This is a genomic window from Rhodococcus ruber (genome assembly GCF_016804345.1).
Lineage (GTDB): Bacteria > Actinomycetota > Actinomycetes > Mycobacteriales > Mycobacteriaceae > Rhodococcus > Rhodococcus ruber.
Genome location: NZ_CP044211.1, coordinates 1,029,849 through 1,260,534, shown reverse-complemented (window position 1 = coordinate 1,260,534; position 230,686 = coordinate 1,029,849). Strand labels below are relative to the sequence as shown.

The 230,686-nt window shown below is 70.7% G+C and carries 208 protein-coding genes, 1 tRNA gene and 3 pseudogenes (1 of these 212 running past the window's edge); 92 read left to right on the top strand and 120 right to left on the bottom strand.

Going from position 1 to position 230,686, the window contains the following annotated elements; all coding sequences use genetic code 11:
- Positions 1-48 precede the first annotated feature (48 nt).
- Positions 49-7,785, bottom strand: coding sequence for a non-ribosomal peptide synthetase (locus F1734_RS05885; RefSeq protein ID WP_203011429.1), 7,737 nt, complete (start codon positions 7,783-7,785; stop codon positions 49-51).
- A 175-nt stretch (positions 7,786-7,960) separates the two neighbouring features.
- Between F1734_RS05885 and F1734_RS05880 the strand changes: the two genes are divergently transcribed.
- From F1734_RS05880 to F1734_RS05865, 4 genes are read left to right on the top strand one after another with little or no spacing between them, the layout of a single operon-like run.
- Positions 7,961-9,175 carry an isochorismate synthase gene (locus F1734_RS05880; protein ID WP_203011428.1) on the top strand — a complete coding sequence of 405 codons (1,215 nt, stop codon included), beginning with the start codon at positions 7,961-7,963 and terminating at the stop codon, positions 9,173-9,175.
- A complete protein-coding gene (locus F1734_RS05875) occupies positions 9,172-9,942 on the top strand; it encodes a 2,3-dihydro-2,3-dihydroxybenzoate dehydrogenase (protein ID WP_203011427.1) in 771 nt (256 codons plus the stop codon). The genes F1734_RS05880 and F1734_RS05875 overlap by 4 nt, the downstream gene beginning before the upstream one ends.
- Positions 9,943-9,957: 15 nt before the next feature.
- The gene (locus F1734_RS05870; protein ID WP_203011426.1) at positions 9,958-11,607 is read left to right on the top strand and encodes a (2,3-dihydroxybenzoyl)adenylate synthase; all 1,650 of its coding nucleotides are present in this window, start codon (positions 9,958-9,960) and stop codon (positions 11,605-11,607) included.
- Positions 11,608-11,635: 28 nt separating this feature from the next.
- Positions 11,636-12,289: an isochorismatase family protein gene (locus F1734_RS05865; protein WP_017680591.1), complete on the top strand. Its 654-nt coding sequence runs from the start codon at positions 11,636-11,638 to the stop codon at positions 12,287-12,289.
- A gap of 7 nt (positions 12,290-12,296) precedes the next feature.
- On the opposite strand, the gene F1734_RS05860 is transcribed toward F1734_RS05865, so the two are convergent.
- On the bottom strand, positions 12,297-14,132 hold the full coding sequence (locus tag F1734_RS05860) for an ABC transporter ATP-binding protein (protein WP_017680590.1): 1,836 nt from the start codon (positions 14,130-14,132) through the stop codon (positions 12,297-12,299).
- Between the two features lie 76 nt (positions 14,133-14,208).
- Between F1734_RS05860 and F1734_RS05855 the strand changes: the two genes are divergently transcribed.
- The 3 genes from F1734_RS05855 to F1734_RS05845 all read left to right on the top strand — a co-directional run bounded on the left by F1734_RS05855 (position 14,209) and on the right by F1734_RS05845 (position 15,774).
- The gene (locus F1734_RS05855) at positions 14,209-14,646 is read left to right on the top strand and encodes a MarR family winged helix-turn-helix transcriptional regulator (protein WP_010593764.1); all 438 of its coding nucleotides are present in this window, start codon (positions 14,209-14,211) and stop codon (positions 14,644-14,646) included.
- Between the two features lie 148 nt (positions 14,647-14,794).
- Positions 14,795-15,517: a 2OG-Fe(II) oxygenase gene (locus tag F1734_RS05850; protein ID WP_203011425.1), complete on the top strand. Its 723-nt coding sequence runs from the start codon at positions 14,795-14,797 to the stop codon at positions 15,515-15,517.
- Positions 15,514-15,774, top strand: coding sequence for an Ada metal-binding domain-containing protein (locus F1734_RS05845; protein WP_010593761.1), 261 nt, complete (start codon positions 15,514-15,516; stop codon positions 15,772-15,774). Before F1734_RS05850 ends, F1734_RS05845 begins: the two co-directional genes overlap by 4 nt.
- 58 nt (positions 15,775-15,832) lie before the next feature.
- Here F1734_RS05845 and F1734_RS26410 read toward each other — a convergent pair.
- Positions 15,833-17,267, bottom strand: a pseudogene (locus F1734_RS26410) (DUF1254 domain-containing protein).
- A gap of 529 nt (positions 17,268-17,796) precedes the next feature.
- Between F1734_RS26410 and F1734_RS05835 the strand changes: the two are divergent.
- A complete protein-coding gene (locus F1734_RS05835) occupies positions 17,797-18,303 on the top strand; it encodes a MarR family winged helix-turn-helix transcriptional regulator (protein WP_010593760.1) in 507 nt (168 codons plus the stop codon).
- Positions 18,304-18,560: 257 nt separating this feature from the next.
- Positions 18,561-19,847, top strand: a complete 1,287-nt coding sequence (locus tag F1734_RS05830; RefSeq protein WP_234575086.1) for an MFS transporter — start codon at positions 18,561-18,563, stop codon at positions 19,845-19,847.
- A gap of 69 nt (positions 19,848-19,916) precedes the next feature.
- Here the strand turns inward: F1734_RS05830 and F1734_RS05825 are convergent.
- Positions 19,917-21,052, bottom strand: a pseudogene (locus tag F1734_RS05825) (serine hydrolase domain-containing protein).
- A gap of 387 nt (positions 21,053-21,439) precedes the next feature.
- Here F1734_RS05825 and F1734_RS05820 point away from each other — a divergent pair.
- The gene (locus tag F1734_RS05820; protein ID WP_010593757.1) at positions 21,440-21,625 is read left to right on the top strand and encodes a hypothetical protein; all 186 of its coding nucleotides are present in this window, start codon (positions 21,440-21,442) and stop codon (positions 21,623-21,625) included.
- A gap of 17 nt (positions 21,626-21,642) precedes the next feature.
- Here the strand turns inward: F1734_RS05820 and F1734_RS05815 are convergent, their stop codons facing one another.
- The 7 genes from F1734_RS05815 to F1734_RS05785 all read right to left on the bottom strand — a co-directional run bounded on the left by F1734_RS05815 (position 21,643) and on the right by F1734_RS05785 (position 28,299).
- The gene (locus tag F1734_RS05815) at positions 21,643-22,080 is read right to left on the bottom strand and encodes an HIT family protein (RefSeq protein WP_010593756.1); all 438 of its coding nucleotides are present in this window, start codon (positions 22,078-22,080) and stop codon (positions 21,643-21,645) included.
- Positions 22,077-22,655, bottom strand: coding sequence for a TetR/AcrR family transcriptional regulator (locus F1734_RS05810; protein WP_010593755.1), 579 nt, complete (start codon positions 22,653-22,655; stop codon positions 22,077-22,079). Before F1734_RS05810 ends, F1734_RS05815 begins: the two co-directional genes overlap by 4 nt.
- Before the next feature lie 112 nt (positions 22,656-22,767).
- A complete protein-coding gene (purB, locus tag F1734_RS05805) occupies positions 22,768-24,189 on the bottom strand; it encodes an adenylosuccinate lyase (RefSeq protein ID WP_017680585.1) in 1,422 nt (473 codons plus the stop codon).
- A gap of 24 nt (positions 24,190-24,213) precedes the next feature.
- Positions 24,214-24,831, bottom strand: coding sequence for a TetR/AcrR family transcriptional regulator (locus F1734_RS05800; RefSeq protein ID WP_010593752.1), 618 nt, complete (start codon positions 24,829-24,831; stop codon positions 24,214-24,216).
- Positions 24,832-24,915: 84 nt separating this feature from the next.
- Positions 24,916-26,094, bottom strand: a complete 1,179-nt coding sequence (locus tag F1734_RS05795) for a pyridoxal phosphate-dependent aminotransferase (RefSeq protein WP_029539984.1) — start codon at positions 26,092-26,094, stop codon at positions 24,916-24,918.
- 143 nt (positions 26,095-26,237) lie between these two features.
- A complete protein-coding gene (gene purD / locus F1734_RS05790) occupies positions 26,238-27,494 on the bottom strand; it encodes a phosphoribosylamine--glycine ligase (protein ID WP_203011424.1) in 1,257 nt (418 codons plus the stop codon).
- A 109-nt stretch (positions 27,495-27,603) separates the two neighbouring features.
- Positions 27,604-28,299, bottom strand: a complete 696-nt coding sequence (locus F1734_RS05785) for a nucleoside/nucleotide kinase family protein (protein WP_017680581.1) — start codon at positions 28,297-28,299, stop codon at positions 27,604-27,606.
- A 53-nt stretch (positions 28,300-28,352) separates the two neighbouring features.
- Here F1734_RS05785 and F1734_RS05780 point away from each other — a divergent pair, with 53 nt between their 5' ends.
- The gene (locus tag F1734_RS05780) at positions 28,353-28,778 is read left to right on the top strand and encodes an HIT family protein (RefSeq protein ID WP_026137718.1); all 426 of its coding nucleotides are present in this window, start codon (positions 28,353-28,355) and stop codon (positions 28,776-28,778) included.
- Here F1734_RS05780 and F1734_RS05775 read toward each other — a convergent pair.
- The 3 genes from F1734_RS05775 to F1734_RS05765 are packed head-to-tail and all read right to left on the bottom strand — an operon-like array spanning position 28,740 to position 32,037.
- The gene (locus F1734_RS05775) at positions 28,740-29,840 is read right to left on the bottom strand and encodes an alpha/beta fold hydrolase (protein ID WP_017680579.1); all 1,101 of its coding nucleotides are present in this window, start codon (positions 29,838-29,840) and stop codon (positions 28,740-28,742) included. The genes F1734_RS05780 and F1734_RS05775 overlap by 39 nt on opposite strands.
- A 53-nt stretch (positions 29,841-29,893) precedes the next feature.
- On the bottom strand, positions 29,894-31,303 hold the full coding sequence (locus F1734_RS05770) for a sensor histidine kinase (RefSeq protein ID WP_010593746.1): 1,410 nt from the start codon (positions 31,301-31,303) through the stop codon (positions 29,894-29,896).
- On the bottom strand, positions 31,300-32,037 hold the full coding sequence (locus F1734_RS05765; protein WP_172603572.1) for a response regulator transcription factor: 738 nt from the start codon (positions 32,035-32,037) through the stop codon (positions 31,300-31,302). The genes F1734_RS05770 and F1734_RS05765 overlap by 4 nt, the downstream gene beginning before the upstream one ends.
- Before the next feature lie 128 nt (positions 32,038-32,165).
- On the opposite strand from F1734_RS05765, the gene F1734_RS05760 reads away from it, so the two are divergent.
- The 3 genes from F1734_RS05760 (at position 32,166) to F1734_RS05750 (ending at position 34,614) form a co-directional block, all read left to right on the top strand.
- Positions 32,166-33,350, top strand: a complete 1,185-nt coding sequence (locus F1734_RS05760) for an Ig-like domain-containing protein (RefSeq protein WP_102031093.1) — start codon at positions 32,166-32,168, stop codon at positions 33,348-33,350.
- 138 nt (positions 33,351-33,488) lie between these two features.
- Positions 33,489-33,698, top strand: a complete 210-nt coding sequence (locus F1734_RS05755; protein WP_017680576.1) for a hypothetical protein — start codon at positions 33,489-33,491, stop codon at positions 33,696-33,698.
- 61 nt (positions 33,699-33,759) lie between these two features.
- Positions 33,760-34,614, top strand: coding sequence for a hypothetical protein (locus F1734_RS05750; protein WP_010593742.1), 855 nt, complete (start codon positions 33,760-33,762; stop codon positions 34,612-34,614).
- A 5-nt stretch (positions 34,615-34,619) separates the two neighbouring features.
- Here the strand turns inward: F1734_RS05750 and F1734_RS05745 are convergent, their stop codons facing one another.
- Positions 34,620-35,402, bottom strand: coding sequence for a nuclear transport factor 2 family protein (locus tag F1734_RS05745; RefSeq protein ID WP_203011423.1), 783 nt, complete (start codon positions 35,400-35,402; stop codon positions 34,620-34,622).
- Between the two features lie 144 nt (positions 35,403-35,546).
- On the opposite strand from F1734_RS05745, the gene F1734_RS05740 reads away from it, so the two are divergent.
- From F1734_RS05740 to F1734_RS05725, 4 genes are all read left to right on the top strand, one after another.
- On the top strand, positions 35,547-36,011 hold the full coding sequence (locus F1734_RS05740) for a hypothetical protein (protein WP_010593740.1): 465 nt from the start codon (positions 35,547-35,549) through the stop codon (positions 36,009-36,011).
- Positions 36,012-36,141: 130 nt separating this feature from the next.
- Positions 36,142-37,488 carry a serine/threonine-protein kinase gene (locus F1734_RS05735; protein WP_102031096.1) on the top strand — a complete coding sequence of 449 codons (1,347 nt, stop codon included), beginning with the start codon at positions 36,142-36,144 and terminating at the stop codon, positions 37,486-37,488.
- A 444-nt stretch (positions 37,489-37,932) separates the two neighbouring features.
- Complete coding sequence (locus tag F1734_RS05730) at positions 37,933-38,454, top strand: winged helix-turn-helix transcriptional regulator (protein ID WP_010593738.1); 522 nt, start codon at positions 37,933-37,935, stop codon at positions 38,452-38,454.
- Positions 38,455-38,527: 73 nt separating this feature from the next.
- On the top strand, positions 38,528-38,761 hold the full coding sequence (locus tag F1734_RS05725) for a hypothetical protein (protein WP_225222260.1): 234 nt from the start codon (positions 38,528-38,530) through the stop codon (positions 38,759-38,761).
- A gap of 86 nt (positions 38,762-38,847) precedes the next feature.
- Here the strand turns inward: F1734_RS05725 and F1734_RS05720 are convergent.
- Positions 38,848-38,922 (bottom strand) — tRNA-Thr (locus F1734_RS05720).
- Between the two features lie 120 nt (positions 38,923-39,042).
- Between F1734_RS05720 and F1734_RS05715 the strand changes: the two genes are divergently transcribed.
- Positions 39,043-40,515, top strand: coding sequence for a threonine/serine exporter family protein (locus F1734_RS05715; protein WP_420803904.1), 1,473 nt, complete (start codon positions 39,043-39,045; stop codon positions 40,513-40,515).
- A 27-nt stretch (positions 40,516-40,542) separates the two neighbouring features.
- Here the strand turns inward: F1734_RS05715 and F1734_RS05710 are convergent, their stop codons facing one another.
- The 3 genes from F1734_RS05710 to F1734_RS05700 form a co-directional block, all read right to left on the bottom strand.
- Positions 40,543-40,782 carry an MbtH family protein gene (locus F1734_RS05710; RefSeq protein ID WP_003936798.1) on the bottom strand — a complete coding sequence of 80 codons (240 nt, stop codon included), beginning with the start codon at positions 40,780-40,782 and terminating at the stop codon, positions 40,543-40,545.
- Positions 40,779-42,170, bottom strand: coding sequence for a lysine N(6)-hydroxylase/L-ornithine N(5)-oxygenase family protein (locus F1734_RS05705; RefSeq protein WP_203011421.1), 1,392 nt, complete (start codon positions 42,168-42,170; stop codon positions 40,779-40,781). The genes F1734_RS05710 and F1734_RS05705 overlap by 4 nt, the downstream gene beginning before the upstream one ends.
- Positions 42,171-42,313: 143 nt before the next feature.
- Positions 42,314-44,038 (bottom strand): AMP-binding protein, encoded by a 1,725-nt coding sequence (locus F1734_RS05700; RefSeq protein ID WP_203011420.1) that lies wholly within the window; start codon positions 44,036-44,038, stop codon positions 42,314-42,316.
- A 116-nt stretch (positions 44,039-44,154) separates the two neighbouring features.
- Here F1734_RS05700 and F1734_RS05695 point away from each other — a divergent pair, with 116 nt between their 5' ends.
- Positions 44,155-45,318, top strand: coding sequence for an RNA-guided endonuclease InsQ/TnpB family protein (locus F1734_RS05695; protein ID WP_203011419.1), 1,164 nt, complete (start codon positions 44,155-44,157; stop codon positions 45,316-45,318).
- Between the two features lie 199 nt (positions 45,319-45,517).
- Positions 45,518-46,534 carry an NADP-dependent oxidoreductase gene (locus F1734_RS05690; RefSeq protein ID WP_017682257.1) on the top strand — a complete coding sequence of 339 codons (1,017 nt, stop codon included), beginning with the start codon at positions 45,518-45,520 and terminating at the stop codon, positions 46,532-46,534.
- Between the two features lie 46 nt (positions 46,535-46,580).
- On the opposite strand, the gene F1734_RS05685 is transcribed toward F1734_RS05690, so the two are convergent.
- From F1734_RS05685 to F1734_RS05630, 12 genes are all read right to left on the bottom strand, one after another.
- Complete coding sequence (locus F1734_RS05685; protein WP_203011418.1) at positions 46,581-47,294, bottom strand: metallophosphoesterase family protein; 714 nt, start codon at positions 47,292-47,294, stop codon at positions 46,581-46,583.
- A complete protein-coding gene (locus tag F1734_RS05680) occupies positions 47,291-47,557 on the bottom strand; it encodes a BON domain-containing protein (protein WP_017682259.1) in 267 nt (88 codons plus the stop codon). The genes F1734_RS05685 and F1734_RS05680 overlap by 4 nt, the downstream gene beginning before the upstream one ends.
- The gene (locus F1734_RS05675; RefSeq protein WP_017682260.1) at positions 47,554-48,186 is read right to left on the bottom strand and encodes a nucleotidyltransferase family protein; all 633 of its coding nucleotides are present in this window, start codon (positions 48,184-48,186) and stop codon (positions 47,554-47,556) included. Before F1734_RS05675 ends, F1734_RS05680 begins: the two co-directional genes overlap by 4 nt.
- A gap of 28 nt (positions 48,187-48,214) precedes the next feature.
- Positions 48,215-48,868 carry an HAD family hydrolase gene (locus F1734_RS05670; protein WP_203011417.1) on the bottom strand — a complete coding sequence of 218 codons (654 nt, stop codon included), beginning with the start codon at positions 48,866-48,868 and terminating at the stop codon, positions 48,215-48,217.
- On the bottom strand, positions 48,865-49,716 hold the full coding sequence (locus F1734_RS05665; RefSeq protein WP_102031098.1) for an acyl-CoA thioesterase: 852 nt from the start codon (positions 49,714-49,716) through the stop codon (positions 48,865-48,867). Before F1734_RS05665 ends, F1734_RS05670 begins: the two co-directional genes overlap by 4 nt.
- Before the next feature lie 16 nt (positions 49,717-49,732).
- Positions 49,733-51,391, bottom strand: a complete 1,659-nt coding sequence (locus F1734_RS05660) for an AMP-binding protein (protein WP_203011416.1) — start codon at positions 51,389-51,391, stop codon at positions 49,733-49,735.
- A gap of 37 nt (positions 51,392-51,428) precedes the next feature.
- Positions 51,429-52,526, bottom strand: coding sequence for an acyl-CoA dehydrogenase family protein (locus tag F1734_RS05655; RefSeq protein WP_203011415.1), 1,098 nt, complete (start codon positions 52,524-52,526; stop codon positions 51,429-51,431).
- Positions 52,523-53,716, bottom strand: coding sequence for an acyl-CoA dehydrogenase family protein (locus F1734_RS05650; RefSeq protein WP_059175075.1), 1,194 nt, complete (start codon positions 53,714-53,716; stop codon positions 52,523-52,525). Before F1734_RS05650 ends, F1734_RS05655 begins: the two co-directional genes overlap by 4 nt.
- A gap of 32 nt (positions 53,717-53,748) precedes the next feature.
- Positions 53,749-54,783, bottom strand: coding sequence for a phosphotransferase family protein (locus F1734_RS05645; protein ID WP_203011414.1), 1,035 nt, complete (start codon positions 54,781-54,783; stop codon positions 53,749-53,751).
- Positions 54,770-55,609: an enoyl-CoA hydratase-related protein gene (locus F1734_RS05640; protein ID WP_203011413.1), complete on the bottom strand. Its 840-nt coding sequence runs from the start codon at positions 55,607-55,609 to the stop codon at positions 54,770-54,772. Before F1734_RS05640 ends, F1734_RS05645 begins: the two co-directional genes overlap by 14 nt.
- A 133-nt stretch (positions 55,610-55,742) precedes the next feature.
- A complete protein-coding gene (locus tag F1734_RS05635) occupies positions 55,743-57,005 on the bottom strand; it encodes a SpoIIE family protein phosphatase (protein ID WP_203011412.1) in 1,263 nt (420 codons plus the stop codon).
- On the bottom strand, positions 57,005-57,814 hold the full coding sequence (locus F1734_RS05630; protein WP_026138140.1) for an alpha/beta fold hydrolase: 810 nt from the start codon (positions 57,812-57,814) through the stop codon (positions 57,005-57,007). The genes F1734_RS05635 and F1734_RS05630 overlap by 1 nt, the downstream gene beginning before the upstream one ends.
- A gap of 153 nt (positions 57,815-57,967) precedes the next feature.
- Here F1734_RS05630 and F1734_RS05625 point away from each other — a divergent pair, with 153 nt between their 5' ends.
- A complete protein-coding gene (locus F1734_RS05625) occupies positions 57,968-58,999 on the top strand; it encodes a phosphotransferase family protein (RefSeq protein WP_010593715.1) in 1,032 nt (343 codons plus the stop codon).
- Here the strand turns inward: F1734_RS05625 and F1734_RS05620 are convergent.
- On the bottom strand, positions 58,996-59,778 hold the full coding sequence (locus F1734_RS05620; protein ID WP_026138139.1) for an IclR family transcriptional regulator: 783 nt from the start codon (positions 59,776-59,778) through the stop codon (positions 58,996-58,998). The genes F1734_RS05625 and F1734_RS05620 overlap by 4 nt on opposite strands.
- A gap of 200 nt (positions 59,779-59,978) precedes the next feature.
- Between F1734_RS05620 and F1734_RS05615 the strand changes: the two genes are divergently transcribed.
- From F1734_RS05615 to F1734_RS05605, 3 genes are read left to right on the top strand one after another with little or no spacing between them, the layout of a single operon-like run.
- A complete protein-coding gene (locus tag F1734_RS05615) occupies positions 59,979-60,746 on the top strand; it encodes a CoA transferase subunit A (RefSeq protein ID WP_010593713.1) in 768 nt (255 codons plus the stop codon).
- Positions 60,743-61,405 carry a CoA transferase subunit B gene (locus F1734_RS05610; protein ID WP_003938908.1) on the top strand — a complete coding sequence of 221 codons (663 nt, stop codon included), beginning with the start codon at positions 60,743-60,745 and terminating at the stop codon, positions 61,403-61,405. Before F1734_RS05615 ends, F1734_RS05610 begins: the two co-directional genes overlap by 4 nt.
- Positions 61,406-61,453: 48 nt before the next feature.
- Positions 61,454-62,644, top strand: a complete 1,191-nt coding sequence (locus tag F1734_RS05605) for an acetyl-CoA C-acetyltransferase (RefSeq protein ID WP_193528461.1) — start codon at positions 61,454-61,456, stop codon at positions 62,642-62,644.
- 141 nt (positions 62,645-62,785) lie between these two features.
- On the opposite strand, the gene F1734_RS05600 is transcribed toward F1734_RS05605, so the two are convergent.
- Positions 62,786-63,667 (bottom strand): LysR family transcriptional regulator, encoded by an 882-nt coding sequence (locus F1734_RS05600; RefSeq protein WP_010594427.1) that lies wholly within the window; start codon positions 63,665-63,667, stop codon positions 62,786-62,788.
- Between the two features lie 78 nt (positions 63,668-63,745).
- On the opposite strand from F1734_RS05600, the gene F1734_RS05595 reads away from it, so the two are divergent.
- The gene (locus F1734_RS05595) at positions 63,746-64,669 is read left to right on the top strand and encodes an EamA family transporter (protein ID WP_238424119.1); all 924 of its coding nucleotides are present in this window, start codon (positions 63,746-63,748) and stop codon (positions 64,667-64,669) included.
- Positions 64,666-65,316 (top strand): NAD(P)-dependent oxidoreductase, encoded by a 651-nt coding sequence (locus tag F1734_RS05590; RefSeq protein ID WP_017681000.1) that lies wholly within the window; start codon positions 64,666-64,668, stop codon positions 65,314-65,316. The genes F1734_RS05595 and F1734_RS05590 overlap by 4 nt, the downstream gene beginning before the upstream one ends.
- Positions 65,317-65,380: 64 nt before the next feature.
- On the opposite strand, the gene F1734_RS05585 is transcribed toward F1734_RS05590, so the two are convergent.
- From F1734_RS05585 to F1734_RS05575, 3 genes are all read right to left on the bottom strand, one after another.
- Positions 65,381-66,181 (bottom strand): alpha/beta fold hydrolase, encoded by an 801-nt coding sequence (locus tag F1734_RS05585; RefSeq protein ID WP_010594430.1) that lies wholly within the window; start codon positions 66,179-66,181, stop codon positions 65,381-65,383.
- A 109-nt stretch (positions 66,182-66,290) separates the two neighbouring features.
- Positions 66,291-68,057 (bottom strand): ABC transporter ATP-binding protein, encoded by a 1,767-nt coding sequence (locus F1734_RS05580; RefSeq protein WP_203011411.1) that lies wholly within the window; start codon positions 68,055-68,057, stop codon positions 66,291-66,293.
- On the bottom strand, positions 68,054-69,781 hold the full coding sequence (locus F1734_RS05575) for an ABC transporter transmembrane domain-containing protein (protein ID WP_203011410.1): 1,728 nt from the start codon (positions 69,779-69,781) through the stop codon (positions 68,054-68,056). The genes F1734_RS05580 and F1734_RS05575 overlap by 4 nt, the downstream gene beginning before the upstream one ends.
- 157 nt (positions 69,782-69,938) lie before the next feature.
- On the opposite strand from F1734_RS05575, the gene F1734_RS05570 reads away from it, so the two are divergent.
- Genes F1734_RS05570 through F1734_RS05560 form a run of 3 tightly spaced genes read left to right on the top strand, consistent with a single transcriptional unit; the run spans position 69,939 to position 72,172 of the window.
- On the top strand, positions 69,939-70,112 hold the full coding sequence (locus tag F1734_RS05570) for a hypothetical protein (RefSeq protein WP_003939603.1): 174 nt from the start codon (positions 69,939-69,941) through the stop codon (positions 70,110-70,112).
- 48 nt (positions 70,113-70,160) lie between these two features.
- Positions 70,161-71,651 carry an alpha,alpha-trehalose-phosphate synthase (UDP-forming) gene (locus F1734_RS05565; RefSeq protein WP_017680996.1) on the top strand — a complete coding sequence of 497 codons (1,491 nt, stop codon included), beginning with the start codon at positions 70,161-70,163 and terminating at the stop codon, positions 71,649-71,651.
- Positions 71,648-72,172 (top strand): response regulator, encoded by a 525-nt coding sequence (locus F1734_RS05560; protein ID WP_010594435.1) that lies wholly within the window; start codon positions 71,648-71,650, stop codon positions 72,170-72,172. The genes F1734_RS05565 and F1734_RS05560 overlap by 4 nt, the downstream gene beginning before the upstream one ends.
- A 4-nt stretch (positions 72,173-72,176) precedes the next feature.
- Here F1734_RS05560 and F1734_RS05555 read toward each other — a convergent pair whose 3' ends face one another.
- From F1734_RS05555 to F1734_RS05500, 12 genes are all read right to left on the bottom strand, one after another.
- On the bottom strand, positions 72,177-72,755 hold the full coding sequence (locus F1734_RS05555) for a hypothetical protein (RefSeq protein WP_010594436.1): 579 nt from the start codon (positions 72,753-72,755) through the stop codon (positions 72,177-72,179).
- Positions 72,752-73,285, bottom strand: coding sequence for a hypothetical protein (locus F1734_RS05550; protein ID WP_010594437.1), 534 nt, complete (start codon positions 73,283-73,285; stop codon positions 72,752-72,754). Before F1734_RS05550 ends, F1734_RS05555 begins: the two co-directional genes overlap by 4 nt.
- Complete coding sequence (locus tag F1734_RS05545) at positions 73,285-74,700, bottom strand: MCE family protein (protein ID WP_010594438.1); 1,416 nt, start codon at positions 74,698-74,700, stop codon at positions 73,285-73,287. Before F1734_RS05545 ends, F1734_RS05550 begins: the two co-directional genes overlap by 1 nt.
- Positions 74,697-75,932 (bottom strand): MCE family protein, encoded by a 1,236-nt coding sequence (locus tag F1734_RS05540; RefSeq protein WP_017680995.1) that lies wholly within the window; start codon positions 75,930-75,932, stop codon positions 74,697-74,699. The genes F1734_RS05545 and F1734_RS05540 overlap by 4 nt, the downstream gene beginning before the upstream one ends.
- Positions 75,929-77,257: an MCE family protein gene (locus tag F1734_RS05535; RefSeq protein ID WP_010594440.1), complete on the bottom strand. Its 1,329-nt coding sequence runs from the start codon at positions 77,255-77,257 to the stop codon at positions 75,929-75,931. Before F1734_RS05535 ends, F1734_RS05540 begins: the two co-directional genes overlap by 4 nt.
- Positions 77,254-78,312, bottom strand: coding sequence for an MCE family protein (locus F1734_RS05530; RefSeq protein WP_010594441.1), 1,059 nt, complete (start codon positions 78,310-78,312; stop codon positions 77,254-77,256). The genes F1734_RS05535 and F1734_RS05530 overlap by 4 nt, the downstream gene beginning before the upstream one ends.
- The gene (locus F1734_RS05525) at positions 78,309-79,328 is read right to left on the bottom strand and encodes an MCE family protein (RefSeq protein WP_010594442.1); all 1,020 of its coding nucleotides are present in this window, start codon (positions 79,326-79,328) and stop codon (positions 78,309-78,311) included. Before F1734_RS05525 ends, F1734_RS05530 begins: the two co-directional genes overlap by 4 nt.
- A 57-nt stretch (positions 79,329-79,385) precedes the next feature.
- Positions 79,386-80,564: an MCE family protein gene (locus tag F1734_RS05520; protein ID WP_017680994.1), complete on the bottom strand. Its 1,179-nt coding sequence runs from the start codon at positions 80,562-80,564 to the stop codon at positions 79,386-79,388.
- Between the two features lie 4 nt (positions 80,565-80,568).
- Positions 80,569-81,417, bottom strand: coding sequence for an MlaE family ABC transporter permease (locus F1734_RS05515; protein WP_010594444.1), 849 nt, complete (start codon positions 81,415-81,417; stop codon positions 80,569-80,571).
- Positions 81,418-81,437: 20 nt separating this feature from the next.
- Positions 81,438-82,202: an MlaE family ABC transporter permease gene (locus F1734_RS05510; RefSeq protein ID WP_010594445.1), complete on the bottom strand. Its 765-nt coding sequence runs from the start codon at positions 82,200-82,202 to the stop codon at positions 81,438-81,440.
- 460 nt (positions 82,203-82,662) lie between these two features.
- The gene (locus tag F1734_RS05505; protein ID WP_238424118.1) at positions 82,663-83,661 is read right to left on the bottom strand and encodes a 3-oxoacyl-ACP reductase; all 999 of its coding nucleotides are present in this window, start codon (positions 83,659-83,661) and stop codon (positions 82,663-82,665) included.
- Between the two features lie 119 nt (positions 83,662-83,780).
- Positions 83,781-83,966, bottom strand: a complete 186-nt coding sequence (locus F1734_RS05500) for a ferredoxin (protein ID WP_010594447.1) — start codon at positions 83,964-83,966, stop codon at positions 83,781-83,783.
- A gap of 179 nt (positions 83,967-84,145) precedes the next feature.
- Here F1734_RS05500 and F1734_RS05495 point away from each other — a divergent pair, with 179 nt between their 5' ends.
- The 6 genes from F1734_RS05495 to F1734_RS05470 all read left to right on the top strand — a co-directional run bounded on the left by F1734_RS05495 (position 84,146) and on the right by F1734_RS05470 (position 92,586).
- Positions 84,146-85,324: an acyl-CoA dehydrogenase family protein gene (locus F1734_RS05495; RefSeq protein ID WP_017680991.1), complete on the top strand. Its 1,179-nt coding sequence runs from the start codon at positions 84,146-84,148 to the stop codon at positions 85,322-85,324.
- A gap of 23 nt (positions 85,325-85,347) precedes the next feature.
- The gene (locus F1734_RS05490; protein ID WP_203011409.1) at positions 85,348-86,463 is read left to right on the top strand and encodes an acyl-CoA dehydrogenase family protein; all 1,116 of its coding nucleotides are present in this window, start codon (positions 85,348-85,350) and stop codon (positions 86,461-86,463) included.
- Between the two features lie 59 nt (positions 86,464-86,522).
- The gene (locus F1734_RS05485; RefSeq protein WP_203011408.1) at positions 86,523-88,145 is read left to right on the top strand and encodes a long-chain-fatty-acid--CoA ligase; all 1,623 of its coding nucleotides are present in this window, start codon (positions 86,523-86,525) and stop codon (positions 88,143-88,145) included.
- Positions 88,146-88,214: 69 nt separating this feature from the next.
- The gene (locus F1734_RS05480; protein ID WP_228287186.1) at positions 88,215-88,934 is read left to right on the top strand and encodes a helix-turn-helix transcriptional regulator; all 720 of its coding nucleotides are present in this window, start codon (positions 88,215-88,217) and stop codon (positions 88,932-88,934) included.
- Complete coding sequence (locus F1734_RS05475) at positions 88,874-90,022, top strand: hypothetical protein (RefSeq protein ID WP_010594452.1); 1,149 nt, start codon at positions 88,874-88,876, stop codon at positions 90,020-90,022. Before F1734_RS05480 ends, F1734_RS05475 begins: the two co-directional genes overlap by 61 nt.
- A complete protein-coding gene (locus tag F1734_RS05470; RefSeq protein ID WP_010594453.1) occupies positions 90,019-92,586 on the top strand; it encodes a multicopper oxidase domain-containing protein in 2,568 nt (855 codons plus the stop codon). Before F1734_RS05475 ends, F1734_RS05470 begins: the two co-directional genes overlap by 4 nt.
- A 7-nt stretch (positions 92,587-92,593) precedes the next feature.
- Here the strand turns inward: F1734_RS05470 and F1734_RS05465 are convergent, their stop codons facing one another.
- Genes F1734_RS05465 through F1734_RS05455 form a run of 3 tightly spaced genes read right to left on the bottom strand, consistent with a single transcriptional unit; the run spans position 92,594 to position 96,577 of the window.
- Complete coding sequence (locus F1734_RS05465; RefSeq protein ID WP_228287187.1) at positions 92,594-93,787, bottom strand: cytochrome P450; 1,194 nt, start codon at positions 93,785-93,787, stop codon at positions 92,594-92,596.
- Positions 93,788-93,797: 10 nt separating this feature from the next.
- The gene (locus F1734_RS05460; RefSeq protein WP_010594455.1) at positions 93,798-94,910 is read right to left on the bottom strand and encodes an NAD(P)H-dependent flavin oxidoreductase; all 1,113 of its coding nucleotides are present in this window, start codon (positions 94,908-94,910) and stop codon (positions 93,798-93,800) included.
- 11 nt (positions 94,911-94,921) lie between these two features.
- Positions 94,922-96,577: an acyl-CoA synthetase gene (locus F1734_RS05455; RefSeq protein ID WP_010594456.1), complete on the bottom strand. Its 1,656-nt coding sequence runs from the start codon at positions 96,575-96,577 to the stop codon at positions 94,922-94,924.
- A 77-nt stretch (positions 96,578-96,654) separates the two neighbouring features.
- Between F1734_RS05455 and F1734_RS05450 the strand changes: the two genes are divergently transcribed.
- Positions 96,655-97,488, top strand: coding sequence for a crotonase/enoyl-CoA hydratase family protein (locus F1734_RS05450; protein ID WP_203011407.1), 834 nt, complete (start codon positions 96,655-96,657; stop codon positions 97,486-97,488).
- Between the two features lie 122 nt (positions 97,489-97,610).
- Here the strand turns inward: F1734_RS05450 and F1734_RS05445 are convergent, their stop codons facing one another.
- The gene (locus F1734_RS05445) at positions 97,611-98,648 is read right to left on the bottom strand and encodes an LLM class F420-dependent oxidoreductase (RefSeq protein WP_017680983.1); all 1,038 of its coding nucleotides are present in this window, start codon (positions 98,646-98,648) and stop codon (positions 97,611-97,613) included.
- Positions 98,649-98,738: 90 nt separating this feature from the next.
- On the opposite strand from F1734_RS05445, the gene F1734_RS05440 reads away from it, so the two are divergent.
- Genes F1734_RS05440 through F1734_RS05415 form a run of 6 tightly spaced genes read left to right on the top strand, consistent with a single transcriptional unit; the run spans position 98,739 to position 103,894 of the window.
- Positions 98,739-99,716 (top strand): Zn-ribbon domain-containing OB-fold protein, encoded by a 978-nt coding sequence (locus F1734_RS05440; protein ID WP_017680982.1) that lies wholly within the window; start codon positions 98,739-98,741, stop codon positions 99,714-99,716.
- A 16-nt stretch (positions 99,717-99,732) separates the two neighbouring features.
- Positions 99,733-100,794: a thiolase domain-containing protein gene (locus F1734_RS05435; RefSeq protein WP_010594461.1), complete on the top strand. Its 1,062-nt coding sequence runs from the start codon at positions 99,733-99,735 to the stop codon at positions 100,792-100,794.
- Positions 100,794-101,969, top strand: a complete 1,176-nt coding sequence (locus F1734_RS05430; protein WP_010594462.1) for a thiolase domain-containing protein — start codon at positions 100,794-100,796, stop codon at positions 101,967-101,969. The genes F1734_RS05435 and F1734_RS05430 overlap by 1 nt, the downstream gene beginning before the upstream one ends.
- A gap of 12 nt (positions 101,970-101,981) precedes the next feature.
- On the top strand, positions 101,982-102,860 hold the full coding sequence (locus F1734_RS05425; RefSeq protein WP_026137822.1) for a TIGR03619 family F420-dependent LLM class oxidoreductase: 879 nt from the start codon (positions 101,982-101,984) through the stop codon (positions 102,858-102,860).
- The gene (locus F1734_RS05420; RefSeq protein WP_010594464.1) at positions 102,857-103,285 is read left to right on the top strand and encodes a nuclear transport factor 2 family protein; all 429 of its coding nucleotides are present in this window, start codon (positions 102,857-102,859) and stop codon (positions 103,283-103,285) included. The genes F1734_RS05425 and F1734_RS05420 overlap by 4 nt, the downstream gene beginning before the upstream one ends.
- Positions 103,286-103,294: 9 nt before the next feature.
- Positions 103,295-103,894, top strand: coding sequence for a nucleotidyltransferase family protein (locus F1734_RS05415; RefSeq protein ID WP_010594465.1), 600 nt, complete (start codon positions 103,295-103,297; stop codon positions 103,892-103,894).
- Here F1734_RS05415 and F1734_RS05410 read toward each other — a convergent pair.
- The 3 genes from F1734_RS05410 to F1734_RS05400 form a co-directional block, all read right to left on the bottom strand.
- A complete protein-coding gene (locus tag F1734_RS05410) occupies positions 103,875-105,311 on the bottom strand; it encodes an MFS transporter (protein ID WP_230831687.1) in 1,437 nt (478 codons plus the stop codon). The two genes, F1734_RS05415 and F1734_RS05410, sit on opposite strands and share 20 nt — an antisense overlap.
- A gap of 97 nt (positions 105,312-105,408) precedes the next feature.
- Positions 105,409-106,980 (bottom strand): FAD-binding protein, encoded by a 1,572-nt coding sequence (locus tag F1734_RS05405; protein ID WP_267966271.1) that lies wholly within the window; start codon positions 106,978-106,980, stop codon positions 105,409-105,411.
- A gap of 390 nt (positions 106,981-107,370) precedes the next feature.
- The gene (locus F1734_RS05400) at positions 107,371-108,624 is read right to left on the bottom strand and encodes a cytochrome P450 (protein WP_010594468.1); all 1,254 of its coding nucleotides are present in this window, start codon (positions 108,622-108,624) and stop codon (positions 107,371-107,373) included.
- Between the two features lie 182 nt (positions 108,625-108,806).
- On the opposite strand from F1734_RS05400, the gene F1734_RS05395 reads away from it, so the two are divergent.
- The 3 genes from F1734_RS05395 (at position 108,807) to F1734_RS05385 (ending at position 111,184) form a co-directional block, all read left to right on the top strand.
- Complete coding sequence (locus F1734_RS05395; RefSeq protein WP_010594469.1) at positions 108,807-109,970, top strand: steroid 3-ketoacyl-CoA thiolase; 1,164 nt, start codon at positions 108,807-108,809, stop codon at positions 109,968-109,970.
- A gap of 1 nt (position 109,971) precedes the next feature.
- Entirely contained in the window at positions 109,972-110,445 is a 474-nt protein-coding gene (locus F1734_RS05390; protein ID WP_010594470.1) for a nitroreductase family deazaflavin-dependent oxidoreductase, read from the top strand.
- A 79-nt stretch (positions 110,446-110,524) separates the two neighbouring features.
- Complete coding sequence (locus F1734_RS05385) at positions 110,525-111,184, top strand: GNAT family N-acetyltransferase (RefSeq protein ID WP_010594471.1); 660 nt, start codon at positions 110,525-110,527, stop codon at positions 111,182-111,184.
- A gap of 58 nt (positions 111,185-111,242) precedes the next feature.
- Here the strand turns inward: F1734_RS05385 and F1734_RS05380 are convergent, their stop codons facing one another.
- Entirely contained in the window at positions 111,243-112,157 is a 915-nt protein-coding gene (locus F1734_RS05380) for an SDR family oxidoreductase (protein ID WP_040273865.1), read from the bottom strand.
- 149 nt (positions 112,158-112,306) lie between these two features.
- Here F1734_RS05380 and echA20 point away from each other — a divergent pair, with 149 nt between their 5' ends.
- The 4 genes from echA20 to F1734_RS05360 are packed head-to-tail and all read left to right on the top strand — an operon-like array spanning position 112,307 to position 115,839.
- Complete coding sequence (gene echA20 / locus F1734_RS05375; RefSeq protein ID WP_010594473.1) at positions 112,307-113,068, top strand: (7aS)-7a-methyl-1,5-dioxo-2,3,5,6,7,7a-hexahydro-1H-indene-carboxyl-CoA hydrolase; 762 nt, start codon at positions 112,307-112,309, stop codon at positions 113,066-113,068.
- A gap of 19 nt (positions 113,069-113,087) precedes the next feature.
- On the top strand, positions 113,088-113,969 hold the full coding sequence (gene ipdA / locus F1734_RS05370; protein WP_199915384.1) for a cholesterol ring-cleaving hydrolase subunit IpdA: 882 nt from the start codon (positions 113,088-113,090) through the stop codon (positions 113,967-113,969).
- A complete protein-coding gene (gene ipdB, locus F1734_RS05365; RefSeq protein ID WP_010594476.1) occupies positions 113,966-114,742 on the top strand; it encodes a cholesterol ring-cleaving hydrolase subunit IpdB in 777 nt (258 codons plus the stop codon). The genes ipdA and ipdB overlap by 4 nt, the downstream gene beginning before the upstream one ends.
- The gene (locus F1734_RS05360) at positions 114,739-115,839 is read left to right on the top strand and encodes an NAD(P)H-dependent flavin oxidoreductase (protein ID WP_017680974.1); all 1,101 of its coding nucleotides are present in this window, start codon (positions 114,739-114,741) and stop codon (positions 115,837-115,839) included. Before ipdB ends, F1734_RS05360 begins: the two co-directional genes overlap by 4 nt.
- Here the strand turns inward: F1734_RS05360 and F1734_RS05355 are convergent.
- Positions 115,800-116,501, bottom strand: a complete 702-nt coding sequence (locus F1734_RS05355) for a Rossmann-fold NAD(P)-binding domain-containing protein (RefSeq protein WP_238424117.1) — start codon at positions 116,499-116,501, stop codon at positions 115,800-115,802. The two genes, F1734_RS05360 and F1734_RS05355, sit on opposite strands and share 40 nt — an antisense overlap.
- On the opposite strand from F1734_RS05355, the pseudogene F1734_RS05350 reads away from it, so the two are divergent.
- Positions 116,466-117,089 (top strand): annotated as a pseudogene (locus tag F1734_RS05350) (LuxR C-terminal-related transcriptional regulator); the annotation flags it as partial. The gene F1734_RS05355 and the pseudogene F1734_RS05350 sit on opposite strands and share 36 nt — an antisense overlap.
- A gap of 19 nt (positions 117,090-117,108) precedes the next feature.
- Here the strand turns inward: F1734_RS05350 and F1734_RS05345 are convergent.
- Together F1734_RS05345 and F1734_RS05340 are read right to left on the bottom strand one after the other, a co-directional pair.
- A complete protein-coding gene (locus F1734_RS05345; protein WP_003935852.1) occupies positions 117,109-117,378 on the bottom strand; it encodes a DUF2277 domain-containing protein in 270 nt (89 codons plus the stop codon).
- A 23-nt stretch (positions 117,379-117,401) separates the two neighbouring features.
- On the bottom strand, positions 117,402-117,986 hold the full coding sequence (locus tag F1734_RS05340) for a TetR/AcrR family transcriptional regulator (protein WP_017680971.1): 585 nt from the start codon (positions 117,984-117,986) through the stop codon (positions 117,402-117,404).
- 88 nt (positions 117,987-118,074) lie between these two features.
- Here F1734_RS05340 and F1734_RS05335 point away from each other — a divergent pair, with 88 nt between their 5' ends.
- Both F1734_RS05335 and F1734_RS05330 read left to right on the top strand, forming a co-directional pair.
- Positions 118,075-119,472 (top strand): cytochrome P450, encoded by a 1,398-nt coding sequence (locus tag F1734_RS05335; RefSeq protein ID WP_040274007.1) that lies wholly within the window; start codon positions 118,075-118,077, stop codon positions 119,470-119,472.
- Between the two features lie 68 nt (positions 119,473-119,540).
- Complete coding sequence (locus F1734_RS05330; RefSeq protein ID WP_203011406.1) at positions 119,541-119,945, top strand: hypothetical protein; 405 nt, start codon at positions 119,541-119,543, stop codon at positions 119,943-119,945.
- Positions 119,946-120,012: 67 nt separating this feature from the next.
- Here F1734_RS05330 and F1734_RS05325 read toward each other — a convergent pair whose 3' ends face one another.
- The 4 genes from F1734_RS05325 to F1734_RS05310 all read right to left on the bottom strand — a co-directional run bounded on the left by F1734_RS05325 (position 120,013) and on the right by F1734_RS05310 (position 123,885).
- A complete protein-coding gene (locus F1734_RS05325; protein WP_010594483.1) occupies positions 120,013-121,161 on the bottom strand; it encodes an acetyl-CoA C-acetyltransferase in 1,149 nt (382 codons plus the stop codon).
- Positions 121,162-121,195: 34 nt separating this feature from the next.
- Complete coding sequence (locus F1734_RS05320; RefSeq protein WP_040273853.1) at positions 121,196-121,798, bottom strand: TetR/AcrR family transcriptional regulator; 603 nt, start codon at positions 121,796-121,798, stop codon at positions 121,196-121,198.
- 66 nt (positions 121,799-121,864) lie between these two features.
- The gene (locus F1734_RS05315; RefSeq protein ID WP_010594485.1) at positions 121,865-122,665 is read right to left on the bottom strand and encodes an SDR family oxidoreductase; all 801 of its coding nucleotides are present in this window, start codon (positions 122,663-122,665) and stop codon (positions 121,865-121,867) included.
- A complete protein-coding gene (locus F1734_RS05310; protein WP_238424110.1) occupies positions 122,662-123,885 on the bottom strand; it encodes an acyl-CoA dehydrogenase family protein in 1,224 nt (407 codons plus the stop codon). The genes F1734_RS05315 and F1734_RS05310 overlap by 4 nt, the downstream gene beginning before the upstream one ends.
- Before the next feature lie 44 nt (positions 123,886-123,929).
- Here F1734_RS05310 and F1734_RS05305 point away from each other — a divergent pair, with 44 nt between their 5' ends.
- The 10 genes from F1734_RS05305 (at position 123,930) to F1734_RS05260 (ending at position 134,493) form a co-directional block, all read left to right on the top strand.
- Positions 123,930-125,477, top strand: a complete 1,548-nt coding sequence (locus F1734_RS05305) for a FadD3 family acyl-CoA ligase (RefSeq protein WP_026137818.1) — start codon at positions 123,930-123,932, stop codon at positions 125,475-125,477.
- Positions 125,474-126,361, top strand: coding sequence for an enoyl-CoA hydratase (locus tag F1734_RS05300; protein WP_010594488.1), 888 nt, complete (start codon positions 125,474-125,476; stop codon positions 126,359-126,361). Before F1734_RS05305 ends, F1734_RS05300 begins: the two co-directional genes overlap by 4 nt.
- Positions 126,361-127,521 carry an acyl-CoA dehydrogenase family protein gene (locus tag F1734_RS05295; RefSeq protein WP_203011405.1) on the top strand — a complete coding sequence of 387 codons (1,161 nt, stop codon included), beginning with the start codon at positions 126,361-126,363 and terminating at the stop codon, positions 127,519-127,521. The genes F1734_RS05300 and F1734_RS05295 overlap by 1 nt, the downstream gene beginning before the upstream one ends.
- A complete protein-coding gene (locus F1734_RS05290; RefSeq protein WP_048773357.1) occupies positions 127,518-128,486 on the top strand; it encodes an acyl-CoA dehydrogenase family protein in 969 nt (322 codons plus the stop codon). Before F1734_RS05295 ends, F1734_RS05290 begins: the two co-directional genes overlap by 4 nt.
- Complete coding sequence (locus F1734_RS05285) at positions 128,483-129,532, top strand: acyl-CoA dehydrogenase family protein (protein WP_048773359.1); 1,050 nt, start codon at positions 128,483-128,485, stop codon at positions 129,530-129,532. Before F1734_RS05290 ends, F1734_RS05285 begins: the two co-directional genes overlap by 4 nt.
- A 293-nt stretch (positions 129,533-129,825) precedes the next feature.
- Positions 129,826-131,256: a DUF1254 domain-containing protein gene (locus F1734_RS05280; protein ID WP_238424105.1), complete on the top strand. Its 1,431-nt coding sequence runs from the start codon at positions 129,826-129,828 to the stop codon at positions 131,254-131,256.
- 210 nt (positions 131,257-131,466) lie between these two features.
- A complete protein-coding gene (locus F1734_RS05275) occupies positions 131,467-132,342 on the top strand; it encodes an aldo/keto reductase (protein WP_010594493.1) in 876 nt (291 codons plus the stop codon).
- Positions 132,343-132,543: 201 nt separating this feature from the next.
- Positions 132,544-133,260, top strand: a complete 717-nt coding sequence (locus F1734_RS05270) for an acetoacetate decarboxylase family protein (protein WP_010594494.1) — start codon at positions 132,544-132,546, stop codon at positions 133,258-133,260.
- A 76-nt stretch (positions 133,261-133,336) separates the two neighbouring features.
- The gene (locus F1734_RS05265) at positions 133,337-133,996 is read left to right on the top strand and encodes a PRC-barrel domain-containing protein (protein WP_010594495.1); all 660 of its coding nucleotides are present in this window, start codon (positions 133,337-133,339) and stop codon (positions 133,994-133,996) included.
- Positions 133,993-134,493 (top strand): DUF4190 domain-containing protein, encoded by a 501-nt coding sequence (locus F1734_RS05260; protein WP_010594496.1) that lies wholly within the window; start codon positions 133,993-133,995, stop codon positions 134,491-134,493. Before F1734_RS05265 ends, F1734_RS05260 begins: the two co-directional genes overlap by 4 nt.
- A 27-nt stretch (positions 134,494-134,520) precedes the next feature.
- Here the strand turns inward: F1734_RS05260 and hsaB are convergent, their stop codons facing one another.
- Genes hsaB through hsaA form a run of 4 tightly spaced genes read right to left on the bottom strand, consistent with a single transcriptional unit; the run spans position 134,521 to position 138,068 of the window.
- The gene (hsaB, locus tag F1734_RS05255) at positions 134,521-135,096 is read right to left on the bottom strand and encodes a 3-hydroxy-9,10-secoandrosta-1,3,5(10)-triene-9,17-dione monooxygenase reductase subunit (protein ID WP_010594497.1); all 576 of its coding nucleotides are present in this window, start codon (positions 135,094-135,096) and stop codon (positions 134,521-134,523) included.
- Positions 135,093-135,995 (bottom strand): iron-dependent extradiol dioxygenase HsaC, encoded by a 903-nt coding sequence (gene hsaC / locus F1734_RS05250; RefSeq protein ID WP_010594498.1) that lies wholly within the window; start codon positions 135,993-135,995, stop codon positions 135,093-135,095. The genes hsaB and hsaC overlap by 4 nt, the downstream gene beginning before the upstream one ends.
- Before the next feature lies 1 nt (position 135,996).
- Positions 135,997-136,881 carry a 4,5:9,10-diseco-3-hydroxy-5,9,17-trioxoandrosta-1(10),2-diene-4-oate hydrolase gene (hsaD, locus tag F1734_RS05245; RefSeq protein ID WP_010594499.1) on the bottom strand — a complete coding sequence of 295 codons (885 nt, stop codon included), beginning with the start codon at positions 136,879-136,881 and terminating at the stop codon, positions 135,997-135,999.
- A gap of 11 nt (positions 136,882-136,892) precedes the next feature.
- Positions 136,893-138,068, bottom strand: coding sequence for a 3-hydroxy-9,10-secoandrosta-1,3,5(10)-triene-9,17-dione monooxygenase oxygenase subunit (gene hsaA / locus F1734_RS05240; RefSeq protein ID WP_010594500.1), 1,176 nt, complete (start codon positions 138,066-138,068; stop codon positions 136,893-136,895).
- Between the two features lie 190 nt (positions 138,069-138,258).
- On the opposite strand from hsaA, the gene F1734_RS05235 reads away from it, so the two are divergent.
- From F1734_RS05235 to F1734_RS05220, 4 genes are all read left to right on the top strand, one after another.
- Positions 138,259-139,401: a 3-ketosteroid-9-alpha-monooxygenase, oxygenase component gene (locus tag F1734_RS05235; protein ID WP_010594501.1), complete on the top strand. Its 1,143-nt coding sequence runs from the start codon at positions 138,259-138,261 to the stop codon at positions 139,399-139,401.
- A gap of 2 nt (positions 139,402-139,403) precedes the next feature.
- Positions 139,404-139,742: a hypothetical protein gene (locus F1734_RS05230; protein ID WP_010594502.1), complete on the top strand. Its 339-nt coding sequence runs from the start codon at positions 139,404-139,406 to the stop codon at positions 139,740-139,742.
- Between the two features lie 28 nt (positions 139,743-139,770).
- Positions 139,771-139,974, top strand: coding sequence for a zinc-ribbon domain-containing protein (locus F1734_RS05225; RefSeq protein WP_010594503.1), 204 nt, complete (start codon positions 139,771-139,773; stop codon positions 139,972-139,974).
- Between the two features lie 685 nt (positions 139,975-140,659).
- Complete coding sequence (locus F1734_RS05220; protein WP_010594504.1) at positions 140,660-141,304, top strand: dihydrofolate reductase family protein; 645 nt, start codon at positions 140,660-140,662, stop codon at positions 141,302-141,304.
- 134 nt (positions 141,305-141,438) lie between these two features.
- On the opposite strand, the gene F1734_RS05215 is transcribed toward F1734_RS05220, so the two are convergent.
- Positions 141,439-142,947, bottom strand: a complete 1,509-nt coding sequence (locus F1734_RS05215) for a protein adenylyltransferase SelO (protein ID WP_017680961.1) — start codon at positions 142,945-142,947, stop codon at positions 141,439-141,441.
- 276 nt (positions 142,948-143,223) lie between these two features.
- The gene (locus F1734_RS05210) at positions 143,224-143,619 is read right to left on the bottom strand and encodes a DUF6223 family protein (RefSeq protein ID WP_017680960.1); all 396 of its coding nucleotides are present in this window, start codon (positions 143,617-143,619) and stop codon (positions 143,224-143,226) included.
- A gap of 219 nt (positions 143,620-143,838) precedes the next feature.
- Between F1734_RS05210 and F1734_RS05205 the strand changes: the two genes are divergently transcribed.
- Both F1734_RS05205 and F1734_RS05200 read left to right on the top strand, forming a co-directional pair.
- A complete protein-coding gene (locus F1734_RS05205; protein WP_010594507.1) occupies positions 143,839-145,080 on the top strand; it encodes a sensor histidine kinase in 1,242 nt (413 codons plus the stop codon).
- The gene (locus tag F1734_RS05200; RefSeq protein ID WP_010594508.1) at positions 145,077-145,763 is read left to right on the top strand and encodes a response regulator transcription factor; all 687 of its coding nucleotides are present in this window, start codon (positions 145,077-145,079) and stop codon (positions 145,761-145,763) included. Before F1734_RS05205 ends, F1734_RS05200 begins: the two co-directional genes overlap by 4 nt.
- A gap of 136 nt (positions 145,764-145,899) precedes the next feature.
- Here F1734_RS05200 and dmpG read toward each other — a convergent pair whose 3' ends face one another.
- From dmpG to F1734_RS05185, 3 genes are read right to left on the bottom strand one after another with little or no spacing between them, the layout of a single operon-like run.
- Positions 145,900-146,958, bottom strand: a complete 1,059-nt coding sequence (gene dmpG / locus F1734_RS05195; RefSeq protein ID WP_003935900.1) for a 4-hydroxy-2-oxovalerate aldolase — start codon at positions 146,956-146,958, stop codon at positions 145,900-145,902.
- A 5-nt stretch (positions 146,959-146,963) separates the two neighbouring features.
- Positions 146,964-147,893 (bottom strand): acetaldehyde dehydrogenase (acetylating), encoded by a 930-nt coding sequence (locus F1734_RS05190; RefSeq protein ID WP_010594510.1) that lies wholly within the window; start codon positions 147,891-147,893, stop codon positions 146,964-146,966.
- Positions 147,894-147,922: 29 nt separating this feature from the next.
- Positions 147,923-148,708 (bottom strand): 2-keto-4-pentenoate hydratase, encoded by a 786-nt coding sequence (locus F1734_RS05185; RefSeq protein WP_010594511.1) that lies wholly within the window; start codon positions 148,706-148,708, stop codon positions 147,923-147,925.
- 130 nt (positions 148,709-148,838) lie between these two features.
- Here F1734_RS05185 and kstD point away from each other — a divergent pair, with 130 nt between their 5' ends.
- The 3 genes from kstD (at position 148,839) to F1734_RS05170 (ending at position 153,295) form a co-directional block, all read left to right on the top strand.
- On the top strand, positions 148,839-150,551 hold the full coding sequence (kstD, locus tag F1734_RS05180) for a 3-oxosteroid 1-dehydrogenase (RefSeq protein WP_048773443.1): 1,713 nt from the start codon (positions 148,839-148,841) through the stop codon (positions 150,549-150,551).
- Between the two features lie 50 nt (positions 150,552-150,601).
- Positions 150,602-151,462 carry a MaoC/PaaZ C-terminal domain-containing protein gene (locus F1734_RS05175; RefSeq protein WP_010594513.1) on the top strand — a complete coding sequence of 287 codons (861 nt, stop codon included), beginning with the start codon at positions 150,602-150,604 and terminating at the stop codon, positions 151,460-151,462.
- A gap of 87 nt (positions 151,463-151,549) precedes the next feature.
- Positions 151,550-153,295 (top strand): cholesterol oxidase substrate-binding domain-containing protein, encoded by a 1,746-nt coding sequence (locus F1734_RS05170; RefSeq protein WP_040273814.1) that lies wholly within the window; start codon positions 151,550-151,552, stop codon positions 153,293-153,295.
- A 33-nt stretch (positions 153,296-153,328) separates the two neighbouring features.
- On the opposite strand, the gene F1734_RS05165 is transcribed toward F1734_RS05170, so the two are convergent.
- Together F1734_RS05165 and zapE are read right to left on the bottom strand one after the other, a co-directional pair.
- Entirely contained in the window at positions 153,329-155,902 is a 2,574-nt protein-coding gene (locus F1734_RS05165; RefSeq protein WP_040273811.1) for a non-ribosomal peptide synthetase, read from the bottom strand.
- 9 nt (positions 155,903-155,911) lie between these two features.
- Positions 155,912-156,880 carry a cell division protein ZapE gene (gene zapE, locus F1734_RS05160; RefSeq protein ID WP_040273809.1) on the bottom strand — a complete coding sequence of 323 codons (969 nt, stop codon included), beginning with the start codon at positions 156,878-156,880 and terminating at the stop codon, positions 155,912-155,914.
- Between the two features lie 46 nt (positions 156,881-156,926).
- Here zapE and F1734_RS05155 point away from each other — a divergent pair, with 46 nt between their 5' ends.
- Complete coding sequence (locus F1734_RS05155; protein WP_010594517.1) at positions 156,927-157,562, top strand: TetR/AcrR family transcriptional regulator; 636 nt, start codon at positions 156,927-156,929, stop codon at positions 157,560-157,562.
- A 66-nt stretch (positions 157,563-157,628) separates the two neighbouring features.
- On the opposite strand, the gene F1734_RS05150 is transcribed toward F1734_RS05155, so the two are convergent.
- Positions 157,629-158,531: a LysR family transcriptional regulator gene (locus tag F1734_RS05150; RefSeq protein WP_010594518.1), complete on the bottom strand. Its 903-nt coding sequence runs from the start codon at positions 158,529-158,531 to the stop codon at positions 157,629-157,631.
- 73 nt (positions 158,532-158,604) lie between these two features.
- Between F1734_RS05150 and F1734_RS05145 the strand changes: the two genes are divergently transcribed.
- Both F1734_RS05145 and ligD read left to right on the top strand, forming a co-directional pair.
- Entirely contained in the window at positions 158,605-159,657 is a 1,053-nt protein-coding gene (locus tag F1734_RS05145) for a DMT family transporter (RefSeq protein WP_230831689.1), read from the top strand.
- Positions 159,658-159,728: 71 nt separating this feature from the next.
- Positions 159,729-160,706, top strand: coding sequence for a non-homologous end-joining DNA ligase (gene ligD, locus F1734_RS05140; protein ID WP_040273806.1), 978 nt, complete (start codon positions 159,729-159,731; stop codon positions 160,704-160,706).
- Positions 160,707-160,765: 59 nt separating this feature from the next.
- Here the strand turns inward: ligD and F1734_RS05135 are convergent, their stop codons facing one another.
- A complete protein-coding gene (locus tag F1734_RS05135; protein WP_017680923.1) occupies positions 160,766-161,269 on the bottom strand; it encodes a COG4315 family predicted lipoprotein in 504 nt (167 codons plus the stop codon).
- Positions 161,266-162,012: a flavodoxin family protein gene (locus tag F1734_RS05130; RefSeq protein WP_010594522.1), complete on the bottom strand. Its 747-nt coding sequence runs from the start codon at positions 162,010-162,012 to the stop codon at positions 161,266-161,268. Before F1734_RS05130 ends, F1734_RS05135 begins: the two co-directional genes overlap by 4 nt.
- Before the next feature lie 136 nt (positions 162,013-162,148).
- Here F1734_RS05130 and F1734_RS05125 point away from each other — a divergent pair, with 136 nt between their 5' ends.
- On the top strand, positions 162,149-163,090 hold the full coding sequence (locus tag F1734_RS05125) for an ADP-ribosylglycohydrolase family protein (protein ID WP_203011404.1): 942 nt from the start codon (positions 162,149-162,151) through the stop codon (positions 163,088-163,090).
- A gap of 203 nt (positions 163,091-163,293) precedes the next feature.
- Here the strand turns inward: F1734_RS05125 and F1734_RS05120 are convergent, their stop codons facing one another.
- Positions 163,294-163,569 (bottom strand): hypothetical protein, encoded by a 276-nt coding sequence (locus F1734_RS05120; RefSeq protein WP_010594524.1) that lies wholly within the window; start codon positions 163,567-163,569, stop codon positions 163,294-163,296.
- Positions 163,570-163,762: 193 nt separating this feature from the next.
- Between F1734_RS05120 and F1734_RS05115 the strand changes: the two genes are divergently transcribed.
- Positions 163,763-163,978 carry a hypothetical protein gene (locus tag F1734_RS05115; RefSeq protein ID WP_040273804.1) on the top strand — a complete coding sequence of 72 codons (216 nt, stop codon included), beginning with the start codon at positions 163,763-163,765 and terminating at the stop codon, positions 163,976-163,978.
- Between the two features lie 167 nt (positions 163,979-164,145).
- Here F1734_RS05115 and F1734_RS05110 read toward each other — a convergent pair whose 3' ends face one another.
- The 4 genes from F1734_RS05110 to F1734_RS05095 all read right to left on the bottom strand — a co-directional run bounded on the left by F1734_RS05110 (position 164,146) and on the right by F1734_RS05095 (position 167,733).
- The gene (locus F1734_RS05110) at positions 164,146-164,742 is read right to left on the bottom strand and encodes a DUF3618 domain-containing protein (protein ID WP_040273802.1); all 597 of its coding nucleotides are present in this window, start codon (positions 164,740-164,742) and stop codon (positions 164,146-164,148) included.
- Positions 164,739-165,158 carry a phage holin family protein gene (locus F1734_RS05105; RefSeq protein ID WP_010594527.1) on the bottom strand — a complete coding sequence of 140 codons (420 nt, stop codon included), beginning with the start codon at positions 165,156-165,158 and terminating at the stop codon, positions 164,739-164,741. The genes F1734_RS05110 and F1734_RS05105 overlap by 4 nt, the downstream gene beginning before the upstream one ends.
- On the bottom strand, positions 165,155-166,057 hold the full coding sequence (locus F1734_RS05100; RefSeq protein ID WP_040273799.1) for an ATP synthase subunit B family protein: 903 nt from the start codon (positions 166,055-166,057) through the stop codon (positions 165,155-165,157). Before F1734_RS05100 ends, F1734_RS05105 begins: the two co-directional genes overlap by 4 nt.
- 242 nt (positions 166,058-166,299) lie before the next feature.
- Positions 166,300-167,733: a glycoside hydrolase family 140 protein gene (locus F1734_RS05095; protein WP_203011403.1), complete on the bottom strand. Its 1,434-nt coding sequence runs from the start codon at positions 167,731-167,733 to the stop codon at positions 166,300-166,302.
- Between the two features lie 306 nt (positions 167,734-168,039).
- On the opposite strand from F1734_RS05095, the gene F1734_RS05090 reads away from it, so the two are divergent.
- From F1734_RS05090 to F1734_RS05065, 6 genes are all read left to right on the top strand, one after another.
- Entirely contained in the window at positions 168,040-168,216 is a 177-nt protein-coding gene (locus F1734_RS05090) for a hypothetical protein (protein WP_238424104.1), read from the top strand.
- A 158-nt stretch (positions 168,217-168,374) separates the two neighbouring features.
- On the top strand, positions 168,375-169,940 hold the full coding sequence (locus F1734_RS05085; protein ID WP_017680930.1) for an FAD-dependent oxidoreductase: 1,566 nt from the start codon (positions 168,375-168,377) through the stop codon (positions 169,938-169,940).
- Entirely contained in the window at positions 169,937-170,974 is a 1,038-nt protein-coding gene (locus F1734_RS05080; protein ID WP_010594533.1) for a DUF5914 domain-containing protein, read from the top strand. The genes F1734_RS05085 and F1734_RS05080 overlap by 4 nt, the downstream gene beginning before the upstream one ends.
- Before the next feature lie 98 nt (positions 170,975-171,072).
- On the top strand, positions 171,073-172,146 hold the full coding sequence (locus F1734_RS05075) for a patatin-like phospholipase family protein (RefSeq protein ID WP_203011402.1): 1,074 nt from the start codon (positions 171,073-171,075) through the stop codon (positions 172,144-172,146).
- A 105-nt stretch (positions 172,147-172,251) separates the two neighbouring features.
- Positions 172,252-172,599, top strand: a complete 348-nt coding sequence (locus F1734_RS05070) for a hypothetical protein (protein WP_172603504.1) — start codon at positions 172,252-172,254, stop codon at positions 172,597-172,599.
- A gap of 204 nt (positions 172,600-172,803) precedes the next feature.
- Positions 172,804-173,205, top strand: coding sequence for a TIGR02611 family protein (locus F1734_RS05065; RefSeq protein ID WP_010594536.1), 402 nt, complete (start codon positions 172,804-172,806; stop codon positions 173,203-173,205).
- Between the two features lie 15 nt (positions 173,206-173,220).
- Here the strand turns inward: F1734_RS05065 and otsB (F1734_RS05060) are convergent, their stop codons facing one another.
- From otsB (F1734_RS05060) to F1734_RS05010, 11 genes are all read right to left on the bottom strand, one after another.
- Positions 173,221-177,180 carry a trehalose-phosphatase gene (otsB, locus tag F1734_RS05060; protein ID WP_203011401.1) on the bottom strand — a complete coding sequence of 1,320 codons (3,960 nt, stop codon included), beginning with the start codon at positions 177,178-177,180 and terminating at the stop codon, positions 173,221-173,223.
- A 145-nt stretch (positions 177,181-177,325) separates the two neighbouring features.
- A complete protein-coding gene (locus tag F1734_RS05055; RefSeq protein WP_010594538.1) occupies positions 177,326-178,129 on the bottom strand; it encodes an ABC transporter permease in 804 nt (267 codons plus the stop codon).
- On the bottom strand, positions 178,126-179,109 hold the full coding sequence (locus tag F1734_RS05050; protein WP_010594539.1) for a daunorubicin resistance protein DrrA family ABC transporter ATP-binding protein: 984 nt from the start codon (positions 179,107-179,109) through the stop codon (positions 178,126-178,128). The genes F1734_RS05055 and F1734_RS05050 overlap by 4 nt, the downstream gene beginning before the upstream one ends.
- A gap of 77 nt (positions 179,110-179,186) precedes the next feature.
- On the bottom strand, positions 179,187-180,005 hold the full coding sequence (locus tag F1734_RS05045; RefSeq protein WP_017680933.1) for an SDR family oxidoreductase: 819 nt from the start codon (positions 180,003-180,005) through the stop codon (positions 179,187-179,189).
- Positions 180,006-180,063: 58 nt separating this feature from the next.
- On the bottom strand, positions 180,064-180,780 hold the full coding sequence (locus F1734_RS05040) for a TetR/AcrR family transcriptional regulator (protein WP_003935934.1): 717 nt from the start codon (positions 180,778-180,780) through the stop codon (positions 180,064-180,066).
- Positions 180,781-180,861: 81 nt separating this feature from the next.
- Positions 180,862-182,034 (bottom strand): lipid-transfer protein, encoded by a 1,173-nt coding sequence (locus F1734_RS05035; RefSeq protein ID WP_203011400.1) that lies wholly within the window; start codon positions 182,032-182,034, stop codon positions 180,862-180,864.
- Positions 182,031-182,432 carry a MaoC family dehydratase gene (locus F1734_RS05030; protein WP_203011399.1) on the bottom strand — a complete coding sequence of 134 codons (402 nt, stop codon included), beginning with the start codon at positions 182,430-182,432 and terminating at the stop codon, positions 182,031-182,033. The genes F1734_RS05035 and F1734_RS05030 overlap by 4 nt, the downstream gene beginning before the upstream one ends.
- Positions 182,429-183,466, bottom strand: coding sequence for a bifunctional MaoC family dehydratase N-terminal/OB-fold nucleic acid binding domain-containing protein (locus F1734_RS05025; RefSeq protein ID WP_064066302.1), 1,038 nt, complete (start codon positions 183,464-183,466; stop codon positions 182,429-182,431). Before F1734_RS05025 ends, F1734_RS05030 begins: the two co-directional genes overlap by 4 nt.
- Before the next feature lie 14 nt (positions 183,467-183,480).
- Positions 183,481-184,632 (bottom strand): acyl-CoA dehydrogenase family protein, encoded by a 1,152-nt coding sequence (locus F1734_RS05020; protein WP_017680937.1) that lies wholly within the window; start codon positions 184,630-184,632, stop codon positions 183,481-183,483.
- Complete coding sequence (locus tag F1734_RS05015) at positions 184,617-185,675, bottom strand: acyl-CoA dehydrogenase family protein (protein WP_017680938.1); 1,059 nt, start codon at positions 185,673-185,675, stop codon at positions 184,617-184,619. Before F1734_RS05015 ends, F1734_RS05020 begins: the two co-directional genes overlap by 16 nt.
- 65 nt (positions 185,676-185,740) lie before the next feature.
- The gene (locus F1734_RS05010) at positions 185,741-187,885 is read right to left on the bottom strand and encodes an acyl-CoA dehydrogenase family protein (RefSeq protein WP_203011398.1); all 2,145 of its coding nucleotides are present in this window, start codon (positions 187,883-187,885) and stop codon (positions 185,741-185,743) included.
- A gap of 92 nt (positions 187,886-187,977) precedes the next feature.
- Here F1734_RS05010 and kstR point away from each other — a divergent pair, with 92 nt between their 5' ends.
- Both kstR and otsB (F1734_RS05000) read left to right on the top strand, forming a co-directional pair.
- The gene (gene kstR / locus F1734_RS05005; RefSeq protein ID WP_003935941.1) at positions 187,978-188,640 is read left to right on the top strand and encodes a cholesterol catabolism transcriptional regulator KstR; all 663 of its coding nucleotides are present in this window, start codon (positions 187,978-187,980) and stop codon (positions 188,638-188,640) included.
- A 94-nt stretch (positions 188,641-188,734) separates the two neighbouring features.
- Positions 188,735-191,329, top strand: a complete 2,595-nt coding sequence (otsB, locus tag F1734_RS05000; protein WP_010594550.1) for a trehalose-phosphatase — start codon at positions 188,735-188,737, stop codon at positions 191,327-191,329.
- Here the strand turns inward: otsB (F1734_RS05000) and F1734_RS04995 are convergent.
- Positions 191,317-192,426, bottom strand: a complete 1,110-nt coding sequence (locus F1734_RS04995) for a LacI family DNA-binding transcriptional regulator (RefSeq protein ID WP_010594551.1) — start codon at positions 192,424-192,426, stop codon at positions 191,317-191,319. The genes otsB (F1734_RS05000) and F1734_RS04995 overlap by 13 nt on opposite strands.
- A 155-nt stretch (positions 192,427-192,581) precedes the next feature.
- Here F1734_RS04995 and F1734_RS04990 point away from each other — a divergent pair, with 155 nt between their 5' ends.
- From F1734_RS04990 to F1734_RS04975, 4 genes are all read left to right on the top strand, one after another.
- Positions 192,582-193,688: a metal ABC transporter solute-binding protein, Zn/Mn family gene (locus F1734_RS04990; RefSeq protein ID WP_371851039.1), complete on the top strand. Its 1,107-nt coding sequence runs from the start codon at positions 192,582-192,584 to the stop codon at positions 193,686-193,688.
- Between the two features lie 135 nt (positions 193,689-193,823).
- Positions 193,824-194,636 (top strand): metal ABC transporter ATP-binding protein, encoded by an 813-nt coding sequence (locus F1734_RS04985; RefSeq protein WP_238424159.1) that lies wholly within the window; start codon positions 193,824-193,826, stop codon positions 194,634-194,636.
- Positions 194,633-195,547, top strand: a complete 915-nt coding sequence (locus F1734_RS04980; RefSeq protein ID WP_010594554.1) for a metal ABC transporter permease — start codon at positions 194,633-194,635, stop codon at positions 195,545-195,547. The genes F1734_RS04985 and F1734_RS04980 overlap by 4 nt, the downstream gene beginning before the upstream one ends.
- 46 nt (positions 195,548-195,593) lie before the next feature.
- Entirely contained in the window at positions 195,594-199,229 is a 3,636-nt protein-coding gene (locus F1734_RS04975; protein ID WP_203011396.1) for a hydantoinase B/oxoprolinase family protein, read from the top strand.
- Here the strand turns inward: F1734_RS04975 and F1734_RS04970 are convergent.
- From F1734_RS04970 to F1734_RS04880, 19 genes are all read right to left on the bottom strand, one after another.
- Positions 199,217-200,482, bottom strand: coding sequence for an MFS transporter (locus tag F1734_RS04970; RefSeq protein ID WP_017680943.1), 1,266 nt, complete (start codon positions 200,480-200,482; stop codon positions 199,217-199,219). The two genes, F1734_RS04975 and F1734_RS04970, sit on opposite strands and share 13 nt — an antisense overlap.
- A gap of 166 nt (positions 200,483-200,648) precedes the next feature.
- Positions 200,649-202,061 carry a DHA2 family efflux MFS transporter permease subunit gene (locus F1734_RS04965; protein ID WP_082061330.1) on the bottom strand — a complete coding sequence of 471 codons (1,413 nt, stop codon included), beginning with the start codon at positions 202,059-202,061 and terminating at the stop codon, positions 200,649-200,651.
- A gap of 49 nt (positions 202,062-202,110) precedes the next feature.
- Positions 202,111-203,637 carry a flavin-containing monooxygenase gene (locus tag F1734_RS04960; RefSeq protein ID WP_010594558.1) on the bottom strand — a complete coding sequence of 509 codons (1,527 nt, stop codon included), beginning with the start codon at positions 203,635-203,637 and terminating at the stop codon, positions 202,111-202,113.
- Positions 203,634-204,479: an SDR family NAD(P)-dependent oxidoreductase gene (locus F1734_RS04955; RefSeq protein WP_017680946.1), complete on the bottom strand. Its 846-nt coding sequence runs from the start codon at positions 204,477-204,479 to the stop codon at positions 203,634-203,636. Before F1734_RS04955 ends, F1734_RS04960 begins: the two co-directional genes overlap by 4 nt.
- Positions 204,476-205,828 (bottom strand): cytochrome P450, encoded by a 1,353-nt coding sequence (locus F1734_RS04950; RefSeq protein ID WP_102031128.1) that lies wholly within the window; start codon positions 205,826-205,828, stop codon positions 204,476-204,478. Before F1734_RS04950 ends, F1734_RS04955 begins: the two co-directional genes overlap by 4 nt.
- On the bottom strand, positions 205,825-207,168 hold the full coding sequence (locus F1734_RS04945; RefSeq protein ID WP_010594561.1) for a cation:proton antiporter: 1,344 nt from the start codon (positions 207,166-207,168) through the stop codon (positions 205,825-205,827). The genes F1734_RS04950 and F1734_RS04945 overlap by 4 nt, the downstream gene beginning before the upstream one ends.
- A gap of 9 nt (positions 207,169-207,177) precedes the next feature.
- On the bottom strand, positions 207,178-208,968 hold the full coding sequence (locus F1734_RS04940; RefSeq protein ID WP_010594562.1) for an NAD(P)/FAD-dependent oxidoreductase: 1,791 nt from the start codon (positions 208,966-208,968) through the stop codon (positions 207,178-207,180).
- Positions 208,969-208,972: 4 nt separating this feature from the next.
- A complete protein-coding gene (locus F1734_RS04935) occupies positions 208,973-209,893 on the bottom strand; it encodes an alpha/beta hydrolase (RefSeq protein ID WP_010594563.1) in 921 nt (306 codons plus the stop codon).
- A complete protein-coding gene (locus F1734_RS04930; protein ID WP_203011395.1) occupies positions 209,883-210,788 on the bottom strand; it encodes an alpha/beta fold hydrolase in 906 nt (301 codons plus the stop codon). Before F1734_RS04930 ends, F1734_RS04935 begins: the two co-directional genes overlap by 11 nt.
- Position 210,789: 1 nt before the next feature.
- Positions 210,790-212,205 carry an NAD(P)/FAD-dependent oxidoreductase gene (locus F1734_RS04925; protein WP_010594565.1) on the bottom strand — a complete coding sequence of 472 codons (1,416 nt, stop codon included), beginning with the start codon at positions 212,203-212,205 and terminating at the stop codon, positions 210,790-210,792.
- Positions 212,202-213,602, bottom strand: a complete 1,401-nt coding sequence (locus F1734_RS04920) for an NAD(P)/FAD-dependent oxidoreductase (protein WP_010594566.1) — start codon at positions 213,600-213,602, stop codon at positions 212,202-212,204. Before F1734_RS04920 ends, F1734_RS04925 begins: the two co-directional genes overlap by 4 nt.
- Before the next feature lie 11 nt (positions 213,603-213,613).
- On the bottom strand, positions 213,614-214,639 hold the full coding sequence (locus tag F1734_RS04915) for a bifunctional lysylphosphatidylglycerol flippase/synthetase MprF (RefSeq protein WP_082061329.1): 1,026 nt from the start codon (positions 214,637-214,639) through the stop codon (positions 213,614-213,616).
- Positions 214,636-215,094, bottom strand: coding sequence for a type II toxin-antitoxin system RatA family toxin (locus tag F1734_RS04910; protein WP_010594568.1), 459 nt, complete (start codon positions 215,092-215,094; stop codon positions 214,636-214,638). Before F1734_RS04910 ends, F1734_RS04915 begins: the two co-directional genes overlap by 4 nt.
- Positions 215,095-215,117: 23 nt before the next feature.
- Entirely contained in the window at positions 215,118-216,359 is a 1,242-nt protein-coding gene (locus tag F1734_RS04905; RefSeq protein ID WP_010594569.1) for an aspartate aminotransferase family protein, read from the bottom strand.
- Positions 216,356-217,396 (bottom strand): SDR family oxidoreductase, encoded by a 1,041-nt coding sequence (locus tag F1734_RS04900; protein WP_225222885.1) that lies wholly within the window; start codon positions 217,394-217,396, stop codon positions 216,356-216,358. Before F1734_RS04900 ends, F1734_RS04905 begins: the two co-directional genes overlap by 4 nt.
- A gap of 10 nt (positions 217,397-217,406) precedes the next feature.
- On the bottom strand, positions 217,407-218,537 hold the full coding sequence (locus tag F1734_RS04895; protein WP_040273761.1) for an acyl-CoA dehydrogenase family protein: 1,131 nt from the start codon (positions 218,535-218,537) through the stop codon (positions 217,407-217,409).
- Positions 218,518-219,021: a hypothetical protein gene (locus tag F1734_RS04890; protein ID WP_010594572.1), complete on the bottom strand. Its 504-nt coding sequence runs from the start codon at positions 219,019-219,021 to the stop codon at positions 218,518-218,520. Before F1734_RS04890 ends, F1734_RS04895 begins: the two co-directional genes overlap by 20 nt.
- Positions 219,009-221,255, bottom strand: a complete 2,247-nt coding sequence (locus F1734_RS04885; RefSeq protein ID WP_162919278.1) for an MMPL family transporter — start codon at positions 221,253-221,255, stop codon at positions 219,009-219,011. The genes F1734_RS04890 and F1734_RS04885 overlap by 13 nt, the downstream gene beginning before the upstream one ends.
- A gap of 397 nt (positions 221,256-221,652) precedes the next feature.
- Positions 221,653-222,315 carry a TetR/AcrR family transcriptional regulator gene (locus tag F1734_RS04880; RefSeq protein ID WP_010594574.1) on the bottom strand — a complete coding sequence of 221 codons (663 nt, stop codon included), beginning with the start codon at positions 222,313-222,315 and terminating at the stop codon, positions 221,653-221,655.
- Between the two features lie 205 nt (positions 222,316-222,520).
- Here F1734_RS04880 and F1734_RS04875 point away from each other — a divergent pair, with 205 nt between their 5' ends.
- Positions 222,521-223,414 carry an IS5 family transposase gene (locus F1734_RS04875; RefSeq protein ID WP_203011788.1) on the top strand — a complete coding sequence of 298 codons (894 nt, stop codon included), beginning with the start codon at positions 222,521-222,523 and terminating at the stop codon, positions 223,412-223,414.
- A gap of 8 nt (positions 223,415-223,422) precedes the next feature.
- On the opposite strand, the gene F1734_RS04870 is transcribed toward F1734_RS04875, so the two are convergent.
- Positions 223,423-224,103: an SGNH/GDSL hydrolase family protein gene (locus F1734_RS04870; RefSeq protein ID WP_234420158.1), complete on the bottom strand. Its 681-nt coding sequence runs from the start codon at positions 224,101-224,103 to the stop codon at positions 223,423-223,425.
- A gap of 185 nt (positions 224,104-224,288) precedes the next feature.
- On the opposite strand from F1734_RS04870, the gene F1734_RS04865 reads away from it, so the two are divergent.
- On the top strand, positions 224,289-225,158 hold the full coding sequence (locus F1734_RS04865) for a 5-oxoprolinase subunit C family protein (RefSeq protein WP_026137814.1): 870 nt from the start codon (positions 224,289-224,291) through the stop codon (positions 225,156-225,158).
- Between the two features lie 12 nt (positions 225,159-225,170).
- Here the strand turns inward: F1734_RS04865 and F1734_RS04860 are convergent, their stop codons facing one another.
- The 6 genes from F1734_RS04860 to carD all read right to left on the bottom strand — a co-directional run bounded on the left by F1734_RS04860 (position 225,171) and on the right by carD (position 229,838).
- Positions 225,171-225,641, bottom strand: a complete 471-nt coding sequence (locus tag F1734_RS04860) for a hypothetical protein (protein WP_040273753.1) — start codon at positions 225,639-225,641, stop codon at positions 225,171-225,173.
- Positions 225,642-225,784: 143 nt separating this feature from the next.
- Positions 225,785-226,747 carry a 23S rRNA (guanosine(2251)-2'-O)-methyltransferase RlmB gene (gene rlmB, locus F1734_RS04855; protein ID WP_010594578.1) on the bottom strand — a complete coding sequence of 321 codons (963 nt, stop codon included), beginning with the start codon at positions 226,745-226,747 and terminating at the stop codon, positions 225,785-225,787.
- Positions 226,747-228,141: a cysteine--tRNA ligase gene (cysS, locus tag F1734_RS04850; protein WP_140188260.1), complete on the bottom strand. Its 1,395-nt coding sequence runs from the start codon at positions 228,139-228,141 to the stop codon at positions 226,747-226,749. The genes rlmB and cysS overlap by 1 nt, the downstream gene beginning before the upstream one ends.
- A gap of 11 nt (positions 228,142-228,152) precedes the next feature.
- Positions 228,153-228,629 carry a 2-C-methyl-D-erythritol 2,4-cyclodiphosphate synthase gene (gene ispF / locus F1734_RS04845; RefSeq protein WP_010594581.1) on the bottom strand — a complete coding sequence of 159 codons (477 nt, stop codon included), beginning with the start codon at positions 228,627-228,629 and terminating at the stop codon, positions 228,153-228,155.
- Positions 228,630-229,322, bottom strand: coding sequence for a 2-C-methyl-D-erythritol 4-phosphate cytidylyltransferase (gene ispD / locus F1734_RS04840; protein ID WP_010594582.1), 693 nt, complete (start codon positions 229,320-229,322; stop codon positions 228,630-228,632).
- Between the two features lie 27 nt (positions 229,323-229,349).
- Positions 229,350-229,838, bottom strand: coding sequence for an RNA polymerase-binding transcription factor CarD (gene carD / locus F1734_RS04835; protein WP_003935974.1), 489 nt, complete (start codon positions 229,836-229,838; stop codon positions 229,350-229,352).
- A gap of 287 nt (positions 229,839-230,125) precedes the next feature.
- Here carD and F1734_RS04830 point away from each other — a divergent pair, with 287 nt between their 5' ends.
- Positions 230,126-230,686: the 5' portion of a copper chaperone PCu(A)C domain-containing protein gene (locus F1734_RS04830; RefSeq protein ID WP_010594583.1), read on the top strand. It continues 78 nt past the right edge of the window; 561 of the gene's 639 nt are visible here — the first part of the coding sequence; its start codon is at positions 230,126-230,128; its stop codon lies off the right edge, out of view.

Here is a 230,686-nt window from a genome sequence, read left to right as displayed (position 1 = left end):
AGGCTAACCGAACCTACTGTGTGCGCCAAGCGCTACGTCCACCGGCGTTCATCCGAACTCGAGTGCGAACTCGTCGATCTCGGACTGGTCGAGGTCGCTCAGTGTCAGATCGGAGGGCGTGAAGCCACCCGCGTCCTCTCGCGCGGCGTGGTCGGCGAGGGCACACAGCGCCGCGACCCAGCCGTGCGCCAGCTCGGCGACGACGGACGCCGTGACCACGCGCGCGGCGTACCCCCACGTCGCGCGGAGCACCGGCCCGTCCGTCGTCTCCTCGGTGACGGCTCCGACCTCGATCGCGTGGCTCACCGGCATTGCCTCGTCAGTGGCGCCACCGAGCACGCCGGCTTCCGGAGCCGCCGTCCACGGCGCCCCGGTCCCCTCGCCGAGGGTCAACCGGCCGAGGTAGTTGAACCCGATCTCCGGTGCCGGTGCGGCCGCGAGTTCGGCCGCGGAGCCGGAGTCGAGGTATCGGAGCATGCCGAATCCGATTCCGCTGTCCGGGATCTCCCGCAGTTGCTCCTTGACCAGCTTGAGCGCGGCGCCGGCGGCGTCCCCGCCGGCGAGCGCGTCGGCGAGGTCGACCCCCGACACGTCGAGACGGATCGGATACAGGGTGGTGAACCAGCCGACGGTGCGGGACAGGTCGGCGCCGGACACCACCTGCTCCTCCCGTCCGTGCCCCTCCCGGTCCACCGGGACCGGACCGCCGCCGCAAACGCGGCGCACGGTGAGAGCCAGGGCGGTGAGCAGCACGTCGTCGACCCCGGCGCGGAACCGCTCCGGCACGGTGGTCAGCAGCGCCTCGGTCACCGACGCCGGAACCTCCACCTGCAGTCGCGCGACCGTGGCCAGCGTGTCACGCGCCGGATCCACACCCCGCCCGGCGATTCGCACGCACCCGTCCGGTTCGAGGGCGCGGCGCCACAACGCCAGTTCGCCGCGTCGCGCCGGAACCTGCTCGAGCAGTCCCCGCGCCCACACCCGCAGCGGCGTTCCCCCGCCGTCCGGTCCGGTGCCCTCGCAGGCTGCGGCCAGGTCCGGGACCAGGATCCGCCACGAGACCCCGTCGACCACCAGATGGTGTATCACCACCAGGATCCGGCCCGGACGGTCCGGTCCGGCGTCGAAAAAGACCACCCGCAGCATCGTGCCGGCCTCGGGATCGAGGGCGGCGCACGCGACGTCGGTCTCCTCGGACAGCACCGACGAGCGTGCCCGCTCGTCGAGTCCGGCGATGTCCACACGGGTGACGACCGCGGCGGGATCGACCGCCTCCACCGGACGGATGTCGAAGGCCCGTGCGGCCGGATCGAACACGGCGCGCAGCGCGTCGTGTGCCGCGAGCATCCGGCCCACCGCGCCGACCAGGGTGGCGAGTTCGAGCCCGGCGGGCGCGATCAGCAGCCGGGACTGGGCGAATCTCCGGTAGGGGCCCCCGCGGTCGAGGAGGTCGTGCACGATCGGGGTCGCGGGCACGAGACCCAGGGCCGCGGTTCGATCCGTCGCCTCCGCCACCGGGTCGACCTGAACGACCCGGGCCAGGCCCGCCGGGGTGCGGTATTCGAACACGTCGCGCGCGGCGAACCGCAGTCCCGCCGCGCGAGCTTTCGACACGAGCTGGATCGAAACGATGGAATCGCCTCCGAGGGAGAAGAAGTCGTCGTCCGGTCCGACCACGTCCAGGCGCAGCACCTCGGCCACCACCGCGCACAGGCGCCTCTCGAGGTCGTTCGCCGGGGCGCGGGACGCACCGGCGGGCGCGAAGACCGGAGCGGGCAGCGCCCGCCGGTCGACCTTACCGTTCGGGGTGGTCGGGAACGCGTCGAGCACCACGACCGCGGCCGGCACCATGTGCTCGGGCAGGCGGCGGGACACGTGCTGCCGCAACGTCTCCGGGTCGGGTGCCGCGCCGACGACGTAGCCGACGAGCCGGCGCCGGCCCGATTCGTCCTCGCGTGCCACGACCACACAGCCCGCGACCGACGGGTGCGCCGACAGCACGGTCTCGACTTCGCCGAGCTCGATGCGGAACCCACGGATCTTGACCTGATCGTCGCTGCGGCCGAGGTAATCGAGGACCGGGCGATCCCCACCGGCGTCGAGCCACCGCACCAGATCGCCGGTGCGGTAGAGGCGGGTTCCGGAGGCACCGAACGGATCGGCCACGTACCGGGTGGAGCTGTGGCCGGGCCGGTTCAGGTAGCCGCGGGTCACACCGGGCCCGCCGACGTACAACTCCCCGGCCACTCCCGTCGGCACGAGACGCAGGCGCTCGTCGAGCACGTACGCTCGGACCCCGTCGATCGGGGCGCCGATGTGCGGACGGGGTCCGCCGATCTCGGCGACGGTGGCGTCGACCGTGCATTCGGTGGGGCCGTACATGTTCAGCGCCCGCACCCCGTCGAAGGACCCGAGCATCGACCACAGGTCCGCCGACACGGCCTCACCGCCGACGGCGAGCAGGCCCGGCCGGTGCGGGGCCGCCGGATCGCACAGGCCGGCGGCGAGCAGTTCGGTCATGAGCAGCGGCACGCAGTCGACGGCGTCGATGCGGTGGGCGCGCACGTAGTCCACGGTGGCGGCGGCGTCGGCGAGCAGATCGGCGTCCGGCAGGTACAGCGTGTGGCCGGCCAGCATGGACAGCAACGGGTCGATCGAGGAATCGAACGACAACGCGTAGGTGAGCAGCACCCGCAGCGGCCGGTCCTCCGCGCGGCCGACGGTCCGGCGGCGCTGCGTCGCGACCAGGTTCACCGCACCCCGGTGCGGCACCACGACACCCTTGGGGAGGCCGGTCGAACCGGAGGTGTAGACGATGTACGCGGCCCCGTCACCGGAGACGGCACCGGGACGCTCGCCTGGTTCGAGCGGACCGGCCGGGATCGCAGGGTGCACGGCCGCCAGTGCAGCCTCGTCGAGGACGAGGACGGGCCGGGAGTCGGCGAGCATGTGCTCGATGCGTTCGGCCGGGTACTCGGGATCGATCGGGACGTAGGCACCGCCGGCCTGCCACACCGCGAGAGCCGCGACGATCGCGTCCGTGCCGCTCGGCAGCATCAGCGCGACCACAGTCTCCGGTCCCACGCCGCGACCGATCAGGTACCGGGCTACACGTCCGGCGCGGGCGTGCATTTCCCCGAAGGTCAGCGTCTCGGTGCCGGTGACCAGGGCGGCAGCCTCCGGGGTGCGCTGCGCCTGACGGGCGAACAGGTCGCCGAGGGTGGCCACCCCGACATCCTCCACCTCGTCCATACATACGTACGGACTCCCGGCGGAGAGGCGGTCGCGTTCGTCGTCGGAGAGCAAGTCGAGTGCGGACAGGCGGGTCTGCGGATCCGTCCCGAGTGCTTCGAAGGCGCGCACCACGCGCCCCGCCAGCGCGTCGGCCGTGGCCGCGTCGAACAGGTCCCGTGCGTACTCCACCCGCACCCGCAGTCCGCCGTCCACGTCCTCGATCACGTCGAAGGTCAGGTCGAACAGTGCGGCGCCGGTGTCGACGGTGGACACGCGCGGTTCCAGACCGGCGAAGGCGTCGACGACGGGCGGGGTGCGATGCTGCACGAGCACCTGGAACAGCGGATGCCGGCCGGCGCTGCGAGCCGGGCGGAGGGCCTCGACGAGCCGATCGAACGGCAGGTCCTGATGCGCATAGGCGTCGAGATCGGTGCTGCGGACGCGGGCGAGCAGTTCGGCGAGCGTGGGGTCACCCGACAGATCCGTCCGCAGCACCACCATGTTGACGAAGAATCCGACGAGGCCGTCCAGTTCGGCCGCGGGCCGGCCCGCGGTGGGCGACCCGATCGGAAGGTCCTCCCCCGCGCCGCTGCGCGCGAGGGCCACGGCGACGGCGGTGTGCACGAGCATGAACATCGTGACGTTCGCGGCGCGCCCGACGGCGCGCAGCGCGTCGGCGACGTGCGGGGACACCGCCTGCTCGACCGTGCCGCCCACGAACGTCGCGGCCACCCCCCGGGGCCGGTCGGTGGGCAGGGCGAGTTCCTCGGGCATCCCGTCGAGCCGGGCGCGCCAGTAGTCCAGCTGCCGGGCCGCGAGTCCGTCTGCACCGCCGAGGATCTCACGATGCCACACCGCGAAGTCGGCGTACTGCACCGGGAGCGGCGCCGGCGTCCAGGCGCTTCCCGCGGCCGCGGCGGCGTAGGCCGCGCCGAGCTCGCGCAGCAGGATGGGGGCGGACAGCTCGTCGGCGGCGACGTGGTGCACGAGCACCAGCAGCACGGCCTCCGCACCTCCGTCGCCGAAGAGCGCAACCCGGATCGGGATCTCGCGTTCGAGGTCGAATGCGTGCCGCGCCTCGGCCGCCACCGCCGCGTCCAGGCCGGACGCCGGGACGGTGCGGGCAGTGAACGGCACCTCGGGTGCGGCGAGCACGCGCTGCCTGCCGACGCCGTCGTGGTCCTCGAGCACGGTGCGCAGGACCTCGTGCCGGTCGAGGACCGCCCGCACCGCGTCGCGCAGCGCCGCCGGATCGGGGACACCGTGCAGGCGCAGCGTCAGCGGCACGTTGTAGGTCGGGCTCGGCCCCTCGAGGCGGAACTGGAACCACAGCCGCTCCTGCCCCGCCGACAGCGGCGCCCGGTCGCCGCGCTCGACCGGTCGCAGCGGGATCCGCAGGGCCGCAGCACCGTCCGGGCACTGCGCGGCGAGCGCCTCGACGGTCGGGTGGTCGAAGACGGTGCGGATCGGCAGTTCCACGCCGAGCGCGTCGCGGACCGTCGCGATCAGCCTGGCCGCCGCGAGGGAGTGACCGCCGAGGAGGAAGAAGTCGTCGTCGACGCCGACGGTGTCGAGGCCGAGGACGTCCGCGAACGCGGCGCACAGCACGCGTTCGTGTTCGGTGGCGGCGGCGCGCCCGGCGACGAGGGCCGCGAAGTCCGGTTCCGGCAGCGACGTGCGGTCCACCTTGCCGTTCGAGGTGAGCGGCAGCGCGTCGAGGAACACGAACGCCGACGGCACCATGTGCGCCGGCAGCCGCCGCGCCACGTGCTCGCGGGCCGCCGCCGGGTCGCCGTCGCCGCCGACCAGGTGGGCGACGAGCCGCGCGGTGCCGGTCGCGTCGGGGCGCGCCCCGGCGACGGCCCGCGTGACGCCGGGCAACTCCTGCAGCGCCGCCTCGACCTCGCCGAGTTCGACGCGGAAGCCGCGGATCTTGACCTGGTCGTCCCGGCGGCCGCGGTAGGCGAGGCGGCCGTCCGCGCTCCACCGCACCACGTCGCCGGTGCGGTACATGCGGGTTTCGCTGTCGCCGAACGGGTTCGCCACGAACCGCGCCGCCGTCGCGCCGGGCGCGCCGAGGTAGCCGCGCACCACGCCGGGACCGGCGACGTACAGTTCGCCGTCCACGCCCTCGGGGACGGGCTCGAGCGCGGCGTCGAGCACGTAGGCACGCAGGTTCGCCACCGGCCGGCCGATCACGGGTTCCGCCGCGTCCCCCACCTCGGCGACGAGGACGTCGACGGTGCCCTCCGTGGGGCCGTAGAAGTTGAACGCGGCGCCGTCGCGGTCGCGCAGGCGTCGCCACAGGGTGTCGGTGACGGCGTCGCCGCCGAACCCGAGGGTCGGCACGTCGGGCAGCAGGTCGGCCTCGACGATCTGCTCGAGTTGCGCGGGCGACAGTTCGACGAAGTGCCACCCCTCGCTGCGGGCGAGTTCGGCGAGCCGGTGCGGGTCGCGCTGCGTGGTCTCGTCGACGATGCTCAGCTCGTGCCCGTCGAGCAGCCACAGGTGCGGGCCCCACGAGGCGTCGAACGCGAACGACCAGACGTGCCCGACCCGCAGGCGGTCGCGGCCGGCCTCGGCGCGGGCCCGGGAGAAGACGCGCGCGCGGTGGCTGTGGAACAGGTTGACGGCCCCGCGGTGCGGGACCTCCACGCCCTTGGGCCGGCCGGTCGACCCGGAGGTGTGGATGAGGTAGGCCACGTCGAGCTCGTGCAGCGGTCGGCCGCGTTCGGCGCGGGTCAGCGGCTCGTCGGCGTAACCGGACAGGTCCAGCTCGTCGAGGTCCACCGGATCGGGCAGGCTCGCGGCGCAGGCGATCTCGGCGATACGTGCGGCGACGTCGCCGCCGGTGAGCACGACACCGGGCGCGGTCTCAGCGAGCACGTGCGCAAGCCGCTCGGCGGGATGGTCGGGGTCCAGCGGGACGCACGTCGCGCCGGCCTCGAGGACGGCGAACAGCGCGACGAGCGTGTCGGCGCGACGCGGCAGCGCGACGGCGACGCGCCGCTGCGGGCCCAGCCCGGCGCTCAGGAGGTGCCGGGCGAGTCGGCGCGCACGCGCGGCCAGTTCGCCGAAGGTCAGTGCGGTGGCGGCATCGCGCACCGCGGGTGCGTCCGGGTCGCGGGCCACCTGGGCGGCCAGCAGGTCCGGCAGCGTGAGGCCCGTGGGCACCGGCAGGTCGTCGCCGCTGCGCTCACCGAGGAGGCGGCGGCGCTCGTCGGCGTCGAGGATCTGCAGCCGGGCCAGCGGCCGGTGCGGGTCGGTGAGCGCGGCGACCCGGGTGAGAAGGAGTTCGAGCCGGCGGGCGTGCCGCTCGAGGTCGTCGGCGGTGTAGGCGTCGGCGTCGGCGTCCACCCAGATCTCGAGGCCGCCGGTGTGGTCGAGCGGCCGCGCGGTGACCATGAAGTCCTGCAGCGGGCCCCGGGCCACGGAATGCACCGCGGCGTGCAGGTCCGCGAAACGCAGCCGGTCGCCGAACGGTTTGACGTTGACGGACGGCCCCACGACACCGCGCGAGCCGGCGGGCAGGCGCAGGTCGTTCTGGATGTCCTCCCCGCGGTAGCGGTGGTGCGGACGGCAGTTCGCCACCGCGGCGCGCACGTCGCCGACGAGGTCGGCGAGGGTGCGGGCGGGTTCGGGGCGCAGGCGCAGCGGTACGACGTTGACCGCGGACATCGGCACGGTCGTCGCGGCGCTGCCCAGCCGGTTCATCACCGGGAATCCCACGATCACGTCGCCGCGTCCGGTCGCGGCCCGCAGGTACGCGGCGACGGCGGCGGTGACGACGTCGCCCCAGCTCGCCCCGGTGGCCTTGCCGAGCCGCGAGAGTCCCTGCTGTTGTTCGGCGGTCAGGGTCAGGCGCACGCCGCGGCAGCGGACGGCGATGCCGCCGGGACCGTCGGCGAGGGCTACGGCGTCCTCGGCGCCGTCGAGGTAGCCGGCCCAGAAGTCCCGGTCGGCGGCGAAGTCCGCGGACGCGCGATAGGCGGCCTCCTCGGCGACGACGGGGGCGAGCGGGGCGAACCTCGCCGGCGGCACCGGGCGCCCGAGCACGTCGGCGGTGTAGCGCTCGGCGATGCGCCGGGTGAGCAGGCCGAAGCCGTAGGCGTCGATCACCAGGTGATGGATGCACAGGTAGAGAACCGTGTGCCGGTCGTCGAGCCGGAGCACGGCGGCGCGCAGGCAGAGTTCCCGTGCGGGGTCGAGCACGCGCGTATGGTCCTCGCGCATCCAGTGCTGCGCGGCCGCTTCCGGGTCGGGCTCGCGGCGCAGATCGACGACGGCAGGCTCCGGCGCCGCGTGTGCACCGGGACGGATGACGACCGATCCGTCGGCCTGCACGGCGAAGGCCGCGGTCGGCACCTCGGCTTCGGCGACGGTCTCCCGGACCGCGCGCAGCAGGGCGGCGACGTCGACCTCGCCGCGGAGTTCGACGCATTCCGCGGTGTTGAAGACGGGGTTCGCGGGGTCGAGCTGCTGGGCGAACCACACGCCGGACTGGGCTCGCGTCAGCGGAAACTCCGAGGTCGACAGGCCGGACGTGGGCACGATCGATCCCCTTTCTACGGTCGAATTCGACTGTGCCGTATCGCATCACGAGCGGTGAAGCCGGTCCGGCGCGAAACGTGACGATACCAAAGGTTAGGCTAACCGTATATGTTCTGCTGGGTCGGGTGCACGGCACCACGACCGCCCCTGTCACCGCTACGAGAGGTCTGTGCACATGCAAGCACCGGTCGCCGCCCGCGGCACCGCCGCCTCGCGGCAAGTCGATACCGCCGCCTCGCGGCAAGTCGATACCGCCGCCTCGCGGCAAGTCGATACCGCCGCCTCGCGGCAGGTCACGGCCGCCGCCCCGTTCGTGCTGTCGCGTCCGCACGGCACCGTCGTGGCGGAGGGCGTCGATGTCCGGTTCGACTCGGCCGGCGAGGCCGCGGCCGCGCTGCGCGCCGGCTCGGTGGCGGCCGTCGTCGGCGCGCTACCGTTCGCTCCCGATCACCGCGCCGCGCTCACGGCGCCCGTCGCGCTGCGGCACGAGCCGGACCCCGTCGGGGACGGCGCCGTCCCGCTCGCGCCGGTGCGGATCGCCGCGACGATGCCCGCCGAGGACGAACACCTCGACCGGGTGGCGACGGCGTTGCGACAGCTGCGCGATCCGGCCGAAGACCTGGCGAAGGTGGTGCTGGCCCGGGCACTGCTCCTGCGGGCGGACGCACCCGTGGCACCGATGTCGCTGCTCGCCCGGCTGGCCGGAAACGACCCCGCCGGCAACGGTTTCGTCGTCGACCTCACCGCCGCCGGCGGGGCGTGGACCGGCCGGCATCTCGTCGGTGCCAGTCCCGAGGTACTCGTCCGCCGCCGCGGCGATCTCGTCACCTGTCATCCGCTGGCCGGGTCCGCGCCCCGGCATCCGGACCCCGAGGTGGACGGGCGCACCGCGCAGCGTCTCGCCGCATCGGAGAAGAACCTCGCCGAGCACGCCCATGTCGTCGAGGCCCTGCGGACGAGTCTCGACCCGCTGTGCAGCGACCTCGACATCCCCCGTACGCCGACGCTGACGAGCACCCGGCAGCTCTGGCACCTGGGCACCCCGATCTCGGGCCGGTTGCGGGACCGGTCGGTCACCGCGCTCGACCTGGCTCTGGCCGTGCATCCGACCCCTGCGATCTGCGGCACGCCGACCGCTGCGGCCCGGGCACTGATCCGCGAGCTGGAGGGCGACCGCGGCTTCTACGCCGGTGCCGTGGGCTGGGCCGACCGGGACGGTGACGGCGAATGGATGGTGACGATCCGCTGCGCCGTCCTCGACGCCGACGGCACCACGCTCACCACCCATGCCGGCGGCGGCATCGTCGCCGGGTCGGATCCGGCCGACGAACTCGCCGAGACCACAACGAAGTTCGGCACGGTGCTCGACGCGCTCGGGGTACGGCGATGAGCCGGTCCGTCACCCTCGTCGTCGGCGCCGCCCACGGCATCGGCCGCGCCACCGCCCGCACCCTCGCGAAGGCCGGGCACCGCGTCGTCCTCGCCGACCGGGATCTCGACGGCCTGGCCGAGACCGCCGCGCTGCTCGACGTGCGCGCCCCCGTGCACGGTCTCGACGTGTGCGATGCGGCCGCCGTCGCCGAGACGGTCGCGCACATCGAAGCCGAGCACGGACCGGTCGACGCGCTGGCCCACGTCGCGGGTGTGTTCACCACCGGATCGGTGCTCGACTGCGATCCCGCCGAATGGCGGAAGATGTTCGACGTCAACGTCACCGGCCTGGTCAACGTGCTGCGCGTCGTCGGCCGCGGGATGCGCGAACGCCGGCACGGCGCGATCGTCACGGTCGGTTCGAACTCGGCGGGCGTGCCCCGCCTCGGGATGGGCGCCTACGGGGCGTCGAAGTCCGCCGCCCACATGATCGTCCGGGTGCTCGGTCTCGAGCTGGCCCGGTTCGGGGTGCGCGCCAACGTCGTCGCGCCCGGTTCCACGGACACTGCGATGCAGCGGTCCCTGTGGCCGGATCCGGCCGACGACGCGGGTGCCCGCACCGCGATCGACGGGGACGCCGCCTCGTTCAAGGTGGGTATTCCCCTGGGCCGCATCGCCGAGCCCGCCGACATCGCCGACGCCGTCGAGTTCCTGCTCTCCGACCGCGCCCGCCACATCACCATGCAGACCCTGTACGTCGACGGCGGCGCCACGCTGCGCGCCTGACCCGAAAGGACCCCCGTGACGATCGCCGCCACCCGGACTCCCCTGGCCGCCACCGCCGGTTACCCGCGGGAGTTCGCGGAACTCTATCGCGCCGCAGGCTACTGGACGGACGAGACGTTCGTCCGGTTCCTGTCCGCACGGGCCGACCGTCACGGCGAGCGCGTCGCGCTCGTCGGCCGCGACGCCCACGGCACCGAGCGACGGATCACCTACCGCGAGCTGTCCGACACGGCGGACCGGATCGCCGCGGGCCTCGCGGCGGCCGGAGTGCAGCGCGGCGACCGGGTCCTGGTGCAGCTACCCAACATCGTCGAGTACACCGAGGTGGTCTTCGCGGTGTTCCGTCTCGGTGCGCTGCCGGTGTTCGCGCTGCCCGCGCACCGCAGCGCCGAGATCGGGTACTTCTGCCGGTTCACCGACGCCGCCGCGTACGTGATCGCCGGCGAGCACGGCGGATTCGACTACCGGGCGCTGGCCCGGCAGGTGTGCGCGGCTCTCGATCGGCCCCCGGTCGTGATCGTCGCCGGCGACGCGCAGGAGTTCACCGCGCTCGACGCGCTGCGCGCACACGAGCCGGACGCGTGCGCCGACGTCGACCCGGAATCCGTGGCGTTCCTGCAGCTCTCGGGTGGGACGACCGGCACACCGAAGCTGATCCCGCGCACCCACACCGACTACCTGTACTCCGTGCGCGAGTCGGCCCGCATCTGCGGCGTCGACGCCGGCACCCGGATGCTCGTGGTTCTGCCGGCGGCACACAACTTCCCGATGAGCTCACCCGGGATCCTCGGCGTCCTGCACGCCGGAGGCACGGTCGTGCTGGCCCCGGACCCGAGCCCCGACACCGCCTTCGAGCTGATCGAGCGGGAGGGGATCACCATGGCCTCGCTCGTGCCCCCGCTCGCCCTGGCGTGGCTCGCGGCGCGGGCCCGCACCGAGCGGGACCTGTCGTCGCTGCGGGTCCTGCAGGTCGGCGGGGCGAAGTTCGGTGCCGAAGCGGCCGCGCGGGTGACGCCCGAACTCGGCTGCACCCTGCAGCAGGTGTTCGGGATGGCGGAGGGCCTGGTCAACTACACCCGGCTCGACGACCCCGACACCACCGTCGTCGGCACGCAGGGCCGTCCCATCAGCCCGCACGACGAGATCCGGATCGTCGACGACGAGGATCGGCCCGTCGCCCCCGGCGCGACGGGCCACCTGCTCACCCGCGGCCCGTACACGATCCGCGGCTACTACGCCGCGCCCGAGCACAACGCGACGGCGTTCACCCCCGACGGGTTCTACCGCACCGGCGATCTCGTGCGCCTGACCGAGGACGGCTACGTCGTCGTCGAGGGCCGCGCGAAGGATCAGATCAACCGGGGCGGCGAGAAGATCGCCGCCGAAGAGGTGGAGAACCACCTGCTCGCCCACCCCCACGTCCTGGACGCCACGGTGGTCGCCGTGCCCGACGCCTACCTCGGGGAGCGCACGTGCGTGTTCGTCGTGGCCGACGGGACCACGCCGAAAGCCCCGGCGCTGAAGGCGTTCCTGCGGGAACGGGGCCTGGCCGCGTACAAGATCCCCGACAAGGTGGTCCTCGTCGACGCCTTCCCCGTCACCGGAGTGGGCAAGACCAGCCGCGCCGAGCTGCGCCGCGCGCTCGCCGCCACCCTGCAGCACTGATCCCCGACGACAGAAAGCGAATCCCGCCATGGCCCTGCCGAAGTCCGTCTCCTATCCGATGCCCACGGACCTGCCGGAGAACACCGTCGACTGGACGATCGATCCGCGGCGGGCGGTGCTGCTCGTGCACGACATGCAGGAGTACTTCGTCCGCGCGTTCGACCGCACGGCGGATCCGCTGGCCACGGTGGTGCCGAACATCGATACGATCCGGCAGTCGGCGTACGAGGCGGGCATTCCCGTCGTCTACACCGCCCAGCCGGGCGATCAGGATCCCGCCGAGCGCGCCCTGCTCACCGACTTCTGGGGTCCCGGCCTGGCCGACGACCCGGCTCTGACGTCCGTCGTCGCCGAACTCGCGCCGCGCGAGGACGACGTGCAGCTCACCAAGTGGCGCTACAGCGCATTCATCCGCACCGACCTGCGGGAGCGGATGCACGCGTGGGGCCGGGACCAGCTCGTCGTGACCGGCGTCTACGCCCACATCGGGTGCCTGAGCACCGCGCTGGACGGGTTCATGCGGGATGTGCAGGTCTTCGTCGTCGCGGACGGGGTCGCGGACTTCTCCCGGCGGGAGCACACCGAGGCGCTGCAGTACCTCGCGGCGCGATGCGCCGCCGTGGTGCCGGCGGCGGACGCGGTGCGGCGCCTGCGGACCGGCGCCCTTTCGGTGTCCGGCTGAGCGGCGGTCACACGCCGACTTCCTGTGGTTGTGTGCGGGCCGCGAGCGCGGCGTATCGGCCGTCGCGGGCGAGCAGTTCGTCGTGGCTGCCCTGCTCCACGATGCGGCCGCGGTCGAGGACGACGATGGTGTCGGCGTCGCGGACGGTCGAGAGGCGGTGCGCGACGGTGAGGGTCGTGCGATCGCGGCGGGCCGCGTCCAGCGCGGCCTGCACCGCGCGTTCGGTCTCGTTGTCGAGGGCGCTGGTCGCCTCGTCCAGCACCAGGATGCGCGGGTCGCGCAGCAGGGTGCGGGCGATGGCGAGGCGCTGCTTCTCGCCGCCGGAGAAGCGGTGCCCGCGCGCCCCGACGACGGTGTCGTAGCCGTCCGGCAGCGAGCACAGCAGGTCGTGGATGTGCGCGGCGCGCGCGGCCTGCTCGATCTCGGCGTCGGTCGCGTCGGGCTTGGCATGACGCAGGTTCTCCCGGACCGTGGCGTGCAGCAGGTACGTCTCCTGGGAGACCACACCGACCAGGCTCGCGACGTCGGCGAGCGGCAGGTCGCGCACGTCGACGCCGTCGATCGTCACCCGCCCCGACGTGGGGTCGTACAGTCGCGCGACGAGCGACCCGAGAGTTGTTTTTCCTGAACCGGTTTCGCCGACGAGCGCGACGTGCGAGCCCGCCGGCACGTCGAGGGTGATGCCGGCGAGCGCGTCCCGGTCGGCACCGTCGTAGCGGAAGCGGACGTCGTCGAACCGCACGGCGCCGGCGACGCGCCCGAGGTCCAGGTGCACCGGCTTCGCGGGTTCGCCGATCTCGACGGTCAAGTCGAGGTACTCGAAGATGCGGCTGAACAGCGCCAGCGACCCGGTGACCGACACGCCCACGTCGAGCAGGCTCATCAGCGGCCGGAACAGGGTGGCCTGCAGGCCGGTGAACGCGACGAGGGTGCCGATCGTCATCCCGCCCGACGTCGCGGGCAGGCCGGCGACGAGGTAGAGCAGGGCCGGGATGGCGGCGAAGACGATGTTCATCGTGGCCATGCGCCAGCGCCCGGACAACTGGGAGCGGACCTCGAGGTCGGCGAGTTCGGTGGAGGTGCGGGCGAAGCGCTCCGACATGGCGGGACCGGTGCCGAGGATCTTGCCGAGCAGGACGCCGCTGAGCGAGAGGCTCTCCTCGATCTGGGTCTGCATGTCGGCGAGCCGACGCTGGCGCACGGTGGTGATCTCGCGGCGCATCAGGGCGACCTTGCGGGTGAGCCAGATCGCCGGCGGCAGCACCAGCAGGGACAGCAGCGACAGCCGCCAGCTGAGCACCGCCATCGCGACGGCCGTGCCGACGACGGTGGTGACGTTGGAGGCGATCGAGGTCGCCGTGGAGGTGACGACGTTCTGCATGCCGCCGATGTCGTTGGTCAGCCGGGACTGGATCTCCCCGCCGCGGGTGCGGGTGAAGAAGCCGAGGGACTGCCGCTGCAGATGGTCGAACACGCGGGTGCGCAGGTCGTGCATGACGTGCTGGCCCACCGTGGTGGAGATCCACGTCTGCACCACGCCGAGGATCGAGGCGACGACGGTGACGGCGAGCATCGCCCCGACGGCGCCGAGCAGCAGCGGCACGTCCTGGTCGGGAATCGCGTGGTCGATGAGGGTGCGGACGAGGAACGGGTTGGCGAGCGTGATCACCGACGAGACCACGATGAGCCCGACGACGAGCGCAACCTGCCAGCGGTAGGGCGCGAAGAGCGCGCCGATGCGGCGCACGCTCACGGGGGATTCCTCGAGCTGGGCGCGGTCGCGCGGGTCGGGCTTGGCGTGCCGCATCGGTCCCGGCCCGCCGCCGGGCGGAGGCTGCATCATGCCCGTCACCTCCTTCGTGAGGTACGAAACGTACTTGTTGAGGTTGCCTCACTAAGAGGCAACCGTCAAGTGAGGTATGATCCGCATCATGTCCGACGTCCCCACCGACCCGGCGCTGCGCGACCTGCTGATGACCGCCACCCGCACGCTGCGCCGCCGCTGGCACGCCACCCTCGGTCCGTGGGAGCTGTCCCCGCACGAGCACCGCGCGCTGCACGTCGTCGGGCACTCCCCCGAGCCGCTGCGCCTCGGTGACGTCGCCAAGGCGCTGCGCATCGCGCCGCGCTCGGCCACCGAGGTGATCGACCGGCTCGAGACCCGCGGCCTGACCCGCCGCGTCGCCGACCCCGCCGACCGTCGCGCCGTGTGCGTCCACCTCACCGACGAGGGCCGCCGCATCGCCGCCGAACTCGATGCCGCGCGCGACGCCGAGGCCACCGAGTTCTTCGCCCGTCTCGACGGCCCCGAACGCACCGAACTCGCCCGCCTGCTCACCAAGCTCGCCGACGGGTGACTGCCGCGACGAGCGGGAGGTTGTCGCGGCAACGCGCGAGTGGCGTCGCCGGTTTCCTCCCGTTCGCCGCGAGAACCTCCCGGCCGGATCTCACGTTTCCCGCCCGACGAGCGTCTACGGGGTGGACTGCCCGGCCGGAGGAGGAACGATGACCAACCGGACCGACTCGCTCACCGCGCGGGTCGAGGCTCAGGACTGGCCGGCGCTCGTCGCCGAGCTCGACGCGACGGGGTGCGCGCAGACCGGGCCGCTGCTCACCGCGGACGAGTGCGCACGCGTCACCGCGATGTGGGACGACGAACGCCGCTTCCGCAGCACGATCGACATGGCGCGGTATCGCTTCGGCAAAGGCACCTACCGCTATTTCGGCAGTCCCGTACCCGAGGGCATCACCCGGTTGCGCGCGGCGTTCTACCACCGGCTGCTGCCCGTCGCACGGGACTGGGCACAGCGCCTCGGCGACCCCGCGCCGTGGCCCGACGAGTTCGGCGACTGGCTCGACGCCTGCCGCGCCGCGGGACAGACCGAGCCGACGCCCCTGCTGCTGCGCTACACCGCCGGCGACTGGAACGCCCTGCACCGCGACCTCTACGGCGACCTGGTGTTCCCGCTGCAGGTGGTGATCGGCCTCGACCACCTCGGCCACGACCACCTCGGCGGCGAGTTCCTCCTCGTCGAGCAACGCGCCCGCGCGCAGTCCCGGGGCACCGCCACGGTGCTGCAGCAACGTCACGCCCTGATCTTCACGACCCGCGACCGGCCCACCCGATCCACGCGCGGCTGGACCCGCTCCCCCGTCCGGCACGGGGTCAGCACGGTCCGCGCCGGCGTCCGCCACACCCTCGGCCTCGTCCTGCACGACGCACGGTGACCCACTACACGCTCGTCGGGAGCGACGGACGTCCCTACCTCAGCGCAGCCCCCGGCACACTGGGCGGCCACCGTCGCGGCCGGATCTACGGACGACTCGACTGCCGCGCGGCGCGGCGGGCGATCGCGCGCGGCGGCTACGTCCGGGACCGGGTCTTCTTCGCCGGCGAATCCGACGCCGTCGCAGCCGGCTACCGCCCGTGCGCGGTGTGCCTGCCGGATCGCCACCGGACATGGAAGGCGGACCGAGCCGGATGAGCGGCAGTTCGCGTTCTGCGCCGCGTACCCCCCGAAGCGGTGCCCGTCGGCCCGGTCGCTACCCGACCGGTTCGATGTCCGGGAGCCTCCAGGTCTTGTCGAACCATGGCTCCAGAGGCCCGTAGAGCCGGAACATGGCGAACCAGCCCCTGCCGGGCAGGCTCTGTATCCAGTTGCAGTCCTCGGTGGGTCGTTCGGGCCCGAAGTGGACGTCGACCGAGCCGTCCTCGTTTACGGCCAGGTCCGCATCCTGGCTGGTCACCGACGGCCACTGCTGATCGGTCTGCAGCATCGACCGGGCCTGGGTGTCGTAGACCAGCACCGACCAGAAGTTGTTCACGGGCACGTGCGGGGGCACGTGCAACCGGTAGCTCCGGTCACCGTCGAACGGTGCGCCGGTGGCGTCGACGAATGCGAGGGCGTACTGCGACCCGGTCCCGACCGCCTTCTGATCGAAGGCCGGGCTGGTACTGCCGTACAAGAAGTCGAGTTGAGCGGCGGCGTCGAGCAGCAACGCCCCGTCCTCCGTGCACGAGTAGCCGCCGAGGAAGCCCGAGCGCCAGGCGCGGCCGGGGTAGTAGTACGCCTCCTGGTGGCGGAACCGGTAGGTCAGCGCGCGGGCGGTCGCGTCCCCGACCGTCGCCGCCTCGGTCAGGATCGCGCGCATCCGCTCGTCCGGGGCGAACGGCCTGCCCCGACGGATCCCGACCGAGGCGAACATGCCCAGGGTGAGCGGGTCGGCCGACTCCGGCGGTTCGGACTGCACCACCTCGTCGAGCATCTCCCAGAACCGGAAGTCGGCCGGGGCGACGGCGCACATCGGCTCGGCGGAGACGTTCACGAACCGCGTCGACGGGGGATCGTCCGCTTGGGAGAGCGGATGAATCCGGGTGTGCGCCTCGACCATCTCCACCGCCGGGCGCGGATCACCGTGTTCGTCCCGGAAACCCCGCCAGCCCACCCACAACCCGACGGTGCGTGACCGCACCACCCGGTCACCGTCCGGCACCTGCCCGGCGTAGCCCGGCGGCACGAACAGGTAGCGGCCGCCGCGGCCCTGGTCCGGTCCGGTGAGGCCCACGTCGACCACCCACCGGCACCAGGGATCGATTGCGGCGCCGTATACCTTCGGGGGGGACCTCGACGACGACTGGCCCGTCGCGCAGGTCGAGCCAGGCGTAGTGGTACGAGGTGCTCGTGTTGTAGACAAGGCCGAGGAATCGCGGATGGACCAGGTCCGCCCACATCACCAGGGTGGCGTTCACCGGCCCCCACTGCACCAGCGCCTTACGCATCGCCGCCACGGCGACCGGTGCCAGCCCCAGCAGGTACGCCTGGACCGCCCGCTGGAAGTCCCGGTTGTCGAACAGCGTCCGGGTCGCCGCGTCGTCGGGGACCCCGTCGAAGAATCGCAACGTGCCCAACCGGGTCCGGACCTCGTCCGGCATCGCGATCCCGGGCGGAATAGGTGTGGTGTTCGCATGCGAGGTCATCGATTTCCTCCTGCCTTCACGGCCGAGACCGCAACTCGTCGCCGTCGGCGCTCTTCGATTCCTCCGGCCGGTAGCACTTCTCGAACTCGGGTGGTATCCAGTCTGGCGTGTCGTCTGCCCGGATGGTGGGGAGTTCCTCGAATCCCGGGTGCGCGGCACGGCGCTCCCGGGTTCCGGCGCCCGCCGTGCTGCGCCGCTCCGCCTGTCCGAGTGGTCCGCGAACCAGTCGTTCTTCGCGAACCGGGCGTCGAGGATCACAACCGGACCGTCTCACGGCGTCTCTCCGCGGAGGTCGAATTGCTCTGTGATGCAGTGCGATTCACGCATCGAGGCGACCGGGGCCCCGTTCATTCGGTAATCGACGGTCCGACAGTCCTTTTCGGAGGCATTACCCATGGGGCGATGCCACCTCGCGGGGACTCCACACCGGCCGGAATCTCTCGTCGGCCTGCGATACCGGCGCCGGAGTCGCTGCGCGGCCCGTCCGGCGACCGTCGCCGGCAGGTTCCGGTTGGGTAGCATCGAGGCCATGAGCACGGAGGCCCGCCCCCACTCGACCGGGGCCGAAGCCGGGTCGTCGAGGGCGACGGCCGACCCCCTCGCCCTCGACCGTCAGGTCTGCTTCGCCCTGTCCGTCACCAACCGCGCGGTCCTTTCGGTGTACCGGCCGGTGCTCGAACCGCTCGGCCTGACCCACCCGCAGTACCTCGTGATGCTGGCGTTGTGGGGGGACGCGCCGATGTCGGTCAAGGGAATCGGACGGGCCCTCCAACTGGACTCGCCCACCCTGTCCCCGCTTCTCAAACGACTGGAGTCGCTCGGTCTGATCACCCGCACCCGGAGCCCCCAGGACGAGCGTCAGCTCGTCGTCGACCTCACCGACGCGGGACGTGCACTGCGGAAACGGGCGGAGACGGTGCCCGAAACGGTGGTGCGCCGGCTCGGGGTGAGCCTCGCCGAGCTCGAGGAACTGCACGACGTGCTGACCCGCATCAATGCCGCCGCGCTGCGCGCCGGCGCCCTCGATCAACACTAGGCACGCGAGATCCGGGCCTTCCCCGGGGGTCGATCGGCAGATCCACACTCCCACCATGCGGGAACCCGCAGGAAAAACATTACGGAAGGGTAACAAACTACTTCTCACTGCACATCGAATGGATCGGACGGCCGCCCGTCGGGTACGCCGGAACGGTTGTCCGAACGAAGGGATGTGTCTTGAGACCCACCGGCGATACCGACGTGCACTCCGAGGTCCGACCCGGTCATCTGCGGCGCGCGATCAGCGCCTCGGCCATGGGCAACTTCACGGAGTGGTTCGACTACGGCGTATACGCCTACACCGCCACCTACATCGCCGACTCGTTCTTCCCCGGCGATCTGGAATCGGCCACGCTGCTCACCCTGGGTGTCTTCGCCGTGTCCTTCCTCGTACGTCCGCTCGGTGGGCTGGTGTGGGGTCCCCTCGGCGACCGGCTCGGACGCCGCCAGGTGCTTGCGCTGACGATCATCCTGATGGGCACGGCGACCGTCCTGCTCGGTGCCATTCCCTCGTACGCCTCCATCGGCTTCTGGGCACCGCTGCTGCTGGTGCTGCTGCGCATGATCCAGGGCTTCTCCACCGGCGGCGAGTACGGTGGTGCGGCGACCTTCATGGCCGAGTACTCCCCCGACCGTAAGCGCGGGTTCTTCGGCAGCTTCCTCGAGTTCGGCACTCTCGCCGGCTTCTCGTTCGGCGCGCTCATCGTGTTGTCCATCGATCTGCTCTCCACCGACGCGTTCATGAGCACGTGGGGCTGGCGCCTGCCGTTCTTCGTCGCCGGACCCCTCGCCCTCGTCGGGCTGTACCTGCGGTCGAAGCTCGAGGACACCCCGGTGTTCCGCGAACTCGAGGCCGACGGGGAGGTCGAGCAGGACACCGGCACGCAGTTCAGGAGTCTGCTCTCGCAGTACTGGAAGCCGATCGTGACGCTGATGGGTCTGGTCGTCGCGCTCAACGTCTGCAACTACACCCTGCTGAGCTACATGCCGACCTACCTCGAGAACCGCATCGGTCTGTCGAGCACCGCCTCGCTGTCCCTCGTCGTCATCGGGCAGCTCGCCATGATGGCGGTCATTCCGTTCGCGGGCTCGCTGTCCGACCGGATCGGCCGCAAGCCGATGTGGCTGATCTCGATGGGCGGGCTGCTGCTGCTCGCGATTCCGATGTACATGCTCATGACCGTGAGCTTCGCCTGGGCCATCGTCGCGTTCACGGTCCTGGGCCTGCTGTACGTGCTGCAGCTGTCGACCATCTCGGCGACCTTCCCGGCGATGTTCCCCACCCACGTGCGCTTCGCCGGCTTCGCGATCGCCTACAACGTCTCGACGTCGCTGTTCGGCGGGACCGCCCCGGCGGTGAACGAGTGGCTGGTGGAGCGGACCGGCAACGACCTCGTCCCCGCCTTCTACATGATGGGCGCGTGCGTCGTCGGTCTCGTCGCGTTGTACTTCGTGGCCGAGACGGCCGGCGCGTCCCTGCGCGGGCGTGGGATCCCCGGCGTCGACACCGAACCCCGCCCGACGGCGCTGTCGAAGGCCTGACTCCGAACCCCCTCTCCGGAGGGGTCTTTCGGTTGATGCGCCCGGCGCCCGGTAGGCGACCGCCCCGGATCAGGCCGACGTGACGGCGCCGGTCATCGCGGCACGTAAGGCGACGTCGCGCGGATCGTTCCGAGACTTGCCCATGCGGTTGCAGACGTAGCCGTAGCCGATCCCGGCATCCGGATCGGCGTAGCCGAAGGAACCGCCGGCACCGGGCGCGCCGAACGACCGGGGGCCGCCGAAAGACCAGTCGGGACTCGGGCGCATGAAACCGAGGGCGAACCGGATGTCCCCGAGCATGCACGCGTCGTGGAAACCGTCCCGGGGCGGCACCGGCGGGGCCGTCAGTTCGTGCAGCGTTTCCGGGCGCATGCCGAGTTCCGCACCGCCGGTGGCCAGGACACCGTAGGCGTGCGCCAGGGCGCGTGCCGTGCCCACGCCTCCGCCGGACGGCGCCTCCAGATCGCGCGCGTAGATCGTGTCCGGGTCCAGTGCCACGAGCGTTCCCGGGTTGGCGACCAGCGAGCGGTAGAACACCGACCGCTTGTTCAGGAACGCCGGAAACAGCCGCGGCGACAGCTCGGCGAGATTCCGGAGGGGGTTCCGCATCATCAGCGGGGCAAGTCGGGCGTCGGGAACGGAGGCCGGGAGGCGGATGTAGAACTCCAGCCCCAGCGGGGTCGCGATCTCGTCCTGGAAGACCTGCCCGAGCGTGCGGTGCTGCGGGTCGACCCGGCGAACGAGTTCACCCTGATAGAAGCCGAGGCTGATCGCGTGGTAGGCCTGCCGCTCCCCGGCGCCCACTCCGGTCTCTGGCGGGCCATGATCGCGGCCAGCCGGTCCGGGTCGGCGATGACCCCGGCATCCACCGGCTCGTCGAAGCCGAACAGCCCGGCCTGGTGGGCCAGCAGTTGGCGGACGGTGATCCGTTCCTTGCCGTTCTGCGCGAACTCGGGCCAGTAGGTGCAGACCCGCTCGTCGAAATCGAGCCAGCCGCGGGAATGGGCCAGCGCGACGGTCACGGCGGTCATCCCCTTCGTGGCGGAGAACACCAGCGTCATGGTGTCCCGTTCCCACGGCGCGCCGGTCGTCTTGTCCCGTACCCCGCCCCACAGATCGACCACCTTCTCCCCGCGGTAGTAGACGCAGCATGCGGCACCCAACTCCCTACGGTGGGAGAAGTTCTCGGCGAACGCCTGCCGCACGGCCGCGAAGTCGTCGCGCGCGTATCCGTGGATCCCCGGGTGCCGGGATATTCGAGCGGACACGGTCGTCTCCTCTCGCGTGGTGCGGCACACGCGGTACCGGCGATGCGGCACAGGGCCGCGCGGGTAGCCGATCGGGCGCGGCAGTCCGACGAGCGCTTCGTGCAGATCCCCGACGGTCGCGACGAACCTGTCCGACGACGACGTTCATGTCGTCCGGCTCGTCGACCGCCACGATCCGAACTGCACGACCGCCTCCTCGGACGCCTGCGACTCGCCGGGCCATCGCCCCCGGACAGTCTCCCGCACCCGGGAGATGCGGGCAATACAGTCGCGGCCCGCGGCGGGCACCCGTCCGTCGCATCCGAGATGAGGCAGGATGGTGCGGTGCCCGATTCCTCACCTTCTCCGGCCATCCTGCTGCGCGGGCGTTCGTCCGGCCGCGCAGTCCTCCTCGTCGGCTCGCTCGTCCTGGCCCTGGCCGCCGGCATCCGGTGGCTGCGGTCGAGCCAGGGCGTCAGCGCGTCGGCGTGGCGCGACGACGAAGTGGGTCCGGACGACCTGGCCGGCTGAGCCCGGACGACTCGGTCTCAGCCGGGGCTGCCCCCGGCGTCGGCCAGCGCTGCCCGCACGGTCTCGGCGGTGCCGTCGAGCACGGCGCGGTTCGGGGTGCGCGGCACGGCCCGCAGTCCGAAACCGTCGCCGCGACGGCGCGGAACGACGTGCAGGTGCACGTGGAACACTTCCTGGCCGGCGGCGGCGCCGTCGGCCAGGAAGAGGTTGACCCCCTCGATGGGAAGCGAACTCGCGCGCAGCGCGGTCGCGATGCGCCGGCCCGCGTCGAACACCCGCGCGCCGTCCTGTGGGGCGAGGTGCGCGAGGCCGGATGCGTGGCGCTTGGGGATCACCAGCAGGTGCCCGGGTGTGAACGGACGAATGTCCATGAACGCCAGCACATCCGGCTCGTCCAACACGATGCTCGCCGGCGCGGCGCCGGCGACGATCGCGCAGAACACGCAGTCGCTCACGCACTCTCCTGAACGGGTGCCGGCCGCCGGACGCCTTCGAGGAGCTGCAGCAGCTGCGCCTGCACCTCCGGCCGTTCGCGGATGGGGTCGTCGCTGTGGGCGAGGTAGAGCATGGCCTCCTCGACGGCCGCGACGATCATGTGCGCCAGCGCCGACGACTGCGGTGCCGGTTCGCCGCTGCGCCGCGCGATTGCCCGCAGCGCGCGCTCGGTGATCATGATGGTGTTCTTGCGGTGCCCCTCCCGGACCTCCGCCCAGCCCAGCACCGCGGGGGCCTCGATGAGCAGCAGACGCCGGATCGCCGGGTCGTACACGACATCGAGCGAGGCGAGCACCGCGGCGGTGAACGATTCCCACGGATCGCTGCCCTCGATCGCCGCGAGCGTCTCCTCGGTCTCCACCTGCATCCGCTCCACGACCCCGCGGAACAGATCCCGCTTGTTCGCGAAGTGATGGTAGAGCGCCCCGCGGGTCACGCCCGCGACGGCGACGATCTCCTCGGTCGCCGCCGCGGCGTACCCGTCGCGGAGAAACACCTCCGTCGCGGCGTCGAGCAGCGCGGCTCGCGTCCGCACCGCATCCCGGATCCGTACGGCATTACCCGGCTTCCCGGCCAACATCTTCTCCCCTGCATTTCGGCTACCCCCATCTGACAACTCCCCCCGGCAGCCTTGTCCCGGACGATCCCTACAGGATCGGCGCCGGCGTGTACTTCGCGGCGTCCGGGTACTGCTCGACGAGGTCCTGCACCGCCGCGACAACGGTGGCGACCTGCGCCTGTGCGGCACCGACGAACGCCGACCGGTCGGCCAGCGCGGCGTCGAGGGCCGCTCGATCCAGTGGCAGCCGCTCGTCGGCGGCCAGCCGGTCCAGCAGGTCCGGCTCGCGGCCCTGCTCACGCATCGCCAGTGCCACGGCGACCGCATGCTCCTTGATGACCTCGTGCGCCGTCTCGCGGCCGACGCCCGCGCGCACCGCCGCCATGAGCACCTTCGTGGTCGCCAGGAACGGCAGGTAGCGGTTGAGTTCCTTCTCGATCACCGCCGGGTAGGCACCGAACTCGGCGAGGACGGTCAGGAAGGTCTCCATCAGTCCGTCGAGGGCGAAGAACGCGTCGGGCAGTGCGACGCGCCGCACGACCGAGCAGAACACGTCGCCCTCGTTCCACTGCGCGCCGGCGAGCTCGGCGGCCATCGACGCGTACCCGCGCAGCACCACCTGCAGGCCGTTGACCCGCTCGCAGGAACGGGTGTTCATCTTGTGCGGCATCGCGGACGAGCCGACCTGGCCCGGCTGGAAGCCCTCGGTGACGAGCTCGTGCCCGGCCATCAGGCGGATGGTGTGCGCGAACGACGACGGCCCGGCCGCGACCTGCACGAGCGCGGAGAGCACGTCGTGGTCCAGGGAGCGCGGATAGACCTGGCCGACGCTGGTGAACACGTTCGCGAAGCCGAGGTGCTCGGCGACCTTCGCCTCGAGACGCGCGAGCTTGTCGGCGTCACCGCCGAGCAGGTCGAGCATGTCCTGCGCGGTGCCCATGGGTCCCTTGATGCCGCGCAGCGGATACCGGGCGATCAGCTCGCGCAACCGGGTGAGCGCGATGAGCAACTCGTCGGCGGCGGACGCGAACCGCTTGCCGAGAGTGGTGGCCTGCGCCGCGACGTTGTGCGACCGGCCCGCCATCACCAGCGTCGAGTACTCGGCGGCGCGCTCGGCCAGCCGCGCGGCGATCGCGACACCGTGGGCGTGGGCGTGCTCGAGCGAACGCAGGATCTGCAGCTGCTCGACGTTCTCGGTGAGGTCGCGGCTGGTCATGCCCTTGTGCACGTGTTCGTGGCCGGCGAGGGCGTTGAACTCCTCGATGCGGGCCTTCACGTCGTGGCGGGTGACGCGCTCCCGCGCCGCGATCGACTCGAGGTCGACCTGCTCGAGCACCCGCTCGTAATCGGCGAGCGCCTCCCGGGGGACGTCGATCCCGAGCTCCGCCTGCGCCCGCAGAACCGCCAGCCACAGCTGGCGCTCGAGCACGATCTTGTGCTCCGGCGACCACAGCGCGGTCAGGTCCGGGCTGGCGTAACGGGTGGCAAGGACGTTCGGGATGCGACTCACAGGACATCAGTTTACGGCGCCCCGTCACGCCTCCTGCTCGGCAGGCGGTGCCACTCCCTCCAGGACGCCGGGCAGGATGCACCGCGCGAGGGCCCGCGGATCGGGGTCGAGGTCGCCGAGCGCGCCGAGCACGGCACCGTCGACGACCGCGACGAGCCGCCGCAGCTGTGGTTCGTGCACCGACCGCCCGCACCGCTGCAGCAGGTCCGTGAGCAGCTGCTCGATCTGCGCGCGCAGCTCCTTCTGGACGTCGCGCAGCTCGGGGTGACGGGCGGTGGCGACGCACCGCTCGTAGCGGGCGATGAGGCGCTCGCGTTCGATCTCGCCGACCCCGCCGGGCCCGACGAGCAGGTCGACGATCAGGTCCGCGGTGGACTCGGGTCCGCGGTCGCTCGGCGGGACGCACTGCACGCGCGAGCGCATGACGTCGAGTTCACGCCGGCCGTTGTGCTGGACCGCGCTCGCGACGAGGTCGTCGAGGGAGTGGAAGTAGTACGTGGTGGAGGCGAGTGGAAGTCCGGCCCGGTGCGCGACGGCACGGTGCCGGACGGCATCGATTCCGCCTTCGAGGATCAGGTCGGCCGCCGCCGCGACGAGCGCCTGGCGGCGCCGTTCGCCCTTGGGGGTGGCTGCGATCGACACCCTTGTCATGGTGCCAGTCCCGGTGGTCGCGCCTGACGGAAACGGCCCGAATACTCGCAGGTAGGACCAATCTGTCGGGTTTCGTCACGATCCGGGCAGCCAGGCGCGCAGCCGTTCCAGCGCCGCCTGCACGTCCGCGGTGGACCCGGCGAAGGACAGCCGGACGGTCCGATCGCCGTGCACGGTGTCGAAGTCGACGCCGGGCGCGAGCGCCACCCCGGTCTCGTGCAGCAGCCGGGCGCACCAGCGGGTGGAGTTCTCGCCGTCCGGGAGCAGGTGGCCGATGTCGGCGTAGACGTAGAAGGCACCGTCGGCGGGGGCGAGCTCGGTGACACCCAGCTCCGGCAGGCCCCGCAGCAGCAGCTCCCGGTTGGCCGCGTACCGCGTGACGTGCCCGTCGAGCTCGGCCCGGGCCTCCGCGCCGAACGCGGCGACGGCCGCGTACTGGGAGATCGCCGGCGGGCACACCGTCATGTTGGAGGCCAGGCGCTGCAGCGGCGGGCGCAGTCCCTCCGGCACGAGCATCCAGCCCAGCCGCCACCCGGTCATCGAGAAGTACTTGGACACCGAGCCGATCACCACGGCGTCGCGGGAGGTCTCCCACGCGCAGCTCGTGGCGGGCGCACCGTGCGTTCCGAACTCGATGCCGTGGTAGATCTCGTCGGAGATGAGCAGCGCGTCGTGGTCGTCGCACCAGCGGGCGAGTGCGGCCAGCTCGGCCGGCTCGATCATGGTGCCGGTCGGGTTGGCGGGGCTGGCGACGACGAGTCCGGCGATCGGCCCGTCGAGGGCCTCGAGCATCTCGACGGTCGGCTGGTAACGGGTGTGCGGTCCGCAGTCCAGCTCGACCACCCTGCAGCCGAGGGCGGCGAGGGTGTTGCGGTAGGCGGGGTAGCCGGGCCGGGCGACGACGACCGTGTCGCCGGCGTCGAAGGCAGCCAGGAACAGCAGCGTGAACGCCCCCGACGATCCGGTCGTGACGACCACGTCGTCGGCCCCGACGTCGACGCCGTAGCGGTCGCGGTGGTAGCCGGCGATCGCCTCGCGCAGCGGCAGGATCCCGAACGTCTCGGTGTAGCCGAGCAGCTCGTCGTCGAGGACACGGTGGGTGGCGCGCAGCACCGGGGCGGGTGCCGGCGTGGACGGCTGACCCGCCGCCAGGCTCAGCACGTCGCCGTGGGTGCGCTGCCGCTCGGTGGCCGCCTTCCACACGTCCATGACGTGGAAGGTCTGGATCCGGGATCGTCGGGATTCGAAGCGCACGACCTCAGACGTTAGCCGCTCGCGCTCACCGGACGTTCCTCGGTGGGCGTGCACCGACCCACCGTCGCGACGTCAGCTCGTTCGACGGACACCCGCGCGCCGAACGGAGCGCGCCCGTGTCCGGGCACCGCGCGGATGCGTCCCTAGGACGGGATCGCGATGCGTCCCTCGACGGCGGCGAGACCGATGTCCTTGCGGAAGTGCCCACCCGGCAGCTTGATGCCGGCGAGCGTGGCGTACGCCTCGTCGCGGGCGGCGGTGAGATCGGCGCCCGTGCCGACGACGCTGAGGACGCGTCCGCCGGCCGAGACGACCGCGCCGTCGGCGATCCTGGTGCCGGCGTGCAGCACTCCCTGCGCGTCGGCGCCGGTGACCACGTCGCCGGTGCGGGGGCTGGCCGGGTAGTACTCGGCCGCCAGCACCACGGTGACGGCGGCGCCGTCGCGCCAGCGCAGCGGTGGCAGCTCGGCCAGGGTGCCGGTCGCGACCGCGTTCAGCACCTCGCCGAGCGGCGACTCGAGCAGGGCGAGCACGGCCTGGGTCTCGGGATCACCGAAGCGGCAGTTGAATTCGACGACGGCCGGGCCGTCCTTGCCGATGGCCAGGCCCGCGTAGAGCAGGCCCGAGAAGCCGCATCCGCGGCGGACCATCTCGACGGCGACGGGCTTCACAACGTCCGCGACGATCGTGTCGACCATGCCCTGCGGCAGCCACGGCAGCGGCGTGTAGGCGCCCATGCCGCCGGTGTTGGGGCCGGTGTCGCCGTCGCCGACGCGCTTGTGGTCCTGCGCCGGCAGCAGCGGCACGACGGTCTCGCCGTCGACGAGGCAGAACAGCGAGACCTCGGGGCCGTCGAGGAACGATTCGAGCAGCACGGGGTGCCCGTTCTCGAGGATTTCCGCGGCGTGGTCGCGGGCGGCGGCCCGGTCGGCGGTGACGACGACGCCCTTGCCGGCGGCGAGCCCGTCGTCCTTGACCACCCAGGTGGGGCCGAAGCGGTCGAGCTTCTCGTCGAGATCGGCGGGATTGTCGACGACCTCGCTGTGCGCGGTGCGGACCCCGGCGGTCTTCATGACGTCCTTGGCGAACGCCTTCGAGCCCTCGATGCGGGCGGCCACCGCGGACGGACCGAAGCAGGCGATGCCCGCGGCGCGCACGGCGTCGGCGACGCCGAGGACCAGGGGCACCTCCGGGCCGATCACCACGAGGTCGACATTCTGCGCCTTCGCGAGCGCGACGACGTCCTCGGCGGACGCGGCGTCGACCGGGAGCTGCTCGGCGATCCGGCCGATGCCGGCGTTGCCGGGCGCCGCCAGCACGGCCGTCACGCCGGGATCGCGGGTCAGGGCCAGGACGAGGGCATGTTCACGGGCACCGGAACCGATAACGAGTACGCGCACGCAGGACAGGTTACGGGACCGGTCCGGGGCCCCGGACCGACGCATCGGTGCCCCACCGTCCGTGCGCGGGCGACGGGGTACCGGGACGGACGACCGGGACCGCCCGGCGCTACCGGGCCGCTCCGGCGTCCCCTCCGGTTCCCACGACCGGGCACCACACCAGGTCGGCACGGTCCCGGGTCCGCGCAACGGTGTACGCGTTGGGCAGGTCGACCGTGCGGACCCACTCGGCGGCCTGGGCGACGGTCGATCCGGTGGCCCGGTGACGCCGGGCCAGGCGGGTCTCGAGCTCGTCGTCGGGTGCGTCGAGGTAGACGACGAGGTCGAGGAGCGGGCGGATCCGTTCCCATCCGCCGTCTGCGAGGAGCAGGTAGTTGCCCTCGGTGACGACGACGCGGGTCTCGGGGGTGATCTCGTGGAACGCGGCGATCGGTTCGTGGAGGCGGCGCGAGTACTCGGGTGCGTGCACGGTCTCCGTGCGGTCGTCGCGGATCCGGCGCAGCAGGGCCGCGAATCCGTCGACGTCGAACGTCTCGGGCGCGCCCTTGCGGGATCGGGTGCCGCGGGCGTCGAGCCGGTGGTTGGACAGGTGGAAGCCGTCCATCGGAGCGGCGGCGGCGGCAATGCCGGCGTCGCGCAGGAGGTCGACGAGCAGGTCGGCGGCGGTGCTCTTGCCGGCGCCGGGCGGGCCGCAGAGCCCGACCACGCGGCGCTCCCCCGCCGCGACGGTGCGCAGGTGCCGGTCGATCAGGTCGGCGACGAGCGCGCGCAGCGGTCCCGTCCGGGGTGGCTGCGGCGACGGCATGCGACGAGGATACGAGAGGCGCCGGCTGCGGGGGTCCGCCTATTCTCCCCGGTATGGCTTCCGTGTTCAGCATGATCATCGCCGGCGACCTGCCGGGCCGGTTCGTGTGGCAGGACGACGACGTCGTCGTCTTCCTGACCATCAACCCCGTGAACCAGGGCCACGTGCTCGTGGTGCCGCGGCAGGAGGTGGATCACTGGCAGAACGTCGACGACGACCTGTGGGACAAGGTCCACCACGTCGCCCGCATCATGGGCCGGGCGGTGTGCTCGGCGTTCGGCGCGCCGCGTGCGGGACTGCTCGTCGCCGGCCTCGAGGTGCCGCATCTGCACCTGCACGTCTTCCCGGCGTACGACCTCGGTGACTTCGACATCAGCAAGGCGGAGAAGGACCCGTCGCCGGAGTCGCTCGACGAGGCCCAGGCGAAGCTGAAGGCCGCGCTACGGGAACTCGGGCACGCGGACCACGTCCCCGCCTGACCTTCCGGTCCGCGGCGGCACCGGTGCGGGGTCGTCGAGGAACCCGGTGAAGTGCGCCCACGACGTGCCGCGGGCGGCTGGGCCGGCGAGCAGTCCCAGGTGGCTGCCGGGCACGACCTCGAACCGCACGTGGGGCGATCCGGGCAGTACCCGGCCGATCGCCTCGACGGCCGGGACGGGTGCGAGCACGTCGTCGCTGCCGGCGAGTGCGAGCACGGGCACGGTGACGTCGGCGAGGTCGATCGTCCGGTCCTCGAACCGGACCCGGCCCGTCGCGAGTTCGTTCGCGACCGTGAGGCGCATCGCCATCTGATGGAACAGCCGGCCCGGGTAGCCGGGCATGTCCGCCTGGAACCGGTCGATCGCCTCCATCCGGGCGAGGGTGCCGGCGTCGGCGAGGTTGCGGGCGACGAACCACGGCCGGGTCAGTTCGCGTTCGAGGGCGGTGGCCCGGTAACCGAGCTGCACCAGCGGGGCGGGCACGCCCCCGAGCAGGTGGGTCACGGCCGTGAGGGCGGGTTCGCCCACGAGGCGGCCGAGGTGCCGGGCCGGCCCGAGGAAGGGGATGCGCTCGTAGTCGATCGGCGTGCCGAACGCGGTGATCGAGCGAATCGGCAACCCGGGATGGGCGGCCGCGGTGAGCAGGCACAGGGTTCCGCCGAGGCTCCAGGCGGCCAGGTCGACGTCGCGGCCGCCGCACAGTTCGGCGACCCGCGCGATCGCCTCGGGCACGATGTCGTCGACCCAGTGTTCGAACCCGAGATGACGGTCGGAGCGGTCCATGGTGCCGAAATCGAGGACGTGGACGTTGCGACCGGTGGCGACGAGGTGCTGCACGAGACTCTGCCCGGGGCGCAGGTCGTAGCAGCGCGCGGGCGCGGCGAGCGGCGGCACGAGCAGGACCGGGGCGCCCGCGTCGGACTCACCGTAGCGGCGCAGGGTACGGTGCGGTCCGTCGGCGACGACGGCCGACGCGGTGGCGTGCGGTGGTTCGATTCCGTCGCCGACGAACAGCGCCCACGCGTTGCGCACGGCGCGCTGCGCCGTCCCCGACAGTCCCACGACGTCTCCTTACTCGAAAGTCAGTTACGTCACCGTAGCCCAGGGCCGGACCGTCATCCCACCGGCATCCGCGGGATCAGCACCCGGAACGTCGACCCGGCGCCCGGCGCGGACTCCACCTCCGCCCGGCCGCCGTGGGCCGCCACCAGCGCGGCGACGATCGACAACCCGAGACCGCTGCCGCCCGACGAACGGGCGCGCGAGACGTCGGCGCGATAGAAACGCTCGAAGACCCGGGCGCGGTCCGCCTCACTCAGGCCGGGGCCGGTGTCGACGACCTCGAGCACGGCGTCGGGTCCGGCCGTGCCGACCCGGACGGTGACGCGCGCGTCGGCCGGAGTGTGGGTGAGGGCGTTGGTGACGAGGTTGCCGAGCACCTGCCGCAGTCGCGCGTCGTCGCCGAGCACCTCCGGTATCCCGGGGCCGTCGAACACCTCGAGCTCGACGGTGCGCTCCGGCGCGACGGCCCGCGCATCGTGCACGGCGTCGGCGGCCAGGGCGAGCAGGTCCACCGGATTCTGCTCGAGCGGCCGCTGGGCATCGAGGCGGGCCAGCACGAGCAGATCCTCCACCAGCAGGCCCATCCGCCGGGACTCGCTCTCGATGCGGTCCATCAGCAGTGCGGTGTCGCTGCTCGCGCCCTGCCGGTAGAGCTCGGCGAACCCGCGGATCGTGGTGAGCGGGGTGCGCAACTCGTGGCCGGCGTCGGCGACGAACCGTCGCATCTTCTCCTCGGATCTGCGGGCGGACTCCTCCGACGCCGCCGTCGCCGCGAAGGCCTCCTGGATCTGGCCGAGCATGCCGTTCAGCGCCACCGACAGCCCACCGACCTCGGTGCGCGGGTCCCGCTCGGGAACCCGCCGGTGCAGATCCCCGCCCGCGATCGCTGCCGCGGTGCGTTCGACCTCCTTCAGCGGCCGCAGACTGCGCCGCACCACGAAGTACCCGGCGACCCCGAGCACGAGCAGCACCGCGGCGCCGATGCCGACCTGCAGCACGACGAGCCGATCGACGGTGTCCTCGATCGAGACCAGGGTGACACCGACGGTGGTCACGAGGCCCGCGGCGCTACGGGTCGACACCACCCGCCAGCGCACGTCGGACCCGTCGGCGGAGCCCACGGTCTGCGGCTCCCACACCGGCTCGCCGGGCAGCGCCGGCGCGGTGGACTCGTCGTTGACGACGAACCGCTCCCGCCCGTCCGGGTCGACCACCCGCACATAGAACGGGCTCGGCGGCCGGTTCGAACTCGGAGCGTCCGGCGGCGGCAGCTCGCGGCCGGTCCCGGGCGGCTTGGCCCACGTCTGCGCCGCGGTGCGCAGGTCCTGGTCGGTCCGGGCGAGCAGCGAACCCTGCAACGCGGACGTCACCGCCACCCCGGACGCCAGCAGTCCCAGGCCCGACAACGCCACCAGCGCCGCGACCAGCGTCAACCGCAGCGGCAGCGGCCGTACGCGGCTCACGCGCGGGGTTCCCGCATGACGTACCCGACCCCGCGCAGGGTGTGGATCAACGGGGTGTCCCCGGTGTCGACCTTGCGCCGCAGATAGGAGACGTACGACTCCACGACGCCGACCTCGCCGCCGAAGTCGTAGCTCCACACGTGGTCGAGGATGCGCGGCTTGCTGAGCACCGTGCCCGCGTTGACCATGAAGTACCGCAGCAGGGTGAACTCGGTGGGTGAGAGCGACACCGGCCGGCCGGCCTTCCACACCTCGTGGGTGTCGTCGTCGAGTTCGATGTCGGCGAAGGTGATGCGGGCCGAGCGTTCGTCCGCGGCGACCTTGCCGGCCCGTCGCAGGATCACCCGGAGCCGGGCGATGACCTCCTCGAGGCTGAACGGCTTGGTGACGTAGTCGTCCGCGCCCAGGGTCAGGCCGGACACCTTGTCCGCCACGGCGTCCTTCGCCGTCAGGAACAACACCGGCGCGTCCGAGCCGTCGGCCCGGAGCCGGCGCAGCATCCCGAACCCGTCCATCCCGGGCATCATGACGTCGAGGATCACCGCGTCCGGCCGGAACGCCCGGGCCCGGTCGAGCCCCTCGGCGCCGTTGCTTGCCGTCTCGACCTCGAAGCCCTGGAATTTCAGGCTCACCGAGAGCAGTTCGGCGATGTTCGGTTCGTCGTCGACGATCAGAATCCGGGCTTCGGGGGTCTTGTCGGTCACGGCGCCGATTCTCCCGGAGTGCTCTGGCATGCCGCTGCGAGAACCCTGGGAACTTCCTGTACGGCCGGCCCTGCCGAATCCGGGCCGTCGGGGTGCGGCGATCGGGGATCATGGACGTGTTCGCACTGTGAGACGTATCCGCATCGTGAGGAGCCGCCGTGTCGCCGAAGTGGCTGCGCCGCGGGGCGGCGTCGGCCGCGGCCGTCGCCGTGTCCCTGCTCGTGGCCTGCCCGCCCGGGGCCGCCGAGGAGGTCGAGGTCTCGTTCGGCCTCGCGTGCCGGGTGCGGTCGGTGATCGACGTCGACGAATTGCTCGGATCGTCCGCGACGGTGGACGCGCCCGCCCGGGTCCGCCCGGGTGAACGGTTCAGCTACCGGATCCAGACGGCCCCCGTCGCGTATCCGGACTCGAGCCGCGGCGCTACCACCCGCAGCGTCTCCCGCCTGAAGAACGACTTCGCGATTCCCGCCAACGCGACGTTCGTCGACGCCGCGGTCGTGCCCGGGACCGCCTTCAACCTGGACAACGTGCCGCCCGGCGTGCTGCGGGTGAACGAGGACGGCGTCCCCGACCCGGCGGGCACGATCCTGCGCCTGTCCGGAAACAACGAGGTCATCGGCAACAGCCCCACGTCCGGCACCGAGGGCGAGGCCGGGATCCGGGCGCCCAAGACACAGTTGCAGCTCGACGGCACCCCCAGTCCCGTCGGCGACAGCTGGTTCCGGCTCCCCGCGGTGGAGGTGACCATGATCGCGGGCGACGCGGGCGTGATCACGCCGATGCTCCGCACCGCCGGCGCCGCGGGCCTGGTCGACGACGACGCGAACTACAACACCTCGCTCACCCAGGCCACGTTCCTCGGCTCCACCCAGTGGGGACCGACACGCTGCTCACCGCGGGACACGATGACCGGGCCCCTCAACGCCGGCGCCGGTCCGCTCGCGGTCATCACGATCTCCGACGTCGCCGAGGTGCCCGCGACGGTCACCGTCGACGCCCCGGACGTGGTGGACGACGGGACGGTCGTCACCCTCACGGCGACGGTGTCGCCGGACGTCGAAGGCGGCACGGTGCTGTTCCGGGACGGCGGCACCGACCTGGGTCAGCCGGTGGCGGTCGTCGACGGCCGGGCCGCCGTCGAGCATCGCCTCTCGGGCGCCGGAAGCCACACGATCACCGCGGTCTACTCGGGCGCGCCCGGCGCGGCGGGCGCGACCTCCGAACCCGTCGCGGTGACGGTGCCCGAATCCGGGAACGCCCGCGGCTGGTGGATCGCCGCCGGGGTCGGGGCGATCGCCGGTGTGCTGGCCGTTGCCGTCCTCGCCCGCCGCCGGAGGCGCTGATCCGGCCCCGCCGGAGGCGGTGATCCGGCCCCGCCGGAGGCGCCGACCCGGCCGGACACGCCCCCGCACGTCCACCACGTTGTCGGCGCGTGATGCTATTACGGGACGAAGACAGCCACCGCGAAGGAGGTCCCGCCCATGACGACGTGCCGGGCGTGCCGATCCGATCTCGACCACTGTCACGGCACCCTCGTCGTGCACGCGACGACGACCGTGGAATGCACCGATCCCGACTGCTTCGACACCTCCCGGGTGCGGCACGTGCTGGTGATCGACTGCTCCGAACTCGCTCGGGGCTGCGGCTGCACCGAGGTGTATGCCCGGGTGGGAACGCTCCGCGTCTCCTGAGGACCCGCGGCGGCGGCTCGTCCCGCCGAGCCGCACTGTTGCGCCGGTTACAGTGACAGGCATGAGTCTGGCGTCCGCGCTCGCGTTCCCCGTCCGTCTCGGCTTCGCTGCGGCGGACTCGGCCCTCGGCGTGGCCGAAGGCGTCATCGGGACCGTCCGCCTGGCGGTCTCCCCCCAGACGTATGCGGGGCTGAACGCGGTCGGCGTCGCGAGCCCGCGGGGACCGCTCGGTTTGCTGCAACAGGTCTCCGTGCTTGCCGCCGACGACCGTCCGCTCGGCCAGGCGCTGCGTCCCGGCGGACCGCTGGATCGCCTCCTCGCGCCCGGCGGACCGGTTGACCGGCTCACCGCCCCGGGCGGCCCCCTCGACCGGCTCCTCGAACCCGGTGGCGCCCTCGACCGGGTGACGGCGCCCGGCGGTCCGCTCGAGAAGGTCCTCGCCGAGGACGGAGCCCTGGACCGCCTGCTGTCGAGCGGCGGCCTCCTCGATCGGCTCACCGCCCCCAGCGGCCCGCTCGAGCGTCTGCTCGCCGAGAGCGGGCCCGTCGAACGGCTCACCGCTCCCGGCGGAATCGTCGACGTCGCCCTCCAGCCCGGCGGCCTGGTCGAACGGGCCCTCGAGCAGGGCGGGGTGCTCGACACCCTGCTCGCCGAACAGGGCGCCCTCGAACGCCTGCTCGCCAAGGGCGGACCGCTCGACCAGATCGTGTCGCTGTCCGAGACGCTGGTGCAGCTGACCCCCACGATCCATCGGATGAGCACCAGCATCGACGTGCTGCAGGAGACCGCCGAACTGCTCCGCGAGGCGGTGGGCCCGCTGGGTGATCTCGCGGGCAAGCTGCCCGGCCGGTGGTTGCGCAGCAACTCGGGTGGCTCGGGCAACAGCGGCAGGCACGAACTGCGGGCACCGGACTGATCCGCTCACTCCTGCAGGTCCGTGACGGCCCGGAAGGTGCCGTCCATGTGGAACGGGGTGGACTCGTGCTCGTGTGCGATCCGCCACGACCCCTCGACGCGGCGTAGACCGAACGTGACGCGGAACCACAGGTCGAAGCGCGGCCCGCCGTGCTGTGTCGCTCCCAGCCGCGACAGTGCGTGGCAGAACGCGACGTCGCCGGCCGTCTCGACGCGCAGGTCCCGCACCTCACAGTCGAGAGGGCCGTCGAACCCCGCGAACCACGACGCCCAGACCTGCGGAGCGGGGGCGGACTTGCGCAGCGGCGGCGCCAGATCGAACACCGTCGCACCGGGGACGTAGCACGCGGCGAGCCGATCGACGTCCTTGGCGTTGCGGGCCGCGGTGTGTTCCTCGATCAGCGCACGAATCCGCTCCTCGTCCGGAGCCTCGTCCGTCTCGAGGACGGCGAGGATGTTGCCGGCCGGGTCCCGGAACCACGCGATCGGCGGGCCGACCCGACGGAAGATGCCCTTGTCGTCGACGTCGTCGTAGCGCTCGAACCGGACACCGCGAGCGGCGAGTTCGTCCACCACCTTCTCGAGGTCGCGAACGGGAAAGTCGAGGACGGTGTAGGTGGCCGGAGTGTGGTCCTCCTTCGGATAGATCAACGTGTCGCGTCCGCCGTCGAGGTCCAGGTGCAACATCCCGTGCTCCTCGGACACGGAGAGACCGAGGACGTCTCCGTAGAACTTCGCGGCCGCCGCCACGTCGTCGACAGCGAAACTGGAAAAGGAACGGTCCAACATGGTGCTGACTCCTCACTGCGAACGATGCCGTACCTGTTCCGACCGCCGAGCGGCGGTAAACTCATCGGCCGGGCGGTGACCTTCTTCCCCGGCACGGACCCCCGGGTCTAGCGTGAAAGACGGTTCCGACCGAGGGAGGTCGCCATGACACCCACTTCGACCCGACCGCGCTCCCCGGTCGCCGCCCGACGATTCGGGTATCTCGTCGCGGCCCTCCTCAACGCGGTGGTGCTGTACGCCGCGAACGTGTGGCCGGGCTGGGAGGCGGTGCCGTTCCTCACCGACGACACGCGGTCCGTCATCGGCTGGGTCAACGCCTCGATCCTGGTCAGCCTGGTCGCCAATCTCCTGTACCTGATGCGGGATCCCGTGTGGTTCAAGGCGCTGGGAGACGCGGTCACCACGACGGTTGCGCTGCTGGCGCTGCTGACGATCTGGCAGGTGTTCCCGTTCGACTTCGGCGACGCCTCGTTCGACTGGCCGCTCGTGGCGCGCATCGTCCTGGGGCTGGGAATCGTGGGCAGTGTCATCGGGATCGTCGCCGCCCTCGTCACCTTCGTCCGCAGCGTGGTGGGTCGCTCGTCGGCTCGAGGGACCCGGTCTCGCTGAACTGTGCCCGAGCCGGCCCTGGACGCCGGCTCGAAGGACCGCCTCGCCCCACCGAGCGAACGGACCGTGCCGGCGCCCCGCGCGACGGACCAGCGCGACGGGACCGGCCGGGGCTACTAGCGTTGGAACCATGCCCGTCCCCGAACTGCTCGCCGGCCGCTACGAGTTGCGCGGCGTGCTGGGCTGCGGCGGGATGGGTGAGATCAGAGACGGCTGGGACACCCGTCTCGGGCGACCCGTCGCGGTGAAAGTGCTTCGGGGCGAATTCGGACGCCTGCCCGACGTGCGCCGACGCTTCGAGGCCGAGGCACGCGCGGCGGCGTCCCTCGACGATCCGCACATCGTCGCGGTGCACGACAGCGGCGAGGACGCCGGAGTGCCCTACATCGTGATGGAGCGCCTGCCCGGCGGCACCCTCGCCGACGAGATCGCGCTCGGCCCGATGCCACAGGACCGGGTGCGGGCCATCCTGATCGACGTGGCAGCCGCGGTCGCCGCGGCGCACGACGCCGGGATCCTCCACCGCGACATCAAACCGGGCAACATCCTCTTCACCGAGGCCGGAGCGGTGAAGGTGACCGACTTCGGCATCGCCAAGAGCGCCGGCGAGGACTACACCCGCACCGGCGAACTCGTCGGCACCGTCGCCTACCTGAGCCCCGATCGGCTTGCCGGCACGCCGGCGAGCGTGCACGACGATCTGTACGCCCTCGGGGCCGTGGGGTACGAGGCACTGACCGGGCGCAAGCCCTACGACTACGACAACCTGCTGGCGCTGGCACGGGCGATCACGCAGGGACCGCCGCCCCCGCTGGCCGCAGCGCGACCGGACGTCGACCCCGGACTCGTGGCCGTGATCGAGCGGGCGATGGCACGCGATCCCGGACAACGCTTCACCAGTGCCCGGGACATGCTCGCCGCCCTGCAGGGCCGGCCTTTCGCCGCTCCGGTGAGCCCGGTGCCTCACGGGCCGACACGGGAGTTCACCGCCGCCGTGCCACTCGCGCCCGCCACGACTGCTGTGCGGTTCGACGCGACCCCCGAGCCCGACCCCGGTCGTCGCCGGATCCTGCTGGCACTCGGCGTGACGACCGCAGTAACGGTTGCCCTGCTCCTGCTTGCCTGGGGGCGGGGCGGTGATGCGCCGTCGGTCGCGGGGACGAGCAGCGTTCCCGTCAGCATCCCGATTCCGGTCGGCAACCCCAGTTCACCCGGCACCCCAGAGGCGAGCCCGACGCCCGTGTTCACCACCGTTCCCGCGCCGGCCCCGATCGTGCCGCCGGTAGTGCCGGAGTCCGGGAACGGAAGCAGTGAGGACGGTAACGAGGGGAACGGTAGCGGTGACGACGGCCGCGGCAACGAGGGCCGCGGTGACGGCAACGAAGGTGGCAACGAGGGCGGCGGCAACAACAGCGGCGGCAACGGCAACCGCGGCAACGGCAACAACAGCGGCGGCAACGGCAACAGCGGCAGGTGATGCGGGAGTCGGAACACGGGCCGGTGCGGAACGGAAGGGCTGATCGCGTTCGACCGCTGGACTGCACGAAACCCCTCGGGCGCTCCCACTTCGAGGTGGGAGCGCCCGAGGGGTGATGGATCAGAGCAGGATGCCGAGACCGGCGAGCAGAGTGAACAGCGTTGCAGCGAGGGAACCGAGAACCATTCCTACCTCCAAGGTGTCGTGTGACGATCCTTCGTCTCCGCAGGGGACGGAGACGAACGACGCTCCACGTCGCTGAGCGCGCGACGGGGGCATCATCAAGATCATCGAGCGGTACACGATAGGTGTTACCCCCAGTTCGACAAGCGCACTCTGTGATGTGCCTCACCACGGTTCGTCGGGTAGCCAGCCGACGGCCTTCGTGCCGGGAACCGACCGTCGGCCTGACTATGTCGCGGGCAAGTCACTTAGGATGGGTGCATGGATGCGGCACGGTTGGAGGGCTTTCTCGCCGATCGCGATGCCTGGCAGACCACCCAGTGCTCGATCGCGAAGGCGATGGACACGGTGGGAACCCGCTCGGCGATGCTGATCCTGCGCGAGGCCTACTACGGCACCCGGCGGTTCGACGACTTCACCCGCCGCGTCGGGGTCACCGAGGCTGTCGCGGCAGCCCGACTGCGCGAGATGACCGCCGAGGGCCTGTTCGAGCGTCGGCCGTACAAGGAACCCGGGCAGCGGACGCGGTACGAGTACGTCCTCACCGAGAAGGGCCGCGACCTGCTCCCCGTGGTACTCGCGCTGCAGCAGTGGGGTGACAAGTACCTCCAGGGCGAGCGCGGCGCTCCTCTCGGCCTGTCCGACGACACGACCGGTGATCCCGTGCGCGTCGAGGTCCGCAGCGCCGAACGCGAAGTCCCCCTCGAGGAACTGCGCGTGACGCCGAACTTCACCGCGGAACAGGCCCGCCGCGCGATGCGCAACGCCTCCGCAAACCGGTGACCCACCGCTGGGCGCTCTGCGAGAATCGGTCGACACGTTGTCACGAGCTCCGGGGGTGATCACCGTGACGGAGATGCCGGAATCCGGTGCCGGACCCGACCTGACCCGGGTGCCGACCGACGCCCTGCTCGCGGAGATCCGCCGCCGGATCGAGTCGTCGCCCGCCGTCTCCGCGGCAGCAGCGCCCGATCGAACCGAGGACGCCCCTCCCCCGAACACGCCGTTGCAGGTGTTCGAGGTCGCCGCGAACGAGAGCGACGAGACCGGGTTGCGCGCCTCACCGATCCACCCGGACAGCGAGACCTGAGCGCATCCGCGATCCGGGCAGCCGGACGCGAATGCAATTGTTGTCGCGTCCGACCGAGAACCGCGCGGATGCCCCCGCGCCGCTGGTGGAGCCCCCTGTCAGGATTGAACTGACGACCGCTCGCTTACAAGGCGAGTGCTCTACCACTGAGCTAAGGAGGCAGTCGAGCGCGCCAATCATACCGAGACACCGGGCCCGGCATGCCACCCCCCGGTTCGTTACGGTGGATTGGTGGCCGCGACGGCCGGAATCGACGACGACAGAGTTGGGAGCGCACAGCGGTGGGAACGATGGCAGCCGCCTTCGGAAAGCTTGTCCTCGACCGCCGGGCGACCCTGGACACCATCACCGAGGCGCCGGCGCCGCTGCAGCCGATCGACCTGACGGACGACGCGACGGTCGCCGAGGCGCTCGACGTCGCCGTCCGCGTCGGCGAGGTGCTGCTGGCCGCGGGCACCGGCGCGATCGACACCTCCGAGCAGGTGCGTTTCGTCGCCGCGACGTACGGCCTGGCCCAGTGCGACGTCGACGTGACCTACAACTCGATCGTCCTCTCGGCGTACCGGGGGCCGACGATGCCGCCGGCGAGCACGATGCGCGTCGTGCAGTACCGGTCGATGGACTTCACGCGGCTGGCCGCGGTGGACCGGTTGACCCGGCGCATCCGGCGGGAGGCGATCTCGCCGGCGCAGGCCCGCGAGGATCTGCTGGCGATCACGACGGCGCCGCACCCGTATCACCGCTGGATGGCGACGTTCGCGTGGGCGGCGATGGCCGCGTCGATCTCGGTGCTGCTCGGTGGTGGCGTGCTCGTGGCGGCGATGGCGTTCGCGTCGACAGCGGTCATCGACCGGACGAACCGTGTGCTCAACGGCATGGGCCTGCCGTTCTTCTTCCAGCACGTCGTCGGCGGCATCATCGCCGCGACGCCCGCGATCCTGTTGTTCAACCTGCGCGAGCCGTTGGGTGTCGACGTGCCGCCGGGGCTGATCATCGCGGCCGGCGTGACGGTACTGCTCTCGGGCTTGTCGCTGGTCGGCTCGGTGCAGGACGCGATCACCGGAGCGCCGATCACCGCGTCGGCGCGGTTCTTCGAACTGGTGATGATGACGGGCGGGATCATCGCCGGCGTGGCGACGGCGCTGAAGGTGATGGAGGCGCTGGGCGCGGAGCTGCCGGTGATCAGCAACGATGCGCTACCCACGGCGACCGCCCTGCCGGTGAAGGTACTCGCCGGTGCGGCGTCGGCACTGTTCTATGCGCTGGCGTGCTACGCCGAACGGCGGGCGCTGACGGCTGCCGCGCTCGGCGGTGCGGCGGGCAGCCTCGTGTTCCTGATGTCGATGGAGTTCGCGGTGGGCCCGATCATCTCGTCGGCGACGGCCGCGACGGTGGTCGGTTTCGCCGGTGGCCTGATGGCGCGACGGGCGCTGACCCCACCGTTGGTGGTGGCGGTCGCCGGTATCACCCCGCTGCTGCCGGGCCTGTCGTTGTACCGGGGCCTGTATGCGGTGATCGGCAACGAACTGCTGCTCGGACTGACCGCGCTGTTCTCGGCGTTCGGCATCGGGTGTGCGCTGGCGGCGGGGGTGACGCTCGGCGAGTGGCTGGCCCGCACGGTCCGGCATCCGCGCAGCGTGCTGCGGGCGGGGTCGCTGCGCCGGCCGCAGTTGCGGCGCGTCCGCCTGGTCCGTCCGTACCGGGCGTCGAAACGCCACGAGAGTCACCCCGCGGGTGGCGCACCCGCGGCGTGACTCTCGTCCACGCGTTACCTCGGACGGTCAGGCGCCGGCGTTGCGCGCCTTCTCGTCGGCTTCCATGGCGTCACGCAGGCTCTTCGGCCGCATGTCGGTCCAGTTCTTCTCCACGTACTCGACGCACGCTGCACGCGACTCCTCCCCGAACACCACGCGCCACCCCTGCGGCACCTCGGAGAAAGTCGGCCACAGCGAGTACTGCTCCTCGTCGTTCATGAGGACGTAGAAGCGGCCGTCTTCGTCGTCAAAAGGATTCGTGCTCATCTCGCCTCACTTGTCGCATAGGTGTGCTGCTCCCGTACCCTAGCAAGGTCCGGGGCCCGGTCATGACCCGCTGGTAGTTTTCCGTCGCGCTGCTCGAGGACGGATCCGAGGATCTCCCCGGACCGGATCGCCACGTTCGACAGCAGCGAGGCCGTCAGCCCGTGGGTCTTCTCGGTGCCGCCCTGGAGATAGATCCCCGCCCGGACGTCGCCCTCGGTGGGCAGGCGGTAGTCCCGGTCGACCGTGCGCAGCGGCGACGAGGCGGGAGCGAGAGCGCCGAGCAGCGGGGGCAGCGGGGCGGCGTCGAATCCGGTGGCGAGGACCACGGCGTCGCACGTCAGGGTGTCGGTGAGTCCGTCGAGCGTGCTGCGCACGTCCACCTCGATTCCGGTAGCCGTCTCGGTGACCGCGGCGACCTCGGAGGCGCGCCGCATGAACAGCCGCCGCCGGCCGCCGACGCGCTCGCGGTACTCGGCCGCGTACAGCGCGGCGATGAGGTCGGGGTCGACGACGGAGTAGTTGGTGCTGCGGTGCAGGGCCAGCAGTCGCTCCCGCTCCGCTTCGGGTGCGGCGTGCAGTTCGTCGACGGTGGCCGGATCGAAGATGCGGTTGGCGTACGGGCTGTCGTCGGCGGGGCTGTAGCCGAAGCGGGCGAACACGTTGTGCACCTCGGCCTGCGGGTAGTGGCTGTGCAGGTACTGCACCACCTCGGCAGCGCTCTGGCCGGCACCGACGACGACGAACCGCTGGTGCACCGGCGCCGGCATCTCGGCCAGATGGAACAGGAACCGGTGGTTGTGGAAGCACCGCACGCTCTCGGTGGCCCACGGGGGGATGCGGGGCCGCAACCCCACCCCGACGACGATGTTGCGGGCGTGTACGACGGTGCCGTCGGCGGCGTGGACGGCGAGGCGGTCGGCGATGCCCGCCGGGTCGCGTACGGCCTCGACGGCGACGACCTCGGTGCCGTACCGCACGTCGGCGTCGACGCGGGCGGCCGCCCACTGCAGATAGTCCTGGAACTCGTGCCGGGTGGGGAAGAACGTCTGGTGGTTGACGAAGTCGACGAGCCGGCCCCGGTCGTGCAGGTAGGCGAAGAAGGTGTAGGGGCTCGTGGGGTTGCGGAAGGTGACCAGGTCCTTCGGGAAGGCGATCTGCATGGTGGAGCCCTCGAGGAGCATTCCGGGATGCCAGGCGAAGGCGGGTTGCCGGTCGAAGAACCGGGCCCGCACGGGGTCGTGCGGGGCGTCGGCATTGTGCTCTTCGACGGCGATCGCCAATGCGAGATTGGCGGGTCCGAATCCGATCCCGACGAGGTCGAGGAGTTCCGGTGGTTCGCCGTCCGGCGACGGCGAGTCACCGCTGTCGTTGCAGGAGCGGTCGGTCATGGTCGCTCTTCCGTGCTCGGGGGCCGCAGCCGCGGATGGATCGATCGCACAAGAAGATAGCTCAGGCTACCCTTGGTTTGGTTAGCCTACCAATCATTGCAGCCGGTTGGGGTGCGTCACCCGCCGGCCCGGAACCCCGCTCCCTAGTGACTCCCCTCCGCCCGCGCAAACAGATCGCCTTTGCGGATCTTGCCGGTGGCCGTCATGGGCATCGCCTCGACGAGTTCGACGATCGGCACCTTGTAACCCGCCATGTTCTCGCGCGCCCACGCCGTGAGTTCGCCGGCCGTGACGGTCGCGCCGGGGACCGGCTGGACGAACGCAAACGCGACCTGCCCTCTGTCCGGATCGGACCTGGGGACCACCGCGACCGTCGCGACCCCCGGGTGCATGCGCAGCAGCGCCTCGACCTCGGCGGGGAAGACGCTCATACCGTTGGTCTTGATCATCTCCTTGTTGCGGGCGAGATAGTGCAGCGCACCGCGCTCGTCGAACCGGCCGACGTCGCCGGTGCGCAGCCAGTCGCCCTGGAACGCGTCCGCGGTAGCCTCGGCGTTGCGGTAGTACCCGGTGGTCACCGAGGGGCTGCGCACGACGATCTGCCCGGTCTCACCGAGCGGCACCGGGGCACCCGCCTCGTCGACGATCAGGATGTCGGTGCCCGGCACGGGCAGGCCACAGAACACCGGCTCGCTCGCGAGGTCGAAGTCGCCGTCCTGGAAGCCGAGGGTGAAGGTGTCCGCGGTGTTCGTCTCGGTCATGCCGTAGCTCGCCTCCCGCAGGGTGTGGCCGGTCGCGTCGCGCCACCGCCGGCGGATCGCCGGGTCGAGCTTCAGCACGAACGACACCGCCATGGCGTTGTCGAGCGTGGCGGCGCGGTTCCCGTCGAAGCCGGGCGCGTCCATGAGTTCGACATAGTTGTCGACGGTGCCGACCGTGCTGGTGACGCCGTGCCGCTCGACGAGAGCCAGCGCGGCGTCCGCGTCCCATCGGGTCATCAGCACCACGGAGCCGCCGTTGACGAGAGGGTTGAGGATGCCGAAGACCTCACCGGCGATCCAGAACACGGGCAGGTAGTTGAGCACCACGGTGGTCTCCCCCACCCGCCGGCCGCCGCCGACGGTGGCCGCGGCCGCGGTGTAGACCATGTGCCACTGGGTGTGCTCGCAGCCCTTCGGCATGCCGGTGGTGCCGCCGGTGTAGTTCAGCGCGGCGAGCGCGTCCGGGTCCGTCGCGACGGCGGGTGCGCGGGGACTGTCGAGAATGCTCGCCCAGTCGCCCGCGGCGGGATCGGTGACCGGGAACGGTGGCGGCACCTCCCCCGGCCTCGTACCGGTGAGCATGTCGCCGAGGGCAGTGACGGCGACGTGCCGCACCGGCGTGCGCGGCCGGACCGCCTCCACCAGCGGGAGCAGTTCGGGCTGCGTGAGCAGGATCGTGACGCCGGCGTCGGCGAGCTCGTGGGCGAGCTCGTGTTCGCGCAGCATCGGATTCACGGGTACGTGGACGGCGCCGATCTTGAGGATGCCGAGCATCGCGACGTGGAACTGCGGACAGTTGCCGAGGTGGACACCGATCCGGTCGCCGGCCCGGGCGCCGCGGGCGAGCAGCCAGCCGGCGAACCGGTCGGAGAGGTCGTCGTACTCGGCGTAACCGACCGTGCGACCGTAGAACTCGATCGCGGGGGCATGCGGGCGCACGTGCGCCCAGTGCCGCAGGTAGTCCACGAGCGCGCGCTCGTCGATCGGGTACTCCACCGTCCGCGGCACCTCCGGCGGCCAGTGCGCTTCCTGCACCCGCCGGATCCCGGTGAGCGCGGCCTCGAGGGCGTCGGAGTCGGTGGGGACCGTGTTGAGCTCGCGTGTCATCTGATGTGCGGCGCGGATACTGCCTCGTTCACGAGGGAGAGGAAGCGCCGTCCTCCTTTCGGGGGGAGTGGTGGTGTCGGGCGAACCTGTCGGTGGGGTCGGTTAGCGTGCCGGGCATGGGGGTCGAGGTGGTGCGCTACAACTACCGGTTGCGGCCGGGCACCATCGCCGAACATGCACTGATGCAGGAGTGGCATCGCTGCCGGTTCCTGTGGAACGAGGCGGTGCACCAACACAAGGCCGGTCGCCGGCCGACGTTCGGGAAGCTGGCCAAGCAGTTGACCGAGGCGCGGGCCCGCTCGTCGTGGTTGCGGGACGGCTCCCAGGTCGCCCAGCAGCAGATGCTGCGTACCTACGCGCAGGCGTTGGACGCGTCGTGCACGGTCGAGGGCCGGGGCCGGCCGCGGTTCAAGGCGCGGAGGAAGACCCGGCCCTCGCTCGAGTACACCCGCCGCGGGTTCCGGATCCGCCACGGCCGGTTGGTGCTGCCCAAAGGCGTGAGTGTGCCGGTGGTGTGGTCGCGGGCACTGCCGTCGGAGCCGTCGAGTGTGCGCATCACCCGCGATTGCCTGGGGCACTGGTACGCCTCGTTCGTGGTGACCCGCGAGGCCGAGCCGATCCCGGCCGCCGACCCGAACAGCGCGGTCGGGATCGACTGGGGCGTGGCCCGCACCGCGACGGCCACCGAGGAGCGTTTCGATCTGCCGCAGCACGGGCACCGGAAACGGTGTGCGGCGGAGGTGGCGAGAGCGCAGCGGACGATGGCGCGGCGCCGCCGGGGGAAGGGGCACCCACCCTCGAGGGGCTATCGCCGGGCCCGCACCCGGGCCGCGAAGGTGCAGAAGAAGGCGGCCCGGCAGAACCGGCACGACGGCCGGATCTGGGCCAGGGCCGTGGTCGAGGCGCATCATCTGGTCGCGGTGGAGGATTTCCGACCCCGGTTCCTGTCGAGGTCGACGATGGCGCGCACGGCCGCCGATGCCGCGATCGCGACGGTGAAACGGGAGTTGCTCGAGCAGGGCAGGCGGGCCGGCCGGAAGGTGGTGTCGGTGCGGCCCGCGTACACGACCATGACGTGTTCGAGGTGTTTCGCGAGAGCCAAGCAACCCCTCGGACTCGAGGAACGTATCTTCCGGTGCTGGGCGTGCGGGCATACCGCGTGCCGGGACCGGAACGCTGCCAGAGTGATTCTGGCTGTGGCGGAGCGTGGCCACACCGGTGTCGACGACGTGAGTCAAGCGGATCACCTCCCTCCGGGTGGTGGTGCGGTTGCGGTCTGAGCCGGGAATCTCCTGCCTTCAGGAAGGAGAGGCGTTAAGTCGACCTTCCGTTCTCGGGGCATCCGGCGGCGACGGGGTGATCCCGGTCACCCACCGTGTATAGTTGAATCCGGCGTCGAATTCAACTGACCGGGACGACCGCCGCACATCCGAATCACCGCACCGCAGCAGGGCTTTTCTGCAATCGAAAGGAAGACGTATGGCGTCCGTGAACAGGCAGGTCCGACTGGCACGACGACCGGTCGGCCGCCCCGACGACTCCACATGGGAGGTCACCAGCGCCCCGGTCCCGCAGCCGGCCGACGGCGAGTTCACCGTCCGCGTCGAGTACGTCTCCCTCGACCCCGCCATGCGCGGATGGCTGAACGACGTCCGGTCGTACGTCCCGCCGGTCGGGATCGGTGAGGTCATGCGCGCCCACGCCGTCGGGCGGGTACACGAATCCCGCCACGACGGCTACAAGGAAGGACAGCTCGTCTCCGGGCACTTCGGCGTGTGCGACTACGCCGTCTCCGACGGCAGCGGCGTCGTCGCGGTCGACGAGTCCCTCGCGCCGCCGCCGGTGTGGCTGGGTGCACTCGGATTCCCCGGCATGACGGCATATTTCGGGCTCGTCGACGTGGGGCGGATGAAGCCCGGCGACACCGTGCTCGTGTCGGGCGCCGCCGGGGCCGTCGGCAGCATCGCCGGGCAGATCGCGAAACTGAGCGGATGCCGCGTCATCGGCATCGCCGGCGGACCCGAGAAGTGCGCGTGGCTCACCGACGAGCTGGGATTCGACGCCGCCATCGACTACAAGGCCGGATCCGTGGGCCGGGCGCTGCACGCCGCCGCACCGGACGGGATCGACATCTACTTCGACAACGTCGGCGGGGAGACGCTCGACTCGGCGCTGGCCGTGCTGCGCAAGCACGCGCGAGTCGTGTTGTGCGGGGCCATCTCCGGCTACAACGCGACCGACCCGCAGCCGGGCCCGTCCCGCTACCTGTCCCTGCTCGTGAACCGGGCATCCATGACCGGGTTCATCGTCTTCGACTACCTCGACCGCTTCCCCGAGGGCATGGCTGCCGTGTCGGAATGGATCCGCCGCGGCGAACTGGTGACCCGTGAACAGGTCGAGACCGGCGGCGTCGAGGCATTCGGACGCACACTCAACATGCTGTTCGACGGTGCCAACACCGGCAAACTCGTCCTGAAGACCACGGCCGACTCCTGAGAACCCCGCGCCCGGCCGGGTCGCCCCGCGGCGCGGCCGGGCGCGATCAGTTCTCGAACCGATACACCGCGTAGGCGGTGCGGATGACCGGCTGTGCGACGTTGCGGACCCGCACGCCACCCGGCGTCGTGCCGCGCTCGCACCCCGCGTGTGCGTGCCCGTGCACGGCGAGATCGAGGTGGAACTCGTCGATCGGCTCACCGAGCAGATACGACCCGAGGAACGGATAGATCTCGGCGGGCTCGCCGCGCAGGGTGTCGCTGATCGGCGAATAGTGCAGCAGCGCCACGCGGACGTCGGCACCGTCGAGGTCGGCGACGGCGCCACGGAACCGGTCGGCCAGTTCCACGGTGTGCCCGGCGAACTGCTTCATCTCCGGCTCACCGAACGCGCTCGCGCACTTGCCCGCGAAACCCCCGCCGAACCCCTTGGTTCCCGCCACGCCGAGCCGGGCCCCGTCCACGTCGAGGACGACCGACTCGCCCTCGAGCACGACGATGCCCCGGTCGCGGAGCAGTTCGGTGATCTCGTCCTCGGCGTCGCTGTGATAGTCGTGGTTGCCGAGCACACCGACGACGGGCACCGGTAGATCGCCGAACTCGTCGGCGACGACGCGCGCCTCGTCGACGGTGCCGTGCCGAGTGAGGTCACCGGCGAGCAGCAGCACGTCGGCGTGCTCGTGCAGGTGTTCGAGAGCGGGCCGCAGATGCCCGCGGGCGTCCTCGGCCAGGTGTACGTCTCCGACGGCGGCAATCCTCATCGCAGTTCCTCCACCGAAGTTCCGGGGTCGCGCGAGTCGACCACGTGCACGTCGTTGTGGACGGTGACGCCTGGTAGCTGTTCCTGCACCACCGTGGTCAGCGCGTCACGACGTGCGGCGCTGGCGACCTCGCCGGTCAGATAGACGTCGGTGCCGCGGATCGTGACGCGCACGCCCTGTTCGGCGGTGCGGGGGTCCTCGGCCAGGGCGCGGTGCAGGTGCGCCACCACGTATTGCGGGTGATCCGGGTGTTCGTGACTCACCGTCGGGCCTCCGAGTCGGGTTCGATGATGCCCAGGTCGGCGAGCAGGCCGAGGAAGGCGTGGGCGTACGGCGACGCGGCCGTCGCGGTGGCCACCTGCCCCCAGTCCACCTGCTCGCGCAGGGCACGGGCGATACGTAGCAACGGCGCGAAGTCGCAGCGGTGGGCGTCGAGCACATTGAGCTTGTCGCTCATCAGGTCGGTGCCGCTGATCACCGGCGCGGCGGTCGGACCGATGCGCATCCACTGTGCGCGGGCGAGCATCGAATCGTCGACGTCCCGGTCGTTGGGCCGGAAGATCAGGTCCACGAGGTGGTCACCCTCGTAGACCTTGCTCAGCCAGTTCTCGGGCGGGTCGACGGGACGCATACCGGCGGCGACGAGCGCCTCCCGCGCGGCGTCCACATCGTGGGGGCGGACGAACAGGTCCACGTCGTGGTCGGACGCCGGGCCGCCACGCGCGTACACCGCGCAGCCGCCGCCGACGGCGAACCGCACCCCGGCCTCACCGAGGGTGTTCACCGCCTTCGTCAGCACCTGCAGCAGTTGCCTCTCCTTGACCGACTCGTCCGACGAGCCCGCAGCGCCGGACGGCGCGGCATCGAGGCCGTGAGGATGTGCGTTGGTCATGGGTGGCGGGTACCCGCGCGTACGGGGCTCACACCTGACCGGGCACTCCTCCCGTCACGAGGCCGAATCGCCCGGCGAGCTCGGAGCGGGTGCGGTCGGCGTCGGTGTGCAGCACACCGGCGATGCCGATCCGCGCCGCTCCGTCGAGGTTCTGCTGCAGGTCGTCGATCATGACGGCCTGTTCGGGGGCGACCCCCAGGCGCTCGCACGCGAGGGCGTAGATCCGGCGCGACGGCTTACGGATGCCGACCTCGGCGGAGATCACCACCTCGTCCGCGAGTGCGGTCAGCTCGAAGCCCGCGTAGCAGTCCCGTCCGAAGGCGTTGGACACCAGCGCCACCGGTACGCCGGCGGCCCGCAGATCGTCGACGAGGGCCACCGTCCGGTCGTCGCGCCGCAGCCCGGCCTGCATCCGGGCGGCGAGTCCTTCCGCGGTCACGGCAGCTCCGTGGGCGCGGAGCCGTCCGGCGAAGCCCTGCTCGAACTCCTCCGCGTCGATGCGCCCCGACTCGTGGTCGGCGAGCAGCCGTCGCGAGTCCGGGTCGCCGCCGAGCAGCCGCAGCGGCAGTCCCGGATCGCCGAGTGCCGCGCCGAACTGCTCGAACGCGGCGAACACGCTCGTGGTGAGCACGCCACCGAAGTCGACGAGGACGGCAGTGCGTTCGGGCGCGGCGCGGTTCATCGACCCCGCCCTTCGGCGCGTCCGGCACCGACCGCCGCGCCGCGCTCGACGTGGAACCGCACCATGCCCTCCTGCGCGACGACGGCGACCAGTCGTCCGGTCGTGTCGAAGATCTGTCCCTGGATCAGCGCGCGTCCCGAGTCGGACGACGGCGACACCTGATCGAACAGCAGCCATTCGTCCACCCGGAACGGCCGCAGGAACCACACTGCGTGGTCGAGGGACGCCCCCTGGATCGGCCGTTCGGGGTGCGGCAGGACGGCGATGTCGAGCAGCGCCATGTCGCTGCAGTAGGTCAGGGCACAGGCGTGCAGGACCGGGTCGTCGGGCAGCGGCCTGCGGTGCCGGATCCACAGCCGTCGGCGCGCCGGCACGTCGGGTGTGGCCTCGTCCGCAGGGAGCCAGCGACGTTCCCAGTCGTCCCACTCCGGAAAGTCGTACCACGCGGCCCACGGGCGCCCGTTCTCCGTGACCTCCTCCGGTCCGGTCGTGGGCGGCATGGCCGCCTGGTGGGTGTGCCCGTCGTCGCCGCGGTGGAACGAGGCGGTGAGGGTGAACACCGTCTCGCCGTCCTGGACGGCGGTGACGTAGCGGGTGCGGAAGCTGCCGCCGTCCCGCAGGGCGTCCACGTGATAGTCGGCGGGCTCGAGCGGGCGGCCGGGGCGCAGGAAGTGGCCGTGCACCGAGTGCACGCCGAACTCCCGCGGCACGGTCCGTGCCGCCGCGGCGAGCGCCTGCCCCGCGACCTGACCGCCGAAGGTGCGCTCCATCTCGGTCGGCACCGGGTCGGCGCGGAACGTCGCCGGGGCGATCTCGCGCAGGCGCAGGATCTCGTCGATGCTCGGCACGTGTCTCCTCCTCGGGTCAGGACGATGCGACCCTGCGCATCTCGCGGCGCAGGATCTTCCCGCTGGTGGTCTTGGGCAGCTCGTCGAGGATCTCGACCGACCGGGGCGCCTTGTAGGTGGCCAGCCGCTCGCGGCACCATGTCACCAGTTCGTCCGGGTCGACGTGTTGGTCCGGGCGCAGGCTCACGAACGCGGCGACCGACTCGCCGCGGTAGGAGTCGGGCACGCCGACGACCGCGGCTTCGCGGACGGCCGGATGCCGGTAGAGCACGTCCTCGACCTCGCGGGGCCAGACCTTGAACCCGGAGGCGTTGATCATGTCCTTCTTGCGGTCGACGACGTACACCCAGCCCTGTGCGTCCATGAAGCCGACGTCACCGGTCAGCAACCGTCCGCCCGGAATGGACTGGGCGGTGGCCTCGGGCAGATTCCAGTAGGCGGGGACGACCATCGGCCCCTCGACGGCGATCTCCCCGACCTCCCCCGGTCCGAGGTCCTTGCCGTCCTCGTCGACGATGCGCACCGTCGCGGTGGGCAGCGGCAGACCGATGGACAGTGTGCCCGAGTCCGGATCCACCGGCGCCTCACGACCGGAAGGCACGACGACGCAGGGCGCACTGGTCTCCGTCAGGCCGTACCCGTTGCGGATGTAGAGGCCGGTCCGCTCGCGGAAGCGTTCGACGATGGCCGGCGGCAGTGGCGCGCCACCGGAATTGAGAGTCAGCAGCGACTCGAACGCGTCCGACGAGAACGACGGATGTGCCAGCAGCGCCATGAACGCGGTCGACGGGCCGACCATGAAAGCGGGCCGCTCCCGCTTCAGGACGTCGAGCACCACCCCGGCGTCGAAGCGGTAGGCCAGGACCAGCGGACCGGCCAGATCCACCGCCGTGAGCAGCTGCACCACCATTCCGGTGATGTGGAACAGCGGCGCGAGCGCGAAGATCGGCGAACCCGCCGGGATTTCGTCGTACAGGCGCAGCAGTACGCAGTTGACGGTGAGGTTCGCGTGGGTGTTGGTGGCACCCTTGGGCAGTCCGCTCGTCCCGGACGTGTAGGAGACGAGCGCGATGTCGTCGGGGACCAGGCCGGGGTCGGGGACGGGGCGGCCGGCCCACTCGCAGGCGACCTCGAGCAGATCGGGGACACCCGGGGTCCGGCGGCGCTCGACGCCGGCGAAGAGCCGCTCGTCGTTCGAGGTCTGCAGGTCCAGCTCGCTCGCCGTCAACGCGATCGTCACGCCCGCCCCGGCGGACCGCTCCGCCACCCGGTCCGCCCACGCCTGTTCGCCGCACACGACGGCGACGACGCCTGCGTCGGTGAGGATGTGGTCGAGTTCGTCCTTGTACATCGGGTTCAGCGGCACCACCGCGCCGCCGGCTTTCCACGCACCGAACAGCGCGAGGACGAACTGCGGCACGTTCTGCAGGTACACGGCGAGCCGGTCACCCGTGCGGAAGCCCTGCGCGAGCAGGTACGCCGCCACCCCGTCGCTGAGCTCGTCGACCTCCCGATACGTCAGCGCCGCACCGAGATACGTGATCGCCGGCCCGTCCGGCGCCGTCGCGACGGCGTCCGCGAACACCTCGAGGGTGGTCCGTCGCGGGACGGGTCCGACCTCGGCCACGCGGGGATCGTACTGCGCCATCCAGGGCCTGTCGTCGTACCAGCTCATCGTCGCGACACCCGTCCTTTCGTGTGATTGCAGCGGTTCATGCGACCGGCAGGTCGACGAGCTCGGCCAGCCGGGCGCGGTGCCGGGACGGGACGCCGAGCGCGAGCTGATCGGCCTTGGCCCGCTTGAGGTAGAGGTGTGCCGGGTACTCCCAGGTCATCCCGATGCCGCCGTGCAACTGGATGCACTCCTCGGCGGCGTGCACCGCGACGTCGCTGCAGTACGCCTGGGCGACGGCGGTCGCGATCGCGGTGTCGCCGTCGCCGCGCGCGTACGCGTCGGCCGCGTACCGGGCGGCGGACTGCGCCGCGCCCACCTCGAGCCACAGGTCGGCGAGCCGGTGCTTGATCGCCTGGTACGAGCCGACGGCGCGACCGAACTGGCGGCGCTCCTTGACGTAGGCGACGGTCGTCTCGAGGCACCACTGGGCCACCCCGAGCTGCTCGGAGGCGAGCAGCACCGCCCCGCACCGGAGCGCCTCGGCCACCGCCGCTGCCGCGTCGCCGTCGTCGACGCGGGTGGAGGCGGCCCCGGTGAACTCGATGTCGGCGATCGGCCGGGTCATGTCCAGGGACAGCACGGGGGTCACGGTGACGCCGGCGGCGTCCGACCGGACGGTGTGCAGTTCGAGGCCGTCGGCGCCCGCGACGGGGACGACGAGCACGTCGGCCTCGTGTGCTCCGGCAACGCTGGTGACCCGGCCGGTCAGGCCGTCGCCGGTGCGACGCACCCCGGTGATCGCGGCGTCCGGCCCCGTCGACAGCGGGACCGCGAGGGCGCCGGTGGCGGCACCGGCCGCCAGGTCCGGCACGGTCCCGGTGTCGCCGGCACGCAGCAGCGCGACGGTGGCGAGCACCGCGCTCGACAGATACGGCACCGGGGCGGCGGCCCGGCCGATCTCCTCCATGACGACCGCGGCCTCGCGGGTGCTCGCGCCGGCGCCGCCGAGAGATTCGGGGACCAGCAGTCCGGCCAGTCCGAGTTCGGCGGCCACGGTCTTCCACACGCCCGAGAAGTCAGCGGGCGCAGCGTCGTACGCGGTCGTCACGACGGACGCAGGGCAGCGTTCGGTGAGCATGCGACGGACGCTGTCGCGCAGGGCGTCCTCGGTGTCGGAGTACAGCAGGTCGGTCATCGCGCCATGTCCTTCCACGGAATGTCCTTGTCCACACGGTGTTCCGGCGGCAGCCCGAGCACCCGCTCGGCGACGACGTTGCGCAGGATCTCCGACGTGCCGCCCTCGATCGAGTTGCCCTTGGCGCGCAGGTACCGGTATCCGGGTTCGCGGCCGGTGAAGTCCACCGATTCGGGCCGGCGCAGGGTCCAGTCGTCGTAGCGCAGGCCCTGCTCGCCGTGCAGTTCCACCTCGAAGCCGGAGATCGTCTGGGCGAGCCGGGCGAACGCGAGTTTCATGCCGGAGCCCTCCGGGCCGGGCTGGCCCGCGGCGAGTTGCTGACGCAGGCGTTCCCCGGTCAACCGGGTCACCTCTGCCTCGACCCACAGCCGCATCAGCTCGTCGTGCCGCGCCGGGTCGCGCACCTCGGGGCGCTCGCGCCAGGCCTCGGTGACCTTGCCGATCATGCCGCCCTCGCGGGGTGCGCCGGAGCCGATCGCGACGCGTTCGTTGTTGAGGGTGGTGGTGGCGACGCGCCAGCCCTGCCCTTCGTCGCCGAGCCGGTCGGCATCGGGTACCCGCACTCCGGTGAGGAACACCTCGTTGAACTCGGCCTCACCGGTGATCTGCCGCAGCGGCCGCACGTCGACGCCGGGATCGTTCATGTCGAGCAGGAAGTACGTCAGCCCTGCGTGTTTGGGCACGGACGGATCGGTGCGGGCCACCAGGATCGCCATCTGCGCGTTCTGTGCGCCGGAGGTCCACACCTTCTGGCCGTCGACGATCCAGTCGGCACCGTCGCGGACGGCGCGGGTCGCGACGGCGGCCAGGTCGGAGCCGGCGCCGGGCTCGCTGAACAGCTGGCAGTAGATGTGCTGTCCGGTGTAGATCGGGCGCAGGAACCGGCTCTTCTGCTCCTCGGTGCCGAAGGCGGCAATGGTGGGGGCGGCCATGCCCAGGCCGATGCCGTTGCGGCCGGCGGCGGGCCGGGGCGCGCCGGCGGCGGCCAGTTCGGCCTCGACCTGCGCCTGGTGGCTCTGCGGCAGGCCGAGCCCGCCGTGGCCCGGCGGGAAATGCACCCAGGCGAGGCCGGCGTCGAATCGTGCGCCGAGGAAGTCCTCGGGCCGGGTTGTGCTCGGATCATGTTCGGACAGAAGCGTCTTCACACGCGCGGAGAGGTCGCGTGCGGTCGTCTGCTCGTCGGGGGACATCGTCGTCTCCTGCGTGTCGAGGGGTCGGGGCGTCAGATGCCGGCGTCGTCGGCGATCTCGCGGGCCTTGTGAACCAGGGCGTCGATGCGTTCGATCGTGGGAGTGCCGGCCGCGGCCTTGTTCTGCGGTTCGTCGAGCGCGCGGCGCATCACGCCTTCCGCGATCACCGCCACCTTCCACAATCCGAGCGCGTGCCAGAACTGCAGTGCCGCCGGGTCGCGGCCCGTCTCGTCCAGGTAGACGGCGGCGAGTTCGGCGCGGCTGGGGAAACCCTCGAGGGTGGAGGCGGGAAAGTCGCCGCCGGTGTCCTCCCCGGGCTCGGGCCAGTAGGCGAACAGCGACCCGACGTCGGCGAGCGGGTCGCCGACGGTGGACAGCTCCCAGTCCAGCGCCGCGACGACGTCACCGCCGTCGTACGAGGTGATGACGTTGCGCAAATGGAAATCGCCGTGCACCAGGGTGGTTTCGTGCTGCGGAGGCACCGCGGCCAGGAGCCGGCGGGTCAGGTCGTCGAGTTCGGGCAGCTCGCGGGTCTTCGACTTCTCCCACTGGCCGGCCCAGCGGTGCAGCTGCCGCTCGGCATACGGCTTGGGGCGGGCCAGGGCGGCGAGGCCCGTGCTGTCGAGATCCACGGCATGGATGCGGCCGAGCGTCCGCGCGAGCGACAGCCCGATCCGGCGGCGGCGCTCCGGCGTCAGGGACTCCGCGACGGACATCCGGTCCACCACCTGTCCGTCGACGTACTCCATGAGCACCATCGGCACGTCGCTGATCGCCGGATCGTCGGTGAGTCCGAACACGGTCGGTGTCGGCACGTCGGTGGACTCGAGCGCCGAGAGGATGCGGGCCTCGCGCGCGACGTCGTGTGCGGACGCCAGCAGATGTCCGAGCGGTGGTCGCCGCAGCACCCACCGGCGCCCGTCGCCGTCCTGCACGAGGTAGGTCAGGTTCGACTGCCCGAGGCCGATGCGATCGAAGGTCAGCAGTGCGGTGTGCTCGATGCCGAGCTCGCCCAGCCAGCGCAGGATCGCGTCCGGGTCGATGCCGACGGTTTCACGCAGTGGCATGGGCGCTCCCGGGCAGGGCGGCGAACTCGGGAGCGCGCCGCTCGAGGTGGCTGGCGACGCCCTCGGCGACGTCGGGGCCGCGGAAGGCCTCGACCATCAGGCGGTCCGCGCCGGCCACGGCGTCCGGGTAGGACCGGTCTGCGTCGTCGCGCAGCTGAGTCTTGATCGTCGCCATCGACCGCGGTGAGCAGTGGACAGCGAGGTCGGTCGCGTAGGCGACGGCCGCGTCGACCACGCTGCCGGTGGTGACCAGGTGGTCGAGCAGGCCGATCCGGTGGGCCTCGTCGGCGTCGATCATGCGACTCGACAGCAGCAGGTCCGTCGCGCGGCTGTGGCCGACGACGCGGGGCAGCAGCCAGGTGACGCCGTACTCGGCGATGAGTCCCCGGCGCGCGAACGCGGTGGTGAAGCGGGCGGTCGCGTCGCCGAAGCGGACGTCGCAGTAGAGGGCCTCGACCAGACCGAGCCCCGCGACGGGACCGCGGATCGCGGCGACGATCGGCTTGCGGACGCGCAACGGGAAGTCGCGAGGGCGCGGGCGCACCAGGTCTTCGTCCGTGGCGTCGGCGACGTGGCGCAGGTCGTCGAGGTCGGCACCGGAGCAGAATCCGCGGCCGGCGCCGGTGACGACGACGGCCCGTACCTGCGGATCGTCGTCGACCTGCGCGAGCAGGTCGAAGTAGCGGTCCTCGAGGGCGTTGCTCCAGGCGTTGAGCTTGGCCGGCCGGTTGAGGGTGAGCAGGACGACCGGTCCGCGCCGCTCGGCGAGGACCAGGTCGTCGGTGGTGGCCACGCCGCGGGTCGTCGCGGCGGGTGCGTCGGTCATCCGGTGCTCCTTCACAGCAGGGAGTCACATAACTTGACGTCAGATTCAAGTTGCTGAGCGCTTGCATAGTGTGCGCCGGGGACGGTGTGATGTCAATCGCTCCCGGACCCCGCTGTGACGGGAGACCCGGGGGTCAGGGCCCGACGCTGCGGCGCGGCGCGTGGACGGCGAGGACGGCCGTGTCGTCCTCCACCCCGGTACCCAGGGTGTCGAGGAGCTCGCGGACGGCGGTGACGGCCTCCCCGGCGGTGACGGGACCCAGCATCCGGGCGAAGTCGAGCAGAGCCTGCTCGCCGTAGCGCTCGTCGGCGCCCGGAGCGCTGCGGGCCTCGGTGAGACCGTCGGTGTAGAGCACCAGGGTGTCGCCGGGATCCAGCCGGACGACCGCGCTGGCGATGTGGGCCTGCGGCAGCAACCCGATGAGCTGACCGCCCGGAATGGGCACGTAGTCGGCGCTGCCGTCGGCGCGCAGCAACAGAGCCGGCGGGTGCCCACCCGACGCCAGCGTGACGCGGAAGCTGCCCGGCGACGCGTCGGGGGTGAGCATCCCGAACACGACGGTGCAGAACCGCGGATCGTGCATGCGGTACCGATCGACGAGGACGGTGTTCAGGTCGGCCAGGACCGCCGACGGGCCGGAGGCGTAGACGGCCGCGGCACGCACGGTGTAGCGCGCGACGGAGGTCATCACCGCCGCGGCCGCCCCCTTACCGCACACGTCGCCGAGGAACAGGCCCCAGGTGCCGGCACCGAGCGGGAACAGGTCGTAGAAGTCGCCGCCGACCTCGTCCGGAGAGGCGATGTGGTAGTGCGCGGCGACATCGAGACCGGGCACCTCGGGCAGGTCGGGTGGCAGCAACGTCGCCTGGAGGGTGCGGGTCAGCCGCTGCAGGCGTCGTCGTTCGTCCTCGGCCTCCCGGCGAGCGCGCAGCAGTTCGGTCTCGTACGCCCGGCGCTCCCGGGCGTCGAAGACGGTGGTGCGGATCAGCAGGGGCTGCCCGCCGCTGTCGTACCGGACCACCGACGTGACCAGGACGGGCAGGCGGGTGCCGTCGGCCGCCCTCAATTCCAGTGCGATGCCGCTGATTTCCCCCTGCATGCGCAGCAGCGGGGCGAAGTGGGTCTCGTGGTAGAGGCGGCCACCGACCGTGAGCAGGTCGGAGAAGTACCGCCGGCCCACCACGTCGTCGCGCCGGAGTCCCAGCCACTGCAGCAGAGTCGCGTTGATCTTCGCGATCCGCCCGTCCGGCAGGGTGGACAGGTAGCCGCAGGGCGCGTTCTCGTACAGGCTCTCGGCGCTGTCCTCGGCCAGCGCGGCGCGCATCTCGCGATCCTCGCCCGCCGTCGCCCCGGCGCCCGGGTTCCGGCCGTCGTCCGTCTCCCGGGCCGGGATCATCAGCCCACCGAACCAGCGAAGGCGGCGATCGTGGCCACGGTCTCGTCCGGGGCACTGAGCTGCGGGCAGTGCCCCGTGGCGTCCAACGTCACCAACCGGCTTCCCGGAATCTGCGCGTGGACGAACGCACCCACCTCCGGCGGGGCGATCGCGTCGCGGGAGCACTGGGCCACCACGGTCGGAACACTCACGTTCGCCAGGTCCGCCCGGTTGTCGGAGAGGAAGGTCACGCGGGCGAAGACCCGGGCGATGGCCGGATCGGTGCGGCAGAAGGCGGCGGTCAGTTCCTCGCCGAGTTCGGGACGTTCCGGATTGCCCATGATGGCGGGCGCCATCGCACCCGACCAGCCCAGGTAGTTCGCCTCCAGCGACTCGAGCAGCTCGTCGATGTCGGCGACGCTGAACCCGCCCCGATATCCGGTGGACGGATCGTCGACGAAGCACGGCGACGGGGCGAGCAGCACCAGCCCGGCGAACGCGCCGGGGTCGCGCGCGGCGGCGAGCACCCCCATCATCGCGCTCACCGAATGCCCGACGAAGACGACCGGTCCGAGATCCAGCGTCCGGCACACCGCCAGCACGTCGTCGGCGTAGCCGTCGAGATCCGAGTACCGCTCCGCGCTCCACGCCGACAGATCCGATCGGCCCGCCCCCACGTGGTCGAACAGCACCACGGTGAAGTCGCGTTCCAAGGCCGGCACCACCAGTCGCCACAGGTTCTGGTCGCAACCGAACCCGTGGGCCAGCACCACGACGGGCGCGCCGGCCCGGCCGGTGACGCGTACGTGGTTTCTGGTGAGGACATTCACGGGCCTCATACTCGCACGGTCGCCGAGATCCCATCCCCGTGGACGGCGTTCCGGAACTTTCGGCCCGCCCGGCACGGCACGCACCGATCGGTGCGCGGGGCGGGTAGGCATGAAGGATCCGCACACACGACTTCCCACCGAGAGCAGAGCGCGATGGCCCAGTCGAATGCCGCGAGCGAGCCGATCGGGATCGACGCCGCGCGCGTCACCGCGTGGTTCGTCGAGAACCTCCCGGCGGTCGCACCGCCGCTGCACTTCGAACTGATCACCGGAGGCCGGTCCAATCTGACCTACCGGGTCCGTGACGACGCGGGGACGCGGTGGGTCCTGCGCCGGCCGCCGACCGGGACGCTGCTCTCCTCCGCCCACGACGTCGTGCGGGAGTGGCGCATCCTCGACCTGCTCGCCGGCGGCCCGGTGCCGGTACCGCCGGTACTGGGCTACTGCACCGACCACGCGGTGACGGGCGCGGACTTCTACGTCATGACGCATGTCGACGGCATCGTCCTCGACGATGCCGAGACGGTCGCCGCGCTCCCCCGGCAGCACCGGCGGGCCGCCTCCTACAGCATCGTGGACACCCTCGCGAAGATCCACGCGGTGGACACCACGACCGGACCGCCGGCGCAGATGCGCAGACCCGGCAGCTACCTCGAGCGCCAGTTGCGGCGCTGGAGCCGTCAGCTCGCCGACGGCGGTGTCGGTCCCGGTCCCGTGTGGGACGTCCACGACCTCCTGGCCCGGAACCTGCCCGCCGAACGGTGGACCGGGTTGGTGCACGGCGACTTCCGGCCGGGCAACCTGCTGATCGGGCCCGACGGTGAGGTCCGGGCGGTTCTCGACTGGGAACTGTGGACCGTCGGCGACGTCATGGCCGACCTCGGGTGGCTCACCGCCACCTGGGCCTCGGCCGACGTGATCGGCTGGGCACCCGATCCCGCCGAGGGTTTCCTCGACGTCGACACGGTCGCCGCGCGGTATGCCGACACGACCGGGCGCGATCTCGACGACCTGCGCTACCACCAGGCCTTCGCGCTGTGGAAGCTCGCCGCCATTGCGGAGGGTGTGGCGGCGAGGTTCCGCGCCGGGACGATGGGCGGTCAGGACATAGACGTCGACGCCCTCGCCCGGCGGCCGGCGCAGCTGGCCGAGATGGCCCGCGAGGCCCTCGCCGGACGGTCCTAGCCCGTTCGCCGGGGGCGGTGGCGCAGCAACTGGGTGAGCCGGTGCGCCTGCCGAAGCAGCAGTTCCCCGAGTTCGGGGCGGCGATCCTCGCGGAAACGGCTCTCGACCCCGGTGATACTCAGCGCCCAGGCCGGTGCGTCCCGATGATCGAAGACGGCAGCCCCCATCCCCCAGCTTCCCTCCACGAGCAGGGCGGGATTGGTGGAGTAGCCGGCCAGGCGCGTCGCGGCGATCCGTTCCTCCACCGCGTGCCGGGTGTGGTCCGGTCCCCACCCCGCGGTCAGGTCGGTGCGGGACAGGTACTCGTCGATGTCGCGGTCCGAGAGATGGGACAGGATGACCAGGCCCGCGGACGCGACCCCGAGTGGCAGCCGGATGCCGACGTGCAGGACGTGGGAGCGCAGCGGAAAGCTGCCCTCCTCACTGGCGAGGCACACGGTCTCGTCCCCGCGCCGGGCGGACAGGAAGGCGCTCTCACCGGTCTCCCGCGCGAGATCGCGCAGGACATCCCGGGCGAGGTCGGTGATGTCGTACCGGCCGGCCGCCAGCGAGCCGAGCAGGTAGAGCTCGGGTCCCAGCGACCATCGGCCGGTCTTCGGGTCTCGGTCGACGAGTCCCTCGTCGGCGAGCGAGGTCAGCAGGCGGTGCACCGTCGGCCGTGCGAGGCTCGTCGCCCGCGCGAGGTCGGACGTCGACGATCCGACCGGTTCGTGCCCGGCGATCGCCCGCAGGAGCGCTCCGACCCGCGCGATCACCTGAGGTCTCTGCTCGTCCGTCATGCCCCCAGAATACGTCCACTCAGTGAACGCCATCCGTAACGACGTTCCGATGGGCGAGCAATCTTGAAAGGGCCGCTGACAAGGCCTTGAAATCGGCGGGCCGGGAGTTTGTAGTGGTAAGCGATCGATGTGTGCTCGTCCATTGAGTGAACACGTCCTGCACCGGGTCCGGACGGACCGAATTCTCGAGAGGGGTCTTGATGGGAACGAAAGTGTTCGGTACGCCCGCGGCGGCCGTCGCGGACGTGTCCGACGGCGCGACGATCGCCGTCGGCGGGTTCGGGTTGTGCGGCATCCCCGACGCCCTGATCCGCGCGCTGGTCGAGTCCGGCGTCGGCGACCTGGAGGTCTTCTCCAACAACTGCGGCGTCGACGACCACGGCCTGGGCCTGCTGCTCAACGGCCGGCAGATCCGCCGGGTGACCGCCTCCTACGTCGGCGAGAACAAGGAGTTCGCCCGTCAGTACCTCGCCGGTGAGCTCGAGGTCGAGCTCACCCCGCAGGGCACCCTCGCCGAGCGGCTGCGGGCCGGCGGCGCCGGCATCCCCGCCTTCTTCACCCCCGCGGGCGTCGGCACCCCCGTCGCGGACGGCGGACTGCCGTGGCGGTACAACGTCGACGGCTCGGTGGCCGTGGCGTCCCCGCCGAAGGAGACCCGGGCCTTCGGCGACAAGCGGTACGTGATGGAGCAGGGCATCACCGCCGACTTCGCACTGGTGCACGCGGTCAAGGGCGACACCGCGGGCAACCTGATCTTCGACAAGACGGCGATGAACTTCAATCCGCTGGCCGCGATGGCCGGCAAGGTCACCGTCGCGCAGGTCGAGGAACTCGTCGAGCCCGGCGAACTCGATCCCGCCCAGGTGCACCTGCCGGGAATCTTCGTGCAGCGCATCGTCGAAACCGGCCCGCAGGTCAAGCGGATCGAGAAGCGGACAGTTCAGGCCACGGAAGGGGCGGCACGATGACCGGCACCAAAGGATGGACCCGAGATCAGATGGCGGCCCGCGCGGCCGAGGAGATGATCGACGGCGAGTACGTCAATCTCGGCATCGGACTGCCGACGCTCATCCCCGGCCATCTCCCGCCGGACGTGCACGTGACGCTGCACTCGGAGAACGGCATCCTCGGCACCGGCCCCTACCCCACCGAGGAGAACGTCGACCCGGACCTGATCAACGCGGGCAAGGAGACGGTGACCGTCAATCCCGGTGCGGCCTTCTTCGATTCGGCACTGTCGTTCGGGATGATCCGCGGCGGGCACATCGACACCGCCGTGCTCGGCGGCATGCAGGTCTCCCGCACGGGTGACCTGGCCAACTGGATGGTCCCCGGCAAGATGGTCAAGGGCATGGGCGGCGCCATGGACCTGGTGCACGGTGCCAGCCGCGTCATCGTGGTCATGGAACACACCGACCGCGAGGGCAATTCGAAGATCGTCGACACCTGCTCGCTGCCCCTGACCGGTCAGGGTGTCGTCGACCGGATCATCACCGATCTCGCGGTGATCGACGTCGTGGGTGACGGGACCCTCGCGCTGCGCGAACTCGCTCCCGGCGTCACCGTCGACGAGGTCCTCGCGGCCACCGCGGCGCCGCTCGAGGTCCGCATCGACGAGCTCGTCTGAGAACGTAGTCGAATACCACTGCTCGCCAACAGGATCGGAGAAGCCATCGTGACCAGTTCTGTCATCGTCGCCGGAGCCCGGACCCCGATGGGGCGTCTGCAGGGCGCCCTGAAGGACTTCTCCGGCTCGGACCTCGGCGGGGTCGCCATCGCCGGGGCCCTGGCCAAGGCCGGGGTCGCCCCCGAGCAGGTCGAGTACGTGATCATGGGGCAGGTGCTCACCGCCGGGGCCGGGCAGATCCCGGCCCGCCAGGCCGCCGTCGCCGCCGGCATCCCGATGGATGTGCCCGCCCTGACCGTGAACAAGGTGTGCCTGTCCGGCATCGACGCCATCGCGCTGGCCGACCAGCTCATCCGCGCCGGCGAGTTCGACGTCGTCGTCGCCGGCGGCCAGGAGTCGATGAGCCGGGCCCCGCACCTGCTCGAGAAGTCCCGCGCCGGGTTCAAGTACGGCGATGTGACCCTGCGCGACCACCTGGCCTTCGACGGGCTGCACGACATCTTCACCGACCAGGCCATGGGTGCCCTGACCGAGGCCGCCAACACCGGCGCGGCGGCCGTCTCCCGCGCCGAGCAGGACGCGTTCGCCGCCGCCAGCCACCAGCGGGCGGCCCGCGCGCACAAGGACGGGCTGTTCGACGACGAGATCGTGCCGGTGTCGATCCCGCAGCGCAAGGGCGACCCGCTCGTCGTCACCGCCGACGAGGGCATCCGCCCGGACACCACCGCCGAGTCCCTGGCCAAGCTGCGGCCGGCGTTCGCCCCCGACGGCACCGTCACCGCCGGCTCGGCCTCGCAGATCTCCGACGGCGCGGCCGCGGTGGTGGTGATGTCCAAGGCCAAGGCCGAACAGCTCGGCCTGTCCTGGCTCGCCGAGATCGGCCGGCACGGGGTGGTCGCCGGTCCGGACTCGACGCTGCAGTCCCAGCCGGCGCGGGCGATCGCGAAGGCCTGCGCGCGGGAGGGCCTCGAGCCGGCCGAGCTGGACCTGGTGGAGATCAACGAGGCGTTCGCCGCGGTGGGGATCGCCTCGGCCCGTGAGCTCGGGATCGACCCGGCCAGGGTGAACGTCAACGGCGGGGCGATCGCGCTGGGGCACCCGCTGGGGATGTCCGGGGCCCGGATCGTGCTGCACCTGGCCCTCGAGCTGGCCCGCCGCGGCGGCGGGGTCGGGGCCGCGGCCCTGTGCGGCGGCGGCGGCCAGGGCGACGCCCTCATCGTCCGCGTCCCCAAGGCGTAGGACCCGCGACCTCGAAGATCCGTCGAGGACCGTCACGTTCGGGCGGAGGCGACACGATCGCCTCCGCCCGAACGCGTGCGGGTGCCTGCGACCGTGCCGGTGACGGCAGCACCCCACGGCCGGCTCGACAGACCATCGACGTCACCGCGGCGATGCCCGGGGCTGCAGTATGTCCAGGAAGGCCACCGCGGCAGGCGCGGGATTGAAGTCGCTCCAGGCGAGATACTCCACTCGGGTCGGCCCGTCGCCGACGGGCACCGTGACCAGGTTCGGGGTCGACGGGACGAACGCGGGTGGCAGGAGCGCGACGGCGAGGTTCTGCTTCACGAGGTCGAGGATCAGGTCGGTCGACATCGATTCGAAGGTCACCTCCCGCCGCAGGTCGGCGGCGTCGAAGGCGAGGTCGCTCTGCGCACGCCCCTGGGTCCCGGCCGGGAAGTCCGCGAAGGTCTCCCCGGCAAGATCACGCAAGCGCAGCCGGCGCCGCCCCGCCAGCCCATGATCGGCCGCGAGCACAGCGACGAGGCGTTCGCGTGCCAGCTCGACGGACCGGACACGGTCGGGAGTGGTCGCGTCAGGCAGGCCCAGCACGGCGACGTCGACCCGACCCGCGCGGAGTGCGCTCACGAGTTCGTCGCTGCCGCCGTGCCGTAGTGCGATGCGCACCGCCGGGTGCGCGCGGTGGAACCGGCCCAAGGCAGCGGGAATGTCGACGGCGGTCACGGTGGGGATGACACCGACCGTCAGCGTGCCCCGCACCTGGCCGACCGTAGCGGTCGCGTCGGCAGCGGCACGCTCGGCAGCTTCCAGGCTCGCCCGCGCGGCGGGCAGGAACGCCGCCCCGGCGTCGGTGAGCTCGACGCGGCGGCTGGTCCGGGCGAACAGTGCCACGCCCAGCTCCTGTTCGAGCGCCTTGATCTGGTGACTGAGCGCCGACTGGACGACGAAGCACTGCTCGGCCGCTCGGGTGAAGTTCCGCTTCTCGGCCACGGCGAGCACATACCGCAGTTGCTGCAGTTCCATTCACCTATCGTGCACATCGATTGCTGATATGAAAACCATGTCTTGGACTCATCGGTACAACGACGCGACAGTGATGTGGTGACTACCACGACAACTCCTCTGCCGGCGCCCCCGGGGCGGGTGACGAACCGCACGGCACTCACTGCGGTGACCGCCGTGGCCCCTGCGGTGTGGGGCACGACCTATGTCGTCACCACAGAACTGCTGGCCCCGGGCCACCCCCTGTTCGCGGCGCTCGTGCGGGCGCTGCCCGCAGGCGTGCTCGCCCTCCTGCTCTCCCGGACGCTGCCCCGCGGGGCCTGGTGGTGGAAAACCGCGGTGCTGGGCGCCTTGAACATCGGCCTGTTCTTCCCGCTGCTGTTCCTCGCCGCGGAACGGCTGCCCGGCGGGGTCGCCGCCACCCTCGGCGCGACCCAGCCGATCATCGTCGCTCTTCTCGCCGTCGTCCTTCTGCCCGAACGCCTTTCGCTCCGGCGTCTGGTCTGGGGTGTCGTCGGCGTGCTCGGCGTGGGCCTGGTCGTGCTCGGCCCCGCAGCGGCCTTCGATCCCGTCGGCATCGTCGCCGGGCTCGCCGGTGCCGCGGTGATGGGGACCGGCGTCGTTCTCACCGCACGCTGGGGCCGGCCCGAGGGAGTCGGTGCGATCAGTTTCGCAGGGTGGCAGCTCACCGTCGGCGGCCTGATCCTGTCGGTGCCGGCACTGCTGATCGAAGGGGTTCCCAGCCGAATCGACGCCCCCGCCGTCGCGGGGTACCTCTGGCTCGGCCTCGTCGGTGGGCTGCTGGCCTACACCCTCTGGTTCAACGGCCTGCGCACCCTGCCGGTCACCGCGACGGCGCTGCTCGGGTTGCTCTCCCCCCTCGTGGCCGCCGCCCTCGGTGTCCTCGTGGCGGGGGAAACCCTCAGCGCACTGCAGCTTGTCGGTTTCGTGCTCGCCCTCGCGGCGCTCGGCGCCGGGCAGACCGCGCCTCGCGCCCGTACGCGGAAAGGACTTTCGTCGTGAACATCATCGTCCTCGGGGCCACCGGCATGGTCGGCTCGCGCCTCGTAGCCGAAGCCGCCACGCGCGGACACCGCGTCGTCGCCGCCGCCCGGCATCCGGGCACCCATCCGGATCCGGGCGTCACCCCACTCGCCGTCGATGCCGGCGTGCCCGGACGACTCGATGCCGCACTCGCGGGTGCGCACGCGGCGATCCTCGCCGTCCGTGCCGCTCCCGGCCAGGAACAGACGATCGCACCGCTGACCACGGCGGTCCTGGACGCTACGGGTCGCTCCGGTACCCGCCTGCTCGTCATCGGCGGAGCCGGCCCCTTGCGCTCACCGCGGAGGGACGGCCTGGCGGTCCTCGATGATCCCGACTACGTGCCGGTCGAATGGCGAGCGGTCGCCGAGGCCAGCACTGCCCAGCTCCGCACCTGTGTCCGGCACACGAACCCGCGCTGGACATACCTGAGCCCGCCCGCGATCGTCGAATCCGGAACGCGCACGGGCACGTACCGGCGCGGAGCCACCACCCTGCTCACCGAACCCGACGGCACCTCACGCATCACCGCCGAGGATCTCGCCGTGGCCGCCCTCGACGAGATCGAACGCCCCGGTACCGACCGGCACTTCACGGTGGCACGCACTCCCCCGCGTTGTGGATAGCGTGGAGCGGGTAGCGAAAGCGGGTGGCACCGAGCAGGAGCGGCCGGCTCGTCCCGGGCGGCGATCAGCTCGCCAGGAACTCCAGCAGCACCTTGTTCACGGCCTCCGGCTGCTCGAGGTAGCCGTAGTGCCCGGCGTCCGGGATCTCCTGGTAGCTCGCGCCGGGAATGGCGTCGGCCACCTCCCGCGACAGGTACGCCGGAATCATCCGGTCGTCGGCGAAACCGACGGCCAGGCACGGCACCCGCACCGCCCGGTAGGCGGCGCGACGGTCGAACTCACGGTCCATTCCCAGCTGCGCCCGCACGCCGGGCGACGTCTTGCCGCCGGTGAACTCGAACACGTCGAGCCAGTCCCGCGCGGTGTGCGGGTCGGCCAGCGACGCCGGCGACAGGTTCATCACGGCCGTGACCGCCGCCCGGTACTTCGCGGGCAGTTCGACGCCGCTGTCGTACAGCTGACGCTCGCCCTCGGTGAGGGTGACCTGGAACTGGTCCATGCGGGCGTGCCCGGCCAGGAACACCGCCTTGCGCACCAGGTCCGGGCGGGCCAGCGACAGCTCCTGCGCGACGCGCGCCCCCATGGAGGTGCCCACGACGTACGCGGGACCGCCGAGCAGCTCGATCAGGCCGGCGGTGTCGGCCACCAGGTCGTCGATGGTCATGCCGCCGAGGCTCTCCCCCGACGGCGCGATGCCGCGGTTGTCGAAGGTGGCGACGCGGTAGCCGGCCTGGACCAGCGCGGGAACCTGGTGCAGGTCCCAGACCCGGCCGGGGCTGCCCGTCCCCATGATCAGCACGACGAGGTCGCCGGTCCCCTTGACCTGGTAGTTCAGCGGGATGCCGTTGATTGTCGCGATGGGCATGAAAACCTTCCTGAGGTGGGTGGCGCGGGTGCGGCCGCACGGCAGCACGGGCACAACGGACCGATCCACACTACCCTGCACCGCAGGTCGCGACCCTGGCAGCACATCCTCAGGCGCCGCCCTGCCACGCGCGCCACAGCCGCGCGTAGCGGCCTCCGGCGGCGACGAGCGCCGCGTGCGGCCCCTCCTCGACGACCCGGCCCGCCTCGAGCACGACGATCCGGTCCGCCGCCGCGGCCTGCGTCAGCCGATGCGCCACGACCAGCGCGGTGCGTCCTCGCGTCACGACCGCCGCGGCGGCTTCGAGGGCCCGCGCGCCCGCGCTGCCGGCCTCCGCCGTCGCCTCGTCGAGCACCACCACCTGCGGATCGGCGATCAGCACCCGCGCCAGCGCGAGCTGCTGGGCCTGGGCCGCGGTCACGGGATGGCCGCCCTCACCGACGACCGTGTACACGCCGTCGTCGAGGGCGCGGACCCACTCGCCCGCGCCGACGGCGTCGAGCGCGGCCGCGACCTCGTCCACGGTGGCGTCGGGCCTGGCCAGGCGCACGTCGTCGAGCAGGGGGCCGCCGAACACGTGCACCTCCTGGCTGACGACGACGACGTAGCGGCGCAGCCGGGCACCGAGTTCGCCGAGCGCCCGGCCACCGAGACGGACCTCCCCCGAGGTGGGCGTGACGACCCCGGCGGCGGCAGCGGCGACCGTCGACTTCCCGGCGCCGGTCGAGCCGACCAACGCCACCGTCTCCCCCGGCGCGACCTTCAGGTCCACGCCGTGCAGGACCTCGGGGCCGTGCGCGTATCGGTGCCGCACCCCGGTCAGCTCCAGCGCCGGCGGACCGCAGCGCGGCTCGTCGGGCGGACCGTCGTCCGGGGTCGGCGCCGCCGGGAGGTCGGCGACGCCCACGAGCCGGGCCAGGCTCGCGCCCGCCGACTGGACGTCGTCGAAGGTGAACAGCAGCAGCCCGAGGGGCGAGAACAGGCGGTGGAACAGCAGTGCCGCCGCGGTGGCCTCGCCGACGGTCACCGCGTCCGCCCGGATCAGGACGAACCCGGCGACGAGAAGCGCCGCGAGACCGACGAATTCGGCCCGGTTGGCCCGGCCCGCGAATCGGGTGAACAGGCCGAACACGCCGACGGTGAGGTCGCGCGCGCGGGCCGAGGCGGCATCGATGCCGGACAGGTGGGTCGTGTCGAGGCCGTAGGCACGGACCGTGCGCACCCCGTGCATGCTGCTGACGAGTGCCTGCGACCGTGCGCCCATCGCGACCCGCTCCGCGGCGTACAGCGGAGCCGAGCGGGGCAGGTACCAGCGCAGGGCGAGCGCGTACATCGGCAGCGCGACGAGGCCGGCGAGACCGAGCCGCCAGTCGATTCCGACCATCGCCGCGACGCTGACCACCACCAGCATCAGTGCCGCCACCAGCTGCGGCACCACCGAGCCGAGTGCCTTCGCCAGCACCGCGACGTCGTCGCCGACGCGGGAGAGGACGTCGCCGTGCCCGGCGCGTTCGACGGTCTCGGTGGGCAGGGTCAGCACCCGCGCCAGCACCGTCTCGCGCAGCCGGGCCAGCACCGTCTCGCCGAGACGCGCAACCAGGTGCAGGCCGGCCCCCTCGAGCACGCCGCCGACGACCGCCGCCGCCGCGATCAGCGCGACGACCCATCCGAGGATGGACATCGGGGCCTGCTCGCGCACCCGGTCGACGAGGACACCGAGGACGCGCACCGGCACCACCGCGGCGATCGCCGCCCCGACGGACACCGTCACCGTCAGCGCGACCCGCCCCGGCGCGTCGCGCAGCTGCGCTCCCAGCCAGCGCCACGACCGTCCCGCAGAGGCGATCGGCAGCAGCTCGGACTCGTTGCTCGTCATCGCAGCACCGCCGCTCGGTAGGTGGGGTCGGTGGCGGACAGTTCGGCGTGGGTGCCGGACGCGACGATCTCGCCGTCGTCGACCACCACCACGCGGTCGGCGGCGGCGAGCAGCGCGGGGCTCGAGGTGATGACGACGGTCGTGTGCTCGTCGCCGTCGTGCCGCAGGCGCGCGATCCCCTCCGCGACGGCCTGCTCGGTAACCGCATCGACCGCGGTGGTCGGCTCGTGCAGCACGAGCACGGGAGCGCGCCGCGCCAGCGCCCGGGCCAGCGCCACGCGCTGCCGCTGTCCGCCGGACAGGCTGCTGCCGCGGTCGACGATCCGCTGGTCGAGGCCGTCGGGGTGGGTGTCGGCGACCTGGCCGGCGGCGGACGCGCCGAGCACCTCCGGGGGGATGCCGTCGGAGGGTCGGCTCATGCCGGCGGCGATGTTGTCGGCGAGCGTTCCCGCGAACAGGTCGCTGTGGTGGGGTTCCGCGAGAACGGTCCGGCGTCCGGCGACGGGGTCGAGCGCATCGAGCGGCACTCCCCCGACGGTCAGCTCGCCGCGGACGTCCTCCGGCGGCACCTGGCCGGACAGCACGTCGGCGAGGGCCTCCGCGTCCTGCGACCGGTGGGCGAGGACACCGAGCAGTTCCCCCGGCGCGACGGTCAGGTCGATCCTGCGCAGCGACCGGTAGCCGAGCCCGCGCAGCTCGAGGCTGCCGTCCGCCGGGGTCCCGGTTCCGGCGGGCAGCAGCGACGGCGCGTGCAGCACGAGCGAGAGCCGGTCGGCGGAGGCGCGGGAGGCGGCCCACGACGACGGCAGGGCGGCGAGCGTCCCGAGCGGTTCGACGACGAACTGGGCCAGGCCCACGACGGTGATGAGTTCGCCGACCGAGATGCGGCCCGACAGCGCGGCCCAGCCCGCGACGCCCGCGACCGCGACGGACAGCAGCGCGCTCACCGCCGACGAGGTGCCGGTGTAGACGCCGAGGGCGCGGGTCGCGCGCAGTGTCGAGGCGAGCGCGTCCGCGCTGGCGTCCCGGTACCGGTGGGCGGCGGCCGGTTCGGCCCCGATGCCGCGCAGCGGACGCAGTCCCGTGACGAGGTCCGTCGCCAGACCCGATGCCCGCGCCACCGCCTCCTGCTGTGCGGTCATCCGCCGGGTCAGCAGCGGGGTGGCACGGTCGAGCGCGACGAGGATCGCGGGTGTGCCCAGCAGTACCAGCAGACCGAGCGGGACGTCGACGAGCAGCAGCGCGATCGCGGCCCCGACCACCGCGGTGACGGCCGCGGCGGTGGCGGGCACCACGTGCAGGATCTGCGCGGCCCGCCCGGCGTCGGTGGTCGCCACCGCCAGGAGTTCCCCGGTGCGCAGGGAGGTGCGCACCCCGCGCGGATCGAGGATCCGGCGGGCCACGGCGACCCGCAGCCGGTGCGACTCCGCCTCGATCGCCGCGACGAGCCGGCGCGCACCGAGACGCCACGAGTAGGTGAGCACGACGAACAACGCGGCGAGGCCCGCGAGGGCGACGACCAGCATCGACACGTCGCCGTCGGTGACCGGCCCGTCGATGATCACCCCGATCGCGACGGGCACGAGGGTCTCCATCACCTGGTGCAGCGAGACCAGCGGGGTGCCGACTGCCAGCGCGATCCGCTGGTTCACGATGGTGCGCCGCAACAGCCCCGGACCTGGCTTCTTCCCGTCGCCGGCCCCGCGGTCGTCGTCACCGCTCATGCGTTCCACCACACGAAACTCTCCGTTCCACGTCACCACCCCGAGAAGTGAGTCAACCCTAACTTGCAGCGCGGGTGGCGTCGGAAGCGCCGGTTCTCATAGAGTCGCACTACGAATGACCTGCTCGAACGGAGCAGCAAGCCCGGGAGGAACAACCATGGCCGCGGACGCCACCACCGAGAACGACATTCCGGACGAGGAACTCGAACCCGTCGCGGACGAGACCGCCCGCCAGGCGCAGCGTGTCGTCGCTGCCTACGCGGAGGATGCGGACGAGTGCCGCATGCTGCTGTCCATGCTCGGCATCGGGCCGAACCCGAAGATGGACTGACCGGACACCGCCGGACAGGGACAGTCGGACAAGGACAGGGAGCGCCACGTGGTTGCAGCTGAGGAGTCGACGCAGGCGGGTGGTTCGGACTTCGTCGTCGTCGCGAACCGCCTGCCCGTCGACCTCGAGCGTCTTGCGGACGGCTCGACCCGGTGGAAGCGCAGCCCGGGTGGCCTCGTCACCGCGCTCGAGCCGATCCTGCGCAGCAACCGCGGAGCGTGGGTCGGCTGGGCCGGTGTCGCCGACGCCGAACTCGACCCGATCGTCCAGGACGACCTCGAGCTGTATCCGGTCCCGCTGAGCGCGCAGGAGATCGCCGACTACTACGAGGGCTTCTCCAACGCGACACTGTGGCCGCTGTACCACGACGTGATCGTCCGGCCGGAGTACCGGCGCGAGTGGTGGAACACCTACGTCGAGGTCAACCGCCGGTTCGCGGAGGAGACCGCGAAGGCCGCGGCCGAGGGCGCGACGGTGTGGGTGCAGGACTACCAGCTGCAGCTGGTGCCGAAGATGCTGCGGATGCTGCGCCCGGACCTGACCATCGGCTTCTTCCTGCACATTCCGTTCCCGCCGGTGGAACTGTTCATGCAGATGCCGTGGCGGACCGAGATCGTCGAGGGTCTGCTCGGCGCCGACCTGATCGGCTTCCACCTGCCCGGCGGTGCCCAGAACTTCCTGTACCTGGCGCGCCGGCTGGCCGGCCATCAGACCTCCCGCGGCACCGTGGGCGTGCGCTCGAAGCTCGGGGTGGTGCAGGTCGGGTTCCGGGCGGTGCGCGTCGGGGCGTTCCCCATCTCGATCGACTCCGGGCAGCTCGACGAGCAGGCCCGCCGCAAGTCGATCCGCGACCGCGCCAAGCAGATCCGCAAGGAACTCGGCAATCCGAGGCACATCATGCTCGGCGTCGACCGGCTCGACTACACCAAGGGCATCGACGTCCGCCTCGACGCGCTGCTCGAGCTGATCGCCGAGGGGCGCGTGGATCCGGCCGACACGGTGATGGTGCAGCTCGCCACCCCGAGCCGGGAACGCGTCGAGTCGTACGTGCAGATGCGCGGCGCCATCGAGCAGACGGTCAGCCGGATCAACGGCGAGTACGCCGAGGTGGGCCGGCCCGTGGTGCACTACATCCACCGGCCCATTCCACGGGACGAGCTGATCGCGTTCTTCGTCGCGGCCGACGTCATGCTGGTGACGCCGCTGCGCGACGGCATGAACCTCGTCGCCAAGGAGTACGTGGCGTGTCGCAGCGACCTCGGCGGCGCCCTCGTGCTGAGCGAATTCACCGGGGCCGCAGCAGAACTGCGCCAGGCCTTCCTGTGCAATCCGCACGACCTCGAGGACGTCAAGGACAAGATGGAAGCGGCGCTGACCCAGCCGCGCGAGGACGGCCGGCGGCACATGCGGGCACTGCGCCGGCAGGTCCTCGCCCACGACGTGGACCGGTGGGCCCGGTCCTTCCTCGACGCACTCGCCCATCAGGGCGCGGCAGGTCCGGCGCTGATCGCGCCGGCGGAGGTCGGCGAGCCCGAGTGACGAGCACACCCGACCGCGAGGACTACGGTTCCCGGCCCTCGCCCGAGCGCATCGGGGCTGCGGCGGCCGGCGTCCCCGCGCCGCGCACGACCACCGGTTCCCTCGACGTGCTCCTCGTCGAGGACGACGCCGGGGACGAACTGATCATTCGGGAGTCGTTCGAGGCCAACGAGATCGGCAGCACACTGCACGTGGTGCGGGACGGCGCGGAGGCCCTCGACTTCCTGTACCGGCGCGGGATGCACGCCGACGCCGCGCGGCCGGCGCTGGTGCTGCTCGATCTGAACCTGCCGAAGTACGACGGGTGGCAGGTGCTCGAGGCGGTCAAGGCCGATCCCGACCTGGCGTCCATCCCGGTCGTCGTGCTGACGACGTCCACCGCCGAGGAGGACGTCGTGCGCAGTTACCGGCTGCGGGCCAATGCCTACGTCTCCAAGTCGGTGGACTTCGACCGGTTCGTCGCCACCGTGCGGCAGATCGACCGGTTCTTCGTGCACATGGTGCGCCTGCCCGGTCGCTGATCCCTCACACCGGCGTCAGGCGGCTCACCAGCCACCGGCCGTCGTGCTTCTCGAGTTCGACGCGCACACGGCTGCCGCTGCTGACCGCTTCGGGATTGACGGAACTGGTGGTGATCTGGTTGAGGAACAGCAGGGTCACCGCCCGGTCGGCCTCGGCCGACACGACCGACGACGCCTGCACGCTCACCTGAACGGTGATCGACTTCTCCTTCGCGCCGGGCGCGATGACGTTCGTCATCAGGCTGGTGTACTCGTCCCGGAAGTCGCCGGTGAGCCCGTCGGAGGCCGCGGCGACCTGCTCGTCGACCCTGGCGTGGTCGTACGCGAGCATCGCGACGGCCTGCTCCTCGGCCGCCTGCAGGGCCTCGGTCCGGGCCGCCTCGGCACCGTCGCGCTCGACCTTGTCGTACACGCCGAACCCGACGAGGCCGGCGAGCACGATCGCCGCGGCGGTGAGGGCCGCGAGCAGCATTCTCCGCCGACCGCCCGCGGGGCCGGGCGGCGTCGTCGCGTCCTCCGCGGCGTCCACGCGCGTGGTGTCGTCGGTCTGGGTCACGGCGTCGTCCTTCGAATTCTCGGTCACGGTACGAAGTCCACCTTCGACGCGAGCAGGCGGCCGTCCTCGTCGCAGATCGTCACCCGCAGCCGGAAGTCGCGCGGTTCGGGTTCGGTCTGTTCCGCGTTGGACACCATCGACCGGGCGGCCACGAGCGAGGTCATGCAGGCGCCGTCCTCGGCTTGGATGCCGGCCTCGATCACCTCGCCGGTGGTGTCGACGTTCGCCTTGGTCACCACGTCGACGAAAGGCCCCTCGCGGCCTTCGAATTCGGCCTTGAAGTCGCCGGTCGCCCCGTCGAGCAGGCGCTGCACGTCCGCGGCCGCGCTCTGCGGGTGGATGGTGGTCAGGTTCAGCACGGTCTGCCGCGCGGCCTGCAGGTACGCCGCCCGCCGGGCGTCGTGGTCGCGGTCGGCTCTCGCGTCGAGCCACAGCCATACCCCGGCGCCCGCCAGGGCGAGGACGATCACGGCCGCGAGCGCGGGCAGCAGCCGGCCCGTCCGGGCGGGTGCGGTCTCCGGGGTCGTCGTGGTGGCGGAGGTCTGTTCGTCCGCCATCAGCCTTGCTGCGCCTTCATGTACGTCTCCAAACTGGTCTCGGGGCCGGTATCGACGTTGCGATACACCGTACCGTCGGGACCGATGTACGTCCCCGTCGCCGGGTCGATGCCCCGCGCCGTGACCCCGGCGGGTGCAGCCGGGTTCGTCCCGGTCGCGTGCGATGCGGGGACCGGCACGTCGCCTTCCGACTGCACGGGTGTCGGCGCGCCCCGCCACGGGTTGTCGAGGTACTCGGGCTGATACCCGTTGCGGCACGCCTCCGGCGTGGGCCCGCGCCGGCCCGGGAACTCCATGCACGGCAGGTTCCGCGCACCGCGCACGGCGTTCGGATCCGACTGCGGGAGCTTGCAGTACACCTCGCCGGGGGTGTCCACCATGGTGGTGTCCGCGGGGCTGCGCCACTGCTCGGGTGGCAGGAAGCCGGACAGGCACGGCGGCGGATCGTGCAGCTGCAGGTGGAAGTCGACGACCGCGCCGTCCTCGGCCGGTCCGCTGCCGGCGGCGGTGATCAGGGCGGTGGTCATCGGCGGGTACAGCACCAGGATCTGTTCGATGCCGGCGTTGTAGATCACGCCCACCTCCCCGACGCTGACCATGTTGGCCAGCAGGAGCGGCAGCGTCGGCCGCAGGTCCTGCAGCAGCTGTTCGGCCTCGGCCGCGGCGCCCGGCCCCTTCGCGAGCACCGCCCGCAGGTCGGTGTCGGCGGCCCGCAGCCCGTCGGTGAACGTCAGCATGTCCCGGGTCCAGGACCGGATCGCGTCGCTGGTGACGACCTGGGTGTCGAGCAGCGGACCGAGTTGATCGAGCAGTGCCTTGGTCTGCTCGCTGCCCGCGCTCGCCTCCTGCACGAACAGGCGGGTCGAATCGATCAGCCGCTGCAGGTCCGGTCCCGAACCGTTGAACGCGTCGAACGACTCGTCGACGACAGTGCGCAGCCGCGTGTCGCTGATGCTGGCGAGCAGGACGTCGGCCTGGTCGAGCAGCGCGCCCACCTCCTGCGGCACCGACGTGCGGTCGGCGGGGATCACGTCGCCGTCCGCCAGGTACTCCCCACTCGAACCGTTCTGCGGCGGAACGAAGTCCACGTACTGCTCGCCGACGGCGGACACGCTGCGCACCGCCGCGTCGACGTCGGCGGGGATCGCGCGGTCGCTGTCGATCGACAGGACGGCCTCCACGCCGGTGGGCGAGAGCTGCACCTTGTCGACCACCCCGACCGTGTTGCCGCGGTAGGTGACGTTCGCGTGCGGGTAGAGCCCGCCGGTGGAGGCCAGCTCCACGATCACCGTGTACCGGCCGACGCCGAACAGCTGCGGGAGCTTGACGTACTGCAGCGACATCACCAGCAGCCCGACCACCGTGAGCACCGCGAAGATCACGAGCTGGATCCGGACGAACTTCGACAGCATCATGGCGCCGGCACCCCCAGCGGGGGCAGCCCCGGAATGGTGATCTCCCCCAGGCCGGGCACCGACAGGGTCGCGGCCGGGCCCGGTGCGGGTTGTGCGGCCGGCTGCTCGAGCGGGGCCTGGAACGGGTCCGCGGACTGGGCCGCCAGCCCGGCGTCCTGCCCGAGGATGCCTTCCGGTCCGGCGAGACGCCCGGCGAGCGGGGTGCCGGTGAGGAAGTTCAGGTCCAGCCGTTCGAGGGTGAGGTCGATGGTCATGGCGAGGTTCGCGTAGTCGCCCCGGATGACCTGGTCGATGCCGGCCTGCGGGAACGGATAGGTCAGCAGCACGCCGAGCACCTCGGTCAGGGCGTTGCCGGAGTCGGCGAGCGCCCGCAGCGTCGGAGCGAGCGCCTGCAGGTTGGTGTGCAGGTCCTCGCCGCTGTTCTCGACGAGCCGGCTGGCCACGGTGCTCATCTCGCCGAGCGAGGTGAGCGCGATGGTCAGGTCCTGGCGCTGGTCGGCGAGCACGGTCAGCGCGGCCGGCATCTCGTCGAGCGCCCGGACGAGGGTGGCGTTCTGCGCGTCGACCGTCCACGCGAGCCGGTCGATGCCCTCCATCGCGGCGATGATGTCGCCCCGCTGCCGGTCGAGGGTGCCGACGAGTTCGTCGAGCCGCGGCAGCAGGTTCCGGATCGAGTCCTCCCGTCCGTACAGCGCCGCGTTCAGCTCGGTGGTGATGTCGTTGATCTGTGCGAGTCCACCGCCGTTGAGGACCACCGACAGCGACGACAGCGTCTGCTCGGTGGTCGGGTACACCCCGGCCCGCTCGAGCGGAATGAGGTCGCCGTCCTCGAGCCGGCCCTGCGGCGGCTCGTCCGTAGGCGACGCCAGTTCGAGATGCTGCGAGCCGAGCAGGCTGGTCTGCCCGATCCTCGCCGTCGCGTTCGCCGGGAGTGCCACCTCACCGTCGAGGGCGACGGTCACGAGGGCGTGCCAGTCCTCGACCTCGATCCTGGTGACGCTGCCGACCTGGACGTCGTCGACCCGCACCGGCGAATTCTGGGTCAGGGTGGTCACGTTCGGCATCTGGATCCGCACCTGGTAGGCGTCCTCGCCGTGCCCGGCGGTGCCGGGGAGGGGAAGGGAGTTCAGCCCCTCCCACTCGCATCCGGTCGAGGTCAGCGCCGCCGCGACCAGCATCGCGGCGACGGCACCGCGCCGCGTCGGGCGGGAGTGCCGGATTCGGGTGCTCATCGTCCTCCTCCCGGCTGCAGCAGCGCACCGAGGTCGGGGGGAACCGTCACGGTGGGCAGGCCGGGCAGCGGCCCGGCCGGCGGCACGGCGTCCGCGGGTGCGGTGCCCCGCCCCGCGGCCGCGGCTTCCGCCTCGAGACCCGGCTCGGTGTACTGGATCTGGTCGGGGAACGCCTCCACCGCGGCGATGGGGTTGGTCATGACCGGCAGGTAGTTCATCGCCAGCGACTGGAGCACCGGTCCGAGCTGCTGGCGGCACAGTTCCGCGCTGCGGTCGGAGGTGGCGTTCGCGGCCGCGGCCACGGACCCGCACATGAACTCGACGGGATTGGCGAGGTTGCTGATCGCCAGCGCACCGGTGAGCGAGCCCTGTGCGGGCTTGTAGATGTCGTAGAAGTTCGACAGCGCCGTCGGTCCGGAGTGCAGGACCCGTTCGATCTCGGGTCGCTTGCGGGCGAGGACTTCGGTGGCGTCGGCGAGGCGCTGCACCGACTCGGTCAGCGCGGCCCGGTGGTCCTGCACGAACCGCTGCACGTCACCGACCGCGAGGTCGAGGTCCGCGAGCGAGGTGCCGAGCTGATCCGAGCTCTCGGCGAGGACGTCCGAGACCGACGCGAGCCGGCCGCCGAGCTGCACGATCTGCTCGTTGCTGGTCGAGAGCACCGCCACGAACGCCTGCAGGTTCCGGACGGTGCCGAACAGGTCGGTGCGCCCCTCCGACAGGGTGTGCATCGTGTCGGACAGTTCGCGCAGGGTGGCGCGGATGGTCAGGCCGTTGCCGTCGAGGTTCTCGGCGGCCGTGTCGATGAAACGCCCGAGCGAGCCCTGCGGATCGAGACCCTGAGGGCCGAGGGCTTCCGACAGACGCATCAGTTCCGTCTTGATCTGGTCCCATTCCACCGGCGAGGCGGTGCGCTCGAGCGGGATCGTCGCGTCGTCGGCGAGCTGCGGGCCCCCCGAGTACACCGGGGTCAGCTGGACGAAGCGCGCGGACACGAGGCTCTGCGCGATGATCACCGCCTTGGCGTCGGCCGGGATGTCGACGGAGTCGTCGACCTGCATCTGCACGCGCACCAGGTCGTCGCCCGGCTCGATGCGGGTGATCCTGCCGACGCTCACGCCCAGCACCCGCACGTCGTCGCCCTCGTACAGGCCGCTCGTGGAGACGAATTCGGCGTTGATCGTGCGCTTGCCCCAGCCGGGCAGCACCACGGCGAACGCGACGAGGGCCAGGGCCACCACTGCGACACCGGCGATCACCGGCAGCAGCAGGCGGCGGCGCTTCCCGGGCCGGTCCTCCGGGGCTTGGAGAGTATCGGTGCTCATTCGCCATCCTTCGTGATCGACGGCGGGTCCTTCGGGATGATGTCCTGCAGGTCCTGCTCCAGCAGTTCGGGGGCGACCATGCTGTCGACCAGTGCCTTCCACCACGGCGCGGGCAGGACGTTCGACACGTACGCGTTGAAGAACGGGCCGCTCGCGACGGACTCGCCGAGCGCGCTGATGTACGGGCCGAGCCCGTCGAGGGCGCCGGCGATGTTCTCCTTGTTCGCCTGCAGGTTGGCGGTCACCGCGTTGAGCTTGTCCAGGGTGGGACCCATCTGCGCCTGGTTCTCCTGCACCAGGGCGGAGAGCTGCCTCGAGACCGCGGAGATGTTCGCGATCAGCTCGGTGATCGCGTCGCGCCGCAGGCTCAGCTCCCCGAAGAGGGCGTTGGCGTCCACCACGAGCGCGTTGATCCGGTCGCTGCGTTCGGCGAGGATGCCGGTCACCGATTCGGCGCGGGCCAGCAGATCCTCGAGCGACTCGTCGCGTGCGTTGACGGACTGGGACAGCCTGGTCATGCCCTCGAGCGCCCCCCGCAGCTCGGGCGGGGTGTCCTGCAGCGAATCCGACAGCGCATCGAGCGAGTCGTCGATCTGCTCGGTGTCGAGCTCGGACACCGTGGTCGTGAGGTCGCCGAGGGCGTCGGTGAGCGAGTACGGCGAGTCGGTGCGCGTCGACGGGATCGGCTCGCGCGGGTCGAGCGTCCCCGAACCGTACGGTTGCACGGCGAGCGACTTGCGGCCGAGCACGGTATTCGTCTTGATGTCGGCTCCGGTGTCCTCGCCGAGCGCGATGCCGTCGCGGACGGTGAAGGCGACGAGCACCTGCCGGTCGTCGAGGCGGACGTCGGTGACCTCGCCGACGTCGACGCCGGCGAGGGTGACGGTGTCGCCGGGTACGAGACCGCCGGCGTCGACGAAGTACGCCGAGTAGGTCAGGCCCCCGGAGAGGAACTGCAGCTGGTCGTACTGCAGGCCCGCGAGCACCGTCGCGGCGGCGACGGACAGGCCGACGATGCCGACCTGCACGGGATTGCGTTCACGGATCGGACTCATTCGATCTTCGCGCACCTTCCGGTCGTCTGCTCGGCCGACGTGAAACGGATGGTGGTCCCGTCCGGTCCCGAGAATTTGAACGTGTTGGCACACAGGAAGAATTGGAAGAAGTTGCCGTACACCCCCACCCGGATGAGCTTCTTGTAGTCGTTCGGCAGCCGCTCGAGTGTCCGGTTGATGTCGTCGCGCCCGAGGTCGAGCTGGGTCATGGTGCGGTTGGTCTCGGCGATCACCGACTGCAGGTCCGGCCGGTTGTTCTGCAGCAGCGACGCGAGATCGCCGGTGCCGGCCGCGATCCGCGGGATGGCGGTGCCGATCGGGTCGCGGTCCTGCGCGAGCCCGCTCACCAGGGTCTGCAACCGGTCGACGGTCTCGGTGAACTGCTGGTCGTTCTCGTCGATGGTGGCAAGGACCGCGTTGAGATTGTCGATGACGTCGCCGATCAGCCGGTCCCGGTCGGCGAGGGAGTTCGTGAAGGAGTTCGTGTTGCCCAGCAGCGACACCAGGGTGCCGCCCTGGCCCTGGAAGACCTGGAGCAGCGCGCCGGACAGGTCGTTGACCTGCTGCGGGTCGAGGCCCTGCAGCAGCGGCTTGAATCCGCCGAGCAGCAGGTCGAGGTCGAGCGCGGGTTCCGTCTGCGACACCGGGATCGTGCCGCCGGCCGGCAGCGTCTCCCCGGTCCCCGGTCCCTCGAGCAGTTCGAGATAGCGGTCGCCCACGAGGTTCTCGTACCGCACCGTGGCCTTGGTGCTCGCCAGCAGCGTGTGCTCGGCGTCGACGTCGAACGACACCTCGGCCTGGTTGTCGCGCCCGACGTCGACGCTGTCGACCGATCCGACGGGCACCCCGGCGATACGGACCTTGTCACCGGCCTGCAGTCCGGACACGTCGGTGAACGTCGCGTGATAGGTCTGCGTGCCGGTGAACCGCACCTGGCTGAACACGATCGCCAGCACCGCGAAGATCAGCACCATCACGACGGTGAACGCGAGGAACTTGACCGTGGTGGCCCTCACCGGATCACCCCGCCTTCCCGCGCCGCCCGGTCCGTCCGCATCTGCGCCTGCGGCATCTCACTCGCCTCCCGGGATCATGTCGCCGAACAGGAAACCGAAGATCGTCGGGTACCGCACCCACGTCTCGGTGTTCGGGTGGTACGGCACGGGATGGGTGTCGGCGACGACGAAGGGCGCGTGGCCGTCGCGCTTGGGATCGAAGTCGGGCAGCCCGTGGCAGTTCGGCCCGCCCGAAGCTCCCACCACCGGCAGGTCCTGCTCGTGGTCGTACATGGTGGCGCCGCCCAGGAAGTTCGTGCTCAGCATCAGCGCCGGGTACTTGCCGGTGCCGGCCATGGGTTCGAACGCGATGCGCGCGTCGTTGAGCCCGACGAGGAAGCACGGCAGCTCGGGCGAGTACTCCGCGAGCAGCGTCGTGGTCTCCGTCAGCAGATCCAGCGCCGAGGTCAGTTGGGCCTCGTTCTCGCCGAGGACGTCGCGCCCGGTGTTCGCCAGACCGGTGACGTTCATCAGCATCAGGTCCAGGTTGGCCTGCTCGTCGACCACGGTGTTGCCGATCGAGGTGGCGTTGTCGAGCAGGTTCATCACGTCGGGGGCGACGTCGGCGTACAGGTTGGTGACGTCGGCCGCCACGGCGAGGTCGTACTGCAGTTGCGGCAGCGAGGGATTCATCGTCGCGAGGTAGTCCTCGGCCTCGACGAGGGTGGCGCCGAGGGTGTCGCCCCGACCGTCCAGGGCCTCGGAGATCGCCCCGAGCGTGGCGTTGAGCTTCTCCGGCTGGATCTGCGCGAGCACGTCGGACAGGTGCTGGAAGACGGTGTTGAACTCGACGGTGACGTTCTCGGCCGCGATGATCGCGCCCTCCTGGAGCGGAACCGGCGACGGGTCGTCCGGCACGAGCAGGTTGACGAACTTCGCCCCGAACACGGTGGTGGACTCGATGGCCACCCGCACGTTGGACGGCACCAGGTGCAGCTGACCGGGATCCATCGCGAGCTGCAGCAGCGCACCGTCGGGAGTGTGCTCGACGGACCGGACCCGGCCCACCTCGACACCGCGCAGCTTGACCTTCGCGTCGGGTTCCATCACCAGGCCGGACCGTGCGGAGGTGACCGTGACCGGGGTGGTGGCGGTGAAGGCACCGGCGAACATCAGCAGCGCCAGCACGACGGCGACGGTGAGGCCGCCGACGAGCCCGAGGGCCGCGAGTTTCTTCTTCCAGGAGGGTGTGTCCATGCGCCTATCCCGACAGGTTGAAGTTGCCGGTCGCCCCGTACACCGCGAGCGAGATGAGCAGGGTCACGGTCACCACCGCGATCAGGGAGGCGCGCACCGCGTTGCCGACGGCGACGCCGACGCCGACCGGGCCGCCACCGGCATTGAATCCGTAGTAGGTGTGGATCAGCATGACGGCTATCGCCATGACGATGGCCTGCACGAACGACCACAGGATGTCGGTGGGGATGAGGAACGTGTCGAAGTAGTGGTCGTACACGCCCGCGGACTGGCCGTAGAGCACGACGGTGGCGAAGCGGCTGGCGACGAACGAGGCGATCACGGCCAGCGAGTACAGCGGGACGATCGCGATCATGCCCGCCATCACGCGGGTGCTCACGAGATACGGGATCGACGGGATCGCCATGACTTCGAGCGCGTCGATCTCCTCCGAGACCCGCATGGCGCCGAGCTGGGCGGTCGAGCCGGCGCCGATGGTGGCGGCCAGGCCGATGCCCGCGATGGTGGGCGCCGCGATGCGGACGTTGATGAAGGCGGCGAAGAAGCCCGTGAGGGCCTCGACGCCGATGTTGCCGAGGGAGCTGAAGCCCTGCACGGCGATGATCCCGCCGGTGAACAGGGTCAGGAAGCCGACGATGACGACCGTTCCGCCGATCACGGCGAGCGCCCCGGTGCCCATGCTGATCTCGGCGATCAGCCGGACCGTCTCCTTCGGGTAGTGCATCAGCGCACGCGGGGCGTAGCCGAGCGCCTTGCCGAAGAAGAGCGCCTGGTCACCGAGCCGGTCCACGGAGTCGGAGGCCCGGGCGATGCGGCGCCGCGCGCGGGGGAAGCGCCAGGAGATCACTGCCATCTACATCACCGCCGTGCCGGTCACCCGCCCGTCAGCTTGATGCCGACGGCGGTGACGAGAAGGTTGACCACGAACAATGCCATGAAGGCGAACACGACCGTCTGGTTGACGGCATCGCCCACGCTCTTGGCGCCGCCCTTGACGTTGAGGCCCAGGTAGGCGGCGACGAGGCCGGCGATCATGCCGAACAGTCCGGCCTTGATCTGGGAGATCATCAGTTCGCCGAAGCCGGTGAGCAGGGTGATGCCGTTGACGAAGGCGCCGGGGTTCACGTCCTGGAGGAAGACGGAGAACGCGAAGCCGCCGAGGATGCCGATGGAGCACACCAGCCCGTTGAGCAGCAGCGCGACGACGGTGGACGCGAGGACCCGGGGCACGACGAGACGGTGGATCGGGTTGATGCCGAGCACGCGCATCGCGTCGATCTCCTCTCGGATGGTGCGGGCGGCGAGATCCGCGCAGATGGCGGTGGCGCCGGCACCGGCGACGATGAGCACGGTGACCATGGGGCCGACCTGGGTGACGGCACCGAGCGCGGCGCCGGCGCCGCTGAGGTCCGCGGCTCCGATCTCGCGCAGCAGGATGTTGAGGGTGAAGCTGACCAGGACGGTGAACGGCACCGCGACGAGGACCGTCGGCACGAGGGACACCCGTGCGACGAACCAGGCCTGGTCGACGAACTCGCGTCGCTGGAAGGGCCGGGAGAACACGGCCCGGGCGGTCTCACCGGTCATCGCGAAGAATCCGCCCACCGCGCGGAGCGGGACCTCGAGGAGGTCTACCACCGTCTCCTCCTCCGTTGGTTCGCTCGCCGGCCACGGCCGACGAGAGGTCAGCTTGTGACCCGCGTCATACTAACTAGAACGTGTTCATGTGTCAAAGACCGTCGCGACACGCCGCCGCCCGCGCGGCGGGAACCGTGCCGCACCGGCCGCGGCGCGACAGCCACGACGAACCCGGAATCGGGCTTCGAACTGGGAAGATGCCCACCCGGACCGCGGGATCCCCCACCCGTCCACAGCGCCCGGTCGCACGGGGTCGCGGCACCGAACCGGCGCGTCCCGCCGGATGTCGAGGGAGAGAAATTAGAACAGGTATCACCAGAGTTCACACGCCCGCGGTCGCGGCCGCGCACCCGGCGCGGCACGCCGGGCAGAGCCCGACACTAACCGGATCGGCCCGGGACGGCGCGATATTACCGAAGGGCGACCTTGCATGTCACTTCGGGTATCACCTAGCGGTGTTTCAGAGAGCGAGGGCCTGCGCGGCCGAGAAGGTGCGCGCAGGATCCCGGTCGTCGAAGTAGCTTCCGACGCGGTCGGCGAGGGTTTCCGGGGTCCAGCGGACGTCCGCGTCGAACCGCTGCTCGACGACGGGCGCGGCCATCAGCGCGACCATCGGGCCGTAGACGACGAAGACCTGGCCGTTGATCCGGTCCGCCGCGGGAGATGCCAGGTAGGTGACCAGCGCCGAGACGTGCTCGGGTGCCAGCGGATCCACCTCCCCCTCGGGCGCGGCACCGAAGACACCCTCCGTCATCGCGGTGCGCGCCCGTGGGCAGATGGCATTGGCCCGCACCCCGTACCGGGACAGGCCCCGCGCGGCGGAGAGGGTGAGGGCGGTGATCCCGGCCTTGGCCGCGCCGTAGTTGGCCTGCCCCTCGGGACCGAGCAGGCCGGCCTCGGAGGACGTGTTGACGATCCGGCCGTAGACGGGCCCGCCGGCCTTCTTGGACTCGCCACGCCAGTACGCCGCCGCGTTGCGGCACAGCAGGAAATGGCCGCGCAGATGGACGGCGATCACCGCGTCCCAGTCCTCGTCGGACATGTTGAACAGCATGCGATCCCGCACGATGCCGGCATTGTTGACGACGATGTCGAGACGACCGAATCGGTCCCGGGCCGTCGCGAGCAGGGCGTCGGCCGTGGTGCGTTCGGCGACGCTGCCGGCCACGAAGGCCGCGTCGGCGCCGAGGTCGCGGATCTCGGCGAGGGTGTCCTCGACGGCGTCCGACGCCGCGAGATCGTTGACAACCACCGCGGCGCCGGCCCGGGCCAGCGCGACGGCCTCGGCGCGTCCGAGTCCGGCGCCGGCTCCGGTGACGACGGCGACCCGCCCCTCGAGACTCACACCGCCCTCGAGACTCACACCGCCCTCGAGACTCACACCGCCCTCGAGGCTCACGCCCCCGTCGTCCCCCGCACCGTTTCCCGCGGGGCCGAGACCGTTGCCGCTTGCACTCATCGACGCGTTCTCCCTAGCGATACCGGGCGGCCGCCCGGGCCGCCGCGCTCCTGGTCGCCGCGGATTCCGGCGACCATCAGAAATGTAGAACGTGTTCTCGTTTCTGACAAGCGAACTCGTCAGGCCTCGCTCAGTGCCGCGCGGGGGCACTGCGCGATCGCCGTGCGCACGTCCTCCTCCTGCTCCGGCGCGATGGGGTGCGTGACGATCAGCTCGTCGTCGTCGTTCAGATCGAAGACCTCGGGCGCAATCCCCACGCACACGCCGTTCGCCTCACAACGATCGAAGTCGACCTTGACCTCCATGAACAGACCTCGCTTCTCGCTCGCACAACCGATCCGGCGCCGGTCGCGCGGGCTGGCGCGACGGCTCGAAATCCAGGCTAGAACGCGTTTCAGTTCTGTGCAATGATTCGGGAACATCGCCGAGCCGGTCCCGGTCCTCGGCCGTCGAACAGCTGCCTACCCGACGAACGGAGCGGTTCGTGGACATCGCGTACACCCCGCAGCAAGAGGAACTCCGCGCGCAGTTGCGCGCCTATTTCGCCGACCTGATGACGCCCGAACGACGGGAGGCGCTCGCCGCGACGACGGGCGAGTACGGTGCCGGCAACGTGTACCGGGAGGTCGTCCAGCAGATGGGCAAGGACGGCTGGCTCACCCTGGGCTGGCCGGAGGAGTACGGCGGCCAGAACCGTTCGGCCATGGATCAGCTCATCTTCACCGACGAGGCGGCCATCGCCGGCGCTCCCGTTCCGTTCCTCACCATCAATTCGGTCGCGCCGACGATCATGCACTTCGGCACACCCGAGCAGAAGGAGTTCTTCCTCCCGAAGATCTCCGCCGGCGAGCTGCACTTCTCCATCGGCTACTCCGAACCCGAGGCCGGCACGGATCTCGCGTCGCTGCGCACCACCGCCGTCCGCGACGGCGACGAGTGGGTGATCAACGGCCAGAAGATGTGGACGAGCCTGATCGCCTACGCCGACTACGTGTGGCTCGCATGCCGCACCGACCCGGCCGCGCGCAAGCACAAGGGCATCAGCGTCCTCATCGTGCCCACCACGGCCGAGGGGTTCTCCTACACCCCCGTGCACACCATGGCCGGCCCCGACACCAGCGCCACCTACTACCAGGACGTGCGCGTCCCGGCCTCCGCGCTCGTCGGCGAGGAGAACGGCGGCTGGGCGCTGATCACCAACCAGCTCAACCACGAACGCGTCGCACTCACGTCCGCGGGCCCGATCCTCACCGCGCTGCAGGAAGTGCGCGAGTGGGCGCAGCACACCCGCCTGCCCGACGGCCGCCGCGTCCTCGATCAGGAATGGGTGCGGATCAACCTGGCCCGCGTCCACGCCCAGGCCGAGTACCTGAAACTGATGAACTGGGAGATCGCCTCCGGCGCCGCGCCGCTCGGGCCCGCCCCGGCGTCGGCGAACAAGGTGTTCGGCACCGAGTTCGCGACCGAGGCGTACCGGTTGCTGATGGAGATCCTCGGACCGTCGGCCACCCTGCGGCAGAACTCGCCGGGCGTGCTGCTGCGGGGCCGGCTCGAACGGATGCATCGCAGTTCCCTGATCCTCACCTTCGGCGGCGGCACCAACGAGGTCCAGCGAGACATCATCGCGATGACCGCCCTCGGCCAGCCGCCCGCCAAGCGCTGACACTCCACCGGAAGGACAAGGCCGTGGATTTCACCCTCACCGAGGCACAGCAGGACCTCGCCGGGCTCACCCGCCGCATCGTCACCGAGATCGCCACCAACGACCACCTGCGCCGGCTCGACGCCGCCGAGGACCGCATCGACCACACCCTGTGGGACGCGCTCGCCTCGTCGGGCATCCTCGGCGCGGCACTGCCCGAATCCGTCGGCGGCGACGGCTTCGGGCCGCTCGAACAGACGAGCATCCTCGCCGAACTCGGCCGCGGTGTCGCCGCCGTCCCCTACCTGTCCTCGATCGTCGTGTCCGCCGCCGCCCTCGCCGAGTTCGGCAACGACACGCAGCGTCGCGACTGGGGCGAACCCGCCGCCACCGGCGAGCAGATCCTCACCGCCGCCCTCGAGGAGGAACTGAACGACGACCCCACGTCGCCGACCACGACGGCACGTCGCACCGACGGCGGCTGGATCGTCGACGGCACCAAGATCCTCGTCGACGCGGCACCGGCCGCGGACCTGTTCCTCGTGCCGGCGGCGACCTCGGCCGGCGTCACCGTGCTCCTCGTGCGCCCCGCCGATCCCGGCGTGAGCGTGACCCGTCAGTACGACACCGGACGAGGCTGCCTCGGGACGCTGACCCTGACCGCCGCCGCCGTCCCCGACGATCGTGTGCTGGGCACCGACGGCCGCGCGATCACGGCGTGGCTGCGCGACCGCGGACTCCTCGGCTCGGCCGCATACCAGTACGGGGTGCTCGACCGGGCGCTCGAGCTCACCGCGGAGTACGCGCGCGAACGTGTGCAGTTCGATCGGCCGATCGGCAGCTTCCAGGCGGTGGCCCAGCGACTCGCCGACGCCTACATCGACGTCAAGGGTGCCCGGCTCACCCTGTGGCAGGCAGCCTTCCGCGCCGACGCCGGGCTGCCCGACACCGGGGAACTGCGCACGGCCGCGTTCTGGGCGGCCGACGCCGGGCACCGCGTCGCGCACACGCTCGTCCACGTCCACGGCGGAGTGGGTCTGGACGAGGACCATCCCGTGCACCGCTACTTCCTGGCCGCCAAGCACCACGAATTCCACCTCGGCTCGGCCACCGCACAGCTCCGGGCCCTGGGCGTGTCCCTCGCGGAAACGCCCGCGTGACAGTCCCGATCAGCGGAACCGGCACCTCGGCCGGCACGCACGGACGCCAGGATGCCCCCATGACCGACGCACTCACGGTGACCGCGCTCCTCGAGCGGCTCGCCACCGTCGACGATCGTGGCCTGCAGTTCGAGAATACGTCGCTGACGTGGCGCGAGCACGTGCAGGCCGGCCGGGATCGGGCCGCCCTGCTGCACGAACTGCTCGACCCGCGCAGGCCCCGGCACTTCGGGATCCTCATGGACAACGTGCCGGAGTTCTCGCTGCTGCTCGGCGCCGCGGCACTGTCCGGGTCGGTGGTGGTCGGGCTGAACACCACTCGCCGCGGGCAGGCCCTGGCCCGCGACATCGCGCTCGCGGACTGCCAGGTGGTGTTCACCGAGACCGCGAACGCCCGACTGCTCGACGGGCTCGATCTCGGCGGGGTGCGGGTGATCGACGTCGACTCCGCCGAGTGGGCCGCGCTGCTCGCCCCGTATGCCGGTGCCACCGTCGAACCGGTCCCGGCCAGCCCGACCGACCTGTTCATGCTGATCTTCACCTCCGGCACCAGCGGCGACCCGAAGGCCGTGTGCTGCACCCACGAGAAGATCACCGGCCCCGGCGTGATGCTCGCGGAGCGGTTCGGTCTCGGTGCCGACGACGTCGTGTACGTGTCGATGCCGATGTTCCACTCCAACGCGATGATGGCCGGCTGGGCGGTGGCGCTCGCGGCGGGGTCCGGGATCGCCCTGCGGCGCAGGTTCTCCGCCTCCGGGTTCCTGCCGGACGTGCGCCGATTCGGGGTAACCTACGCCAACTACGTGGGAAAGCCGTTGTCCTACATCGTCGCCACCCCGGAGGAACCCGGCGAGGCGGACAACCCCCTGCGCATCATGTACGGCAACGAGGGCACGGCCCCCGCGATCGCCGCGTTCCGGCGACGGTTCGGCGCGACGGTCGTCGACGGGTTCGGCTCCACCGAGGGCGGCATCTCGATCTCCGCGGCGCCCGACGCCCCGCCCGGAGCACTGGGCCGACTGCCCGACGGCGTGCAGATCTTCGACCCGGACACCGGATCTCCCTGCCCTGTCGCCGAGTTCGACGCCGACGGCCGTGTCCTCAACGCCGACGTCGCGACCGGCGAACTCGTCAACGTCACCGGGTCCGGTCTGTTCGCAGGCTATTACAAGAATCCGGGGGCCGATGCCGAACGGATGCGCGACGGCCGCTACCACAGCGGCGATCTCGGTTACGTCGACGCCGAGGGCTTCGTCTACTTCGCCGGTCGCAGTTCCGGGTGGATGCGCGTCGACGGCGAGAACATCGCGGCCGCACCGATCGAGCGCATCCTGCTCCGCTATCCGGGCTTCGCCCAGGTCGCGGTCTACGCGGTCCCGGATGCGGACGTGGGCGATCGGGTGATGGCCGCCGTCATCCCCACCGCGACCGACGAGTTCGATCCGGTCGCGTTCGCGGACTTCCTCGACGCGCAGCCCGACCTCGGCCCCAAACAGCTGCCGACGCTGATCCGGGTGTGCTCCGACTTCCCGCGCACGGCCACCTTCAAGGTGCTCACCCGCACGCTCAGCGCCGAACGGTGGAACTGCACCGACCCGGTGTGGATGCGGTCGCGCGGTGACCGCGAATTCACCCTCCTGACACCCGACCTCGCCAGCGGTGCGTCCTTTGGGCGGTCCTGACCGCCCAAAGGACACACCGATCCGCGGCCGGGCTGGCCGTTCCCGGCCCCATTTACTACAGTTAATTCCGTGGAAAATAGTGATCCGGTTCTCGGGCCGGCACCTCCGGCAACGGCGGAGCCGCCGCCGCTGTCGGCCCAGCGCGCGACCGTCCTCGGCGACGTGCGCACCCATGCTCCCGTGCGCGTCGGCGACGTCGCCGGACGTCTCACCCTGCACACCAACACGGTGCGCGAGCATCTCGAAGCCCTCGTGGAACTCGGCCTGCTCGTCCACGACAGCGTCGGCCCGCAACCGGCGCGGGGACGCGGCCGGCCCGCGCGGTGGTACCGGCCCGCACCCGCCGCCGACCCCTCCGTCTCCGCGCGCGACTACGCCGGACTCGCCACCGCCCTCGCCGGGCACCTCGCCCGCACCAGCGCCACTCCCGAGTCCGACGCCCGCGCGGCCGGTACCGACTGGGGCCGCGACCTCGTGCGCGAGTACCGCGCCTCCGGCGACCCCGACCGGACGGTGCTGACCCTGCTCGCCCACCTCGGCTTCGACCCGGTCGACGACGGGCCGCTCCGCGGCGTCGCGCTCCGCCGGTGCCCGCTGCTCGCCGCCGCCCGCCGTTTCCCCACGGTGGTGTGCCAGGTCCACCTCGGTATCGTCGAGGGCGTCCTCGCCGAACTCGGCGCTCCCACCGGGCCGGGCCTGGACCTGCTGCCCTTCGCCGAACCCGGCGCGTGCCGGCTCTTCCTGCCTACGCCCGCCGCACCGCCACGGCCCTCGGGGCGGCAGCCGTGAACGAGCGTCCCGTTCCGACACGCGCGCTGCTGCTCTTCCCGGGCGGGGTGGCCCTCCTCGCCGGTCTCGACGCCGCACTGCTGCTGCTCGGTGTGCCCGCTCCGGTCGACAGCGACCGGCTCCCCGAGGTCCACGGCGTCGTGCTGGTGCTCGGCTTCGTCGGCACGGTGGTCGCCCTCGAGCGCGCTGTCGCACTCGGACGCCGCTGGGGGTATTCCGCGCCGATCTGCCTGGGCGCAGGCGGTCTGCTGCTCGTCGCCCCCGCCCCCCGAGGTCTCGCCGACGGCCTCCTCGTGGCCGGCAGCGCCCTGCTCGTCGCGGTGTACGTGCCGTTGTGGCGGCGCACCGAGGACGTCGCGGTGGTCGTGCAGGCGGCCGGCGCGGTCCTCGCGACGGGCGGTGCACTGCTGTGGCTCGGCGGCGTGTCCGTCCCCGACCTGCTGCCGTGGTTCGTCGGCTTCCTCGTGCTCACGATCGCGGGGGAACGCCTCGAGCTCGCGCGGGTGGCGATGGTCGGCACCGGCGCGGAGCAGCTCCTGGTGGCGAGCGCGGGGGCCGTCGTGGCCGGCGTGCTCGCCACCCTGTTGTGGCCGTCCGCCGGGTATCCCCTCCTGGGCGCCGCGCTGCTGGCCCTCGTCGCCTGGCTGGCCCGGTTCGACGTGGCCCGCCGCACGGTCCGCGCGGCCGGACAGGCCCGGTTCACGGCCGTGTGCCTGCTCGCCGGGTACGGGTGGCTGGCCGCGGCGGGACTGACGTGGTTGCTCGTCGGCCCGGTCCGGACGGGCGGCGGGTACGACGCGGTCGTGCATGCGGTGATGCTCGGCTTCGTGCTGTCGATGATCCTCGCGCACGCCCCGATCGTTCTCCCGGCCGTGGTGCGACGGCCCCTGCCGTACCGCCCCGCCATGTACGGGCCCGCAGTGCTGCTGCATGGGTCCCTGCTGCTACGCCTGGCGGTCGGGGACGTCCGCGGCGTCGGATGGGCCGTCACCGTCGGCGGGGTCCTGAACATCGTCGCGGTGCTCGCCTTTCTCGCGGTGGCCGCGTACTCGGCGCTGCGACCGGCGCGGACGGAGGCGCCGGCATGAGCCGCGGCGGATGGCACCTGCGGGCGGGGACGATCGTGTTCGCGTGGTTCGTCGCGCTCGTCGTCGTCGCGCTCGCTCACCGGTTCGTGCCGATGTCCGGGTGGCTGCTGGTGCATCTGCTCGGACTCGGGGCGGCGAGCAACGCCGTCCTCGTCTGGAGCCGGCACTTCGCGGACGCCCTGCTGCGCCGCCCGCCGGCGACGAGTCGTCGACCCGAAGCGCTGCGGCTGGTGGTGTTCAACGCCGGCGCGGTCGCGGTCGTCGCGGGCATGCTCGGCCGCTGGTGGCCCCTGGTGCTCGCCGGCAGCGTCACGGTGGCGGTGATCGCCGCGATACACGCCGTGATCCTCGTCCGGCACCTGCGGGCCGCGCTGCCGTCACGCTTCGGCGAGACCGTCCGCTTCTACATCGTGGCCGCCGCCCTGCTGCCGCTGGGGGCAGGTCTCGGCGCCGCGATGGCGAACGACGCGCTGCCGGGGACGCTGCACGAGCGGTTCGTCGTCGCGCACGCCGGAGTCAACCTGTTCGGGTGGATGGGACTGACCGTGCTCGGCACGCTGGTCACCCTGTGGCCGACGATGCTGCGCACCCGGGTGGCGCAGCGGGTGGAGACGGCGGCGCGGCACGGTCTGCCCGTTCTCGCCGCCGGGCTCGGCGCCGGAGTGGCCGGGGCGATCATGGGGAGCACCGGGCTCGCAGCGGCGGGCGCGCTCACCTACCTCGCCGCAGCGGTGTACGTGCTCGAACCGCACCTCGCGGAGATCCGTCGCCGCACACCCGCCGATTTCGCGACGATGTCCGTCCTCGCGGGGGTGACCTGGTTCCTCGTGAGCGCCGCCTACGTGGCGGTCGCGCTGGCCACCGCACCCGGCTGGACGGCCGCCGCCGGCCGTATCGGCACGGCCACCGGGATCCTGCTCGCCGGCTTCCTCGTCCAGGTGCTGCTCGGGGCCCTGACGTACCTGCTCCCGGTGGTCATCGGCGGGCGGGCGGCCGTGCAGGCCGCGACGGCGGAACTCGAACGCGGCGCGGCGTGGCGTGTCGCGGTGGCCAACGGGGGCCTGGTGCTGTGCGTGCTCCCGGCGCCGAGCCTGGTGCGCGTCCTGGCGTCGATGCTGGTTCTCGTCGCCCTCGCCGCGTTTCTTCCGCTCGCGGTACGCGCGGTGGTGGCCGGCCGCCGGGCCAAGGGCACGCCGTCGCGGCTCGGCAGGCCCGAACCGATCCCCGCCCGGCGGCGTCTCGGTGTGGCCGCCGCGGGCCTGGGTGTCGTCGTGGTGGCCGCCGCCGCGGGCGTGGCGGCGGATCCCGCGGCGGCGGGCATCTCCACCGTGCGCGCGGAGGCGGTCGAGGTCACGGGCGTCACCACGGAAGCTCAGGTCCGCATCGAAGGGATGCGGTTCGTGCCCGACGTGATCGACGTTCCCGCCGGAAACCGCCTCGTCGTCACCCTCACCAATTCCGGTACGGATCGGCACGACCTCGTCCTTGCCGACGGAACCCGAACCGAGCGCCTCGCTCCCGGCGACTCCGCCACTCTCGACGCCGGCGTGATCGGCAGCGACGTCGACGGGTGGTGCTCGGTCGCCGGCCACCGGCAGATGGGCATGACGCTACGGATCCGCGCGACCGGCGCGCCGGCCCCGGACGCGCACGCCGATCATGCCGCGGCGACAGCCGGCACATCGCTCGCCGCCACCGACGTCGCTCGCAGCCTCGGTGCCGAACCGGGACCGGACTTCGTCCCGCACGACCCGGCGCTGCCCGCGCCGATGCCGGAGCACCGCATCACCCTGACCGTGACCGAATCCGAGCGTCCCGTCGCCCCCGGAATCACCCAGCGACTGTGGACGTTCGGCGGCACCGCACCCGGTCCCACCCTGCACGGCAAGGTCGGCGACGTCTTCGAGATCACGCTGGTCAACGACGGGACGATCGGGCATTCGATCGACTTCCACGCCGGGTCGCTCGCCCCCGACGGGCCGATGCGCACCATCGACCCCGGACAGTCCCTGGTCTACCGGTTCACCGCGACGCGTGCCGGCATCTGGATGTACCACTGCGCCACGATGCCGATGTCCGTGCACATCGCGAACGGGATGTTCGGCGCCGTCGTCATCGATCCGCCGGACCTCCCGCCGGTGGACCGCGAGTACGTGCTGGTGCAGTCGGAGTTGTATCTCGGTCCGGCGGCGGGTGAGGCGGACGCGGCCAAGATCGCAGCGGAGGCACCGGATCTGGTGGTGTTCAACGGCTACGCCGGACAATACGACCACGTGCCGCTGCCCGCCCGTGTCGGCGAGCGGGTGCGGATCTGGGTACTCGCGGCCGGACCCGACCGGGGCACCGCGTTCCATGTCGTCGGCGGGCAGTTCGACACGGTCTGGACCGAGGGCGACTATCGCCTGCGCCCGGGCGTCTCCGGTGCGCAGACGCTCGGCTTGTCGCCGTCCCAGGGCGGGTTCGTCGAGCTGACCTTCCCCGAGGAGGGCCGCTATCCCTTCGTCTCGCACGTGATGGTCGACGCCGAGCGGGGCGCGCACGGGGTTGTCGAGGTGCAGCCCTGAAACGCGGCTACCCGAGCGACGCGGGCAGGCTCACCCAGCCGCGGGTGAACGACGACTGCAGGCGTACCCCCGCACCCGGGTCGACCGACACGTGCGGATACCGGGACAGCAATTCCTCGAGGGCGACCCGGGACTGCAACTTCGCCAGGTGCGAGCCGATGCAGAAGTGGGGACCGCTGGAGAAACCCAGGTGCCGCGGAATGGAGCGGGTGATGTCGAACTGCTCGGCGGTGTCCCCGAATTCGCGTTCGTCCCGATTGGCCGCGCCGTAGAGCATCATCACCTTCTCCCCCGCGGGAATCGTCACCCCGTGCAGTTCGACGTCGCGCGTGGTGGTCCGCGCCAGTCCCTGCACCGATCCCTCCAGCCGCAGCGTCTCCATCAGCGCGCCCGGGATCCGGGCGGGGTCGTCGACGAGCAGGGCGCGCTGGCGGTGGTCGGTGTCGAGCAGCATCACCGCGTGCGAGATCAGGTTCCCGGTGGTGTCGTTGCCCCCGGCGACCATGACGAAGCAGAAGCCGAGGATCTCCCAGTCGGTGAGCAGTTCGCCGTCGGACTCGACTTCGGTCAACGCGCTGATCAGGTCGTCGCCGGGTGCGCGACGGCGCTCGGTGATCAACCCGGCGAAGTACTCGAACATCTCGGCGACGGCAGCGGGGGCGCTCATGGCGTTCAGGTCGAACCCGGAGTCCTGCAGCGCCGTGAGGGCAGCGACCCACGGATCGAAGCGCGGCCGGTCGGCTGCCGGCACCCCGAGCAGCTCGGCCAGCACGAATGTGGGTATCGGCGAGGAGAACTCGCGGTGCAGATCCACCTCACGCCAGCCCGCGAAGGAATCCAGCAGCACTCGGACGAATCCGCGCACCGCGTCCTCGAGAGCCGCGACGCGCCGGGGAGTGAAGCCCTTCGCGACGAGTCCACGCAGTTGTCCGTGCCGCGGCGGGTCGAGCATGACGATCGTCGGCGCGAGACCCAGTTTTCCGATCTCGTCGGGTACGAACGTCAATCCCTGTGCAGAGGAGTAGGTGCCGGTGTCGCGCACCGCGTTCCACACGTCCTCGAAGCGGGACAGCGCCCAGAACGGCGGGATGCCGTTCCGGGCGCTGACGTGGCGATGCACCGGATCCTCGTCCCGCAGCATCCGGTAGGCCGGGTAGGGGTCGGCCAGGAACTGCGGGTCGAAGGGATCGTAGACGGTCACCACCGGTCCGTCACCGGGCCGCGTTCAGCCGGTCGACGGCCTGCTCGTACCCCGCGACGAGCTCGGCCATGATCTCCGCGACCGGCCGGATCTCGTTCATCCGGCCGACGATCTGCCCTACGGGCATCGCGACGACCTCGGGATCGTCCGCGGCGGCGATCCGCTGGTGGGCTTCGCTCACGAGCAGGTTCTGTAACGGCATCGGCAGTGGTGACGGCGCCTCGGGCTTCGACCACGCCTCGGTCCACTTCGTCTTGAGCAGGCGGGCGGGCTTGCCCGAGTAGATCCGCGAGCGCACGGTGTCGGACGACGACGCGCCGAGCAGCGCTCGCTGGACCGACGACGGGCCGGCCGCGGCGGCGCCGAGCTTGTATTCGGAGGTGGTGAGCCAGTAGGAGCCCATCCACACTCCGGACGCGCCGAGCGCGAGCGCGGCGGCGATCTGCCGACCCGACCCCACTCCGCCGGCGGCAAGTACCGTCGCCGAATCGCCGAGGGCGTCGACGATTTCGGGCCAGAGCACCATCGAGGCCACCTCACCGGTGTGCCCGCCCGCCTCGTATCCCTGGGCGATGACGATGTCGACGCCGTTCTCGACGTGCCGCCGGGCATGCTCGACCGCCCCGGCGAGCGCCGCGACGGGCACCCCCTTCTCGTGGGCGAGGTCGATCACGTCCTTCGGCGGGGAGCCGAGTGCGTTGGCGATGAGGGCCGGACGGTGCCCGAGCGCGACGTCGACGTGGGAGCGGGCGACCGAATGCAGCCATCCGAGGACACCGGCTGCGTGTTCGGCGGACTCGTCGAGCGGCGGCACGCCGAGTTCGGCGAGGGTGCGCTCGACGAAGGCACGGTGCTCGGCGGGGATGAGCTTGTCGAGGTCGACGGCGGACCCCTCGGTGGGGACCTTCGCGGGCATCACGATGTCGACGCCGTAGGGCTTGCCGTCGGTGTTCTCGTCCATCCAGGTGAGGACGTCGTCGAGTTCGGCCGGGTCGTTGAACCGGACGCAGCCGAGGACGCCGAGACCACCGGCCCGGCTGATCGCGGCGGCGACGTGCTCGGACGGGGTGAACCCGAAGATCGGGTACTGGATTCCGAATTTCCTGCTGAGATCGGTGTGCATCCCGGTCCCTTCTAGCTCGCCGCAGCGGAGCCGTTGGTGTGGTGGTCGTCCGCTGGGCGCTGCTCGGTCTGCTCCTTGGCCCACCGGTAGTCGGGCTTGCCGGCCGGTGAGCGCTTGATGGCGTCGACGTACCAGACACTGCGCGGGATCTTGTAGCTGGCGATCTGCGTCCGGGCCACCTCGACGAGGTCGGCCAGCGCCGGCCGGGTGCCGGCCCGGGGGGCGATCACGGCGGACACGCGCTGTCCCCAGCGCTCGTCCGGCACGCCGACGACGAGGACGTCGAACACGTCCGGGTGGGCCTTCAGGGCGCCCTCCACCTCCTCGGGGAACACCTTCTCGCCGCCGGTGTTGATGCAGACCGAGCCGCGGCCGAGCATGGTGACGGTGCCGTCGGCCTCGACCCGCGCGTGGTCCCCCGGGATGGAGTAGCGGACACCGTGGTACTCGCGGAAGGTCGCCTTGGTCTTGACCTCGTCCTTGTAGTAGCCGATCGGGATGTGGCCCTTGCGGGCGAGCACGCCCACCTGACCGGATCCGGGCTCGATCGGGTTCCCCTCGTCGTCGATCACGGCGGTGGAGGCGTCGATCTTGACGGTCGGGCCGCCCGCGTGGGTCTGTCCCTTGGCGACGATGCCGAGTCCGCCGAAGCCGGTCTCGGACGAGCCGATCGAGTCGGTGACGACCGTGTTGGGCATCAGGTCCAGGAAGCGCTCCTTCAGCGCCGGGGAGAACAGGGCCGCGCTCGACGCCATCGCGAACAGCGACGACAGGTCGTACTTCTCCCCCGTCCCGGGACGGCCGCTCTCGAGGGCGTCGAGCATCGGGCGGCCCATCGCGTCGCCGGTGATGAAGATGACGTTGACCTTGTGTTCCTCGATGACCCGCCACACCTCGTGGCCGTCGAACTCGGGATGCATGATGACCTTGCCGCCGCTGAACAGCGACTGCAGCACCGCCCACTGGGCACCGCCGTGGATGAGCGGCGGGATCGGGAAGCGCACCAGCGGCGCACCCGAGGCACCGGTCTTGGCGAGTTCCCATTCGTCGGCGACGTATTCGCCCGTCATGAAGTTGATGCCGCCGCCGAGCACGCGCCACACGTCCTCCTGACGCCACATCACGCCCTTGGGGCTGCCGGTGGTGCCTCCGGTGTAGAGGATGTAGAGGTCGTCGGCGCTGCGTTCGCCGAAGTCGCGCTCGGGGGAGCCCTGGGCCAGGGCGGACTCGTAGTCGACGCCGTCGTAGCCCGAGTAGTCGAGATCGGTACCGTCGTCGACCACGACGACGGTACGGATCTGCGGACAGTGCGGCAGGACGGCGGCGACCTTGTCCGAATAGCGACGCTCGTGGACGAGCGCGACCATGTCCGAGTTGTCGAAGATGTACTGCAACTCGTTCTCGACGTACCGGTAGTTGACGTTCACCATCACGGCACGGATCTTGAACACCGCGACCATCGCCTCGATGGCTTCGATGGTGTTGCGGGAGTAGATACCCACCTTGTCACCGGGCTTCACACCCTGTTCCTGCAGATAGTGGGCGAGCCGATTGGCGCGCTCCTCCAGCTGCGCGTAGGTGACCTCACGTCCGTCCGACGCGAGCGCGACGCGGTCGGGAACAAGGTCGATTGCGTGCTCTACGAGGTCTGCGATGTTAAGGGCCACGACACAAAAGTAGAACGTGTTACCGTTTCTGACAAGACCCGAATGAGATCCAGTTCACAACACCGCAGGAGTCCTCAGTGTCCACCACCGCATCGGAAGTTTCCGGCATTTCGACAGCCGCTCCGCACTGCCTCGTCGAGCAGCGCGGTCCGGTCCTGATCGTCACCATGAACCGGCCCGAGGCGCGCAACGCCCTCTCCGGCGAGATGATGGCGATCATGGCCGAGGCGTGGGACCGCGTCGACAACGATCCGGAGATCCGGGTGGCCGTCCTGACCGGCGCGGGCGGCGCCTTCTGCGCGGGCGCCGACCTCAAGGCGATGAACCGGTCCGCCCCGGGCGACAAGTTCGAGCAGGGCGACGGCGGAGGATGGGACCTGTCCAGGCTGCCCGCGCTGCTCAAGGGCCGCCGCCTCACCAAACCGCTCATCGCCGCGGTGGAGGGGCCGGCCATCGCCGGCGGCACCGAGATCCTCCAGGGCACCGACATCAGGGTGGCCGGCGAGAGCGCGAAATTCGGTGTGTCCGAAGCAAAATGGGGCCTGTTCCCACTCGGTGGCTCGGCGGTGCGGCTCGTGCGTCAGATCCCCTACACGATCGCCGCCGACATCCTGCTCACCGGCCGGCACATCACGGCCCCCGAGGCGAAGGAGATCGGCCTGATCGGCCACGTCGTCCCCGACGGTCAGGCACTCGACAAGGCCCTCGAGATCGCCGGCACCATCGCCGCCAACGGCCCGCTCGCCGTCCGGGCCATCCTGAAGACCATCCGCGACACCGAGGGCCTGCACGAGGAGGAGGCCTTCGAGATCGACGCGAAGCTCGGCGCCGAGGTCTTCAAGAGCGCCGACGCCAAGGAGGGCCCCCGCGCCTTCGCCGAGAAGCGGGCCCCGAAGTTCACCGGCGCCTGAGGGGCCTCTGCCCGCCCCCGCCGACCGCCCCCGCCGACCGAATGTCACATCGCGTCGATCACATCGAACCGGTGTGACATTCGGTCACGCGGCAGCAGTGGGTGCGCGCCGGGGCGGCGGGATCAGCCCAGGACGACGTCCGCCAGGGAACGCACGTGCTCGGCGTCGTGGCAGCTCACCAGCAGCATCGTCACGCCCGCGTCGGACCAGCGCTTCACTCCGGCGCGGACCTCGTCGCGGTCGCCGACGATCATCGTCTCGGTGACCATCTCGTCGGGGATCGCGGCGGCGGCCTCGTCCTTGCGACCGGCGCGGAACAACCTGGTCACCTCGTCGACGACGTCGCCGTAGCCCATCCGCCGGTACACCTGGGCGTGGAAGTTCAGTTCGGGAGTGCCCATGCCTCCGACGTACAGGGCGGTGACGGGCTTGAGGCCCGCGACGGTCCCCGCCCGGTCGTCGGTGACGACGACCTGGCAGGTCGCGGCGATCTCGAAGTCGGCGCGGGTGCGCCGGGCGCCCGGACGGGAGAAGCCCTCGTCGAGCCACTCGTCGTACATCGGGGCCAGGCGCGGCGAGTAGTAGATGGCCAGCCATCCGTCGGCGATCTCGGCGGTCAACGCGACGTTCTTCGGTCCCTCGGCGCCGATCCAGATGGGGATGTCCGCGCGCAGCGGGTGCGTGATGGGCTTGAGCGGCTTGCCGAGTCCGGTGGCGCCGGGACCGTCGTACGGCAGCGGGTAGTGCGGCCCCGGGTTGGTCACCGGCTCGCGGCGGTCGAGCACCCGGCGCACGACCGAGACGTATTCGCGGGTGCGAGCGAGCGGTTTGGCGAACGGCTCGCCGTACCATCCCTCGACGACCTGCGGGCCCGATACGCCGAGGCCCAGGATGTGCCGGCCGCCGCTGAGGTGGTCGAGGGTGAGGGCGTGCATGGCGCAGTTGGTGGGGGTGCGGGCGGAGATCTGCACGACGGACGTGCCGAGCCGCACCCGCTGCGTGCCCGAGCCCCACCAGGCGAGCGGTGTGAACGCATCCGAGCCCCACGACTCGGCGGCGAAGACCGCGTCGAAGCCCTCCGCTTCGGCGGCAGCGACGAGTTCTCCGGCGTTCGCGGGCGGCTGCGCCCCCCAGTAGCCGAGCTGCAGACCCAGTTTCATTGCACACCATTCCTTTCGGGGTGGGCCGAAGGCACCGCTGCTCGGACAGTACCCTTGCCACCGTCTCTAGAACCTGTTCTACTCGAAGTTGTGAGCCTGGGAAAGAGCGCGACCGCGGAGAAACCGCTGAGCGCACCACTGAACCTGAAGTTCGACTACACCCGATCCACGGGGCCGACCGTCGGCGCGTTCGTCACCGGTCTGCGCGACGGACGAATCCTCGGCGCCCGCGGTTCGGACGGACGAGTCCTCGTGCCGCCCCCGGAGTTCGACGCGGTCACCCACGAACCGCTCACCGACTTCGTCGAGGTCGGGCAGAGCGGCACGGTTCGCAGCTGGACCTGGAATCCGGATCCGTTGCCGGGCCAGCCGTTCGACCGTCCCTTCGCGTGGGCGCTGATCCAGTTGGACGGGGCCGACACGACGCTGCTGCACGCGGTCGACGTCCCCGACCCGGCGGACATGCGCACCGGGATGCGGGTGCGCGTGCGCTGGGCCGACGACCGCGTCGGCCACATCCGCGACATCGCCGGGTTCGAGCCCGGCGAGGCCGGCACCGTGACGGTGCGGCCGGAGGACTCCGGCGAACCGGTGACGATGATGATCACCCCGCTGGACCTGCACTACACGCACAGCGCGTCGTCCGAGGAGTCCTACTACCTGCGCGGGCTGGCCGAGGGCCGACTGATCGGCGGGCGCACCGGTCCCGGCGGCAAGGTCTACATCCCGCCGCGCGGCGCGAACCCCACCGACGGCATCCCCACCCGCGAGCAGGTCGAGGTGTCCGACAAGGGCATCGTGACCACGTTCTGCATCGTCAACGTGCCGTTTCTCGGGCAGCAGATCACGCCGCCCTACGTCGCGGCGTACGTGCTGCTCGACGGTGCCGACATCCCGTTCCTGCACCTGATCCTCGAGTGCGACGCCTCCGAGGTGCGCATGGGCATGCGGGTGGAGGCGAAGTGGCGCCCGCGCGAGGAGTGGGACTACACGCTGCGCAACATCGAGTACTTCCGGCCGACCGGCGAGCCGGACGCCGCCTACGAGACCTTCGAACACCACCTGTAAGGGAGCCGCGCCCACCATGACAGACATCGCAGTCGTCGGCTTCGCGCAGGCACCTCACGTGCGCGAGACCACCGGCACCACCAACGGCGTCGAGATGCTCGTCCCGTGCTTCCGGGAGCTCTACGACAAGCTGGGTATCACCAAGTCCGACATCGGTTTCTGGTGTTCGGGCTCGTCGGACTACCTGGCCGGCCGGGCGTTCTCGTTCATCTCCGCCGTGGACGCGCTCGGCGCGGTGCCACCGATCAACGAATCCCACGTCGAGATGGACGCCGCCTGGGCGCTGTACGAGGCGTGGGTCAAGCTGCTCACCGGGGAGGTCGACACCGCGCTCGTGTACGGCTTCGGCAAGTCCTCGGCGGGCACGCTGCGCCAGGTCCTCGGCGTGCAACTCGACCCGTACCTCGTCGCACCGCTCGGCCTCGACTCCGTCTCGCTCGCCGGGCTGCAGGCCCGGTTCGGACTCGACGCCGGCAAGTGGACGGAGGAGGACATGGCGCAGGTCGCCGTCCGCGCACGGGCCGCCGCCAAGGACAATCCGAATGCCCAGATCAGCGGCGACGTCACGGTCGAGGAACTGCTCGACCGGCCCTACGTCGCCGACCCGTTGCGAAGGCACGACTGCGCCCCGGTCACCGACGGCGCCGCCGCCGTCGTGCTCGCCACCGGCGACCGGGCCCGCGAGCTGTGCGAGAACCCCGCCTGGATCACCGGCATCGAGCACCGCATCGACACCCCGAACTTCGGCTCGCGGGACCTGACGCAGGCACCGTCCGCCGCCGCGGCCGCCGCGGCGGTGACCGGCGGGGACACCGCCTTCGACGTCGCCGAGCTGCACGCCCCGTTCACGCATCAGGAGCTGATCCTGCGCGAGGCGCTCGGCCTCTCGGGCGCGACGGCGGTCAACCCGACCGGGGGTCCGCTCACCGGCAACCCCATGTTCTCCGGTGGACTCGAACGCATCGGCTGTGCCGCGCAGGCGATCATGGACGGCCGCGCCGGACGTGCGCTCGCACACGCGACGAGTGGGGCTGTGCTGCAACAGAATCTGGTAGCAGTTCTGGAGGGACGCAACTGATGGGCAAGCAACTCGCCGCTGTCCTCGGCACGGGACAGACCCACTACGTCGCCAAACGGCACGACGTGTCGATGTCCGGTCTCGTCCGCGAGGCGATCGACCGGGCGCTCGCGGACGCGGACGTGGGCTGGGACGACATCGACGCCGTCGTCATCGGCAAGGCCCCGGACCTGTTCGAGGGCGTGATGATGCCCGAACTGGGCATGGTCGACGCGATCGGCGCCACCGGCAAGCCCATGCTGCGGGTCCACACCGCCGGGTCGGTCGGCGGGTCCACCGCCAACGTCGCCGCCAGCCTCGTCCAGGCCGGCGTGCACCGACGGGTGCTGGCCGTGGCGTGGGAGAAGCAGTCCGAATCGAACGCCATGTGGGCGTTGTCCACCCCGGTGCCGTTCACCATGCCGGTCGGGGCGGGCGCCGGTGGCTACTTCGCCCCCCACGTGCGCTCCTACATCCGGCGCTCGGGCGCCCCCGAGCACATCGGCGCGATGGTGGCCGTCAAGGACCGCCTCAACGGCGCGAAGAACCCCTACGCGCACCTCAAGCAGCCGGACATCACGCTCGAGTCGGTGCAGGCGTCGCAGATGCTGTGGGACCCCATCCGCTACGACGAGACCTGCCCCTCCTCGGACGGCGCGTGCGCCGTGGTGATCGGCGACGAGGACTCGGCCGCGGCAGTCGAGGCGCAGGGCCGGGGCGTCGCGTGGATCCACGCCACCGCGATGCGAACCGAGCCGACCACGTACGCGGGACGCGACCAGGTCAACCCCGAGGCGGGCCGGATGGCCGCGGCGGCGCTGTGGAAGGCCGCGGGGATCACCGACCCGCTCACCGAGATCGACTGCGCCGAGATCTACGTCCCCTTCTCGTGGTTCGAACCGATGTGGCTCGAGAACCTCGGCTTCACCCCGGAACGTTCCGGCTGGAAGCTCACCGAGTCCGGGGAAACGGCCCTCGGTGGTCAGCTGCCGGTCAACATGTCCGGCGGGGTGCTCTCGTCCAACCCGATCGGCGCGTCCGGAATGATCCGATTCGCCGAGGCGGCGATGCAGGTGATGCACCGCGCCGGGGAACATCAGGTCGACGGTGCGCGCAAGGCGCTCGGGCATGCGTACGGTGGTGGCTCGCAGTACTTCTCGATGTGGGTGGTCGGCTCGGACCGACCGGAACGATAGGCACGGACCGTGGTGGACTTCACCGTCGGCGTCGCGATGACGCCGCTCGATCAACTCGCCGACCTGGCCCGCACTGCCGAAGAGTGCGGGTTCGCCTCGATCGCGCTGCCCGACTCCCTGTTCTACATGGAGAAGCAGAGCGTCGACTACCCGTACACTCCCGACGGGTCGCGGATGTGGACCGAGGACACCCCGTGGGTGGATCCGTTGATCGCCGCGGCCGCGATGGGGGCGGTCACGTCGACGCTCCGGTTCTACACCCAGGTCCTCAAGCTCGGCTCCCGCAACCCCGTGCTGCTGGCCCGCCAGGTCGGGTCGGTCGCCAACCTGACCGGGAACCGCTTCGGCTTCGGCGTGGGAATCGGCTGGGCCCCGGAGGAATTCGAGTGGTGCGGCGTCCCGTACGCGCGGCGCGGCAAGCGGGTCGACGAGATGATCGAGGTCATCAGGCTCATCCTCGGCGGCGGCATGGTCGAACACCACGGCGAGTTCTTCGACTTCGACCGCCTGCAGATGAGCCCCGCCCCCAGCGCACCGGTGCCGTTCTACATCGGCGGCCACACCGACGTCGCGCTGCGCCGCGCGGCCCGGATCGGCGACGGCTGGACCTCGGCGATGATCCGCTTCGACGACCTCGTCGACGTGGTCGCGCGACTGCGCGAACTGCGCGCCGAATACGGCCGCGCCGACGAGCCGTTCGAGATCCAGGCCGTGTGCGTCGACCGGTTCGGCAGCGCGGGGTACGCCGAACTCGAGGACGCCGGGGTCACCGACATCATCGTGGTGCCGTGGATCTTCGACGGGCACGGCTTCGACAGTCCCCTCGAGGCGAAGCAGGAGTCCCTGCACAGATTCGCCGACAGGTACATCCATCGAAGGGAGCAGGCATGAGCGACGAACATCCGGCGCGGGTGGCCGCGCGGGCGTCCCAGGCCGCGGCCAGCGGGAAGCGCAAGGACGAGTGGCTGGCGCTGTTCGCCGAGAACGGGGTCGTCGAGGACCCGGTCGGTCCGTCCGGGTTCGACCCGGAGGGCACGGGGCACCACGGGCGCGAGGCGATCTCGCGCTTCTACGACATGACCATCGCGAACACCGACCGGCTCGAGTTCCTCGTCGACGACGTGCTGGTGTGCGGCGACGAGTGCGTCAACATCGGCACCATCCGCACCACCCTCGGCGGCAACGTGATCGACGCCGAGGGCGTGTTCGTCTACCGCGTGGACGACGACGGCCGGATCGCGTCGCTGCGCGCCTTCTGGGAAGTCGAGCGGGCCATGAAGACGGTTCGCCCCGCAGCCGGGGCGGCGCGCGGCTAGAGTCCGGCCATGACCGTCGGCGGGATCGTCCTCGCGGCGGGGGGCGGCACGCGACTGGGCGGGCGCGCGAAAGCACTGCTCCCCCACCGCGGCCACCCGCTGCTGCACACCGTGGTGGCCGCGCTCACCGCCGGGGGCTGCGACGAGATCACGGTGGTCGCCGGCGCCTACGCCGACGACGTCGTCGCCGCGTGCCCGCCCGGCATCCGAACCGTCGTCAATCCGCGCTGGGCCGAGGGGATGTCGACGTCGCTGCGGGCCGGGATGGACGCCACGACGGGCCACGAGGTGATCGCCCTGACCGTCGTCGACTTTCCCGGCATCACCGCCGGACTCGTCCGAACCGTGCTGGCCGCGCACCGCCCCGGCACGATCACCGTGCCGATGTTCGGCGACCGCCCCGGCCATCCTGTGGTGTTCGACCGGCGTGATGCCGAGGCGGCGGCCCGGGAGGCCGTCGGCGACGAGGGTGCCCGGCGATTCCTCGCCGGCCACCGCGACCGGGTGCGGCGGCTGGACTGCACGGGTCTCGCCGATCCGGGAGACGTCGACGTGCCCGGCGATCTGGCGCTGCTGGACCGGCGGGACGTCACGCGCGGCGATACCTGATCGCCGAGCCCAGGACGATCGTCACGGCGCAGGACAGCACCAGCATCGTGCAGACGGCCCCGAGTGCGGCCACCGTCGGCGTGGCCGTCCCCGGCACCACCAGGGACGCGAGCAGGAGCGACGCCACCGAGGTGCCCACGGCCGACGCGGCGGTGCGCAGCACGGTCTGGCTGCCGGCCATCTCGCTCGTGTTGTGTTCCGGGACGGACTCGACGAGCAGGTTCGGCAGCGCGGTGTACGCGAACGCCGTCGCCACCGAGACGGCCACCACCAGCAGCGTCATCCCGAGCACCGAGGCCCGGAAGAAGAAGAATCCGGCGCACGCCACGAGGAACACCACGCTGCCGAGCAGCAGCGACGACCGTGCCCCCACCGCGGCGGCGATCCGGCCCGCGACGGGCGTGAACGCCATGCCGATCATCGCGCCGACGAACGACAGCGTTCCGGCGTAGGTGGGTGTGAGTCCGAGGCCGAACGGCGCGGAGGTGGGGCTCTGCATGATGATCGGGATGATCATCGTCCCGACCCCGATCGGTCCGACGCCGAGGGCCACCCCGGCGAGCATCGTCAGCGCGACGTTGCGTTCGGCGAGCAGGCGCAGGTTCACGATCGGGGACGGCCGGCCGAGCTCCCACCACACCCACCAGGCGAAGATCGCCGTACCGACGACGATCGGCGCGAGGACGCGGCCGTCGCTCCAGCCCCAGGCGCGGCTCTGGGTCAACCCGAACAGGACGGCGGCCACGGCCGTCGCCAGGCCGGCCGCGCCCACCACGTCGATCGGCTGCCGGTGGTGGTGGCGGCGTCGCCACGGCAGCACGGCCTCGACCAGGAAGATGCAGGCGATGGCGTACGCCGCGGCGACGACGAAGATGTACCGCCAGTCCCCGAGATCGATGAGGATGCCGGCGACGAGCAGGGAGGCGGCCCCGGCCGCGACGGCGGATCCGGAGATCAGTGCGACGGCCATCGGGACGCGTTCCGCGGGCAGGTGCTCACGGGCGAGCCCGATGCACAGCGGCAGGATCGCGCCCGCCACCCCCTGGATCGCCCGGCCGGCGATGATGGCCTCGAGGGTCCCGAACGCCATGCTGACGATCGAGCCGGTGGCGGCGCAGGCCAGCACGAACATCAGCACCCGTTCGCGACCGTACATGTCGCCGAGCCGGCCGCACACCGCCGCCGAGGCCGCCGCCACCAGCAGAAACGCCGTCACGGTCCATCCGACCGCGGAGGCGTCCGCCTCGAAGACCCGGGCGAACGTCGGCAGCGCCGCGTACATCATCGACGTCTCGAATGCGCTGATGACTTCGACGGCGATGAGAATGGCCACCACCGCCCACACGGGTCGGGTCCGCTCGTAGCGGCGTTCGGCACGGGTCGAGGGTGCCCGTTCGGGTGCCAACGATGTACTCATGAATACTCCTACGGTTCGTCGGTGTGAACCGTACGGACGGAGTACGCCGAGTGTGACGCAGGACCCACTGAGCGGGACCGGGCGGCCGGCGTCGTCCTTACGCGCCGGCCATGTGCCGGACCGCCAGGTGGGCGAACAACGCGCTGGTGCCGATCGGGTTGCCGCCGCCGGGGTAGACGGTGCCGCTCGGGGCGGCCATCGTGTTGCCCGCCGCGTACAGCCCGGGGATGGGCGTCCCGGCGCCGTCGAGCACGCGGCCGACGGTGTCGGTGCGCAGGCCGCCCTTGGTGCCGAGGTCCGAGATGCCGAACTGCGCGGCGTGGAACGGGCCCTTCTCGATCGGGACCAGCGCCGAACCGCCGCCGGTGAACGCCACGTCGTAGGGCTCGTCCCCGCGGCCGAAGTCCTCGTCGACGCCGCCGGCGGCGAGGCGGTTGAACCGTGCGACGGTCGCCTCGAGCGCCTCGGCCGACACCCCGATCTGCCCGGCGAGTTCGGCGAGCGTGTCGGCGGTCTTCCACAGTCCCGCCGCCTCGTACTTCTCGGTCTCCACGAGCGGAACGTTCGTCGCCGCGATCGGCGGCACCACCCCGCTCCGGTCGTCGTAGATCATCCAGAACGGCAGCGTCATCTCGCCCTTGTCCATGCGGGCGATGATGTCGCGGCCGAGCCGGTCGTAGGGCGCGTACTCGTTGGTGAAGCGATTGCCGTCCTGGTCGACGAAGATGCCGCCGGTGAAGCACAGCGCGAAGGCCGAGCGCCCGTCGGGGTGGGTCAGCCCCGGCGACCACCACGCCTCGCTCATCAGGTCGACGTCGGCACCGATCGCGATGGCCGCCTGGTGGGCCTTGCCGAGGTTGGACCACGGCCCCATCGAATCGCGGGCCGCGCCGGGGACGCCGTACCGTGCGCGCATCTCGTCGTTGTGGTCGAATCCGCCGGCGGCGAGCACGACGCCCTTGCGGGCCCGCACCGCGCGCCGCTGCTCGCCGTGGGAGACGATCGCGCCGACCACGGCGCCGTCCTCGACGACGAGTTCCTCGAGCGGCGTGTTCCGGTGCAGCTGCACGTTCGGGTACTTGCGCATGGCGACCAGGAACCGGCCGATGAGGGCACGCCCACCGATCAGCTTGTCCGGCAACGGATCCCCGTTGCGCTCGCGACCCAGCGGCCCGCGGACGGATTCGTTGAGTTCCGGGTCGTCGGCGACGGACCGCGGGGTCGGTGCGATGTGACGGCCCTTCGCGCTGGCCTTGGGAGCCTTGCCGAAGTAGTCCGGCCACGGGTAGGCCGTGAACTCGATGTCCTCGTCGGCCTCGAGGTAGTCGATCAGGGGTGCGCCGCCACGGACGTAGGCGTCCTGCAGGTCGCGGGGGGTGCGGTCGCCGACGACGGCATGGTAGTAGGTCAGGGCGTCGTCGATGGTGTCGTCGTCGCCGGCACGTCGCAGCACGGCGTTGGTGGGGAACCAGACCCCACCGCCGCCGGAGTAGGCGGTGGTGCCGCCGAAGTACTCGGAGGCCTCGACCAGGACGACCGACAGTCCCTCACGGGCGGCGGTGTACGCGCCGCAGCAGCCTCCCGCCCCCGATCCCACGACGAGGACGTCGCATTCCTCTGCCCAATCCACCATGCTCGAAGCCTTTCGCCGATTCCGTTCCGGGAGCACGTGACACTATTTCCGCAACCGCGGCGCACGGGAGAGGACGTCTCACTGGGCGGAACAACAGGCCCGGGCCCTGCCGCACGCGAGATCTCCGCCGTTCGGTCCGCACGGCCGGACCCGGCACGGCGACGTCGCACAGGCCGATCCCGGTCAGCAGGACCGGAAGCTGCCGGCCCTCGGCGGCCGAAATACTGTGGCCGAGCACCCCGCCCTCACCCCCAATTTCGGCGGGGTGCACCCACCTCGCCGGCTTCTGCGGTACTCCCCACCTCTGTCCGACATCCCTCCGCGCGCCGATCCGGGAACGGCGACCGGATCCGCAGGACGCCGGGGCCAGCGGTCGGCACGGCGGCGCCGTAGGAGCCCCGATCGCCCCGGCGCCGTGGCATCGGGTCAGTGCTCGACGGGGCAGCCGCCCTCCGTCCTGTAGTCCACCCGGAACTCCTTGATGCCGTTGAGCCAGCCGGACCGCAACCGGCGCGGATCGGCGACCTTGGTGATGTCGGGCATGTAGTCGGCGATCGCGTTGAACACGAGGTCGATCTCCATCCGCGCCAGGTTGGCGCCGAGGCAGTAGTGCGCGCCGGTTCCGCCGAACGCGAGGTGCGGGTTGGGATCTCGCAGGATGTCGAATGTCCGGGGGTTCTCGAACACCTCCTCGTCGTTGTTCGCCGACGCGTACAGCATCACGACGCGGTCGCCCTTGCGAATCGTCTGCCCGCCGAGTTCGGTGTCCTCGAGCGCGGTGCGCTGGAACGACGTGACCGGCGTGGCCCAGCGGATGATCTCGTCGGCCGCGGTCTTCGGGCGGTCCCGCTTGAAGATCTCCCACTGCTCCGGGTTGTCGAGGAACGCCGCCATGCCGTGCGTGATCGCGTTGCGGGTGGTCTCGTTGCCGGCGACGGCGAGCACGATGAAGAAGAAGCCGAACTCCTCGGGTGAGAGCTCGTCCCCGTCGATGTCCGCCTCGATCAGCGTGGTGACGATGTCGTCCGCCGGACACTCCTTGCGCGCGGCGGCCATCTGGTACGCGTAGCCGAGAACCTCCATCGACGCGGCCGCGGGGTCGGCGGTGTTGTCCGGATCGTCGTAGCCGGTCATCTGATTCGACCACTCGAAGATCTTGTCCCGGTCCTCCTGCGGGACGCCGATCAGTTCGGCGATGGCCTGCAGGGGCAGCTCGGCGGCGACCTGGGTGACGAAATCGCCCCGGCCGGCCTGGCAGGCTTCCTCGACGATCTTCTTCGCGCGGGCGTTCAGCTCGTCCCGGAGGCCGTTGATGGCGCGGGGGGTGAACCCGCGGGCGACGAGTTTGCGCAGCTTGGTGTGCTCGGGAGCGTCCTTGTTGAGCAGGACGTGCCGCTGCAGTTCGATGGCCTCGCGCGGGATGTCGTCGTTGAACCGCGGGATGGCGGTGTTCTCCCAGTTGGAGAACACGTCGCTGCGGCGGGAGACCTCACGGACCTCCTCGTGCCGGGACACGACCCAGAATCCCTCGTCGTGGAACCCGCCGACGTCCGGGGATTTCTTGTTCCACCAGACGGGGGCCGTCCTACGCAGCTCGGCGAACTCCTCGAACGGCATCCGCTCGGCGTAGAGATCCGGATCGGTGAAGTCGATGTCTTCGGGGATGTTGGGCTGCGCCACTGAATTCTCTCCTACCCTGACGAGTGCACCGGGTCGCGATGTGGAACACGTTCTAAAAGCATTCAAGCACAGGGCGGCCCGGACGCCAAGGAATCGCCAAGTCCCGATCATTCGGACCACACCTTGTCCGCCACGACAACCTGTTCTACTTTGCGAGGACAAGGATCAGAAAGGAGCCCACCGTGGGCACACCAGTCATCGTCGAGGCGGCACGCACCCCGATCGGCAAGCGCGGCGGCTGGCTCGCCGGCCTGCACGCTGCCGAGATCCTCGGGGCCGCGCAGAGCGGACTGATCGAGCGTGCGGGCCTCGATCCCGCCCTCGTCGAGCAGGTGATCGGCGGGTGCGTCACACAGGCCGGCGCGCAGTCCAACAACATCACCCGCACCGCCTGGCTGCACGCCGGACTGCCGTGGCAGGTCGGCGCCACCACGATCGACTGCCAGTGCGGGTCGGCCCAGCAGGCCAACCACCTGATCGCCGGGCTCATCGCCACCGGCGCCATCGACGTCGGCATCGCCTGCGGTATCGAGGCGATGTCCCAGGTGCCGCTCGGCGCGAACGTCGGCGAACTCGCCGGCCCGCGCCGCCCCGAGTCGTGGAACATCGACATGCCCAACCAGTTCGAGGCGGCCGAGCGCATCGCTCGCCGGCGCGGCATCACCCGCGAGGACGTCGACGCCCTCGGCGTCCGGTCGCAGGCGCTGGCCGAGCAGGCCTGGGACGAGGGCCGATTCGACCGCGAGGTGCTGCCCGTCGTCGCACCCGTCGTCGACAAGGCGGGCGCGCTCACCGGCGAGAAGCAGACCGTCGCCCGCGACCAGGGCCTGCGCGAGACGACCGCGGAGTCGCTCGCGAAGCTGAAGCCGGTCCTCGACGGCGGCATCCACACGGCCGGCACCTCGTCGCAGATCTCCGACGGCGCGGCCGCGGTGCTGCTCATGGATTCCGACCGCGCCGCGGCGCTCGGCCTGAAGCCGCGGGCTCGGATCGTCTCGCAGGCCCTCGTCGGCGCCGAGCCCGAGTTCCATCTCGACGGACCGGTGCAGGCGACGAGCCGCGTCCTCGACAAGTCCGGGATGGCGATCGGCGACCTGGACCTGTTCGAGGTCAACGAGGCGTTCGCGTCGGTGCTGCTGTCGTGGGCGCGGGTGCACGAGCCCGACATGGACAAGGTCAACGTGAACGGTGGCGCGATCGCGCTCGGCCACCCCGTCGGCTCCACCGGCTCGCGGCTGATCACCACCGCCCTGCACGAGCTCGAGCGGCGCGACGGCTCGACCGCGCTGATCACCATGTGCGCCGGCGGCGCGCTGGCCACCGGCACGATCATCGAGCGGATCTGACATGAGCGCAGCCGCCGCGCCGAAGGGCCTCGACTCGAAGTGGACGGTGCCGGTCATCAAGTGGATGTCGCGCGCCAACGTGGCGGCCTACAAGGCCACCGGGGGCCGGATCGGTGGAAAGTGGCGGGTGGGCAGCGCCTTCCCGTGGGGCATCCCCGTCTGCCTGCTCACCACCACGGGCCGCAAGACCGGGCAGCCACGGACCGTCCCCCTGCTGTTCCTCGAGGACGGCGAGCGGGTGGTGCTCGTCGCATCCCAGGGCGGCCTGCCTCAGCACCCGCTGTGGTTCCGCAACATCCGCGCCGATCCGCGGGTGACCGTGCAGGTGCGCTCGCGGGTGCGGCAGATGACGGCGCGGGTGGCGACGCCCGAGGAGCGGTCGCACTACTGGCCGCGGCTGGTGGCGATGTACGCGGATTTCGACAATTATCAGTCCTGGACGGATCGGGTCATCCCGGTGGTGGTGTGCGAGTGATCTTCGCGGGAGCCGGCACGGCCGGGCACGAACCAGTGGGGTGCCCGGTCGAGCTGCTCTCGAGAAGGGATGTCACCCGATGACAACCGCCAACCACGACCGCGTACTCGACAAGCGGGAGATCGCCGCCGCACTGCTGCGCGCGCTCGAACGCCGGCACGAGGTCCTCGATGCCATCGTCGAGAGCGACGACCGGGCCGAGGCGGTCACGACCGTCGCGCGGCTGCTCGACACGAACGAGTCGTGCGCCGAAGCGGTGCTCAACCTTCCGTTCCGGCGGCTGACCAAGGCGGAGCGGAAGAAGATCCGGGAGGAACTCGACGACCTCGACGCGGTGCTGAAGTGGACGCCCGCCGAACGTCCGTACGCCACCGGTGCCCACTTCCGGCTGCGTCAGTTCAGCAACAGCGATCGGGACCGCGAGCTGTTCCGCGCGCGGTGCGAGGAGCAGCTCGGCGACGCCGGCGAGGAGCGGGTCGAGCAGGAACGCGCCGCCGGCCTGTCGCGCATCGACGACGAGTCCGCGGTGTGGCTGGTCGCCGAGGACCTGTCCGGCACCGACCCCAAGCCGGTCGGTTTCGCGTTCGGTGAGCTCCAGGGCCACGAGGTCGACGTCGCGATCTGGGTCCACCCGGAGCTGCGCAAGCAGGGCTACGGCACCGCGACCCTCAAGCACGCCCGCACCGAGCTGGCCGCGTACTTCCCCGGCACCACCATCATCGTCCGTTCGCCCGCATAGTCGCCCCCACCCGTGCGCGCTTTCGGTAGCGGGCGCTACCGAAAGCGCGCACGGCCGGTCAGGCGCCGTAGACCGGGGTCGGGGGCTCGCTGCGCGCGATCAGCTTCTCCACCACCGGGCCGAGTTCCTTCGGATCCCAGCGCTCGCCCTTGTCGATCGCCTCGCCGTGCCGCCAGCCGTCGGCGACGGAGACCTTGCCGCCCTCCACCTCGAAGACCCGGCCCGTGACCTCCTTGGACTCGGCGCTGCCGAGCCACACCACCAGCGGTGAGACGTTCTCCGGGGCCATCGCGTCGAACCCGTCCTCGGGGGCGGCCATCGACTCGGCCATCGCCCCGCCCGCGCCCACGGTCATGCGGGTCCGCGCGGCCGGCGCGATCGCGTTGACGGTGACGCCGTAGCGCGCGAACTCCGCGGCCGCCTGGATCGTGAGGGTGGCGATCCCCGCCTTCGCGGCGGCGTAGTTGCCCTGGCCGATGCTGCCCATCAGGCCGGCACCCGAGCTGGTGTTGACGATGCGGGCGTCGACCGGGTTGCCGGCCTTCGCCTCCCCGCGCCAGTACGCCATCGCGTGCCGCATCGGAGCGAAGTGGCCCTTCAGATGCACCCGGATCACCGCATCCCATTCCTCCTCGCTCATGTTGGCGAGCATGCGATCCCGCAGGAATCCGGCGTTGTTGACCAGGACGTCGAGCCGCCCGAAGGTGTCCAGGGCCGTCTGCACCAGGTTCTGCGCGCCGGCCCAGTCGGCGACGTCGTCACCGTTGACGACGGCCTCGCCGCCGGTCGCCCGGATCTCCGCGACGACCTGCTCCGCGGGGCTCTCCCCCGTCGCGGAACCGTCCGCGCCGGCCCCGATGTCGTTGACCACGACCTTCGCCCCCTCGGCGGCGAACGCCAGCGCGTGGGCCCGTCCGATACCGCGCCCCGCGCCGGTGACGATCACGACGCGCCCGTTGACCAGTCCACTCACTTGTCTTCTCCTCGAATAGATGTCGTTGTCGCGGAATTCGGGCGACACGATCGCCCCGCCTCCACGATTCCGCTCCCTGGGGTCTTCGCCCCGCATGTGCTAACTTACCAAGCAATCGCTTGGTTCGGTACAGACGTTAGGAACCTGCCATGGGCATCACCTCGACCACCGACGGCGCGGGCATCACCACGGTCACCGTCGACTACCCGCCTGTGAACGCCATCCCCTCCCAGGGGTGGTTCGAACTGGCCGACGCGGTCCTCGCCGCAGGCAAGGATCCGGCCACGCACGTGGTGATCCTGCGCGCGGAGGGCCGCGGCTTCAATGCCGGCGTCGACATCAAGGAGATGCAGGCCACCGACGGGCACGACGCCCTCATCGCCGCCAACCGCGGCTGCGCCGCCGCCTTCGCCGCCGTCTACGACTGCGCCGTGCCCGTCGTGGTCGCCGTGAACGGCTTCTGCGTCGGCGGCGGAATCGGTCTCGTCGGCAACGCCGACGTCATCGTCGCCTCCGACGACGCCGTCTTCGGCCTGCCCGAGGTGGACCGCGGCGCGCTCGGCGCCGCCACCCACCTCGCCCGGCTCGTGCCGCAGCACATGATGCGCACCCTCTACTACACGGCGCAGAACGTCACGGCCCAGCAGCTCGAGCACTTCGGTTCCGTCTACAAGGTGGTCCCGCGCGCCGAACTCGACGCCACGGCCCGCGAGATCGCCGGGAAGATCGCGGCGAAGGACACCCGAGTCATCCGCTGCGCCAAGGAGGCCATCAACGGCATCGACCCGGTGGACGTGAAGGACAGCTACCGCTTCGAGCAGGGCTTCACCTTCGAACTCAACCTCGCGGGCGTCGCGGACGAGCACCGGGACGAGTTCGTCGCCACCGGCAAACCGCGCGCCAACCACTGACCAGGAGACATGAAACACCATGCGTGACAAGAGGATGTCGCTCGACGACGTGGTCGGCGAGCTGCGCAGCGGCATGACGATCGGCATCGGCGGCTGGGGGTCGCGGCGCAAGCCGATGGCGCTCGTCCGCGCGATCCTGCGCTCGGATCTGACGGACCTGACGGTCGTGACCTACGGGGGCCCGGACCTGGGCCTGCTGTGCTCGGCCGGGAAGGTGAAGAAGGCGTACTACGGGTTCGTCTCCCTCGACTCGGCCCCGTTCTACGACCCGTGGTTCGCCAAGGCCCGCACGAACGGGGAGATCGTCGCGCGGGAGATGGACGAGGGCATGGTCAAGTGCGGCCTCGAGGCGGCCGCCGCGCGGCTGCCGTTCCTGCCGATCCGCGCCGGCCTGGGCTCGGCCGTCGTCGACTTCTGGGAAGGCGAGCTGCAGACCGTCACCTCGCCGTACCCCGGCGAGTCGGGCGAGGCCGAGACGCTGATCGCGATGCCGGCGCTGAATCTCGATGCGGCCCTGGTGCATCTGAACATCGGCGATGCGCACGGCAACGCCGCCTACACCGGCGTCGACCCCTACTTCGACGACCTGTACTGCCTGGCCGCCGAGAAGCGGTTCGTCTCGGTCGAACGCATCGTCGAGACCGAGGAGCTCGTCAAATCCGTTCCGCTGCAGTCCCTCGTCCTCAACCGCATGATGGTCGACGGGGTCGTCGAGGCACCGAACGGCGCCCACTTCACCCTTGCCGGCGACAGTTACGGCCGCGACGAGAAGTTCCAGCGCCACTACGCCGAATCGGCGAAGGACCCGCAGACGTGGCAGGGGTTCGTCGACCGGTTCCTCTCCGGCAGCGAGGACGACTACCAGGCCGCAGTGCAGGCCTTCAGCGAGGAGCAGGCATGACCGAGACGACCACCCCGGCGACCTCCGGCACGGTGACCCGCGCCGAGTACTGCGCCATCGCATGCGCCGAGATCTTCGCCGGCGCCGGCGAGATCATGGCCAGCCCGATGGCGACCCTGCCGCTCATCGGCGCCCGCCTCGCCCGGCTGACCACCGAACCGGACCTGCTCATCACCGACGGCGAGGCCCTGATCCTCGCCGACACCCCCGCCGTCGGCGCGAAGGGCCCGATCGAAGGCTGGATGCCGTTCCGCAAGGTGTTCGACGTCGTCGCCTCCGGCCGACGCCACGTCGTGATGGGCGCCAACCAGATCGACCGGCACGGCAACCAGAACCTGTCGGCGTTCGGGCCGCTGCAGCACCCCACCCGGCAGATGTTCGGCGTGCGCGGCGCCCCCGGCAACACCATCAACCACGCGACGAGCTACTGGGTCGGCAAGCACAACACGCGCGTGTTCTGCGACAAGGTCGACATCGTCTCGGGTGTCGGCTACGACAAGGTCGATCCGGCCAACCCGGCGTTCCGGTTCCTGCACCTGCACCGGGTCGTCACCAACCTCGGCTCGTTCGACTTCGGCGGTCCCGGCCACACGTTCCGGGCGCTGACCCTGCACCCCGGGGTCACCGCCGAGCAGGTCGCCGAGAACACCTCCTTCGAGGTGGCGGGCCTCGACGAGGCCGGCCTCACCCGGGAGCCCACCGCCGAGGAACTGCGCCTGATCCGTGAGGTCCTCGATCCGCGCGGGCTGCGAGACCGGGAGGTCGCGGTATGAGTCCGCGCCTGACGACGGCCCTGACCGACCTGGTCGGCATCGAGCATCCGATCGTCCAGACCGGCATGGGCTGGGTGTCCGGCCCCCGGCTGACCGCCGCCACCTCCAACGCGGGTGGCCTCGGCATCCTGGCGTCGGCGACGATGACGTACGAGGAACTCGAGGTCGCCGTCGCGAAGACGAAGGCGGCGACGGACAAGCCCTTCGGCGTGAACATCCGGGCCGATGCGTCCGACGCCGCCCAGCGCATCGACCTGCTCATCCGCGAGAACGTCAAGGTCGCGTCCTTCGCGCTCGCGCCCAGGAAGGAACTGATCGCCGAGCTCAAGGATCACGGCGTCGTGGTGATCCCGTCCATCGGCGCCGCGAAGCACGCGGTGAAGGTGGCCGCGTGGGGCGCCGACGCGGTGATCGTGCAGGGCGGCGAAGGCGGCGGGCACACCGGACCGGTGGCCACCACGCTGCTGCTGCCGAGCGTGCTCGACGCCGTCGACATCCCAGTCGTCGCGGCCGGCGGGTTCTTCGACGGCCGGGGCCTGGCAGCGGCGCTCGCCTACGGGGCGGCCGGCGTCGCCATGGGCACCCGGTTCCTGCTCACCAGCGACAGCGCCGTGCCCGACTCGGTGAAGCAGGAGTACCTGGGCCGGGGCCTGCAGGACACGACGGTCTCGGTCAAGGTCGACGGCATGCCGCACCGCGTGCTCAACACCGAGCTCGTGGACAGCCTCGAACGCGGCAGCTACGCGAAGGGCCTCGCCGCCGCCGCCAGGAACGCGGCCAAGTTCAAGGCCATGACCGGGATGAAGTGGTCGACGCTCGTCAAGGACGGCATCGCGATGAAGCGGGCGAGCGACCGCACGTGGCAGCAGATCATCATGGCGGCCAACACCCCCATGCTGCTCAAGGCCGGGCTCGTCGAGGGCAACACCGAGGCCGGTGTGCTCGCCTCCGGGCAGGTCGTCGGCATGCTCGACGACCTGCCCAGCTGCCAGGAGCTGATCGACCGCATCGTCACCGAGGCCGTCGAGCGGATCGACGCGCTGGCCGCGCTGCGTGGTCAGGCCCAGGCGCCGCGCGCCGCCGCGCCGCGCGCGTAGGTCTCGAACGAGATCGGTGGCCGGCCCGTCACCTCGGCGACGACGTCGTTCGGGGTGACGTCGCCGGTCGCCCGCAGCGCCTCGAAGGCCTCGATCTCGGCAAGCACCTGCGCCCGGTCCAGACCGAAACCGGTCATGGTCTCGAGGTAGGCGTCGGGCTCGCCGCGGTAACGCACCGGCCGCCCCGACTCGCGGGCGACGATCGCCGTCGCCTCCCCGAACGACAACGCGTCGGGTCCGCTCAGCTCGTACGTGCGACCCGCATGACCGGGCTCGGTCGGAGCCACCACCGCGACGGCGGCGATGTCCTCGGCGTCGTTGAACGCCTGCCGGACGTCGCCGAGCGGCACCACGACGTCGCCGGCGAGCACGGCGTCGCGCAGGAAGCCCTCGTCGAAGTTCTGATCGAACCAGTCCGCCCGGACCACCGTCGACTCCACTCCCGGCGAGGTGACCGCGCGTTCGGCGGCCAGCAGCCGCGTGTCGTTCATCGTGTCGATCGCCTTGCTGGACAGCAACACGAGCCGTGAAACTACTTCTGCCACCGCTAGTTCCACGAACTCGTCGGCGATCGGCACGCCGTCGGGCGCCATGACGAACACCGCGCCGGACCCCGCGACGACGGGTACGCCCCGTGGGTCTCGGGCCTGGCCTACTTCCATCTCGGCCGTGTCGACGACGCCGTCGGCGCGGCGGAACGGGCCCTGCGGATCCAGCGTGAGTTCAAGGACAAGGTCTGCACGGCCCTGTCGATCGAACTCCTCGCGTGGTCCGCGGAAGCGGCCGGTCGCACCGAGCGGTCTGCCGCGCTCCTCGGTGCCGCCGAGGCGGTGTGGCAGCGACTCGGCACGTCCGTCGCCGCCTTCGGTCCCCACATCACGAACGACTCCGCGCACTGGAAGCAGCGGGTCCGGCAGGCTCTCGGACCGAAGCGGTACGCCCGCCTGTCGACACCGCCGGCACGACTGACGATCGAGCAGACAGTCGACACGGCCCTCGGAACGCCTGCGGAGGAGTCGGTCACCACGGCGCCCGGCGCCTCGCCGTTGACGCGCAGGGAAGCGGAGGTGGCCGAACTCGTCGCCCGCGGCCTCAGCAACCGGGAAATCGCGGATCAGCTCGTGATCTCGCACCGGACGGTCGACGGGCACGTCGAGCACATCCTGGGCAAACTCGGGGTCGGATCCCGCACGCAGGTGGTTGCCTGGGTCCACGCCCGTGCCGCGGGAACGGCACCGGCGTCCGGCTGAGGCCCGTCGAGGACGTGGTTCAGCCGCGCGCTGCGATCCGCGCCTGCACCTCCGGCCGGCGCAGCGGCGGCACCGTCGGCGGCGGCTGGCGGCGCGGCGGGAGCCGGTCGAGCAGCCGCATGGTGACGGCCGTGACCTCGGCGACGGCCTCCTCGAACGGTTCGCGGGTGGCGTCGGACAGCTTGTGGACGCCGCTGACCTTGCGCACGTACTGACGGGCGGCGGCCTCGATCTCCTCGTCGGTCGCTGCCGGCTCGAGCCCGCGCAGTTCCGTGATGTTCCGGCACATGGACCGAGGGTAACGCCGGACCGTCAGCCGAGGCGACCGCCGAGCATGCCCCGCAGTGCGTTCAGGCACAGCTCCCGTAGCTGTTCGCCGGTGACGGCGGGGTGATCGTGCCAGTCGACGCAGACGCTGCGGACGAGGGCGATCCAGCCCTGCACGGCCACCGCGACGAGTTCGCGTTCGTCGTCGGGCGGGGCGAGGGCGTCGAGGATGCGCTCCTGCTGCACGCCGAGTTCGGCGTCGACGATCGCGCGGATGCCGGCGTCGGCGGAGTCCGCGGCCCGGTTGACCGCCGCGACGCCCTGCCGGTGCGAGGCGACGTAGTCGAGGTAGGCGTCGAGGCCCGCGGTGATCCGCTCGGCGACGGTGAGCCGCGGATCCGGTTCGGTGACGGCGAGCAGCCGGTCCGATTCGCGTTGGACGACCGCCGCCATGAAGTCTCGCTTGGTCGGAAAGTAGTGGTACATCAGGCCACGTGAAACCCCCGCGAGCTCGGCGACCTCCTCGATCCACACGTCGTCGTAGGCACGCTCGGCGAACAGACGCGCGCCGATGTCGAGCAGCTGCGCGCGGCGCTGCTCGGGATCGAGACGTCGGCGGGGTTGGGCCACGGACCCAATCTAGTTCTTGACAGGCGTCCGTCCCGGCGTAGCGTGGCTACTGTACACGGATTCAATAGCTGGGGGTCGGAGCATGGTCATGGCCACGTCGCGGGTGTTCGACACGGAAATTCCACGCCCGCCGAAACGCCTGCCCCTCGCCGGCGACATCCTGGGCATGTCGCTGAAGACACCGGTGCAGAACTCGATGGCCACCCACAAGGCCCTCGGCCCGGTGTTCGAGCGGACGGCGTTCGGCCGTCGCTTCGTGTTCGTCTGCTCCGGCGACCTCACGGCCGAGCTGTCCGACGAGAAGCGCTTCGCCAAGCACCTCGCCCCGGGGGTCGAGGCCCTGCGGGCGATCGGCGGCGACGGGCTGTTCACCGCCTACAACGAGGAACCGAACTGGCGTCGCGCTCACGAACTGCTCATGCCGGCGTTCACGCAGCAGGCGATGCGCCGGTACCACGCCACGATGCTCGACGTCACCGCCCAGCTCGTCGCGCACTGGGACCGCCGGGCACGCAGCGGCGGCGACGTCGACGTCGCCGCGGACATGACGAAGCTGACCCTGGAGACCATCGGCCGCACCGGGTTCAGCTACTCGTTCGAGCCGTTCGAACGCGAAGAGCGGCACCCGTTCGTCGAGGCGATGGTCGGCGGCCTGTCGTTCTCGCAGCGCAGCATGCTGCGCACCGTTCCCGTCGTCGGGCGCTTCCTCTTCCCCGCCGCCAAGCGGCAGTACGACCTCGACCGGGCGCACATGCACGACGTCGTCGACGCAGTGATCCGCAGCAGGAGCGATGCGCCCGGCCCTGCCCCCGACGACCTGCTCGAGCTGATGCTGCGGGCGGCCCGCGAGGACGATCCCCACAGGCTCGACCCCGTCAACATCCGCAACCAGGTGCTCACCTTCCTCGTCGCCGGACACGAAACCACCTCGGGCGCCTTGTCGTTCGCCCTGTACTACCTGATGCGCGACCCACGGGCCTACGCGCGGGCACGGGCGGAGGTCGAGGAGGTCTGGGGCGACGGCGAGCCCGCCTTCGAACAGATCGCCAAGCTGCGCTACGTCCGCCGGGTGCTCGACGAGGCGCTGCGGCTGTGGCCGACCGCACCCGCGTACGCGCGGGAAGCGAAGGCGGACACCACCCTGGGTGGCCGGTACCGGATGCGCGCCGGCGACTGGGTGCTCGTGCTGCTGCCCGCGGTGCACCGGGACCGCGCGGTGTGGGGCGACGACGCCGACGAGTTCGACCCCGACCGATTCCTGCCCGAACGGGTCCGGGCCCGCCCCGCGCACGTGTACAAGCCGTTCGGCACCGGAGAACGCGCCTGCATCGGACGGCAGTTCGCGCTGCACGAGGCAACACTCGTGCTGGGAACCCTGTTGCGCCGTTACGACCTGACGATGGATCCCGGCTACCGGCTGAAGGTCGCCGAACGTCTCACGCTCATGCCGGAGGGCCTGCACGCCCGGGTGTCCTTCAAGTCCTGAGCGGCCGCCCGCCCGTGTCGTACGCTGTGCCCGACGGGTGGGAGAGGCCCGCACGGGAGGGAGACGCCATGCGATTCGGGTATGCAGGTGCGACGGCGGCGGTGTTGTCCACGATCGTTGCGGCAGTGGTTGTTCCGGCCACGGCCCAGGCGACCGCCACCGCCGACGTCGTCGCGGGTCGCGAGCGGGTGAAGGTGACGGTGCACGGCGTGCCCGTCCACCCGGAGAGCTGCCGCGTCGATCCGGACGCGGACGGGAACACCCGCAGTCTGCCTCTCGAGCCGTCCGGGTCGATGGTCGCCCATCAGGTGGCGCCCGGGCCCCGGCGGGTGGTCGTCTGGTGCCCGGACGGCGGCGTCGTCCACCAGCAGATCGTCCACGTCCTGCCCGCCGATCCGCTCGCCGATCTCGCGGACCATGCGTTCCGCACCGCCGGCAGCAGCGACCGCGTCACCGACCCGACCCTGCGCTGACGCGCCGGTGCGTCCTTTGGGTTGCCCTGACCGCCCAAAGGACACACCGGCGGCGCAGCCGCCCCGGCTACACGCGCTCGATGATCGTCACGTTCGCGGTGCCGCCGCCCTCGCAGATCGTCAGCAGCCCGTACCGGCCCTCGCGCCGCTCGAGCTCGTTGAGCAGCGTCGCCATCAGCTTGGTGCCGGTGGCGCCGAGCGGGTGACCCAGCGCGATGGCGCCGCCGTTGACGTTGACCTTGGCCGGGTCTGCGCCGATCTCCTTGATCCAGGCCAGCACGACGGGGGCGAAGGCCTCGTTGATCTCGACCAGATCGATGTCGTCGATGCTCAGACCGGTCTTCGCCAGCGCGTGCTGCGTGGCCGGGATGGGCGCGCTGAGCATGAAGATCGGGTCGTCGCCGCGGGCGCTGAGGTGATGGATCCGTGCACGAGGCTTCAGGCCGTACGTGCGCACGGCCTCGTCGGAGGCGAGCAGCACCGCCGACGCACCGTCGGAGATCTGGCTGGCGACGGCGGCGGTGAGCCTGCCGCCCTCGACGAGCGTCGCGAGGGACGCCATCTTCTCGAGGCTCGTCTCGCGGGGCCCCTCGTCGACGGCGGCGTCGCCGAGCGGGACGATCTCGCCCTCGAAGCGGCCCTCGGCGATGGCCGCCTTGGCCCGCTCGTGGCTCTGCAGCGCCCAGCGCTCGAGGTCCTCACGGCTGAGATCCCACTTGTCGGCGATCATCTCGGCACCGCGGAACTGCGAGACCTCCTGATCGCCGTAACGCTCGGTCCAGCCGGTCGAACCCCCGAACGGGGTGTCGAAGCCGTACTGCTGCCCGACGATCATCGCCGCCGAGATCGGGATCTGCGACATGTTCTGCACGCCGCCGGCGACGATGAGGTCGGCGGTGCCGGACAGGATGGCCTGCGCACCGAAGTGCAGGGCCTGCTGGCTCGACCCGCACTGCCGGTCGACGGTGACGCCGGGGACGTGCTGCGGGTAGCCGGCGGCGAGCCACGAGGTGCGGGCGATGTTGCCGGCCTGACCGCCGATGGCGTCGACGCAGCCGAAGACGACGTCGTCGACGTCGCTCGGGTCGATGCCGGTGCGGTCCACGATCGCCTTGATCACGTGCGCGCCCAGGTCGGCGGGGTGGACGGCGGACAGGCCGCCGTTCTTCTTGCCGATCGGGGTGCGTACCGCGTCGACGATGTATGCCTCGGTCATGAGGGACTCCTAGTCGGTTCCGGGAAAAGTCGGTTCAGGGATTGGCAAGTCCGTCGAGCACGATGGACAGGTACTGCTGGGCCACCTTGTCGGCGGTGAGGGTGCCACCGGGCCGATACCAGCGCACGGCCACCCACACGGTGTCGCGCAGGAACCGGAAGACGAGTTCGACGTCGACGTCCGGCCGGAACGTGCCGTCGGCGATGCCGCGCTCGATCACCCCCACCCACAGGTCGCGGAATTCGGTGTTGCGCTCGGAGATGTAGGAGAACCGCTCGTTCTCCACGAGCCGCTTGGCCTCGTCCTGGTAGATCGCGACCGCGGCGTGCGACTTGTCGATCGACTCGTACGACGCGGTGATGAGCGCCTCGAGGGTGGCACGCGAGTCCGAACCCGAGGCGACGATCTCGCGGTAGCGACCGAACAGGTCGTCGAGAAATCCCCGCAGGATCTCGTCGACCATCGACTCCTTGGAGTCGAAATGGTGGTAGAGACTGCCCGACAGGATGCCTGCGGCGTCGGCGATGTCGCGCACGGTGGTGGCACGCACCCCGCGCGAGGCGAACAGTTCCGCGGCGATGTCGAGCAGCTCGGCCCGACGCCCGGACTTGGTGGCATCGTCTCTGGGAGGAGTCATGAAGGCATCCTTTCAGGGCTGCCGTGCGCGGTTTCGGTAGCGGCCGCTACCGGAACCGCGCACGGGTCAGGCCCGCTGCGACGAGATCGAGACGACCTCACCGGTCAGGTACGTGGTGTAGTCGCTGGCGAGCATGGCGATGGTCGCGGCGATCTCCCAGACCTCCGCGGCCCGCCCGTACGCCTCGTCGGCGGCGAGCCGGTCGAGCAGTTCCTCGCTGGTGACCTTCGCGAGGAAGGCGTGCCGCGCGATCGACGGCGCGACGGCGTTGATCCGGACCCCGTACTCGGCGGCCTCGATCGCCGAGCAGCGGGTCAGCGCCATCACGCCGGCCTTGGCGGCCGCGTAGTGCGCCTGCGAGTGCTGCGCGCGCCACCCGAGCACGGAGGCGTTGTTGACGAGGACGCCGCCGTGGTCGGCCGACCGGAAGTAGCGCAGCGCCGCGCGCGTCGCACGGAAGGTGCTGGTGAGGGTGATGTCGAGGACGCGGTCCCACTGCTCGTCGGTCATGTCGACGACGGGGGTCTCGCCGCCGAGGCCGGCGTTGTTGACCAGCACGTCGATGCGCCCGAGTCGCTCGGCGGCCCCGGTGATCAGCGCATCGACCTGCTCGGTCGAGGAGACGTCGCACACGACGGACTCCACCTGCTGCGACGGGAACTCGGCGGCGAGCTTGTCGACCGTCTCCCCGAGCCGGCGCTCGTGGAAGTCGGAGACGAGCACGTCGCCGCCCTCGAGCAGGGCGCGACGGGCGGTCGCGAACCCGATGCCCGTGCCGGCGGCGGCGGTGACGACGACCTTCTTGCCGCTCAGCAGGCCGTGGCCCGGGGTCTCGACGGGCGGGGTGGCGAGGGGGGAAGTGGTCACGGACGGGCCTCTCGGGGAAGGCCGAGCACGCGCTCGGCGATGATGTTGCGCTGGATCTCGTTGGATCCGCCGTAGATGGTGTCGGCGCGGGTGAACAGGAACAGCCGCTGCCATTCGGCGAGCTCGAGGTGCTCGGGGTCCGAGAGCACCGACGGGATGCCGGCGTGGTCGTGGTCCGGTCCGGTGAGCGAGGCAGGCCCCTGCACGTCCATTGCCAGGGCGCCGAGGTCGCGATGCCAGTTGGCCCACAGCAGCTTCGCCACCGACGCCTGGCCGGGGTCGGCGTCGCCGAGGGTGCGCACGGCGTGGGCCCGCATGACGCGCAGACCGATCCGGGCGCGGGCGATCCGTTCGCGGATGTGCGGGTCGTCGGCCGCACCGGTCGCGACCGCGAGATCGGCGATGCTCTGCAGCTCCCGGGCGAAGCCGATCTGCTGGCCGAGGGTCGACACTCCCCGCTCGAAGGTGAGCAGGCCCATCGCGACCTTCCAGCCGTCGCCGGGAGCACCGACGACGAGGTCGGCGTCGGTGACGGCGTCGTCGAAGAAGACCTCGTTGAACTCGGAGGTGCCGGTGAGCTGCTGGATGGGCCGGACCGTCACGCCCGGCTGATCGAGCGGCACGAGCAGGAAGCTCAGGCCGTGGTGCCGGGTCGAGCCGGGTTCGGTGCGGCACACCACGAACGCCCACTGCGCGACGTGCGCGAGCGACGTCCACACCTTCTGGCCGTTGATCACCCACTTGCCGTCCTCGAGCCGGGCGGTGGTGGAGACGTTGGCCAGGTCGGAGCCCGCGCCGGGCTCGGAGTAGCCCTGCGCCCACAGTTCGGTGACGTTGCGGATCCCGGGCAGGAAGCGGCGCTTCTGTTCCTCGGTGCCGAAGGCGACGAGGGTGGGGCCGAGCAGTTCCTCGCCGAGGTGGTTCACCCGCGCCGGTGCGTTCGCCCTGGCGTACTCCTCGTGGAAGATCACCTGCTGCTCGAGGGTCGCACCGCGGCCACCGTGCTCGGTGGGCCAGCCGATGCAGGTCCATCCGGCGGCGGCGAGGTGCCGGTCCCAGGCCAGACGTTCCTCGAAGAACTCGTGCTCGCTACCCGGTCCGCCCTTGCCTCTGAGCGCGGCGAACTCGCCGGTCAGGTTCTCCTCCAGCCACCGGCGGACGGTCGCGGCGAATTCGGTGTCGGCCAAACCCGTGTCGTCCAGTCTCTCGCTCTCATGCACGTCTGTACGATAACCTACCAAGCACTTGCTAGGTAGGGAGCTCCGTGACTGCACAACCGAGAACCACACCGGCCGCCGTCGAACGCGCCGCATCGGTGTACGCCGACCGGACCGCGATCGTCGACGGCGACGTGCGACCGACGTTCGCACAACTTCGCGATCACGTCCGCGAATTCGCCGCCGCACTCGTCGCCCACGGCGTCGGGCCCGGCGCACGCGTCGCGATCTGGTCGCCCAACACCCACCACTGGATAGTCGCTGCGCTCGGGATCCAGTGGGCCGGCGGCGTCGTCGTCCCCGTCAACACCCGCTACACCGGGGCGGAGGCGCACGACATCCTCGACCGCATCCGTGCCGAGGCCCTCGTCGTCGCCGGCGACTTCCTCGGCACGGACAGGTACGCCGCCCTGCGCGCCGCCGCGCCCGGCCTGCACGTGCCCACCGTGGTGCGGGTCCCGCTGGGTGGGACCGACGCACCGGCCGACGGCGTCGTGGACTGGGACGACTTCCTCGCCGCGGCGACGGCGGACGCGCGCACCGAGGCCGACGCCCGGGCGCGGGCCGTCTCTCCCGACGACGTCAGCGACATCCTGTTCACCTCGGGCACGACCGGGCGCAGCAAGGGCGTGCTCAGCGCCCACCGGCAGCTGATCGGGGTGGCGCAGGCGTGGGCCGAGTGCGCCGAGCTCACGCCGGACGACAACTACCTGATCATCAATCCGTTCTTCCACAGCTTCGGCTACAAGGCCGGGTTCGTCGCCGCGCTGCTCGCGGGCGCGACCGCCGTGCCGATGGCGGTGTTCGACGTCGAGAAGGTCATGGCCACCGTCGCCGACCGGCGGATCAGCGTGCTGCCGGGCGCACCGACGATCTACCAGAGCATCCTCGACCACCCCCGCCGCGACGAGTTCGACATGTCGTCCCTGCGGATCGCGGTCACCGGGGCCGCACCCGTGCCCGTCGCGCTCGTCGAGCGCATGCAGAACGAACTGAGCTTCGACGCCGTGCTCACCGCGTACGGCCAGACCGAGGCCGTGGTCGCGACGATGTGCCGCACCGACGACGATCCCGTCACCGTCTCCACCTCCTCCGGCCGCGCCGCCGCCGGCTTCGAGGTCCGCATCGGCGACAAGGGCGAGATCCTGCTGCGCGGCCCGAACGTGATGCTCGGTTACCTCGACGACCCGGAGGCCACCGCCGAGACGATCGACGCCGACGGCTGGCTGCACACCGGCGACGTCGGCACCCTCGACGAACGCGGCTACCTCGACATCACCGACCGGCTCAAGGACATGTACATCAGCGGGGGGTTCAACGTCTATCCCGCCGAGATCGAGGCGGCGTTGATGCGCCTGCCCGGCGTCCACGAGGTCGCGGTCGTCGGCGTGCCCGACGAGCGCATGGGCGAGGTCGGCCGCGCGCACGTCGTCGCCCTCGAGGGCAGCGGCCTCACCGAGGAGTCGGTGATCGCGTTCTGCAAGGAGAAGCTGGCCAACTTCAAGGTGCCGCGCTCGGTTCGCTTCACCGGGCACCTGCCCCGTAACCCGTCCGGCAAGGTTCTGAAAAACATTCTGCGTGAGGAGAAGTCATGACCGTCCCCTACGAGCCCGATGTCGTCACCTACGAGGTGCGCGACGGCATCGCGATCGTCACCCTCAACCGGCCGGACTACCGCAACGCGCAGAACTCCGTGATGACCTACGCGCTCGACGCCGCCTTCGAACGCGCCGTCGAGGACGACGAGGTCAAGGTGATCGTGCTCGCCGGCAACGGCAAGCACTTCTCCGCCGGGCACGACCTGGGCACCCCCGGTCGTGACCACCACGTCCACTACGACAACAAGGCCGTCATGTGGTGGGACCACGTCGACAAGCCCGGCGGCGACCAGCGGTACGCCCGCGAGATGGAGGTGTACCTGGGCATGTGCCGCCGCTGGCGGGAGATCCCCAAGCCGACGGTGGCGATGGTGCAGGGCGCATGCATCGCCGGCGGCCTCATGCTCGCGTGGGTGTGCGACCTGATCGTCGCCTCGGAGGACGCGTTCTTCTCGGATCCGGTGGTGCGGATGGGCATTCCCGGCGTGGAGTACTTCGCCCACCCCTGGGTCCTGGGCACGCGCTTCGCCAAGGAGATCCTCTACACCGGTGACCGCTTCGGTGCCCAGCGCGCCTACGAGGTCGGCATGGTCAATCGTGTCGTGCCACGCGAGAAGCTCGAGGAGGAGACCCTCGCCCTGGCCGGACGGATCGCGGAGATGCCGCGGTTCGGGCTGGCCCTGACCAAGCGCGCCGTCAACCAGTGCGAGGACCAGATGGGCATGCGCAACGGCATGGACTCGGTGTTCGGCCTGCACCACTTCGCGCACGCCCACAACGCCGAGGTCGGCACCGACTCCCTCGGCGGCATGAACGCGAAATCGATGGCCGCGAGCGCACGCCCGGTGAGCGGCTCTGCCGCGCAGGAAGGAACGAAGTAGTGGATCTGCAACTCGACGACGCGACCCTCGCCTTCCGCGACGAGGTCCGCGCCTTCCTCACCGAGAACGTCCCGTCGAGCCCGCTGAAGTCCATGGACACGGCCGAGGGCTTCGAGGAACACCGCGAGTGGGAACGCACCCTCGCCGAGGCCCGTCTGTCGGTCGTCTCGTGGCCCGAAGAACTCGGCGGGCGCAACGCCACGCTGCAGCAGTGGGTGGTGTTCGAGGAGGAGTACTACCGCGCCGGAGCGCCGGGCCGGGTCAGCCAGAACGGAATCTTCCTGCTCGCTCCCACGCTGTTCGAGCACGCCCACCCCGACCAGCTCGCGCGCATCATGCCGCGCATGGCCCGCGCCGACGACATCTGGGCCCAGGCCTGGTCCGAGCCGGAGTCCGGCAGCGACCTCGCGTCGCTGCGCTCGACCGCCCGGCGGGTCGACGGCGGGTGGCTGCTCAACGGTCAGAAGACGTGGAGCTCGCGGGCGTCCTTCGCGGACATGGGCTTCGGCCTGTTCCGTTCCGACCCGGATGCGCAGCGGCACAAGGGCATCACCTACTTCATGTTCGATCTGCGTACCGAGGGCGTCACCGTCCGGCCCATCGACCAGCTCGACGGCGAACCCGGCTTCGCGGAGATCTTCCTCGAAGACGTGTTCGTCCCGGACGATCCCGCCGACCCCGGCGAGTCCGGCGTGATCGGCGGCGTGAACGAGGGATGGCGCGTCGCGATGAGCACCGCCTCGAACGAACGCGGACTGTCGCTGCGCTCCCCCGGACGGTTCCTCGCCACCGCCGACCGCCTGCTGGCGCTGTACGCGGCGTCGGACCGGCACGGGGACGCGGCCCTGCGCAACCGCGTCGCCGACGCGTGGATCGGGGCGCGCGCATACGAGTTGTCCACCTGGGCCACCGTCACCCGGCTGCAGGACGGCGGCCAGCTCGGCGCCGAGTCGTCCATCAACAAGGTGTTCTGGTCGGACTGGGACATCGCCGCCCACGAGACCGCGCTGGACCTGCAGGGCCCGGCCGCGGAGATCGCCGACGGCTGGACCGACGGCTACCTGTTCTCGCTGTCGGGGCCGATCTACGCGGGCACCAACGAAATCCAGAAGAACGTCATCGCCGAGCGGCTGCTCGGCCTTCCGAAGGGCGACCGATGAGATTCGCGCTCGACTCCTCCCACGAGGACTTCGCGTCCAGCATCGACGCGCTGCTCGCCAAGTCCGATCTGCCTGCGGTCGTCCGGTCGTGGGCCGCCGGTGACACCGGCCCCGGCCTGAAGGTGTGGCAACGGCTCGCCGAGGTCGGCGTCGGCGCGCTGCTCGTCGACGAGGACCACGACGGTCTCGGGGCCGACGCCGTCGACCTCGTCGTCGCCATGGAACAGCTCGGTCGCCACGCGGTGCCCGGCCCGATCGTGGAGACCGTGGCCGTCGCGCCGATCCTGCTGGCCGCCGTCGCTCCGGACCGGCTGCCCGCACTCGCCTCCGGTGAGCTCGCGACGGTCGCCGCGGCACCGCACGTGCCGTACGCGGTCGACGCCGACGTCGCCGACCTCGTGCTGCACGTCGACGGCGGCACGGTCTCGACGGGCACCGCCGGCGACGTTCGGCAGTCCGTCGACCCGGCCCGTCGTCTGCATGCCGTCGCCGCGGCGGACGCATTGGGCGACACGGACTTCGGCGCGGCGTTCGACTACGGAGCCCTGGCCACCGCGGCGCAGCTGCAGGGGCTCGGACGCACCCTCCTCGACACTACGGTCGAGTACGCGCAGCAGCGCAAGCAGTTCGGTCGCGCCATCGGCTCGTTCCAGGCCGTCAAGCACCACCTCGCCGAGGTCGCCGTCGGCCTCGAGATGGCGCGCCCGCTGCTGCTCGGTGCGGCCCTCGCGGTGCGCGACGGCGCAGCGACCGCCTCCCGCGACGTCTCGGCCGCGAAAGTCGCCTGCGGCGACGCGGCCTACCGGGCGGCACGGACGGCACTGCAGGTGCACGGCGCCATCGGCTACACCCTCGAACACGATCTGTCGCTGGCGTTGACCCGGGTGCGGGCCCTCGTCACCGCGTGGGGCACCGCGGACGTGCACCGGGCGCGGGTAGTCGACGCACTGGAGGACGCATCGTGACCTTCGAGACCGAGGATCGCGCCGCGCTGCGCGAGTCGGTGCGCAGCCTGCTCGCCCGGCACTCCGATTCCGCGGCGGTGCGCAAGGCCATCACCCTCCCGGACGGCTACGACGCCGACCTGTGGCAGAAGCTGGTCGAACAGATCGGGGTCGCAGCCCTCGCCGTGCCCGAGGAATACGACGGTGTCGGCGCCTCCCTCGCCGAGACCCACGTCGTGCTCGAGGAACTCGGCCGCACGCTCACCCCGTCGCCGATGCTCGGCTCGGCGGTGCTCTCGGCCCAGGCTCTGCTGCTCTCCGGCGACACCGACGCATGCACCCGCCTGTTGCCGGGCATCGCCGCCGGGGAGATCGCCGCGGTGTGCTGGGCTTCCGAAGCCGGCTGGTCCACACCCGGTGTCGTCCTCGAGGGCGGCCGGCTCGACGGCACCGCCCACTACGTGCTCGGCGGGGACGTCGCGACGACCTTGCTGGTGCTCGCGGCCGACGGGGACGACGTCGCGCTCGTCGAGGTGGATCCGGACGCCGACGGTGTCGTGCGACGCCGGGTGCCGACGATGGATCCGACCCGCACCCTCGCCGAGGTGCGCTTCGAGGGGGTGACGGGCCGGCGGCTCGCGGCGTCCGCCGCTCTCGAGGAGCGCCTGCGGACCGTCGCGCTGATCGCGCTGTCGGCCGAGCAGGTCGGCGCGGCCCGGGCCGCGCTGGATCTGACGGTGGAGTACTCGAAGAACCGCAGGCAGTTCGGCCGGGTCATCGGGTCGTTCCAGGCGCTCAAGCACCGCATGGCCGACATGTACGCACTGGTGGAGACCGCACGCTCGATGTCGTACGCGGCCGCGCTGTCGCAGGACACGCAGGACGCGTACGCGGCGAAGGTGTACTGCTCGGAGGCCTTCGAACAGGTGGCCGCGGAAGCGATCCAGTTGCACGGGGGCATCGCGATCACCTGGGAACACGACGCGCAGCTGTACTTCAAACGCGCGCACGGGGCGGCCCAGCTGTTCGGGCAACCGCGGGAGTTCCTGACCGCGATCGCGCGTTGAGCGCGGGCGGCACCCGCATCCGGGTGCCGCCACCGTTGCCGGCGGCGGCACCGTCCGTACACCGTCTGCCCGGTCCGTAGCAGCGGGACATGCACATCGTCCGCTCGGTTCGGTACCCACGCCTCCCCGCCCCGGGCCCGGGCAAGCAACCTTGCCGGATCGAGTGCGGTGCCCTTATTTTCAGAGAGGACGCAGCAGCTGCCAACTGCCCGGCCTGTTCCTCGGGTGACCCTCGACAGACGTCGCGCACCATGGCGTCCCGCTCCCGAGCGCCGGCCGGGGAAGGAGGGGTCATGCCGGCTCGGTCTTCCGGCGGGAGCTCTGACGAGGCCCGCCGCGCGGTGGGGATCCCCGATGTCGTCGAGACGGACCTGGGGACATTCCGATTCGACGACGGTGTCCCGGACCTGGACACGATGGCGTTGTGCTGGGATCGTCTCGACCTGCTGCGCGGCGTCGACGTGTTCCTGAACGCGGTTCCCGGCGCGTCGCTCGCGGCCGCACGTGCCGCGTTCCCGTCGCTGGGAATCCACACGTCGCGGGACATGGCCGTGTGCGCGCGCATGGATTCGGTGCCCTACCTCCTGACAGCCAACACCGAGACGACCTATGGGTTCACCTTGCTCGACCTGCGGGCCGACGGGCCGACGGTGGTCGAGTGCCCGCCGATGTCACTCGACGTGGTCGACGACTTCTGGTTCCGGTACGTGGCCGACCTGGGCAATGCCGGGCCCGACAGGGGGCAGGGCGGGAAGTACCTGTTCCTGCCGCCGGGCTACGAGGGCGAGGTCCCCGAGGGCTACTTCACCTTCCGCTCGCGCACGTTCACCAACTTCCTGTTCGCCCGCAACCTCGGCGGGCTCGATGTCATCGAGCAGACCCGTATCTATCCGCTCGACCAGGCCGGTGACCCGCCGGAGATGCGGTTCGTGAAAGCAGACGGCGTGCCGTACAACACCGTCCACTCGAACGACTTCTCGTTCTACGAAGAGGTCGACCAGATCGTCCAGGAAGAACCGGTCGACGCACTCGATCCCGAGCTTGCCGGTCAGCTGGCGGCGATCGGCATCGTCAAGGGCCGGCCGTTCGCTCCCGATCAGCGGATGCGCGCAATCCTGTCTCAGGCGGCGCCGATCGGTGCGGCGATTGCGCGCACTCTCGCGTACCGGCCACGTGACCCGCAGTCCTACATCTACGGCCGGGACGTGTCGTCGTGGAAGACGGCCTTCGTGGGCGGAAGCTCCGAGTTCCTGCACGACGGTGTTCGTCTCCTGGATGCCCGTACGCTGTTCCACTACGTCGCCACCGTCGTCACGCCGGCGATGGCGACGCCGACGGTGGGAGTGGGCTCGCAGTACGCCTACACCGCCGAGGACTCCGAGGGACAGTGGCTGGACGGGGGCCGCACCTACCGGGTGCACCTGCCCGCAGGCATTCCCGCCAAGGACTTCTGGTCGCTGTGCGTCTACGACTGCCAGTCCCGCTCCCTGCTGCAGACCGACAACCCGTACCCGTCACTCAACAGCAACACCGGGACGGTCGCAGCCGACGAAGACTGCTCCGTGGACGTCTACTTCGGACCCGCATCACCGGCGGGCCGGGAGTCGAACTGGATCCAGACGGTCCCGGACAAGTCCTGGTTCCTGCTCCTGCGCCTCTACGGACCACTCCAGGCATGGTTCGATCGGACCTGGCGACCCGGTGAGATCGAACCCCTCGCCTGACCGAGACGCGGGGGGCGGTCTCGGCGCAGGAAGACTGCTCGCGTGATCGCACCTCCTGGCCCCGCCGGAGCGGCGATCGGACTTCGAGCGTGCTCGTCCGGTGGCGTTTCCCGACGGGGCACCGAACCACGATTCCGCAGTATCCCGCTGGGCGAGTGAGCGACGGACTCGAGCGCGGCAGGACACCTTCGGACTCGTTAGCCTGGGACGATGAGCACTCCCGTCATCACGCTGAATTCCGGTACCACCATCCCGCAGCTCGGCCTGGGAGTCTGGCAGGCCACCGACGAGCAGACCGAACACGCCGTGCGCTACGCCCTCGACGAGGCGGGCTACCGGCACATCGACACCGCCGCCGCGTACGGCAACGAGGAGGGTGTCGGACGCGGGATCGCGTCGGCGTCCGTCCCGCGGGAGGACGTCTTTCTCACCACGAAGTTGTGGAACTCCGACCAGGGCTACGATCGGGCGTCGAAGGCGTTCGACGAGAGTCTGCGCCGCCTCGGCACCGACTACGTCGACCTGTACCTGATCCACTGGCCGCTGCAGGACGACGACCGGCTGCTGCGCACGTGGGACGCGCTCGAGAAGATCGCCGAGTCCGGACGGGCCAAGGCGATCGGCGTGTGCAACTTCGAGCCGCACCACCTGCAGCTGCTCGTCCATCGCGGCGGCATGCTGCCCGCCGTCGACCAGGTGGAGCTGCACCCGCACCTTCCCCAGCAGGAGATCCGCGCCTTCGCGGCCGACCACGGGATCGCCGTCGAATCGTGGAGCCCGCTGGGCGGTACCAGCAACTCGGGCTGGGGCCGCGAGTCCAAGCCGAACACGCTCCTGGTGGATCCGATCATCACTCGCATCGCGGACCGGCACAGCAAGTCGGCTGCCCAGGTGCTGATTCGCTGGCACCTGCAGAACGGGTTGATCGTCATTCCGAAGTCCGTCCACGACGAGCGGATCACGCAGAACATCGACGTGTTCGACTTCGAGCTCGACGACCTCGATCTGAGCGAGATCGCGACCCTCGACGACGGCACGCGTGTCGGCATGCACCCGGACGAGATGAACCTCGGCGCACCGAGCTGACGGACCCACCCTGCACGGGCGGCCGCGCCCATCCGGCGCGGCTGCCCGCTCTGCTGCCCGCTCTTCGGACGCATTCGCCGACCACTCTTGCGCTCCCAGCACGGACCACGAATAGTAGAACACGTTCTCATCCGCAACCCGGCCGGCCACCGCCGGGTGCGCGATCGGTCCGCGCAGAAGGGGCAGGGCGTGACGACACACATGATCTCGGGCACCGCGATCGAGATGCCGGTGCGAGTCCGGACCGCGACGGCATTCACGGCGATGTACTCGGTGCCCGCCGCGCCGGCTCAGGCGCTGATCGACCACTCTGGACTCGAACTGCTGCACCCCCGCCCGGGTCGCGGAGTCTGCATCCTGGTGTTCGTGGACTACGTCGACGGTGATCTCGGACCCTACAACGAGTTCGGCGTGTGCTTCCTCGTTCGCGACCACCGCCGGCGCGGCGGCACCGCGCTGCGGGATCTGCGGGAACTCGTCCGCGGCGGCGCGGGTGCCCTCATCCACCGGCTCCCGGTGGACGGCGAGTTCACCCTGGCGGCGGGACGCGGGATCTGGGGATTCCCCAAGACTCTCGCCGACTTCGACGCCGACCACACCGGCGACGTCAAGCGCGCGTCGGTGCGCAGCGACGGGCAGCTGATCGCGGAACTGTCGGTCCGGCCGGGTTTCGCGGTTCCCGGCCGGGGCGCGGCCGCCTCCGTCACGGCCTACTCGCATCTGGGCGGCGTCACCCGGCGCACCGGATGGGCGATGCATCCCGCCGGCGTGCGCAGCCGCATCGGCGGCGCCGACCTGCGGCTGGGCACCCACCCCATCGCCGGTGAACTGCGCACCCTGGGTCTGCCCCGGCGCGCGCTGCTCACGTCGTCGATCTCCCGTCTGCAGATGACGTTCGGAGACGCCGAACCGATCTGACCCGACCGCCGGGTTTCGGCGCGCGCCGCAGTGGGCACCCACCGAGTCGAAGACACAATCGATCGGTGAGGTCACCATGATCAACAACAGCGACATCGATGCGCTCGTCGGCGCCACCGTCCACGGTCCCGGCGGCGACAAGCTCGGCAAGGTCGGCGAGGTCTATCTCGACAACCGGACCGGCAACCCTGCGTGGATCACCGTCGTCACCGGCCTGTTCGGCACCCGTCGGCACTTCGTGCCGATCGACGTCGCCGAGTTGGACGGTAAGGACGTCCGTCTGCCGTTCGACAAGGACACGGTGACCGGCGCCCCGAACATCGACGAGGACGGCCGTCTCACCCCCGAGGAGGAGACGCAGCTCTATCGGTACTACGACAGGGCGGATACCGATACCGACACCGGACGCGCGCCGGATAGCGACCGGACACCCGACACCGGTCGCGACACCGGCCGGACACCCGACACCGACCGACTGCGCGACGCCGATCGGACACCGTCCACCGGTGCGCCGGGTGTCGCGACCTCGGCGCCGCCGTCGGCACCGTCGCACGGCGGCGGCACCGGCGGGACACCGCAGCAGGGCACGCCACAGCACGGCACGCCACAGCAGCACGGCACGCCCTCGCCCGGTCCGCGGCTCCACAAGCGGGTCGTGACCACCGAGTACTACGTCGACGAGGGCGCCCCCGGCCAGCATCCCGGCCAGCATCCCGACCAGGAGGACCGACGATGATCGAACGCGAACCCGCCGGGGCCAGCGCCGCCGGCAGAGACCCGATTCCCAACCGCGACCGCGTTTCCGACCGCGACCGTGTAGTGGCGGACGACCGCGTCACCACCACCACCGCCGCCCCCTTCGAGGAGCGGGTGACGACGAAGCCCGCCAAGACGAGCGTCGCTGCCGCACTCGCACTCGCGGTCGGCACGGCCGCACTCGTGTGCGTGCTCTCGCTCGTCCTGTCGCCGGTGGGCCTCGTGCTGTCCATCATCGGCATCGTGCTCGGTATCGTCGGCCTACGCGCCGCCCGGCGCCTCGGCGTGACCGGACGGGGCGTTGCCATCGCGGGCATCGTCCTGAGCGTCGTCTCGCTCGTGCTGTCCATCGCGTACGTCGCGGGCGTCGTCACGGTGCTCAACAACGACCGCATGGTCGAGCAGCTCGAGCAGCAGCTCGATCGGGCCCGCGACCAGCTGCCCGACAGCATCGAGGTGCCGCAACCCGGCCAGTGACGGACCGATGCCTGCCGGAGCCGGCCCCTAGAGCCAGGTGTCCTCGGAGGTGCTCGTGAGAAACGCCTCGAGGTCGTCCCGCCAGGGGGCCGGCACCGTCTTGTCCGGCTCGATCCCGGTGTACTGGCCTCGATAGAACAGCAGCGGCCGTTCCTTCTCGTCCCGCACCTCGCTCAGCGACGACACCCGGCCGAACACCACCCAGTGGTCGCCCCCGTCGTGCACGGTCTCCACCGTGCAGTCGATGTGGGCGAGGGAGCCGGCGAGGATGGGCGAGCCGAGCGGCGACGGACGCCACTCGACACCGGCGAACTTGTCCGGCTCGCGGGATCCGAACCGCGCGCATGTGTCCCGCTGTTCCTCCGCGAGCACGTTGACGCAGAAGCGCCCGGAGCGTTCGATGGCGGTCCACGACCGCGACATTTTCGTCGGGCAGAACAGCACCAGGGGCGGGTCCAGCGACAGCGCCGCGAACGACTGGCAGGCGAATCCCACCGGCTCGCCGGCGTCGACTGTGGTGATGATCGTGACACCCGTACAGAACTGGCCGAGCACGGTGCGGAAGGTGCGAGGGTCGATCGTGACGTCGCCGGGTCCGGTCATGGCTGCAAGCCTACGCTGAAGTCGTGGCCCCACAGGCTGACGGCTGTGGACTCGCGGGCGATCCACTCCCGGTCCTCGACCTGCCTTCCCTCGCAGCCGAACTCGACGTCGAAACCGCCGGGGGTCTTCATGTAGAACGAGAGCATCAGATCGTTGACGTGCCGGCCCAGCGTCGCCGACATCTTGACCTTGCGGCGCAGGGCCCGGTCCAGGCACAGCCCGACGTCGTCGGAATTCTCCACCTCGATCATCAGGTGCACGATGCCACTCGGCGTGGGCATCGGAAGGAACGCCAGGCTGTGGTGCCGGGGATTGCATCCGAAGAAGCGGAGCCAGGCCGGTTTCCCGTCGGCCGGGCGGCCCACCATCTGCGGCGGCATGCGCATCGAGTCCCGCAACCGGAAGCCGAGGACGTCGCGGTAGAAGTGCAGCGCCTCCTCGTCGTCGCGGGTGGACAGGACGACGTGCCCGAGTCCCTGCTCTCCGGTGACGAACCGGTGCCCGTACGGACTCACGACGCGGCGGTGCTCGAGCGCGACCCCGTGGAACGCCTCGAGAGTATTGCCGGACGGGTCCTGGAACACGATGAGTTCGTCGACCCGGCGGTCGGCGAGTTGCTCGGCCGTGCCCTCCTTGAACGGCACTTCGGCGGCCGCGAGGTTGTCACGCACCTCCTGCAGCTCGGCGGCGTTCGCGGTCTCCCAGCCGGAGACGAGCAGCCGGTCGCTCTCGTGCGGCTCGATGACCAGCCGGGCCGGGAAATCGTCCATCCGGAGGTAGAGCGCCGCGGGATCGACGCCCTTGCCCTCGACCATGCCGAGCACCTTCAGACCGTATTCCCGCCAGGCGTCCATGTCGGTGGCGCCGATGCGCAGGTAGGCGAGGGATCGGATACCCATGTCAGTTGCTCCTGTCCGTCAGGAAGTCCGTTGTCAGGCGGTTGAACTCGTCGAACTTCTCGAGCTGAGCCCAGTGTCCGCAGCCACCGAAGACGTGCAGTTGCGCCCGCGGGATCATCTTGAGCGCGACGAGCGCGCCGTCGAGCGGGTTGACCCGGTCCTCGCGCCCCCAGATCAGCAGCACCCGCTGCCGGAGCTTGTAGGCGTCGCGCCAGAGCATGCCGAGCTCGAAGTCCGGACCGGAGAACGACTTCCCCATCGCGCGTGCGGCAGCGAGGGATTCCGAGGTGCTCGCGGCGGCGAACCGTTCGTCGACCAGCTCGTCGGTGATCAGCGACTGGTCGTAGACCATCACCCGGAGGAACGCCTCGAGCTTCTCCCGGGTGGGGCCCTCCGGCGGCGCCGCGAACCGGCCGAGGTTCTTCACGCCCTCGGTGGGGTCGGGGGCGAAGAGGTTGACGCTCAATCCGCCCGGCCCCATGAGCACGAGCCGTCCGGCGCGGTCCGGGAAGTCCAGCGCGAATCGCACTGCGGCGCCGCCGCCGAGCGAGTTGCCGAGCAGGTGCACGCGCCCCTCGAGCCCGAGGTGGTCGAGCAGGTCCTTCAGCGCGGTGGCGCTGTGCACGAAGTACTGCGGGTGTTCGGTGGGCTTGTCGGACCTGCCGTAGCCGGGCTGGTCGACACACAGGACGTGGAAATGCTCGGCCAGCACGGGGATGTTGCGGGCGAAGTTGGACCAGCCGGAGGCGCCCGGCCCGCCGCCGTGCAGCAGGACGATCGTGGTGTCGTTGCCGACCCCCGCCTCGTGGTAGTGCAACCGCAGGTCGTCCCGCACCTGCGCGAACCGGGACGTGGACTCGTAGGTGATCTCTTCCGTCGCAGTCAATTCGATATCCCCTACACCATCGTGTCGGTGATCGGCAGGCCGAACTCGCCGGCGCCGAACATCACGTAGGCGCGTTCGGCGTCGTTGGCGGCGTGGACCCGCCCGGCGTGGGCGTCGCGCCAGAACCGCTGGATCGGCGTGCCGTTGGCGAGGGCGGTGGCGCCGGAGTTCTCGAACAGCAGGTCGATGGAGGCGATGGCGCGGCCCGTCGCCCGGACCTGGTCGCGACGGGCACGCAACCGCAGGTCCATCGGGACCTCCTCGCCGGCGACGAGGTGCGCGTACTCCTCGGCGACGTTGCCCGACAGCTGACGCCACGCGGCGTCGATGTCGCTGGACGCCTCCGCGATCCGGACCTTGGAGAACGGATCGTCCTTGGCCTTCTCCCCCGCGTACGCGGCACGAACCCGCTTACCCTGATGGTCGACGTGGGCCCGGTACGCGCCGAAGGCCATGCCGACGATCGGCGTCGAGATCGTCGTGGGATGGATGGTGCCCCAAGGCATCTTGTAGACGGGTGCGGTGTTGCGCTCGAGCCCCGGCGCGGTGAGCTCGCTCATGGCGCGGAAGCTGAGGAAGCGGTGCCGCGGCACGAACACGTCCTGCACCACCACGGTGTTCGATCCGGTACCCCGGAGCCCGACGACGTTCCAGACGTCGTCGATCGCGTAGTCCGCGCGCGGGATCAGGAAGCTGCCGAAGTCGACGGGGCGGCCGTCCTTGATCACCGGGCCGCCCACGACGACCCAGGTGGCGTGGTCGCACCCGGAGGACCAGGCCCACGCACCGTTGACCTTGTATCCGCCGTCGACGACCTCGCCGGCGCCCATGGGGGCGTAGGACGAGGAGATGCGGACATCGGTGTCCTCGCCCCACACGTCTTCCTGGGCCTGCTGCGCGAACAGCGCCAGATGCCAGTTGTGGACACCGATGATGCCGGAGACCCAGCCGGTGGAGCCGCACGCGGCGGCGATGTTGCGGACCGCCGTGTAGAAGGTGACCGGATCGGCTTCGTACCCGCCCCACTGGCTCGGTTGGAGCAGTCGGAAGAAGCCGGTCTCCTGCAGCGCCTTGATCGAGTCGTCGGGGATGCGGCGAAGGTCTTCGGTCTCCTGTGCACGTTCCCGCAGGGCGGGCAGCAGCGCGTCGATCCGCTGCAGCACCTCGTGGCTCTCGTGGTCGCCCACTGGACGCTCCCGTCTGTTCCGGAATTGATCGCTTGATTCGAGACTAGAACACGTTCCCATTTGTGTCGAGACCGGAGCCGCGTCCCAGGTCGACGGGCTTTCCGTGGGACGAAAGTCCTCGAACGCTTCCGGTACGCGCCAAAATTCTATAACGTGTTCTACCAAGCATCCGAAGGAAAGTGAGGGGACGATGGCACAGGTTCGCGAGATCGACGTCGGAGAGGTCCGCACGCGGTTCGCGCGGGGGTGGCACTGCCTCGGGCTGGCCCGGACGTTCAAGGACGGCAAGCCGCACGCCGTCGAGGCCTTCGGAACCAAACTCGTGGTCTGGGCCGACAGCGCGGGCGACCTGAAGATCCTCGACGCCTACTGCCGCCACATGGGCGGCGACCTGTCCCAGGGCGAGATCAAGGGCGACTCCGTCGCCTGCCCCTTCCACGACTGGCGATGGGGAGGAAACGGCAAGTGCACCGACATCCCCTACGCCCGCCGTGTGCCACCGCTCGCCCGCACCCGCGCCTGGCTCGCGATGGAGAAGAACGGTCAGCTCTTCGTCTGGAACGACCCCGAAGGCAACACCCCGCCGCCGGAGGTCACGATCCCGGACATCGAGCAGTACGGGTCGGACGAATGGACCGACTGGACCTGGAACTCGATCCTCATCGAGGGCGCCAACTGCCGGGAGATCATCGACAACGTCGTGGACATGGCGCACTTCTACTACATCCACTACGCCTTCCCGACGTACTTCAAGAACGTCTTCGAGGGGCACGTCGCCGCGCAGTACCTCAACACCCGGGGCCGTCCCGACAAGGGCATGTCCACCCAGTACGGCATGGAGTCGCTGCTGAAGTCGTTCGCCGCGTACTACGGCCCGTCCTACATGATCAATCCGCTGACCAACAGCTACGGCGGCTACGAGGTCGAGTCGGTGCTGATCAACTGCCACTACCCCGTCACACACGACTCGTTCGTGCTGCAGTACGGCATCATCGTCAAGAAGCCGACGGGCATGCCCGAGGAGGCGTCGAACAAGCTGGCCGCGAAGCTGACCGAAGGCATCGGCGAGGGCTTCCTGCAGGACGTCGAGATCTGGAAGAACAAGACCAAGATCGAGAATCCGTTGCTGTGCGAGGAGGACGGCCCGGTCTACCAGCTGCGACGCTGGTACGAGCAGTTCTACGTCGACGTCGCCGACGTCACCGAGAAGATGACGCAGCGCTTCGAGTACGAGGTCGACACCACCAAGGCCAACGAGGCATGGCAGGCGGAGGTCGCCGAGAACCTCGCGCGGCAGAAGGCCGACCAGGGCAAGCAGGAAGCGGAGGTCTGACGATGGATCCCTCGACCCGGGCGCGCAGCTGGGCGAAGGCCCCGGACTTCGCCGGCCAGCCCGCCCGGGTCGAGGCGGTCCGCGCCCAGACCGCCATCGACAAGATCAACTATCTCGATTCGGGCCTGCACGAGGTGCAGTGCCGCGAGTGCGGCACCTGTGTCCTGGTGCGCAAGAACAGCTTCGACCACACGACCGTGCAATGGCGCGAGGACCCCGCGGCGGTGTGCCCGAATTTCCGGGGCTCCGAGGTCCCGGGCGCCCTGCGCGACGGCTGCCCGCAGCTGCGCGCCAGCATCGAGCAGGCCGTACTCGACGGCCGGATCACGATTCCGGACTGACAGCGCCACGCCGCACTATGCTGGCGTCGTGTTCCTCCTCTTCGGCTTCAGCACCAAGCGGCAACACCTCGGCTCCGGGCAGACCCGAACGTGCCCGAACTGCCACAACACCACACAGTGGGCACGGATCCGCGAATTCAACCAGTTCACGTTGTTCTTCGTCCCGGTCGCGCGATGGAAGCGCCGGCAGCTGGAGCAATGTGGCATCTGCGGCACCGCCGTCGAAGTCTGAGCGCCTTCATTCCGGGCGACCGTCACCGCCGGAGCGTCGGCGCACTCAGCCGATACCCGGATCGACGAGCCGAATCGAGCACCGGAGCTGTTCCGACAACTGCAACGCTGTGTGCTGCCAGACAAAAACAGTTGAGCAACATAGCTTTTCGTGTGCAGGTGAGACATTCCGTCACGGACGCCGCCTACCGGGCGTGCAACTGTTCCACAACTCCGCCCCCTCGACCGCCGGACCGGCCACCAGCGCGTCGGCGAGAATCCGGCCTCGGTCGCGCCGAGAGCGTGATCGTCGAATTTCCTCGTAGCGTCCTCGGCATCGCTCTTGCTTGTTGCGGCACCTCTTTCGACGAATCAGCCAGATCGTCCACCATTTCAGAACGCGACACCGTCATCGTCTTCCGCGAGTGCCGCAATACCGCTCGCATCGCACGAAACTCGGTACCGCACGAGCGGCCGTTCTCCGGTACGACCTGCGCGATCGATCGAGGCGAGGGAGAGATGTGCACCGCCCCTCGAGCCCGGACTGCCGGGCACCGCACGGACGCCACCGCAGGACCGGCCGGGACCGATGCACCGCGAGGTCGGTCGAAGAGCATGAAGTCAGATGCCGTCACAGCGATGAGTCCGCCGCCTCCCACGGGTCTACCTTTGCGACGGAGACACACCACTTCACCGGGAGCCGAGCCATGGGCCTGATCGACATCGAACTGTTCACCACCCTCGACCTCGTCGGACAGGCACCCGGCGGCCCCGACGAAGACCCGGAAGGATTCCCGTTCGGCGGGTGGCAGGCGCCCCTGCTCGACGAGGTCACCGGCGCGCAGATCGGGGCCGCCTACGACGGCACCGACGCCCTGCTGCTCGGCCGCCGGACCTACGACATCTTCGCCGCCTACTGGCCGCACCAGCACAGCGGCGAGGACCACGACATCGCCACACTGTTCAACAGCGTCCCGAAGTACGTGGCCTCCCGCGGCCGGCCCGACCTCTCCTGGTCCGGATCCACACAGCTCGGCCCCGATCTGGCCGGTGCGGTGCGCGAGATCCGGGACCGGCACGAGCACATCAAGGTCGTCGGGAGCCTGGACCTGGTCCAGACCCTGCTGCGCGAGAAACTCTTCGACCGGCTCGACCTGTGGGTGCACCCGATCGTGCTCGGCGTCGGGAAGAAGGTGTTCGACGCCGGCGCGGTGCCCACCAACCTCACTCTCCTCGCACCGCCGGTAGCCGGCCCGACGGGCACCGTGTACCTGCGCTACGCGCTCGCCGACGGCATACCCGGCACCGGGGACATGAGCGCCCCCGACCGCGGCGCCGGGAGGGACGGCTGAACCCGCCCCACCTGGGTCCGTGTGCTCGGCGGTGCCTCCGCCGGGTCTGCCGCCGTCGTTCCCCTCGGCGCATCACCGACGACGTAGCCCCCCGGGGACGAACACAGTCGTACCCGGCGGCGTGCACTCGGGCGTCAGGTGCCGCAGAAGGTTCGGAAGGTTGCGCTGAACGACGGCGGGGCAGGGGTGGTGTAGTCGGACCATTCGTCGCGACGATCGAACGGATGCGTGACGACGTCGAGCAGCTTCTCGAACGGGGCGAACTCTCCGTCGGTCGCGGCCCGCAACGCGGCATCGAGCTGATGATTGCGCGGGATGTACAGCGGGTTCACCCGGTCCATCGCGTCCGCGGTCGCCACCGCCTCGCGCCCCTGTGCGGTCAGTGCGCCGCGCCAGCGCTGCACCCAGGGCCCCATACGCTCGCGGGGAATCAGGGCATGCAACGGCGTCGAATGTCCCCGCAGTTCTTCCGCGAGCGCACGGAAGCTGCCCGTCCAGTCGGCGCCGTGCCCGGCCATCAGCCTCAGCAGGTCGTCGACGAGCGCACGGTCGAGGAGTGTGCCCGCCGCCCCGAGTTTGGCCGCCATCCCGGCCGCGTAGTGGCCCTCGTACCGCTCCTCGAAGGTGTCGAGGACTGCCGATACCGCGCCGATCGCGTTCTCCGGCGTCGTGTCGATCAGCGGCAGCAGTGTTTCCGCGAAGCGCGCCAGATTCCATTTCAGGACAGCCGGCTGGTTGCCGAACGCGTAGCGGCCGCTGTGATCGATCGAACTGAACACCGCCGCGGGGTCGAACGCATCGAGGAAGGCGCACGGACCGTAGTCGATGGTCTGTCCCGAAATGGTCGTGTTGTCGGTGTTCATCACCCCGTGCACGAAGCCGGTGAGCGTCCACTGCGCCACCAGTGCTGCCTGTGCCTCGACCACCGCCTCGAAGAATGCCAGGTAGCGACTGCCCTCCCCCGTGGCCGGCAGCTCGGCCACCTCCGGGTAGTGGCGGGCGATCGCGTAGTCGGCCAGCCGCTGCAGGACTCCCTCCTGTCGGGCCGCGAATTCGAAGGTCCCGACCCGCAGGTGACTGGCCGCGACCCGGGCGAGCACCGCACCGGGCTGTGCGCCGTCCCGGCGTACGCGGCGGCCCGTCGCGACCACCGACAGCGCGCGCGTCGTGGGAATACCGAGAGCGTGTATGGCCTCGCTGACCAGGTACTCGCGCAGCATCGGGCCGAGGACCGCGTAGCCGTCACCGCCCCGAGAGAACGGCGTGGGCCCCGAGCCCTTCAGGTGCAGATCCACCCGCCGACCGTCACTGCCCACCACTTCGCCGAGCAGCAACGCCCGGCCGTCCCCGAGCAGCGGCGCGTACCCACCGAACTGATGGCCCGCATACGCCATCGCCACCGGCGTGGCCCCGGCCGGCGCCGTCGATCCGGACAACACCCCGACCCCGGCCTCGCTCCGCAGCACCTCCACGTCCCATCCCAGCGACACCGCGAGCCGCTCGTTGAGCGCCAGCAACTTCGGGTCGGGAACATGAACACCCTGCCACGGCACGGCCAGAGCACCCAGCTCGTCGGCAAAAGTGCTTTCGAAGCCGGCCACCGCCGAGTTCGTGCTCACCGTGGACTCCGGGAATGCAGCCATCAGTCGAGGGTAACCACACCCAACCCTGTCCCGCCGCTCACGACCGGGAACACACCCGGCCGCCCGGTGCCCGACGTCGCCGGACCACGAGGCCCCACCGCACTCGCCTGCAAGGGCTCGTCACCCCGCGGGGGCGGCGCCGGTCGGCATGGCCCACCGCGTAAGCAGCGGGCCTGCGAGCCGAGGGGTGCGCCGCGAGCGCAGACGGGGGGCTGCCGGTCGGGGGCGGCGCCGGGTCACTGCGCAGCACCCCGCGCCGGCGGACCGGTCGGGCGCTCACGACGCGGGCGCGGGACCGGAGCCATGTCCGGAGCGGCGACGAGCGCGAGCCAGAGCGAGCCCGCCGAGGACCGTGCCGGTCAGTCCCAGCGCCACGGCGACGACGGCGCCGGCGAGCCCGTTGCCGGTGCCGAGGCCCCCGGCGGCGTTGACCCCGTGTACTCCACCGGCGATCACGCTGAGCGGCCCCAGCACCACGGCCACGATCGTCCGGGCTGGTCCGGTGCCGGGCCGGCGGGATCGGGCCAGGGCCAGCCCCCCGGCGACGGCGCTGATCAACCCCAGTACGGCTGCCGCTGTGGGCACGGCTCGTCCGACGCCGAGTTCGTAGCCGGCAGCGAGAACGACGACCTGTGTCGTCGCCGGTGCGGCAAGCAAGTCGAGGACAGGCATTGCGGATCCTTTCGGTCGAACGACGGCTACCGGAGGCCTCCGTCGCTGAGCGGACGCACTCGATCGTCGTGTCTCGGCAAACGCGGTGTCCTCGGGCGGCGGGCGGCAGCGGATACGGAGTTCGACGTAGGTCGCTCACCCGCAACCACGCTCCTCGACGTAGGCGGTTGCGCAGTTCGGGGGAGTTGTCATCCCGGCCCGGAGCCATATGATCGCGCCATGCAGGAGCGCGTCACGTTGTTCCGCCCGCCCGCCTGGGCGCAGGATGTGCTCCTGGCGGTGTTCATCACGGTGATGCAGGTCCAGGGAACGGTCGTCCGCAACGGCGGGGAACCGGAGGCCGTGCTGCGCCCGCTGTCCGACCTCGGGAATCTCGGCTACCTCCTCTTGGTCACCGGCGGCGCGGTCCTGGTCTGGCGCCGCCGCCGTCCCGTCGCAGTGTTCGTCGTGACCGCGCTCGCGAGCATGGTGTACTACGCGCTCGATTTCCCGGACGGTCCCACATGGCTGGGCCTGTTCGTGGCCCTCTACACCCTCACCGCCCGCGGCGACGGACGTCGCTCGCTGGTGGTGGCCGGGGTCGGCATTGCAGCACTGTCCGCGGTGTGGCTGCTCGCCGCGGCCGACATCGAGCCCCCCGCCGCGGTCGGCTGGGTGTACTTCCGGATCGGCGCCGCGGGCATGAGTGCCGCCCTCGGGGAGAGCGTCCGCTCGAGGAGAGTCATCGCGGAGGAAGCGCTCGAGCGCGCCGAACTGGCAGAACGCTCTCGTGAGGACGAAGCACGCGCCCGGGTCGACGAGGAACGGCTCAGGATCGCACGCGAGGTCCACGACACCGTCGCGCACGCCATCGCCGTCATCAACGTGCAATCCGGGGTCACCGCGCACGTGCTGGACAAGCGACCCGAACAAGCACGCCGGACGCTCGAGGCCATCGAGCAGACCAGTTCCCGGGCACTGCAGGAGATGCGGGCCATCCTCGGAGTCCTTCGCGACGACCGCGACGACCGCCTCCCGCCGCCGGGCCTCGCGCAGGTCGGCGAACTCACCGCCAGGGCGCGCGACGCCGGGCTCGACGTCGAGTTGGAGACGATCTCACCCCCGCCGCCCGTACCCGGCGCGGTCGGCAGCGCCGTGTACCGGATCCTGCAGGAGTCGATCACCAATGTGATTCGCCACGTCGGCCCGACCCGGGTCGCGGTCGTACTCGACTACGGCCCCGACGCCGTGGAAGTCCGCGTGACGAACGACGGCCCGCGCATCGGTGGGGACACCGAGGAAGCAGCCGACCGTGCCGACGGTGGGTTCGCCGGCACGGGCACACGCGGACACGGGATCGTGGGAATGCGCGAGCGTTGCCAGCTCCTGGGCGGAGACTTCGACGCCGGTCCGCTCCCGGGCGGTGGCTTCGCCGTCACCGCCCGGCTGCCCTTGGCCCCGACCGGAACGGTGAACGCATGAACCCGGGCGCCTCCGGCCCCGACGCCCCCATCAAGGTCCTGCTCGTAGACGACGAGCATCTCGTGCGGTCCGGTTTCAGGATCCTGCTCGAGGTCGAGGACGGCATCACGGTGGTCGGGGAAGCCGCAACCGGCGCCGAGGCCGTGGAGCAGGCCCGCGCCGTGCGCCCGGACGTCGTCCTCATGGATATCCGGATGCCGAAGATGGACGGCATCGAGGCCACCCGGCAGATCACCACCACCCCCGGGCTCCAGCACGTACGCATCCTCATCCTGACCACCTACGACACCGACGCCTACGTCTTCGAAGGCTTGCAGGCCGGCGCCAGCGGCTTCCTGCTCAAGGACGCCGGCCCCGCCGAGCTCCTGCACGGTATCCGCGTGATCGCCGCCGGAGAGGCTCTGCTCGCACCGCGCATCACGCGCCGACTCATCGCCCAGTTCACCGCACAGCGCACCGCCGACAAGGCCGCCGATCGTCGGCTCGAGGTTCTCACCGACCGGGAACGTGAGGTCCTGACGCTCGTAGGTATGGGCATGAGCAACAAGGAGATCGGCGCCGAACTCTGCCTCAGCCCGGCCACCGCCCGTACCCACGTCAGCCATGCCATGGTGAAACTCGGGGCTCGCGACCGCGCGCAACTGGTCGTCATCGCCTACCGAACAGGACTCGTGAAGCCGTGAGCGATCCCCCGCCTGTGAGCGCAGCGACGCGCCCCCGGGGGGCCGAATGTCACATCGCGTCGATCGGATCGACGCGATGTGACATTCGGTCGGGCAGGCGGGCGGGGGGTCGGTCGGGGGTCGGGCAGGCGGTCGGTCAGGCGGACTGCTGCTCGCGCTGGAGTTCGAGGGCGATGTCGATCAACTGGTCCTCCTGGCCACCGATGAGCTTGCGCTTGCCCGCCCGCACCAGCAGTTCCGCGGCGGAGACCCCGTACCGCTCGGCCTGGCGCTCGGCGTGGCGCAGGAAGCTCGAGTACACCCCGGCGTAGCCCATCATCAGGGCCTGACGGTCGAGGAGGCATTCGGCGGGCATCACCGGGCGCACGACGTCCTCCGCGGCGTCGGCGATCGCGAAGAAGTCGATGCCGGTCTTGATCCCCACCTTGTCGCACACCCCGACGAACGCCTCGACCGGGGTGTTGCCGGCACCCGCGCCGAACCGGCGGGCCGACCCGTCGATCTGCTTGGCGCCGGCCCGGACCGCCGCGATCGAGTTCGCCACGCCCAGGCCGAGATTCTCGTGGCCGTGGAAGCCGACCTGCGCGTCCGACCCCAGTTCGGCGACGAGCGCCTCGACCCTCTCGGTGACCTGTTCGAGAACGAGCGCGCCGGCGGAGTCCACGACGTACACGCACTGGCAGCCGGCGTCGGCCATGATGCGGGCCTGCTCGGCGAGCTTCTCCGGGGTGACGGTGTGCGCCATCATCAGGAAGCCCACGGTCTCGAGTCCGCGCTCGCGGGCGAGCCCGAAGTGCTGGACGGACACGTCGGCCTCGGTGCAGTGCGTGGCGATGCGGCAGATCGAGGCGCCGTTGTCCTGCGCCTCGACGATGTCCTCCTTGATGCCGACGCCGGGGAGCATGAGGAACGCGATCTTCGCGTGCTGGGCGGTGTCGACGGCGATCTTGATCAGTTCCTGCTCGGGCACCTTCGAGAACCCGTAGTTGAACGACGAGCCCCCGAGACCGTCGCCGTGGGTGACCTCGATGACGGGGACGCCCGAGAGGTCGAGGGCGGCGACGACGGCACGCACCTCCTCCCGGTCGAACTGGTGACGCTTGTGGTGGGAGCCGTCGCGCAGCGACGTGTCGGTCACGCGGATGTCCCACGACGGTTCGAAGAAGATGTCGTCGCGGCGGTCGGTAGCGGTCATCGGATTCACGCCTTCACGGAGGTGTTCGAGGGGAGGGCGTCCGCCGAGAGGAGTGCGCGGGCGATCTCCTCGCCCACCTTGGTGGCGGCCGCGGTCATGATGTCGAGGTTGCCGGCGTACGGCGGCAGGAAGTCGCCGGCGCCCTCGACCTCGACGAAGGTGGTGACGGTGGCGTGCCCGCCGGACACGACGGTCGGATCGTCGAACTGCGGTTCGTTGAGCAGACGGTAGCCGGGCACGTACTGCTGCACGTCGGCGACGACGCGGTGGATGGATTCGGCGATCGCGTCCCGGTCGGCGTCCTCGGGGATGGCACAGAAGATGGTGTCGCGCATGATCATCGGCGGGTCCGCCGGATTGAGGACGATGATCGCCTTGCCTCTGCGGGCACCGCCGATGGTCTCGATGCCCCGGCTGGTGGTCTTGGTGAACTCGTCGATGTTGGCGCGGGTGCCCGGACCGGCGGATACCGACGCCACGGACGCCACGATCTCGGCGTAGGGCACGTCCACCACGCGGGAGACGGCGTGCACGATCGGGATGGTGGCCTGGCCGCCGCAGGTGATCATGTTGACGTTGGGCACGTCCAGGTGCGCACCGAGGTTCGCGGGTGGCACGACGGCCGGTCCGACGGCCGCGGGGGTGAGATCGATCGCCCGGATGCCGGCCGCCTCGTACCTCGGTGCGGCCTCCCGGTGCACGTATGCGGACGTCGCCTCGAACACCAGGTCCGGCTTCTCCGGCTGCGCGAGCAACCAGTCGATCCCCTCGGCCGACGTCTCCAGGCCGAGCGTGCGGGCGCGGGCGAGTCCCTCGCTCGCGGGGTCGATACCGATCATCCAGCGAGGCTCGAGCACATCCGAGCGTTGCAGCTTGTAGAGCAGGTCGGTGCTGATGTTGCCCGACCCGACGATTGCGACACGTGCCTTGGCCATGGTTTCTCCTTGCAGTCGGGACCGGGTGGTCACGAGAACGTGAGCGAGACGGAGCCCAGTCCCGCGAACTCGGCGTGGAACTCGTCGCCGGGGCGCGCATCGATCGCCCGCGTGCACGAACCGGGCAGGACGATGTCGCCCGCCTTCAGCCGCACCCCGAAACTGTCGACCTTGCGGGCGAGCCACGCGACCGCGGTGACGGGATTGCCGAGCACCGCGTCGCTGCGTCCCTCGGCGATCCGCTCGCCGTTGCGGGTGAGCACCGCGTCGATGCCCTTGATGTCGATATCGGACGGCGCGACCCGCTGCGTGCCGAGCACCCAGCCGGCAGACGAGGCATTGTCGGCGATGGTGTCCGCGAGGCCGATCTTCCAGTCCTTGATCCGGCTGTCGATCAGTTCGATGGACGGCGCGAACGCGACGGTGGCATCGAGGACGTCGTTCTCGGCGCAGTCCGCCCCGGGCAGGTCCTTGCCGAGCACGAAGGCCACCTCGACCTCCACCCGCGGGAAGCAGTACCGCAAGGTGTCGACGGGCCGGTCCTCGAAGACCTGCATGTCGTCGAGCAGATGACCGTAGTCGGGCTCGTCCACACCCATCATCTGCTGCATGGCCAGGGACGACAGCCCCACCTTGTGGCCGACCACGCGAGCACCGGCCGCGAGGCGACGCCGGATGTTGATCAGCTGGATCTCGTAGGCGTCGACGACGTCGATGTCGGGGTGCCGGGCCACGAGCGGGTCGACGGGGGTACGGTCGCGCTCGGCGGCCTCGAGCTCGTCCGCCAGCCGGGTGCGCAGTTGCGTCGGCAGCATTGCGGTTCCTTCCTGTTCACCGGCGACCGGCATGTTCTGCAACCTGTTTCCGTTCGACGCGTGGTGTGCGGGTGATCTTCCTGGCAGAAGGGATGGACTCACCGCGCCATCATTCTATAACGTGTTCTACATGATCAAGCAGGAATACGACATCGTCGTCGTCGGCAGCGGCGCCGGCGGAATGACCGCCGCGCTGACCGCCGCGCACCGGGGCGCGAGCGTCGTCCTGGTCGAGAAGGCACCGCACTACGGCGGTTCGAGTGCGCGCTCGGGCGGCGGCGTGTGGATTCCGAACAACGAGGTCCTCGGGGCGGCCGGCGTCACCGACACCCCGGAGGCCGCCCGCACCTACCTGCACAGCATCATCGGCGACGTCGTGCCCGCCGGCAAGATCGACACCTACATCGACCGCGGACCCGAGATGCTGTCCTTCGTCCTGGAGCACAGCGCCCTGGAACTGCAGTGGGTGCCGGGCTACTCCGACTACTACCCCGAGGCCCCCGGCGGCCGGCTCGGCGGGCGGTCCGTCGAACCGAAGCCGTTCGACGGCAAGCGACTCGGCGACGACCTCGCCCTGCTCGAACCCGACTATGTCAAGGGCCCACCCAACTTCGTCATCACCCAGGCCGACTACAAGTGGCTCAACCTGCTCATGCGCAATCCCCGCGGGCCGGTCCGCGCCGCGAAGGTCGGCGTGCGGTACCTGTGGGCGCGGGCCCGCAGAAGGCACCTGCTGGTCCGCGGCCAGGCACTCATGGCCGGACTCCGCATGGGTCTGCGTGACGCCGGAGTACCGCTGCTGCTGAACACCGCTTTGACGGACCTCGTCGTCGAGGACGGGGTGGTGCGCGGTGTGCGGGTCGAGTCGGACGGACAGCAGCGCACCGTCCGGGCCCGCCGCGGCGTCGTGATCGCCTCCGGCGGTTTCGAACACAACGAGCAGATGCGCACGCAGTACCAGCGCGCGCCGATCGGCACCGAGTGGACCGTCGGCGCGAAGGCCAACACCGGGGACGGCATCCGCGCGGGCCAGTCCCTCGGCGCCGCCGTCGATTTCATGGACGACGCCTGGTGGGGCCCGTCCTTCCCGCTCACCGGCGGCCCGTGGTTCGCCCTGTCCGAGCGCAGCCTGCCGGGCTCGATGATGGTCAACGCGGCGGGCCGGCGCTTCGTCAACGAATCCGCCCCGTACGTCGAAGCGGTGCACGCCATGTACGGCGGTCGGCACGGCCGGGGCGACGGGCCCGGCGAGAACATCCCGTGCTGGATGATCCTCGACCAGCGCTACCGCAACCGCTACACCTTCGCCGGCATCACGCCCCGCAGCCCCTTCCCCAAGCGCTGGCTGAAGGCGGGTGTCGTCGTCCGCGCCGGCTCGATCGCCGAGCTCGCCGGGAAGATCGGGGTTCCGGCCGCCGCCCTCACCGCGACGGTGGAACGCTTCAACGGTTTCGCCCGGGCGGGCCGGGACGAGGACTTCGGGCGCGGGGAATCGGGCTACGACCACTACTACGGCGACCCGCGCAACAAGCCCAACCCGAGTCTCGGCGTCATCGACAAAGCCCCCTTCTACGCGATCAAGGTGGTGCCCGGCGATCTAGGCACCAAGGGTGGCCTGCGCACCGACGCCGACGCCCGGGTCCTGCGCGAGGACGGGACCGTGATCGAGGGCCTCTACGCGGCCGGCAATGCCAGCGGTCCCGTCATGGGCCACACGTACGCCGGACCGGGCGCCACGATCGGCCCGGCCATGACCTTCGCCTATCTCGCGGTCCTCGATGCACTCGCCCGGCCGGAGCAGCCGGCGGTGCCGCCGGTCTCCGAGACCGTCGAACAGCACTGACCCGCACCCGGCCGCGCCGATCTCCGTCCGCCGAACAGAAAGGCTCATTCGTGCCCATCGATCCCGCCGTCGCGCTCGGCGCCGAACTGCCCGTCCAGGAATTCACCTGGAGCAGCAGCGACGTCCAGCTCTATCACCTCGGCCTCGGCGCCGGAGCCCGTCCCACCGACCTCGGTGAGCTCCGCTACCTGCGCGACGGCGACCCGCAGGTCCTGCCCACCTTCGCCACCGTCGCGGCGACGTTCCACGCGACCGAGCCGCCGAAGGTGTCGTTCCCGGGTGTCGAGATCGACCTGGCGAAGGTGGTGCACGGCAGCCAGGAGGTGACGGTGCACGCTCCCCTGCCGCCGGAAGGCAAGGGCCGCACCGTGACCCGGATCGCCGAGGTGTGGGACAAGGGCAAGGCCGCGGTCATCGTCCAGGAGTCGACGACCACAGATCCGGCCGGTAGTCCGCTGTGGACGGCCCGTTCGTCCATCTTCGCCCGCGGCGAGGGCGGCTTCGGCGGCGAACGCGGACCGTCCGAGTCCGTCGAACTTCCCGGCCGGGCACCCGATTTCGAGGTGGACGTCGCGACGCTGCCGCAGCAGGCCCTGCTGTACCGGCTGTGCGGCGACCGCAACCCGCTGCACTCGGATCCGGAGTTCGCGACAGCCGCCGGATTTCCCGCCCCGATCCTGCACGGGCTGTGCACCTACGGGATCGTCTGCAAGACGATCACGGATGCGGCCCTCGCCGGGGATGCCGTGGCCGTACGGGGATTCAAGGCTCGATTCGCCGGCGTCGTCTTTCCCGGCGAGACACTGAGGGTGCGCGCCTGGCGGACCGGCGACCGCGTGCTCGCGACAGCCGCGGTGGTCGAGCGTGACCTCGCCCCCGCCCTCACCGACGTCGTCCTCACCCTCGCCTGACCCCGTCCTCCCCCAGCACCGCCCTCTCCCAGCACCGCCCTCCCCCAGCACCGTCCCGGCACGGGGCGGTGAGAAAGCAGCGCATCCATGACGATTCGCACCGAACCCCTGCGCCTGTCCCGTCGCGGTTTCCTCGCGGCCGGCGCGGGCGCCCTCGCGGCCACCGCGCTCGGCGGCTGGACCCCCGTCCACGCCGTGCCGGCCGGCTCGTCCGGCGCCACGCTGCCCACCCCGGCCGCCTTCCCCGACGGCATCGCCCTGTACCAGCAGGCCTACCAGAACTGGTCCAAGGAGATCATGCTTGACGCCATCTGGACCTGCGCCCCGCGCAGTCCCGAGGACGTCGTCCGCCTCGCGAACTGGGCCCACGCCCACGGGTACACCATCCGGCCACGCGGCGCGATGCACGGGTGGACGCCGCTGACCATCGTCAACGGCGCACCGATCGACAAGGTGATCCTGGCGGACACGATGGTGCACCTGAACGCAGTGTCGGTGAACCCCGGATCGGCACCCGCCACCGTCACCGCCGGTGCGGGCGCGACGCTCGACGCGATCACCACGGCGCTGCAGGCGAACGGACTCGGCTGGGCCAACCTTCCCGCGCCCGGCGTACTGTCCGTCGCCGGTTCCCTGGCCGTCAACGCCCACGGCGCCGCGTTACCCGCCGACGGCGAAGCGCAGGTGCCGGGGAACACGTTCGGCTCGCTGAGCAACCTCGTCACGGAACTGACCGTGGTGGCGTGGAACGGGAGCGAGTACGCGCTGCGCACCGTCACGCGCGCGGACGCCGACAGCACCGCACTGCTCACGCACCTGGGTCGCACGTTCGTCACCTCGGTCACCCTGCAGGCCGGGCCGAACACGCGGATGCGGTGCCAGAGCTACACCGACATCGACTGGCGCGAACTCTTCGCCCCCGCCGGCGCCGCCGGACGCACCTTCGAGAGCTTCGTGCGCGCTTCCGGGCGTGCGGAGGCGATCTGGTACCCCTTCACCGACAAGCCGTGGATGAAGGTGTGGTCCCTCGCCCCCGAACGGCCGGCCACGTCCCGCGAGGTGTTCGGCCCCTACAACTACCCGTTCTCGGACAACGTCCCCGAGCCGGTCACCGATCTGCTCGGGCAGATGACCGCCGGGAATCCGGCCGTCGCCCCGGCCTTCGGCCAGGTCTACTACAACACCACCGTCGCGGGCCTCGCCGCCACGAACTCGAGCGACATCTGGGGCTGGTCGAAGGATCTGCAGTTCTACATCAAGGCCACCACCCTGCGGCTCACGGAGGGCGGCGGCGCGGTCCTCACCAACCGCGCCAACATCGCGAACGTGATCCACGACTTCACGCAGTGGTTCCATCAGCGCATCGAGCACTACCGGGCACTGGGGCAGTACCCGCTCAACGGCCCCGTCGAGATCCGATGCTGCGGACTCGACCAGCCCGACGACGTGCAGGTCCCGTCCGCCGGGCCGCCGACCATCTCCGCGACCCGCCCGCGACCCGATCACCCCGAATGGGACACCGCGATCTGGCTCAACGTGCTCGGGGTGCCCGGTACACCCGGGATGTTCGCGTTCTACCGCGAGATGGAGCAGTGGATGCGCGGACACTACGACAACGGCGGCGCCACGTTCCGTCCCGAATGGTCCAAGGGCTGGGCGTTCGGTCCCGAGCTGCCCTACACGGACCAGCGGATCGTCGAGCAGGTCCTGCCCGACACCTACCGCGAGGGCGTGCCCGCGGACGAGAACTGGGACTCGGCGCGAGCGGTGTACAACCGCCTCGACCCGCACCGGATCTTCAGCAACAGCTTCATCGACCGGCTGCTGCCCTGACGAGAGGTCGGCCCGTATCCGCACCCCCCGGTGCTACTTGCGCGCGTCCTCACGCGCGCGAGTAGCACCGGACCGCGCGAGCATCGCGCCGACGGGACCCCTGCCCAAGCGGCCCCACAGCTGTCCCAGCCGCACCCACAGCTGCCAGTACGCCACACCCACGACGAGTGACGCCGCGAACGCGAGCCACGGGTCGATGTCCCGCAGTTGCGGATAGACCGTGAAGTGGGTCAGGTAGATGTACAGCGACGACGCGGCGAGCACCTCGGCCGGCCGCACCAGCAGCACCGGCCACCACATCCGCGGCACCCAGATCAACAGGAGCAGCCCACCGATCACGAGCGCGGTGCGCTCGGGTTCGGCGTGGAAGAACCCCGGTACGGTCGCGATCGCCACGGCGGAGACCACCAGCCGTTGCCACCCCGCGTCGGCCCGGGCTGCCGCCCAGCCCAGCGGAAAGAGCCAGAACACCACGTACGAGGCGAGGATCTGACTGGTCGGCATGTCCGGCCCGAGCACCTCGTACCGGGTCAGCAGCCCCAGGCCCACCAGTCCGAGCGGGAACGCGAACGGGAATCGTCGCTCGTGCCGGTCGAACCACGGAACGGCGAGCAGCAGAGCCACCGCGACCAGCGCGTACACCAGTGCCTCGACGAACCAGTACCGCCACTCCCTCGTCCAGGCGGGCGGTCCGAACACCCCGTTGAGCAGCAGCACACTCGACCAGCGGTACTCGCCGGTGATCACGTGTACCGCGCCGATCCACACGGCGGCGGGTGCGGCGACCCGCGCGACACTGAGCAGGGTGGTGCGCAGCCGTTCGGCGCGAGGCTTGGGCAGCTGGAACCGCGCGTAGTTGTAGCCCGCGGCGGCGAGCAGCACATGCGCTCCCCCCACGAGGGCGAACAGGTGCAGGTGCGAGCCGACGATGAACACGATCGCCACGGCACGGATGAGCACGTTGGTCTCGACGGTCCGCCAGCCTCGCGGTGTCCGGCGCGACGACGGGCTCAGCTCGCGCAGCGGCGTCGTCGGCCAGTCCGCGGGCAGGTGCCCGAGCAGCCGCTCGAGCCGCACCGACATGCGCACGTACGACAGCGAGTCGCCCCCGAGGCCGACGAACGTGCTGTCGTCGGTGACGTCGTCGCGGCTGAGTACGTCCGCGTAGAGCTCCCGCAGTTGCCGGAGGTCGGCGGCCCGAGATTCGGGGGCCGGCCGCGGCGGCACCGGGGTAGCGCCCAGAGCGGCGACAGCGCGGTAGTCCGGTTTGCCGTTCGGTGTGCGGGGCAGCTCGGCCACGACGCACACCCGCACCGCGGACTCGGGCAGTCCGCTCGCGCGCGCCGCGACCGCCCGTACGTGCGCGGCGTCGGCGGACTCGACGGCGACGATCAGTTCGTCGTCGCCGCCGGCGCAGCACGCGGCGAGTTCGTGGCGCGTGAGGACGGATTCGATGCGTTGCAGATCGATGCGAAGACCGAACAGCTTCGCGAAGCGCGATCGACGGCCGACGATCCGGTACAGCCCGGCGTCGGTGCGGACGGCGAGATCACCGGTGCGCAGTTCGTCGACGGTGCGCCCCAGAGCCAGATCGGACGGGTCCGTGGCATAGCCGAGCATGACGTTGGGCCCGGTGTAGACGAGTTCGCCGGCACCGTCGCCGGCCTCGGGCACGGGGTCGATGCGGAAGGCGCCGCCGGGGACGGGGACGCCGATCGTGTCGGGGTGCTCCGCGGCGAGATGCGGGGGCAGGTAGGCCATGCGGGCGGTGGCCTCGGTCTGCCCGTACATCACGAAGAACCGCCACCCGCGGCGATGGCCGAGGCCGACGTAGCGGCGGACGCGGTCGGGGTCGAGGCGACCGCCGGCCTGGGTGACGTAGCGCAGGTGCGGCAGGGCCATGTCCGCGAAACCGACACGGTCGAGCAGGTCGAAGGTGTACGGCACGCCGGCGAGTGCACTGATCCGGTGCCGGTGCACGAGGTCCCAGAATCCGGGGTCGGTGACGGACCGGTCGGTGAGCACGACGCCGGCGCCCCGCAACAGGTGGCTGTGCAGCACCGACAGCCCGTAGCAGTAGTGCATCGGCAGCGTGGTGATCGCGCGGTCGGTGTCGCGGATGTCGAGGTAGTCGGCGATGGCCTCGGCGTTGGCCTGCACGTTGCGGTGCGACAGGCGGACGAGCTTGGGCGAGCCGGTCGAGCCGGAGGTGCTCAACAGCAGCGCCAGGTCGGGGTGCAGGTCGTGGCCGGTGCCCTCGGCGAGTTCCTCCAGGCGGCCGCCGTCGACGACGACGTCGGGCCGGTACGCCTCGATCGTCGCGGCGAGGGCGTCGGGCCGGTCGCCGGGCACGAGCAGGACGGGATGGCCGGCGGACAGCGCCGCCAGGTAGGCGACGATCGCGTCGACGGTGTTGGCTCCGACGACGAGCACGAGCCGGCGGGTGGTGCCGAGTCGGTCGGCGATGCCGGCGACCCGCTCGGCCAGGTCGCGATAGGTGATCTCGGCGCCGTCGCAGACGAGTGCGGTCCGTTCGCCGTGCTCGGCGAGGCGTCGGACGAACGGAACCGTCGGACAGTCGACGAGCTCGGTGGAACGTGGTGACACCGCGGCAGTCTATAAGGTTTGGCTGTCCTGAATCCAGGCTCGGGCGGGTTCGCGGAGCAGGGCGAGGCGGCTGAGCAGCCGGTCGACGTCGGGTTCGGCGGGGACGGACGTCGCGAAGTCGGCGCGCGCGACGGTGGCGCACACGGTGAGCCGAACGCCGGCGTCGCACAGCACATCGACGACGTTGCCGAAGCGGCGCAGGGCGTCCGGGTCGACCTCGCGCAGCGGCGGGACGCCGGTGACGATCCACTCGGGGTGGTCGCGAAGGACTGCGAGGTAGTCGGCGGGCGCGGTGGGCGCGCAGCACAGGTCGGCGAAGTCGAACCAGACGACGCCGCCGCGCACGGCGAGCGCAGGCAGAGCCCGGCCCGACGGCCGCAGCGTTCGCCGCTCCCCCGGTTCCGGCAGGTCGAGGACGCCGGGCGAGAGGAACTCGCCCGACCCGAACCCGCCGTCCGGTGCGGGCGCGGCCGTGCGGCGACGGTCGATCGGCCCCCCGACCTCGACCACCTCCATCCGGCGTTCGAGCAGGACGATGGTGGGTTCGAACAGGTGGTGGAACAGGGGGTTGGGCAGCAACCCCGACGGCGGATAGTTGGAGGTGGCGACGAGCGCGACGCCCCGTCCGAGGAGGGTGCGCACGGCACGCGCGACGAGCATGCCGTCGCCGATGTCGTGGACGTGGAACTCGTCGAAGCACAGCACGCGGGCGTCGCCGACCGCGGCATCGACGGCGTCGTCGATCGAGCCGAGTCGATGCGCATGCGCATGCAGGGCGGTGAAGAAGCCGTGGAAGTGGTGCCGTCGCGCGGGCACGGGCACCGTCTCGAGAAACCGGTCCATCAGCCACGTCTTGCCCCGGCCGACCGGCCCCCACAGGTAGACGCCCGACGGGGAGGCCCGCCGGGCAGCGAGATCGCCACCGAGCCGATGCAGCGCCTCCGCGCCGGCGCGCTGGTGCGGATCGTCCACCGTCATCCTCCTCTGCACGTGCCGGGGACTCTACATGTGTAGAGTTCCGGGCATGGCCCGCAGTCCCGATCGCCGCGCCCTGATCGCCGAGACCACCCTCGACCTGATCGCCCGTGACGGACTGCGCGCCCTGACCCACCGGGCGGTGGACCGCGCCCTCGACCTTCCCGACGGTTCGTGCTCGTACTACTTCCGCACCCGCAGCGGTCTGATCGATGCGGCCGTGCGCCGTCTCACCGAACGCTCCCGTGCCGAGTTCGCACACTCCGGCCTCACCCGGCCACCGGCCCCGATCGACGTCGACGCCGCCGCGCGAGCGGTCGCGACGGTGCTCGACCACAACCTGAGCCACCGCCGCCGGGATCTGCTCGTGCGGTATGCCCTGGCCACCGATCCGACCATCGCCGCCGAACAGCGCGCCGCCCTGGCGACCTCTCTGTTCTCCCGCGAGGCCGCGCGCGGCCTCGCGCTCGCCTGCGAAGCCGAGGACGCCGACGGCGCAGCCGCCGATCTCGTGAGCCTGGCCGAGGGACTGACCGCGGACCGGCTGCTCGGCGCCCGGTCGCTGGACGGTGTCACCGCCGGCACGGAGGAGAGCGTCGCGCTACTGGCCCGGCCGATCGCGGTGTTCCTCCGGGGCCTGCGCCCCGAGCGGGACGTCGGCACCTGCGGATGCACGCGCACGTAATCGATTGCGGCAGGCGAGAACCGGAGGTGGACGCACCGGGATCGCGGAGGCGGTCCATTGGCACACTCAGGTACCGATCCCGGCAAACGACTCGCTGAGCGCCGCGATACCGGCGCGCACCGCGGGCCGGTCGTTGTCCCGGCGCCGGAGGGCGTAGATCTCCCGCTCCAACGTCGGCCGTACGGGCACGATCGCGATCGTCTCCGGCACCCACACCCGAGCCAGGCGCGGCACCAGTGCGGCGGCGAGGCCGTGCGCGACGAACTCGAGCTGGGCAGCGAACTCCGGCACCTCGTAACGGACCCGGGGCTCGACGCCCCGCTTGCGCAGCGTCTGGACCAGCCAGGTGTGGAAGACGGCACCCTTCGTCCAGGTCGTCCACGGCATCTGCGCGATCTCGTCGAGATCGACGTAGTCCCGGTGCGCCAGAGGATGATCGATCGGAAGCGCAACGTCGGCGGAATCACGGTGCACGAGCGTGCATACCGCCGCTTCGGGGAGCTGGAACGGCATCGTGACCCAGCTGTCGACGACGGCCAGATCCAACTCGCGCCGAACAACCGCAGGGACGAGTTCCTCGGTCTCACCGACGACGAAACCGATCCGGAGTCCGGCGTGGCGGCGCTGCAGGGCGGCGATCGCCGCCGGAGCGACGACCCGGCTCGCCGACGCGAACGACCCGATCCGCAGGTCTCCGACCACGTCGCGCTCGAGGGACACGACCTCCGATTCTGCTTGCGCCAGAAGGGATATCACCTCTCGCCCACGGCGCGCCAGCAGGCGGCCCGCATCGGTGAGCTGCACTCCGCGACCGGACGGCACCAGCAGCGCCACACCGACCTCGCGCTCGAACTTGTGCAACTGCTGCGATACCCCCGACGGGGTCACATGCAGGGCCTGCGCCGCCGCACTGATCGAGCCGTACTCGGCGACCGCACACAGGGCCCGGAGGCGCTCGACGCTCAACACGGTAGTAACTCTACCGATTCATCGGCACGAATATTTACTTGTGCTCACGGGTCGGCCCCTCGAGAATTCGAGCATGACCTCCGGACCGCGCCTGCCGCCTGTGCTCGTCGCCCGCCCCCGCTTCACCGTCACCCCCGTGGATCCGCGGGTGACGGTGCTGGCAGGTGCCGCGGCGACGTCGCTGACGGCCGGCCTGATCAAGCTCTCCGGGGTGTCGCCGGCGACATCGACCCTCTTCCGGTGCGCATTCGCTCTTCCCGTACTGGGCCTTCTTGCGCTGCAAGAGATTCGGCGACACGGAGGCATTTCACGCCGCGTGCTCGCCACCCAGGCGCTCGGCGGCGCGATGCTGGGCATCGACTTCGCGCTGTGGGCACGATCGATCGAGATGATCGGTGCCGGAATCGCCACGGTCGTCGTCAACGTCCAGGTCGTCGTCGTCCCGCTGCTGGCGTGGCTGGTCTTCCGCGAACGGGTTCCGGTGCGCTTCGTCCTGGCGGTTCCCTTCCTGTTCGCCGGTGTCGCGCTCGCCGGTGGAGCCCTGTTCGGCGGCGGCGAGACCGATCGGTCGATGTGGGGAACACTGCTGGCACTGGCCGCAGGCCTCGCGTACGGCACCTACCTCTTCGTCGCCGGTCGGGCGGGTTCGGAACGAAGAGCCTCCTCGCAGGTGTTCGTGTCGACTCTCGTCGCCGGCGTCGTCGGCACTTCCGTCGGCTCGCTGTGGGGCCCGGTCGACCTCACCCCCGGTTGGCCCGCCCTCGGATGGCTGGCGATGCTGGCGCTGAGCGGCCAGGTGCTCGGCTGGGTCCTGATCGGAATCGGCCTCCCCCGGCTCCCGTCCGAGGTCGGCGCGACGCTGTTGCTCGCTCAGCCCGTGCTGGCGATGGGGGTGGCGATCGCCCTCGTGCACGAGCGCCCCACTCTCGTCCAGTCGATCGGATGCGCGGTCGTGGTCGCCGCCGTCTGGTTCGTCAGCCGCGCACCGGCGACCCCCGAGCGGCACGACCGGCAGGCGCCACCCCCACAAATCGATCCCATCTCGTTATCCACCCGCCCCCGCGCCGTGTGCCCACCCGCCGACCTGGGGGCACGCCGCGGCGCACAGCAGAGTACATCGGTGTAATTCTCTGTGGCCCAGCGCAATTCTGCACTCGAGGGCTGCACATCGCGCTGCCGCACCGGATAATCCCTACCATGCCCCCAGCCCGCGCCTCCGTCCCGGCGCCGATGCTCGCCACCGCCGGCCGCCCGCCGATCGGCACCGGATGGGCGGTGGAGATGAAGTGGGACGGCGCACGCACGGTGGCGATGTGCGACGGCGAGCGGTGCCGGCTCCACAGCCGCAACGGCAGGGACGTCTCCGGGATCTACCCGGAGCTGACGATCGCGCTGTCGGCGCTGGCTCGCGGCCGTCCGACGGTCGTCGACGGCGAAATCGTCGCGCCCGACCCGCGGACCGGGGCGCCGTCGTTCCCCCGGCTGCAGAGCCGCATCCACGTGGCGAAACCGACGGCCGCGCTGATCAGGACCACACCCGTGGAGTTCTACGCGTTCGACCTGCTCGCGCTCGACGGCGCACCGACGACCGGGCTGCCGTACCTCGAACGCCGTCGCCGGCTGGTCGACCTGTCGATGTCCGGTCCTCTGGTCCGCACCCCACCGCACTGGATCGGCACCGATACGAAGATCCTGCTCGACCTCGCCCGCGACCACGGTCTCGAAGGCATCGTCTGCAAGCGGACCGACTCGACCTATCAGCCGGGACGCCGGTCCCCGGCATGGATCAAGACGGCGCTGCGCAGGAACACCGAGGCCGTCGTCGCCGGGTGGTTGCCGGGCACCGGTCCGCACCGCGCCACCTTCGGGTCCCTGGTCCTCGGCGCCCACGACGACGACGGTCGTCTCGTCCACATCGGCAACCTCGGCACGGGCTTCACCACCGCGGGGCGACGGGCCCTGTGGGAGCGGCTCGACGAACTCGAGCGGCCCACCTATCCGTTCGACGTCACGCCGCCGGCCCCCGTCGTCCGGGCCGCCCGGTGGGCCGAACCCGTACTGGTCGGCGACGTCGAGTACCGGGAGTTCACGGGCGACAGTCTCCGGCACCCCAGCTGGAAGGGGTTGCGACCGGACAAGGAGCCGGACGAGATCCTCGTTCCGCCGCTGCCGTAGCGCCGCGGGATCTCCCGGACGCGTCGTCCACCGTCACGGCGGCCGGTGGTGACCTCGGGTCACGGGAGTGGGACGCCGACCTCGTCGACCGCCAGCCACAGCCCGCCGAACTCCTCCACCCGGTGGCACAGCACCTGCCCGGGTTCCTCGTCGGCATAGAAGTACAGCGGATGCCCGGCGTACGTGACCTGGGTGGTCCCGTCGGAGCGCGCCGTGGTCCCCAGCAGTGCCTGGTCGGCGTCGCCGGCCGCGACGGGGGCGCCGACGGTGAGGACCGGCGGCCACGCCACGGCGCAGTCCCCGTAGCAGTCGGGAACCGTGCCCACCTCCCGGTCGAAGATGTAGATCGCCTGGTCCGTCCGGTCGAAGAGCATCTCACCGAGGGGACCGTTCGCCGTGGTGACCACCGTCGACTCTCCGGCCGCGGTCACCGCGGGGCCCGACGCCGGGGCGGCATCGTCGGTGCTGTCGTCCGTCGCCGCACAGGCGGTGGCGACGAGCATCGCGAGCGGGAGGATCGCGCACCGCGCGGCAGGGGCACGCCCGCCGAGTCGCGCCGTCACCGGTGCTCGGGATTCTCGAACGAAGGATGACAACCGGCATCCCACAGGGAGCGTTGATTGCCCCCGACTGGAAAACCGCCGGCCCGCACGAGCAGCGCGGCGGTGTGCATGAGGTTGTAGGTCATGAAGGCGGTGTTGCGGTTGGTGAAGTCGTTCTCCGGACCGCCCGACCCCGGATCGAGGTATGACGGGCCCGGACCGGCCTCCCCGATCCAGCCGGCGTCGGCCTGCGGCGGGATCACGTATCCGAGGTGCTGCAGGCTGTAGAGGATGTTCATCGCGCAGTGCTTGACGCCGTCCTCGTTGCCGGTGATCAGGCAACCGCCGGCGCGACCGTAGTACGCGTACTGGCCGTGCTCGTTGAGCAGCGACGAACAGCCGTAGAGACGTTCGACGACCTTCTTGGTGACCGACGAGTTGTCACCCAGCCAGATGGGGCCGGCGACGACGAGGATGTGCGCGGCGAGGATGCGCTCGAACAACTGCGGCCATTCGTCGCTCGGCCACCCGTGCTCCGTCATGTCGGGGTACACGCCCGTCGCGATGTCGTGGTCGACGGCCCGGATCTGGTCCACCCTGACGCCTTCCCGTTCCATCAGCGCCACACTGCGATCGATCAGCCCCTGCGTATTGCTGGTCTCGGGCGACCGTTTGAGTGTGCAGTTGACGAACATGGCGCGCAGCCCCTCGAACCGGCGCGATCCGTCCGTGCCCTGCAACCCCTCGAAAGCCGGTTCGGTCATGGGTCCTCCCACACGAGATCCGCACGCCCACGATAGACCGCGACGACTGCCCACGGAAGCGGTTCCGCGTCCGTCCTGCTGCCGGCGACCTCCGGTAACGTGCGGAACATCTGGCCCAGGGAAGGGACCGGCTCCGGTGACGGACGAACTCGACGCAGCCCCCTACCGCGACCGGATCGCGGCCGCACTGACCACGTACGCCTGCGGAGACGCGTTCGGCGTCCCCTGGGAGGGCGCGGACTCCGCGGACATCGATCTCGGGACGGCGGCAACCCTGCCCGTCCGGCCGGGCCGGCCCCGGGGCGCGACGTCTTACGACACGGCGCTCACCCTCCTCGTGGCCGAGGTGCTGACGACGACCTCGAACGAGGACCCGGGCTCGAGGTTCCTGCGTCTGCTCAGCGAGCGCGCCGAGACCGTCCCGGGCCTGGGGCCCTCCACACTGGCCGCGATCCGGGCCTTCCGCGAATCGGGCCGGCGTCCCGAGACCGGTGGCGACACGAACGGCGCTGCGATGCGGGCTCTTCCGGCCGGTTGGGCGGTTCCGGTCGACGAACCGGATCGCCGGCGCGCACTCAGCCTGGGTCTGTCCCGGGTGACGCATCCGTCACCGGACGCGCAGTGCGCGGCAGCGGTGATCTCGGCGTGCGCCTCGTGGTCGCTGGAAGGCGCGGACGCGCAGCGGTTGCTCGAGGTGGCCCGCGACGAGGCGCGCATCGCGACCGGGGAATTCGGTGGTGGCCGTCGTCTGGGGGACCTCCTCGCCGCGGTCGCGACGGACCGCTGGAGCGCCGCCCCGTCGGGCGTTTCGCTCGAACCGTACGACACCGTCGCCGCCGTGCTGCACTGCATCGTCACGGCGCGGTCGCCGATCGACGCCATGCGCGCCGCCGTCGCGCTCGGCGGGGACACCGACACGGTCGCCGCCCTCGCAGGCGGTCTGCTCGGTGCCGGATTCCCGTCCGCGGAGGCAGCGCTCACGCAGATCCCCTGGTCGTCCGCGGTGCTGCTGCCGGACGCGGCCGTCGTCACCGGATTCGCGACCGGTCTTGCCGCGGCGCGAGCCGCCGGCCGGTAGACCGCCGGTCACAGGACGCGGTCTCGGTGCGGCGCCGCCGGCCGGGAGGCGAAGGCGCCGCGGCGTTCGTGCCGGTGTCGTCCATGACGGTCGACGGGAACGGGTGTGGCGTCTTCACGGGAGAGCGTGGAACTCGAGCTGGGCTGCCGGTGCGGAACCGTCGGAGCAGTTGCCGGGGTGCGCGTCGAGACGGGTATCGAACGTCAGGCCGCCTGTGCGACCTCCGCGCTCGTCACCGGGATCGACTGCTGCGATTCCGCCTGCGCGACGGCCGCCGAGGGCGCACCGCAATGCCCGGTCGCCCGGCACACCAGGTGTGTGGCCGCGCAGAAGATCCCACCGAGTACTGCCCACAGCAGCGAACCGAACATCCACAGCCCCACCACCGCCACGGCCAGAATCAGTATGCCGTCCAGCACGAAAGCCATCGTGGGATGTGCAACCAGCGGTTCGTCGTTGCCCTGCCGTTCCGACTCCATACGCCCGTCTCCTTTCCTGCCGACTCCGTATCCGATACCCCGCTCGGACGGAATCCACACCCCGGGTGCACGAACCCGGGAGGCGCCGCAACGAACGCGATACGCGTTCGACTGGCGACATCGTTTTGTGATGCGATACAAATCAGTGCATAATGTGAGAGCGATCACATTGTGGTACGGCAGGGGGTACATCGTGATCCATACCTTCGAGGGTCGGCACAGGTTACCGACCGATAACGACGAGGCCGACGAGTCCCGCTCGCGTCTGCGGCACACGTCCGGCACGGCGGGCGTCGCCTGCGCCGTAGCGGCAGCCATGACGGTCGCCGTCACCGGTTCGGTGCTGCTCGGACTCGCGATCGCGGTATCCGTTCTGGTGGCCGTGGCCGTCGCCGCCGTCATGATCTGACGTCGCGGGGCCGGCCTCGGGGAGCGCCGAGGACTCGGCACGGCGATCCGGATCGTGTTCTTCCGCGACGACTTCTTCCGCGACGACTTCTTCCGCGACGACGACGCGCCGGCCTGCATGGCGAACGTCCCGCCCTCCGGCCGAGGGCGGGACGTTTCGGGCTCAGCTCAGCGCCGGTCGCGGACGGTGTGTGCGGCGTCGCGTGCGTCACCCTGCACCGTGCGCGCGGCGCCGGCACCTTCCTCGGCGACGGTCGTCGCGGCATCCCGAGCCGTGTCGGCGACCGCGTGCGCCGCCTCCTGCGCGGGCTGCGCGAGCCGCTGAGCGGTGTCCTTGGCAGCGTCGGTAGCTTCCTGCAATGCCGGCTCCGCGGTCTCCTTCAGCGCGACGGCGGCCTGCTGCTCGGACCGGCTGGCGGGCACCAGCGCGGCCGCCACGAGGCCGGCGCCGAACGCGATCAGCCCGACCGCCAAGGGATTGCCCTGCGCCTGCTGCTGCGCGGTGGCGGGCACGCCGCGTGCCGCGTCGGTCGCCGACGACACGGCCGAACGGCCGGTGTCCGACAACTGCGACGTCGCGTCCTGCGCCGTGCCCATGACCCTGTCCCGCATCCGGGACAGCGAGCCGCCGATCCCGCCGACCTTGCGCCGGGCGATCGTCGAGGGCCGCGCCCGATCGGCGAGCGTGTCGACGTCGGCGCTGAGACTGCGTCGCGTACGGTCTATTTCGGCGCGGATCCGATCCGGGTCGTCGGTGTTCGTCATCGCTTCTCCTGGGGATGAGGGGCAAGTGCTCCGGGCACCTGGGAAAGGGTTTCGGTGGTGCGGGGAAGTCCTTTGGCGCGAGCCAGCTCCGAGCGTCCCAGCACGGCCAGCAGCGTCGCGACGACCGCCCACACGACGGTCACGACGAGGGCCGACCAGCCGCGGCCGATCGCATTGCCCAGCGCCCACCATGCGGCGATGGACAGGAACAGCAGCACGAAGTGCGCCGCCACCGCGGCGCCGGCCAGCATGCCGGCGCCCTTGCGGGCACGGGTCGCGGTCTGGGTGGCCTCGGCCTTCGCCAGTGCCAGTTCCTGGCGCATCAGGGTGGACAGGTCACCGCTGACATCGGCGAGCAACTCGCCCAGCGAGCGCTGGTCGCCGGCTCGATTGTGTTCTGCGGGAGGAAGAGTCACGGCCGCACCTCCCCACCGGGATGCGGCGGTGCATATCCGCCGGGCGGCGGGGTGCCCGTCCCCGGCGCCGAGTAGCCGCCGGGCATCGGAGCCCCCGTCGCGGGTCCCGCAGGATACGTTCCGGGCGCCGACGTGCCGGGTCCCTGCGCCGGGTACGCGTATCCGGCGGGCCCGCCGGCGCCGGGATCGGCGGCGGTGAACCCGGGGTGCGCGACCCCTGGGGACTGCGCCGTCGGCGAATGAGGCGCGGGAGAAGCCGGGTCGGAGGAATGTGTTGTCGCGGAACCCGATCCGGAGTCCGCGTCCTTCAGTCCGCGACCGAGCCGGCCGAGGACGAATCCCGCTCCCGCAGCGAGGGCGATGAAGGCCCCCGGTCGACGCCGGGCGAAACCGCTGACCTCGTGCAGGACTCCACCCGGCTCCCGCTGTTCGAGCCAGGAGGCGACGGTGTCGGCTCGGTCGGCCGCCTGGCGGACGAGGTCACCGGCCATGCCGGGCTGCTCCGAGTCGCGCGCCATCGAACCGAACTGCGCTCCGAGCGTGCGCAACCCCTCGGCAACCTTCTTCTGCTGTCGAGCGGCCTGGTCGGTCAGTTCGTCCCGGGTGCGCCGCAGCACGTCCTGGGCCTGCGCAGTCGCTTCGTTCTTCACGCGGGCAGCCTGATCGCCGGCCGTTCCGGCCACCTCCCGGCCTGCGTCCGCGGCTCGCCCGGCGACCCGGCCGGCCTGTTCCTGCGCGACCTGCGCCGACGACGCATCGTCCGGTTCGCCGCGTGCCGTCCGATACTCGTCGAGACGGTGCCGGGGCTCCGGTATCGGACCGTCCGGGGAGGTGAAGGGTTGCTCGGTGAGCGGGTCGGTGCTCCGTCCGCCCGGGTCCGGGTATCCGCTGTACGTCATCAGTGTTGTCCTTCCGAGGGGATCGGGAATACGGCCGGCACTTCTGCACGGTCCTGCCTGTGCCGGGCCGTCCCGCCGTGTCACCGGCGGTCGCCGATGGTCGTCGATCTCCACCAGCCGTACGCCCCCCGCTTACCCGGGTCCGGGAGAGGCAAACGTGCCGCATATCCGGCATTACCGACGGTTCCGGCAGTTCCGGCAGTTCCGGCGGTCGGCCGGAACCCGCCACCCCGTAGCCCGCATCAGCCGGTGACCACCAGCAGCCAATCCTCCGCGCCACCGACGTTCGTTCCCGGCGTGGACACGTTTCCGTCCCGGTCCACCTGCGCCGGCAACGCGGGCGCTGCGGCATCGGCGGGATCGATCCAGGCGTAGCTCGCTCCCTGCGGGATCAGGGAGAGCGCGAGCCGGATCGTCCGCTCCGTCGGCACATAGACGACGGCGAGGGCGCCGTCCGGCGTGCGTGCGGCGGTGACGTAGTCGTTGTCCAGGACGTCCACCGTCTCGTCGTCCGTCGCGCGGGTCCCGCGCCCGTCGAGGACGAACGGGTCGTCGACGTCCGGCACCAACTGCCACCACGCCCACGACGCCCACAGGTCACGGAGGGCTCGGAGTTGCGTGACGGCGGGGGTATCGAGACGCGCTGCCCAGCCGTCCCGGAACTCCCAGTCGTCGGAGCCGCGGAACTCCCCCGGGGAGCCGGATGTCAACGCCCACAGCGCTTGGCGGCGAAGCGTCTCGTCGGTCGTCGGCGCAGTCTCGGGCTGGTTGTTCTCGCCCTCGTAGTTGCCCTCCGCGAACACGGCAGGACGCGGATCCCGGACGCCTGCCGGTCGCTCGTACCCGTCCAGCACGGCCTTGTAGGTCGGCAGGTAGGTGTAGACGAAGTTCCAGTCCACCAGTGGCTCCCAGAACGGGTTGTCCGTGGAGAGCGATTTCTGGGGGCCGAGCTGTATCGAGAACGGCCTGTCCGAGCCGGCCGCCCTGATCCCGTCGAGCACGGCGCGCAGTACCCGGTCCGATTCGGCCCCGGCGGCAGCGTCGTCCGTGTCGGGCGAATAGTCACCGCCGGTCAGCCAGACGATGTTCGGGAACCGGGCGTATCGCTGGGCGATCATCCGGCCGTAGACCGCAGCCTGTTCGGGAGTGGCCGATGCGAACACGCCCGAGAGGTTCCACCCGTCGATCGGATACAGGAACAACGTGTTTCCGTACCGGCACGCGATTCGGGCGTACTCGTCGACGCGCTCCCAGTACGGCTCGTTCCATGCGGTGATGTCGCCGCCGACGAACGGTTCGATGCCGTCGAAAGTGGCTCCGTTCTCGTTCGGCCCGCCGTTGTCGGGGTCGGCGATCACGGAGACGAGGGCCGCGTCGAACCCGTGCGCTGCTCGATTCGCGAAGTACAGCTCGGCCTGCTCGGGCGACCAGTCCGCCATGCCGGACCACGGCGAGTCCCCGCGGATCAGAATCGGGTCACCGTGCTGATCCTCGAAGTAGCGGCCGTTGCGACCGACGGAGGAGACGTAGCGATGGCCGGCGCTCTCGGCGACGTCGCACGCGGCGGCCGCCGGGACGGTCGCCGGCGGCGACGAAGGAACCCGCGGCCCGCCGCGGTCCGTGCAACCGGCGACGCAGAGCAGGACCAGAAGGGACAGGGCGGAGTGTCTGTTCACGGTTCTCCCGCCCGGCTGCGCGCTCGACGGAGTGCGCGTCCGACGAGGCTTCAGCCGTTCCACCGGCCCCGGGGCCGTACGGGTTCGGCTCCGGATGCGCTCAGCCGAGTCTATGCCGTCGCGACCCGGCCGGCCTGAGCCTTCCGTGCCGGACACCGGCCCGATCGGTCCTGAGCGGTCCCCGTGCCGTGAGCCGAGCGCCCGTTCCGCCTCGAACGCCACCCGGTCCGGCTTACCGTGAGCGTGCGGCGGCATGTTCGCGCCCGGGCGATCACCGGCCGCACACACACACGGAGAGGGAGCACGTTGAACGATCTCCTCCGGCAGGTCGCCGAACTGCGCACGGATCTGCGGGCCCTGGACCGGCGGGTGCGCTCCCTCGCCGATGCGTTCGACATGGTGGAGCCGGCGGCGGACGACGACACCGGCGAGGCCACCTGCGGGAGGTCATCGACAGCCTCAGCGACGCCCATCTGGATCTGAGCACAGCGGACAAGCATCTCGAAGCTGTCGCGTCCCACGCGGCACGCCTGCGCGGCTGAGCTCGTCGGCCGTCGCGGCGGACATCACCGCGGTAGGCTCGGGCTCGCCACTGTTCGACCACGACGGCCGGTCCCACCGGCGCCGCAGGAGGCAGTTACATGAACGGTGCCGTCGGCAGCGACCCGCGGATCGCCCACCACCCCGCCTCCAGGGGTGCGCCCGACACCGGGCATCTGCCGCAGCGGCCCCGCGTGGTGGTCGTCGGCGCCGGCATCGCAGGACTGACCGCCGCCACCGCGCTCGCCGAGCGCGGCGTGGAAGTCGAGGTGCTCGAACGCGAGGCGTACCTGGGCGGACGGGTCGGCGGCTGGCGTGAACGTCTCGACGACGGCACCGGACTCGCCATGAACCGCGGGTTCCACGCCTTCTTCCGGCAGTACTACAACCTGCGCCGGTTGTTGCGACGGACCGACCCCGATCTGCAGCGGCTGACGGCGGTCGACGACTATCCGCTCGTCGACGGCGCGGGCCGGCGCGACACCTTTCGCGGAATTCCCAACACCCCACCGTGGAACGCACTGGTGTTCGCGCTGCGCAGTCCCACGTTCCGGCTGCAGGATCTGGTGCGCATCGACGTGCGGGCCGCGGCCCCGCTCGCGACCGTGTCCGTGCCGGAGATCTACGACCGGCTCGACGACGTCGACGCCCAGACCTTCCTGCAGCGCATCCGTTTTCCGGAGGCGGCCAATCACCTCGCGTTCGAGGTGTTCTCGCGCAGCTTCTTCGCGCCCCCGGCCGGGATGTCGGCCGCCGAGCTGGCCACGATGTTCCACATCTACTTCCTCGGCTCCGCGGAGGGCCTGCTGTTCGACGTCGCCACCGGCAACTTCGACACCGCCCTGTGGGGACCGCTCGGCCGGTATCTCGAGGGCCACGGCGCGCGCATCCGGACCGCCACCGCGGTGACCGGCATCGAACCCGGCGGCACCCGGACCTTCCGCATCCACGACGACACCGGCGGCAGCACCGACGCCGACGGCCTCGTCCTCGCACTCGACGTGGCCGGATTGCGCGCCCTCGTCGACGCCTCGCCCGATCTCGGTGATTCCGGGTGGCGCTCGCGGGTGCAGCACCTGCGGTCCGCTCCCCCGTTCCTGGTGCAGCGGCTCTGGCTGGATCGCCCAGTCGCCACGGACCGCCCGGCATTCCTCGGCACCGGCGGCCTGCGCCCGCTCGACAACATCAGCGTGCTCGACCGCTACGAGGAGGAGGCCCGCGGCTGGGCCGCTCGCACGGGCGGTTCGGTCGTGGAACTGCACGCGTACGCCGCCACCGGCGACGGAGTCGGCGAATCGCGTTCGCCCGAGGATGTGCAGGCGCAGGTGCTCGCGCGCCTGCACGCGATCTACCCCGAGACCGCCGCCGCCCGCGTCGTCGAGGAACGCACGCTGTGGCGCCAGGACTGCCCCCTGTTCGGGGTGGGCGATTTCGCGCACCGGCCCACCGTCCGCACCCCGCACGAGCGGCTGATGCTCGCCGGCGACGGCATCCGCATCGACCTGCCGGTGGCCCTCATGGAACGCGCGGCCACCACGGGGTGGGAGGCCGCCAATGCCCTTCTCGCCCAATGGGGCATTGCCGGCCACGACCTGTACACGGTTCCCACCCGGGGCCGCTCGACGGTCCTGCGCCGGCTCGCCGCCCTGGAAAGGCGCCCCGCATGAGCGTGCTCGATCCGCTGTACCGTCGCTGGCCCGCCACCTGGCCCGTCCAGCCCATGGATCCGGACCACTGGGCCGCACAGGCGCCCACCTACCGGGGTGCCCGCCCCGAGCTGATCAACGCCGTCCTCGACCGCTCGCAGCGCCGCCCCTCCGGCAACTGGTACGTCGTGGCCGCCAGCCGGGACATCGGTGCGGAGCGTCCCTTCGGCGTCACCGTCGCCGATGTCGAACTCGTCGCCTGGCGCGACGGCGAGCAGGTGATCGTCGGCCCCGGCGCGTGCCCCCACCTCGGCGCGCCGATGTCGCTGGCAGCGGTGGACTGCGGTGCGCTGGTCTGCCGTTGGCACGGTCTACGCATCGACGCCGCAGGCGCGTACGGCTGGAAACCCTTCCCGAGTCACGACGACGGGGTGCTCGTATGGGTCCGGCTCGACCACGTCGGCGGGGAGACACCGACAGAACTGCCCGTCGTCCCCGAGCGTCCGACCGCCGACTCCCGCATCGCAGCCGTCGCCACCCTCGTCGGGGTGTGCGAACCCACCGACATCGTCGCCAACCGCCTCGACCCGTGGCACGGCGCCTGGTTCCATCCGTACTCGTTCGCCCGCCTCGAGGTGGTCGAGGCACCCTCCACCCACGGCAGCCCGGGCGACGAGGACCGGTTCGTCGTCGACGTCACCTTCCGGGTCGCCGGCCGGATCGGGGTTCCGGTCCGCGCGGAATTCACCAGCCCCGAACCGCGCACCGTCGTCATGCGCATCGTCTCGGGCGAAGGCGTCGGGAGCGTGGTCGAGACCCACGCGACCCCGCGTGGCACCGGCCCGGACGGCCGTCCCCGGACGGCGATCGTCGAGGCCGTCGTCGCCGACTCCCCCCGCCCGGGGTTCGGCATGGCCACCCGGCGCGCGGCCGCCGCCCTCCGCCCCCTCATGCAGCGCACGGCCACCCGGCTGTGGCGCGACGACCTGGACTACGCCGAGCGTCGCTATCAGCTCCGTGCCGCGACCTCACCGGGCCCCGTGCCCGGACGCTGACTGCGCCGCCTCCCCGTCCCGCCGCCGCACCGTAGGTCGCCTCGGATTCGGGTCCGAGGACCCTGGTCCGCGCCGCGGCTCGCGCGCACAGTCGAGACATGCTCGACACCGTCCTCGACATCTTCCGGGTGCGCCAGTACTTCGACGTTCTCGCCCGCGGTCGGGACGTGGTCGACGGCGTGCGCACCGACACCGGATTCCTCCTCGACGTCGCGCGGGCGGCCCTGCAGCGGCCGTCGGGCACGCGGGACCGGGAACTGCATCCGTTTCCCGCGTTCGAGCCCTTCCGGGTCCGTGTCCGGGAGGGCGATCGGATCGCGCTGGCCGCGACCGGGGGCAGCGGAGCGCTCGCATCGCTGGTCGGGGTGGCCCGCGCACTGGAGGAGGGCGGGATCCGGCCGTCGGTCGTCTCGCTGTGCTCCGGTTCCGCGCTGTTCGGCTTCCCGATCGCAGCGGGCGTCCCCGCCGACGAGGTCGCAGCATTCACCCTCGCACTCGACCCCGCGGACTACATCGACGTCGACTGGCGACGCCTGCTCACCGTCGCACCGACCGTGGGCCGCGGCTTCGCCGGCATCCTGCGTGGCGACGCGCTCGAGGCCACGTACCGGCGCCTGCTCGGCGACATGACGCTCGCCGCGCTGCCCGTACCCGCCTACGCGCCGATCTGGAACATCGAGCAGAACCGCCTCGAGTACCTCGGGCCGCGAACGTATCCCGACCTGTCGGTGGCCCGGGCCGTGCACATGGCGGTCGCGCTGCCGCTGTTCGTCGCCCCCGTCGCACTCGGTGGGTTCCACTGGTGCGACGGCGGGATCGTCGACATCTTCCCCGTCCACCCGCTGCTCGACCTCGAGCAGCCGTGCGAGGTCACCCTCGCCGTGAACGGCTTCTACCCGCCCGGCTTCGAAGGCGAGGACGCCACCGGCTGGGCTGAACGCCGCGCGAGCATCCTCTACATCGCCGCTCAGGTCCGCACGTCCCAGCAGGTCGAGCTGGCACGGGAGAACTTGGCGCGGCTGCGCGCGGCCTCGCGCGTCTCGATGATCGAGCCGGTGCCGTACGCGAAGGTGCGGGGCGTCGGTTTCTACCGGCAGTTCCTCGGCACCCGGGACTGGCCGGAGTTCATGCGCGCCGGACGCGCCGCCGCCCGCCGTGTCCTGACGGCATGACTCGTCGGCAGCCGAAGTTGTCGGACCCCTGCGGCACTGTGTACAGCGTGCCCGTACGGGTACCACTCGACCGAACGGCTCGGGAGATTCCACGGGAGGTTCGACATGGTGAACGTAACGATGTTCCGTCGGGTGATCGCGCCGACCGCGGTGGCGTTCCCCTCCTCCGCGCTCGCGGACGCCCTGGTCGCTGCGGCGGCCGACGTGCCGCTGCACGGATCGGTGGCCCGCACGGTGGCGAGCAGCGTGGACGACGCGGCGCGGGCGCTGACCGCCGACGAGGGCGGGTTGTTCCCGTCGCAGGCGGCCGCCCTCGTCTACGAGTGCTTCGTCGGGGCGATACACGGGCTCGACACGATCGACACCGCGGTGGCACTCGGCGCCGTCTTCACCGCCTACCTGGACCGGCTCACCGCCGCCGGTCCCGTTCCGACGGACGTCGCGGCAGCCTGACCGGCCGGCGGACCGGCCCGCGACGTGCAGGTCCGCGTTCCCGGGCCCCGCCGTGACCGCCGGTCACCGGTAGACTGAAGGTCGACCCTGCCGTGCACGGCAACCTGGTATGACGAGAAGCAGGCTCGGTAGATCGTGAGTGAAGGACGGAGTGGGCACGCGGTTTCGCCCGGCCGGGCCGAGGCCCGGACCCCGGAATCCCCGTTGCGCCGGCTGAAGCAGCGATGGCTCCGCTGGCGGCGGCGCATCGAGCGGCGTCCCTCCCTGAACCTGACGTACCGCATCACCGTCGGGACCTTCGGAACACTGGTGTTCCTGGCCGGCATCGTGGCCATCCCCTATCCCGGCCCGGGCTGGCTCATCGTCTTCGCCGGCCTGGGCATCCTGGCCTCGGAGTTCGCCTGGGCGCACCGTCTGCTGCACTTCGCGCGGGGCCGCTACGACCGCTTCATGCACTGGTTCGGACAACAGTCGCTGGTGGTACGGGGTGCGGGAGCGCTCACGACCGGCGCGATCGTGGTCATGACCCTGTGGCTGCTCGGCACCCTCAGTCTGGCCGGCGGCTGGGTCGGGGTCGACTACTCGTGGCTCGAAAGCCCGCTCTGAGCTTCTCCCGGATCGTCACAGCATCCGCACCGTGTCGCCCGGATGCAGGCGTTCGACCCGGCCCCGGCACTCGATCTCGATCGGCCGCTGGATGCCCGCGCCCGCACTGACCTCGACCTGACGGCCGGAGATCCGCACCTGCAGGTGGTGTCCCCGGTAGAAGATCGGGAAGGCGAGCACACCGAGTTCCTCCGGCCACTGCGGGCCGAAGACCAGGCGGTCACCGCGGGCTTCGAGACCGGAGAAGCAACGCTGCAGCAGGTCGACGCTGCCGGCCATGGCCGCGAGATGGATCCCCTCCGACGTGGTGCCGCCCTGGATGTCGGCGATGTCGGACGCCAGCACGCGGTCGAAGAATTCCATCGCCTGACCGCGGTGTGCCCGGGCCAGTACCCACGAGTGGACGACCGCGCTCAGCGTCGACCCGTGCGACGTCCGTGCCATGTAGTAGTCGATCGTCCGCGGGATGGTCTCGCCCGTCAGCTCGTAGCCGAGCCTCTCGAACAACTCCCGCAGTTCGTCCGCCGACAGCAGGTAGAACAGCATGAGCACGTCGGCCTGCTTCGACGCGCGGTAGCGGTTGACGTCGTCGCCCTCGGCCTCGAGAAGCCGGTCCAGGCGCTGGACGTCGCCGTGCCGGCGCCGGTATCCCTCCCAGTCGAGTTCGGCGAGGTCCCCGTAGCCTTCGAACTGGCTGATGACCTGATCGTGGAAGGGCACGAACATACGCCGGCTGACATCCTCCCAGCGCGCGGTCTCGCGCGCGGTCAGACCGAGGGTGTCGACCAGTTCGGTGCGCATCCGCAGCGGGATGATCTCCAGCGCGTCGAGGGCGCGCAGGATCACCCAGACCGCCATGACGTTGGTGTAGGCGTTGTTGTCGATACCGTCGAACGGCGCGTCCGGATAACCGGAATGGAACTCGTCGGGGCCGATGACGCCCCGGATGACGTACCGGTCGCGGGCGTGGTCGTAGGTGGCGATGTCGGCGAAGAACCGGGCGATCTCCACCAGCATCTCGGCACCGTAATCCGCGAGGAACCCGAGGTCCCCGGTCACCTGGTAGTACTGCCACACGTTGTGCGCGACCGCGACCCCGATGTGATGCTGGCGCCAGCTCGCGTCGGGATTCCACCGTCCCGACTTCGGATTGAGGTGAACCTGCTGGCTCTCCTCACGGCCGTCGCTGCCGGACTGCCACGGGAACATCGCGCCGGTGTGACCGGCCTCCCGCGCCGCGCGGCGCGCCTCGTCCAGCCGGCGGTACCGATAGCGCAGAAGGGAGCGGGTCAGTCCCGGCAACCGCAGGTTCAGCACCGGCAGCACGAACAGCTCGTCCCAGAAGATGTGCCCGCGGTACGCCTCCCCGTGCAGCCCCCGCGCCGGAACGCCGACGTCGAGCTCCGCGGTGTTCGGCGACAGCGTCTGCAGCATCTGCAGCAGGTGCAACCGCACGATGCGCAGACCTTCGCCGTCGCCCCCGAGGTAGATGTCCACCCGGTCCCACAGGTGCACCCAGGCGAGAACATGTCCTTCGAGCGTTTCCTCGAAGCGTCCCGTGCGGGCCAGCCAGCGGGCCGCTTCCTCCGACGGCTCGGACACCGCCAGGTCACGCCCGGTGAACAGGGTCGCCATCTTCTCCAGGGTCACGGGCTGGTGGGCCGCCACGTCGAGCGCGATGATGTGTCCGACCCGTCCTCCCGAATCGAGCAGGGTGTACTCGGCGGGGACGCGTTCGCCGTCGCGCCACAGCGTGCTGCGGGCAGCCACGGCGACGGGAATCCGGGACTGGTTGGTCAGGACCGTCATACACACCGAGTCCTCGGACAGCCGGGCGGTGTGCAGCAGCCGCAGATGGTTGCCGTCGAGGTGCCGGTAGCGTTCGACGAGCGCGTTGCGGACCGAGCCGTCGACTTCCGACCGGATCTCGAGCCGCCCCGTCCAGTCCTCCGGGACGATCGTCGTCTCGAGGCCGCACACGTGCGGCTGGTGCATCGCGACGAACCGTCGCTGCACGACCGTCGTGCTGCGGCCCGCAGCGTCGCGGAAACGCAACCGCCGGGTGAGCACGGCCCGGCGCAGATCGAGGTACTGGCAGTACTCCCGCACGTCGACGGCGTCGATGTCGAACCACTCACCGCCGTCGATGCGGAAGGTGACCGGCAGCCAGTTCGGCAGGTTCACCATGCTCTCGTTGTCGATGGTGCGACCCGCCACCTCGTCCGTCAGGCGGTTGAAGATCCCGGCGGCGTACGTGCCGGGGTAGTGCACGGTGCCGGCGTGGGATTCGGGGGCGCAGCCACGGGTGGCGAAGTACCCGTTGCCGACGGTGCACACGGCCTCGCGCAGTTTCTCGGCCGGCGGATCGTAACCCTCGAAGTACAGCGTCCAGGCGTCGTGGCGCGGACCGACCTCCTGGTTCTCGCCCCACAGTTCGGCGAGCTGCTGCAGCAGTCGGCGGACCTGCTCGGGACCGTCCAGCGAGAACTGCGCTGCCGACCGGCGGTCACCGTCCTCGTTGTGGCACACCACGATTCCGAGCCCGGTGCCGGCAAGCGCGTCGAACGCGTCCTCGTCGGAGATGTCGTCCCCGATGTAGACCGGCATCGGGTCGTCCTCGTCGCGCACGTGCTCGAGCACCCATTCGAGGGCGCGGCCCTTGTCCCAGTCGACATCGGGGCGGAGCTCGACGACCTTGCGACCGGTCGTGACCCGGAGGTGGTCCTCGGCAGCGGCGATCTCGCGCACATCGGCGACGAGTCCGTCGGCGCGGTCCGGGGGGACGTTGCGGTAGTGCACGGCCACGGTGAACCGCTTGTGCTCGATCACGACGCCCGGCACGTCGTCGAGCCGTTCCTGCAGGGCGGCGGCGGCCCGCTCGAGGCAGGGCACGGCGGCCAGGGCCGCGTCGTTCTGCCGGTGCTGCCCGTCGGGGCCGACCAGCTCGAAGCCGTGGCTTCCGACGTACCACAGTCCCGGGAGACCGACGCGGGTCTGCACATCGGCGAGGTCCCGCCCGGAGACGACGGCGACGGTGCACTCGCTCGCCAGTGTGGACAGCACCGCCGACGCGCCGTCGAGAAGCGTGGCGGCTGCGGGATCGTTCACGATCTCGGAGAGCGTGCCGTCGAAGTCGAGAAAGACCGCGGGCCGGCGTTTGCCGAGCAGTGCGGTCAGCTGCTGGAACGAGGCCAGGCCGTCCGGAATCTGGGACATCCGGCGGTCGCCGGTGCGCACCGCCAGCTCGGCGAGGTCCTCGACCACCACGTCGGCGCCGCGGCGCTGCAGTTCCTCGCGATGGTGGACGCGGTCCACGCCGACGACGAGCCCGAATCCACCGCGTCGGCCCGCGGCGACGCCCGCCTCCGCGTCCTCGACGACGACGGACCGGGCCGGGCGGACCCCGAGCCGGTGGGCGGCCTCGAGCATGGCTGCGGGGTCGGGCTTGCCGGGCAGCCCGAGTTCGTCGGAGACCACGCCGTCGACTCGGACGCCGAACAGATCCGCGAGCCCGGCGGATTCGAGCACGAGCGTGCAGTTGCGGCTCGAGGTGACGACCGCGGTGTCGAGTCCGGCCTTCTGCACCCGGCGCACGAGCTCGACGCTCGACTCGAACACCGGGACCCCGTCGCGATGGATGCGCTCCCGGAACATCTCGTCCTTGCGGGCACCGAGACCGCACACGGTCTCCATGTCCGGGCCGTCGTCGGGATTCCCCCACGGCAACGTGATCCCGCGCGAGGCCAGGAAGTCCGCGACGCCGTCGACACGCGGCTTGCCGTCGACGAACTTGCGGTAGTCCTCGTCGGTGAACTCGCGGTGGTTCTCACCGTCGTGGTCGGGGCGCTGGGAGAGATACCGGTCGAACAGCTCCGCCCATGCCGCGGCGTGGACCGCTGCGGTGTCGGTGACCACTCCGTCGAGGTCGAAGATCACCGCGTCGTGACGGCGAGGGTCGATCACCGGCCCGCTCATCGCTCTCTCCCGGTCGATTCGTCCATGTCGGCCTGCTTCCCTGTCCTGGCTCGGCAGGCCCACTATCCCACGCCGACCGGCCTCGCTCCGGCTCCTTGGGACATCCGGCGTCGACCGGGGACCTGCGCCTCCGGTCCAAGGTCCCTCAGCGGCTGACGGCCTTCTGGTAGCGACGGATCGCGAAGGGCACGAAGACGATCAGCATGGCGGCCGTCCACAGCAGCGACGCGAGGATCGGGTTCTGCAACGGCCACGCATCCGAGACGGGCATCGTCGGATTGGTGTTGCCGAACAGCTCCCGCACCGCCTGCGTCAGCGCCGAGACCGGGTTCCATTCCGCGATCGTCTGCAGCACCGGTGGCAGCGAGGAGATGTCGACGAAGGTGTTGGCGACGAACGACAGCGGAAAGATCACCATGAAACTCGCGTTGTTGAACACCTCCGGCGTGCGGATCCACATCCCCACCACCGCCATCACCCAGGACAGCGCGTAGGCGAACAACAGCAGCAGCGCGTATCCGGCGAGGGCCTCCCCGAACGACGAGTGGATCCGCCACCCGACGAGCAGACCCGTCAGCGACATGACCACCAGGCTGAGCACGTTGATGAGGACGTCGGTGGAGGTGCGGCCCACCAGCACCGCCGACGGCGCCATGGGCAACGAGCGGAACCGGTCGATGATGCCCTTCTGCAGGTCCTCGACCATGCCCAGACCGGTCCAGGTCGCCCCGAAGATCACCGTCTGGGTGAAGATGCCGGCGATGAGGAACTCGCGGTAGGACATCCCCGGAACCTGGATCGCGCTGCCGAACACGTACGCGAACAGCAGCACGAACATGATCGGCGAGAGCATCGTGAAGACGATGAGATCGGGCACCCGCTTGATCTTGATGACGTTGCGCTTGGCGATGGTGACGCCGTCCGACACCATCATCTGAGCCGTGTTCATCCCACCGCCTCCTCGATCTTCTCGTCCGCCTCGTGCCCGGTGAGGGCGAGGAACACGTCGTCCAGTGTCGGTTTGCGCAGCGCCACATCGGTGACGCGGATGCCGGCCGCGGACAGGCGGCCGAGCGCCGTGGCCAGCGCATCGGCGCCGCTGCCCGTCGAGCCGGTGTCGCTGAGCGGCACGGTGACGCGACCGGAACCCGCGTCGGCCTGGATCTCGCCGACCGCGAGGTCGTCGAGCTCGCGGCGCACGGCCGGGATCGTGGCGGCGTCCGCGACCCCCAGCTCGATGCGTTCCCCGCCGACGAGGCGCTTGAGTTCGTCGGCGGTACCGCGGGCGATCACGACCCCCCGGTCGATGACCGCGATCCGGTCCGCGAGCCGCTCCGCCTCCTCCATGTACTGGGTGGTGAGCAGCAGCGTCGTCCCTCGCGCGACGAGCTGGTCGATGACCTCCCACAGCTGCAGCCGGGCCCGCGGGTCCAGACCGGTGGTGGGTTCGTCCAGGAACAGCACGGGTGGTTGCGCCACGAGCGCACCGGCGAGGTCGAGCCGGCGCCGCATGCCGCCGGAGTAGCCCTTGACCGGCCGGTCCCCCGCCTCGACCAGGTCGAACTGTTCGAGCAACTCACGTGCCCGCTCGCGGCTGCGTTTGATGCCCAGATGATAGAGGCGGCCGACCATTTCGAGATTCTCGAAGCCGGTGAGGTATTCGTCGACCGCGGCGTACTGGCCCGAGGCGCCGATGCGCGCACGCAGCGCGCGTGCATCGGCGACGACGTCGAGTCCCGCTACGGTGGCCCGGCCCTCGTCCGGCACGAGCAGGGTGGTGAGCACCCGCACCGTGGTCGTCTTGCCGGCGCCGTTGGGCCCGAGCAGCGCCGTCACCGTCCCTTCCGGGACTCGCAGATCGATTCCGTCGAGGGCCGTGACCGGTCCGTACCTCTTGATCAACCCCTCGGCGACTATGGCGTCGGCCATGAGTCCTCCCCGTCGTCGGATGTGCGCCCCAGTGTGCTACAGACCTCCGACAGGTTTCGAGCGGTTTTCCCGGCTCGTCAGATACCGGCCAGCAACCGTTCCTGATAGCGCCGCATTCCGGCGAGCCAACGGTCGTAGTCGGCTCCCTTCATCCGGTACATGTCGAGGACCTCGGGGTGCGGGAGGATCAGGAACTGCTCGGCCTCGACGCCCGCGAGCACCACCTCCGCGACGTCGGCCGGTTCGAGGACCGCGCCCGCGGACGTGACGGCCCGTGTGGCCGCCGCGCCCAGGCCGTCGCCGGCGGTCTCGCCCTCGTGCAGCAACTGGGTGTTCACTCCCATGGGGCACACGCAACTGACGCGGATTCCCTTGCCGCCGTAGGTGACCGACAACCACTCGGCGAATCCCACCGCGGCGTGCTTGGTGGCCGAGTAGGTCGCCGATCCGATCTGGGTGAGCAGCCCCGCGGCGGAAGCCGTGCTCACGAAGTAGCCCTCCCCTCGCTCGAGCCACCGCGGCACCATCAGTTGCGCGGCGCGCACGTGCGCGCGCAGGTTCACATCGAGTGCGCGGTCCCAGGCGGCTTCGTCGGCGTCGAGTCCCGCCCCGCCCCCGATCCCGGCATTGGCGAAGTACAGCGCCACGGGACCGAGGTCGGTCTCGGCGCGGTCGACGATCGCACGGATACGGTCGGGATCGGAGACGTCGGCACCGACGCCCACGGCCAGACCGGCGCCCTCCGGATCGAGTTCGCGAGCCACCCGGCACGCGGCGTCGCCGTCGAGGTCGGCGACGAGCACCCGTGCGCCCGCGGCTACGAGCCGGGCCGCGAGTGCCGCGCCGATTCCGTTCCCGGCTCCGGTGACAACGGCAACCTTGTCTTCGACGTGCACGGGGCTTTCCTCTCGTCGCGGGATGGTCCCCCCTGTTTAGTTGAATCAGACTTCAAGTTCAAGTGGTTGCGGCGGCTCGCTCCGGAATCCGCAGGGCGTTCGCCCACAGCCGCGTCAGAGTGGACACCAGCACATCGAAATCCACGCCGTCGCCGTCGCCCAGTGCGAGCGTCGAGTAGGCGAGGCGGCTGACCATGCCCGACAGGGCACGCGAGGCGAGCATCGGATCGATCTCCGGATCGGCGATGCCCCGCTTCTGCAGGTCCGCGATGCTGCGCGCATTACGGCGGATGAAGGTCTCACCGCGCCGGCGCCGCAGCTCGCGGAACCGCGGATCGATGCTGGCGACCTGCTCGAGCAGCACCATGAGACGGGCGTTACGACGGTACGCCTCGAGGTACGCCCGGTTGCTGGCCTCGAGCACCGCGTACGGATCGTCGGTCCCGGCGACCCGGCCCATCCCCGGGTGCAACATGTCCTCCTGGGCCTCCTGGAGGACGGCTGCGAACACCTCCTCCTTGTTGTTGAAGTAGGTGTAGAAGGATCCCGTCGAGCACTTGGCCTCACGCGTGATGTCGGTGAGCTTGCTGTCGAGGAACCCGGACCGTTCGAAGACGACCCGCGCCGCTGCGATCAGCTCGGCACGGCGGCGCGCCCCGCGCTGGGTGACCGGCGGGTCGTGCAGCAGGTCCGCCGGCGCCATGGACGGTGCCGGGCCGTCCCAGTCGGCGTCGCGGCCCGCGTCGCCGCGGCCTGAGTGTGAGGCGGAATTCATGTCCTACTTATACCGTCCCGCTCGATTCCCGGCCGTGATGTCCCGCCGGATCCCTCCGGGTCCGGGCCGGCGTCGCCGCCCTCAGCCCCGCGTCAGCACCAGTCCCGACGTCGGCACCCCGGTGCCTGCGGTGACCAGCACGTTCTCCACGTCGGGAACCTGATTGACGGAGGTGCCGCGAACCTGACGCACCCCCTCGGCGATGCCGTTCATCCCGTGGATGTAGGCCTCACCGAGCTGGCCGCCGTGGGTGTTGAGCGGCAGCCGCCCGCCGAGCTCGATCGCGCCGTCGGCGACGAAGTCCTTCGCCTCACCGGGTGCGCAGAAGCCGAGTTCCTCGAGCTGCATGAGCACGTACGGGGTGAAGTGGTCGTAGAGCACGGCCGTCTGCACGTCCTGCGGGCCGAGACCGGACTGCTCCCACAGCTGGCGGCCGACGATGCCCATCTCGGGCAGCCCCGTCAGCCCGTCCCGGTAGTAGCTGGCCATGATGTACTGGTCCGGTCCGCTGCCCTGCGCGGCGGCCGCCACCACGGCGGGCGGCTGCGGCAGGTCCCGGGCCCGGTCGGTGGTGGTGACGACGAGCGCGACACCCCCGTCGGATTCCTGGCAGCAGTCGAGCAGGTGCAGCGGTTCCGCGATCCACCGCGAATTCTGGTGGTCGTCGAGGGTGATCGGCTTGCCGTGGAAGAAGGCGTGCGGATTCGTCGCGGCGTGCCTGCGCGCGGCGACGGCGACCTTCCCGAAGTCCGCGCTGGTGGCGCCGGTGACGTGCATGTAGCGTCGGGCGGCCATCGCCACGAACGACGCCGGGGTACCCAGACCGTGCGGATAGGAGAAGGCGTAGTCGGTGCCCGAGGAATTGACCTGTGTGGACAGCGCGGTGTTGACCTGGCCGTACCGCGCACCGGAGCGTTCGTTGAATGCCCGGTACACCACCACGACCTCCGCGACCCCCGTGGCGACGGCCATTGCCGCCTGCTGCACGGTGGCACAGGCCGCGCCGCCGCCGTAGTGGACCCGCGAGAAGAACTTCAGGCTCGGGATGCCCACCGCACGGGCGACGGCGATCTCGGTGTTGGTGTCCATCGTGAAGGAGGTCAGGCCGTCGACGTCCGCAGGGCGCAGTCCGGCGTCGGCCAGCGCCGCCCGCACCGCCTCCGCGGCCAGGCGCAGTTCACTGCGGCCGGAGTCCTTGGAGAAGTCGGTGGCGCCGATGCCGACGACGGCGGCGCGACGGGACAATTCGCTCATGCGGTGCCTCCGATCACGAGGACGGCCTTCGCGGTGATGTGATCGCCCAGACCGTTCCTCCCGACGACGTCGACGGTGATGCGACCGTCGTCCTCGACGGCGGCGACGGTTCCGGTCAGCGTGAGCGAGTCGTACGCGTACCAGGGCACCCCCAGCCGCAACGAGATCGACTTCAGCACCGCGCGCGGGCCCGCCCAGTCGGTGATGTACCGCTGCACCAGTCCGGTGTCGGTGAGGATGTTGACGAAGATGTCCTTCGAGCCGCGCTCCTGTGCCTTGTCGCGGTCGTGGTGCACATCCTGGAAGTCCCTGGTGGCCAGGGCAGTCGAGACGACGAATGTCGGGTCGGCCCGGATCATCAACGGCGGCAGGGCTTGTCCGGCCGTTGCCACGTTCATGCGCGCTCCTCGCTCGACTGCCAGGCGTACAGGGTCCAGGGGTCACCGCCGGTGTCGTCGTCGCCCGGGAAATCGAGAAAGATTGCCTCGACGGGCATCCCGACGCGCACGTCGCCGGGGTCCACCCCGCGCAGCTCCCCGAGCATCCGGACGCCCTCGGCGAGTTCGACGAGGGCGACGACGAACGGCACCGTCCGGCCCGGCACCTTCGGCGCGTGGTGCACCACGTAGCTGAAGACGGTGCCCCGGCCGGACGCGACGACGTAGTCCGTCGTCTCGTCCTTGTCGAGCCACAGGGCCGGCACCGGGGGATGCTGCAGCGTGCCGTCGGGGCGCCGCTGGATCCGCAGTTCGTGCGCGGCGACACCGTCCCAGAAGAACCGGGTGTCCTGCGACGCGGACGGCCGCAGCATGCGGGTGGGGTCGAGATCCTCCGGAACCGTGAGGGCCGAATGTGACATCGGTTCGATCGAATCGACGGGATGTGACATTCGGTCGGTAGCGCGGGAGGGTGGCGCGAACTTCAGGATGCGGAAGAGCATCTCGGCGACCACCTCGTCGCCGACCTTCCACACGCTGCGGGTGGTGAAGAACCAGCCCTCGCCGAGGCCGGTCTTCTTCGGTCCGGCGAGGTCCTCGAGGGTGGACTCGATGGTCACCTCCTCGCCGTGGCGCAGATAGCGGTGGTAGAGCTGATCGCAGTTCGTGGCGACGACCGACGTGTAGCCCGCCTCGTCGAGGATCTCCGTCATCCGGCGGAGCGGATCGTCCTCCTCGCGCTTGGCGCCGAGGCCTCGCATGGTCCACACCTGTGCCATCGCCGGCGGCGCGACGGCGCCGTCGTGGCCGGCCGCGATCGCGGCGGCGTCGTCGGTGTAGATCGGGTTCTCGTCGCCGATCGCCTCGAGCCAGTTGCGGATCAGCGGCAGGTTCACCGGGTCACGGCCCGCCCGCGGCTCGGACGGGCCGTCGGCGCGGACGCGCTCGCCGGCCGCGCGGATCTCGTCGTGGGGACCCGGCACGCCGGTGCTCATCGACACGTCCTCCTTCACCGCGGAACCCTGGGCATGGCCAGGCCCGCCGTCGCGATCAGCTCGCGCATCACCTCGTTGACACCGCCGCCGAAGGTGATCACCAGGTTCCGCTTGACCTGCATGTCGAGCCAGCGCAGCAGGTCCGCGGTCGCCGGGTCGCCCGGGTCCCCGAACCGGCCGACGATCTCCTCCGCGAGCCGGCCCGCGCGCTGGATGCGTTCGGTGGCGAACACCTTGGTGGCCGACGCGTCCGCGATGTCCACGGCCTCGGATTCGCTGGCGGCGACCTGCCAGTTGAGCAGTTCGTTGAGCCGGAACGTCGCATGGATCTCGCCGAGCGCGCGCCGCACGTCGGGCTCGCCGAGCAGGTCCCGGGAACGGGCCCAGGCGGACAACCGATCGTAGAGCCCGCCCACGCGACCGGCGGGGCCGAGCATGACGCGTTCGTGGTTGAGCTGGGTGGTGATCAGCCGCCAGCCCTTGTTCTCCTCGCCGACGAGCATCTCGACCGGGACGCGCACGTCGCTGTAGTAGGTGGCGTTGACGTGATGCGCGCCGTCGCAGGTGATGATGGGCGTCCAGCCGAAGCCGGGATCCTTGGTGTCCACGATGAGGATCGAGATGCCGCGATGCCGCGAGTCGGCGCTGCCGGTGCGAACCGCGAGCCAGATGTAGTCGGCGTCGTGGCCGCCGGTGGTGAAGATCTTCTGCCCGTTCACCACATAGTGGTCGCCGTCGCGCACGGCCGTGGTGCGCAGCGCCGCGAGGTCGGTTCCGGCGTCGGGCTCGGAATAGCCGATCGCGAAGTGCACCTCCCCCGCGAGGATGGCGGGCAGGAACTTCCGCTTCTGCTCCTCGGTCCCGTAGACCTGCAGGGTCGGCCCGACGGTCTGCAGGGTGACGCTGGGCAGCGGCACGTCGGCGCGCACGGCTTCGTTGACGAAGATCTGCTGCTCGACCTCACCGAAGCCGCGGCCGCCGAATTCGACGGGCCAGCCGACTCCGAGCCAGCCGTCCTTGCCCATCCGGCGCACGACCTCCCGATAGGTGGGTCCGTGGCGCTCGGTGCGCATGATCGCGGCTTCCTCGGGCGAGATCAGATCTGCGAAGTACCGTCGCAGTTCCGCCTGCAGCGCGCGCTGCTCGTCGGTCAGGTCGATGAACACCGGGCCCCCACGAGGTCTAGTCGGTACGAGGCGCCGCCGAGCAGGCGCGCCAGGTCCTTTGCGGTCGAGGAATAGCGGTGCAGCGGGTAGGTCTCGTCCACGCCGAGACCGCCGTGCAAGTGGTGCAGCACGCCCATCGCGGGCGGCAGCTCCGCGGCGATCCAGTACGCGGCGACGTCGAGGTCGTCGTCCGCGGCGGTGCTGCGGGCGTCCTGCGCGACGCGCCAGGCCGCGGCGAGTGCCGCGACGTGCAGGGTGCGGGAGGTGACGTAGACGTCGGCGATCTGCTGGGCCACCGCCTGGAACGTGGCGAGCGGCCTGCCGAACTGATGGCGGGTGCTCACGTGCTGTGCGGTGAGTTGCGTTGCCCCCGAGAGCAGTCCGTCCGCGTAGGCACCGACCGCGGCGAGCGCCAGACGGTACAGGGCGGCGACGTCGGCGGCCGGCTCGGCGCCGTCGCCGAGGCGCAGGCCCGGCGCGGAGTCGAGCCGCACGGAGAACTCGGGAGCACGGGCCGACGACGGGCTCTCGATGAGGGTGACGCCCGGCGCCGTGGGCTCGACGGCGATCACACCGGCGGCGGTGGGCACCAGGATCCGTCGCGCCGTCGCCGCGTAGGGGACGCCGACGAAGTGCCCGGTGACGGCGTGGCGTTCCCCGTCGGGTACCGCCGTGGCGGTAGGCGACGCCGGGAAGGCCCGGCCGGCCTCGGCGAGAGCGGCGGTGAGGACGGCGCCGTCACCGACGTCCGCGAGCAGCTCGTCCTGCTGCGCCGCGGTGGCGAGGGTCCGGACGGGCAGCACGCCGAAGCCCAGGGTGGCCAGGGCCGGCACGGGTGCGGCGCCGCGTCCGATCTCGGTGAGCAGAGCGGCGACCTCGGCGACACCGAGATCGTCACCGCCGAGCCGCGCGGGCAGGGCGAGAGAGAGCAGGTCGGCGTCGGCGAGGGCACGCCACAGTTCGTCCGGGCCCAGGCCGCGGGCCAGCAGGCCCACCGCGACCTCGGCCACGGCCTCCTGCGTGTCGTCACGAGCGAAGTCCACGGATCCACCTTCGATTAGAACGTGTTCTAGTTGTATCACCTCGGCGCGGCACGTGGAAGTACCGCTCAGCCGCGCGGCAGACCCAGCAGGCGCTCCGCTGCGAGGGTGAGCAGGATCTGCTCGGTGCCGCCGGCGATCGTCAGGCAACGCGTGTTGAGGAACTCGCGCGTCAGCGGCCCCTCGACCCAGCCGGCCTCGCCGGCGAGATCCATCGCGAGCTCCGCGGTGTCCTGACGCTGCCGCACGCCGATCAGCTTGCGCACGCTCGATGCCGGACCGGGATCCTGACCGTCGAGCTGCGCCAGGGTGGTCCGCAGCTCGAGCAGCGAGCCGGCCGTGGCCTCGGCGACGAGCCCGCCGATCCGGTCCTCGGCCACCGGGTCGCCGGGCGCCACCAGGTCCAGCAGTTGCTCGACCGCCTTCCCGAGCGAGGACCCGCCGCTCATCGCGACCCGTTCGTTGGCGAGCGTGGTGCGGGCGAGCCGCCACCCGCCGCCGAGCGGACCGACGACGCACTCGTCGGGGACGAACACGCCGTCGAGGAGCACCTCGTTGAAGAGCGCGTCGCCGGTGATCTCCCGGAGCGGCGAGACGGTGATGCCCGCGGACTTCATGTCGACGAGGAAGTAGGTGATGCCCTTGTGCTTCGGGGCGTCACGATCGGTGCGGGCCAGGCAGATCGCCCAGTCCGCCTCCTGCGCGAGCGACGTCCACACCTTCTGCCCCTGCAGGCGCCAGCCGCCGTCGACCCGTTCCGCGGTGGTGCGCAGCGACGCCAGATCGGATCCTGCGCCCGGTTCGGAGAACAGCTGGCACCAGACGATCTCCCCGCGCAGTGTCGGTGCGGCGAAACGTTCGATCTGCCCGGCGGTGCCGTGCTCGAGGATGGTCGGCACGGCCCACCACCCGATGACCAGATCGGGCCGCTCCACCCCGGCGGACGCGAGTTCCTCCTCGATGAGGATCTGCTGCGCGGCGTGTGCGCCCCGTCCGTACGGCGGCGGCCAGTGCGGGGCCAGGAACCCGGCCTCGGCGAGCGCGGCCCGCTGCTGCGGTCCGGGCCGGTCGAGGTGCTGTGCGATCTCGGCGCGGATACGCGCGCGTTCGTCGTCGAATGCGCTCAGATCGACGGTGAGGTGCCGACGCGCGCCGGAGCGGGCGAGGCCGGCGACCCGGGCCCGCCAGGCCGCGGAGCCGCCGAGCAGCTGGCGGGTGGCGACGGCGCGGCGCAGGTACAGGTGCGCGTCGTGCTCCCACGTGAAGCCGATGCCGCCGAGCACCTGGATGACATCCTTGGCGTTCTGCACGGCGGCGTCGAGAGCCACGGCAGCGGCGACGGCCGCGGCCAGTGGCAGTTCGTGCGGCGCCGCATCGGCCGCCACGGCGGCGTCCCAGGCCGTCGCCCGGATCTTCTCGGTGCGGCACAGCATCTCGGCACACAGGTGTTTGACCGCCTGGAAGGAGCCGATGGGCCTTCCGAACTGTTCGCGGATCTTGGCGTACTCCACGGCCGTGGTCAGTGCCCAGCCGGCGACACCGGCCAGTTCGACCGCGGCGAGGGTGGCGGCGAGGTCGCGGACCAGACCTGCCGGAACGGAGACGACGCGGTCGGTCGGGACTGCGACGCGGGTGAGCCGCACTCGCGTGAGGGCCCGGGACTTGTCGAGGGTGTCGAGCGGTTCGAGGCTCAGCCCGGGGGTGTCCGCCTCGAGCAGCGCCCAGCATTCGGCTCCGTCGCCGGCGCCGATACGGGCGAGGACCGCGACCCCGGGCTCGCCGCCGATCGCCGTTCCCGCATCGCCGTCGAGGTCGTACCCGCCCTCCCGCGCGGTCGCGGTGAGTGCGCCGTCCAGCGCGACCGCGGTGGGCAGGGCGCCCTCGGCGAGCAGCTCCGCCCACTTGGCGCCGTCCGAACCGGCGGCACGCCCGAAGACGAGGGCGGCCAGCGCGGTGGGCAGCACCGGCCCGGTCGCGAGGTGGTACGCAGCCTGTTCGAGCATCGTCGCCAGGTCGACGACGGTGGCGTCGGCGCCGCCCGCGGCCTCGGGCACGGCGACGGCGAAGATCCCGAGTTCGGCGAGGGACGCCCACCCCGGCTGCCACATTCCGGCCGGGTGGTCACGTAGGTTCTGGATCGGCAGCGTGGCGCGCGCCCAGGCCTGCACAGAGGCCTGGGCGGCCAGCTGTTCGTCGGTGGTGGCGATGCTCACAGCGGGTTTCCGCCTTTCGGGAATGACACAATGCCTAGAACGTGTTCTAATATGACAGCCGGTTCAGAGTCAAGGCAGAGGAAGACATCTCGATGACGACATCGTCCCGCTCGCGTTCCACCGGCAGCGGAACTCTCACCGCCCTCACCGAGGACGACCTCAGTTCCAACGCCCAGAAGGAACGCCGCAAGCGGATACTCGACGCCACCCTGGCGCTCGCGTCCAAGGGCGGGTACGAGGCCGTGCAGATGCGCTCCGTCGCCGAGAAGGCCGACGTGGCAGTCGGCACCCTGTACCGGTACTTCCCGTCGAAGGTGCATCTGCTCGTCTCCGCCCTCGGTCGCGAGTTCGCACGCATCGAAGGCAAGGGCAAGATCCCGCCCGGTCACACCCCGCTCGAGCGGATGCAGCTGATCCTGAGCCTGATCACCAAGGCCATGCAGCGCGACCCGCTGCTCACCGAAGCCATGACCCGGGCGTTCATGTTCGCCGACGCCTCCGCCGCCGCCGAGGTCGATCAGGTCGGCCTGCTCATGGACCGGCTGTTCGCCCGCGCGATGAACGAGGGCGAGCCCACCGAAGAGGAGCTCGCGATCGCCCGGGTGATCAGCGACGTGTGGTTGTCGAACCTCGTGGCGTGGCTGACGCGGCGTTCGTCCGCGACGGACGTCGCGCGGCGGCTGGAGCTGACCGTCGAGCTGCTGCTCGGCGACGGCTCGCACCGGCCGGCCTCGATTCCGGTCCAGGAAGGCTGACCTGCGCCGCGAGTCGCGCAACTGTAACGGGAAACACGTCCCGAACCGGACATGGGAGACGACGCCGGCGGCCCGATCACCTACCTTTGAGTGAGTGAGCGCCCAAGACCTCCCGATCGACCTGCGCCGCGCCCTCGTCGCGCTGGCGCGGACCCCGCGACTCCTCGTGGCCTCCGACTACGACGGAACCGTCGCGCCGATCGTCTCGGATCCGGACAAGGCGTTCCCGAACGCCGAGTCGGTCCGCGCTCTGCGCGCGCTCGCCGGTCTGCCGTCCACGGCTGCCGCCGTGATCTCCGGCCGGGCCCTGAAGGATCTCGCCGCCCTGTCCCGCCTGCCCGCCGAGGTGCAGCTCGTCGGTAGCCACGGCTCCGAGTTCGACATCGGCTTCGTGCACGCCATCGACAGCGATGCCCGGCAGCTGCTGCGCGACATCGTCGCCGAGCTCGAAGTGATCGCCGCCCGCTACGAGGGTGTGCACGTCGAGTCGAAGCCGGCGAGTGCTGCGCTGCACGTGCGCAACGCCGACCCGGGGGATGCCGAGCAGGCACTGTCGCTGGTCCGCGGCGATCTCGCCCGGCACCCGGGGGTGCAGGTCACCGAGGGCAAGGCCGTGATCGAGCTGGCGGTCGTGCCCACCGACAAGGGCCACGCGCTGGACATCATCCGCCATCAGGAGTCGGCGAGCGCCGCGGTCTTCTTCGGCGACGACGTGACGGACGAGAAGGCCTTCGCGTCCCTCCACGGCCCGGACGTGGGGGTCAAGGTCGGCGACGGCGAGACCGCCGCGCAATACCGGATCGGCACGGTCGAGGATGTCGCGGCCGCGCTGGCGTTCCTGCTCGAGCAGCGCCGCACATGGCTCTCGGGGGCGGCGGCCTGCCCGATCGAGCGGCTGACGATGCTCGCGAGCCCGCGTGCGAAGGCCCTGCTGACCCCGGACGGCACGGTGACGTGGCTGTGCCATCCCGAGCCGGACTCCGCCGCCGTGTTCGCGCACCTGCTCGGCGGCGAACCCGCCGGGCACTTCACCATCGGGCCGAGCCGTGAGGCCCTGCCCCTGAGCCAGCGCTACATCGACGGCACCATGACCGTGGTGACCCGCTGGGCGAGCCTCGCGGTGATCGACTACCTTCCGCACGACGTCGAGCCGGGCCGCACCGACCTGACCCGCGTCATCACCGGCAAGGCCCGGGCGGTGGTGACGTTCGCCCCGCGCCCCGAGTTCGGCCAGGGCCAGGTCGGGCTCGAGCCCGTGGCGGACGGCCTGCGGGTACTGGGCTTCAACGAGCCGTACGTGCTGCGCTCCCCCGGCGTCGAGTGGAACATCACCACCGACGGCGCCCATCAGACCGCGCACGCCGTCGTCGACCCGTCGGACGGCGACATCATCCTCGAATTCCGTTGCGGCACAGACGACATCGGCCCACACCCCGTCGCGGAGGTGCAGCGGCGCGCATCCGCGGAGGAGTACTGGTGGAAGTGGGCGGCGGGCCTGGACCTGCCGCCGCTCAAGCGGGACCTGATGAAGCGGTCGGCACTGACCCTGCGCGGCCTCGTGCACGCGCCGACGGGCTCCATCATGGCGGCCGCGACCACGTCGCTGCCCGAGGAGATCGGCGGCGTCCGCAACTGGGACTACCGCTACTGCTGGCTGCGCGATGCCGCGCTGACCGCGCATGCCCTGGTGAGCGTGGGGTCGCTCGCCGAGGCGGACGCCTACCTGGACTGGGTGCACCGTGTGCTCGACACCGTTCCGGGCCCCGAGCGCCTGCACCCGCTGTACACGCTGGCGGGTGGTGCCCTGCCGCCCGAGGCAGTCATCGACACGCTGCCCGGCTACGCGGGCTCCCGGCCCGTGCGGGTCGGCAACGCCGCGAGCCAGCAGGTCCAGCTCGACGTGTTCGGTCCGATCGTGGACCTGATCTCGGCGCTGGCACACCGCCGGGAGGAACGCGGCGTCCCGCACGACCGGGCCCTCACCGACCGGGACTGGGAACTGGTGTGCGCCATGGTCACCGCCGTGGAGTGCCGCTGGTTCGAGCCCGACCACGGCATCTGGGAGATCCGCGACAACCCGCGCCACCACGTCTACTCGAAGGTCATGGGCTGGCTGACCGTGGACCGCGCGCTGACACTGGCCGAGAATTTCGGGCGCACCGCCGGCGACGGCTGGGCCGGCCTGCGCGCGGAGATCGCGGAGGAGGTGCTGGAGAAGGGCTGGAACGAGGACGTCTGCTCCTACACCGCGGCCTACGACGGCACCGACCTCGACGCGGCGACGCTGTTCATCGGCCTGTCCGGGCTCATCGACCCCGAGGACCCGCGATTCCACGCGACGGTCGTCGCCACGGAGGCGGAACTGCGCAGCGGGTCGACGGTGTACCGCTACCTGCACGACGACGGCCTTCCCGGCACCGAGGGCGGCTTCCACCTGTGCGCGGCGTGGCTGGTGGAGGCATACCTCCTCGTGGGTGCCCGTCCGCAGGCGGAGGCGCTGTTCGCGCAGCTCGTCGACGCGGCAGGCCCCACGGGCCTGCTCAGCGAGGAGTACGACCCCGTGGCCGAGCGGTCACTCGGCAACCACCCCCAGGCGTACAGCCACCTCGGGCTGCTGCGGTGCGCGCAGCTGCTGGCGGCACCGGCGGAGGCGGACCGGACGCTGTCGGCCGTCGATCACTCGGCGTAGATCGACGTCTCGTCGTGCACGCCGGTGGTCTGGCCGATGAGCAGTTCCGTCGGGAGCGTCTCCACCGTCGCGACCCCGGAGTGTGACGGTGCGGCCATGAGCAGGGCGCCGGTGCGCCTGCCCTTCTCCTCCTGAGGCTGGCGCACGGTGGTCACGCCCTCGCGCAGGGCTTCGCCGATCCCGTCGAAGCCGGTGATCGACAACTGTCCGGGCACCTCGAGACCGGCGCTGCGCGCCCACGCCAGCGCGCCGAGCGCGAGAACGTCGGTGGTGCACATCAGGGCGGTGATCGTCGGGTCCGCCGCCAGCGCCTGCGCGGCACCGGAGGCGCCGTCCTCCGCGGTGTGCGCATAGCGTTCGACGACGGTGAGGCTCGCGGGGTCGAGCCCGGCCGCCCGCAGGGCTTCCTGCACGCCGATGATCCGCTCGTGCTGGACGTGGAAGCGGTCGGACTCGAAGCGGGCGGGATCGACGACGCCGTCGCGGCGGTCACGGCCGAGACGCATGCACAGCACCCCGATCCGGTGGTGGCCGAGACCGATGAGGTGCTCGGCGAGCCCACGCATCGCGCCGCGGTCGTCGATGCCGACCAGCGGCGCGCTCGCGATGCCGCGGGGTTGGTCGCACACCACCAGGGGCAGGTTCCGCTCGAGGACGGCCGCGAGATACGGGTCGTCGGACGGCACCGAGTAGACGACGAAGCCGTCGACCGCGGCGCCGTGCACGACCTGGGCCGCCTCCTCCTCGTCGCGGCCCGGCCCGGCGGGGATGAGCAGCAGTCCCTCGCCGGCAGCCTCGCAGGACTCGGACAGGCCGGACAGGAAACTCATCGCGGCCGGATCCCGGAACGAGTAGCTCAGCGCTTCGGTGAGCAGCACGCCCACCGCCCCGGCCCGGCGGGTACGCAGCGAACGGGCCATCGGGTCCGGGCCGGCGTAGCCCCGGCGCTTGGCGACCTCGAGGATCTGCTCGCGAAGCTCGGCGGACAGCTGGTCCGGCCGGTTGTAGGCGTTGGAGACGGTGGTGCGGGAGATCTTCAGCTCGGCAGCGATCGACGCCAGGGTGGCCTGGGGACGCGGCTGACGAGACCTGGGCATGAACGGACGGTATCGGGTCGGCGCCGCGGCGACGAATCGGGCCGGATGGGCGCGGACCCGGACATCCGCTAAAGTGGAACGGTAACGGTTTCCAATAAGGTGGAACCGCGCCCCTCCCGGCCGTCCGGCCGAACGTGATCACAGGAGATGGAACAGTGCGACTGCCCCGCCGAATGCGCGCCGCCACCGCGACCGTGGGCTTGACCTGCGCCGCCGCGCTCACCCTCGCCGCGTGCGGCAGCGACTCGGGCGGCAGCGACTCGGGCGGCAGCGGCTCGGGCGGCAGCGACTCCGGCGAGATCCGCATCGTCGCCTCCACCAACGTGTGGGGCTCGGTCGCGCAGGCCGTCGCCGGGGACCGCGCCCAGGTGCAGTCGCTGATCACCGAGCCGTCCGCCGACCCGCACTCGTACGAGGCCAGCCCCGCCGACGCGGCCGCGATCAGCGACGCGTCCCTCGTCGTCTACAACGGCGGCGGCTACGACCAGTTCGTCGACGACATCCTCGACTCGACCGGAGCCGGCGCCGCCACGGTCGACGCCATGGCCCTGTTCGAGTCCGGCACCGGCAGCGACCTCGACGACGGTCACGACCACTCGGCGGGCAGCCACTCGGCGGGCAGCGCACCGGAAGACGGGACCCACGAGGGCGAGACCCATGCGACCGAGGAACACGAGGCCGAGTCCCATGCCGCCGAGGAAGGCGACGCCCACGCCGGTCACGACCACAGCGGCATCAACGAGCACGTCTGGTACGACCTGGCCGCCGCCGACGCCGTCGCCCATGCCGTCGCCGACCGCCTCGCCGAGCTCGATCCGGCCGGGGCCGACACCTACCGCGCCAACGCCGACGCGTTCCACTCGCAGCTGCACGAGGTCACCGACGTGACCGCCGCGATCGCCGCCGCACACGCGAACACCCCCGTCGCGCAGACCGAATCCATCGGCTACTACCTCGTCACGTCCGCGAAGCTCGAGGACCGCACCCCCGCCGACTTCACGAACGCGATCGAGAACGGCACCGACCCGTCGCCCGCCGCGATCGCCGCGACCCGCCAGCTGCTCCTCGACAAGCAGGTCGACGTCCTGGTCCACAACCCCCAGACCGAGGACAAGGTCAGCCGCGACATGCGGGCGACCGCGGAGTCCGCGGGCATCCCCGTCGTCGAAGTCACGGAGACCCTGCCCGAGGGTGTGGACTACATTCAGTGGCAGAAGCAGACGGCCGAGGCGCTCGCCGCCGCCCTCGACGCCGCCCGCTGACCCTTCGAGCAGGGCAAGGACATCACTTCCGTGACCACACCGGCCGACGTCACCCCGGGCGGCACCGCCGCGGCACCGGGCGCGCCTGCGACGACCCCCGGACACAGCGCCGCCGTCGAACTCCGCGGCGCGTGCATGGCCTTCGGCGACCGCGTCCTGTGGCGGGATCTCGACCTCACCGTCGAGCCCGGCGAGTTCGTCGCAGTGCTCGGCCCCAACGGCGCGGGCAAGTCCACGCTGCTGAAGGTCCTGCTCGGTCAGCTCCCCCTCAGCGGCGGCACCGCCACGATCGCCGGCGTGCCCGCGCGCACGGGCAACTCGCACGTCGGCTACGTGCCGCAACAGAAGTCGCTTGACGAAGGTGTGCCGCTGCGCGGACGCGACCTCGTCGGACTCGGCGTCGACGGCCACCGTTGGGGCACCGGCCTGCGCTACTGGAAGACCCGCCGGGGCGCCGTCGACGCCGCGATCCGGCAGGTCGGCGCCGAGGCCTACGCGAACGCCCCGATCGGCTCCCTCTCCGGTGGCGAACAGCAGCGGCTGCGCATCGCGCAGGCACTCGTCGGCGACCCCCGGGTCATGCTCTGCGACGAACCGCTGCTCAGCCTGGACCTGGCCAACCAGCACCTCGTGTCGTCCCTCATCGACCGTCGCCGCCGCGAACACGGCACCGCCGTACTGTTCGTCACCCACGAGATCAACCCGATTCTGCCGCTGGTCGACCGCGTGCTGTATCTCGTCGACGGGCAGTTCCGCATCGGCACCCCGGCCGAGATCATGACCTCCGAGGTGCTCTCCGCGCTGTACCGGACCGACGTCGAAGTCCTCGAGATCCGCGGCCGTCTCGTCGTCGTCGGCACCGGCGACGCCATCGACGCGCTCGGCAGCGCCGGCGGACTGCGCCCCGGGGAGGGCGTCCACCACGACCATCACGAGGATCAGCATTGAGCAGCAAGTTCACCGACGCGATGGGCCGGATGTTCGACGTGCAGGCCACCGTCGACCTGCTCCAGTACGACTTCGTGCAGCAGGCGCTGCTCGCCGGCGCGATCCTCGGCCTGCTCGCCGGCGTGATCGGCCCCCTGGTGATCAGCCGGCAGATGGCGTTCTCCGTGCACGGCACCTCCGAACTCTCCCTCACCGGTGCCGCCGCGGCCCTGATCGTCGGCGTCTCCGTCGGGCTCGGTGCCGTGGCGGGTGCTGTGGTGGCGGCCGTCCTCTTCGGCGTCCTCGGCACCCGAGCCCGCGAACGCGACTCTGTCATCGGTGTCGTCATGGCGTTCGGGCTCGGGCTGGCCGTGCTGCTGCTGTGGGCCTACGACGGCCGCACCGGCGCCGCGTTCTCCCTCCTCACCGGCCAGATCGTCGCGCCGGGCGGCACCGGCATCGCGTTGCTCGCCGCGTGCGCCGTCGGCGTCATCGGCACCATGCTGGTCATCTACCGGCCGCTGCTGTTCGCCAGCACCGACCCCGAGGTCGCCGCGGCACGTGGAGTGCCGGTGCGGGCGCTGTCCATCGTCTTCGCCGTCCTGGTCGGAATCACCGCCGCCCTGGGCGTGCAGATCGTCGGGGCGCTGCTGGTGATGGCGCTGCTCATCACCCCGGCCGCCGCAGCCGCCCGCGTGGCGAGCGGCCCGCTGGCCGCGACGGTGCTGTCCGTGCTCTTCGCGGAGGTCTCCGCGGTCGGTGGCATCCTGCTCGCCCTCGCCCCCGGGGTTCCGGTCTCGGCGTTCATCACCGCCATCGCATTCGTCATCTACCTGGCGTGCCGCGGGATCGGCGCGGCCCGCACCCGACGCGGCATCGGACGCGGGGAGGTCGCGCCGGCCCCGGAGACGGCCGGCGCCGTCACCGCCTGAGTCCCGCGGTCCCGTCCGTCCCGTCCGCGGTGACTAACCTGCTGGCATGGCGACAGCGGAGCAGACGAGCGGACGAGACCGGGCACCCGGGCGCTGGGAGTTCTGGGTGGACCGCGGCGGCACCTTCACCGATGTGGTCGCCCGCCGGCCCGACGGCACCCTGGTGACCCACAAGCTGCTGTCGGAGAACCCGTCCCGATACCGGGACGCGGCCGTGGCCGGGATCCGGGAACTGCTCGGGGTACCGGCCGGCGACCCCGTCACCCCCGGCCTCGTCGAGCAGGTGCGCATGGGCACCACCGTCGCGACGAACGCGCTGCTCGAGCGCACGGGCGACCGGACCGTGCTGGTGATCACCTCAGGTTTCCGAGACGCGCTGCGCATCGGCTACCAGAACCGGCCGCGGATCTTCGACCGCAACATCGTGCTGCCCGAGCTGCTCTACGAGCGGGTGATCGAGGTCGACGAACGCATCCGAGCCGACGGCACGGTGCTGCGGGCCCCGGACCTGGACCGGCTCGAGCGCGATCTGAGGCAGGTGCGCGACGACGGGATCGACTCCGTCGCCGTGGTGTGCATGCACAGCCACCTGTACCCGCAGCACGAGCACGCCGTCGGCGACCTCGCCGAGCGCCTCGGCTTCGGCCAGATCTCCCTGTCCGCGGACGCGAGCCCGCTGATGAAGCTCGTGCCACGCGGCGACACCACCGTCGTCGACGCGTACCTGTCCCCCGTGCTCCGCCACTACGTCGATCGCGTGGCCGACCAGCTGCCGGGTGTCCGGCTGATGTTCATGCAGTCCAACGGCGGGCTCACCGAGGCGATGCACTTCCGCGGCAAGGACGCGATCCTCTCCGGGCCGGCGGGAGGCATCGTCGGCATGAGCCGGATGTCGGCCCTGGCCGGGTTCGACAAGGTGATCGGGTTCGACATGGGTGGCACGTCGACGGACGTGTCGCACTTCGCCGGCGAATACGAGCGCGTCTTCCACACCGTCGTCGCCGGGGTGCGGTTGCGGGCCCCCATGATGGACATCCACACCGTGGCCGCCGGCGGAGGATCGATTCTGCACTTCGACGGCAGCCGGTACCGGGTGGGGCCCGACTCCGCCGGCGCCGACCCCGGTCCGGCCTGCTACCGGGGCGGCGGCCCCCTCACCGTCACCGACGCCAACGTCATGCTCGGGCGCGTGCAGCCCGCCCACTTCCCGCACGTGTTCGGTCCCGGCGGCGACGAACCGCTGGACGAGCAGACGGTGCGGGCCCGGTTCACCGCGCTGGCGGCCGAGATCCGGGAGGCGACCGGCGACGACCGCAGCCCCGAGGAGGTCGCCGCGGGCTTCCTGCAGATCGCGGTCGCGAACATGGCCAACGCCGTCAAGCGCATCTCGGTGCAGAAGGGCCACGACGTCACCGAGTACGCCTTGACGACCTTCGGCGGGGCCGGCGGACAGCACGCCTGCGCAGTCGCCGACGCGCTCGGCATCCGGACCGTCCTCGTGCCGCCGCTGGCCGGTGTCCTGTCCGCGCTGGGCATGGGTCTCGCGGACACCACCGCGATGCGCGAGCAGTCCGTCGTCGTCGAACTGGACGACGAGGCGATGCCCCGGCTGCGCGACGTCGCCGCCGAACTCGAGGCCGCGGCGCGCACGGAACTGCTCGACGAGGACGTGCCCACCGAGCGCATCGACGTGACCGTCCGGGCACACCTGCGCTACGACGGCACCGACACCTCCGTGCCCGTCGCGCTCGCCGACCCGGCGACGATGACCGCGGAGTTCGAAGCCGTGCACCGGCGCACCTACTCGTTCCTCATGGACCGGCCGCTGATCGTCGATGCCGTCGCGGTCGAGGCCGTCGGGGCCACGCGCCGGCCCGATCTGTCCGGGCTCGGTCGCGCCGACAGCGACGCGACCGGGTCCACCCGCCCGTCCCCCGACACCGTCCGGATGTTCGTCGACGGGTCGTGGCGCGAGGCACCGCTGTACCGTCGCGAGCACCTCGCCCCCGGCGACTCCGTGGCCGGCCCGGCCATCGTCGCGGAGGACAACTCGACCACCGTCGTCGAGGCCGGCTGGGAGGCGGCGATGTCGGAACAGGGTCATCTCGTGCTGGCCCGGGTGCGCGCCCACGACGGCGCGGAGGTGGGCACCCACGCCGATCCGGTCATGCTCGAGATCTTCAACAACCTGTTCATGTCGATCGCCGAGCAGATGGGCACGACTCTCGAGTCCACCGCGCAGTCCGTGAACATCAAGGAGCGTCTGGACTTCTCGTGCGCGCTGTTCGATCCGGACGGAAACCTGATCGCGAACGCGCCGCACATCCCCGTCCATCTCGGCTCGATGGGCACGAGCGTGCAGGAAGTGGTGCGCCGCCGGCACGGGTCGATGAAACCCGGGGACGTGTACGCGGTCAACGACCCGTATCACGGCGGTACCCACCTGCCGGACGTCACGGTGATCACGCCCGTGTTCGACGGGTCCGGCGAGCACATCCTCTTCTTCGTCGCCTCCCGCGGTCACCACGCCGAAATAGGCGGAACCACACCGGGTTCCATGCCCGCCGCCAGCCGCGACATCCGCGAGGAGGGCATCCTGTTCGACAACTGGCTGCTCGTCGAGAACGGAGCCTTCCGGGAGGCCGAGACCCGGGCGCTGCTCAGCGGCGGCCCGTACCCGTCCCGGAACCCCGACACCAACCTCGCGGACCTGCGCGCCCAGGTCGCGGCCAACGCGCGCGGCGTGGTCGAGGTGGGCCGGATGATCGACCACTTCGGTCTCGACGTCGTCGAGGCCTACATGCGGCACGTGCAGGACAACGCCGAGGAGGAAGTGCGCCGTGTCGTCGACCGTCTCCACGACGGCGAGTACCGCTACGAGATGGACTCCGGTGCGGTGATCGCGGTCCGGATCACCGTCGACCGGCAGGCACGCTCGGCGACGATCGACTTCACCGGCACGTCACCGCAACTCGCGTCGAACTTCAACGCGCCGGCCTCGGTCGCGCGGGCCGCGACGCTGTACGTCTTCCGCACGCTCGTCGCCGACGACATCCCCCTCAACGACGGTTGTCTGCGTCCGCTGCACATCGTCGTCCCCGACGGGTCGATGCTCGCCCCCGAATTCCCCGCCGCGGTCGTCGCCGGCAACGTCGAGACGTCGCAGGCCGTCACCGGCGCGCTCTACGCGGCGCTGCGGGTGCAGGCCGAGGGTGCCGGGACCATGAACAACGTCACCTTCGGCAACGAGCGGTACCAGTACTACGAGACGCTCGGCTCCGGGTCGGGTGCGGGCGAGGGCTTCGACGGGACATCGGTGGTGCAGACACACATGACCAACTCGCGTCTGACCGATCCCGAGGTACTGGAGTGGCGCCTGCCGGTGTTGCTGGAGGCGTTCACGATTCGTCACGGCAGCGGTGGCGGCGGCCGGTGGCGCGGCGGCGACGGCGCCGTGCGACGGCTCCGGTTCCTCGAGCCGATGACCGTCAGCACGCTGTCCGGACACCGGCGCGTGCCGCCGTACGGGATGGCCGGTGGCGAGCCGGGCGCCCTGGGCGGCAACCGCATCGAACGCGCCGAAGGCACCGTCACCCGCATGGCCGGCTGCGACTCCGTCGAGGTCGGGGCCGGTGACGTGCTCGTGGTCGAGACCCCGGGCGGTGGCGGCTACGGACGATAGGACGAACGGGACTCCGGGACGGGATCGAGTTCCCGCAGGACGGGCAGCGCGAAGCACACCGCCGCGACACCGACCATCGGCAGGGCCAGCGCGAAGAACGTCGTGCGCACACCCGTCGCGTCGATCAGGGGCCCGGCGATCAGGATCCCGGCCGGGCCCGCCGCGTACGCGGTCGAGGTCATCACACCGACGACGCGGCCCCGCATGTGCTCCGGGCTGCGGGTCTGCATGGCCCAGTTCGCGATCGGCCCCACCGGACCGTACGCCAGGCCGATGAGGATGCCCAGCAGCACGAGGACCCCCAGCGGCGGCAGGAACGCCATGCCGATCGTCGCCGCACCCAGCACCGTGACCGCGACGAGCATCAGGGTGCGGCGCCGCAGACGCGACGCGAAGGCGCCGTAAGCCAGGGCACCCACCAGACCACCGACACTCAGCGACATCATCACCCAGCCGAGCCGGGCCGGCGCGTCCATCCCGGTGAAGTAGGTCGGAAGCAGCACCGACTCGATCGGCAGGAACAACGCCACGACGATCATGTCGACCAGTGCGAGCGTGCGCAGCAACCGGTCTCGCCACACGAACCGCAGCCCCTCGAGGGTGCCGGCCCACAGCGAAGCCGGGCGGGTGGACCGGTCGGGTCGGCCGGCGTGCTCGAGCCGGAGGAAGGCGACGGTGACGAGGGAGAGCACGAAGCACGCCGACGTCACCCACAGGGTGTTCTCGGGGCCGACGGCGGCGATGAGGACGCCGCCGACACCCGGGCCGATCAGGTAGGCGAGGTTGTAGTTCGCCTCGTAGAGGCTGTTGGCGCGGTCCAGTGACCACCCTGCGGCGCGGGTCGCCGCCGGCAGCATCGATTCGCGCGCCGAGATGCCCGCCGGGTCGAAGACGGCGCCGAGGGCCGCGAGCGCGGCCAGCAGGGGCACCGAGAGTCCGACGGTCGCGGCGAGGACCGGGATGGCCGCGACCGACAGCGCCGAGAGCGCATCGGAGACCAGGGCGGTGCGCCGGCGCCCGAACCGGTCGACGACGGTCCCGGTGAGCAGGCTCGCCAGCAGCAGCGGCACGGTGGCTGCACCCGCGACGATCGCCGCGTCGGTGGCCCGGCCGGTCTGTTCGAGCACCAGCCACGGCAGTGCGACGACCACGATGCCGTTGCCGGTGGCGGACAGCAGGGTGGCGACGCCGAGCAGGGTCAGGGGCGCGAAGCGGCGGGTGGTCAGGTCGAGGGCGGTCACGTCGATCGGCATTCACTCGGAGGCGGGGGTGCCGCGACGCTAGCAGGAGCCCGGGGGTCGGCACGAGCGATTTTCCGGCGGGGGCGCCGTCCCGAACCGAGCGCGACGTGCGCCGCGGCATCGAGGATCCGATGCCGCGGCGCACGACGCGACCGGCGGGTCCGCCGCCGGGCTGCCGCTACCGGAGCGCCTCGGCGGACGCTCGGCGCGACCTCATCCCCATCGCGGTGGCGGCACTCGCGAGCGCGACCACTGCGATCGCCCACCATGCGTACGTGAACACCGCCAGCGTCTCGGCGTCGGCGGAACCGAACTCGCCGAGAATGGCGACCAGCATGGACACGCCCAGCACGTACCCCATCTGACGGCTGGTGTTGACCACCGCACTGCCCGTGGACACTCGTGCGGGCGGCAGATCGACCGTGGCCTTGGCCAGGAGGTTGGGCAGCGAGAAGCCGACGCCCACACCGACGAGGAGCCAGCCCGGCAGCACCTGCGTGGCGTAGTTCACCTCCTCGGTGGCGCTGACGGCCAGCATGATCACCCCCACGCCGACGAGCACGTTGCCGATCGCCACGAGGGTGGACGGTGCGAGACGATTCGACAGGCGCTGGCTCACCGCCGCGAAGATCGGCACCATCAGCGGGCTGGGTGCCACCGCCAGACCCGTGACCAGGGCGCTGTAGTGCGCACCCGTCTGCAGGCGGAGGATCACGCTCAGCAGTACCGCGCCGAAGGCCGTGCAGAACAGCAGGGCGGTGACGTTCGACCAGAAGAAGGACCGCACCCGCAGCAGCGCGGGATCCACGACCGGCGCCGGGTGCCGTCGCATCCGGACGGCCACTGCGGCGAGCCCGACGACGGCGACCGCGAAGGCAGTCAGGGTGCCGGTTCCCGACCAGCCCCACTCCTGCCCCTTCACCAGCGCGAGGGCGAGCGAGCCCAGGGCCACCGCGAGCACCGCCGCGCCGAGGACGTCGGGAATCCGCGTCACGGTGGCGTCCTTCGTCTCGGGCAGCAGCACGACGGCCCCCACCACCGCCGCGATGCCGACCGGCACGTTGATCAGGAACACCCACTGCCAGGACACCTTCACGAGCGCCCCGCCGATCACCGGCCCGACCGCCGCGGCCAGGGAGGTCGACGTGGCCCAGATCTTCACCGCAGTGGCGCGCCGCTCGGGCGGCAGTGCCGTCAGCAGCAGACCCAGGCTCGTGGGAGTCAGGGCCGCCGCCCCGACCGCCTGCAGGACCCGGAATCCGACGAGCCACCAGAGCGTCGGACCGAGCGCGCACGCCAGACTCGCGACCGTGAACACCACGAGCCCGACGACGAACCCCGCTCTGCGACCGTAGCGGTCGGCCAGCCGGCCGGCCGGAATGAGCAGGGCCGCATACACAATGGTGTACGCATTCAGGACCCAGCTCAGGTCCGCCAGGGACGATCCGGGATACCCCTCCCCGATCGCGGCGAAGGCGACGCTGACGACGAACACGTCGAGCATCGCCATGAACGCCGCCGAGCACAGTACGAGCAACATGAGATTGGACCGGTCCCGAACCGGGGCGTCACCCGTCTGCTCGCCGACCATCGTCCGACTTGATTCGACCATGGCCCGACTCTAAACGGCTGACTATGGTCTACACAAGTCTGGTCCGGCCGGACGACGAAACATTCTGTCCCGGACAGTCTTCGCGTCGACGAGATGCTCCCGTGGACCCGAACGGCACGAGTGACCCCCGCAGCGACGTGCGCCGAAGGGTGAGAGCGTCGCGCACATAGTTCCTGGCCCGCCAGGGATCTCGATCTCCGTGACGCGGAAACCGATCGACCGACCGGCAGATGTACCCCGACGACAGGTCCAGGAAGGGACGCGCCGCCAGCGTCTCCTCCCGGCGCGGCACCACCGGCACCTGCCCGTTGCGGTCGATATGGCTCAGCACCCTGCACATCACGCGTGCGTTGAGATCCGCGCGCAACGTCCACGACGCATTCGCATATCCGATCCCCGCCGCGAAATTCGGCACCCCGGTCACCATCGTGCCCTGCCAGAGGAACTCGTCGGACATCGTCACCGGCCGGCCGTCCACGACGAAGTCGATGCCGCCGAACACCTGCATCTGCAATCCGGTTGCGGTGACGACGATATCGGCTTCGAGGACACGCCCCGACCGCAGACGAATCCCCGCGGGGACGAACCGGTCGACGTGGTCGGTCACCATCGTGACCGTGCCGTGCCGGATCGCGGTGAACAAATCCTCGTCCACGACGGCACACAGCCGCTGATCCCACGGCGCATAGGTGGGGGTGAAGTGCTCGGCGACGGTGTCCCGATCCCGCAGGGAGCGGGTGACCAGACGGGTCAGCAGCGACCGTGCGGCCCGCGGATACCGTCGACAGAACCAGTACAGCGAGCCGGTGAAGGCGATGTTCTTCGCACGCACCAACCGATGGGCTGCGAGCGGCGGCAGCACCGCCCGCGCCCAGTCCGCAGCGATGTCCCGGCGCGGCAGCGGGAACACCCACGTCGGTGAGCGCTGCAGCATCGTCACGTGCTCGGCGCGCTCCGCCATCGACGGCGCCAAGGTGATGGCCGTGGCTCCGCTCCCGATGATCACGACGCGTCGGCCCGTGTAGTCCAGTTCCCCGGGCCAGAACTGCGGATGGACCACCGTTCCGGTGAACGACTCGATGCCCTCGAAATCGGGGGTGTACGCGCGTTCGTAGTCGTAGTACCCGGCACAGGCGTAGAGGAACGCACACGTCACGGTGCGGCGGGCCGTCTCGTCCGGGCCGACCCGCTGTTCGACGGTGAGACTCCACCGCGAGCGGGCCGAATCCCACGACGCCTCGACGACACGGCTGTTGTACCGGATCCTGCCGGCGATGCCGCCCTCCGCCGCGGCCTCCTCGAGATAGTCCAGAATCGCCTGCCGGCCGGCGATCGCGTCCGCGCCGCGCCACGGCTTGAACGGGTAACTCAGGGTGAACATGTCGGAGTCGGATCGGACCCCCGGATAGGTGAACAGACTCCAGGTGCCACCGAGGCACGCGCGTGCCTCGAAGATCGCGAACGTCTTGTCCGGAAGTTCCCGCCCGAGACGACAGGCGGCGCCGATACCGGACAGCCCGGCCCCCACGATGACGACATCGAAGTGCTCGGTCATTTCCGGTTCCGATCCGCTGCGACGGTGAACGGATTGGTCACGGCCAGTACCCGCTGATACCCCGCTCCGGTCACCCGCTGAAACATGTCGAGCCCCTTCGCCTCCCAGCCGATCACCACGCGCGCCCTGCGACGTCGCACCCCGGCGACGATGGCCCGGGCCGCCATCTCCGGTGAATGGAACGCCAGCCGCCGATCGAAGATCTCCGCGACCGACGCCGCGTCGATCCCCCGAGCCGTCGTCGCGTTGCGTGCCACCGCAGTCCTGATCCCACCCGGATGCACGCACGTGACCCGGACCGGAAGCCGTTCGGCGATCATCTCCTGGCGCAGCGCTTCGGTGAACCCTCGGACGGCGAACTTCGCCGAGTTGTACGCGCTCTGCCCGCCCAGCGAGAGCAAGCCGAAAAGGCTCGAGATGTTGACGACGTGACCGTCGCCCGACGCGACGAGGTGCGGCAGGAACGCCTTCGTCCCGTGTACGACGCCCCAGTAGTCCACCGCCAGGACGCGTTCCATGTCGGCGAAGTCCGACTCCAGGACACTGCCGAAGTAGGCGATGCCCGCGTTGTTGTACACCTGGTGCACGATGCCGAACTCCGCCACCACCTCCTCGGCGTACCGCGAGACGGCGTCTCGATCGGACACGTCGAGAAGTGCCGTCGACACGTAGGCACCGTGGGATTCGCATCGGCGCGCAGTCTCGGCCAGAGTGCTGCCGTCGATGTCGGAGAGAGCGAGTCGCGCACCCCGACCGGCCAGGTTCTCCGCGAGTGCGCGGCCGATTCCGGACCCGGCACCGGTGACCACACAGGTCTTTCCCGTGAACACGGTCGGGCTCACAGCGTCACCGCCTTCGTGGTGCGTCGCCGGGCCACTACGCGAGCTCCCCGCGACGGAACGGTCGTGATGTTGCGTGCCTTCTGCTTCTCCGGACGCCGGCCGGGCGGGCTGAGATCGTAGGCGCGCAACACCTCCCGCAGGACGACCGTCATCTCCATGGCCGCGAACGCGGCACCCGGACACCGGCGTGCACCGCCGCCGAACGGAATCCAGGTGTTCGCCGCGGGCTGGACGCCCAGGAACCGCTCCGGCCGGAACTCGCCCGGTGATTCGTGATGCTCGGGGTCGGCGTGAACGATGCCGATCGCGGGGAGCACGGTGATGCCCGCGGGCAACCGGTATCCGCCCAGTTCCACGGGTGCGGTGAGCTGGCGGGCCACATCCTGGATCACCGGCTTGAGGCGCAGCGCCTCCTTGGCCACCGCGCCGAGATACTCGTCGTCCCCCGCGTCCGCCGCCTTCTGCGCGTCTGCCAGTACGCCGGGGTTGCGGACCAGTTCGTGGAAGGCCCATGCCAGCCCCGTGGCCGTGGTGTCGTGACCGGCCAGGAGAATGGAGATGAGCTGATCCCGCAGTTCTGCATCGCCGAGCCCACCGTCTGCGTCGTCCACCGCGGCCTGCACCAGCCGGGAGAGCACGTCGGTTCGGTCGTGCAGGTCGCCCGCGACCCGACGTTCGGAGATCTCGGCGTAGACGATCTCGTCGAATCTGCGCTGATGCTTCCAGTGCGTGCTCCAGGGCCGGATCCGCGCAAGCTTCGGGCTGTGCAGTCCCATCAACGTGATCGGGTCGATCTCCGTGATGTGCCGGATCGCGGGTCGCAACTCGGCGAGGCGGTCGGGCGCGGTGACACCCAGCACGACGGTGAGGATGACCTCCAGCATGAGGTCCTGCAGCCGCTCCAATGTGGCGAAGGGGCGGCCCACGGGCCAGTGCGCGACCTCGTGCCGGACCAGCGTGGTCACGTCGTCGCGGTAGCCCTGCAGCGCCCGAGCACTGAACGCGGGCGTGAGCAGCCGCCGGACCCGCTTGTGCCGGTCCTCGTCGGTGACCAGCACGGCGTGCTCGCCCATGACCGGGCGCATGATGGCGTTGCCCTCGCCGGCATGGTAGATCTCGGGGCTGCCGGCGAAGACCGTCCGGATGTCCTCCTGCCGTCCGAGCACCACCATGGGCCGGTACGGCGCGGTGGGCTCGATCAGGAAGGTGTCGCCGTAGCGCCGCGTGAGCACGGGATAGATGCGATGCCGCGCCAGCGTGAACAGCAGGGTCTGGACCACGGCGGGCAACCTCGGGCCGGGCGGCAGCGATGTCGGGGGATGCGAGGTTTCGGATCGGGACAGGGTCATCGTGGTTCCTCGAGTGAGACGGTGCCGGCCCCGGACCGGGACTCGGCGGGTCGCGCGCCGGGTTCCTCCGCGGCAGCGCGGTCGGAGCGGCCGACGGCGCGGCGCAGGATGGGCGGGGCCATGACGGACGTGACGACGGCGACCAGGACCAGGGCCGTGTACGCCTCGGTGCCGAGCACCCCCAGGCTCAGGCCGACGGTGGCGATGATCACCTCCACCACACCGCGTGCGTTCATCCCGGCCCCCAGGGCGATACATTCCGCGCGGTCGAGACCGCTGAGTCTGCCGCCGACGAACGCACCGGCAAACTTCCCGGCGACGGCCACGACGAGGAGCCCGGTCGTCGCCAGCAGGACACCGGGCCGGAGCAGACCGGACAGGTCCATCCGGAGCCCCGCGGTGGCGAAGAACAGCGGGGCGAGGACCGACATGACAACCGCATGCAGGGGTGCGAGGACCGGCGCGCGCACGCCGCCGGAGCCGATGAGGACGCCGGCGACGAACGCGCCCAGGATCGGCTCCAGTCCCATGGCATGCGTGGCCGCCGCACCGCCGAGGACGAGGATCACCGTCGTACTCACCATCGCAGTCGAATCGCGTGACGCCTCGGCGTGGCGCACCGCGCGGCGCACGAGCATCCTGCCGATCGTCGCGGCGAAGAGCACGACACCGGCGAGACATCCGACCGGCTCCAGCACGTCCGATACCCCCAGTGCCCCGGCCGTCACCAACGCGGACACCAGCGAGAGCAGGAACCAGGCGATGACGTCGTCGATCACCGCTGCGGACAGGACGAGCTGCCCGATCCTGCGGTCGGTCAGCCCGAGTTCCATGAGCACCTTGGCGATGACCGGGACTGCGGTCACGCAGATCGCCACCCCGACGAACATCGCGAAGATGGCCGGGCTCGTGCCCTCCGGGCGCATGGGGGGCGGCGCGATCGCACCGATGCCGACACCGAGTGCGAGGGGGATCAGCAGGCCGGCAAGGCTGATCTTGGCTGCCGGGCCGGCCAGTCGTCGCAGACGCCCGACGTCCACGTGCATTCCCGCCAGACCGACGAGCAGCAGTACGCCGAACTGGCCGACGGCGTCGAGAAGGTGGACCTGCCCGCCCTCCGCAGGGAACAGCCACCCCCACACGCCGGGAGCAACGTGCGCCAGGACGGACGGACCGAGCAGCACTCCGGCCAGCAATTCCCCGGCAAGCGCGGGCAGGCCGAGCCTGACCGCCAGGCCGCCGAGGACCCGCGCACCCAGCAACAGCACGGTGACCTGCACCAGGAACACCAGCAACCAGTGCGCCGGCAGCGGCGCGGTGAGGTCGAGTGCCAATGTCATCGGAGTCGCCTAGTCGAGTCCGCCGACCCGACGCCAGTCCCGGTTGCGATACGACACCATGTCGCGGGCCACCTGCATGCTCAGCCCGCTGCCGTGGCGCAGCTCCGACAGATACAACTTGCCCGCTTCCTTCGCCACTCCGGCGAATCCGTTGGTGAAGTAGGTTCCGCGGATGTGGGGCGGACTGGCGTACTTGCCCCACAACAGAAGCCGGGTCATGTCCCACAGCGTGAACTCACCCGTGGGCAGACGATTGTCCGGGTCGAGCGCTCGCCAACCGGTCCAGCGCGCGGACGGAACCAGCTCGCTCTCCTTCAGCGCGACGTGGATGCGATGGCCGGCCTCGGTCGCGTCGATCTCCTTGTCGCGGTATGCCTGCATCGCCGCGCACGCCGCATCGAACATCGCAGCGAACCGCGGATTGTCGACGGCCTGCAGCCCGCGGTAGGGCGGTTGCTCCAACCGGTCGAACACCGCCTTGTCCCTGGTCTTCTCGTACTCCATGACGGTCTGCATCTGCGCGTTGGCGCCGTACATGGTGGCCAGGCACCACACCCGGTGCCATGCATTCCACAGGTCGAAGTGGTCCCAGGAGGTGTACGAGAAGCTGACGAGATCGTCGTAGTACCGGAACGACCGCTTCGTCCAGGTCTGGACGTACTCGAACCGCTCCACCGAGAAGTCGTCCTCCCGGACGGCGGAGATCAGACGGTGACCGAGTGCGTTGAGGATCATCATGGTGACCGCGAGACCGCTGGAGAACAGCGGATCGATGAAGTCGGAGGCATGCGGGAGCAGGACCCAGCGATCGCCGACGATCCGCTTCGATGCGAACTGGCTCCGGTTCGAGGACGTGTACGGCCGCACCGCCCTGGCCGCCCGCATCTGCCGCTGGATCGTGGGAAAGCGATCGACGTGCGCCCAGAACTCCTCCTCCGGCGTCTCGCCGTCTCGTTTCGGGTACACGTCGATATCGAGATTGATTCCGACACTGCACAGTTGACTGGTGGTGCCCACGTGGTTGTCGAAGGGGATCACCCACGCCCAGCCGCCCTCGAACAGGTGGTGCAGCGTTCCCTGGGAGAACGGGCTCGGCATCAGGTGCTGCTTGCGCGGCGGGGCCACGCGGTCGAACGGTTCGACACCCACGAAGTGGTTGAAGATCGTGCGGGACCGGGTCCGGTACGGCGGGTCGATGCGCAGATCGAGCTGCTCGCCCAGCAGACTGCGCATGCCTCCCGCGTCCACCACGAAGCCGGCCCGGAAGTCACCGCTCGACGCGGTCCGGATGGTCGCCCCGTCGGAGTCGAAGTCGACCGCGGTGACCGGTGTGTAGGTCAGACCCGTCGCACCGTACGACAGCGCGACCTGGAACATGTAGGCGTCGACGTCCTGCCGGAAGAAGTGCGAATCCGGGCCGATGGGCGGGCTCCACGTCGGATGCTGTGTGCATTCCTCGGCCGCGAACGGCTCTCCTTCGCGGTGGTACGCGAATCCGAAATTGCGTTTCACACCGGATGCGGCACTGACCTTCCGGCGAAGTGTGTTGTGCCCGGCCAGGTATCCCAGCTCCGGGACGTCGTAGCGACGCGCCAGCACCCGCAGCCCGACGATCGTCTCCGGCACGGTCGATTCCCCGATCGCGAAGCGTGGGTGTCCGCCGGCTTCGATCATCACGACCCGGACGCCGTTGCGGGCGAGGATCGCCGCGAGCGCGGTTCCGCCGATGCCGCCACCGATGATGGCGACGTCGAAGGTGCGGGTGTCGTCGGCCACCTCGGGTCTACTGATTTCCAGCATCGTCTCAGCTCTCCTGGTTCGTCGAGATTGCGGCAGCCGGCACCGAGCTGGTGCGCTGCACGAAGTCCGCGAGCAGCTGTGCCACTTCGAACGGTTTGTCCTCGGGAAGCAGCGAACACGAGTCGGCGATCCACTCGAGTCCGGCATCCGCGAAATCCCCGGCGAGACGCTCGGCGTGTTCGGGTGGGAACACGCGATCCTCCCGGGACCACACGACCAGCACCGGCCCCGGGAAGTCGCCGAACGACTCTGCGGCCGCGAGGACAGCGCTCGGTTCCAGGCTGCGGAGCATACGGCGGAGGTCTGCGTAGACAGCGTCGCTCTCGAGGGCCGGGAGGACCCACGAGTCGGAGGTGGCCGGTTCGACCGGTCGACGCGCGAGCCAGCCGTAGGACATCGGGAGCCGCCGCAGGGCCCGGATGCGCAACGGGCCGAGGATCAGTTCACGCGCCGCCGGCGCGTAGGCGATGGCCTTCATGATCGCCCGGTACCGCCGCGGTGGGCAGTTGTCGTACGCACCGCCGGCCGTCAGGACCAGCCGTCGGACGAGGTCCGGCCGCGTCGTGGCAACCAGTTGAGCGACGGGGGTGCCGCCGTCGTTGCCGACCAGCGTCACCTCACGCAGATCGAGTGCTTCGAGCGCCTCCGTCACGATCGCCGCCAATCCGGCGAAGGACAGATCCGCGTCGGGCATCGGGACGGAATGGGCGCCGAAGGGAAGGTCCAGCGCGATGCAGCGGAAGCGCCCGGACAGAGCGGCAACCACCTTGCGCCAGACGTTCGCATTCGTGAGTGGACCGTGGAGGAGAACGATCGGTTCACCGGCACCGGCCTCGAAGTAGGCGAGCCGGCCGGTGGACAGTGTGAGCTCGCGCCGTGTGCCGAGACTGCGATGGCGCCACCATGCGCGACGATCATCGGTCATGTGGGACTCTCGTTTCGGTCGTGGTGATGAAGTGGGAGACGAGTGCGGCCACCCGCTCGGGTCGGTCCTCGGGTGCGAGGGTGTAGGCGTCCTGGATCCACTCCAGCTGTGCATCCGGAAAGTCCCTCGTGAGCCGGTGCGCATTGGCAGGCGGACAGAATCGGTCCTCCCGGGACCACGCGACGAGGACGGGACTGTCGAACCTGTCGAAGTGCCGCGCTGCTTCCAGTGTGTGCCGCGACTGCAGACCGGTCACCACTCGCGCCAGGTCCCGACGCACTCCGCGATTCCGGATCGCCGGCAGCACATACGAATCCGAGATGTGGGGCGGAAGTGCTCGTCGGGTGAGCCAGCCCTGGGCGATCGGCAGACGCCGCAAGGACCGCACCGTCATCGGCGCCAGAATCGGGAGCAGGCCTCCCGGCACCGACGCCGCGAGCTTGAAGAAGCCGAATGCCGCGGGCGGACAGTCACCGTACGCATCACTGGAGGTGAGGACCAGGCGTCCGACGAGATCGGGACGTTGTGCGACGACGAGCTGCGCGACCGCGCCGCCCGTGTCGTTCGCCAGCACGGTTGCGCCACTGAGCCCGAGCGTCTCGATCGAGTCGACGACCAGTCGCGCCAGCCCGGGGAGTGACAGGTCGACGTGGGGCACGCCGACGTCGTGCGATCCGAACGGCAGGTCGAGCGTCACGCACCGGAACTGCGTCGACAGCGGGGGCACGACTCGGCGCCACAGGTTCGCGTTGACCATCGCGCCGTGGACGAGGACGATCGGTTCGCCGTCTCCGCGTTCGAAGTAGCGTACCGCCCCCGACCCGATACGCACGTCGCCGCGTTCGCCGAGATCGGGATGCCGCCAGCCGGGCTGGAATCGATTGTGCACCGTCACGTCACCTCGCCTGCTTCCGGCCGAACTGCCGGTACAGCGATGCCCGCGCATCGTCGACGACGGAGACCACCGAGTTGTGCGGCCGACTCGCGGCACGGACCATGGACACCGCCGCGGGCAGACCCATCAGCCTGCGTGGGTTGTACTCGTGCCTCAGCATGAGCGTGAGATTGTCCCTGCGCCGCCGGGACGCACTGATGTATCGGAACAGTTCGATGTCCACCGAATTGGTCGGAAGACCCAGTCCGATCGACCGGGAGAAGTAGTACATCGGACGCGCTTCGGCGTCGCGTTCCTTCCACCACCGTCGGGTAGCGCGGTCGATGGTGCGCGGGCTCCCCCATTCCGGCAGCACCGTGCGGGTGAACATCCGCACCTGCCGCAGGGCATCGGAGATCCCCTGGCCGGTGATGACGTCCTTGAAGTGCCCGGAGTCGCCGATCAGCACCCAGCCCGGTCCCGCCGCCTCCCGGAAGTAGCCGTCCATCCGACGTACCTGGCGGACGTCACCGACCTGTTCCGCGGCGGCCATGAGACCGCGCAACGTGGGGATGATGCGCTGCGCGTTCTCCTCGAACACCTCCCTGTTCCGGTAGTCGCGGGGGTCGTCGCGGGGCGGCTGGGCGACCACCAGGGTCAGGCCGTCGTCGCACGGGACCATGAAGTAGATGTCGCGGCCGTCACGAACCAGCTGGAACTCGGGCGGCACCGGCAGATTCCGGTAGTACCGCCAGACGGCATCACGATCGTTGGTGGTGACCGCGTACTTGGCGGAACCCACGAGCTTGGCAACCGTCGAGTTCCTGCCGTCCGCACCCACGACCAGCGGTGCCAGGATCCGGATCTCGCTGCCGTCGGCTCTCGTCGCCAGCACCCCCCGCACCCGTCCGTTGTTCTCCTTCAGCAGCCGTCGCACCGTCACGCCGGTGCGCACCGGCACCCCGACGGCTTCGACCCTGCGGCGCAGGAGCTCGTCGAGGCCCGACCGTCGCACACACATCCGCGGCCACTGCGGGTGATGCACGGACATGTCCACTCCGTCCATGACCGTTCGAGTGGAATGCAGTGGTGGAGCACCGAACTCGTGCAACTCACGCAGCACACCCAGCTCGTCCCACAGCCGCAGGTCCTGCAGGTAGTGGGTGGAGAGCACATCCGTTTCCCGCTCACCACGATCGAGCAGCGCCACGCGCTTTCCCGCCTCCGCGAAGCGGACGGCGAGTGCACACCCCGCGATCCGGGCGCCGACGATCACGATGTCGGCGGTCTCGATGCACGGTTCACCGGTCGAGCTCGAGCTGCTCGCCCCCTCGCAGGATCCCGCACCGCTCGGCGGCACGGGATCCTGCGTCCCGGCACCGGGCGGGATGTCGTCCGTCGGCGGCGCCAGGACGGCCGAATCGATCTTCGCGCTCATGAGAAGACTCCTTCCTCGGCCGGAGCGACGCGTCCGGGCACGTCCTCCCGGGACTTCGGCGATCCGGTCCGCAGGTCGTGCCGATCGGCGAGGTCGAGCATCCGCAGGTATGCCCTCGTGCCGGCCTCGAGCGCGGGCTTCGGAAGTGTCAGGCCCCGCAGGCGGGTCCACGGCAGGGTGCTGTCGGCCGCGCTGCCGCCCACCGTCCGCCCGAAGCGCCAGGCGGAATCCACGGCGAGCGACAGACCGTGACCACACCAGGCGCCCGCGTAGAGGACACCGGGCCGTCCGGGCACCGGAGCGACGACCGGCAGCCGGTCCTCGGTGCTCCCGGCCAGCGCAGTCCATCTCGCCACCACCGGCACATCCTTCAGAATCGGGAATCTCTCACCGATCTCGCGACGAAGTCTCTGCTGTACCGCATCCGCGGTGCGGGCGTCGGGGACGGGATCGCCGGTCGGTACGACGACCGGTCCCCCGCCGAACACCAGCCGGTGGTCGGCGGTCATTCGGTAGTAGTTGAAATAGTTTCGCTGGTCGATGATTCCGCCACGACCGTTCCAGCCGAGGGCGGCGCGCTGTTCGAAGCTCAGCGGGTCGGTGGCCAGTACGTGAGCTCGGATCGTCACCACCGAGTTCGGGAAGGGATTGAGCTTCTGCGCGTACCCGTCCACGGCCAACAGGACACGGTCCGCGGTGATGTCGGCCGACGCGGTGTAGAGCTTGGTCGCACCCCCTCGTGCCGGCTGCATGTCGACGACACGACTGTGCTCGTGGATCTCGACACCGCGGCGGCGTAGTGCGTCGGCCAGACCGAGCAGCAGGCGGTACGGATCCACGAGCAGCACGTTCTCGTACGAGAATCCGGCCACGTATCCCGGTCCCGCCCGTTCGACGAGGTCCTGCGGCCCGAGCCACTCGACGCCGTAGCCGAGTTGTTCGAGGTGCATCAGGTGGGCCGCCATCCGCTCGCGCTGACGAGGCGTGAGCGCCGCGAGCGTGTGCGGTTCCTCTCGCGCATCACAGTCGATCTGCTCGGTCCGGATGAGCTCGCGCAGCAGGTTCACCCCGTGCTGGGAGGCGCCGAAGGCGGCGCGCGCCGTGGTGTCGCCGTACTTCCTCCTCAGCGACGCGAGCGGAATCTTCAGACCGGGACCGACGATGCCGGTGCTGGCGCCCGTCGCCCCCGATCCGATCCGGCCGGCCTCCAGGACGGTGATGTTCAGTTCGGGCCGTTCCCTGGCCGCGTAGTAGGCCGCGGTGAGTCCGGCGAGTCCGGCGCCGACGACCACGAGGTCGGCCCCGGCCGACCCGCGAAGTCGTGGTGCATCGGGGACGTAATCCGCCAGTTGCTTCCAGATCGGTGCCGTGTCCAGGCACCGGGTCGCATCGACCATTGTTCCTCCTTTCAGAGCGAATTCGTCGCCCGGGCGAGACTCCAGAGGTCTCGCAGGCGAACACGACCGGGAAATGCGATGTACTCCGGCGTCACCAGGGTGGGACGCCATTTGAGCTTGAAGGCCAGCTGACTCGCGGCCGGATAGACGGCCGAACCGTGCTTCGCGATCAGTCCTGTTGCGGTGCTCAGCATGCGGGACGCACCCGGAAGAGCAGCGTCCGGGTCGATGCCGACGAACGGTGTGAGCCCCAGGTGCAGCCAGGGCGCATCGTCCTCGCGCAGCACCTGTGCCGCCTCGGCGAAGATGTGCTCGACAACGCCGGGTGGCGCGTCCGGGGATCGCCGCGTCAAGTCGTAGAGCCAGCCGGCCTTCTCGCCGAAGACGGGCGAGTAGGAGATGTACGCGACGATCCGGCCGGCGGCTTCGGCGACGAAGAGCCGGCGTTGCTCCTGGACCTCGCCGCCGCGCTCCCCGACCATCAGCCTGAGTCCCTTGACGTGACGCCCCTTGTTCCGCAACCACGCGGCATCGAGCCGGTCCAGTCGGGTGGCGAACGCGGGGTCGGTCAGCTGCTCCGGCGTCGCCTCGCGCACGGTCACCCCCTCACGACGCGAACGGGTGATCATGTTGCGGGTCTTGACGAACTTCCGGCCGCGCAGGCTGAATGCGGAGAGGTCGATGCTGTACGAGGATCCGAACTGATTGACCACCCATCCGTTCGCGGCTGCGCGCTCGGCATCGGACCGCTCCAGTTGCACGGCCACGACCCGTTTCCCGGCGCGCTTCGCCGCTTCGGCGAAGGCATGGTCGACGGCGGATCGATCGTGCTCGGGGGTGACGGCACCGGTGAACTGGATCCAGTAACGTCGGCCGACCGGCCGGTAGGCGACGAACCCGGTGCGACCCGGCACCGTGAAGTACCGGTTGCCCTCGTTGAGTGCGAGGAACGCGGACGAACTCCGGGCGTAGTCCCGCAGCACGGCGAGCGCATCTCGCCGCGCGAGGTGCTGCGCGGCGTCCTGGGTGGTGGTCACGCGTCGACCGCCAGCGCCGGCTGTCGTATCTCGCCGAACAACCCGGACAGGATGAGGGCGATGTTCTCGCGCAGCGCACCCTCGGCGACCGGGTCGAGAATGTCGGCCAGTGACGGAATGCCCAGGTCGAACCGGGCGTCGAAGACCACCGACGCGCCGTCTTCCGTCCGGCCGATGCGCCAGGTTCCGTCGAACACCTCGAAGTCCCCTTCGAGTTGCGTGAACGCGATCGTTCCGGCGTCGCGGTCGAGCACATCGTGCTCGGTCCAGCGCAGCAGCCCCTTGCGGAACTTGACGGTCCAGCTGGACCGGACTTCGCCGGCGTCCCCGGGGGCCACCTCGACCGCGACCACAGCCTCGGTCAATCGGGGGTAGCTCTCGAAGTCGCCGATCCGGTCGAAGGCGGCGCTCGGGTCGATTCCGGGGAGGACGAACGACATGGTGACACTGCGCATGGGGGTTCTCCTTGCTGTAGGGCTCAGGCGAAAAAGGCAGCGGACAGCGCGTCGGTGAACGCGGTCAGGAAGAAGTCCAGTTCACCGTCGGAAAGGACGGCCGGCGGGGTGAGACGTAGCACTGTCGGCGAATTCAGGGAGTGGTTGACCAGAACCCCGCGATCGACGAGGTTCAGGTACAGGTCTCCGACCGATCGAGGATCGTCGAACTCGATGCCGATCAGCAGTCCGCGGCCGCGGACCTCGATGCGGTGCGCCGAGGAGTGAGCCGCCACGGCGTTCCCGACGGCGTGGACGAGGCGCCGGCCCAGATCCGCCGCCTTGCCGACGATGTCGTCGTCGCGCATGACCCGGATCGTCGCCGCGGCTGCCGCACACGCGATCGGCGAGGCCGCGAAGGTCGAGGAATGCAGGTACGGGTCCTTGGCGAACGGTTGATACGTCTCTGCTGTGGCGACCATCGCGGAGATCGGGACGACACCGCCCGAGAGTCCCTTACCGACGAGCATGATGTCCGGAACGATCCGAGCGTCGTCGATACCCCACCACGTGCCCAAGCGCCCCAGACCGGTCTGGATCTCGTCGACGATCAACAGCGCGTCGTGCTGTCGGCACAGATCGGCCGCGGCGGCGAGATAGCCGGGAGGGGGCACGATCACCCCTCCCTCACCCTGTACCGGCTCGACGATGAGGACGCCCCGGCCCGCGACCCGGGCGAGCGCGGCGTCGAGTTCGGCGGCGTCCCCGTACCGCACGGCGGTCACCCCCGGCAGCAGCGGCTCGAACGGCCTCTGGAAGACCGGGCGGGCGGTGACACTCAGTGCCCCCAGGGTCTTGCCGTGGAAGCCGTTGACGGTCGTGACGATCTCGGTCTTGCCATGTGCCCGCGCCAGCTTCAACGCCGCCTCGGTGGCCTCGGCGCCCGAGTTGACGAAGTGCACGAGGTCCAGGCCCGCAGGCGTGACGGCGGACAGTGCCGCCGCCGCGTGCACGCCCGCGGGTTCGAAGAAGACGCGCGTCGACATCGGGTGCGTGTCGATCTGCCGGTGCACCGCTGCCGTCACCTCCGGATGCCGGTGCCCGAGCAGATACACCCCGTGGCCGCCGAAGTTCAGGAAGCGCCGACCGTCCGCGACGACGACCCAGGCGCCCTCCGACGCGATCTCCTCCATGCCCCCGAGCAGACGGCCCAGAGCGGCCCGCCCGCTGCCCTGGTGAGCACGGCAGAGGTCCTCGATCCCGGTCCGGACGCCCGAGGCGGTCACGCCGCCCGCCCGTCGTCGTCGCCGGCCACGAGCCCCTTCACCTGCGCCCAGTAGCGCATCGACAGGTAGGCCGTCTTCCGGAGCTCCTCCGTGGTGACCTGCGCGGCGAAGCCCAGTTCCGGCAGCGAGTTCGGCAACGGGTCGGCGCTCTGGAAGAGCCAGGCGAACTCGAGCAGATCGCGGAACTTCGCCTGGAGCGGGGCCGGAAGCGAATCCTCCAGCAGCGGAAGGATCAGGCGGTCCACGGCTTCGGTCGGGATGAGACGCGGTTCCCGCGTCGACAGACCCAGGTCACCCGCCAGGCCCATGCACAGGTCCATGATCTGCCGTGCACACAATGCCTGGTCGCCGGCTGTGAGCCAGTACTCGCCGGAGGTGACCTCCTGACGTACGAGCCGGCCGATGACGGCCGCAACCAGGTCCTGCGGTACGAAGTCGATGAGAGCGTTCGCCGGCATCGGGATCATCGGTGCGGCGCCCCGCACGATCGCTCCCAGCACGGCGTGCAGACCCTGGAACGCCGCCATCCGCCCGTCCGCCGAATCACCGATGACGATCGACGGCCGCACGATCACACTCGGCACGGCATGCGACCGGACGAGCGCCTCGGCTTCGATCTTGGACTGCACATAGGCCGCGGCTCCCGGCGAATGTCCCTGTGCCGAAGGTGGATCCGCGACGAAGGCGGTACTGAAGAAGTACAGCGGCGCCGATGCCTGCGTCGCCAGCTCCAGCAATGCCGTCGGGCCACCGAGATTGACCTCACGAATCCGTCGCGGGTCCTCCCGCCAACTGGTTGCCGCCGCCGCGTGCACGATCACATCCACCCGGCGGGACAGCACGGCGTAGTCGCCGGCGGACAGGCCGAGCCGCGGTTCGGCGAAGGACCCGGCGAACTCGCTGACCCGGACGTCGTCGACCGGGTTGCGGTTGCGCATGCAGACCACGTCGAAGTCGTGCGACAGTTCGTCGATCAGTGCCCGTCCGACGACGCCGGAGCCGCCGGTCAACAACAGTGTCTTTCTACGCCACGTCATTCTTCGCTCCTCATGCGATCTCGAGGGGGCTGCCCGCGAAATAGCGCGTCAGCGGTCCCGCCATTCGCGTGCGCGACGGCGGGTGGAAGCCGAGGCCGTTGACGGCCGCGGCGAGGTATCCGACGTCGTCCGACGTCATGAAATTCATGCCACCGAGCAGTTCGACCGCTCGGGGTACCACCGACGCGATCGTGTCCTGTACCGCGTACCGCACCAACAGGGTGTCGGCCAGGAGCCCCGCGTCCGTCTGCGCGTGCGGGACCTGCCGGGCGATGTTCTCGATCGCCGCGTGCGCGCTCTCGGTGCGCGAGACGAGCTGCATCCGCTCGACGTCGGCGGATCGTTCCACCGACAGCACACGCTCGACCAGTGCGCTGGCCGCACCCAGGTACGAGGCGGCCATGAGCAGCTCGAACCACACGAAACCCGCGGTCTGGACGGCGTCGAGCCGCCCGTCCTCGGTCACCTCCGTGAGTACCACCAGATCCGCAGGCACCAGGACGTCGTCGATCGTCACCTGATCGCTCTCGGCGCCGGCGAGAGCGAAGCTGGACCAGAACGGAGCGACCGTCACACCCGGGTCGTCGGCGGGAATGAGGGCGACGGCCAGCCGGTCCCCGCGACCGTCCGGGGAGGGCAGCCGGAGACTGGCCGTGAGCAGGTCCATGGACCGCGCCAGACTGCACGGTCGTTTCGTCCCGCTGACCCGGACCCCGTCGGCCGTCACGGTGGCGTCCATGGTCGGGGTGAGGATGTGGCCGTCGGGGCGGCCCTCCGCGAATCCGGACGCGACGAGCATGTTCTTCGCGGAGATCGCTTCGAGGACGAGCCACTCCTTCCCCCCGGTCTCGGCGAGCAGCACGAGGCTGGACACGGAGAAGTGGTGCATGGTGCTCGCCACGGCCAGGGACGGCGACCGCGAGCCCAGTGCCCGCTGGATCCTGACGGCATCGAGAGCATTCGCGCCCTTGCCCTTGTATTCGACCGGAATCACGAGTCCGGCTCCGCCGGCATCACGCAGCAGCGGGATACCGAGGGCCGCACTGCCCTCGAGGTCCGCGAGCGGGACATCGGCCAGCGCGTCGTCGAGTCCCGGCAGGAACTGCTCGAGTACGGCACGTTCACGCGCGAGGAAGCGCACGTCGAAACCCCCTGTGGTTCGTGGAATCGTCGGAGCGGACACCGACGCGGTGGTAGGCACGGTCGAAGGCATCGAACTCCGGATGCTTCACCGGTTCGAACGAGATTCCGAACGGCTTCATGGTGTTTCCGAACAGAGCTCGGTCTCCGCACAGATGGATCGGCAGTGCGAGAAGCGCCCATTCCGGACCGAAGATCAGCGACCATGCCGCCGCAATCGCGGCTGCCGTGAGGAAGCTGTGCATCACGTTGTAGGCGACATAGTAGCCCTTCGCAACCGCGTGATCCGCGCTGCGCCGGTACGCGATCGCGCCCGGAATGTAGCCGATGATGTCGATGATCAGAAAGAGCGCGACGAACGCCACCCAGTCGATCTCGTCGAGATGGGCGACGGCCAGCACCACGACGACCACCAGTGCGAGAAACCACTCGGCCCGCGCGACCGCATGCGTGGCCTCGGTTTCGAATCTGTTCAGGTTGTCCACAGCGACTGCTCTTTTCGTAGTTCTGGGATCGGGACCGCTTCCCCTTCGCGGAATCCGCGTCTGGCGTGCCATCGGGCCAGCGGCGCGGGCGCCCACCAGTTGTACCGGCCCGTCAGTGCCATGACGGCCGGGACGAGGAACGTGCGCACCACGAACGCGTCCACCAGCACGCAGATGGTCAGTCCGAGGCCGAGTCCGCGCATGAACGAAACCTCCCCGGCGGTGATCGCCAGGAAGACCACCGTCATGACGACCGCGGCGGCCGTGACGATGCGACCTGTCCGCGCCAGGCCGGCACACACCGACCTCTGGTTGTTCCCGGTCGCCAGCCATTCCTCGCGGATGCGCGACAACACGAAGACCTCGTAGTCCATCGAGAGCGCATAGGCAATGGCAGCGAGCAGGGGTGGAACGAACGCCGTGACGTGTCCGGTCGCGGTGGTACCCAGACCCCCGAGGTTGCCGTCCTGGAAGATCCACACCATGGCGCCGAATCCGGCTGTGAGCGAGAGGGCGTTGGTGACCAGCGCTTTGACCGGAAGCACCACGCTGCCGGTCATCAGGAACATGAGCACGAACGTCGCGAGAGCGATCAGCGCGACTGCGACGGGCACGCGGTCGGTGATGCCGTGCACGTTGTCGAGGTCACGCTGCGCGAGGCCGCCGAAGAGTGTGGGTGCCGGCGACCGGACCTCGCGCAACCGTTCGAGCTGCTCTTTGCCCTCCTGCGAGTACGGGTCCTTCGTGGTCGAGACCGTGACGTATGCGCTGTCACCGGAGATTGCCGAATCGACTCGGAGTGGGCTGATCTGCATGCCCTTCGCATACACCCCGCCGGGGCTGCTGACCGACAGGACACCGTCGATTGTCGAGAGTTCCCTCGCGTAGTCCGCGACCTGCGGCACGGTCGTCACTGCACCGGTCAGAACGATCGGGGTCGAGCCGGCGAAGTCCTGGGCGAAATCGGCTCGCAGAATGTCGCCCGTCTGCCGCGAAGTCGTCGACTCCGGCAGCGCCCGGTCGTCGGGATACGCCAACTGCACACCCTGGAACGGCCACGCGAGGGTCAGCAGCGCGATCGTGAGCGTCACCAGGACGACGACCGGTCGTCGCATCACCGCCGCCGACGTGCGGTACCAGAACGAATCCTCGACGGCGCGGATCGGCACGGCTTCGCGACGGAACCAGCGTCGCAGCGGCTTTCGCACATCGAGTGCGTCGATGCGATCTCCTGCGAGAACGATCAGCGCCGGCGCGACGCACAACGCACCCGCCATCGCGAATCCGACACTCGCAAGTCCGGCATATGCCAGGGAGCGAAGCAGATACGGTTCGAAGATCAGCAACGTCGCCAGGGTCACCGCCATGGTCAGCGCCGAATAGAACACGGTCCGGCCGGCCGTCAGCATGGTGCGTACCAGCGCCGCGTGTGCGTCGGTCCCCGCATCCCGTTCCTCACGGAATCGGTTGACGATGAACAGCGTGTAGTCGACCGCGAGAGCCAAGCACAGGCCCGTCGCCAGGTTCACCGCGAACACCGAGACGTCGGTGACGGCGTACAGCGCCCAGAGGCAGGCACCGGTGCCGACGACAGCGATAGCCGCGACGAGCAGCGGGAGCAGCGCCGCGACGAGACTGCCGAACACCCAGACCAGCGCGATGAAGGTCAGCGGTACCGCAATGATCTCGAGCCGGATCAGATCACTTCGGGACTGTTGTGTGCCTTCGTAGTACGTGATGGCCTGACCACCGGCGGTGACGGTCACACCGTCGCGGGTTCCGACGAGGGACGCCGCGATCTCGTGCGCCCTGATCGGTGCCTCCCGATCGTCGCCGGCGATTCGTGCGACGACCAGCCCGGTGTTCCGGTCCGCACTCAGCAGGGCCTGGTCGAGCGGGGAGGGTGCAGTCCAGTACGACGCAATCTGGCCCGCGTGTGGCGAATCTTGCAGTGCCGAAACAATCCTGGAGGATTCGCCGCGCGCTCGCACGCTGCCGGCTCCCGCAGGGTCGGTGACCGTGAACACCACCGGCAGTCCACCCGTTCGGAACGTTTGGTCCAGAATCTGTTCTGCCCGAGCTGATTCCGATGACGGAACATCGTATCCACCGGACGGCAGCCGGGTTGCGGCCGGCGCTGCATAGACACCTGCGACGACGAGGAACAGCATCGCCGCCCCGACCACGGTGCGAGGTAGACGCCATGCCACGTCGGCGAGTCTGCCAAGGATCATGCGCTGTGCCCATTCTGATCAATCACCGGCACGGCAACCTGGACGTCGGCGACCTCGTTGTACACCGACATCCAGATGTGTTGCCGTAACGGTGAATCCCCCCAATGACCTGCCACCGGGGTCCCCTACCCGGTGTGGCCGCTGTCTCGACAGCCATGCGCCGGCGCCCCCATCGGCCGGTCGGACCGACGGCGGCGCCGTTGCCGATGATCATGCCCGAGGGCACCCCCGGCGTCAACCTGTCGGCGAACAACCTCGACGACGCTCGGACCGGTCACCCGGATTCCGACGAGTTGGACGTTCCTGTGCATATTGTTGCCCCACAACGAAGTCGGAGGTCCCCGACTCACGGGGCCCGTCATCGAATCGCGCCGGATCACACGCGTGAGACCGTGCCCTATCGGACGGTTCGCCCCGGCGGACGCAGCAGTCCTTCCACGATGCGTCGGACCTTGTCCCCCGCCGCTCCGTCTCCGAGGCGCATGGCGGTGTTCGCGGACCGCAGCACCGCGTCGATCTGGAATGCCGCGAGATCCGCATCGAGATCGGCGATTTCACCGTTCTCGACGGCGACGGCGAGCTCGCCGGAGAGCGCGTCGACCCACTCCTGCTGGTTGCGCGCGAGCGCGTCCCGAACCGGGCCGGGCCGGCTGTCGAACTCCGTCAGATTGGCGGCCTGGAAACAGCCGCCGGCGAACAGTGGCCGTTCCGCGTAGACGATCCAGCGTCCGATGAGCTCCCGGATCCGCGCCACCCCTCGGGGTTCGGACAGGGCAGGACGAACGACGAAATCGACGAACATCGACCGGGCATGATCGACGGTGGCGAGTTGCAGCGCCTCCTTGGTACGGAACAGACTCTGGATACCGGCCTTGCTGAGACCGGTGTCGGTGGCGAGGCGTCCGAAGCTCAGCCCCTCGAGACCGTCCAGCGACGCGAGGTCGACGGCCCGGTCCAGGACCGCGCGACGAGTGCGGGCACCCCGAAGAAGCCGCTTGTCGGTGATGTCACCGACAAGCGGACTTGCCGTTCCCGACGACGGGGGTGTCGCGCTCGACATGCGGTGAATTTTACGTCACCCGATTCTCCAGCGATTTCGTGGCGGATCCAGTCCTGCCCCTAGGGCGTGTTTCAAAAGTGCTCACTGTGAGGGAGTTCGGACACGGTAGGTGTGTCGCTGCCACTGAATGAGCGAGGTCTCCGGTATCTGGGTTTAGCGACCAAGCAAAACCTTGAATACCGGAGACCTCGTGCCCAGCGTAGCGGTGCCGGGGCGAGCAGACCTGACCGACGCGCAGTGGGCGCGGTTGGCTCCGCTGCTGCCCCGAGGGAAGAAGGCGGGCCGCCCGCCGAAGTGGACGAAACGCCAGCTCATCGACGGTATCCGGTGGCGGACCCGCACGGGTACCCCCTGGCGGGACATCCCGGCCCGGTACGGACCGTGGCAGACGGTGTACGGGCTGTTCCGTCGCTGGCAACGCGGCGGAGTGTGGGCACAGATCCTGACGGCGTTGCAGGCGCTCGCCGACGCTGCCGGCGCGATCGTGTGGGACGTCAGCGTCGACTCGACCATCGCGCGGGCCCACCAGCATGCGGCCGGGGCCCGCGGGGACGGCGATCAGCAGATCGAGCCACCCGGCGGGGTGGAGACCGAACCGGATGATCACGCGTTGGGACGGTCGCGTGGTGGGTGGACCACCAAGACCCACCTGGCCTGCGAGCAGGGCCGCAAACCGTTGTCGATCGTGGTCACCGCCGGTCAGAGTGGGGACAGTCCGCAGTTCACCGCGGTTCTCGACGGGATCGGTGTGCCGCGGACCGGCCGCGGTCGGCCGCGTACCCGGCCGGATCGTGTGCTGGCCGACAAGGCATACAGCAGCACCGGAAACCGCGCCTACCTGCGCAGACGCGGTATCCGCGCGACCATTCCGGTCAAGTCCGATCAGGCCGCCCATCGGAAGCGGAAGGGGTCGTCCGGTGGGCGTCCGCCGGAGTTCGACACCGAGCACTACAAGCAGCGTCATGCTGTCGAGTGCGGTATCAACAAGCTCAAGCAGAACCGCGCGGTGGCAACCAGATACGACAAACTCGCGGTCCGCTATACCGCCACCGTCCGAATCGCGGCTATCAATCAGTGGCTCCGGCCCGACCGCTTATGAAACACGCCCTAGGCCCGGTCGGCGCCCACCCGGGCCGCGAGCTGTTCGAGGACCAACGTCGCGAGGACGGCCTGCCCGGTGGTGGCGAAGTGAATCTTGTCCTCACTCAGCAGGTTCTCGCGGTCGTTGAGCGGGTGGTCCCACGAATCGGCGAGGACGGCGTCGAACTCGCGGGCGAGTTTCCGGGTGATGTCGTTGAGGCGGGCGACACGCTCGGTCCAGTCCGGGAAGGCCGGGATGACGAATGCGCGACCCAACGTCAGGACGCTGAGCTGGGCGCCGGTCCCCGCCGCCCAGGTGTACATCGTGCGCAGTCCGTCTTCGATCCGATCCCAGTCGGGATTGCGGCGCAGGAGATCGTTCGCACCGCTGTTGACGTGCAGCAGGTCGGGTTCGAAGGCGGCGATCCGCTCGGCCTGCTCCTCCAGCGCCTGCGCCGTGGTGGCACCGATGCGCGCCGTGTTGAGGTATCGGAGGTCGGGTTCGACCATTCGAAGAACCCGTTCGACCCGAGCGGGCCATCCGAGGTTGTCGTAGCCGGGCGTGGGATCGCCTGCGCCCACCGACAGGCTGTCGCCGAACACGGCGTACCGCTTCCACGGTGCACCCTCGAGCATCGCGGCGGCCGTGGCCGGTGGCAGGACGTGCGGATCGGTGTCCTCGGTGAGCGGCTTCGATACTGTCGTCATGCGGATGAGCATACGATCGACCGTATTACTTCGGCAAGATGTGGCGCGCCTCGCCGTCGCTCGGAGGGGCTGCGTGTCGCTCGCCGGCTGATCGCCGACCGCCGGTCCGGGACGGATATGTTCGGGGGCAGCGAGATCCCCCGGACGCGCCCTCCGCAGGCGGCGGGGCGAGGACAATTTCCCCCATGCAAGGGCTCGAAGTCGTCCACAGCGGAATGTTCACCACCGTCCAGGACCGCGGCCGGCCGGGACGCGAGGACCAGGGGCTGGGCGTATCGGGCGCCGCCGACCGAACGGCGCACGACGCTGCGAACCGCCTGGTCGGCAACGACCCGTCTGCGGCGACGCTCGAGATCACCGCCGGCGGTCTGACGGTGCGCAGCATCGGCGCGAACGTCGTTGCGGTGACGGGCGCCCGCGTGCCGGTCACCGTCGACGGCCACCCCGAGGCCGACTACTCGGTGCTCAGGCTGGACGACGGCGCCGTGCTGGCCCTCGGTAATCCGACGAGCGGAGTGCGCTCGTATCTGGCGGTACGCGGCGGAATCGACGTGCCCGAGACCCACGGCAGCCGATCCACCGACACCCTGACCGGGACCGGGCCCGACCGGCTCAGGGACGGCGACCGGATACCGGTCGGCACCCTGACGGGCGAGCTACCCGGCGAGGAACAGATCCCGCCACCGGCCCCGCCCGAGGACCCGGCACTGCTCCGCGTGCATCTGGGCCCGCACCCCGGAGAGTTCAGCGCCGGTTCGGTGCATGCGCTGCTGCACGAGACATGGGCCGTGACCCCGCAGCTGGACCGCATCGGCATCCGCTTGCAGGGACCCGGCAAGCTGCATCTCGCGCGTGGCGGAACCGATCGTCCGGAGCCGACCGCCCCGGGCTCGGTGCAGGTCCCCCCGGACGGCAACCCCATCCTGTTCCTGGCCGACCATCCCGTCGTCGGCGACCACCCGGTGATCGCCGTCGTCCTGCCCGCCGATCTTCCCGTCGCCGCGCAGCTCGGGCCGGGACATCGGGTGCGGTTCGTCGCCACCCTCACGCGATGACTGCGAAACAGCTCAGGACACCGCCACATCTCCCGGAGGCCGGACCACGGGACTCGGCCCGGCGACGACACACTCCTGGACATGGTTGTCCCGCACGGTGATTCGTCGCAGCGTGCCGGCCGGTGTGCGGACGTCGACCGTGCCGGTGAGAACGTGATCGAACGTGAAGTTCCCGGACGGGACCGCCGCACGCGAGGCACGTCGCAGCCGCGCCCGGCGCGAGAGGAAGGTGTCGATCAGGTAGGCCAGCCACTCCGTGTAGAAGTAGAAGCACTCGCCGCCGTTCCACACCAGCGCGGCGCCGTCGGCGGTGGGTACCCACTGGCACCACGACAGCGGTCGCCCCCGGGTGGGCAGCCCGTCGGCCGGGGACCGGTGGGGGCCACTGGCCGGTCCGGCGAACGCGACGAGAAAGTCGATCTCGTGTCGGTTCAGCGGCGGATCGATTCCGATCCGTCCCGTGAATTCGGTTCGTTGTGCCATGTGTCCCCCGTCCGCTGTCGATCAGCTCTACCCGATTCGACGCGGCCGGAAGCGGAACGGTTCCCCGACCCCCGCCGCACGGCCGACGGAACGACACCGGCCGCACGGCCGACGGAACGACACCGGCCGCACGGCCGACGGAACTACAGCATGCGGCGTTGACGCGCGATGTCCGCGAGCACGACACCGGCAGCGACGGACGCATTGAGCGACTCCACGTCACCGGCCATCGGGATCGACAGGATCGAGTCGCACGTCTCGCGGACCAGTCGGGACAGCCCCTTGCCTTCGGAGCCGACGACGATCACCACCGGGTCCGTACCGTCGAAATCGTCGAGGGTGGTATCGCCCCCCGCATCCAGACCGACGACCCGGACCCCACGGGACTGCCAGTCCTTGAGGGTGCGCGTCAGATTGGTCGCCCGGGCGACGGGGAGGCGGGCCGCGGCACCCGCGCTGGTTCGCCATGCCACCGCCGAGACGGCAGCGCTGCGACGCTGCGGGATCAGCACGCCGTGGCCGCCGAACGCTGCGACCGACCGGATCACCGCACCGAGGTTCCGCGGGTCGGTGATGTTGTCGAGAGCCACCAACAGCGGCCGCTCGTGGTTGTCGTGGGCGACGGCCAGCAGGTCGTCCGGATGGGCGTAGCGATACGGCGGAACCTGCAATCCGATGCCCTGGTGCATGCCGTTGGCGGTGAGCCGGTCGAGCTCGCCGCGCGGGACCTCCAGGATCGAGATGCCGGCGTCCCCGGCCCGCTGCACGGCCTCCTTGAGTCGCTCGTCCGCCTCGGCGCCCACGGCGACGTACAGCGCCGTCGCGGGAACGTCCGCGCGGAGGCACTCCACCACCGGGTTGCGGCCCAGCACCATCTCCGGGCCGTCCTCGCCCTTGCGGCCGGCCGTGCTGCGGCCGCGCTTGTCGGCGGTCTTCGCCGCAGCACGGGCGCGCCGCGCGGCGGGATGGTAGGGACGGTCCTCGGCCTTGGGGGTGGCACCGCGGCCCTCGAGGCCGCGGCGGCGCTGCCCACCGGACCCGACGACCTGTCCCTTCTTGGTGCCGCCCTTGCGGACCGCACCTCGTCGCTGAGAATTACCAGCCATCACTGCCCTGCTTTCAGGGACCACTCGGGTCCGTTGGGCGTATCGGTCACCTCGATGCCCGCCGCCGTCAATCGATCGCGCACCTCGTCGGCGAGCGCCCAGTTCTTCGCAGCCCGCGCCGCCTGCCGGCGTTCGAGCTCTGCGGACACCAGCACCTCGAGGGCCTCGAGGGCCGCCGAATCGCTGCCGGCCACCTCGGCCCAGTGCGGGTCGAGCGGGTCCACCCCGAGGATCCCGAGCATGGCGCGTACCTGTCCGGCGATGTGCACCGCGGTGTCCAGGTCGCCGGCGTCGAGCGCCTTGTTGCCCTCGCTGCGCCGACCGTGGATCTCGGCGAGCGCCTTCGGCACGCCGAGATCGTCGTCGAGGGCGGCGGCGAACTCCTCGGTCCACTTTCCCACCGGGATCTCGCCGGCCCGGTCCCGGGTCTTGAGGACGAACGACTCCAGTCCGCGGTACCCCGCCGCCGCCTCGTGCAGAGCCGCGTCGGAGTATTCGAGCATGGACCGGTAATGGGCACTGCCCAGGTAGTAGCGCAGCTCCTGCGGGCGCACCCGGGCGAGGACATTCGGGATGGACAGCACGTTGCCGAGCGACTTGGACATCTTCTCGCCGCCCATCGTCACCCAGCCGTTGTGCAGCCAGTACCGCGCGAACCCGTCGCCGGCAGCCTTGGCCTGGGCGATCTCGTTCTCGTGGTGCGGGAAGACCAGGTCCATGCCGCCGCAGTGGATGTCGAAGGACTCCCCGAGGTAGTACTCGGCCATCGCGGAGCACTCGAGGTGCCAGCCCGGGCGGCCGCGACCCCAGGGTGTCGGCCACGACGGCTCGTCCGGCTTGGCCGCCTTCCACAGGGTGAAGTCACGTGGGTCCCGCTTGCCGCTCCCCGCGCTCTCCCCCTGGTGGACATCGTCGATCCGGTGCCCCGACAACCGGCCGTACTCGGGGTAGCTGAGCACGTCGAAATACACGTTGCCGTCGGCCGCGTAGGCGTGGCCGGCGTCGATCAGGCGCTGCATCAGCTCGACCATCTGGGTGACGTGGCCCGTCGCGCGCGGCTCCACGGACGGCGGCAGCACTCCGAGCCGATCGTAGGCGTGCGCGAAGGCCCGCTCGTACGTCGTCTTCCACTCCCACCAGGGGCGGCCTGCCTCGGCGGCCTTGCGCAGAATCTTGTCGTCGATGTCTGTGACGTTTCTCACAAAGGCGACATCCAGGCCCTTCGCCATCAGCCAGCGCCGCAGCACGTCGAACGCGACGCCGCTGCGCACGTGGCCGATGTGGGGCTCGCCCTGGACCGTCGCGCCACAGAGGTACACCGAAGCCCGGCCGGGGATCAGCGGAACGAAATCCCGCACGGCCCGCGATTCGGTGTCGAACAAGCGCAAGGTCACGACCGGCAATCCTACCGGTCGTCGTCGCGCGGAAGGACGAGTGCCGTCGCGACGGCGGCGACGCCCTCGCCGCGCCCGGTCAGCCCGAGCCCGTCCGTCGTCGTCGCGGACACCGACACCGGCGCCCCGAGGACCTCGGACAGCACCTGCTGCGCCTCGTCGCGGCGGGGACCGATCTTCGGCCTGTTCCCGATCACCTGGACGGCCGCGTTCCCGATCGTGAAGCCCTGCAGGTCGAGCAGGCGCCGCACCTCGGCGAGCATCGACACCCCGCTCGCGCCGTGCATCTCCGGGCGGCCGGTACCGAAGACCGAACCGAGGTCGCCGAGACCGGCCGCGGAGAGCAGGGCGTCGCACAGCGCGTGCGCCGCGACGTCCCCGTCCGAATGCCCTGCGCACCCGTCGGCATCCTCGAACAGCAACCCGGCCAGCCGGCACGGCCGTCCGGGTTCGATCGGATGGACATCGGTACCGATCCCGACGCGCACTCAGCTCTCCTGTCCGACGGGGGTCCCGGCCGCGAGCACGGCGCGGGCCAGGACCAGATCGAGCGGTGTGGTGATCTTGAAGGCGAGCGGTTCGCCCGGAACGGTGTACACGCTCTCGCCGAGACGCTCGACGAGGCCCGCGTCGTCCGTGGCGTCGCCGGCGCCGGCGTTGGCTCGGCGCAACAGGTCGGCGGCGAATCCCTGCGGCGTCTGCACCGCGCGGAGAGCGGACCGGTCGGGGGTGCCGGTGACCCGGCCCGCGCCGTCGACGCTCTTGACGGTGTCTGCGACCGGCAGCACCGGGATCACCGCGCGACGACCGCCGCGCAGTTCCGCCACGATCCGGGCGAACAGCTCCGGTGGGGTCAGGGCGCGTGCGGCGTCGTGCACCAGGACGTGGGCGGCGTCCTCCGCGGCCGCCAGTCCGGCGCGCACCGAATCGGTGCGTTCCGCGCCGCCCGCCACCACTTGCACCTGCGGCGGCGCCGTGGCTGCGACGGACGTCACCAGGTCCGGCGGCACCACCACGACGACCCGGTCGACCACCGCCGAGGTCAGCATGGCCTCGACGGCCCGGTCCAGCATCGTGCGCCCGTCGAGTTCGACGAACGCCTTGGGCAGGGATTCGCCCAGGCGGACACCACGGCCGGCCGCCGGAATGATTCCGACGACCGGCCCGTTGCGATCGTTCATCTGCAGTTCTGCGGTGCGCGTGGCCGCTCAGGAGGCGGCGGCGAGCACCTCGTCGAGCAGGCTGTCGGCCTTGACGTCGTCCGTGCCTTCCGCGAGCGCGAGCTCGCCGACGAGGATCTGCCGGGCCTTGGCCAGCATTCGCTTCTCACCTGCGGACAAGCCGCGGTCCTGCTCCCGCCGCCACAGGTCGCGCACGACCTCGGCGACCTTGTTCACGTCTCCGGAGGCCAACTTCTCGAGGTTGGCCTTGTACCGCCGCGACCAGTTGGTCGGCTCTTCGGTGTGCGGTGCGCGCAGCACCTGGAAAACCTTGTCGAGGCCTTCTTGCCCGACCACGTCGCGAACACCGACGTATTCCGCATTATCCGCAGGTACCCGAACCGTCAGGTCGCCCTGGGCGACTTTCAGAACGAGATATTCCTTCTGCTCACCCTTGATGGTGCGAGTTTCGATAGCTTCGATCAGCGCCGCACCGTGATGGGGGTATACGACGGTATCTCCGACCTTGAAAATCATGTGTCCCGTGCCCCTTTCGATTCTTCGAGTTTAACACGTGCTCACATCCGGCTCCCATCAACGGCGCAGGTCAGGGGCACAGAGGCGCGCGCGTAGGACTTGACAGCCAACCGGTTCCGTGTATCCCGTGATATTCGACACGTCGCCCGGGGCGGCCCCCGGCGGCCCCGCCGAGTCGGTCCGGGCAGGACGAAAGCCACGACTTCCGCCCCCGGCGCAGACTCGGCGCTCTTCGACTACTACTCTGCCTAGTGGATTGCGAGCCTTACTCGAGTGGAGGACAACCCGTGACTGCTCTCAAAGCGCCGACTCGCCGAGTCGCGACCGCTCTCGCCCTGGCCGCGGGTGCGGCGCTCACGCTGTCCGCCTGCGGCGCCGGCCAGATCAGCCAGACCGCCACCCAGGTGGCAGCGGTCAACGGCAACAGCGCCGAACTCGGGGACATCGCGCTGCGCAACGTGCACGTGATCTACCCGGACTCCGAGGAGTACAGCCTCGAACCCGGAGGCAAGGCCGCACTCGGCTTCACCGTGGTGAACCTGAGCGAGACCACTCCCGACGAGCTGACGCGTATCACCACCGACTTCGCGTCGTCGACCACCGGCGTGTCCGGTCTGCGCATCGAGCCGCAGGCGTCGATCTCGGCCGGCCTGACCGGCGAGACCCTCGCCGAGGACGCGACCGCCGAGGCCGCAACCGACGAGTCCCCGCGTCCCGCCGAGGCCGCGGAGTCCTCCGATACCCCGTCCGTCGCCCAGGTCGAGCTCACCGGCCTGAAGGAGGGCGTGCGCCCGGGCCTGACCATTCCGGTCACGTTCACCTTCGCCGAGGCCGGCGACGTCACCATG

Bases quoted from the DNA above. Each gene is read 5' to 3' on its own strand.
- F1734_RS05880 (WP_203011428.1), top strand. From the start codon at position 7,961: ATGCAAGCACCGGTCGCCGCCCGCGGCACCGCCGCCTCGCGGCAAGTC.
- F1734_RS05875 (WP_203011427.1), top strand. From the start codon at position 9,172: ATGAGCCGGTCCGTCACCCTCGTCGTCGGCGCCGCCCACGGCATCGGC.
- F1734_RS05865 (WP_017680591.1), top strand. From the start codon at position 11,636: ATGGCCCTGCCGAAGTCCGTCTCCTATCCGATGCCCACGGACCTGCCG.
- F1734_RS05860 (WP_017680590.1), bottom strand. From the start codon at position 14,132: ATGATGCAGCCTCCGCCCGGCGGCGGGCCGGGACCGATGCGGCACGCC.
- F1734_RS05855 (WP_010593764.1), top strand. From the start codon at position 14,209: ATGATCCGCATCATGTCCGACGTCCCCACCGACCCGGCGCTGCGCGAC.
- F1734_RS05850 (WP_203011425.1), top strand. From the start codon at position 14,795: ATGACCAACCGGACCGACTCGCTCACCGCGCGGGTCGAGGCTCAGGAC.
- F1734_RS05835 (WP_010593760.1), top strand. From the start codon at position 17,797: ATGAGCACGGAGGCCCGCCCCCACTCGACCGGGGCCGAAGCCGGGTCG.
- F1734_RS05830 (WP_234575086.1), top strand. From the start codon at position 18,561: ATGGGCAACTTCACGGAGTGGTTCGACTACGGCGTATACGCCTACACC.
- F1734_RS05785 (WP_017680581.1), bottom strand. From the start codon at position 28,299: ATGCCGTCGCCGCAGCCACCCCGGACGGGACCGCTGCGCGCGCTCGTC.
- F1734_RS05780 (WP_026137718.1), top strand. From the start codon at position 28,353: ATGGCTTCCGTGTTCAGCATGATCATCGCCGGCGACCTGCCGGGCCGG.
- F1734_RS05765 (WP_172603572.1), bottom strand. From the start codon at position 32,037: ATGCCAGAGCACTCCGGGAGAATCGGCGCCGTGACCGACAAGACCCCC.
- F1734_RS05755 (WP_017680576.1), top strand. From the start codon at position 33,489: ATGACGACGTGCCGGGCGTGCCGATCCGATCTCGACCACTGTCACGGC.
- F1734_RS05750 (WP_010593742.1), top strand. From the start codon at position 33,760: ATGAGTCTGGCGTCCGCGCTCGCGTTCCCCGTCCGTCTCGGCTTCGCT.
- F1734_RS05745 (WP_203011423.1), bottom strand. From the start codon at position 35,402: ATGTTGGACCGTTCCTTTTCCAGTTTCGCTGTCGACGACGTGGCGGCG.
- F1734_RS05740 (WP_010593740.1), top strand. From the start codon at position 35,547: ATGACACCCACTTCGACCCGACCGCGCTCCCCGGTCGCCGCCCGACGA.
- F1734_RS05735 (WP_102031096.1), top strand. From the start codon at position 36,142: ATGCCCGTCCCCGAACTGCTCGCCGGCCGCTACGAGTTGCGCGGCGTG.
- F1734_RS05730 (WP_010593738.1), top strand. From the start codon at position 37,933: ATGGATGCGGCACGGTTGGAGGGCTTTCTCGCCGATCGCGATGCCTGG.
- F1734_RS05725 (WP_225222260.1), top strand. From the start codon at position 38,528: ATGCCGGAATCCGGTGCCGGACCCGACCTGACCCGGGTGCCGACCGAC.
- F1734_RS05710 (WP_003936798.1), bottom strand. From the start codon at position 40,782: ATGAGCACGAATCCTTTTGACGACGAAGACGGCCGCTTCTACGTCCTC.
- F1734_RS05705 (WP_203011421.1), bottom strand. From the start codon at position 42,170: ATGACCGACCGCTCCTGCAACGACAGCGGTGACTCGCCGTCGCCGGAC.
- F1734_RS05700 (WP_203011420.1), bottom strand. From the start codon at position 44,038: ATGACACGCGAGCTCAACACGGTCCCCACCGACTCCGACGCCCTCGAG.
- F1734_RS05695 (WP_203011419.1), top strand. From the start codon at position 44,155: ATGGGGGTCGAGGTGGTGCGCTACAACTACCGGTTGCGGCCGGGCACC.
- F1734_RS05690 (WP_017682257.1), top strand. From the start codon at position 45,518: ATGGCGTCCGTGAACAGGCAGGTCCGACTGGCACGACGACCGGTCGGC.
- F1734_RS05685 (WP_203011418.1), bottom strand. From the start codon at position 47,294: ATGAGGATTGCCGCCGTCGGAGACGTACACCTGGCCGAGGACGCCCGC.
- F1734_RS05675 (WP_017682260.1), bottom strand. From the start codon at position 48,186: ATGACCAACGCACATCCTCACGGCCTCGATGCCGCGCCGTCCGGCGCT.
- F1734_RS05670 (WP_203011417.1), bottom strand. From the start codon at position 48,868: ATGAACCGCGCCGCGCCCGAACGCACTGCCGTCCTCGTCGACTTCGGT.
- F1734_RS05660 (WP_203011416.1), bottom strand. From the start codon at position 51,391: ATGAGCTGGTACGACGACAGGCCCTGGATGGCGCAGTACGATCCCCGC.
- F1734_RS05655 (WP_203011415.1), bottom strand. From the start codon at position 52,526: ATGACCGACCTGCTGTACTCCGACACCGAGGACGCCCTGCGCGACAGC.
- F1734_RS05650 (WP_059175075.1), bottom strand. From the start codon at position 53,716: ATGTCCCCCGACGAGCAGACGACCGCACGCGACCTCTCCGCGCGTGTG.
- F1734_RS05645 (WP_203011414.1), bottom strand. From the start codon at position 54,783: ATGCCACTGCGTGAAACCGTCGGCATCGACCCGGACGCGATCCTGCGC.
- F1734_RS05640 (WP_203011413.1), bottom strand. From the start codon at position 55,609: ATGACCGACGCACCCGCCGCGACGACCCGCGGCGTGGCCACCACCGAC.
- F1734_RS05635 (WP_203011412.1), bottom strand. From the start codon at position 57,005: ATGATCCCGGCCCGGGAGACGGACGACGGCCGGAACCCGGGCGCCGGG.
- F1734_RS05625 (WP_010593715.1), top strand. From the start codon at position 57,968: ATGGCCCAGTCGAATGCCGCGAGCGAGCCGATCGGGATCGACGCCGCG.
- F1734_RS05620 (WP_026138139.1), bottom strand. From the start codon at position 59,778: ATGACGGACGAGCAGAGACCTCAGGTGATCGCGCGGGTCGGAGCGCTC.
- F1734_RS05615 (WP_010593713.1), top strand. From the start codon at position 59,979: ATGGGAACGAAAGTGTTCGGTACGCCCGCGGCGGCCGTCGCGGACGTG.
- F1734_RS05610 (WP_003938908.1), top strand. From the start codon at position 60,743: ATGACCGGCACCAAAGGATGGACCCGAGATCAGATGGCGGCCCGCGCG.
- F1734_RS05600 (WP_010594427.1), bottom strand. From the start codon at position 63,667: ATGGAACTGCAGCAACTGCGGTATGTGCTCGCCGTGGCCGAGAAGCGG.
- F1734_RS05585 (WP_010594430.1), bottom strand. From the start codon at position 66,181: ATGCCCATCGCGACAATCAACGGCATCCCGCTGAACTACCAGGTCAAG.
- F1734_RS05580 (WP_203011411.1), bottom strand. From the start codon at position 68,057: ATGACGAGCAACGAGTCCGAGCTGCTGCCGATCGCCTCTGCGGGACGG.
- F1734_RS05575 (WP_203011410.1), bottom strand. From the start codon at position 69,781: ATGAGCGGTGACGACGACCGCGGGGCCGGCGACGGGAAGAAGCCAGGT.
- F1734_RS05570 (WP_003939603.1), top strand. From the start codon at position 69,939: ATGGCCGCGGACGCCACCACCGAGAACGACATTCCGGACGAGGAACTC.
- F1734_RS05550 (WP_010594437.1), bottom strand. From the start codon at position 73,285: ATGGCGGACGAACAGACCTCCGCCACCACGACGACCCCGGAGACCGCA.
- F1734_RS05545 (WP_010594438.1), bottom strand. From the start codon at position 74,700: ATGATGCTGTCGAAGTTCGTCCGGATCCAGCTCGTGATCTTCGCGGTG.
- F1734_RS05540 (WP_017680995.1), bottom strand. From the start codon at position 75,932: ATGAGCACCCGAATCCGGCACTCCCGCCCGACGCGGCGCGGTGCCGTC.
- F1734_RS05535 (WP_010594440.1), bottom strand. From the start codon at position 77,257: ATGAGCACCGATACTCTCCAAGCCCCGGAGGACCGGCCCGGGAAGCGC.
- F1734_RS05530 (WP_010594441.1), bottom strand. From the start codon at position 78,312: ATGAGTCCGATCCGTGAACGCAATCCCGTGCAGGTCGGCATCGTCGGC.
- F1734_RS05520 (WP_017680994.1), bottom strand. From the start codon at position 80,564: ATGGACACACCCTCCTGGAAGAAGAAACTCGCGGCCCTCGGGCTCGTC.
- F1734_RS05515 (WP_010594444.1), bottom strand. From the start codon at position 81,417: ATGGCAGTGATCTCCTGGCGCTTCCCCCGCGCGCGGCGCCGCATCGCC.
- F1734_RS05505 (WP_238424118.1), bottom strand. From the start codon at position 83,661: ATGAGTGCAAGCGGCAACGGTCTCGGCCCCGCGGGAAACGGTGCGGGG.
- F1734_RS05500 (WP_010594447.1), bottom strand. From the start codon at position 83,966: ATGGAGGTCAAGGTCGACTTCGATCGTTGTGAGGCGAACGGCGTGTGC.
- F1734_RS05485 (WP_203011408.1), top strand. From the start codon at position 86,523: ATGACCGACGCACTCACGGTGACCGCGCTCCTCGAGCGGCTCGCCACC.
- F1734_RS05470 (WP_010594453.1), top strand. From the start codon at position 90,019: ATGAGCCGCGGCGGATGGCACCTGCGGGCGGGGACGATCGTGTTCGCG.
- F1734_RS05460 (WP_010594455.1), bottom strand. From the start codon at position 94,910: ATGCACACCGATCTCAGCAGGAAATTCGGAATCCAGTACCCGATCTTC.
- F1734_RS05445 (WP_017680983.1), bottom strand. From the start codon at position 98,648: ATGAAACTGGGTCTGCAGCTCGGCTACTGGGGGGCGCAGCCGCCCGCG.
- F1734_RS05435 (WP_010594461.1), top strand. From the start codon at position 99,733: ATGACAGACATCGCAGTCGTCGGCTTCGCGCAGGCACCTCACGTGCGC.
- F1734_RS05430 (WP_010594462.1), top strand. From the start codon at position 100,794: ATGGGCAAGCAACTCGCCGCTGTCCTCGGCACGGGACAGACCCACTAC.
- F1734_RS05420 (WP_010594464.1), top strand. From the start codon at position 102,857: ATGAGCGACGAACATCCGGCGCGGGTGGCCGCGCGGGCGTCCCAGGCC.
- F1734_RS05415 (WP_010594465.1), top strand. From the start codon at position 103,295: ATGACCGTCGGCGGGATCGTCCTCGCGGCGGGGGGCGGCACGCGACTG.
- F1734_RS05410 (WP_230831687.1), bottom strand. From the start codon at position 105,311: ATGAGTACATCGTTGGCACCCGAACGGGCACCCTCGACCCGTGCCGAA.
- F1734_RS05390 (WP_010594470.1), top strand. From the start codon at position 109,972: ATGAGCGCAGCCGCCGCGCCGAAGGGCCTCGACTCGAAGTGGACGGTG.
- F1734_RS05385 (WP_010594471.1), top strand. From the start codon at position 110,525: ATGACAACCGCCAACCACGACCGCGTACTCGACAAGCGGGAGATCGCC.
- echA20 (WP_010594473.1), top strand. From the start codon at position 112,307: ATGGGCATCACCTCGACCACCGACGGCGCGGGCATCACCACGGTCACC.
- ipdA (WP_199915384.1), top strand. From the start codon at position 113,088: ATGCGTGACAAGAGGATGTCGCTCGACGACGTGGTCGGCGAGCTGCGC.
- ipdB (WP_010594476.1), top strand. From the start codon at position 113,966: ATGACCGAGACGACCACCCCGGCGACCTCCGGCACGGTGACCCGCGCC.
- F1734_RS05360 (WP_017680974.1), top strand. From the start codon at position 114,739: ATGAGTCCGCGCCTGACGACGGCCCTGACCGACCTGGTCGGCATCGAG.
- F1734_RS05355 (WP_238424117.1), bottom strand. From the start codon at position 116,501: ATGGAAGTAGGCCAGGCCCGAGACCCACGGGGCGTACCCGTCGTCGCG.
- F1734_RS05345 (WP_003935852.1), bottom strand. From the start codon at position 117,378: ATGTGCCGGAACATCACGGAACTGCGCGGGCTCGAGCCGGCAGCGACC.
- F1734_RS05335 (WP_040274007.1), top strand. From the start codon at position 118,075: ATGGCCACGTCGCGGGTGTTCGACACGGAAATTCCACGCCCGCCGAAA.
- F1734_RS05330 (WP_203011406.1), top strand. From the start codon at position 119,541: ATGCGATTCGGGTATGCAGGTGCGACGGCGGCGGTGTTGTCCACGATC.
- F1734_RS05325 (WP_010594483.1), bottom strand. From the start codon at position 121,161: ATGACCGAGGCATACATCGTCGACGCGGTACGCACCCCGATCGGCAAG.
- F1734_RS05320 (WP_040273853.1), bottom strand. From the start codon at position 121,798: ATGACTCCTCCCAGAGACGATGCCACCAAGTCCGGGCGTCGGGCCGAG.
- F1734_RS05300 (WP_010594488.1), top strand. From the start codon at position 125,474: ATGACCGTCCCCTACGAGCCCGATGTCGTCACCTACGAGGTGCGCGAC.
- F1734_RS05290 (WP_048773357.1), top strand. From the start codon at position 127,518: ATGAGATTCGCGCTCGACTCCTCCCACGAGGACTTCGCGTCCAGCATC.
- F1734_RS05280 (WP_238424105.1), top strand. From the start codon at position 129,826: ATGCCGGCTCGGTCTTCCGGCGGGAGCTCTGACGAGGCCCGCCGCGCG.
- F1734_RS05275 (WP_010594493.1), top strand. From the start codon at position 131,467: ATGAGCACTCCCGTCATCACGCTGAATTCCGGTACCACCATCCCGCAG.
- F1734_RS05270 (WP_010594494.1), top strand. From the start codon at position 132,544: ATGATCTCGGGCACCGCGATCGAGATGCCGGTGCGAGTCCGGACCGCG.
- F1734_RS05265 (WP_010594495.1), top strand. From the start codon at position 133,337: ATGATCAACAACAGCGACATCGATGCGCTCGTCGGCGCCACCGTCCAC.
- F1734_RS05260 (WP_010594496.1), top strand. From the start codon at position 133,993: ATGATCGAACGCGAACCCGCCGGGGCCAGCGCCGCCGGCAGAGACCCG.
- hsaB (WP_010594497.1), bottom strand. From the start codon at position 135,096: ATGACCGGACCCGGCGACGTCACGATCGACCCTCGCACCTTCCGCACC.
- hsaC (WP_010594498.1), bottom strand. From the start codon at position 135,995: ATGGGTATCCGATCCCTCGCCTACCTGCGCATCGGCGCCACCGACATG.
- F1734_RS05235 (WP_010594501.1), top strand. From the start codon at position 138,259: ATGGCACAGGTTCGCGAGATCGACGTCGGAGAGGTCCGCACGCGGTTC.
- F1734_RS05230 (WP_010594502.1), top strand. From the start codon at position 139,404: ATGGATCCCTCGACCCGGGCGCGCAGCTGGGCGAAGGCCCCGGACTTC.
- F1734_RS05220 (WP_010594504.1), top strand. From the start codon at position 140,660: ATGGGCCTGATCGACATCGAACTGTTCACCACCCTCGACCTCGTCGGA.
- F1734_RS05215 (WP_017680961.1), bottom strand. From the start codon at position 142,947: ATGGCTGCATTCCCGGAGTCCACGGTGAGCACGAACTCGGCGGTGGCC.
- F1734_RS05210 (WP_017680960.1), bottom strand. From the start codon at position 143,619: ATGCCTGTCCTCGACTTGCTTGCCGCACCGGCGACGACACAGGTCGTC.
- F1734_RS05205 (WP_010594507.1), top strand. From the start codon at position 143,839: ATGCAGGAGCGCGTCACGTTGTTCCGCCCGCCCGCCTGGGCGCAGGAT.
- F1734_RS05200 (WP_010594508.1), top strand. From the start codon at position 145,077: ATGAACCCGGGCGCCTCCGGCCCCGACGCCCCCATCAAGGTCCTGCTC.
- dmpG (WP_003935900.1), bottom strand. From the start codon at position 146,958: ATGACCGCTACCGACCGCCGCGACGACATCTTCTTCGAACCGTCGTGG.
- F1734_RS05190 (WP_010594510.1), bottom strand. From the start codon at position 147,893: ATGGCCAAGGCACGTGTCGCAATCGTCGGGTCGGGCAACATCAGCACC.
- F1734_RS05185 (WP_010594511.1), bottom strand. From the start codon at position 148,708: ATGCTGCCGACGCAACTGCGCACCCGGCTGGCGGACGAGCTCGAGGCC.
- kstD (WP_048773443.1), top strand. From the start codon at position 148,839: ATGATCAAGCAGGAATACGACATCGTCGTCGTCGGCAGCGGCGCCGGC.
- F1734_RS05170 (WP_040273814.1), top strand. From the start codon at position 151,550: ATGACGATTCGCACCGAACCCCTGCGCCTGTCCCGTCGCGGTTTCCTC.
- zapE (WP_040273809.1), bottom strand. From the start codon at position 156,880: ATGACGGTGGACGATCCGCACCAGCGCGCCGGCGCGGAGGCGCTGCAT.
- F1734_RS05155 (WP_010594517.1), top strand. From the start codon at position 156,927: ATGGCCCGCAGTCCCGATCGCCGCGCCCTGATCGCCGAGACCACCCTC.
- F1734_RS05145 (WP_230831689.1), top strand. From the start codon at position 158,605: ATGACCTCCGGACCGCGCCTGCCGCCTGTGCTCGTCGCCCGCCCCCGC.
- ligD (WP_040273806.1), top strand. From the start codon at position 159,729: ATGCCCCCAGCCCGCGCCTCCGTCCCGGCGCCGATGCTCGCCACCGCC.
- F1734_RS05130 (WP_010594522.1), bottom strand. From the start codon at position 162,012: ATGACCGAACCGGCTTTCGAGGGGTTGCAGGGCACGGACGGATCGCGC.
- F1734_RS05120 (WP_010594524.1), bottom strand. From the start codon at position 163,569: ATGGAGTCGGAACGGCAGGGCAACGACGAACCGCTGGTTGCACATCCC.
- F1734_RS05110 (WP_040273802.1), bottom strand. From the start codon at position 164,742: ATGACGAACACCGACGACCCGGATCGGATCCGCGCCGAAATAGACCGT.
- F1734_RS05100 (WP_040273799.1), bottom strand. From the start codon at position 166,057: ATGACGTACAGCGGATACCCGGACCCGGGCGGACGGAGCACCGACCCG.
- F1734_RS05085 (WP_017680930.1), top strand. From the start codon at position 168,375: ATGAACGGTGCCGTCGGCAGCGACCCGCGGATCGCCCACCACCCCGCC.
- F1734_RS05080 (WP_010594533.1), top strand. From the start codon at position 169,937: ATGAGCGTGCTCGATCCGCTGTACCGTCGCTGGCCCGCCACCTGGCCC.
- F1734_RS05075 (WP_203011402.1), top strand. From the start codon at position 171,073: ATGCTCGACACCGTCCTCGACATCTTCCGGGTGCGCCAGTACTTCGAC.
- F1734_RS05070 (WP_172603504.1), top strand. From the start codon at position 172,252: ATGGTGAACGTAACGATGTTCCGTCGGGTGATCGCGCCGACCGCGGTG.
- otsB (WP_203011401.1), bottom strand. From the start codon at position 177,180: ATGAGCGGGCCGGTGATCGACCCTCGCCGTCACGACGCGGTGATCTTC.
- F1734_RS05055 (WP_010594538.1), bottom strand. From the start codon at position 178,129: ATGAACACGGCTCAGATGATGGTGTCGGACGGCGTCACCATCGCCAAG.
- F1734_RS05050 (WP_010594539.1), bottom strand. From the start codon at position 179,109: ATGGCCGACGCCATAGTCGCCGAGGGGTTGATCAAGAGGTACGGACCG.
- F1734_RS05040 (WP_003935934.1), bottom strand. From the start codon at position 180,780: ATGAATTCCGCCTCACACTCAGGCCGCGGCGACGCGGGCCGCGACGCC.
- F1734_RS05035 (WP_203011400.1), bottom strand. From the start codon at position 182,034: ATGAGCGAATTGTCCCGTCGCGCCGCCGTCGTCGGCATCGGCGCCACC.
- F1734_RS05030 (WP_203011399.1), bottom strand. From the start codon at position 182,432: ATGAACGTGGCAACGGCCGGACAAGCCCTGCCGCCGTTGATGATCCGG.
- F1734_RS05025 (WP_064066302.1), bottom strand. From the start codon at position 183,466: ATGAGCACCGGCGTGCCGGGTCCCCACGACGAGATCCGCGCGGCCGGC.
- kstR (WP_003935941.1), top strand. From the start codon at position 187,978: ATGACGACATCGTCCCGCTCGCGTTCCACCGGCAGCGGAACTCTCACC.
- F1734_RS04995 (WP_010594551.1), bottom strand. From the start codon at position 192,426: ATGCCCAGGTCTCGTCAGCCGCGTCCCCAGGCCACCCTGGCGTCGATC.
- F1734_RS04985 (WP_238424159.1), top strand. From the start codon at position 193,824: ATGGCCTTCGGCGACCGCGTCCTGTGGCGGGATCTCGACCTCACCGTC.
- F1734_RS04975 (WP_203011396.1), top strand. From the start codon at position 195,594: ATGGCGACAGCGGAGCAGACGAGCGGACGAGACCGGGCACCCGGGCGC.
- F1734_RS04970 (WP_017680943.1), bottom strand. From the start codon at position 200,482: ATGCCGATCGACGTGACCGCCCTCGACCTGACCACCCGCCGCTTCGCG.
- F1734_RS04965 (WP_082061330.1), bottom strand. From the start codon at position 202,061: ATGGTCGGCGAGCAGACGGGTGACGCCCCGGTTCGGGACCGGTCCAAT.
- F1734_RS04960 (WP_010594558.1), bottom strand. From the start codon at position 203,637: ATGACCGAGCACTTCGATGTCGTCATCGTGGGGGCCGGGCTGTCCGGT.
- F1734_RS04950 (WP_102031128.1), bottom strand. From the start codon at position 205,828: ATGACCCTGTCCCGATCCGAAACCTCGCATCCCCCGACATCGCTGCCG.
- F1734_RS04945 (WP_010594561.1), bottom strand. From the start codon at position 207,168: ATGACATTGGCACTCGACCTCACCGCGCCGCTGCCGGCGCACTGGTTG.
- F1734_RS04940 (WP_010594562.1), bottom strand. From the start codon at position 208,968: ATGCTGGAAATCAGTAGACCCGAGGTGGCCGACGACACCCGCACCTTC.
- F1734_RS04935 (WP_010594563.1), bottom strand. From the start codon at position 209,893: ATGACCGATGATCGTCGCGCATGGTGGCGCCATCGCAGTCTCGGCACA.
- F1734_RS04925 (WP_010594565.1), bottom strand. From the start codon at position 212,205: ATGAGCGCGAAGATCGATTCGGCCGTCCTGGCGCCGCCGACGGACGAC.
- F1734_RS04920 (WP_010594566.1), bottom strand. From the start codon at position 213,602: ATGGTCGATGCGACCCGGTGCCTGGACACGGCACCGATCTGGAAGCAA.
- F1734_RS04910 (WP_010594568.1), bottom strand. From the start codon at position 215,094: ATGCGCAGTGTCACCATGTCGTTCGTCCTCCCCGGAATCGACCCGAGC.
- F1734_RS04900 (WP_225222885.1), bottom strand. From the start codon at position 217,396: ATGACGTGGCGTAGAAAGACACTGTTGTTGACCGGCGGCTCCGGCGTC.
- F1734_RS04885 (WP_162919278.1), bottom strand. From the start codon at position 221,255: ATGATCCTTGGCAGACTCGCCGACGTGGCATGGCGTCTACCTCGCACC.
- F1734_RS04880 (WP_010594574.1), bottom strand. From the start codon at position 222,315: ATGTCGAGCGCGACACCCCCGTCGTCGGGAACGGCAAGTCCGCTTGTC.
- F1734_RS04870 (WP_234420158.1), bottom strand. From the start codon at position 224,103: ATGACGACAGTATCGAAGCCGCTCACCGAGGACACCGATCCGCACGTC.
- F1734_RS04865 (WP_026137814.1), top strand. From the start codon at position 224,289: ATGCAAGGGCTCGAAGTCGTCCACAGCGGAATGTTCACCACCGTCCAG.
- F1734_RS04860 (WP_040273753.1), bottom strand. From the start codon at position 225,641: ATGGCACAACGAACCGAATTCACGGGACGGATCGGAATCGATCCGCCG.
- rlmB (WP_010594578.1), bottom strand. From the start codon at position 226,747: ATGGCTGGTAATTCTCAGCGACGAGGTGCGGTCCGCAAGGGCGGCACC.
- ispD (WP_010594582.1), bottom strand. From the start codon at position 229,322: ATGAACGATCGCAACGGGCCGGTCGTCGGAATCATTCCGGCGGCCGGC.
- carD (WP_003935974.1), bottom strand. From the start codon at position 229,838: ATGATTTTCAAGGTCGGAGATACCGTCGTATACCCCCATCACGGTGCG.